We start from the raw sequence: 230,686 nt of genomic DNA, 5'->3' as shown, positions 1-230,686 counted from the left end.
CATAAATCATACGGATCTGCCGGTTGAACGTCATAATGACCATACACCAATACAGTTGGTAACTTTGGATCAATAATTTTTTCACCATATACAACCGGATAACCTGGTGTTTCACAGATCTCCGTTTTATCGCAACCTGCTTTGTCAAGTGCGTTTTTTACAGCCTTGGCTGTGTCAAGTACATCCTGTGTAAAAGCGGAATCAGCACTTACTGAAGGTATTTTTAATAACTCAATAAGTTCGTTTATAAATCGATCTTTATGTTGATCAATATACTCGTTAATAGTGTCCATGAAGAAATTTTCAGTTTTTCCAAAAGTACAAAAAGAACTTTTTATGCATTTAGGGTTTGAAAATTGAAAAATTGATTTATATTTGCACCCACAAAATAACCGCGGGTGTGGTGAAATTGGTAGACACGCTAGACTTAGGATCTAGTGCCGAAAGGTGTGAAGGTTCGAGTCCTTTCACCCGCACAGAAAGCTTCTCAATTTGAGAAGCTTTTTTTTTTGGCGTATAATCAGCTTGTTTTTAGCCTTTTATGATTTAGTGCGACTATCAGCCTTTTCTTTTTTACTTAAAAGTGACTTTTCTGAATTGACCGTGTCTTAATATATGTAAGACCTTCTTGAAGGGATTGCATACACACATTTTTCATATACAATACAGGGAGGAACTATTCATTACAATTTTTTTGAGAAAATAAATTGGGCTTGGGGGGAGGGTTTCTCCCTTGTTTAAAGTATTGAGCTTACTTTGATTTTTCAGGTATTTATACTGAACAACGACAAATGTAAGTGACCTGAAAAAGAAAATGCTGAGAGCGCAATATTTAAAACGTAAATAAGAAAACCCAAGATTGCTATTAGTAACTCAACTGTGATGGGGGATGAAAGTTATATTTCATCCCCTGTTTTTGATTTTATTTCGGGGATAATCATAACGTTAACATCTCTTTAAGACCCTATTGTCGTATATTAAACGAGTTAAGATTTAAACCTACTCCTAAAATATGGGTAAAAGTAAGAAGAAGCAATTCTTGAAATTGTTCTTAAAAATTATTGGCGCATGCTTTCTGTTGGGTATTCTGTTCTTTTTATCTGTTTATGCAGGTTTCTGGGGAAAATTACCCAAGGTAGAAGAGTTAAAGGAATTAAAACAAGCGCAGGCAAGTCTTGTTTTAGATGAAAATAATGAACTTATAGGTAAATACTTTGTTTTTGACCGTCAATCTGTAAAGTTTGAAGAGCTCCCACAACATTTAATCGATGCCCTGATCGCTACTGAAGATGTGCGCTTTTATGAACATTCAGGACTCGATACCCGAAGTTTAGGAAGAGTGTTCTTTAAATCCATTTTGTTAGGAGATGATTCTTCCGGAGGTGGAAGTACCATTACAACCCAATTGGCCAAAAATCTTTATGGTAGAGATAACTATGGAATCTTTAGTATGCCGGTTATTAAAATGAAGGAAGCCATAATTGCCAGAAGAATTGAAAAAATATATTCAAAAGAAGAAATCCTTACCCTTTATTTAAATACCGTTCCTTTTAGTGATAATACCTATGGAATAGAAAGTGCAGCACAAAAGTTTTTCAATTGTTCCACGACTCAGTTAAACTTATCACAGTCAGCCACCTTGATCGGTAGCCTGAAGGCTTCACATAGCTATAATCCCAGGTTGTTTCCGGAGCGAAGTCAATTCCGTAGAGATGTGGTATTGCAGCAAATGGTAAAATACAAGTTTATTACAGAAGAAGAGGCCAGGGAAGTTAAAGAAAACAAAATAGCCCTCTCCTATCAGTATTTTAATGCCAATGATGGGTTGGCACCCTATTTCAGGGAACAAGTTAGAAAAGAGGCTGCATTGCTTGTTGCAGACCTTAAAAAGGAGGATGGAGGAACATACGACTTATATAAGGATGGCTTACGGGTGCATACCACCCTTAATAGAGATATGCAGGAATATGCGGAAGCTGCTATGAAAGAACATATGAGTCGTTTGCAATCACAGTTTGAAAATGCCTATGGCAAGAGAAAACCATGGAAAAATAATGAGATCGTTCTTGAGTCTGCCAGAAAATTGCCCGAATATAAGCGATTGAAAAAGAAAGGGCTTGAAGAAAAGTTAATTCTTGACTCCCTGAAACTCAAGAAAAAAATGAAAGTTTTTGACTGGAAGAGTGAAGAATTAAAAAACTTGTCTACACTTGATAGCATATCTCACTATTTAAAATTTCTGAATACAGGATTTGTTGCCTTGGATCCGCATACGGGAGCTGTTCGTGCCTATGTCGGTGGAATTGACTTTCAGTCTTATAAGTACGACCATGTCATTCAAAGTAAAAGACAGGTTGGTTCGACCTTTAAGCCTTTCGTATACACCGCAGCATTAGAGAATGGAATGGATCCGTGTACGTACTTCTCTCTAAAAGCAATTACCTATGAAGGGGAAGAAGACTGGACACCGGAAAATGCCACTCAGAAAGAAGAGGATATAGAAGTCAAGTATTCGCTTGAGAAAGCATTGAGCAATTCCATAAACACCATAGCAGTAAAGGTTATGGATGAAACAGGTATTGATGCGGTAGTCGATCAAGCTCGTAAAATGGGGGTTAAAAGCAAGTTGCCGGAAGTCCCTTCATTGGCACTCGGAACGGCAGAAATGTCGTTGATTGAATTAGCATCGGCCTATACGGGATATGTAAATAATGGAGTTTCTGTGCAACCTTATTTGGTAACAAAAATCGAAGATAAAGCAGGGAATGTTTTGTGGGAACATGAGGCTGAAAATACAATGGAAGAACCCGCATTTTCTGAGAATACCAGGGAAACCATTATAGAGATGCTAAAGGCTACGGTAGATGAAGGGACTGCAGTTAGGTTAAGAAGTAGGTATGGTTTAAAAAATGATATGGCCGGGAAAACAGGTACCACCCAGAACAATAAAGACGGATGGTTCGTTGGTGTTACGCCAAAGCTGGTAATGGCCTCCTGGGTTGGTAATGATGATCACAGAATCGGTTTTAGTAATACGGGTATTGGACAAGGAGCCAATTCAGCATTGCCTAATGTGGCGCTTTTTCTTAAAAAGCTTAATTCAGATAATGAATTTCAATCCATTTCGAATGCTAAGTTCCAGAAACCTTCAGAAGAAGTTTTAGCAGCTCTCGAATGTGATCCGGTAAGGGAAGAGACCTTCTTTGAACGTTTGTTTGGTGCAGAGGCGCCTAAAAAGAAATTCGGAGAGAAAAAGAACAAAGGGTTCTTTTCCTTCCTCAAAAAAAAGAATAAAGAAAATGAGGAAGAAAAAGAGAATGATTAAATAGCAATAAGTTAGAAGGAATATGAAATTCCAACGCCTAGTAATTGCTTAAGCTGAATTCTTGCTCCGTATTTGTCAACCTCTCCTTCAGGAGTTTCAGATTCTTTGAATTTAACATCGTTATCGTATATGATATGTGTTCCAATATTGGCTTTAACATATTCATTTACCGTTAGGTCAAGCAACATTTCCCAGTCAATATCAACATTACCAAAACTATTCAGGTAATCTGTGTATAGGTTGAGTCGGTTGTTGAAGTTCATGTTTTTAGAGATCTCCTTTTTAAAGGAGTTCGTTATGAGAATACCCACCTCCGTATAGATGTTTTTACCGTGTTGGATAAGATTTCCATCCATGTCGTATTTGGCTTTCTGAACACCAAAAGCCCCTTTATCCGCCAATCCTTGATCTAATACAAAGGTTGATTTTTGCGTTAATGGAGATATATATAAATTAAAATCAGGCTTGTCTTCAATGTATTCTGCACCAATACCTATAAAAAGATATCCTGGTGCCATAAGACGTGAAATAGGATTATCGGTATCCGGATATTTATAACCGTTACTGAACTGGGTTCTAAAATTAAATTTGGCAGAATGATACCAGCTTGACTTTTCTTTTCGCTTAAAACCTGCCGTAGAGTTAAACTCGATCCTGTCATCGGTTTTTCGTAACTCTCTTCCTTCCTGAGCATTGAGACCAAAGCTAAGTCTTAATTCATTATTCCAGGAAACCATTGGAGTTTTGTATTTACGAACAAAATTCGCGCGGGATATTGCAGAGAAGGAATTATTTCCCCCTGCATTCCAGTTTACAAAAGCAACTTCAGTTAAACTGAGTCCTAGTTTGTTTTCTTTAGTCCAGTTAGATTTAGGAACGGTATCCTTCGCAGCAAGCGCAGAATCTTTTTTTATGGCCGCCGAATCAACCTTTACAATTGGAGGAGCTATCTTTTTTATCAAAGAATCCACCTTAGAAATAAAATAATAGTTTTTAATAATCAGGGTGTCTTTGGTGTTTACGATAGTGTCTCTTTTAATAACTGTCAGTGTATCTACCTGAGCATATGAGAAATAACAACAAAAAAGGAAAAATAAAACTACAAACTGTTTCATTATTAGTGATTTAGCGACGCAAAATTGATAAAAAAAATAACGTTATAAAAATTGTTGCAAAGTTTCTTCAATCGAATTAGTATCAATACCTACAATTTCTTGTAATTGTTCTACTGTACCATGCTCGATAAATTTATCCGGTACCCCCAACGATTTTATAGTTGATGTATAGTGGTGTTCAGCTGCAAATTCGGCAATAGCACTTCCAAATCCACCTTTTATGGAACCATCTTCAACCGTGATGACCGTATTGAATTTTTTGAAAATATGATGCAACAAGTTTTCGTCCAAAGGTTTCACAAAACGCATGCCAAAGTGAGCGATTTTCTCATTATTAAATCGATTAATTGCTTCTGTAACGTTTTTAGCTATAAAGCCTAGCGAAAGAACTGCAATACTACTCCCTTCTTTCAGGAGCGTTCCTGTTCCTATTTCAATTTTTTCAAAAGGAGTTCGCCATTCATTTAAAATCCCTCTTCCTCTGGGATATCGAATGGCTATCGGTTGATTAAGTCCTAGCTGAGCGGTATACATTATGTTTCTAAGCTCCGTCTCATTGGCAGGAGCAAAAATAATGAGGTTAGGGATGCACCTTAGGTAGGCGATGTCAAAAACACCATGGTGGGTAGCCCCGTCCTGCCCAACTAATCCTGCTCTGTCTAAACAAAAGATGACCGGTAGGTTTTGGGTGGCTACATCGTGAATGACCTGGTCATAAGCACGTTGTAAAAATGTGGAATAAATATTACAGAAAGGGATCAGTCCCTCTGTTGCCATTCCGGCCGCTAAGGTCACGGCATGCTGTTCGGCAATACCAACATCAAAGGCTCGGTCTGGTATTTCATCCATCATGAATTTTAAAGAACTACCTGTTGGCATGGCAGGGGTAATCCCTACAATCTTTTTGTTTTTCTGGGCTAACTCTACAATAGTACGCCCGAATACATCCTGAAATTTAGGTGGTTGAACCTTATTTGTCTTTGGAGCCAATTCGCCTGTTACCTTGTCAAATTTTCCTGGAGCGTGATAACGAACCTGATCTTGTTCTGCCTTTTTTAATCCCTTGCCTTTTGTGGTGATAATATGCAGAAATTTGGGGCCCTTAATTTTTTTAAGACGACTAAGCTCATTAACTACAATATCAATATCATGGCCATTAATCGGTCCTGAATAATTAAAGTTTAAGGCCTCAAAAATGTTTTGTTGATTGCGAAGTTTACGCTCTTTAACATTGGTTAAATATTCTTTAAGTGCACCAACACTTGGATCAATCCCAATGGTATTGTCGTTAAGAATAACCAGGAGATTAGCATCTGAAACCCCGGCATGGTTCAGCGCTTCAAAAGCCATTCCGCTTGCAATAGAGGCGTCTCCGACTACAGCTATATGGTGTCTGTCTGTTAAACCTTTCAGATTAGAGGCGATAGCCATTCCCAATGCTGCTGAAATGCTTGTGGAGCTATGGCCGACTCCAAAAGTATCGTATTTACTTTCTGAACGTTTAGGAAATCCACTAATCCCATTGAGCTGCCTGTTCGTGTGAAAGACCTCCCTTCGTTCTGTTAGGATTTTATGTCCGTAAGCTTGATGCCCAACGTCCCAAACTAAAAGGTCATCCGGTGTGTTGAAAACATAATGTAAAGCGATGGTTAGCTCGACCACACCTAAGCTTGCTCCCAGGTGTCCTTCCTTAACAGAGAGTATGTCAATGATAAAGGATCTTAACTCCTTTGCCAGCTGAGGTAGCTGTTCAGGAGCTAACTTTTTCAAGTCATCCGGAGTGTTAATAGATGTGAGTAAATTTGATGCCATTAGGCAAAAGTACGAGTTGAAATTGTATTTTTGATGCATGATGAATCCTTTTGATGATAATTATTTTATGAAGAAGGCTTTGCAAGAGGCAGAGATGGCTTTTGATAAAGGGGAAGTGCCTGTGGGAGCAGTAGTTGTAATAGACAACAAGATAATTGCCAAATCACATAACCTGACCGAGACCTTAAATGATGTAACGGCACACGCCGAAATGCAGGCGATAACCGCTGCAGCTAATTATTTAGGAGGGAAATATCTTATCGATTGTACCTTGTATGTCACTTTAGAACCATGTCAAATGTGTGCCGGAGCATTGTATTGGAGTCAGATTTCCAAAATCGTTTATGGAGCAAAAGATGAAAAGCGAGGGTTTGAAACCTTGGGAACTACCTTACATCCTAAAACTAAAATTATTGGAGGGGTAATGGAAAATGAAGCCGCGACACTTATGAAGCGTTTTTTTATTGAGAAAAGAAATTTAAATTAATTCAGTAATCCCCAGGGGGCATAAAATAGAAAAAGCGCAACCAATGTTGCGCTTTAATTTTTTCCAAAATAAAATATGATTATCCTATAACTCTCACGTCAGAGGCAACTTTTCCTTTTTTGCCTTCTTCTTCGTTATATTCTACTTTGTCTCCTTCGTTAAGTTCTACTCCGTTCAATGCAGTTACATGAACAAAGATATCACTTCCTGTTTCATCGTTGGTAATGAATCCGTAACCTTTGGAATCATTGAAAAATTTTACTGTACCAGTCATTATAAAAAAATAAAAAATTAATTAGATGGTGCTAAGGTAATATTTAATATGATACAGCAAGTAAAAAGAATGTTTTTTTTGAAAAAATTATTGATTTTCAGGGTGATTGCTATTTTTTTTGTTCATTTTGTCGATGTTTTCCTGGGTAAACATATAGTCCTGAATTTTCTTTCCTTTCGATCTGTGATAGATGAAAAGAGGTATTAAAATGAATGCAATGGCAAGTACCCCAATACCAACGATTCGATCTCCGGTAACATTATTATCGTTCATTTTGAAATAAAACCCGACTGCAATAGCGCCTATGATGGCAACAAATAATATCTGAAGAAATCGTTTCATATAAGTGAAATCTGCTAGTTATACCGCAAAGTTAATTAACTTTCTTCTATAAGCGGTAAGGAGCTTCGATTTTGAAACAAAACCAACATAAATGCCATTTTTGGTGACCGGTAAGTTCCAGGCGCCACTATCCTGGAATTTTTTCATGACGGTGGTCATTTTATCTTTTTCCATTTCTATGATAGCAGGTGGTGTTTGCATAACATCCGAGGCCAGAACAGATTCATACATGGTCTGGTCGAACATAATAGGACGAATATCATCCAGTAATATAACGCCTTCAAGAGTTTTATCCTTTTTGTTCAATACCGGGTAAATATTCCTTTTTGATTTCACAACAGCCTTGTGGACAATAGCTCCCAAGGTCATTTCCGGATGTACAGGCATAAAGTTTTTCTCAATCACACTTTCCAGATCCATAAAAGTTAAGATCGCATGATCCTTATCGTGGGTGATAAGTTCTCCCTTTCGCGCTAATTCCATAGTATAAACGGAGTGGGATACAAAATATTTAGTGAAAGAATACGATATCGCCGCTGTGATCATAAGTGGAATGAAGAGTTCATATCCGCCGGTCAATTCCGCAATGAGGAAAATTGCTGTAAGTGGAGCGTGAAGGACACCTGCCATCAGACCTGCCATTCCTACCAGGGTAAAATTACTTTCAGAAACCGAAGTGTTCAGAATGCCAAAACTATTGATTATTTTGGCAACACAATTCCCGAGAATACTCCCCATAAATAAGGTAGGCGCAAATATTCCACCAACCCCGCCTGCACCAAAAGTAATACTGCTCGCAACCACTTTGAATAACACCAAACCGCCCAATAATGCAATTACATTCCAGTTATTACTGAGGTCCATATTAAAAATATTGCCCTTTAGGGCAGCAACGAGATCTCCTTTGATAATGTTGTTCATAACGTCGAAGCCCTCCCCGTATAAGGGAGGTATAAGAAACACCAGAAAGCCAATACCCACACCACCTATAATAATCCTTTTAAAAGGAGATTCAATCTGGTCAAAGAAGCGATGAATATGTTCATATACCTTAGAGAAATATATAGAGACCAACCCGGCAATAACCCCTAAAATCATAAAATAAGGAACATCCGCAATGATAAACTTGTCTTCTATACGAAAGGGGAGTAAAATATCATCCCCAAAGAAAAAATAGGAAGTAAGAATAGCTGATAGCGAAGCTAGTAAGAGCGGTACTAATGATGTCAGCGTTAGGTCAAGACTGAACACTTCAATTGCAAAAATAATGGCAGCGATCGGTGCCTTGAATATCGATGATAGTGCCCCCGCAGCGGCACACCCTATAAGGAGTGTTCTGGTAGGTTGGTTCATGTGAAACAACCTTGCTATATTCGAACTGATGGCAGCTCCCGTTGCAACCGTAGGTCCTTCCAGTCCTACCGAACCCCCAAAACCAACAGTGATCGGAGCAGTCAATATACTCCCGAACATCTGATACTGCTTCATAATGCCTTTTCGTTTTGAAATAGCATAAAGGGTAGAGGGGATACCGTGACTTACCTTATTCCTGATCACATACTTCATAATGAGATAAACAATGCCAAACCCAATTATGGGAAATATAAAGTAAAAGGCATGATGGTAATACTGAACCAGGTTGCCTTCCAGTAAATGCTGAATGAAGTGAGTGAAATTCTTTAATACCAATGCTCCAACACCAGATGTGAACCCGACTAGAACACTGAGCATAAGTATGAACTGGCGATGCGATATATGTTTCGCGCGCCATATTAATAGCTTGGCTAATAAAGATTTCTTTTGATTAGGCATAGTTTAAATGCAGCTATAATTGCTTTTGAAATAACAAAGATGAAAAAAAATCCCGCATATAGCGGGATAAGTATTTAGTTATTAATGCTTAAACATCAAGTTTTAAGCATAATTCTTTTAATTGATCATCATCAATTGGAGCCGGAGCGTCGATCATAACGTCGCGTCCTGCATTGTTTTTAGGGAATGCAATATAGTCTCTAATGGTCTCTTGACCTCCAAGGATGGCAACCAGGCGATCAAATCCAAATGCAATACCACCGTGAGGCGGAGCACCATATTTGAAGGCGTTCATTAAAAAGCCGAATTGTGCTTCAGCTTCCTCTTTGGTGAATCCTAATAAAGAGAACATTTTACTTTGTAATTCCTGATCAAAAATACGAATTGATCCTCCTCCAATTTCATTTCCGTTTAAAACCAGGTCATAAGCATTGGCTCTTGCTTCTCCCGGATTAGAATTTAATAATTCCACATCCTCTAGTTTAGGAGAGGTAAAAGGATGGTGCATGGCATGATATCTTTCTGTATCTGCATCCCACTCCAGTAACGGGAAATCGACAACCCATAAAGGAGCAAATTCCTCAGGGTTTCTTAATCCAAGTCTTTCGGCTAGCTCCATGCGAAGCGCGCTTAACTGAGCCCTGGTTTCATTAATATTTCCAGAAAGAACACAGATTAAATCACCGGCTTTGGCACCTGTAGCCTCAGCCCATTTAGCAAGATCTTCCTGGTCGTAGAACTTATCTACCGAAGATTTAAAGGTTCCATCTTCATTACACTTAACGTAAACCATTCCCTTGGCGCCAACCTGAGGGCGTTTTACCCAATCAATTAGTTTGTCAATTTCTTTTCGGGTATATGAAGCACCTCCGGGAACTGCAATTCCAACCACAAGCTCGGCAGTATTAAATACATTAAAGTCCTTATGTTGAGCCACGCTGTTCAATTCGCCAAATTCCATTCCGAAACGAATATCAGGCTTGTCATTTCCATATTTACGCATAGCATCGGCATAGGTCATTCTTGGAAATTGAGCTAATTCAACACCTTTAACTTCTTTTAATATGTAACGTGTTAAGCCTTCAAAAATAGTTAAGATGTCTTCTTGCTCAACAAAGGCCATTTCACAATCTATTTGTGTGAACTCCGGTTGTCGGTCTGCTCTTAAATCCTCATCGCGGAAACATTTCACGATCTGAAAATATTTATCCATTCCACCAACCATTAAAAGTTGTTTGAAGGTTTGTGGCGATTGCGGCAATGCATAAAACTGACCTACGTTCATTCTCGAAGGAACCACAAAGTCTCTTGCCCCTTCAGGTGTAGACTTTATAAGATATGGGGTCTCAACTTCAATAAACCCTTCATTCGAAAGGTAGTTGCGAACCTGCATAGCCACTTGATGACGAAATATAAGTTTATTTTTAACAGGGTTTCTCCGAATGTCAAGATAACGATACTTCATTCTTAAATCTTCACCACCATCCGTTTGATCTTCTATGGTAAAAGGAGGGGTGTCAGCTTCATTTAGCACCTTAATGTCTGAGACTAAAACTTCAATTTCTCCGGTAGGGATATTGTTGTTTTTAGATTCTCGTTCAATAACAGTTCCTTTTATCTGAACTACATATTCACGACCAAGTTCTTTAGCCTGGTTAAAAACATCTTTCGGGGTTCTCTCCTCATCAAAAATAAGTTGAGTAATGCCATATCGATCTCTGAGATCAACCCAGATCATGAATCCTTTATCTCTTGATTTTTGTATCCAACCTGCTAAGGTAACTTCTTCATTTATATTTGCTGAGCGTAGTTCGCCACATGTATAAGATCTAAACATTCTAAATCAGATTTTAATCCTGCAAAGGTAATAAGTTATATAAGATCATTTTAGATTTTAATGAGCTTTTTATAACCATATTGGGACGCTCTCGTTTATTAAAAATTCGATCATTTCGTGATGTTTTTCAGTGAAAGATATTTTTTAAGGTGTTTTGAATGAGTGGATTACCGTTTTAATGTTAATTTAATGTTACGTGAATGTTGCTTTAAGGTAAAAATTAGTTATATTTGTTAGTATAATGTAAACAAAAGGGTCGGCAAAAGCACTTTAAAAACATATACTATGAAAAATATAACATTAACATTAGCACTTTTGTTTTCTGTAGTTTTATTTGCTCAAGAACAAAAAATAGAACCTATTTTCGAAAAGCAGGACAATATGGTTAAAGCTACCTATTTTCACGGTAATGGGGAAGTAGCTCAAACGGGTTTCTATTTAGATGGAAAGTTGCAGGGAGAATGGGTCTCTTATGATAAGGAAGGAAAAAAGACAGCGATCGCTAATTACGATCAGGGTAAAAAAGCAGGTAAATGGTTCTTTTGGTCTGATGGTAAATTAAGTGAAGTTGATTATACCGACAATCGCATTGCAAATGTTACCACCTGGAGTTCGGAAAGTCAGTTGGTGAAAAATAAATAATGTCGAAAAGATATAAAGCCTTAAAAAAAGCCCTGATCATTCGATCAGGGCTTTTTTTATTGTAGCTTAATAAGTTCATTGAATAAACGAATCATGTCAGGTTCTGCCTGACCGGCAACCTGTATTATTTCATCAATGCTAACAGGTTTTAGATTGTCAGGATCTCCTATGTCTGTTATAACAGATACGGCAACCACGGGTAAGTTTAAATGGTTCGCAACAATTACCTCTGGTACCGTGCTCATACCAACGGCATCCGCTCCGATTATTTTTAGCATTCTATACTCTGCCTTAGTTTCAAGCTGTGGTCCTAATACAGAAACATAAACACCTTTTTTTAAGTCGATGTCTTGTTTTTCTGCAATGGATTGTAGTTGCTCCTTCATTTTAAGGTCGTAAGGTTCACTCATGTCGGCAAAGCGTTCACCAAATTGGGAAACCCCTTTAAAGGCCAGTGGTGATCCCCCTAACATGTTAATGTGGTCGTCGATGAGCATCAAATCTCCTTTTTTCAGGTCTAAGTTAATGGCGCCGGAAGCATTTGATACGAAAAGCTTTTTAATACCCAATTGGTGCATTACCCTAATAGGGTATGTTACATCGATAAGGTCATATCCTTCGTATAAATGAAAACGACCTTGCATAACCACTACTTTTTTGTTTTCTATCGTTCCATAAATAAGTTTGCCGCTATGGAATTCTACAGTAGCTAAAGGGAAGAAGGGGATATGATTGTAGTGAGCCACGATCGGGTTCGAGATCTCATTGACAAGTTTCCCTAAACCTGATCCTAAAACAATTCCAATTTCGGGATTGTCGAATCCTTTATTTATTAAATAATCTACAGTTTCATTTAAATGATCGAGAGCCATAGTTGAATATTTGTTAGACCAGACAAATGTAGGTATTTTCATTAAACACAAAACCCGGCAAATGCCGGGTTTTATTTATATGTGAATTCTAAAAAAAATTAGAAGTTGTATCGTAAGCTAAAGTTCCAGGTTCTTCCAAAACCAAAATAAACTCTGTTGCTGGTGCTGATACCATTATAGGTTTCATCTCCAGGCTCAGCAAAAACATTGGTCTCGGATTCTGAAATATAAGTCTCGTCAAATACGTTGTTAACATTAAGTCTTAAGCTAACAGATTTAGATTTATCGCGACCTACAAGCATCTTGTAAGATAGACCGGCGTCAATCAAATCGTAAGCAGGAAGTTGAAGTGCTCCCTGGTTATCAGGATTTCCAAACTGCTCTACAAAATCTCCACTATCTCCTGCGAAATCTGCATATAGATTGTCAGCATGATACCAGCTAGCGTCAAGTTTTAATCCTTCTAGTGGTTCAACATCTACCCCTAACCTTGTAGTAAATTGTGCAGCATCTCCCACTTTAACACCATCCAGGTATAAGGTATAAGTGCCTACCAGGTTTTGACCAGAGTCAAATACATTCGCTTCTACATCGCCTCCGTATTCCCAGTTACCAACTGAAACCATACCATATACGTTGAAGATTGAATGTGGCATATAGGTGAAGTCTACTTCAACACCAGAGTGAATTTGTTCAAGACCCTGGAAGTTAGCAGATCCATCCTGATCACCACTAACAGTTACACCTTCTGATAAGAATCGATCTTTCCAAGAGGTTCTGTAAAGGTTAACATTGGCTCTGAATCTACTTGACCTGAATCCGTAACCTAACTCTAGTCCGAAAACTTTCTCATTAACGGCATCTTCATTTACAGTATTGGAGTTATAGTCGATAAACACCCCGTCAAATAAAGGTTGCTTTGAGTAATAACCCGCATTTGCGAACACATTATGTTGCTCATTGATGTTGTAGTTAAGTCCACCTTTTACATTTCCTCCTAAGAAATTCTCCCAGTCAGACTCTTGCTCTGGATCAGAATCTAAATAGTTGAAATAATCAATTCTTTTAAATCCTTGATTTGATATCGCCGCTTGAACGAAAGCAGATAATGCCTCATTCTTGTATTCTAACTGACCGAAGGCACCAGCCCAGTTTACTTTACCATCATTAAAGTAATCGATCTTAACTTCTTTATCGGTGTCTTTAAATACATTCCAAACATTTCCGATGGTAGGAGCGTATGTTTCATTGATAAACCTGTAGTTTTCATTGATGTTGTCATTGTCAACATATACATCGCTTCCTAAATGATCAACCAATCTTCTGTAATGGATACCTTTATAAGTTCTTAGGTCAGCTCCAAGATCGAAAGTCCAGTTCTCATTGATTTCGTTGTTAAAGTTAATGATGGCGCCAAACCAGTTATGAGAGTTTACTGAAGAACGTTGAGAAATACCGTTTTGACCTCCGTAAATATGACCACCGTCATCGACATAACGAGAATCGTAATCACCACCATTTACAAACATTCCCTGGTACATAGGGTCTCCACCTCCGGTATATCCTTGTCTTGGATCTCCGAAAGCAGGAACATCAACACCGCGATTCCAGGCAATTATATCGTCAACTCTAACATGACCCTGACTGTCTTTAAACTGACCGTAGTATGATCTTCCGCCATTAATTCTACCAATGGACCCGATTGATCCTCCGCGTCCAAATGAAGCATACAAAACAGATGAAAGGGTAGAGCTGTCAGAAATATTCCAGTCCCAGTTTAATGAAGTAACAGGCTTGTGATAGAAGTTACCACTAAAAGTGAATTCCTCGCCATTTCTGTATCCGAAATCACTGTTGTATTTTATATTAGGGTCACCATTCTGACCATATCTGATGTAGTCACTGATGCTAGGTGCAAATCCTCTCTGATTGTGTTGTTGAGGTGCCCCCGTTACAGTAAATTGAAAATCGTGTTTGTTGTTAGGCTTATAACCTAAGGCAAAGTAGTAGTTATACCCTTCAAACGAAGTACCCTGAGCATAACCATCACCGGCAGTTCTGCTAAAAAGTATGGAAGCAGAAAGGCCATTGTCCATTAAACCGGTGTTGTAAGATGTAAGTAATTTTAGGTAGTTATTGTTACCTACTCCAGCCATCACCGAACCACCTTCGCTTCTTTCGGCAGATCTTGTAAGTACGTTAATGGTACCCCCTACAGATGAAATGGCAAGTTTTGAAGATCCTAAACCTCTTTGTACCTGCATGGCAGATGTTACGTCAGATAATCCAGCCCAGTTAGACCAGTATACCCATCCGTTTTCCATATCGTTTACAGGAACACCGTTAATCATAACCGCTGTATTTCTTTGGTCAAAACCACGTATGTTAATACGCGCATCACCAAATCCACCACCTTGCTTGGTAACATAAACCGAAGGAGTAGATTTTAATATCTCAGGAAATTCCTGAGAACCTAATTTTTCCTGAATTTCAGAAGCTTTAATGGTCGATACGGCAACAGGTGTCTCTCTGTCTTTAGCAATATCCGCAACTCCTGTAACAACAACACCTTCCAGTTCTTGTGCGTCAGCACTTAAAATAATGTTGCCTACACTGGCAGTGCCATTGGAAAGGGTGAAATTAACTTCTTTTTTTACAAAACCAACGTAAGTGATCACGAGTGTTCCTGAGTTGCCGGAAACATCAATTGAAAACTGTCCATTGAAATCGGTCGAAGCGCCGTTACTGGTTCCTTTAACCATAACATTAGCCCCTGGTAATGGCTCATTGAATTCGCCATCAATTACAGTACCTGTAACAGTACCTTGTGAAAATGCAGCAGTAGCTACTAAGGTAAATACTGCTGTAAAAATCCAATTGTAAATTGTCTTCATTTGTTAGTTAAATTTGTTTTTACGGTGCAAAATTCTACTATTTAACATACTATTATATTAAGAGAATGTTAAATATTATACGTGCATAACAAATGTAGCCAATTGGTCTAACGGTATGGCTTATGGCGAATTAACTTATAAACTGAATTATCAACAATTATTTTTGATTTTTCTTGAAGTATTTCACTAAATTACAGGTAGATGAGTCATGATTCTCAATGTTTTCAGAGGTCAAATCTTTTAAAATATTTGTGGCTAATTGCTTACCTAATTCAACTCCCCATTGATCATAACTGTATATGTTCCAAATGACTCCCTGAACAAATATTTGATGTTCATACATGGCAATAAGTGCTCCCAGGCTTTCAGGGGTAAGTTCGTCAATAAGGATGGTCGTTGATGGTTTATTGCCCTCAAAAACCTTATAAGGAAGAAGTTTTTTAATAGCTTCAGTGTCCATTTTTCCTTCGAGCTCATTTTGCACTTCTAAAGCTGTTTTTCCATTCAAAAGCGCTTCGGTTTGAGCGAAGAAATTAGCCATAAGCTTATTATGGTGGTCTTTATCTCTGTGTAAAGAATTTGTAAACCCTATAAAATCAGCTGGAATTATTTTGGTTCCCTGATGGATTAATTGGAAGAATGCATGTTGTGAATTTGTGCCAGGTTCTCCCCAAATGATGGTACCCGTTTGATAGTCGACTGAATTACCGGTTCGATCAACGCTTTTACCGTTGCTTTCCATAATGCCCTGTTGCAGGTATGCAGCAAATCGGCTTAGATATTGAGTGTAAGGGATGATAACCTCGCTTTCGGCGTTGTAAAAGTTGTTGTACCAAATGCTTAAAAGAGATAATTGTACAGGTATGTTTTCTTCGAAAGGGGTGGTTTTAAAGTGCACGTCCATTTGGTGAGCACCTTCCAGGAGTTTGTCGAAATTATCATAACCAACCGCTAAAGCGATTGATAGTCCTACAGCACTCCACAATGAAAAACGGCCACCAACCCAGTCCCACATAGGAAAGACATTTTCGCTGGCGATTCCAAATTCTTCTATTTTTGGAAGGTTGGTAGAAACAGCAACAAAATGCTTCGCAACATCTTCCTGAACGGTTGAAAATTGATCTGACAGGAACCAATTTCTTATCGTTTGAGCATTACTGAGTGTTTCCTGGGTTGTAAAACTTTTAGAAACAATGATGAAAAGAGTGGTTTCAGGGTTTAAGCCTTTAATAGACTCATGAACATGATCGCCATCAACATTGCTGACAAAGTGTACGTTTAAATGATTTTTGTAATACTGTAAAGCTTCAGTAACCATGGCAGGTCCCAGATCTGATCCGCCGATGCCTATATTAACGATATCGGTAAATGCTTTTCCGGTATATCCCTTTCTTTCACCTGATATCACTGAATTGGAAAAGGCTTTGATTTTATTCTTAACCGCGTAGACTTCAGGAATCACATTAACTCCGTCTACTAAAACACTGTCGCTCTCTTTAGCTCTTAACGCTGTATGAAGTACAGCTCTCCCTTCTGTTTCATTAATGATTTCGCCAGAAAAATACTTGTTAATGGCATCTTCCAGTTCACATTCTTTTGCCAGATCTAGAAGCAGAGATCGCGTGTCCTTTGTAATTCTGTTTTTGGAATAATCTACATAAAAGTCATTCCATTTTATTGTAAATGAATCAGCTCTATTGCTATCTTCAGCAAAGAGAGATTTCATTGTTATGTCTTTAATTTCAAGGTGGTGTTTCTGAAGTTTTTTCCAAACTTCAGTATGGGTTGGGTTAATGCTGTTTAATGCCATGTTTAGTTTAATTCTGCAATATATTCTTCTTTTTCTTCTTCAAAAATGATGTTGTCCAAACGAGTCTTCACAGGCTGGACAAATTCAAGATATCTTTCTTTGATCTCGGGTTTGATGGGTTCTGCGGATGGTAAGTCCTGGCTGAACGGATCCACTTGTCTTCCGTTTTTCCAAAAACGGTAGCATACATGGGGTCCGGTAGCTAATCCGGTACTTCCTACGTAACCGATAATGTCTCCTTGTTTGACATATTCACCAACTTTAACAGCTCTCCTTGACATGTGGAGATATTGTGTTTCGTACACGCTGTTGTGGCGTATTTTAACATATTTACCGTTCCCGCCGGTGTAGCTCGATTTTGTCACAATACCATTGGCAGTGGCCCAAATAGGAGTGCCTCTTGGAGCTGCATAGTCAGTTCCTAAATGTGCCTTCCATCTTTTTTGAACAGGGTGAAAACGTCTTTTTGTAAAACGGGAGGAGATTCTAGAGTAGTTTATTGGTGCTTTTAAGAAGAAACGTCTTAATGAATTTGCCTCTTCATCATAGTAGTCACTTCTGTCGTGAATTGTGTCTGTTTTAAATCTAAATGAATAGAAAGACTCATCCATATGCTCGAAATAGGCAGCTTTTATTTTACCCATTCCTGCATATATAGTATCATCGATATAGCGTTCCTCGTAAATTACCTTAAAACGATCACCAGCCTGTAATCTGAAGAAGTCAATGGTCCAGGCATATATGTCCGCCAATTCATGCGATACCTGATAGTCCATTCCTTTTTCCAGAATAGCTTCGGATAAAGAGCTTGTAATAGTTCCTGTGGCTTCCCTTTCAACAACTTTAACGGGTTTTTTCTTTGAATAGGCATGAATTGAATCTGCAAAGTTTACAACCACATAGTCAATTTTATTTGGTTGATAAATGAAGCATTGCGGGATTTGAAGTGAATCCTTGGAACATAATATGGTATAAGGTTTACCGGCTTGTAGCTTTCTGATGTCGAAACTATCCTTAGTTTGTTCCGCAATCTGGTAAACCAGTGAATAATCGATTCTATTCTTGGCTAAAATCTCACCAAAACTATCTCCTTGTTTGATCGTGTCGCGAAGAACAAAAAAATTGTTTAGGTTAAAACCGAATTCTTTAACTTCTTTTGGTTTTTCAATAACTACTTGTTTTTCAACATGAGCATCTTCCTTTTCTTTCTTACATGCTGATAAACTTAACAATACCAGCGTTCCCAACAAGAGTTTCCTTAGCATTTATTCTTTATTTTTCAGGATTAAACATATGATCGACCCATTGCTTTCCCCAATCGAGTTTTTCTTGATCGCTCCAAAGTTCAGGAAAAAAGATGATTTTTTGGTAACTTGGAGGTAAAAATTGCTTCCAATTGGTTCCGCCAGTGGCATCTATGGTTTCTTTTTCTCTTCTTAAATAGCGATATGCTGACCCCATATGCATCAGTGGCCAATGCACATTCGCATTAGTGTCTAGCGTTCTTAACGCCTTAATAAGATCTTTATTGTTTTTTTCGTTTTCAGGTAATTGCAAATACTTTTGGTATAGCGTCGAATTTTTTACTTGATTCGCGATCCGCATAAATCTGGGAGTGTATCGATACTCAAACTGTTTTAAAGTCAGTGTTTTTTCACCAGTTTCTATATCCGTTGCGCCTTTTTTCCAATAAATATTTTCATACAGGGTTTCAAGTTCATTTTCCGATGCTAGTTCATCCCGCATTGAAAGATGTACCAGGTTTTGCATCGGGGTGGCATAAAACTCAATCATTCGATACTGTGCTGATTGAAAGCCACTGGCAGGAAGCAAAGACATACGATATTGTAAAAACTGTTCGCGTTCCATGCCTGTAATCATAATTTCAAATGAGGAAATTAAGGCCTTGAAATAATTGTTGATACGGTTGACCTTTTTAATGAAAAACTCAGCTCGCTGTAACTTATCGTCTATAAGTTGTTTTTGCTCATGAATGATCAGTTTGAAATAAAGCTCAGTGATCTGGTGATACATTATAAATATTTCCTCGTCCGGGAAATGCGTTCGGGGAATTTGAAGACTCAGTAAAGTGTCTAAATGAATATAGTCCCAATAGGTAAGGTATCTGTCGTGTAATAGTCCGTCAAGGTATGAACCAAGATCCTGTCCTGAATTTTTATACTTCTCTTCAAGCTTTGCTATCCTCTCTGCAATTTCAGGTTTTATTTCCATTTTTTAGTCTAACTGAATTTTGAATTGGTGTTTTAATCCTTTAAAGGCATTGAGATCTGCTTTTAATGAACCGATTATTAAATCTGCCTGGATTCTTACAGGTACTCTGTTTTTGTCGTCACTAACCCAGAGCGTTACACTTTCCTTTTCTTTAAAAATCCTTCCCGATTGTACGTAAGGTCTGAATTTTAAACATCGTACCTTTCCAAACTTGGTATTTAAGGTTTCCCATCCAAGGAACCTGAGTTTAAAATTAAAAATTTCATCGTCGTCATAGAGTAACTCCAGGTCAACCTCTTGTCCAATTTTAAAATTGGAAAAATCATAGCTGTTCCTTAAATAGTAAAATGCAGAGATTAAATCCTGTATGCCATCAGGAGTGTTTATTGTAGTTGTTCTGTTGTGCTTATGATTAAAGACCGTTGCTTTGTCCTGCTCGTGATTAAAATTGATCTCCAGATCTTTAGTGTAACCACCCTCGTCAATTTGTCTTATAAATTTATAGGGAATCAATTTTTCCTTGTCAAAATAACTTTCGTAGTTGTCGTCAACTTTAAAGAACATTCTCGCCAGGCCCGTGGTGCTTCCTTTCCCGACTACATGATAAACATCCTTGCCTTTTAGCGTAGTTTCATTGACACTTAAAGTGGCATAGCTCGCGTTGAAAATTCCATAGTGAATCCTGAACTGAAACCATTCACCATCTCTAAAAGCACTGTGAGAGTTTGGAGCTTTGGTTTCAATCGGTAAAAGAAAAATCGATGCAAGTAATATAAGTAGTTTATTCATACTTTAAAATCTGTTGTAAAAATAATAAATTCAGTTACATACTGTCTTAAAGTTTGTTAAACAATTATGATACCAAAAAGGAATTAAAATAAAAAAAGCCTTTCTGTTTTAAGAGAAAGGCTTTAATGTTGTATAAGCAGGAAAATTTATTCTCCAGCGTTTTCTACAGCTTCTTTAGCATCTTTAGCAGCTTCTTCAGTAGCTTCTTTAGCTTCCTCAGCAGCCTCTTCAAGAGTATCAACAGCCTCTTCTACAGCTTCTTTAGCGTCTTCAGTTACTTCTTTAACAGCCTCAGCAGCCTCTTCAGTTTTTTCTTCTACAGCTTCGATGCTGTCTTGTGCAGCTTCTTCAGCTTTCTTAGTGTCTTTACAAGCAACTAGTGAGGTACCAAGTGCTAAGATAAGAGCGATGTTTAAAATAGACTTCTTCATGATTTGTTTTGAGTTTTATCAGTTTATTAACTAAAGTGCGAAAGTGCAATTTTTTTTAGTAGCTTCAAAATGTTTTTTAACATTTTTTTAGTAGGAGGTGTTTTTTGAGGGGTTTTCGCCAATGTATTTGCATATCAGGTCTTTAGAGCCCCTCTTTTTTTCGATGTACTTAGCGTTAAGTTTACCTTTCTCTAACCTAACGGTGTTTTTTTCTATTAAAATTTTAAGAATATTATTGAATTCCTCTTGAGATTTAATAGAGGTGATACCTCCATTGGCTATCAAATCAACTGCTTCTTTGAATTTTTGATAGTTTTTACCAATAATTACAGGTATTCCGAATACAGCCGGTTCTAAAGTGTTGTGCAGTCCAGTGGTGCCCATGCCTCCGCCTACATAAGCAATGTCTGCATAACTGTAAATTTTGGTTAATATGCCAATCGTGTCAATAATGAAAACCTGGTATTCCTCCAGATGTTGATCATCTTTTTTAGAGAATAAGACTGTTTTTTTTAGAATGTTAGCTTGTAGCTTTTCGATCTCCTTGTTTTTAATGTTATGCGGGGCAATAATGTATTTCGTGTTAGATGTGTCATTGTTAATGAATGATGCCAGTAGCTCATGGTCTTCAGGCCAGGTGCTTCCCGCGACAATACAAAGTTCATTGCTTTTAAATGTTTCAATGAAAGGGAGGGAGTTGTCTCTGTTTAAAATTTCCGAAACCCTGTCAAACCTTGTATCGCCACTAACCGTAGCGTTGGTGTAATCAATACCCTCCAAAAGTTTTTTCGAGTTGGTGTCCTGAACGAAAAAATGATCAAAGGTGGATAATGAAGACCGCATAAAACCTCCATACCATTTGAAAAAGGCTTGATCTTCCCTGAAGATAGCTGAAATAAGCAATGTTTTAATCTTTCGTTTTTTTAATTCAGAAAGGTAGTTAGGCCAGAATTCATACTTTACAAAAATCACCAATTCAGGATCAACGATATCAATAAATTTACCTGCATTAGAACGGGTGTCCAGAGGTAAATAGGTTACAATGTCAGCTGCATCAGTATTTTTTTTAACCTCGTATCCTGATGGAGAAAAGAAGGTAACCAGGATTTTATAGTCAGGTAATCGTTTTCTAACCTCCTCTATTACCGGAAGGCCCTGTTCAAATTCACCTAAAGAAGCGGTGTGGAACCAGACCACCTTATCGGACGGATGTATATTGCTTTTTAAATGCCTGAAAACATCTTTTCTACCGGTGATGAATAGCTTTATTTTTTTATTGAATAAGGCAACTATGTGTAGTAAACCTCCCGTTATAATTACTAAAATGTTATAGATAAAAAACACCATTTGTTAGTTTGCTGCTAAAATACATCTCTTTAGGTAAATTCATTGGCTGCAGTTCCTTAATTTTGTAATATTGTTTCATATAACTAATTAAGTGGATGAAGAAAATTCAAATGGTTGACCTGAAAGGTCAATACGAGGCGATTAAAGATACCGTAAAGAATTCTATAGATGAAGTTTTAGAAACCAGTGCGTTTATAAACGGACCGTATGTGCATCAATTCCAAAAAGATCTCGAATCATATTTAGATGTTAAACATGTTATTCCATGTGCTAATGGAACCGATGCTTTACAGATTGCAATGATGGGGTTAGGTTTGAAGCCCGGCGATGAAGTCATTACAGCCGATTTTACGTTTGCAGCCACTGTGGAGGTTATAGCCCTTCTTAATCTTACGCCTGTTTTGGTAGATGTTAATGAAGAAGATTTTAATATTTCAATTGAGGCTATTGAAAAAGCCATCACTCCGAAGACTAAAGCCATCGTTCCCGTACATTTATTTGGCCAATGTGCCAACATGGAGGCGATAATGAAGCTGGCTGAAAAACATAATCTTTTTGTGATAGAGGATAATGCGCAGGCAATTGGTGCTAGTTATACCTTTGAAGATGGTACTCAGAAAAAAGCAGGAACCATAGGTCATGTTGCAGCTACGTCTTTTTTTCCATCCAAGAACCTTGGGTGTTATGGGGATGGAGGAGCGATATTCACCAATGATGACAAACTCGCTCATACCCTTAGAGGTGTAGTAAACCATGGAATGTACGAACGCTATCATCACGATGTGGTTGGAGTTAACTCTAGATTGGACAGTATTCAGGCAGCCGTTCTGGGAGCAAAATTGCCAAATCTGGATGCTTATAATGAGGCACGTTATTTAGCAGCAAAAAAATATACCGAAGCTCTTAAGGAATGTGAGCACGTTATCACTCCTTCTTTCTCAGACAAAAAGGAGGAACATGTATTTCATCAGTATACCTTGCGAATTACCAACGGAAAACGTGATGATTTGGTGAAGTACCTGAATGAAAATGGGATTCCTTGCGGAGTATATTATCCAATACCACTACACCTGCAAAAGGCCTATTCGGATAATCGTTATAATGAATCCGAATTTAAAACAACAAATCAATTGGTAAAAGAGGTTATCTCTTTACCTATGCATACAGAACTGGATGACGATCAAATTGATTTTATAACTTCCAAAGTTATTGAATTTGTAAATCGCTAAATATATAAGGTCTGCCCTGACTATGATTTGGGTTAGGGTAGTCTTAGGTTAATAAGATGGCCTTTTTATCTGAAGGTGATCTCCTTACATTTTATTTTTGATACTAAAAGTTCTTGTGGTTCAAAAAACAATACAGGTTATAGGAAGAACAGGTGGGGTGTTATAATGACTCCCTGCAATTTTCTGTACTTTTGAATTCAAATAATTAGTCATAAATACCGGAAACATTGAAAATATTAGTAACAGGTGGACTTGGGTTTATAGGTTCGCATACCGTTGTAGAATTACAAAATGCAGGCTTCGATGTAGTAATTATCGATAATTTATCAAATGCGTCTATTGAAGTTTTAGACGGGATTACCAGCATCACAAAAAAAGCTCCAGAATTTGAAAAATTAGACCTTCGCGATAAATTAAAAGTACAGGCGTTCTTCGAAGAACATCAGGATATTGATGGGGTGATTCATTTTGCCGCTTCCAAAGCAGTGGGAGAGAGTGTCGAAAAGCCGCTATTGTACTATGAAAACAACATTAACACCTTAGTGTATTTGCTTCAGGAGCTTTCGAAAAAAGGGAATGCAAATTTTATCTTTAGTTCATCCTGTACCGTGTACGGTCAGGCAGATCAACTTCCAATCACTGAAAATGCACCTGTAAAGCCTGCGGAATCCCCGTACGGTAATACCAAGCAAATAGGGGAAGAAATCATTGGTGATACCTGTAAAGTATACAATGAGTTAAATGCTATTTCCTTAAGATATTTTAACCCGATCGGAGCGCACCCGTCAGCTGAAATAGGGGAGTTGCCAATTGGAGTTCCTCAAAACTTAGTTCCATTCATTACCCAGACAGGTATGGGTTTACGACAGGAGTTGTCAGTTTTTGGAGATGATTATCCAACTCCCGATGGTACTTGTATCCGCGATTACATACATGTGGTAGACCTTGCTAAAGCGCATGTTGTGGCCTTGCAGAGATTATTAAAAGGTGCTAACAAAGCTAACTACGAAGTGTTTAATGTGGGAACAGGTAAGGGGAGTTCCGTCATGGAGGTAATCGAAAGTTTTGAGCGTGTTTCCGGACAGAAACTTAATTACAAAATAGCCCCAAGGAGACCCGGAGATGTTATCGAAGCTTACGCCGACACGACAAAGGCTAACGAAGAGTTAGGTTGGAAGGCGGTGTCAACACTTGATGATGCCATGGCCTCTGCATGGAAATGGGAGCAAAAGATTCGGAAAAAATAATACCTTTATGGTATACCAATCTTTAATCTTTTAAACATGAAATATATTACTACCCTGCTGTTTGCGATTGTTTCAACCGTCGTTTTCGGACAAGATATGCTTTTACACTGTGGTAAAATGGTAGACACCGAAAAAGGAAAGGTGTATGTGAATAAAACGATTGTTGTTTCCGGAGATCAGATAAAAGCTATTGAAGATGGTTACCTGGATCCAATATCTAATGAAATAATTGTCGATTTAAAAGATAAAACGGTTTTACCAGGATTGGTGGATATGCATGTGCATTTGGAGGGGGAAACCAATCCTAAACGATATATGGCACGCTATACATATAATGATGCAGATATCGCTTTTGAAAGTGCAGTTTACGCAAAAAGAACATTACTGGCTGGTTTTACAACGGTTAGAGATCTTGGAGGATCAGGTGTAAATATTGCCCTTCGTAACGCTGTTAACAAAGGTTTAGTGGATGGTCCGCGCATTTTTACTGCAGGTAAAGCCATCGCTACTACAGGAGGGCATGCAGACCCGACAAATGGAAGTAAAAAAGAACTCATCGGAGACCCGGGGCCCAAAGAAGGTGTTGTTAATTCTCCCAAAGATGCACGTAAAGCAGTGCGTCAAAGATATAAGAACGGCGCCGATGTGATAAAAATAACAGCCACCGGAGGAGTTTTAAGCGTGGCTAAAAGTGGAAGAAATCCGCAATTCTTTATAGATGAGGTGAAAGCAATAACCGAAACAGCTAAGGATTATGGGATGTTGGTAGCAGCACATGCACATGGTGATGAGGGGATGCAACGAGCTGTTAAAGGGGGAGTGAAAACTATAGAGCATGGGACTTTTATGAGTGAAGAAACCATGGAACTGATGAAGGAATATGATGCCTACCTGGTACCAACTATTACAGCAGGAAAGTATGTGGCTGAGAAAGCGGAAGTGGAAGGGTTTTATCCTGAAATTGTTGCTCCCAAGGCAAGAGAGGTAGGCCCGCAAATACAAGGGACTTTTGCGAAGGCTTATAAAAAAGGAGTGCCGATTGTTTTTGGTACCGATGCCGGGGTTTTTCCGCATGGGGAGAATGGGAAGGAATTTGCCTATATGACCGAGGTAGGGATGCCCGTAATGGAGGCGATTCAGTCGGCCACCGTAGTTGCGGCAAAATTGTTGGGAGAAGAAATGAAGATCGGACAGTTGAAAAAGGGTTTTTATGCAGATATTATAGCAGTTGATGAAGATCCGACCCAGAATGTAAAAACCCTGGAAAATGTTGTTTTTGTAATGAAAGACGGAAAGATTTATAAAGATTGATTCATGACCGAAGAAATAGCAAATAGTGAGTCATTGCTTTCAAATGCACAAAAGGAGCATTTGTATGAAAAGCTGATAATTCAGTTAAATAAAGATTTGGTGCTTGCCAATACAGAAGTGGAATTTGAAAAAAACATCGATTCAACTACCCTGAAACAAACACTGCATGAGTTTGTTTATAAGCTAATCAATGAGCGGTTTTCGGATTACCTTAATCTTTTATATATAGTTGATGTGTCGGAGCAACAGGTGAAGAAACTCGATGGTTCAGATACGCTGTTGCTTTCAGAGCAAATAACCTATTTGATTCTAAAACGAGAATGGCAAAAGGTGTGGTATAAAAATAAATATTAAGCGCCTAGAAATAAACCCTTACGAAGGGGATAAAAGCATCGGCGTAAAAACTTTTGTCTTCATCGTGTAAAACATCGTACTTAATTCCAAAAGTAACATTCCTGGTGCTGTATCCCAATCCGAAGAATAAAGCGGGTACCCAGTATTGATCGCGAACATTGTCTCCGATATATTCAAATTTTCTGTTCACGTGAAGCTCTTCAAATTCACCGGATACCTGGATCTCCGGAATTGGATTGTATAAACCTATAACGCTACCGCCTAAAATGGTTGCTGTGTACACGTCTTTTTGATCTGCGTAACTAAAGTTTAATCCTAAACCGGTAGCAAATTGACTGTTTACCTGGTAAATGGCACTCGGTGCCAGGGTGCCACTAAACCATCCATTACCGAATCCTAAACCTAAACCCCCGCCAAACCTAACATTTTGCCAAAAATCCTGTTGACCTGAATTATAACGAACCTGAGCCTTGGCAGGTGTTGAGAGTAGAAATAAAAAAGCTAACAATGTTAAAAGTTTGATGGTTTTCATAATAAAAAAGAAAAAAATCTCCGTCTCATTATATAGACTTAGAAATGGTGTGTTAACGTTATATTTGATGATCTATCAGCAAATTACGAAACAAAATTGAGAAAATCCAACATTGTTATATCATAAAAGTTAACAAGGAGGGATGTATCGTGAAAAAGACGATGGTACGATGGCTTCTGAAAATGTGGGACGATAGTAAAAAGAACTTGCCTTATTTCCAGAATGGAAATAAGGCAAGTACGCTAAAAACTAAAAAACAAAAAATGAAAAAGATGAACCACTCTACTTAATTGAAAGTAGTGGTGAGTTTGGTGTTTTTAATTGCATGGTTGAAACCATTTTAAAAGTCTTTTTTTATAGCTTTTCGGTAAATGTTTAAGGTGGGGATAATGATCCAGATTCCAAGGGTTAATAGAGAAATGATCACTCCTTGCATCGTTCCAAAAAAATCTTTAAAGATAGCCCCGGTATACCCCATTAATGCTGAGATGTCTAGTTTTAGTAGAATCAAAATTCTCGAAAGGTCAATCGGGTTAAACATGGTGGCTGCCAAAGAGAAATTATCTAAGGGATAGTCTTTAAATATGAATAATGATATTAAGAAGATACCGTCGTAAATGACTGCCATGAATAACCAAAGTAAGATTACATAGCTGAATCCCTTAATTTTATTGTTATTGTAGAGCGCAATATTATATGCTAAGGCTACGAAAATAAAGTTTAAAAACACACCAGTTATCAATAACATGCTGAAATTCCAAATCGCTGCTGAATTGAGAAGGCCATAGAAGGTAAAAGGAATCCCTAATCCTATAATTAAACTCATGCTTAATGAAATAGTAATACCCAGATATTGACCCAAAAAGATATTCGTTCTTTTAATGGGCTGTGCCAGGAGGAGTTCTATAAATTCTCTGGAGTCGTAATAATACATTATTCCAAATACAGTAGCAATAAGAGGTGTAAGAACAATAATGATGTTCATAAGGGTAATAACAGATTTGGAAATATCATTATTTAAAAACAGCAGTACAAATCCGAGAGCAAGGTAAAACAGGAGGTAAACATAGCTCCAGCTGCTTCTTATCAGATCGAAAAAACTATATCGTATTATTTTAAGCATAACTAGTGGTTAAAATAGAGGCAATTGCTTCCTCAAAATTAGACTTATTAGTGTTTTCCTTGAGTTTACTCACAGACCCCTTGAAATAAATATTACCGTCCAGCAGAAATACTATTTCATCCGAAATTTCTTCTATAAAACTTAGTATATGAGAAGAAATAATGATGGTTTTTCCCTTGGCGCGTTCCGCCAGAATGATTTTTTTAAGTTCAAGTACAGATACCGGGTCGAGGCCGGAAGTAGGCTCATCCATAATAATAATCGGATTGTCGACCATAAATGTTAAGACCGCATTTACCTTTTGCTTGGTACCTCCCGAAAGGTCACCAAGGTTTTTGTTTAAAAATGGAGCCAGATTAAAAGTAGCTACCAAAGAGGTTTCGTCACAAGGTTTGTTTTTAAGGTTTTTGATCATTTTAAGGAGTTCAGCAACCTTTAGGTTTTTTGGAAAATGAGCGATTTGGGGTAAATAACTCACCTGATGCCGATAGCGCCACTGTTTCTTAATGTTTTCTCCCTGAATCCAAATGTCTCCACTATTGGGAATTACCATTCCCAGCATGCTTTTAATAAGGGTGGTTTTTCCCGAGCCGTTCGGCCCTAGGATGGCAAATACACCACCGCTTTTAATCTGCAGATCTATGCCTTTTAGAACTTCTAAACTGCCAAATTTCTTATGTAATTTTTCAATCGTGATCATAAGGCTTTTTTCATTAATGGTTTGCTGTCGTATAGATCGGTGGGTGTGAAAATTGGAGAAACTTTTTCAGAAAAATTTAGCACGTCGATCATTAAACTTCTTAACAGTATGATACTTTCAGGTGATTGATTTACGATATAAGAAAAAAGCTTGACGGGTCGATGTGGAACATCGCCAATTCCGTTTTTATCCAAATCGTAACCCGAATACTCACTCCAATAATTGTTCTCAAAAGAATTGTTGTTCAATCTTCCGCTATAAGCAACATCAAAGGTGTTGTTGAGAAAGTTGTTTTTAGTAAAGTTATTGTCAAAACAAGCACCGAGAATTTTTACTGCCCAACCGTTTTCTATAAAGTTGTTACCGAGATACTCAATTCTGTTTGAGCCCTCTGCATTAATACCAATAGTGTTTTTTTCAAAGGTGTTTCGAGTGATTTCAGCATCGTATATTTCTTTTAATAAAAGACCGTAGGAAGCAGTGCCCCAGTTTTTGAGAAATTTATTTTCGTGCATCGATATTTTTTTGGAAAACATAACCGCCACCCCAGCTCCGTTTCGTTCAAAGATGTTGTTTTCATAGCGGTCTTCGTTTGAAAACATAAAATGGAGTCCATATCGTAAATTGTCATGACTGGAATTGTTAATTACGTTGCTGTGATCTACAAATTCAAAATAAATTCCATCCCTCACGTTCGATACTTTATTGTTGTCTATGGTAATGTTGTTACAATGCCATAGGTGAATGCCATTTCCTGATTTATATTCAACCGTGGCATTCCCTTTTATAATGTTGTTTTTGATAAGGCCTTTGCTGCATTTTTCAAGGAAGATGCCGTAATATACATTTTCGAATTGATTGCTTTCGATTTTGAATTTTTTAGACTTTATTAGTCTGATGGCTGCATGGTCTTTGGTGAAACTCTGTCCTACATTCTGAAATTTAAAGCCTTTAATGGTAAAAGAGTCTGTTTGAACAGTGAGAATTTCGTGTTCGTTCATCCCGTCCATTATTGGATATTCATTGCCTATGAGGGTAAGGTTTTTGTTGATCCTAATAGGCTTATTGGTGGTAATATCATTTGAAACTACAATCGTGTCATTGTTTTGTGCCAGCTCTATGGCTATTGCTAAATCTGAAATAGGACAATCTTTACAAACGTTAATGGTTTGTCCATTTCCAACAGAAAAAAAGATTAGCGCGAACAAGGATATGATTGTATGGTGATTCATGTCCCGATGAGGTTTATTGGTTTTTGAAATAATTCTTTAATTGCTCCCAGGTGTAATACGTTCCTCCCGCGTCTTTAATGATCTTGTCCATTTCAGTACGCTCACTGAAAGCTGATAGGTTTGCTCCCATCGGACTGCTAATGGCTGGACTAATTACATAATTGGCGTTTTTAGCGTCGATCAGTTTTTTGGGGTTTTGGTAATCATTCACTAAGAATAAGGTGTAATCTGATGTCGAATTATTTTGCAGGAAGTTGACCATGCATTCAATAGCATCATACTTAAAAACTTTTCCGTTGTTGTTTACCAGTTCAGCTGCATGTTGTGGATCTACAATGGTCATTTTACAATAATGACAAGCATCAGAGCCATAATTAATCGGAGCCTGTTTTATTTCGCAAGAAACTATAGTCAGAGGTAGTGTTAAAATAGCTGCCAACTGTGTTGCTTTAATCCCTGCCTTAATTTTTTTGTTGCGTCTTCGCCCAATGAAGAAAGCTGTGAAAGCTAAAAGGATGGCGATAAACATAAAATAAGTGCCCAGTTCAGGATATGATTTAGCTAAAAAATTCAATAAATATTTTTCGCCGAATAAAGGAGGTTGATAAGCCATTCCTGGTACTTTGATAGGTGCTTCAGGACTAAGGTTGTGCCCATAATCATATTCCCAAAGGTAAAAGTCATAAATTCCTAACAATCCTAGAATTCCAAGTACAGAGGACCATATAAGATATAAAATTCGCTTTCCCCAGATGGCAATAACGATGCCTGCTATACTCATTCCTCCGATGATATAGGGGAAGTAACTGAGTTCGGGAATGGCATCCGGTTCTATAAACTTCATCCCTACATAATGGTTTAGAATATTGATGTTTTGCAAGGTTGAAGGGCTGTCACCAGTTATTTGATTAATCCAGATATATAATGATATACCATCTGGATATTGAGGAGCGATAAGGGTTATCTGCCAAATAGGGAAAACAAACAGCAATAAGAGTAGGAGTGCTGCCAGTAGCATTAGTATGTTATCGAACTTTTTCATTTTTTCATTTTTTTGGAAGTTAAGAGGCAGGCGAGGCCTGCCTCAGAACAACAGGAAACCACTAATTACTAATCATCACCCATGGACCATTTTAAAGGTACATTTGCGTTAGCGGGTGAAACTCTTATATATCCTTGCATTTCTTGATGTAAAGCAGAGCAAAAGTCGGTACAGTAAAACGGGTATACTCCTTCCTGCTTTGGTTCCCAGTAAAGGGTTTCAGTTTGTCCTGGCATAACCAGAAGTTCTGCATTTTGGGCACCCATTATTGAAAAGCCATGAGGTACATCCCAGTCTTGTTCAAGATTAGTTAAATGAACATATACCTTATCGCCAACTTTGATACCTTCAATATTATCCGGGTTCAGGTGACTTCGAATTGCAGTCATGTATATACGTACGACATTGCCTTCGCGAACCACCTTAACATCACTCTCACTCTTGGTCGCATGAGGGTGTGCGTTCTCATTGATAGGGTAGTATTTTTTAGATTTGTTCATTACTTTGCTCGCTGAAATTCCTTGGGCGTAATGAGGCTCACCTATGGTAGGGAAATCGAGTAATAGCTCCATCTTGTCGCCTGAAATGTCATAGAGTTGAGCAGAATGATTCAGCTCAGGCCCTGTAGGTAGGTACCGGTCCTTTGTGATTTTGTTAAGGGCAACAAGGTACTTTCCTTCTGGTTTTTTGGAATCACCTCCGGGAATCATTAAATGTCCGACAGAATAATAGGTTGGAGCCCTGTCGGCAACTTCCCAGGAGCCAACATTCCATTTAACAACTTCTGAAGAGATGAAGAAGGTGGTATACGCGTTTCCTTTTCCATCAAATTCCGTATGAAGCGGACCTAAGCCTGCCTGTTCTACTACGCCTGCAACGATCTCATCCATTTTTAAAATTGGAATACCGTAGGCTTCGCCGTCAAAACTATTGTTTTCAATGGCTGCTAACACTTTAGAAAATGAGTGCACGGTTAAATCTGCTGAAAGTTTTCCGTTACCTACAATGTATTCACCAGTCGGATCGACATCAACCCCGTGTGGTGATTTAGGTGTAGGTAAGAAGTATACCAGGCCAGGGCATTCAGCCGGATCCAATACACGTACTTCTTTCTTCATCTCAGAAGTTGCAATATGTGTTTTTTCGTCATAAACATTGTGGGCATATTGAGCCGGTATTGTTTTGAACTTTCCTTGCTCAATATATTCTTCGGCCTTCTTCCAGTTGATGGCCGCAATATAATCTTTGTCGTTTTGGGAGGCACCCACCTCCATAAGTGTGTTACTCTCCTCCGTATTATAGGTGGTGAAAAAAGTCCAACCATGTGATTTTCCTTTCCCGGAATGTGCTAAATCGTAGTTGAAACCGGGCATCAATACCTGAAAAGCAACCTCCATATGACCCGTTTCTTCTTCTACGTCAATAAAGGTTAATGCGCCTTTGAAATTACCTTTATATTCTTTTATGGACATATCTTTTTGAGGGTAGGGTACTGCGAAGCGTGTCCCTGCTACTACATATTCCGTGTTTTCGGTAGTGAATGGAGAACTGTGGTTTCCTCCACTGTTCGGTATTTCTATGATCTCAGCAGTTTCAAAAGTAGTGAGGTCGATTCTTGCAATACGGGGAGTGTTGTTACCGTTAATGAAAACCCAGCGTCCGTCGGTCTCACCAGCAGTTTGCGATAGTTCAGGGTGGTGAGCATCATCCCATGGAATAAATCCAAAAGAGGTGTTCAGCATCGGTTTGGTTTCTTCGTTATAACCGTACCCTTTTTCTGCATCTTGAGAGAATACCGGAATAACCTTTAATAGTCGCCCGGATGGAATGCCGTATACAGACATTTGTCCGCTAAATCCTCCCGATACAAAAGCATAAAATTCGTCGTACTCACCAGGGGCAACATAAACCTTTGAGGCTACATCGGAGGCCAACGCACTATTGCTTGGTGCCTGCGTGTTCTGTTTGCATCCCGTGAACATGGTAATCCCAATGCTCAGGCAAAGAATGGTTTTTATTGATTTTTTCATGAGCTTATTATTTAATGGTTCTGAAATATTCTAAAACGGCTCTTGCTTGTTCTTCGGTGAGGTTCTGATTAGCCATAGGTGAACCATTGAACTCCACGAGAAGATCTTTGGCTAAGGGGTCCTCCTTTACCATTTGCTCAGGATTTAAGATCATGTTCATGATCCATTCAGGAGATCTTCTGTCTAATATTCCTTTAGGAGCAGGTCCGATGAATTTTTTGTCCGGTTTATGGCAGGCCATACAGTATTGTTTATATAGGGCTTCCCCTTTAGATGCCATTTCAGTATTTATTTGTTCAGAAATGGTTACTGATTTTACAGGTCCAATACCTTTATTGTCTAAATCAACGCGTTGTGATGCCGGTGTTTTTGTTTCTTTTTTAGCAGTTGCCTGAGGTGCAGCCTTCTTTTCGGTTTTTTGCTCGTATGAAAAACCCTCTTTTTCCTTCTTGCTTTCACCTCCGCAACTCGTTATTAAGAAAATGAGTGCCAGAAGTGAGATTTTAATGATGTGTTTCATTGCTGAATTGGTTTAAAATAATTTTAGTCAAATGTAAGAGGGCTTTTGGAGGCAAATAATGATAAATGTCATATTTCGGATAAATATATCCTTTTTACAATTTCATGTTTTTTCAGAATTAGTGTTAATTAGTAAAAAGAACATTTGTTGGAACAGAGTTCAGAAGTGAATGTTTTAACAATTTCAGAAAAGAATTTTTATCTATGCAACAATCGAATAAATTTATCTTAATTAATCATAAAACATATATGCATTAATTGAGAATATTGTACTTTTGTACAAATTTTTGTCAAAAAGAGACAGTTAGATTATAACATGGATAAATATTCCTTTTTAAATGCGGCGCACACCGCTTTTTTTGCGGATTTATATGACCAATATTTAATTAACCCTGATAGTGTTGAGCCTAGTTGGCGAGCCTTCTTTCAAGGGTTCGATTTTGGACTGGAAAACGCAGAGCCTGCTAGTAGTTTTTCCGAAGGAGAAATGGTGACGGTTGAAGTGCCTGCCACAGGAGAAAAAATGGAGGTGCCACAACGCCTTCATAAAGAATTTCAAGTAGTACGATTAATAGATGCATACAGGAGTCGAGGCCACCTCTTTACCAAGACCAATCCGGTTAGGGATAGAAGAAAATATTACCCGACACTTGATATAGAAAACTTTGGGCTGCTGAAAGAAGATTTGGATACGGTTTTCAATGCAGGTGAAATTATTGGAATCGGACCAGCTTCACTAAGAGAAGTTGTAAAACATCTGGAGTCTATATATTGTGATGCCATCGGGGTGGAATACATGTATGTTAGAAACCCGGAAAGAAATCAATGGATTCAGAATTGGCTGAATAAAAATGATAATCATGCTTCTTTTGCCCCGGATACGAAAAAGCATATCCTAAGAAAGCTTAATGAAGCGTTGTCTTTTGAAGGCTTTTTGAATACCAAGTACGTAGGTCAAAAAAGATTTTCTGTCGAAGGAAATGAGTCGTTAATTCCTGCGCTTGATAATATTGTGGAAAGAGCAGCCGATGCCGGAGTGGAGCAGTTCGTCTTGGGGATGGCTCATAGAGGCCGATTGAATGTTTTAGCAAATATTTTTGAAAAACCTGCGAATGATATCTTTAGCGAATTTGATGGCAAAGATTATGAACAGGATATTTTTGATGGAGACGTAAAGTATCATTTAGGGTGGACAAGTGACCGATACACCAAGAATGGTAAGAATATAAAAATGAATATTGTACCGAACCCTTCTCACCTCGAAACGGTAGGAGCTTTGGTGCAGGGGATCACAAGAGCAAAGCAAGATAAGTATTACCAAAATGATACTTCAAAAGTCCTGCCTATTGTAATTCATGGTGATGCCGCTATTGCCGGACAAGGTTTGGCTTATGAAATTGTACAAATGGCTTTGCTTGACGGATACAAAACCGGGGGTACGATTCATATTGTAGTAAATAATCAAATTGGTTTTACAACCAACTATATCGATGGGCGTTCTTCGACCTATTGTACCGATGTGGCAAAAGTTACTTTGTCACCTGTATTACATGTTAATGCCGATGATGCCGAGGCGGTAGTTCACGCCGTTATGTTTGCCCTTGATTTCAGAATGCAATTTGGTAGAGATGTATTTATCGATTTGCTGGGGTATAGGAAATATGGACATAATGAAGGTGATGAGCCAAGATTTACCCAGCCTAAACTGTACAAGGCGATTTCTAAACATAAAAGTGCGAGAGATATATATGCCGAAAAGCTTAAAGCCGAAGGGATTATTGACGACAGTTATGTAAAAAAACTGGAGGCAGAGTACAAGGCATCTCTTGAACAACAATTCGAAGATTCTCGTAAGGAAGAAAAAACAATTATTAAACCATTTATGCAAGATGAATGGGAAGGTTTTTCGTTAGTTCGAGAAGATGAAATGATAAAAGAGGTTGATACAACCTTTACAAAAGAAAAGCTAACAGAAATAGCTGAGACCATTACCAACCTTCCGGAGGATAAAAAATTCCTGAGGAAAATTGTAAGACTTATCGGGGAGCGAAACAAAATGTTCTTTGAGACTGATAAGCTAGACTGGGCAATGGGAGAATTATTGGCCTATGGAAGTTTACTTCAGGAAGGATTTGATGTTCGTATAAGCGGCCAGGATGTTGAAAGAGGTACCTTCTCTCATCGACATGCGGTGGTAAAAGTTGAAGAATCTGAAGAAGAGGTTGTGTTATTGAACAATCTTGGAGATAATCAGAATGGTGATTTTTATATATATAACTCTTTGCTTTCTGAGTATGGGGTTGTAGGATTCGATTATGGGTATGCAATGGCAAGCCCTGATACCTTAACCATTTGGGAAGCACAATTCGGTGATTTTAGCAATGGTGCTCAAATCATGATCGATCAGTATATTTCTGCTGCAGAAGATAAATGGAAAACCCAAAATGGTTTTGTGATGTTGTTGCCGCATGGCTATGAGGGGCAAGGTGCTGAACACTCTTCAGCGCGCATGGAGCGTTACCTGCAACTGTGTGCTAAAGACAATATGTTCGTGGCTGATTGTACCACTCCTGCAAACTTTTTTCACTTGTTAAGAAGACAAATGAAATCCAAATACAGGAAACCTCTAATAGTGTTTACTCCTAAGAGTTTGTTGAGACACCCTAAAGCGGTTTCTTCAGTTGAGGAACTGGTTAACGGAAGTTTTCAGACTGTTATAGATGATGCTGAGGTAAATTCGAAAGATGTGAAGTCTTTGGTTTTCTGTACAGGGAAGTTTTATTATGACCTCCTCGAAGCTCGTGAACAAAAGGGTAGAAAAGATGTTGCTTTGGTAAGGTTGGAGCAATTATTTCCATTGCCTACCGAAAAAATTAAAGAAGTGATTGCTAAGTATAGCAATGCAGAAGAGGTAGTGTGGGCACAGGAAGAGCCTAGGAATATGGGTGCATGGAGCCACCTGATGTTGCATCTTGAAGAGGCAAGAAATTGGCGTGTAGCTTCAAGACGTTTTTATGCATCACCGGCAGCGGGAAGTTCAATGAGATTCAAGAGACGTCACGAAGGCGTTATTGAATACGTTTTTGATAAAGAATTAGATAATTTTATAAGAAGATAATACTCACTTTAAATACCTAAAATAAAACACAATGGTTTTAGAAATGAAAGTGCCGTCTCCGGGCGAGTCCATAACAGAAGTAGAAATAGCAGAGTGGTTGGTGAATGATGGAGATTATGTGGAAAAAGATCAGGCTATTGCCGAAGTCGATTCTGATAAAGCAACCTTAGAACTGCCGGCTGAAGCAAGTGGTATCATTACTTTAAAAGCGGAAGAAGGTGATGCTGTTCAAGTTGGAGAAGTTGTTTGTCTTATTGATACATCAGCTGAAAAACCTGCTGGTGATGAGAGTGCAACAGCTCCTAAAGAAGAAGCTAAGGAAGAAGTGAAGGCTGAAGCGCCAAAGGCCGATACGCCTAAAAAAGAAACCTATGCTACAGGAACAGCTAGTCCTGCAGCGAAGAAAATATTAGCCGAAAAAGACCTGAATCCTGCTCAGGTTAAAGGTAGTGGTAAAGATGGTCGAATCACTAAAGAGGATGCCATTAAAGCCAAACCATCTATGGGAACACCTGGTGGAGGAGCTCGAGGAGAATCTCGTAAAAAACTTTCGATGCTACGTAGAAAAGTAGCCGAAAGACTAGTTTCTGCTAAGAACGAAACAGCCATGCTTACCACTTTTAATGAGGTGGATATGAGTGCTATTTTTGCCTTGAGAAGTGAGTATAAAGAAGACTTCAAAGCAAAACATGGTGTTGGATTAGGGTTTATGAGCTTTTTTACAAAAGCAGTAGTGCGTGCATTACAGTTATATCCTGACGTGAACTCAATGATCGATGGTGATTACAAGGTGAGTTATGATTTTTGTGACATATCAGTAGCGGTTTCCGGGCCTAAAGGTTTAATGGTGCCCGTTATGAGAAATGCTGAAAACCTTAGTTTTAGAGGTGTTGAATCTGAAATAAAGAGGTTGGCTATCAGAGCACGTGATGGTAAAATTACTGTAGATGAAATGACAGGAGGTACCTTTACGATCTCTAATGGAGGAGTGTTTGGAAGTATGTTGTCTACACCAATCATTAATCCTCCTCAAAGTGGGATCTTAGGAATGCATAACATAGTGGAGCGTCCGATAGTAAAAGACGGTCAGATCGCAATCGCTCCGGTGATGTATCTGGCGCTGTCATATGATCATAGAATCATTGACGGACGTGAGTCTGTAGGTTTCTTGGTAGCTGTAAAAGAAGCGATCGAGAACCCGGTAGAGCTTCTAATGGATAATGACCCTAAAAAGGCATTGGAGTTATAAGTAGATTTCAATTATGATTTAATAAAAAAAGCCCGGAGACTTCCGGGCTTTTTTATTCCAAAACAAATTTTTAAAGTGAAATAATGAGAAGTAAGTTTAAAAGAAATGTGATAATCGTCAAGGCGATAATTAATATAGCTAAAACTGAATCGTCGGTGTTTAATTTCAATTTCTGAGTATTTGATTTCATTGCGTTCTAGTTTATTGATTAATAGCACTTCAAAGGTGCTGATTACTAAGACAGTAATCAACGGGGATTTTCCCCTTTTTAATAGGGCTTAATATGAGGAGGGAAAAATTAGGGTCCTATTATCACCAGGATATTTAAAATCCTGTAAAGGTTCTCGAACTCTGAATTCTTTAAAACAGAGGTAAAATGAAAATAAAACTTTTGTTATTGTTAAAGGTTAAACAAGAATGATGTATATAACTGATAAGAAGTCACAACGTGACAATGCAAGATGCATTTTGGGGAGGCATAAGAAGATTTGATGATCGGTTACTTATTCTTTCTTAAATATAGTGATTTTTTTTGATAATCAATAATTGCTTTTCCCCTTTTTAAAACATCAGCTCCAATGATTCCATGAACCGGTAAAGCGTCGTGTTGAGTTAATGCAGAATTAACATGAGTCAGGTCAAAAAGCACAATTTTCAGCTTCTTTAACTTCCAGTCCCCAATCTCTAATTTGTTCTTTTTGGATATTTGAGTTACCATATTTATGGCGCCTGCGCCCGCGGCTTTTATTTCAGATTCCTCGGTAAAAAGATCGAAGTGATCGACGCAGTCAAAACCAATGCATGTGCTTGAAGCTCCAGTGTCAAGGATAAACCTGCCTTCAATTGAATTAACAGTAGCAACCACCTCAAAATGGTTTGTCTTCGTTAATACAAGGGGTATTTTATGATAACCTTTCTCGGTTAAAAACTTTTTAAGGCTTTGCATAGGTTCTAATTTTCAGCAAATATAGCCGAAAGAATCTTTAAAGTTTTGTTGCTATTAATAATCTATTACTTTTGCGCCATGATTTTAACAGATACCCATACGCATTTATATAGTGAAGCGTTTGATGATGACAGAGATGAAATGATAAATCGCGCTATCGACCAAGGTGTAGAGCGATTTTTTATTCCGGCCATTGATTCGGCCTATACAGAACGAATGTTAAGCCTCGAAGCTGATTATCCGGAACATGTGTTTTTGATGATGGGTTTGCATCCAACCCATGTAAAAGAGAATTATAAGGAGGAGATCAGGCACGTTGAGGAAATGTTAGAAAAACATACGTTTTATGCCGTAGGAGAAATTGGTGTGGATCTTTATTGGGATAAATCATTTTTAAAAGAACAACAAGAGGCCTTCGGAAGACAGATTGAACTAGCCAAAAAGCATAAATTACCAATTGTAATTCATTGTCGTGATGCCTTTGACGAAGTTTTTGAAGTTTTGGAAGCACATAAAGATGATAACCTGTATGGAATTTTTCATTGTTTTACAGGTACTTTAGAGCAAGCACATAAGGCCATATCCTATAATATGAAACTCGGGATAGGAGGCGTGGTTACTTTTAAAAATGGTAAAATTGACAAGTTCTTAAATCAAATTGATTTAAAACATATTGTTTTAGAAACTGATGCCCCATATTTAGCGCCAACGCCTTACAGAGGAAAGCGTAATGAAAGTGCCTATGTAATGAATGTTGCAGAGAAGCTTGTAGATGTTTATGGCTTATCACTCGAGGAGATCGTTGAACAAACGACCTTGAATTCAAAAGAAGTTTTTGGTGTTTAATTTATTAACTCATCAAAATTTTGTTCATTTGCTTAACTAAAATCTAATCATTGACGAAATTCGACCACATACGTCCGTATAAAGATAGTGAGGTGAATACTGCTTTAGAGCAAATTCATTCACATCCTATGATAAAAGCATTGCTTCATTTTGCATTTCCTGATAAAGATGCTGATGAAATTCAACAGGAAGTTTTGAACTGTCACTCCATAAGAGATTTTCAAACAAAGGTGATTTATTACGCAGTTAAAAATGTCATAGGGCGGAGTTCTGATGGTTTTTCAACCAGTGGTTTTGATAAATTAGATGCGGATACACCATATTTGTTTATCTCTAATCACAGAGATATTATTCTGGATACATCTTTATTGAATGTAGCCCTCTATGAGCATGAGCAAATAATGACTGCTTCAGCCATCGGGGATAACCTGGTTCAAAAGCCATTTTTGATGGCTTTGTCCAAGTTGAATAGAAACTTTCTTATTCGACGCGGTTTAACACCTAGAGAGATGTTACAAAGTTCCAGGTTGGTTTCAGAATATATTAAGGAGTTGGTCACAAATGAAAAAAGAAGCGTTTGGATCGCTCAGCGAGAAGGTAGAACCAAAGATGGTAATGACCTTACGCATCAGGGAGTATTAAAAATGATAGGTCTGGCTGCCGGAAAAGGGAATGTGATGGAATATTTTAAGAATTTGAAAATTGTTCCGGTTTCAATATCATACGAATATGATCCAACAGATATGCTGAAGATGCCGGAATTGATGGCCAAGCATTATGATAAAGAGTATGTGAAGTCAAATAATGAAGATTTTAACTCTATATTAAAAGGAGCTACGGGTCAAAAGAAACACATTCATATTTCAGTGGGAGATGTATTAAGTGATGAATTAGATGATATAGCAAATAGCGGAGAGACACTGAATAAACAATATCAGATGCTGGCTGATGTTATTGATGAACAGATTCATAAGAATTATAAGTTGTGGCCATCCAATTATATGGCCTATGATTTGCTTAATAATACGGATCGCTTTAGTGCTGAATATTCTGACAAGCAAAAGCGTCAGTTTGATAGAAGAATAGCACGGAGGGTGGAAAAGGATAATACAGTTGCACTTCAGAACTTTTTAGCAATGTATGCTAACCCCGTAAAAAATAAGTTGAGTCTGGATTAAATTCGCCAGACTGCTTTTAACAATTAAATCTAAAAAGTATATTCATTTAATTCAGATTTAAAATGAATAAGAAGCCCAATATTTTACTGGTTTATACAGGAGGTACTATCGGGATGATCAAAGACTATAAAACCGGGGCTTTAAGAGCTTTCGATTTTGATAAGCTTTTGAAACGCATCCCGGAGCTGTCCCATTTAAATTGTGATATCTCGACCATATCTTTTGAAGAACCTATGGATTCCTCCAATATGAATCCTGATTCATGGGTAAGGATTTTAGAAATTATAGAAGATAATTATACCGCTTTTGATGGTTTTGTGGTTTTGCATGGAAGTGATACCATGAGTTACACTGCTTCGGCCTTAAGCTTTATGCTTGAAAACCTTTCGAAACCTGTAATTTTTACAGGATCACAATTGCCTATTGGAGATCTGAGGACCGACGCAAAAGAAAACCTCATTACATCAATAGAAATTGCTTCATTGATGGAAAATAACCAACCGGTAATAAAGGAGGTGTGTTTGTATTTTGAATATAAATTATATCGAGCCAATCGTACCACAAAAATTAATGCAGAGCATTTTCAAGCTTTTGCATCATTGAATTATCCGGCTTTAGCAGAAAGTGGTGTGCATTTGAAAGTACATAAAGAATATTTATTGAAACCCACTAATAAAGAATTGGTGGTTCGAAAAGATCTCGATGCCAGGATAGCTGTTATAAAGTTATTTCCCGGTATTAATGAACACAGCTTTGAATGTATTATTAATAACGATTATATTAAGGCTGTAATTATTGAGACGTATGGGGCTGGGAATGCTCCGACGGAAGAATGGTTTTATAAAGTGTTACAAAAGGCAGTTGATGCCGGGAAGTTTATTGTAAATGTAACGCAGTGCTCAGGAGGAAGTGTGAATATGGGGCAATACGAGACGAGTGTGCACCTCCAGGAGTTGGGCATAATCAGCGGAAAAGATATAACAACTGAGGCAGCGATTGCCAAACTGATGTACCTTTTGGGCGCTGGAATTAACAAAAAAACATTCAAAACAGTATTTGAAACATCTTTAAGGGGAGAAATGAGTTAAAAAACCAGATTTAATTTCTTGGTCTAAAAAAAAATTTGTTATTTAGGCACCCTAAAAAGTTACGGATACAGAGAGGTGGCCGAGTGGTCGAAGGCGCACGCCTGGAAAGTGTGTATACGGCAAAACCGTATCGAGGGTTCGAATCCCTTCCTCTCTGCTGTAGTTTAATTATTTAATTATAATTTTTTTATCTTTAACCCTATTAACTAACAAAATTAAGTTTAAAAGAAAATGAAAAGATTATTCTCTATTCTAGCTATAGCTGGATTATTGGCTCTAAACGCAACAAACGCCAATGCAAAGGCTCTTGAGCCTACGGTAGCTGAAAACATTTCAGAAATTGTTGCTATTGATGATGCTGCGGCTCTTGTACAAGATGAAGCCCCTGCTGAAGAATCAAAAACATTCCACCAGGTTTTAAAAGAAAAATTTATCCAGGGTGGTGCAGGATTTATGGGAGTAGTATTACTCTGTTTAATTTTAGGTCTTGCAGTAGCAATCGAAAGAATTATATTCTTGAACATGGCTACAACAAACACAAAAAAGCTTACTCAGCAAGTAGAAGATGCACTTTCTTCAGGAGGTGTTGAAGCTGCAAAAGAGGTATGTAGAAACACAAGAGGTCCTGTAGCTTCAATATTCTATCAAGGTTTAGATAGATCAGCTGAAGGAGTAGAGATGGCAGAAAAATCTGTTGTTGCTTACGGAGGTGTTCAAATGGGTCTTTTAGAAAAGAACGTTTCTTGGTTGTCTTTATTTATCGCAATTGCTCCAATGCTTGGTTTCATGGGAACAGTTATTGGTATGATTCAGGCATTCGAAAAAATTGCTGCTGTTGGTAACCTTGATGCATCGTTAATTGCAGGTGATATTCAGGTAGCATTATTAACAACAGTATTCGGTCTTATCGTTGCAATTATCCTTCAAATATTCTATAACTATATTATCGCTAAAATCGATACTTTAGTTAACGATATGGAAGATTCGTCTATTACTTTGATAGACATGCTTGCAGCACATAAAAAATAATTTTTAAAGACTCTATTTATGTATAAAATAGCAAAAATACTTGCAATAATACTAGGAGTAGTTGGAGTAGTGCTATGGGTTACAATTGCCCGTACCGATGATCCAGGTAGCTCTAGTACGATTGATATAATGATTAACTTAGGAAAGTATATGACCATTCTGGCTGCTATTGTAGCATTGTTATTTACAGTTGGTAATTTAGTTACTCACCCGAGTAAGCTAAAGAAGGCGTTAATATCTATTGGAGTTTTTGCCTTGATCGTTGTAATTAGCTATGCTGTTTCTAGTGGTACAGATGTAGATTTAACCAAAATGGCTGAAAGAGGTATAGAGACTTCAGAAAGCGCTTCCAAAACTGTTGGTGCTGGTTTGATAGCCTTTTATATTTTGGGAGGTTTAGCGGTTCTTTCTATGGTCTTTTCCGGATTTAAAAAAGTTAGATAATTATGGCAAAAAGAGCAATACCGGAAGTTAACGCGGGCTCTATGGCAGATATTGCTTTCTTGCTACTTATCTTTTTCCTGGTAACAACTACCATTGAGACAGATAGTGGTATCAACAGAAAGTTACCGCCAGCGGAGGATCAGGTTGACCCACCGATTATTAAACAGAAGAACATCTTTCAGGTAGTTGTGAATAAAAATGGACAATTACTTGTAGAAGAACAGCCAATGGAATTGAAGGACTTACGCGAGGCCGCAATGAAGTTCTTGGACAATGGTGGAGGAACTGGGACTGATGCTTGTTCATATTGTAAAGGTGCCAAAGATCCAGAATCATCTGATAACCCTACTAAGGCGATCATTTCATTACAGAATGACCGTGAAACAAAGTACGGGACTTATATTGCAGTACAAAATGAATTGGTAGCTGCCTATAATGATTTGCGTAACCGTTACACATTAGCTAAGTATCCTAATGCAAATATGAACTATGTTCAAATGCAAGAGGAGTATGATGACCCTCAAACCGAGGAAAATGTAAAAGATAGGCTTAAAAAGATGCTAGACGATATTAAGGAGGCTTATCCTCAGAAATTATCAGAAGCTGAGCCTAACAAAACAAATTAAAAACTGAGGTATTATGGCTAAATTCACAAAGAAAAAGAAAGGCGAATTGCCTCCGGTTTCCACGGCTTCATTGCCAGATATCGTATTCATGTTGTTGTTCTTCTTTATGACAGTAACTACAATGAAGGATAGCGAGCTTAAGGTAATTAACGAATTGCCTTATGCAGATCAGGTGCAGAAGCTTGATAAAAAAGACCGGATCATTTACATCTATGCCGGTAAGCCTCATGAAAGATACCGTGCAACCTATGGTAGTGCTGCTAAAGTGCAGTTAAATGACCAGTTGAGAGATGTAAAGGATGTAGGTGCATATATCTTGGAAGAAAGAGCAGGTAGACGTCCTGAAATTCAGAACGTTCTTACTACGGCTCTAAAAGTTGACAAGGAAACCAATATGGGACTTATATCTGATATAAAGCAACAACTTAGAGATGTTAATGCTTTAAAGATTAACTATACAACCCGTGTTGGAGAGGCTTCACAGAACTAAATTGAATTTCTTTTTAACTTAATAAAAGCGCTTCTAGTAATAGAAGCGCTTTTATTATTTTTAATAATAATGTTTTAGTTATACTTTTATATTCGCTTAAAGTATCGCACATGAGATGTCCTGTAATTTTGTTTTTTATTTTATTTAATGTGGTGTCTTCCCATGCTCAGGAACTCGATTCCCTGCTCAATAGAGCTCCCGATACCAAGTATTTAGAAGATCAGTTTTACATAGGGATAGGGTACAATGCTTTGTTAAATAAACCAGAAGGGATTAAACAAAGTAGTTTGTCGTACGGCTTGCACTTTGGTTTTATTAAAGATATTCCTTTAAACCAAAAAAGAAATATCGCCCTAGGAGTGGGGTTGGGTTATGCCGTAAATTCATTCTACGAAAACTTAATGGCTTATAAAGAGAATGGTGTGGTATTGTATGATCGAATACCCGATTCTGTAGATTTTAAACGGAACAAAATTGAATCTCACTCCATCGATTTTCCGTTAGAGCTGAGATTCCGTACCTCCGACACTCAAACACATAGTTTTTGGCGCGTTCATACAGGTTTAAAAATTAGATATGCCTTTGCGAACCGATCGCGGTATATAGATGAAGAATCACATATATCTTTTGATAATCCTGATGTGAATAAGCTTCAATATGGGGCCTACTTAAGTGTAGGATATAATACCTGGAATGTTTATGTGCAATATCAGTTGAATGATTTGTTTGATAATGCTATAACTTCGGAAGGCGAACCCATAGCCATGAATGTACTCCATTTGGGTTTGATCTTCTATATATTATAACCAGGAGTTAAAGGTTATCAGTTGAGGGATAAAGCCGATAATAAAACCCACGATCATTTCCTGCATATTATGTGTTCTCAGGTACATCCGTGCAGAAGCAATTAATCCCATTAAAAAAATTAGAGTAGCTATGGCGAAAGTGATGTTTATTTCATAATGAAACGCCAGACCGATTATAAAGGTCGTTAAGCTGCTAATGGCCATTAAGTGAAGGCTAGCCTTGAATTTAAAATAAACCAGGATTACACAGGCTACTAAAGCCCCTACGATACCAACCAGGAAGTAATAAAGCTCTTCGTAGAGATTAAAAGGTATAACCTTTAAAATAATGATATAGTTTAAGGCTATATAAGCGTAAATAGGAATTTTTCGTTCTTCTACCTTGTCCAGATATATAGAACTTATCCACCCAAGATTTTTAAATAGTAGGAGCAGTACAATTGGAATAAAAACGGAGATAATCAGAATGGACAGGAATATAGGCCGAATAATTTCCGGCGGTGTATATTTAGGAGTTATAATAAAAAAGATAATGGTCCCGGCTATAGGAGTAAATAATGGATGAAATATAAAGCTTAATACTTTGGCTATTTTTTGCATTAAATCTCTTTTCTTAAGCGGGCGACAGGGATGTTTAATTGTTCTCTGTATTTCGCTACGGTTCTTCGGGCTATAGGGAATCCTTTTTCTTTTAAAATCCCTGCCAGGCCTTCGTCTGTAATAGGTTTTCTTTTATTTTCTTCCTCTATTACAGTCTCTAATATCTTTTTAATTTGTCGTGTAGATACATCTTCTCCCTCTTCATTTTTTACCGATTCGGAAAAAAGATCCTTAATTAAAATCGTACCGTAAGGAGTGTCTACATATTTACTATTTGCCACACGTGATACTGTAGAGACATCCATGTCTATTTGATCAGCAATGTCTTTTAATATCATTGGTTTTAATTTACGCTCATCTCCGGTTAAAAAATATTCCTCCTGAATATGCATGATGGCATTCATAGTCACCAGTAGCGTTTCTTGTCTTTGTTTAATAGCGTCGATAAACCATTTTGCGGCATCGAGTTTTTGTTTAATAAATTGCACAGCATCCTTGCTGGATTTTGTTTTATCCTTCGCCTCTTTATATCCTTTCAGCATGTTGTTATATTCTCTGGAAACATGCAATTGAGGTGCGTTTCTGCCATTAAGCGTAAGTTCCAAACCTCCATCGATAATTCTGATGGTGAAATCCGGGGTAATGTGTTCAATTATTTTATTGTTGCCTGAATATGCTCCTCCTGGTTTAGGGTTAAGCCTTTCAATCTCATGAATGGCCACTTTGAGTTCTTCTTCAGTTATATTGTGCTTTTGAATCAGCTTTTTATAGTGCTTCTTGGTGAATTTATCAAAAGAATTTTCCAGGATATCAATGGCGAGTTCTACCTTCGCGTTTTTATCCTTTCTTTTTAATTGAATAAGAAGACATTCCTGTAAATTTTGAGCACCAACACCTGCAGGATCTATCTCCTGAACAATCTTTAAAATTCTCTCGACCTCTTTTTCTTCGGTAAAAATACTTTGGGTAAATGCAAGGTCATCTACAATATCAGGTATAGACCTTCTTATATAGCCACTATCATCAATACTGCCAATTAAGAATTCGGCAATAGCCATGTCTTCTTCGCCCAATGAAATAGTGTGCAGCTGATTGATTAAATATTGATGAAATGTAGTGCCGGCAGCATATGGTACTTTTTTTTCATCATCGTCAGAACTATAGTTATTAGCCTGAAGACGATATTCAGGAATTTCATCATCACTTAAATACTCATCAATATCGATCTCATCTTTCGTATTGTCCTGATCATAATCATCCTCGTACTGATCTTCGTAGTTGTCATCTAAATCATCGTATTCAGAAGTTTCTTCACGACCACTCTCCAAGGCAGGGTTCTCTTCCAATTCTTGTTTCAATCGCTGTTCAAATGCTTGCGTAGGCAATTGTATCAGCTTCATTAATTGAATTTGTTGAGGCGATAGTTTTTGCGATAATTTAAATTGTAGTTGCTGCTTTAGCATAAAAAATAGTACGTTTACTTAAACAAAAATAATGAATATAGAGGGAATTCGCTCTTAAATTAACTATAAAGACGATCTCTATTTTATTACTTTTTACAATTATGGTGCCAAACTTCTTAAACGCCTTGTGGCAAAGGCTTTGAAGCCTTCAATTAAAAAAGGCCTGCTTAAACAAGCAGGCCTTTTTTATATAATTTGATCAGATGTTAAAATTCTGCACTCTGAGGAGTTCTCGGGAAAGGAATTACATCTCTAATATTAGTCATACCAGTTGTGAAAAGCACAAGCCTCTCAAACCCTAATCCAAAACCACTATGTACGGCAGATCCATATTTTCTAAGATCTAAATACCACCAAAGTTCCTTTTCGTCTATTCCAAGGTCAGCAACTTTTTGTTTTAGAACATCCAAACGTTCTTCACGTTGTGATCCACCTACAATTTCTCCAATGCCAGGGAATAAGATGTCCATTGCTCTTACCGTTTTTTCATCCTCGTTAAGACGCATATAGAAAGCTTTAATCTTAGCAGGATAATCAAACAGAATCACAGGGCACTTGAAGTGTTTCTCTACTAAGAAACGCTCGTGTTCACTCTGAAGATCAGCTCCCCATTCTTCGATTAAGTATTGGAATTTTTTCTTTTTATTAGGTTTTGAATTCTTTAAAATATCAATAGCCTCAGTGTAGCTAACACGTTTAAAGTTGTTCTCTAAAACAAAACGGATCTTTTCCGTTAACTTCATTTCACTGCGCTCTTTTTGTGGCTTTGATTTTTCTTCGTCCAATAATCTTTGCTCCAGAAATTCGAGATCATCCTGACAGTTGTCCAAAACATACTGAAGTACAAATTTGATGAAATCCTCAGCTAAATCCATGTTGCCGTCAAGATCCATGAAGGCTACCTCAGGTTCCACCATCCAGAATTCCGCAAGGTGACGTGATGTGTTCGAGTTTTCTGCCCGGAACGTTGGACCGAATGTATAAACTTTGCCTAAAGCCATTGCATATGCTTCAGCCTCTAACTGACCGGAAACCGTTAAGTTAGTTTCTTTTCCAAAGAAATCTTCCTTGTAATCTACCTGACCATCTTCAGATAAGGGTGGATTTTTAGCATCCAAAGTAGATACCCTAAACATTTCTCCGGCTCCTTCAGCATCCGAACCTGTTATAATAGGAGTATGAACGTAGTTGAATCCATTTTGTTGAAAATACTGATGAATAGCAAACGATAAAGCATTGCGTACACGCATTACAGCGCTAAAGGTATTGGTACGAACACGTAAATGAGCATTTTCCCTTAGAAACTCCATAGAGTGTTTCTTCGGTTGAATTGGATATGTTTCAGGATCGGAAGCACCTAAGATTTCAAGTTCATTCACTTGTACTTCAACAGTCTGACCCCTACCCATACTTTCAACAAGGGTCCCCTTTAACTCTATGGCTGCTCCTGTGCTGATCTTTTTTAAATCTTCTTCGTCTAAATTCTCAAAGTCAACAACACATTGTATGTTTTTAATAGTTGAGCCATCGTTCAAAGCAATAAAGCGATTGCTTCTAAATGTTCTAACCCATCCTTTAACAATGACCTCTTGTAGGATTTTGTCTCCTTCTAATAGTTCTTTAACGCTATACGCCTTCATATTGATTTTCAAATTGAAATTCGGTGAGCAAAGATAAAAGTTTTCAGACTACTTATTAAATGATGTTTACTTTAATTTCTTCGTATAAAGGGGAAAAACACCCTTATCTAAAATTCAAAGTAGTCATATCTTTGAATTGCTATTAATCAATTATTTGCTTGGTGCCTTTTTAAAGGTATTAGGAATCGAGGTTTGGGGGAACCTTAAAAAGTCTGTTCGGGATTTATTCCGGCAGACTTTGTTTTTTATAGGCGGTTCTTCCCTTTAGTCTTTCCCTCGGTTAATACATCAAAGGCAGGTTTTTTAAGTACCTTTTTATTTGCAATACTGCGTTCTAAGGATAGTAAAAGAGCTGGTAATAATACCAGGTTCGAAAGCATGGCAAAAAGTAAGGTCATAGAAACCAATCCACCTAAGGCTTTAGTACCTCCAAAACTACTGATCATAAACACAGAGAAACCGAAAAATAACACTATTGAGGTGTAGAACATACTTACCCCCGTTTCCCTTAGCGCATTATAAACAGATTTTTGAATCTTCCAGTTATTAGCAGCCAATTCTTGTCTGTACTTCGCCAGGAAGTGAATAGTGTCATCAACCGAAATACCAAAGGCAATACTGAATACTAAAATGGTAGAAGGTTTAATAGGAACCCCAAGATATCCCATAGTTCCCGCAGTTATCAATAATGGCAATAAGTTAGGGATTAAGGAAATTAAAATCATCCTGAAAGATCGAAACATATAAGCCATAAAAATCGAAATTAATAAAATGGCTAGTAGTAAAGAAATAATTAGGTTTTTCACCAAATATTTAGTCCCTTTCATAAAAACCAATGCCTTTCCGGTAATGGTTACATCATAGCGCTCTGCCGGTAATTCTTTATCGATCTTCTTCCAAAGATCCTCTTCGATGCCTTCCATTTTGTCCGTTCCAATATCCTTCATGAAGGTAGTGATACGGGCAACCTGACCCGTTGAATCAACAAAATTGCTCAATACGTCAGATTCTCCTGATGAATTTCTCGCATATTGAAGTATAAAAGTATTCTCCTGACTGGTAGGGAGTTGATAATAATTAGGATTCCCGTTGTAATAAGCTTGCTTAAAGTATTTCACTAAATTGGTAACTGAAATAGGCTTAGAAAGTTCAGGAATCTCATCAATTAACTCTTCAAGACGTTCCATCCTTTTTAAGGTGGATAGTTTCATAACGCCATTCGGACGTTTAGTGTCGACCATTATTTCCACAGGCATGATGCCGTCGAATTCTTTTTCAAAAAAACGAATATCGTCAAAAAATGCCGCATCTTTTGGCATGTCTTCAATCAAACTACCGGAAATTCTGATCTGGTAGATACCAATAATACTCGCTGTAAGCAAACCAACAGCTACAGCATAGACTGCAATCCTGTGGTTTCTTACACTGTTTTCCATCCATCCTACAAATTTGCCGATCCATCTTTTATTTAGATGTTTGAGGTGCTTCGTTTTAGGAAGTCTCATAAAGCTGTAAATAATAGGGATGATCAACAACGATAAAATAAATATCGCCATGATGTTGATAGAGGCAACCAATCCAAATTCTTTCAGAATTTTACTTTCGGTTACTATAAAGGTGGCAAAACCAGCAGCAGTCGTTGCATTGGTCATTAAAGTAGCATTACCTACTTTCGAGATAACCCGCTGAAGCGATTTAGCTTGATTCCCGTGCTTCTTTACCTCTTGTTGGTATTTGTTGATGAGGAATATACAATTAGGAATTCCAATTACAATAATTAATGGTGGAATTAAAGCCGTTAAAACAGTAATTTCATAATGAAGTAAACCAAGAATACCAAAGGCCCACATCACGCCAATCAACACAACGACCATCGATATGAAAGTAGCCCTGAAAGACCGAAAAAAGAAAAAGAATATAAGGGAGGTAACCCCCAAAGCCGCTAATATAAACAGCCCGATTTCATCAATGATGTGTTGAGAATTGAGCGTTCTGATATAAGGCATTCCCGAGCTGTGAACTTTTAGCCCGGTCTCTTTTTCAAATTCCTGAATTAAAGGAATAAAATCGTCGAAAATAAAATCTTTTCGAACGGAAGTGTTTACAATCTCCTTGTCTAAATAGATCGCCGTTCTAAGCGTTTGTGTTTCTGGATTTAATAGTAAGCTTTCATAAAAAGGAAGCTTCGTGAATAATTCCTTTTTAATGGTGTCTACTTCCGACTGTTTTTCTAGTTTTCCTTTAATCAGAGGTTCTAATTCAAACGCTTGTTTGTCGGTGTTTTTAACAAGTTCCTGTAGGTTGTCCGTTGATATAACCAAAGATATTTCTGGTTTAGCCTGGAGCTGTTTGCTCAACCTGTTCCAATGATTAAAGTTTTCAGGAGTAAAAAGCGTGGAGTCTTTGATGGCAATAACTATCAGATTCCCTTCTTCTCCAAATGTGTCGAGAAACTTATTGTATTCCAGGTTAACAGGATGATCATCAGGAAGAAGGTTAGCTTCGGTATAGGTGAATCGCATGTGCTTCCACTGCATGCCTAAAAAGACCGTGATACCCGCAATTATAGCTAGTATCAAAATGCGATTTCTCAAAATAATTCTTGCAACACGTGCCCAGAAATTAGTGTTGATCCAGGTGACCATCTATGATTTTTCTTTGAATGAATTAATAATAGTAGCTTAGTTTCTTTTCAACAAACTTGTAAAATTCAGAGCAACATTACTTTAAACTACTTGTTTCTTTTAAATTTTAGTGGGGCAAAGGTAGAAAATGCAAATGAAGCTGCCTAGAATCCGAAGCTGAAATAATAGGTGAACTTAAGTGATACATTATCTTCAAACCTTGGAAGGTGATAGGCACCGTGTCTATACATGAAACTTAATCCAAAACCTTTTAGGATTCTGTTTATTTCAAAGCCCGATTCCATATACCCCCTGTTTAAGGAGTTAAATGCTATCGACTGATGGTTCTCACTGTCCTTAATATCACCAATAGCAAATCGAGAGGCTATACCAAATTCAGGACGTAATTTTCCGATGATTTTAGTTCTCTTGAAATAATGTTTAGCCTGTAATGAGAAATATTTGTCTGAAAAGAATTCATTAAAAAACATAGTTTCAAAACTGTCGCCACCTCCCACAGAGAACCGCTGAAGAACAGTTGTGCCATCTGGTTGGTTTGGGGCCGTTTGGTATAAATGTGTTAGCGGAATATCTCCTAACCCCAGGCCGGCATTTATCAGGAAATTAGTTCTTCCTTTATCTAAAGGAGTTAACTTATAGGTTGCCTTGAAGTCTAATTTGCTAAAAGTAAAGTACCCGTCCAGAAGTCCTTTAACTGCCTGGGTGTATTGCAATGAAAATTGCGGAAATGAATTTTTGATCGTCTTTTTACCCTCAGAGGTTAACATATATCGACTGTAGGGAGTCCATTGAATTCCGAAAGTTGCGGTTGTAATTTTATATGTTTCAAAGGCCATTCCCTCATTGAGGTAACTGTAGTTGTATTTAGGGATGATATCCGCCTTTTGCAGCCTGATCTTTGAGCTGATCCGGGGATTGAAGTCATACGTTAAATGAGTGGCTATCCGTTTACTGTTTTGAAACATGGAAATATTAAACAACCTCGGTTCAAATATGGCAAATGCCCTGGTGTCGGTGATAAATGAAGTACTACCGGTCTCTACCAGGTCATCGATGTAATCGAAACCTAACCACATAGAGGTGTTTTTGTGTAGCCTTACGGCCCCTCCAAGTCCGTATTTGAAATCCTGGTCTTTGGTGCCAAAAGCACCGTAGGTATTAAACCGTAATATGTTAGAGAATTTATTATTGGTGGTAAGTCCTGCCCCAAGCCTGAAGCCTTCGTAATTATTATATTTTATAACCGACTTGGTGTCCAGATCAAAAGGACCAAGTGGAAAATACCCAACAAGTAATTTGCGGATTAATTTTATTTTGCGTTCTGCTTTTTTGGCTTTTGTAATACTGTCGGCATACGGATATGCATTCCTTTCTTTAATAGTTATAGGCTCAGTGCGATTGGTGGTCCAAAACGCTTCAGTTTGGTTGGTGGCCTTTTCGTCGACTTCAATTCGGAATTTCGTATTGTTTTTTACGACAGGAGTGTTTAAAGAGATGTCATAATTTTGATCCTCTATGCTAATTTTTATCACCTCAGAAGCATCAAAGTAGTTGGTGTGTTTGGTCTTTGTGGTGTCGATTTCTTTCTCCGATTGCTCGGTTAGTTGCAAAACGCCACCAAATAAATTCACCGTATTCTTACTGCTTCCCTTAGCGATCTGAACCTCTTTTCGATCCGGAAACCAGACTTTTTCTTCTGGGTCATACCTGAATTCCTGAGAAGCCGTAATGTTAATGATGCCTTTTAGCTCAATGATGCCTTTTTGGATAGCATAGGTGTTTATATCAATATATAACAAGCCTTCAGGAGTTGCAGACTTTCTGCTTTTTTTAGCATAGAAATGTATCAGGTATGCAGGGTTTTTATTGGTGGTGATCGTGTCTAAGATCCGGTAACTGTATTTTTTTAAAGCCTTCTCAGAAAGCGGACTTGTGTAATCCGTCCCAAATAGAGTGTACTTGTTGTGGTAAAAAGAGAATGACTGAATCTTAAGTCCCAAAACTTCATATACCGGCTTTTCAAACCCGGAGACTTTGCTGCCTAAAATGGTTTCGTGTCTGCCGTCTTCCTGGTTGAATGTTATAGACGACACCTTTTCCGTGATAAAAAGATGAGAGGTGTTTAATTGTCTTTTTAATTTATATCCGGTAGAATCAATAGTTCTGTATTTAAGGCCTTTTCTTTTTTTGATGAATACAGAATCAATTTGTCCATCAATGTCTGAAGGGTCTGCTGTGGCAATGACTTTATTGTAGTTCTTAAGTGAAAAAGATTCAAGGGAACGTTCAGGGTCATTCTTTGACTTGTTGGCGATCGCTTTTCGGATAATTTCATTCCCATCATGAGTAGATTGTCTAAATGCTTCTTTAAAGCCTTTATCCTCTTTTATCAGCAGGATTTCATGGAATTCCTGTTTACTGTCAACCACGATTGTTTTAGGGTTATAACCAGGATAATTAACCAGGAGCTTGGCATTGTCTTGGGGCACTTCAATTTGAAAGGTGCCATTTGAATTCGATACTGTATGCATTCCAGACGGGGTCCGGATGGAAGCGTATGAGAGTCCCTGATTAGCATTGGCGTCTTTAATTACCCCATTGATAATCACCTGCCCAATGCCAAAGGAGCAATGCAAAAAGAGAATGATAAAGAAGACTTTTTTCATCGATACAATCCGGTTCCTTTTTTGAATGCGTAATGTTACAAAAAATAAAAGCGACTATAGAAGTCGCTTTTATAAAAAAAATATAAAGTAGCTATTTTATACTGTCATGATCTCTTTTTCCTTGGCTTCCATAATTTCTTCTACCTTTTGAGTGTAGGTATCTGTAAGACTTTGTACGTCTATTTCGGCGTTGCCTTTCAAATCTTCAGAAGCATCCAGTTTTTTGATGTCTTTATTAGCATCCTGACGTGCGTTTCTAATAGAAACACGTGCATCTTCAGCCTCCGATTTAGTTTGCTTTACAAGCTCTTTACGACGTTCTTCCGTTAAAGGAGGTACATTGATAATAACCATGTCTCCATTATTCATTGGATTAAAGCCTAAGTTAGCAACAATAATTGCTTTTTCTATAGGTTGTAGCATGTTTTTCTCCCATGGTTGAATAGATATTGTACGACCGTCTGGAGTGTTTACGTTAGCTACTTGATTTAATGGAGTCATTGTTCCATAATAATCAACCATAACACTACTTACCATCGCTGGACTAGCTTTACCGGCACGAATATTTGCCAACTCTTTTTTGAGATGCTCTATTGAACCCTCCATAGATTCTTTAGCAGCGTCAAGGATAAAATCTATCTCTTCGTTCATAACAGATTGTTTTTATATAGTAAGCTTTTTGTAATCTTATAAATTTACTTTAGTCCCGATATTGTCTCCGGAAACTACTTTTAACAGGTTGCCCGGCGTATTCATATCAAAGACAATTATAGGTAATTCGTTTTCCTGGCTTAATGTAAACGCTGTGGTGTCCATCACTTTGAGCCCTTTCTTCAGTACATCGTCAAAAGTAATGTTGTCAAACTTTGTAGCGTTTTCATCCTTTTCAGGATCTGCAGTGTAAATTCCATCTACTCGTGTTCCTTTCAATATAACATCAGCACCGATCTCTATAGCTCTCAATACTGCAGCTGAATCTGTTGTAAAATACGGATTTCCCGTTCCACCTCCAAAAATTACAACACGCCCTTTCTCAAGGTGTCTTATTGCGCGTCTTCTAATGAATGGTTCCGCGACCTCGTTTATTTGAACAGCCGATTGAAGACGGGTCTGTATGCCCTCATCCTCTAGTGCGCTTTGAAGTGCCAGGCCATTGATGACCGTAGCGAGCATTCCCATGTGATCTCCTTGCACGCGGTCCATGCCATTACTTGCTCCAGCAACACCTCTAAAGATATTTCCTCCACCAATCACTACAGCAACCTCAATGCCTTTATCGGTAACTTGTTTAATTTCTGAAGCGTAATTGGCTAATCTTTTCGGATCGATACCGTATTGGCGATCCCCCATTAAAGCTTCTCCACTTAATTTAAGAAGAATTCTTTTGTATTTCATGTTTTTAGTTGCGTTCTGAAGTTTCAAATTAAATCGTAGCAAAAGTAATGAAAATAATTTTTTGCTCATGAAGTGAGAACTAAAATGCTTCCAACTATGCGTTAAAATATGTTCTTGTTTTTTTTGGTGTGGTGTGGCGGTTCCTTTTTGAATTGTACTTATAGCTTTTTTATGCTATTAATTGCATTAATAGGGTATAAAAAAACCGCTCCAGTTATAGAGCGGTTTTTTAAATATTGTGAGATTAGATTAACCTAAAGCAACACGTTCGAAAGCTGTAACAGTTAAATCTCCGTTTACAGACTTAACATAACCAGCAACGCTTTGTTTAGAATCTTTAATGAAATCTTGGTTTATTAAAGTGTTGTCTTTAAAGAAACGCTTCAATTTACCTTCAGCAATTTTATCTAACATTGCTTCAGGCTTACCTTCTTGACGTAATTGATCTTTAGCGATTTCAATTTCTTTGTCAATAGTTTCCTGGTCAACACCTTCTTCATTAAGTGCAACCGGGTTCATAGCAGCAGCTTGCATAGCTACATTCTTTGCAGCTTCTTCAGCACCGTCAACATTAGCAGAAAGACCTACTATAGTAGCAATCTTGTTACCAGCGTGGATATATGAACCAACAAAAGGAGCGCTTAATTTTTTGAAAGCACCGATTTCGATTTTCTCTCCAATTACACCAGTTTGTTCAGTAAGCTTGTCAGCTACAGTTAGACCGTTGTAATCAGCAGCTAATAATGCCTCTAAGTTGTCAAAACCAAGAGCTAATTCTGCTAGATCATTTGCTAAAGTAACAAAGCTATCGTTCTTAGCAACGAAATCAGTTTCACAGTTAAGAGAAACAACAACACCTGATGTTTTGTCGTCGTTTACCTTAGCGATAACAGCACCTTCAGTTGAAGCTCTGTCAGCTCTTTTTGCAGCAACTTTTTGACCTTTCTTACGAAGGATTTCAATAGCCTTGTCAAAATCGCCTTCTGCCTCTACTAATGCTTTTTTGCAGTCCATCATACCTGCACCAGTAGCTTTTCTTAATTTATTTACTTCTGCGGCTGTGATATTTGCCATCTTTACTTTCCTTTTAATTATTATTGAAGCCGATTTGTTTACTCGAAAATACGAGATCAGAGTAAACAAATCAACATGTCAATTTTAAGTTACTATTATTTGTTTTCTTCTTTTGTCTCTTCAGCTACTTCCTTCTCAGCTTTTTTAGCTTTCTTCTCTTCCTTAGCTTCAGCATGAGCCTCTTTATCAGCTTTGCGCTGTGCTAAACCTTCAGCAATAGCTTCAGTTGTGTAAGACAATACTCTTTCGATAGACTTTGATGCGTCATCGTTAGATGGTATAACGAAATCTACATCTCTTGGATCAGAATTCGTATCAACCATTGCAAAAATTGGAATGTTTAATTTTTGTGCTTCTTTAACAGCGATATGCTCACGCATTGTATCAACGATAAATAATGCACCTGGTAAGCGAGTCATGTCTGCAATTGAACCTAAGTTTTTGTCTAACTTAGCTCTTAAACGCTCTACTTGTAATTTTTCTTTTTTAGAAAGTGAATCGAATGTCCCATCTTTCTTCATTTTGTCAATAGCAGTCATTTTCTTAACTGCTTTTCTGATAGTTACAAAATTTGTAAGCATACCACCTGGCCATCTTTCTGTGATGTAAGGCATGTTTACACCACCTGCTTTCTCAGCAACGATGTCTTTTGCTTGCTTTTTAGTAGCAACAAATAAAATTTTTCTACCAGAAGCTGCAATTTTCTTAAGTGCTTCGTTAGCCTCGTCAATTTTAGCAGCAGTCTTATATAGATTAATTACGTGAATTCCATTACGCTCCATATAAATGTAAGGAGCCATGTTTGGATTCCACTTTCTTGTAAGGTGTCCAAAGTGTACACCTGCTTCAAGTAAATCTTTAACTTCTATGTTATTTGCCATTTTCGTAATAGTTTACGTTCCGTTGGAGTTTTAGCAATGTGAAGTGGCGAGATGATCCCCGGCCTTCATCATTTGGATGCTAAACTAATTTCTTTGGTCCCTTAAAGCCAAAGACAACGACAACTGTTTTTTTAATATTAATAATAAATGAGCCAAAAATTAACGCTTAGAGAACTGGAATTTCTTACGAGCTTTCTTCTGACCGAATTTCTTACGCTCTACCATTCTTGGGTCTCTTGTTAATAATCCTTCTGGCTTAAGTGCAGATCTGTTCTCAGCATCTACTTCGCAAAGTGCTCTGGAGATCGCTAAACGAATAGCTTCTGCCTGACCATTTACCCCACCACCGTATACATTAACCTTTACATCATAAGTATCTACAGTTTCAGTTAAATTGAATGGCTGCAATACTTTGTATTGTAATGTAGCAGTAGGAAAGTAGTCGTTAAGTTCTTTTTTGTTGATGGTAACGTTTCCATTTCCTGAAGAAACGTATACACGTGCAACGGCTGTTTTTCTTCTACCGATTTTGTGAATAATTTCCATTTACTTAAGATCGTTTAAGTTAATTGCAGTTGGCTTTTGAGCTTCTTGAGCATGCTCAGCACCAGCGTACACTTTTAAATTACGGAATAAATCAGCACCTAATTTGTTTTTAGGTAACATTCCTTTAATTGACTTTTCAACTATAGCTGCAGGATTCTTTTTGTAAAGTTCGTTTGCAGTCTGAGTTCTCTGTCCACCCGGATAACCTGTATGACGAACATAAGTTTTGTCGTCCCACTTGTTTCCTGTTAAGTTGATTTTGTCAGCGTTGATGATTACAACGTTGTCTCCACAATCAACGTGCGGTGTGTAGCTAGGTTTGTACTTACCTCTTAAAAGTTTGGCTACTTTCGAAGCAAGACGGCCTAACGTCTGTCCTTCAGCATCAACAAGTACCCATTGCTTATCAACGGTAGCCTTGTTAGCCGAAATAGTTTTGTAGCTTAATGTATCCACACTTACTCTATTTAAAAATTAAACATTCCATTCCCTACCCCGAATGTGAATCCGGGATAATGGGGTGCAAAAGTACAACTATTTATGAATAATACAAACACCCTCTGAATTAATATTTTATAATAAATCAAGTTGCTAACTGAATTTATATACGATTGATTTTTAGGCGAATAAAAAAAGCTCCCTTTCTAAGAGAGCTTTAGTTTATAATACAGTTCCAAAATTAGTTCCTGAAGTTAAATTGCTTTTCAGTAGTTGAGGAATTTCCCTTACTGTCTTTTGAAATAACCTTTAAATAATAAGTGGTGTTATATTCAATATGTACATCCGAGATACTGGTTGCGATCGAATTTTCAAGGATGGCAGCAGGGGTGCTGTCTTTTCCCAGGTATACCGAGTAACTTACAATATCGTTATCCAGATCGCTTCCTGTCCAGTTAATATTAATAGTGCCGTTCTCGTTATCTGAAAGTGTAATGCTGGCCGGAAAAGGGGAGTGGTTTTCTTCTGTTCTTCCCTCCGAATAAAAACTCCATTGGTCATCACTAACCTTCGATTTGTCCATATTGAAGGCTTCAACACTCCATGAAAATTGCATCCCTTTTGGTAAGGTTAAAGAGGCAGTAGTGTTGTTCGAATTCGCTGAATATTCCTTTTTGCTTTCACTGTCAATCGCTTTCAGGATATAGGAAGTGGCGTTTGTAGCACGTTCCCATTCAAATTCAATAACCACAGTTTCGGCACTCGCATCTATCCCCTCTGTACATATCGTGTTGTTTTCAGGAAAAACCAGATTAAATGCCTCAGGTGCTTTTACTTCTTCCACTGGGTTGGGATCCGAACCGCCACCCCCACAAGACTGTAGTAATGATATGGCTATGACAAAATATAATGCTTTTACTGATTTCATTTTTTAAAGATTTTTGTAGTAAAGGTTGTCGATTTAGAGCTGATAATTACCAGGTACATACCCGAAGAAATGGTATTCAATGGTAATTGGTATGAGTCTGTTTTTGATTGAAAACTTCTGGATGATATTACATTACCTGCCGTATCCGTTAAAGTTATGGTTACGCTTTCCAGATCGCTCAAATTTTCAATATTTATATAATCTGTTGCAGGATTCGGATAGAATGTTACTCCATTTACGAATATGGTGTCCTGATAACTGCCTTGGCATATTTTATCGGTTGCAATCGATATGCTATTACTTCCTTCATCCAGGTCTATGGAAATTTCGTTGGAGCCGGTGTCGGGGGTGGTAATAGTATAAGATTTATTATTAACCTTTACGGTGTATTCCTTACTTCCCGATACCGTATAAGTAGCTTTCTTTTTATTGTTATCAACGGCAACTTTACTAGATGTCAGATCTTCCGGAGTGACCACCGAAGCATGGTAGCATTGTTTGAATTCCGGATATTCCGGTATTGTAACACAGATTTCATAAGTATTCGCATTTAAGCCCGTAAAGGTGTAGTCGGATGTTATATTAGTTAAGGTTTGTGAGTCTGAACTGCTTTTTAGGGCAATAGTGTAATTGTAGTTCTTGGCAAAACTAATGCGTATTTCTCCGTTAGCGATACCAGGGCATGAGGTGCTGGTTACACTTACTTGTATGTCAGTGCTGCTGATGTCGAGTGATTGTGACAAGGAACATCCGTTTTCATTAACCAAATCTCCTGCGGTTGTATTTGGACATTGATCAATATCGTTGGTAATGCCGTCATTATCATCATCTAACTGACTCGATGAACAGCCATTGGTGTCAACGCTTTCTCCTGTTGGCGTGCCGGGGCATTGATCGATCTCGTCATTAACACCATCGCCGTCACTATCCGGAATAATAACATTTAATGTTACAGTGTTTTTGTATAAAGTTAAATTAGTGGCGATACTATTCTTAATGACACAATCGTATTTGCCGCTATCTGAAGCTGCAACCGTCGGGATGGTATAACTTTTGGCAGTGGCACCTTCTATGATGATCCCGTCTTTTCTCCATTGGTAGTTATTGTTCGGACTAGATGTGGCCTCCACAGAAAGCGTAAACACATCTCCTTTGGTGATATTGACTTCCTTGGCTTCGTCTATGTTGTTTTGGGAATAGTAAGAAAACTCAATGTTTTTATAGGTGTCTATAATCGGTTCGAGGTCTTCAAAAATATAGTTGTTGGAACTGAGTAATAAATAACCGTATTCATTCGTTGCCACAGATGCGATTGTTGGTACCGTTCCGGACAAGTTGTTATTCGAAACAAGAAGACGCCTTAAGTTAGGGAGTGTGGACATCGTTTGAGGTAATGGTCCCGATACATTGTTCGAAAAGATATTGAAATAGTTGAGCAATGTAAGCCTGTCAAATACATCCGGGAGGGTGCCCTCCAGATTTGTTTCTGAAAGATTAATTTCTTCGAGATTGACTAATAGCTGAATGCTCTCAGGGATGGTGTAGGGATCAAAATCGTTATAGGAAATATCGATGTTTTTGAGACTGGTATTGTTAAATAAAGCGGCAGGAGATCCCGTAAAATTGTTGAATGAAAGATCAATATGATTTAGCATCGGCAGGCTTTCAACAAAGGCAATACTCCCGGAAAAATCGTTTCCTTTTAGTTTTAAATATTCCAATGAGCTTAATTCAGACCATAGTGGATAGGAGCCATTAAGCATGTTGTCTGCAATGTTCAAAAATGTGAGGCTCTTTAAATTCTTAAAAGACTCCGGAATAGTACCTTCGAGCTCATTCTCTGACAGTATTAAAACCTCAAGCGTGGCTAAGGTTCCATAACTTGCAGGGATAGTGCCGGTGAAATTATTCCTGTATAAATGAATTTGTTTAACCGCTGGTATGGTGCTCAACTCCTCGGGGAGGGAGCCCGTATAATTATTATTGGCTAAATCCACTATCTCCAGGTTTGAAAGTGAGGAAACGGTCGATGGTATGGCGCCTGCTAATTGATTGCCTCTTAAAGTAAGCTCCTGAAGATTGCTTAAATCGCTAATCTCAGCCGGAATAGTCCCGTTTAGATTGTTATTGGTTAAGTGTATTTTGGAGACCCTATTATTTTCATCGAAATACACCCCGTACCACTTCGAAAGATCTTTATTGGTAATATCCCATTTTGTAGTCCAGTCAGGTCCGCCTGTGGCATTATAAAATGCTATAAGGGCATTGATGTCATTCTCGGAATATACCTTAATAGTGGTGCTTCTATTGGTGAGGGTTAATTTTGGGTAATTCGGGTTGGTGATAATGCAATCATAAATGCCTGTGTCTGAGGTTGTAATGCTTGCAAATGCTAATTCAGAATTTGTTGCGCCCTCAATATTAACCCCATTTTTCCTCCATTGGTAGACATTATCAGGATCACTGGTTTCACTTATGGTTAAATTTATTGATGCACCTTCATCGAGTTGCAGCGATTTTTCTTCACCGATCCTGGCCTGACCTTCATAAGAAAAAGAAGCGCTTGTTCCTAAAACTTCACTAAAGTCATCGAAAACAAAATTGTTGTTGGAAACCGTTATGCTTTCAATTAATGGAGAATTTATTTTAGGGATTAGTCCCGATAGATTATTTCCCGGAGCAAACAAGGTTCTTAATTTTAATAGGCTTGAGAACGTGGGAGGAATCGGGCCTGAGATAGTACTGCCGGATAAAGTGATATAACTGAGGTTCGGTATTTTGTCAAATACATCAGGTAAGGTTCCTGTAGCGTTACAACCCTGGCATTCAAACCTTTCTAGTAATGGGAGGTTCATATCTCCTGGAATTTGCCAATCATTTAAATCCCATAAACCATCAATTTCCAGAGTCCTTAATTGATCTAATTGCCAAAGTGCCTGAGGGAAATTCCCGGTGAATTTATTATAGGATAACGACAAGTACATAAGTTGGCTAAGGTTGCCGATATCTTCAGGTAAAATGCCATCAAACTTATTGTTTCTTAGTCTTAAACCATTAAGTTGGGTTAAGCTCCATATCGATGTTGGAAGACTTCCGGAGAGATCATTTATTTCCAGGTTTATAGAGCTTAACCTGATAAGGTTTTGAAAAATATCCGGAACAGTACCCGTTAAGTTGTTTCTGTTCAGATTGAAAAGCTCAAGAGCTGTCAGGTTTTCAATTTCCTGAGGAATACTTCCACTAAGCTGATTATTCACTAATTGAATCCATCTTACTCTTTCATCCGGATGAACTGTGATTCCATCCCATGTGCGTATGTCCGCATTTAAGTCCCATGTTGTGGTCCAGTTAGGGCCGTTCGTGGCATTATATAATGCAATTAAAGCCTGCTTGTCTTGGTCAGCTTTAATATTAACTAATTTAATATTGTCAATAAACACCTCGAAAGGCTCATCGATGAATGAAAATAAACTGATTTCAAATTTCCATTCTTTCGTTTCCGTTACCTCGATGGTCTTTTCTACACTCGTCCATTCAAAATTTTGAGGAATTCTGCTTCCTGAGGTTAAAGGGTAGGAGTCAAGAGGACCGTACTTATAACCGATAACTTGTTGGCCGAAGGTCGAATTAGCGGTCTTTACTTTAAAATCAAAGGTCAATCTGTAAGTTTCGCCTGCTTCCAGTATAAAACCAGAAGAGGTGATTTTGGGTGTCGTAGTACCATCTATAAAAAGGGCGCTACTGGATCCATGGGAAACCTCATTGGTCTCTGGATTCACCTGCCCTTCCACGGAAGCCCAGCTACTTAAGACTCCGGTTGAACTCCAATATTCAAAATCCCCATTAGGGATAAGCCTTTGAGAAAAGCCGGAGAGGGTTATAAGTGAAAAGAAAATAAAGTAAAGTTTTTTCATAATATTGCTTTAAAGATAATTCTGGCAATATTACGAAAAATACTTCTTTAAAATGTACGTAGATGCATTAAGGGTAAATTAAATTAATGTGCCTCCAGCCAATCGTTCCCAATACCAAGCTCTACATCGAGAGGAACAGAAAGTTTATAGGCATTTTCCATTTCAGATTTTATAAGCTCCTTAATGGTTTCCAATTCTTCTTTGTGTGCGTCAAAGACAAGTTCATCGTGCACCTGAAGTAGCATTTTGGTCTTGTAATTGCCTGCTAGAAGTTTCTTTTGAATGTTGATCATTGCAATTTTAATAATGTCTGCAGCACTCCCTTGTATAGGAGCATTAACAGCGTTTCTTTCAGCCGCACCGCGCACAACCTGGTTTCTGGAATTGATGTCCGCTAAATACCTTCTTCTTCCCAAAATAGTTTCAACATACCCATGGTCCTGGGCAAAATGTATCTGGTTGTTGATGTATGCCCTTAATTTAGGATAAGTCTCATAGTAAGTGTCGATTAACTCTTTGGCTTCACTCCTTGAAAGGGTGGTTTGGTTGCTCAAACCAAAGGCAGAAACTCCATATATAATTCCAAAGTTTACGGTCTTGGCATTGCTTCGTTGTTCTCTGGTTACCTCCTCAATAGGAACATTAAAAACCTGGGAGGCCGTTGAAGCGTGAATGTCTTCACCTTCCTGAAAAGCCTTTATCATAGTGTCCTCTTCGCTTAAGGCAGCGATAACGCGTAATTCAATTTGAGAGTAGTCAGCCGCTAGTAAAACATAATCCTCGTTTCTGGGAATAAAAGCCTTTCTTACCTGACGCCCACGTTCCGTGCGAATAGGGATGTTCTGTAAATTAGGGTTGTTGCTACTTAATCGCCCCGTGGCCGCAACCGCCTGACTATATACAGTGTGAACTCTACCGGTTTTTGGGTGTACTTCATTTGGTAGTGCATCAACATAAGTACTTTGAAGCTTTCGAAGCTGTCGCCATTCTAATATATCAGCAACGATTTGATGGTCTTTGGCTAAATAAGACAATACATCTTCTGCTGTAGAGTATTGACCGGTCTTTGTTTTTTTAGGTTTGTCAACCAACTTAAGCTTATCGAACAGGATAGGGCCCAGTTGCTTTGGAGATGCAATATTGAATTCCTCGCCGGCTTGCTCAAAAATATTTTTTTCAAGTCTTTCTATGTCTTTAACAAGCGTTCCAGACAAGCTTTTCAGGTAATCAATGTCTAAATTGATCCCTTCTATTTCCATAGCCGCTAATACAGATACCAACGGAGCTTCTATTTCTTCATAGAGCTGCTTGGCATTTCTGTTGGGTAATTCCTCTTCAAAAAGATTTTTTAGTTGCAAGGTGATATCTGAATCCTCTACAGCATATTCAGTTTGCTGATCTAACGCAACAGTACGCATCGACTTTTGGTTTTTCCCTTTTTTTCCAATTAGCGACTCAATAGAGATCGGAGCGTAATTCAAATAAGTTTCTGCCAGTACATCCATATTATGACGCATATCCGGATTGATCAGGTAATGCGCAATCATAGTATCGAAAATTTTACCGTGTACAGGCATATCATAATTCGATAATACTTTGATGTCGTATTTTAAATTTTGACCAATTTTTTCAATGTCCTTATTTTCGAAAAACGGACGAAACTCTTCGAGGATTCCTTTGGACTCCTTAAAGTCTTCAGGGAAGACAAGATAGTAGCCTTTACCGGGCTCCCATGAAAAAGCACAGCCAACTAACTCCGCTTTAAGCGCAGTGAGACTTGTGGTTTCAGTATCAAAGCATACACTCTTTTGCTTCATTAACTTCTCCAGAAGTAATTTTCTTCCCAGTTCACTGTTGACATATTGATAAGAATGTGGGATGTTGTCAATGGTTTTATATCCTGAGATAACTTCTTCGCTTGTCGATGTGTCTTTTGGTGTTCCTTGTCCAAAGAGGTCAAACTGTACATTCATGTCTTTATTGACATTGGCTTTAGGCTCGGATGTTGCAGTTTCGGTCTCTACTTCAACACTAAAAGTCTTCATCAGATTTTCTGTCATCCTCCTGAACTCAAGTTCCTGGAATATTTCTTTCACCTTATCCAGATCCGGAGTGTTCAATTCAAAATCTTCCTCATGGAATTCAACGGGAACATCCAGAAGAATCCGCGCTAATTTTTTAGAGAGTAATCCCTGTTCAGCATTGGCTTCTACCTTTTCCTTCATCTTGCCTTTCAGCTGATCCGTATTGGCCAGCAGTCCTTCCAGGCTACCAAACTGTTTTAGAAACTTTTTCGCTGTCTTATCTCCTACACCTGGTAACCCCGGGATGTTATCCACCGCATCTCCCATCATGCCCAGGTAGTCTATGACTTGTTCGGGACGCTCTATTTCAAATTTTTCTTGAACCTCAGGAATTCCCCAGATCTCTATGCCATTTCCCATTCGTGCCGGACGGTACATAAAGATATTTTCAGACACCAATTGAGCAAAATCCTTATCCGGAGTTACCATATAGGTTCTGTAGCCTGCCTTTTCTGCTTGCTTCGATAAAGTACCTATAATATCATCAGCTTCAAACCCCTCTTTTTCGATAACAGGAATGTGCATCGCCTTTAATATGTCTTGTATGATTGGAACTGCGATTCTTATAGCTTCCGGGGTTTCATCCCGATTGGCTTTGTACGCCTCAAACATTTCTGTACGGTCTACACTGCCACCCTTGTCAAAGGCCACTGCTAAATGATCCGGTTTTTCTCTTTTAATCACATCCAGTAGAGAATTCATGAACCCCATAATGGCAGAAGTGTCCATTCCCTTCGAGTTGATTCTCGGATTTTTTATAAAAGCATAGTAACCACGAAAAATTAAAGCGTATGCATCTAACAGAAAAAGTCTTTTTTGAGCCGACATAATAAAAGTTGAAGTTTATTTTTGTAAAAATAAGGAAGTTTTTGTGGATACACAGAAGCAAGTAACAATAAATAAAATTGAAGGAAATGATAGTAGAAATATGTGCTAATTCATTCGAATCAGCAAGAAATGCTCAAGAGGCTGGAGCAGACAGGATTGAATTGTGTGCCGAACTAGGTGTAGGAGGAACCACACCAACTTACGGATTGTTGAAAAAGATTAAAGAAGAACTAACGATCGAGGTGAGCGTCCTGCTAAGACCCAGAAGTGGAAATTTCACCTATTCTTCAGCGGAATTCGATATCCTGAAAAAAGATATTGAGCTTTGTAAAGAATTAGGGTGCGAAGGCATAGTGGCAGGTGTGTTAAATGCAGATAATACGCTCGATGTTGAACGTACCAAAGAACTCATAGAGCTTTCCAAACCATTACACTTTACTTTTCATAGAGCGCTGGATTGGGTGCCTGATGTTCATGAAACCATGCAACAATTAATAACACTTGGCTGCGATAGAGTATTAACGAGTGGACAACAGCCAAAAGCCATACTCGGAATCGATCTATTAACAAGCCTGCATCAGCAGTATGGTGAAAAGATAACGATAATGCCCGGTAGCGGAATCAATGAAGAAAACATTTTGAAGTTTAAGGAAAGAGGATTTAAGGAAATACACTTTTCTGCGTCTAAACCCGTGCACGTACTTGATACTGAACCACGAATATCGTTTTCAGGTGGGCAGCAAGATGAGAAAACAGTGTCTGTTTCCAATCTTGAAATCATTAAAAGAATGGTAAAGAGCGTTAAATAAATTTTAAAGTAGTTTGGTGGTGATGCAATTCAAGTACATTTGTAATAATTTGAATGGTAATTAGTTATGATGCGTTGGATAATTTTTCTGCTTATTTTTATAGTTTTGGAAGTGTACTTTTACCAGGTGGTAAAAACACTCACCAAGAATAAGTGGCTTTTAATACTCAATATTATTGTTTCCCTGGTGGTCGTTGCGAATTTGATCTATCAGTTTAATGCGGATGACGGTTCAGGTCGCGTTTTGACCCACGCCAAAAGTTACGCCATGGGGTTTCTTTTAACCTTAATGGTCTTGAAATTGGCTGCTCTGCCTTTTTTGTTGGGTGAAGATGTGGTTCGACTGGGCGCTGGAATTTATAATAAGCTCTATGGAGCTAAGGAAACCTTTCACATCCCTTCCCGTAGAAAATTTGTAAGTCAATTGGCTATTGGAGTGGCTGCCATCCCGTTTGCTTCCATGCTTTATGGAATGTTCAAAGGGAAGTATGATTTCAGGGTACTCAGGTATGAACTGGAATTCGACGATTTACCGGACGCCTTTGATGGCTATCAGATTACCCAGATTTCGGATATCCATAGCGGTAGCTTTGATAACAAAGAAAAAATAGAATACGCAATAGACCTGATCAATAAGCAGGAAAGTGATGTGATTCTCTTTACCGGAGATATGGTGAATAATAAAGCCAGTGAAATGATTCCCTGGAAAGAATCCTTTTCGAAACTTGAAGCAAAAGATGGTAAATACTCTGTCTTGGGAAATCATGATTATGGAGATTATGTAGACTGGAACTCATCGGTAGAGAAAGACGAAAATTTACAACAGTTAAAAGATATTCAAAAGGAAATCGGATTCGATTTAATGCTTAATGAAAATCGATTTATTGAAAAAGAAGGAGAGCGTATAGCGTTAGTAGGTGTGGAAAATTGGGGAGCAGGTGGTTTTAAAAAAGCAGGAGACCTTAAGAAAGCGACTCAGGCAGTACACCAAAATGACTTTAAGGTTTTGTTGAGCCACGATCCAACACATTGGGAAGAGAAAGTGGTTGATGATGATTATCACTATCATCTCACCCTGAGTGGACATACACACGGTATGCAGTTTGGTATTGAAATCCCGGGATGGGTGAAATGGAGCCCCGCAAGTTGGCGATATAAGCATTGGGCCGGAATTTATAAACAGAAAGGACAATATATTAATGTGAATAGAGGATTTGGGTTTTTAGCATACCCCGGAAGAGTTGGGATTTGGCCTGAAATTACTGTGATTGAGCTGAAAAAGTCATCGAAGATCGCTTAATTCAAAGAAAATATTACATTTGTATTATATTTACTGTTAAAATTTTTCGCCTATGTCTAAGTTTGGTGAATTAATTGAAGCCAATATTCCTGTTTTGTTGGACTTCTACACGGATTGGAATGATTCCTCTACAGCAATGCATCCTGTACTCAGGGATGTGGCCGCAGCATTGGGGGATAAAGCCAAAGTCATTAAAATTAATGTAGATAAAAACAAAGAACTTGCGGACGCCTTAAGAGTTAAAGGCTTGCCAACTCTCATGATTTACAAGAAAGGAGAAATGGTTTGGCGCCAAAGCGGAGAGCAGGATGCAAATACATTAATAGGTATTCTTCAGGAATACGTCTGATGTTAGTCTTTTAAGCACCTACAGCTTTGCATTACGGTTTGGCTGGCTCCAGGTGTACTAAAGCTCGCTCCCGGTTTATAATTGATATACCTGAATGATTCTGGATACCCTCCGTCGGTTGAGGTCCAGTAATATCCTTCATTCATTTTCTCAAAATTAGTTGTGATACTACGGCCTGTTGGAAGTATGTTGAATTCAACCGCTTGTTCGTGTATCATTCCATAGGGTTCTAAAAATGCATAGGCGACATCTTCACCTCCAAAATAATCAAATAAGGTATACCATTCTTCCACCGTAGGTAAATGCCATCCCTCAGGACAAATTGTTTGTGCAGCATCTCCTGTGTATAACCTTCCATATACAAAACAGTTATAAGCCTCATTTTCGTAGCAAATGCTGGAATTGTCTCCAGTGTCGAATTTCATGTTTTCCGCCATCCAGATCTGAGTGCCAATGCGAACAGTTTTGTAGGTTTGTCCATCTCTATTATCCGTTAAGCTACCAGTTTGAAAGGTGTTGTTCAAGTTGTCGTCATCATTGCTGCATGCGCACAAAATTGACAGACATAAGAAAAGAGGTATTAATTTTGGTTTCATAGCTCTAAGAGGTAATGGTTGTAATTTCCTATAAAAATAGCAAAATTATTCAACATGCGATCTTTCAGTGGGCGTACTGATGGTCGTTTTACGGTTAATTCTTGCGAAATATGTCTTTGGAAATTTGGTTATGGTATAGAGTTTGTGGCATATTTGTGCTGTGAAAAACCCTATATTTTATCAATTTTAACCAAAGGTTGTATAAAGTGGTGGTAAAAATGATTGAATTTATATGAAGGAAATAATATTGGCTGGTCTTTTAGCTTTGTGGGTTTGTGAGATCAATGCTCAGGTTTTAAAAGTCAAGGATGCAGAGACGCTTCAACCTTTAGAGCAGGTTATTGTAATGTCTGATAGTCCGAAAAAGTATGTATATACCAATGCAAAAGGACAGGCAGATATTTCAGAATTTAAAGGAGCCGATATCATAGAAATAAGGCTTTTGGGCTATGTTACTCAATCCGTAAGTTTTTTAAGTCTTGAACAGCATGGTTTTGAGTTGTTTATGATCCCGTCAGACATCTCTCTGGATCAGGTAGTGGTGGCTGCCACAAGGTGGGGAGAATCTAAGGCGAAAATACCATTTAAAATATCGACTATAACCCCAAGAGAAGTTGCTATTCAGAACCCGCAAACAGCTGCAGATCTGCTGGGAGCTTCCGGCGATGTGTATATTCAAAAAAGTCAGCAAGGAGGAGGTAGCCCGATGATTCGTGGCTTTTCTGCCAATCGATTGATGTATGCTGTGGATGGGGTGCGTATGAATACGGCTATTTTCAGAAGTGGAAATTTGCAGAATGTGATTTCCTTAGATCCTTTTGCCATGCAAAATACAGAAGTATTATTCGGGTCGGGTTCTGTAATATATGGTAGCGATGCTATCGGTGGGGTAATGAGTTTCCATACCTTAACCCCGGAATTTTCTCTGGATGAAGAAACCCTGGTGTCCGGAAAAGGCATTGTTCGTTATGCTTCTGCTAATGATGAAAAAACCGCACACTTCGATATCAATGTTGGTTGGGATAAGTGGGCGATTGTTACCAGTGTTTCGAGTTATGATTTCGGAGACCTTGAAATGGGGGCTTATGGCCCGGATGACTATTTGCGAGACTTCTATGTTATTCGGGAAAATAATGAAGACGTGGTCGTAACCAACGATAACCCTGATAAGCAGGTGCCCTCCGGATATACCCAGATGAATTTAATGCAGAAAATAAGATTTAAGCCAAACGAATCATGGGACTTTCAATATGGGTTTCACTACTCGGAGACTTCAGATTATGCAAGATACGATCGCCATATTCGTACGAGAAACGGACAACCACGAAGTGCAGAATGGTCCTATGGTCCGCAAATTTGGATGATGAATAATTTGACGATCACAAATGAGGCGGAGCAGGGCATTTATGACCATATGAGTCTGAGAATAGCGCATCAGCATTTTGAAGAGAGTAGAATCGATCGTGACTTTAATGATCTAGATAGGAGTACGAGAGAAGAGCGATTAAATGCAATTTCAGTAAATGCCGATTTTATAAAGGAGTTTAAAAACGAATCTAAGTTTTTATACGGAGCTGAATTAGTTTTTAACGATGTAAAATCAACCGGGCAACAAGAGAATATCGAAACAGGTGCTGTGTCTAAAGGCCCTTCAAGGTACCCGGATTCACAATGGTGGTCTTATGGAATTTATGGAGTCTATGAGTATGTAGTATCCGAAGTGCTTGGATTGCATGCCGGTATGAGGTATAATCAATATGTGTTGGATGCTGATTTTTCAAACAATATGAATTATTATCCAATTCCGGAAAGTAATGCCTATATAAGTAATGGAGCACTTACCGGAAGTTTAGGGCTGGTATATACACCTGATGACTCCTGGTCGCTTACGGCAAAACTTGCTACCGCATTTAGATCACCAAATGTAGATGATATAGGAAAGGTTTTTGATTCAGAACCCGGGGCAGTGGTAGTTCCAAATCCCGACCTGAAAGCTGAATATGCTTATACCGCTGAGGTAGGAGTGAGCAAAATAGTGGATGATAAGTTGCGGGTAGATTTTAGTGCGTATTATACCCTTCTTGATGATGCTTTAGTAAGAAGAGATTTTACTATGAGCGGACAGGATAGTATCGTGTATGACGGTGAGTTGAGTAAAGTGCAAGCTATACAGAATGGCGCACAGGCAGAAGTGTATGGAGTGCAGTTGGGCTTGGAAGCAAAACTGGCTAAAGGTTTTTCATTGCTTTCGAAATTAAACCTTCAAAAAGGGGAGGAAGAACTTGATAATGGAGAAAAAAGCCCATCAAGACATGCTGCTCCCTTCTTTGGAATTACCAAATTTACCTACCATGTCAATAAATTGAATATGCAGCTTTATACGGTATATAATGGGGGAAGAAGTTATGAGGACCTTCCGGTAGGAGAGCAAGGCAAAGATTACCTTTATGCCAAGGATGATAATGGAAATCCGTATGCTCCTGCATGGTATACCCTAAACTTTAAAGCAACGCAACAGCTCTCAGAAGTCTTGGCGCTTACAGCAGGGCTGGAAAATATAACCGACAGACGATACAGGCCCTATAGCTCAGGAATGGCCGGAGCGGGCCGTAACTTCATTGTAGCCCTTAGGGCAGCCTTTTAATAAAACTGCTATAAAGCTTTGTTTATTAGGGGGTGGTAGGAATTGACGTAAAATTGTCATGTTTCTGGCGCAAGGATCAAATGGTGGGATAGGTACTTTTGTTGAAAGCATTAAACATATTCAACACGAATGAAGAAAAATGAAAACTTATCGGAAAAGGTAAAGTTCTATCGAGCCAGAAAAGGATTTTCTCAAGAACAATTATCAGAAGAATCTAAACTAAGTCTGCGAACGATTCAGCGCATAGAAAAAGGAGAGTCTTCTCCCAAAGGAGATACGCTATTGAAGCTTACCATAGCCTTGGGTATTACCCCAGATGATCTATTGTGTTTGGAAAAAGTAAAAGATACGGGGTACCTGTCGTTAATGCATTTGGGGGCGCTTGGGTTTTTATATAATCCGGCCCTGGGGGTTTTGGTACCCTTGATATTGTGGCTGCTTAAAAGAGATAAAATTAGATTGGTTGATAGCACAGGAAAAAATCTGGTTAATTTCCAATTAACCTGGTTGCTGGCAACAACTATTTATCTGGTGGTTATTGGAGCTGGAATTACTCCTGTAAATTTAATGAGATTGGTTCCAAACACGATTTCAAAAATTCATCCATTAGTGGTGCCTGTATTTCTATTGTATGGCTATAACCTTACTATGATAATCATCAATTTAAGAAGATCCCAGAAAATGAAAAAAAGCAGGTATATGCCTGTAATTCGTTTTATTAAGTAGGATTGATCGACTTAAAAGCAAATCCTTTTTTTGTGAAATGTTCAAGCGTCCCGGTCAAGGCATGTTTCATGTTTTTTTCTGCTTTAAGACTGTCGTGAAAAACTATGATGCTTCCATTGCCGGCGTATTTCAAAATGTTATCTAAACAAGACTGCGGACTGAGGTCATTCATGTAATCAGCACTGATAACATCCCACATAATCATTTTATAACCGCTTTTTAGTATGCGGTTCCGTGTTTTAAAAGTAGTTCTCCCGTAAGGAGGTCTGAACAGTTTCGGACGGTTCACCGGTGTAGGGGGTAGGTGCTTTTCAATGGTCTGTTCGCAAGAACTAAAATTGTCCATGTATTCGCTGGTGCTGACTTTTCTGGCATTTAAATGATTCTGGGTGTGATTCCCTATTTCATGCCCTTCGGAAAGAATCCGTTGAAAGACCTCCGGGTGTTTCTCAATGTTGTCGCCAATGCAGAAAAAAGTGGCCTTGGCATCATACGCTTGCAAGGTGTCCAATACCCATTCGGTAACACCCGGTATAGGACCATCATCAAAAGTTAAGTATAGGGTTTTTTCATCCGACTCAATGTGCCAGGTGAGACGGTTGAAAATGAGCTTTGCCCAGAAAGGCGTTTTGATAAAAAGCTTTGATAGCATAAAAAAAACCGGACACTAGGTCCGGTTGATATTTATTGTTGTGATAATGTTTCTACCGTGTCCTTCACCGAATCGATTTGCAATGGTTGCTCTAATTCAGATTCAGTCGGTTCAGACCTTCCGTACAGGTGACTGAACTTTTCAAGGTACTCGTTGAATTTTTGAGTCTGTTCCATACCAAAGGCTTCATCTCCATTAATGATAACTATATCTGTGAGACTGCGGTAGCGTTCTATATTGGTAACAATGTCATTGATACGATTGCGCTGTTCGGTAATTTCTAATTGACTGTAGTAATCGATATGTTCCTGGTAAACATTGGCAACTTTTAAAAACAGTTCTCTGGCTTTTTCTTTTTCACCTACCTTGTAATAACCATCGATATAAGGTTCCAGGAATACATAGTAACCGAAACGTCCGAAAGGCATTTTATCCATCGCCAGATCTAATATATTCTTTGCCTTATCAAGTTTGTTTTCCTTTATAAGGGTTTCAGAAAGCCTTGCAAGGTTACTTCTGTAAGAAATACTGTTTCTTCTTGTTTCCGGATCCGCATAGATGTTAGGATCGTTTGAATTACCCCAATCCCACTTCATAACAATGTCGTACATGAGATCTTCATCAATACGTCCCATTTCAAACGGATTGTTTTCAGGGATAGGTGTTTTGATAGGAACTAACTTATATACTAAACCGTCTAGCTGTAAATAATCTTTCATCCATAAATATTCAGCAGGACTAAAACTACCCCCTGTAAAATAAATTGGTCTTTCCCAGTCATTATTCGCCAGCAGGTCTAACATGAGAATTCTGTTTTTAGGTAAAGCCGATTTGGGAAGATCGATGTCGATATAATCAACGATCAATGCAGAGTCTTTTGGCTGAACAATCCCACTCTTCAATACATTTTCCTTGTTCACAGGAACACGTATTTTATTGGTCGGATAGAAAACAGTTTCCTGGCCGTTTCCGAAATCCACTTTGGTGCGTTTATCGTCACTCGCAACCCAGTTCATAAAGTCTTTAATATTCCAACGGGCTTCTGTAAGCGGTTGGTAATAAATTACATCTCTTACACCATAGGCGTATTGATCGTGTGTAAGTTGCGAAGGAATAGGTTCGCTTTCGTAAGCTTTACTCTTCATTTGATCAATATACCAGTCCGTTGCAAAAAGGCTGGTGTTTATAACTCTCACATCTGTTCTGTATTCTTCTACTTCCTGGGCATACCACAGCGCAAAGGTGTCGTTGTCACCAATAGAGAATAGGATAGATCCTTCGTCTTTGGCTACCGAATTAAGGTAGGAAGTAGCCATTGCTCTGGCAGTGTATTTATGAGCTCTGTCGTGATCGTCCCAGTTTTGAACAGCCATAACGGTAGGTACCGCAAGTAAACATACCATAGTTATTGCAGGAGCTAAGATCTTCGGACTTAATAATTTTTTCAATTCATCGAAAAGTGCGTATACGCCCAGGCCGATCCATATGGAGAACATATAGAAAGAACCAACCAGTGCATAATCTCTTTCACGAGGCTCAAAAGGCCGTTCGTTAAGGTAGATTTTAAGAGCGAGACCAGTAAACATAAAGAGAACGAATACAACCCACCACTGTTTAGGGTTCGATTTTATTTGAAATACAAATCCAATGATACCTAAAATTAACGGTAAGAAATAATAAGTGTTACGCCCTTTGTTGTTTAACACGTCACTAGGGAGGTTGTCCTGAGAGCCTAGTCTGGCTTCGTCAACAAACTTAATACCACTTAACCAGTTCCCGTGATTGTCATATTTTCCCTGTATATCATCTTGTCTTCCCGTAAAATTCCACATGAAATAACGCCAATACATATAACCCATCTGAAATTCAAATAGGTATTGGATGTTCTGAAAGAAAGAAGGTTTTTCAATAACCAGGTATTCTTTAAACTGTTGAATGAAATTCACATACTCATCCTCGTCTATGGCTCCGGTGTCTAAATCCCTTTTAAACTGACCAATAGCTTGTGTTAGTCGGTCTTCACCGGAGTATTCAGGCTTTACTTTTATGTTTAGCGGACCGGTAATCTTCATGTAATTGGCTGCATGATCAGCGCTCCACATACGTGGTAGGATGCCTTCGTGGTTCCTGTTAGGAGCCAGGGCGGCGTCTTTGTAGTGGTTAACAATAACATATTTTCCGGTCTTATAGTCCCTCTCGTATTTTGGTTTTTCATCCATATAAGGGTCTATCGGGTCCTGTCCTGCAAAAGCATCCGAGTACATCGGTCCGTAAAACAAATGAGTTTCAGGATATTGTTCCAGGTTGTAATAAGCAAGTAACAGACGCGCATCAGAAGGATCATTTTCGTTAATCACGGTGCCTGCATTTGCTCTGATAGGAACCATAAGCCATGTCGAAAACCCAATCAGAACGAACATAGTACAAAGAATGACTGTATTAAGTTCAACAAAGCCTTTCTTTCTGGTGTATTTTAAAGCAAAATAAAAGGCTACGATTATAATGAGACCGGCAATGATAGTTCCTGAGTCAAAAGGCATACCTATGCTATTTACAAAGAACACTTCGAGATACCCGAAAAATTTAAGGGTGCTCGGGAGTAATAATTTAAATATAAAGAGTAATACGGCTACAGATACAATATTTGCAATAATGAATGATTTCCAGGAGAAGTCATAGCGGTTAAAGTAATAAATCATCCCAATGGCAGGAATGGTTAATAAGGCCATAAAGTGAACACCAAAAGAAAGACCTACTATAAGAAATATCAAAACCAACCAGCGGTTACCTCTTGGTAAATGCATTTCGTCTTTCCATCGTAACCCCAGGTAAAACATTAATGACATTAAGAAAGTAGCCATGGCGTATACTTCCGCTTCAACTGCATTAAACCAAAAGCTGTCTGAGAAATTAAAAGCCAGTGCACCTACTAGTCCACTTCCAAAAACAGCCATGGCTTTTCCGGTAGAAAAGTCATTGTCATTTTTAAGAACTAATTTCTTGCTCAGGTTAGTGATCGTCCAGAAAAGAAATAAAACCGTAAAGGCGCTGGAGAAAACAGACATATAATTAATGGTCTTGGCGATCGTTTCCGGTTCTGCAGAAAACATGGCGAAGAAAGCTCCGACCATTTGGAATAGCGGCGCTCCCGGAGGGTGACCAACCTGAAGTTTAGCCGATGTGGCAATATACTCTCCACAATCCCAATAACTTACTGTGGGTTCAACGGTGAGTCCGAATGTTACTAATGATACTGCAAAAGCTACCCAACCCAGGATAGTGTCCCATTTTTTAAATAGATGTTCTGACATGTGGTTAATTTTCTATAGACTGCTGGCGAATTTAAGAATAATATTACTAATGAAAAGATTCATTTTATTAACGTTAACAAGGCTGAAAAATTTTATTTCGAATTTTTTAAAAAATATTTGCGCATATAAAAGATTGTCTTAAATTTGCATCCGCATTACAGCAATGGCCTATGGTGTAATTGGTAACACAGCTGATTTTGGTTCAGTCGTTCAAGGTTCGAGTCCTTGTAGGCCAACTGCTAAAAAGAAACCCGGTTCTTCAAAAGAGTCGGGTTTTTTGATGGAATAAAGTCAGGTAAAACAAGGGCGAAAAGTCTACCCCGCACCCCAATGTCATTCCGCACCTCATTGTCATTCCGTATTTATTACGGAATCCATTAATGTAGAAGTTGGAGCCAGACCATTCTGTGCTAATGCCAATCCACACCCACTACCATTCCGGTCCTTAATGTCATTCCGCACCCATTGTCATTCCGCATTTATTGCGGAATCCATCTTATTTTCAAACATCAATCACAATTTTCACATAAACACAACAATGAGGCATGATCTGTTTTTTTTTTTTTTTTTTTTGATGGAAAACTCAAGTAAAACAAGGACGAGAAGTTAGCCCTGTGCTTGGTTGCGGGGAGCTTTTGTAGGTCACCTAAGAATTTATAAATCCATTTTAAATAGAAATTTATGAAATGTTTGTTTTTTCGTATAATAAGACGTAGGAATAATTGAGTTTTACATAGAAATTCTTACATTGCGGGTTTGATGTTTATTGATATTAATACTTGCAATTGTAACTATGATAAATTACAACACTTGGCCTACTAAGAAGCTCAAGGTAACCTCATTAAGATTAGATGTTGATAACCCTAGATTGTCAGAGCGAAGAGATTCTGTTTCTCAAGCACAAATTATCGATTATTTAATTGAAAAGGAGAAAGTTTTAAATTTGGCAAAAGACATTATTTCAATGGGATATTTTAGGAATGAAAGCCCAATTGTTGTTAAAGAAAATGGTAGATTTCACGTTCTCGAAGGGAATAGAAGAGTTTCCGCATGTAAGATATTGATTAATCCAGATTTAATTAAGAGCTCGGTAAAAAGGAATAACATAAAAAAGCTTTTGCGGGGATTTGATTTGGGGATCATTGAGAAATTGGAGGTTATTGTAGCACCCTCAAGAGAAGAGGCTGATGTGATGATTGTAAATAGGCATACTGGAGGTTCGGTGGTGGAAAAATGGGACAAAACAAAACAGGATAGATTTTTATATAAAAGATTTTCATCTGGAGAAACGGTTGATGAGTTGGCAGATAAGTTACCTTTGACAAAAACAGAAATAAAAGATTCCTTGAAGCGATATAACGTTTATATGGAAATTAGTCAATTAGAGTTGGGGGAAAAGGTTTTAAACTCCGTAAAGGATGAAACTAAGTTTAGTATGACTAATTTTGAAAGAGTTTACCAAAATGAGAAAGGACTAGAGTTTTTGGGATTTGATTTTGATGATGATTTTACTTTAAAAAAGCAATTGCCTAAAACAGAGTTTGTTAAAAGATTTTCTAGAATTGTAGAAGATGTTGTGGGAAACACCATTAACTCAAGGGTTTTAAATAAGAAGTCTGATACGGATAGTTATATTGATAATCTCAGAAAGTTAAGTGATTTTGACACCTCGATAAGGCTTGACTCAAAATATAATGATGAGTATAAAGATGAGGAGGTGAAATCGTTACCTGAAAAAGAGTCAAAAGATGATACAAAGCCAAAGAGGCCAAGACCGACATCTATAAAATTGTTTGCTTCAAGTTTACATTTTGTTACAGGGGTTGGTAGGATTGATGATATTTTTGAAGAACTGAAGATTTTGAATATAAAGAAGCAACCTAATGCAGTTGCAGTATTGTTTAGGAGTTATTTGGATATGATTGCTTATCAGTTCTTAAAGAGTAAAAATGGTATAACAACATTGAGGCAAGAACAAATTGATGGGTTAGTTAAAGGTTCTGATAAAAAGTTTGAAAAGGTCAAAAAGGAATTGAATAAAATGGGGATTGATGTTGAAAGTTTGGATCAAGATTCTCTGAAAAAAGTTATTGGCTTAGATAAGGTGTATAGTAATGATAGAGTTCCGTCATTAAGAGAAATGCTTGTTTTTATTTCAAAATCTGAGGGGTTAGTCCCTGATGGTAAATTAAGGCAGGCTTTAGGTGGTTATCTTAATTCAAATACTAAGCTTTTAGGGCATTCTGAGTACAACCTATTGGTGCATAATGAATATTTTACAGCTGAACCTGAAGAGTTAAAGTTGGTCTGGTCTCAGATGCAGCCACTTTTAGAGTATTTAATTTCAGAAATTAAATAGATGAATTATAGTCCGTTAAGATATCCAGGAGGAAAGTCTTCATTATATGATTTTTTAAAGAAGGCTGTTGAGATTAATTCAATTTCCGATGGTACGTATATTGAGTGTTTTGCTGGTGGCGCTGGAGCGGCCATGAAGTTGCTTATGTTGGAAAATGTCTATGATGTAATTCTAAATGATAAAGATGAATTTGTGTTCAAATTCTGGAAGTCTATATTAGAAAATACAGAAGAGTTTAATAAGCTTGTTTATGATACAGAAGTAACTCTTGATGAGTGGGATTTTAGGAGAAGGGTGTTAACTGATAGTGAGATTAAAGTTGATATGAGTGATTTAGAAATTGGTTTCACGGCATTTTTCTTAAATCGATGTAATCGTTCAGGAATTTTAAATGCAGGGGCTATTGGTGGTAGGAATCAGGTAGGTAAATGGAAATTGGACGCAAGGTATAATAAGGGTTTGTTGATTTCTAAAATTGAAAAAATAGCTTATTATAAAGATAGGATTCGGTTGTACAATCTAGATGCTATTGATTTTTTAAAGAAGATTAAAAAAATTGACAATGGGGAAAAAGAATTGTTTATCTATCTAGACCCTCCTTATGTAGAGCAGGGGGATGGTTTGTATAGAGAAAAATTCAAGGAGTTGGATCATATTAAGTTATCAAAGTATCTTCAGAGGTCTTTGGGAAAATATAAGTGGTTAGTTTCTTATGATGATCATAAATTGATTAATGATTGTTATAAAGAGGTGGAAAAGAATATTTTTGAATTTAACTATTTTGCAAATAAAACTAAAGTTGGTAGAGAGTTAGTTATATGTAGTAAAAAATTCAATGTGCCGCAAATTTACAAGCATTATTCTAAAGAGAAGCGGCTAGAGAAATCAGGTGTAGGATTAAAAGAAGCACACGCTATTTAAAGTAAGAAAAAGTCTTTACTGACGTTAGTGTAATACTTATGCCATTTGTGGTTCGTATAAATTAGTATAAAATCATATAAACCCTTTTTTACTTTAAGTTTTCGCCTGTTTTTGAGGTGAAATTCCAGACCATTTTTGGGCGTTTCAAGCATAGTTGAAGTATGGTTGAAGTATGGATAAAGTATGGATAGAGTATGAGTGGGTTAAAATCTGTTTGTTTTGGTATAAAAACTTTCCAGGTGCTTAAACCGAATGAGTGTCCTGAAATGAAGTGAAAACGAATTTCGATCGCTAGATCCTGAAAGTAATAACAGGTCTTAATGCGTGATTTGATAATTCTTCAGTAATGCTGCCATTAAAGAAGTGAGCGATACCTCTTCTTCCATGGGTGCTCATGCCGATCAGATCAGCATTAATTTCTTTGGCAAAATTAAGAATGCCGTCTTCAATAGTAAGTTCATTATAGATGTTGACGGTATAATTTTTAGGGGTGAGTTTCTTAGTGAAGCTTGCGATTTTATCAGTGATTGCTCTGGAAGTGTTAAAATTGTTCGGGGTGTTTACAAACAGAAGGTGAATCGTGCTGTTGAGTTGGTCGCCAAATGTGATCGCCTTTTTATAAGCCTCAAAAGTGTCCGATGAGAAATCGCAGGCGTATACAAAATTTTCAACCTTTAATTCCTTAATATCGTTTTTAACAATCAGGACAGGAACAGTGGCTGTGCGCACTACCTTTTCCGTGTTGGATCCAATAAAGATTTCCTCTAGCCCAGCTACGCCACTAGATCCCATAACCACGAAATCAATGCCTTTATCTTTAATGGCATTTAAAACACCTATATGAATGCTGCCGGCCTCCATGATTTCATGAACCTTTATGCCTTTTAAAAAAGGTTTTTCTTTAAGTTCTTCAATCTTTTGTTGTGCCAGTTTGGTGAAGAAAAATGCTTCTGGAAGTTCTCCAACAGGTGCAGATGCCAAATGTATGGGTAATTCAAGTAGGTGTAACAGGTAAAGCTCCGCCTTATTTTTTCTGGCTAAATACGCTCCGATTTTAAGTGCATATTCTGACTCTGGAGAGAAATCTGTCGGCACTAGAATTCGTTTCATCCTGCAGGTGTTTTTAGGTCCGTTTTCTTAAAATTACAAAATAAAAAGCGTTAAAGCACAAATGATTAGCTTTTTTAATGAAGGTTCAAAAAAAATTGTATATTTGTACCGTTAAAATTTAAAGCCTATTGGGAGGGGACGTGAAGTCCCCTCTTTTTATAAGTTGATTTTATGTTTGAAGAAAGAGTTAAAGAACTGATTGCCGAATTTCTTGAGGAGAGAAAAGATATCTTTTTGATCAAATCATCAATAACACCAGATAATAAAATAAAATTGGTGATTGATGGAGATAAAGGTGTAACTTTGAACGATTGTATTGATTTAAGCAGACAGGTAGAACATAATTTGGATAGGGAAGAGGTTGATTTTTCAATAGAGGTCACTTCACCCGGTGCTACAGAACCAATCGTAAACAACCGTCAGTTCCTTAAGAATGTTGGAAGAAAAATGAAGGTTAAGACCCAGGACGAAAAGTTTGAAGGAACTTTACTTGAAGTTGCGGAAAATTATATTAAGTTGGGTTGGAAAGCTCGTGAGCCAAAACCTGTAGGAAAAGGCAAGGTTACGGTGAGTAAAGAAAAAGAGATATCGTTTAGCGATATAGAAGAAGCTAAAGTGATGATAACATTTTAATTTTAAGTTGACATGGAAAATCTTGCGTTGATCGAATCATTTTCTGAGTTTAAAGATGATAAACTCATAGATCGTGTAACGTTAATGGCCATTTTGGAAGATGTGTTTAGAAACGCATTAAAAAAGAAATTCGGTTCAGATGATAATTTTGATATCATTATCAACCCAGATAAAGGAGATTTGGAGATCTGGAGAAACCGTGTAGTAGTGGCTGATGGAGATGTAGAGGACCCTAACCAGGAAATATCATTAACGGAGGCTAGAAGAATTGAGCCTGATTTTGAAGTGGGTGAAGATGTTTCGGAGGAAGTGAAGCTTATCGATTTAGGACGTAGGGCTATATTGGCATTACGCCAAAATCTTATTTCTAAGATTCATGAGCATGATAATACCACGGTTTATAAGAAGTTTAAAGAGCTGATCGGAGATATATATACTGCTGAAGTGCATCATGTGCGCCATAAGGCAGTTATCCTGATCGATGATGAAGGTAACGAGATCATCCTTCCAAAAGACAAGCAGATACCGTCTGATTTCTTTAGAAAGGGAGATAATGTAAGAGGTGTGATTGAAAGCGTTGAGTTAAAAGGGAATAAGCCGATGATTATTTTAAGTAGAACGGCACCAAGTTTCCTTGAAAAGCTCTTCGAACAAGAAATTCCTGAGGTTTTCGACGGACTGATCACCGTGAAGAAAGTGGTTAGGATTCCTGGTGAAAAGGCGAAGGTAGCAGTAGATTCTTATGATGATAGAATCGATCCTGTGGGAGCTTGTGTAGGGATGAAAGGATCCAGAATTCATGGTATCGTTCGTGAATTAGGAAACGAAAATATCGATGTGATTAACTATACGAACAATACTCAATTGTTTATCAGTAGAGCATTGAGCCCGGCAAGAGTTACATCTGTAACACTGAATGAGGAAAATAAACATGCTGAGGTTATTTTAAAACCTGAAGAAGTATCGAAGGCGATAGGTAAAAGTGGATTTAACATTCGTTTGGCAGGACAATTAACAGGTTATGAAATTGACGTGTTCAGAGAAGGTGTGGAAGAGGATGTTGAATTAGCAGAGTTTACTGATGAAATCGATCAGTGGGTTATTGATGAGTTCAAGAAAATAGGTTTAGATACTGCTAAAAGTATCTTGGATAGGGAAGTTAGTGACCTTGTAAAACTAACCGATTTGGAGGAAGAGACCATTTTAGATGTAGTTAGAATTTTGAAAGAAGAATTCGAAGACTAAATTTGTAACTAAATTTTTGAGGAAATAAATTTTATGGCTGAAAAGGGAACATTGAGGCTAAACAAAGTATTAAGAGAGCTAAACATTTCATTGGATAGGGCTGTTGAATTTCTGGCTGCTAAAGGTCACGAAGTAGAGGCACGTCCTACAACCAAAATTACTAATGAAGTGTATGAGGTTCTCTTGGGCGAATTCCAGACCGATAAGAGTAAGAAGGTAGCTTCTAAAGAGGTAGGGGAAGAGAAAAGAAAAGAAAAGGAAGCTATCCGAAAAGAATTGGAAAAAGAACAGGAGTTAAAACGCCAAACAGAGCAAAAGAGCGAGGTGATTAAGGCTAAAGCTGAATTATCCGGTCCTAAAACTGTTGGTAAAATTGATTTGGATTCGGATAAAAAATCCGAACCTAAAGAGGTTGAACCTGTTAAAGCCGAAAAAGAAACTGTTCCACAGCCGAAAAAAGAAGAGGTTAAAGAAGAGGTTAAGCAAGAAGAAAAGCCGCAGCCTAAAGAAGAAAAACCGAAAGCTCCCGAGGCTGAGAAAATTGAGACTCCTCAAAAAGAAGAAGTTCCTCAACCTAAAAAAGAGGTGCCTCAGGCTAAGAAGGAGGAACCTAAAAAAGAGGAAGAGCCCGCTTCAAAGGTAGAAGAAAAGAAAGAAGTTAAGCCTGTAATAGAAAATAAGCCTGAGCCTAAAAAGCAAGAGGCGCCAAAAGAAAAAAAGGAAGAGGTGAAAAAAGAAGCTCCTTCAAAACCTGTAGCTCCTGAAACTGCTAAACCGGCAGAGGGAAATGAAGAGGAAGCAGGGGTTATTGAAACAAAGTACAAGAAGCTATCTGGGCCTAAAATAACAGGTGAGAAAATTGACCTTTCTCAGTTCAATAAGCCTAAGAAGAAAAAAGAAGCTCCTAAAAAGGGTGGTGATTCTAAAGATGCTACGGCTAAGAAGAAAAGACGAAGAATTACCAAAGAAAGCCCTGTTCAAAAGTCGAAATTTGGACAACAAGGCGGTAATAAGTTCCAGGGGAAAGACAAGAAAAAAGGTGGAAAACGTCCGGTTAAACGAGTAGAAAAAGTTGAGCCTACAGACGAAGAAATCCAAAAACAAGTACGTGAGACACTTGAGAAACTTCAAGGGAAAACTCAAAAGTCTAAAGGTGCTAAATATAGAAGAGAAAAAAGAGACTCTCACCGTCAAAAATCAGAACAAGAACAAGCGCAACAAGCTGCAGAAAGTAAAGTGCTTAAGGTAACTGAGTTCGTTACTGTAAGTGAAATTGCTACTATGATGGATGTGCCTGTAACCAAAGTGATTGGTGCATGTATGTCTCTCGGAATCATGGTAACCATGAATCAGAGACTTGATGCTGAGACCTTGTCGATTGTAGCGGAAGAGTTTGGATATAAGGTAGAGTTTGTAACTGCCGAGATAGAGGAGTCTATTGAAGAAGAACCGGATGCGGAAGAAGATCTTAAACCAAGAGCTCCGATTGTTACAGTGATGGGTCACGTTGACCACGGTAAAACATCCTTGCTTGATTACGTTCGTAAAGAGAATGTGATCGCCGGAGAAAGTGGTGGAATTACCCAGCATATCGGTGCCTACAGTGTGTCTCTGGATAATGGACAAAAAATAACGTTCCTGGATACTCCTGGTCACGAAGCCTTTACGGCCATGCGTGCTCGTGGTGCACAAGTAACGGATTTAGCAATTATCGTAATTGCTGCTGATGATGATGTGATGCCACAGACCAAGGAAGCTATTAGCCACGCCCAGGCAGCTGGAGTTCCGATAGTGTTTGCTATTAACAAGGTTGATAAGCCTACGGCAAATCCTGATAAAGTAAAAGAAAGCCTGGCTAATATGAATTTATTAGTGGAAGACTGGGGAGGTAAAGTACAATCTCAGGATATTTCTGCTAAAACTGGTGCAGGAGTTAAAGAATTACTTGAAAAAGTATTGCTGGAAGCTGAATTATTAGAGCTGAAAGCTAACCCGGAAAAATTACCGGTAGGTACAGTTGTAGAGGCCTATCTTGATAAAGGACGAGGTTATGTAGCTACAGCACTGGTACAGGCGGGTACGCTTGAGATTGGAGATTATGTCCTGGCAGGTACGTGTAGTGGTAAGGTGAAGGCTATGTACGATGAACGTGGAAATGAAATTGAAAAAGCAGGACCATCAACACCAGTATCTATATTAGGTCTGGATGGTGCGCCTCAGGCTGGTGATAAATTCAATGTGTTTGAAGATGAAAGAGAGGCTAAGCAAATTGCCACCAAGAGAACACAGTTGTTGAGAGAGCAGTCAGTTCGTACACAACGTCACGTTACACTTGATGAGATTGGAAGACGTATCGCATTAGGTGACTTTAAAGAACTTAATATCATTATCAAAGGTGATGTGGATGGTTCTGTAGAAGCGCTTACTGATTCATTCCAGAAACTATCAACAGATGAAATCCATATCAATGTAATCCATAAAGGAGTTGGTCCGATTACGGAATCTGATGTTTTATTGGCTTCTGCCTCTGATGCGATTATTATCGGGTTTAATGTAAGAGCTATGGGTAATGCAAGAATAGTTGCTGATAAAGAAGAAATAGATATCAGAACCTATTCTATTATCTACGATGCCATCAATGACCTTAAAGATGCGATGGAGGGTATGCTTTCTCCGGAGATGAAAGAAGAGGTTACTGGTAATGCTGAGATTCGTGAAACCTTCAAGATATCTAAAGTGGGTACCATTGCAGGTTGTATGGTGACCGATGGTAAGATCTACAGAAACTCAAGAATACGTCTAATCAGAGATGGAGTGGTGATCTATAGTGGAGAATTAGCTTCCTTAAAACGATTTAAAGATGACGTTAAAGAGGTGTCTAAAGGTTACGACTGTGGATTGCAGGTTAAGAATTACAACGATATTAAAGAAGGAGATATCGTTGAAGCTTATCAAGAGGTTGCAGTTAAGAAGAAGCTGAAGTAGTAAGGAGTCCTAATAATTTATATAAGATAAAAAAAGCGGTAATTTTAATTACCGCTTTTTTTTGGTGTCAATATAAAGGCACTTGGAAATTCTTTTCTGACCTCGGTAAGGAATTTGTCGGCCTCCAGGCGATTTCTGAATCTTCCCGCTCTTACTTTATAATTCGGAGTTTCAAAGACGATCTCACAAGGAATATTCTCAAATTTACCATTAAAGGTAGTCCTTGCTTTTTGAGCATCGCTCAAAGAACCGGTATAAATTTGAATTCGTAACCTTCCGTTGCTAATTTCACTTTTATTTAGCTCTTTTTTTGCGGCCATTAATTGGTCTACCCGAGGGTCTTTATTTATGCTGATTTTTCCTTCTTGTGCAGAAGAATTATGTGAAACGGCTAGACTAAAAAACAGAGCGACAGCTAGATAGTTTATTTTTATAATGTTCATATTTCCTGATGTTTTGTGCAAAAGTAATTTTATCTTGTAAATGATAACGAATAAATTTATTTAGAATTGTTATAAATTAGTTGTTAACGCTTCTCTAACATTTCTGAAATCGACTCTAAGTCGTATTTTTGTGTCCGAATTTAACGGAAGGCTTTTTGGCGGTCTTCTTTGAGTAGAATAAAAATCGTGCCAAATTAAGATTGATAACACGTATTTTAATATGAAAAAGGTGGTACACCGTAATTCAACTTCTAGAATTTTAGGTATCGGATTAGCGCTAATGCTAATGTTCTCAACTTCTCTTTTCGCGCAAGATGGTGATCCTGCTAAGGGAAAGCAGTTGTTTAATGCTAATTGTGCGGCATGTCATAATCTTGATAGAAAGATGACAGGTCCAGCACTACGAGGTGTTGGAGACAAGTATGAAAAACAGTGGTTGTATGATTGGATTCACAATAGTGCAGCTATGGTAAAGGCTGGGGATCCTCAGGCTGTTGCTGTTTTTGAAGAGTATAATGGTTCGCCAATGACGGCGTTCCCTCAGTTGTCTGAAGAGGATATCGATAATATTATAGCTTATGCAATGGAGCCGAAGCCGGAGCCGGCACAACCAGCAGCAGGTGCTGTTGCGGATGCTGGTTCAGCAGGAGGTTCTTCAGGGTTTTCAAATAATGTAATCCTGGCAGCTTTAGTGCTTGTGTTCGGAGTGCTTGTAGTGATGCTTTACTTAGTTAATAAAACTTTAAAGCGTATCGCTGAAGCAAACGGAATCGAGTTTGAGAAAGCTGAAAAGCGTCTGCCTATCTGGAAGGCTTTTGTGAAAAATCAGTTTTTAGTATTGGTTTCTTCAATTGCATTGTTGTTAATAGGTGCGTATTTCGCCTATGGTTATATGATGCAGGTTGGGGTTGATCAGGGTTACATGCCTGTACAGCCAATTCACTTCTCACATAAAATTCACGCTGGAGATAATAAGATAGATTGTAAGTATTGTCACTCTTCAGCCAGAGTTTCTAAAACTTCAGGTATTCCTTCTTTAAATGTTTGTATGAACTGTCATAAGAACATTATGGAGTATACCGGGGAGGAAGATTTAGCGAATGGCTATACAAAAGATTTCTATACTGGGGAGATTCAAAAGCTTTATAAGGCTGTTGGATGGGATGCGAATAACCAGCAGTATACTGGTGAATCAGAGCCTGTAAAATGGGTGCGTATTCATAACCTTCCTGATTTTGTTTATTTCAACCACTCACAGCACGTATCAGTTGCTGGGGTAGAGTGTCAGAAATGTCACGGTCCTGTGGAAGAGATGGAAGTGATGTATCAGCACGCTCCTTTAACTATGGGATGGTGTATTGAGTGTCACCGTGAAACAGATGTGAAGATGGATGGTAATGAATACTATGAGAAGATTCACGAAGAATTATCTAAAAAATATGGTGTAGAGAAGCTTACGGCTGCGCAGATGGGTGCTTTGGAGTGCGGTAAGTGTCACTATTAATAAATTATTAAAGAAGCTAATTTCAATAATAACATGGCGTCAAACAAGAAATACTGGAAAAGTGTCGAGGAGCTGAATAGTGATAGCTCTATCGTTGAAACGCTTAAACAGAATGAGTTTGTACAGGAGATTCCGGTAGATGAATTTTTAGGCGATAAAGAAAATCTTGATTCGTCTTCAACTTCTCGTCGAGACTTCTTAAAATATGTCGGATTCAGTACTGCAGCTGCTACGCTAGCTGCTTGTGAAGGTCCGGTGAAAAAATCAATCCCTTACGTGGTGCAACCAGAGCAAATACGTCCTGGTGTAGCAAATTATTATGCGACAGCAATTGCAAACGGTTATGATTTTGCAAGTGTATTGATAAAAACCAGAGAGGGGAGACCAATCAAAGTAGAGAATAATGCGGATGCTAAAGTAGGTGGAGGTGCAAATGCACGTGTACATGCTTCAGTGTTGGATTTATACGATAGCCTGCGAGTGCAGTCGCCTAAATCTGAAGGAGCTAATGTTACCTGGGAAGATTTGGATGCTGCTGTGGTTAAAAAGCTTAACGGGTTGTCAGCAGGAGGAAAACAAGTTGTTTTGTTGACTCAGACTTTTGCGAGTCCCTCTACCTTGAAATTGATCAATGAATTTTCACAGAAGTATGGTAATGTAAGTCATGTTACATATGATGCGGTAGCCGAAGATGCTGCTTTGAATGCGTTCGAAGCGAAGTATGGAGTTAGAGCACTCGCTGATTATGATTTCTCAAAAGCTGAAGTAATCGTTTCTTTTGGAGCTGATTTCGTAGGTGACTGGCAAGGCGGAGGATATGAGTCTGGATATGCTAAAGGGCGCGTTCCTGCAAAAGGAAAAATGTCTCGTCATATTCAGTTCGAGTCTAATATGTCTTTGTCTGGTGCTAATGCCGATAAGCGTGTTGCTTTAACACCTTCACAGCAGAAGAAAGCCCTTGCTAAGTTTTACGGATACTTGAGTGGTACTTCAGTGGCTGTAGACTTGCCTGAAAATATAGATGCTGCATGTAAGAGTGCTGCGGAACAAGTGAAGGCTAAAGGGTCTAAAGCGGTCGTGGTAACTGGAATTCAGGATGAGAACGCTCAAGGTCTCGTTTTAGATATTAATGAAATGTTGTCTAGTACAGCTTTCGATAAGGATGCGCCTAAATTACTGAGACAAGGGAATGCCAAGGCAGTAGCTGGTTTGGTAGCGGATATGAAAGCTGGAAAAGTTGGTGCGCTTATTATGAGTGGTGTCAATCCAGCCTATACTTTACCTCAGGCTAATGAGTTTACAGAAGGTTTAAAGAATGTTGATTTGTCAGTTACTTTCTCAATGAAGGAAGATGAGACTTCAGCATTAACAACATATATTGCTGCAGCTCCTCACTACTTAGAGTCGTGGGGTGATGTAGAAATTAAGAAAGGTCATTTTGCGCTGACTCAGCCAACAATCAGACCTTTATTTGATACACGTCAGTTTCAGGATTCATTATTAAAATGGATGGGAAGTGATGTGGCTTATTACGATTACCTGAAATCTACATGGGAAGCCTCTGTGTTAGGCGGTGTTTCTTGGAACAAAGCGTTGCATGATGGTTACTTCGTAGGTGGGCAGTCAGTATTGGCAGATCAGGATGCCGTTGATCAAATGGTAGCTGCTCCGGTTAATGGAGAGGCTGATGATAAAGAGGTTGCCGGAGAGGTAACGGCTGCATCAGTTGGTAGTATGTTAAGAGCATTAGCGAATACTCCTGAGACAGGAATGGAGCTTGTGTTGTATACTAAAACCGGTATGGGTGATGGTCAGCAAGCTAACAACCCTTGGTTGCAAGAGTTCCCTGATCCGATTTCAAGAGTTTCTTGGGATAACTATTTAACGGTTTCTAAGGCTGATGCTGAAGTAATGGGACTTGAAAATTGGCATGTAGCCAATGGTGCGCTTAACGGTAGTTATGTTAATATTACCGTGAATGATGTGGCGATTAAGAACGTTCCTGTGATAATTCAGCCAGGTCAAGCTAAAGGTTCAGTAGGTCTTTCGTTAGGTTACGGAAGAACCAATGGACTTAAGTCTGTGATGCAAACAGGTGTTAACGCCTATGCCTTATATCACGGATTTAATAGTGTACAAAATGTATCGATAGAAAAGGCTGGGGGAGAGCATGAGTTTGCTTGTATCCAGTTGCATAATACATTAATGGGTAGGGGAGATATCGTAAAAGAAACTACCCTTGAGATCTTCAATACGAAAGATGCCAAAGAGTGGAATCACATGCCACAGGTATCGTTAAATCACCAGGAGACCCCTGTAACATCTCCGGATGTTGACTTGTGGGATGAGTTTGATAGAACGGTAGGGCATCATTTTAATTTGTCGATCGACTTGAACGCTTGTACCGGATGTGGTGCTTGTGTGATAGCATGTCACTCAGAAAATAACGTTCCTGTAGTAGGTAAAGCAGAAGTTAGAAAATCAAGAGATATGCATTGGTTGCGTATCGATAGATATTATTCTTCTGAAGAAACTTTCGCAGCTGATAACGATAAAAAAGATAATATTTCTGGAGTAGGAAGCTCAATGAGTGAGTTTGGTGAAATGGAAGATCCTGCAGCCAATCCACAAGTAGCATTCCAGCCGGTAATGTGTCAGCACTGTAACCACGCACCTTGTGAAACGGTTTGTCCTGTAGCGGCAACTTCACATGGTCGTCAGGGTCAAAACCACATGGCTTATAACCGTTGTGTTGGTACTCGTTATTGTGCTAATAACTGTCCTTATAAAGTTCGTCGTTTTAACTGGTTCTTATACAATAACAATGACGAATTTGACTTCCACATGAATGACGATTTAGGAAGAATGGTATTGAATCCTGATGTTGTTACGCGTTCTCGTGGTGTAATGGAGAAATGTTCTATGTGTATTCAAAAGACACAAAAAACGATTCTTGATGCAAAACGCGAAGGAAGAGAAGTGAAGGACGGAGAATTCCAAACAGCTTGTTCTGCTGCATGTGGTACTGGAGCAATGGTATTTGGAGACGTTAACGATAAAGAAAGTAAGGTTGCTGAATTGAAAGATAGCGACCGTATGTATCACTTGTTGGAGCATGTGGGAACAAAACCTAATGTGTTCTACCATGTAAAAGTGAGAAATACAAACGAAGCATAATTTAAATTACTAATACAAGAAACAATTATATAAGGATATGGCGTCGCATTACGAAGCACCTATACGTAGACCCTTAGTAACCGGAGATAAAAGCTATCACGATGTAACTGTAGATGTTGCAAAACCGGTTGAAGGAAGAGCAAACAAGCAGTGGTGGATTGTTTTTTCAATTGCTATGGTAGCATTTCTATGGGGGTTAGGGTGTATTATTTACACCATTTCAACAGGAATAGGAACCTGGGGATTAAACAAAACAGTAGGATGGGCCTGGGATATTACCAACTTTGTATGGTGGGTAGGTATCGGTCACGCAGGTACACTGATCTCTGCAGTATTACTTTTATTCCGTCAAAAATGGAGAATGGCAATTAACCGTTCTGCAGAGGCAATGACAATTTTCTCTGTTGTTCAGGCAGGATTGTTCCCGATCATTCACATGGGTAGACCGTGGTTAGGGTATTGGGTACTTCCAATTCCAAACCAATTTGGATCGCTATGGGTTAACTTTAACTCACCATTACTTTGGGACGTATTTGCGATTTCTACCTATCTTTCTGTATCGTTAGTATTCTGGTGGACAGGTTTACTACCGGATTTTGCAATGATACGTGATAGAGCGGTGAAGCCATTCCAAAAGAAAATATACAGCCTTATCAGCTTTGGATGGAGTGGTAGAGCAAAAGACTGGCAACGTTTTGAAGAAGTTTCATTGGTATTAGCCGGTTTAGCTACCCCACTTGTACTTTCTGTACACACCATCGTATCCTTTGACTTTGCTACCTCGGTTATTCCAGGATGGCATACCACGATCTTCCCTCCTTATTTCGTTGCAGGGGCGATCTTCTCAGGTTTCGCAATGGTAAACACCTTACTTATTATCATGCGTAAGGTTTGTAACTTAGAAGACTATATCACTGTACAACATATCGAGTTGATGAATATCGTAATCATGATTACGGGTTCAATCGTTGGTTGTGCTTATATCACAGAGCTTTTTATAGCTTGGTATTCTGGAGTTGAGTACGAACAGTATGCCTTCTTAAACAGAGCTACAGGACCTTATGCTTGGGCTTATTGGGCGATGATGACATGTAACGTTTTCTCACCTCAGTTCATGTGGTCTAAAAAATTAAGAACTAGTATCATGTTCTCTTTCATTATCTCTATTGTTGTAAACATTGGAATGTGGTTCGAGCGTTTTGTGATTATCGTTACATCACTTCACCGCGATTACCTTCCATCTTCTTGGACAATGTTCTCACCAACATTTGTAGATATTGGAATTTATGTGGGTACTATAGGATTCTTCTTCGTGTTGTTCCTTCTTTATGCAAGAACATTCCCTGTAATTGCGCAGGCAGAAGTGAAGACTATTTTGAAATCATCTGGAGAAAAGTATAAAAAATTAAGAGACGGCAACCATGAGTAATAAAGTTGTACAAGCCTTATATAATGACGATGATGTACTATTAAGTGCTGTTAAAGAGGTTAAAGCGGCCCATCATCATATCGAAGAAATTTACACGCCATTTCCTGTGCACGGTTTAGATAAAGCCATGGGACTGGCTCCAACAAGAATTGCTATTGCAGCATTCTTATATGGATGTCTGGGATTAACAGTTGCTATCACAATGCTTAATTTTATTATGATAGAAGACTGGCCTCAGGATATCGGAGGTAAACCAAGTTTTAGTTTCCTTGAGAATTTACCGGCTTTTGTTCCGGTAATGTTCGAACTAACGGTTTTCTTTGCTGCCCACTTAATGGTTATTACATTCTACTTAAGAAGTAAATTATGGCCGTTCAAAGAAGCTGAAAACCCTGATGTAAGAACCACAGACGACCATTTCTTGATGGAAGTTTCATTGCACGGAAATGAAGATGAATTAACTGCATTGTTAAACAAAACAGGAGCAGTTGAAGTTAAAATATCTGAAAAGCATTAATATAATGATGAAGAGCTTTGTTAAAATAGGAATTGTTTTTGGTATGGCTGCATTAATTACCTCTTGTGCAGACGAGTCTAGACCTAATTATCAGTTTATGCCAAATATGTACGAGTCTGTTGGTTACGAACCTTATCAGGAATCAAGCGCTTTCCGTAATGGAGTAGAAGCGCAGTTGCCGGCCGAAGGAAGCGTAAACCGTGGTTGGATGCCATACGATTATCCGGATACTGAAGAAGGATATCTGGCAGCTAAAGCCAACTTGTTAAGTCCATTAGATTCAACGAATGTTGAGGCTGATATGGCTAAAGGAAAAGAATTATTCGGAATCTACTGTTCTGTATGTCATGGAGACAAAGGAGATGGACAAGGAACATTAGTAAAAAGAGAGAAGTTCTTAGGGGTTCCTAATTATGCTGATAGAGAAATTACAGAAGGAAGTGTATATCATGTTATCTACTTTGGTAGAAATTCAATGGGCTCACATGCTGCTCAGCTGAATGAAAAAGAAAGATGGCAGGTTACTTCTTATGTAATGAAGCTAAAAGGAGACTTAACAAAATAAATAATAGAATTTAAGGATATATTGTTTTAGATATGTACACGTTTTCAAGTAAATTAAGGACTGGTGCTTTTGTTTTGATGATACTTGGTCTGTTGGCCTGGGGTTACGGATATATCTCCGCACCTGCTACGGTAGAAGAAGCTAAAGCTATGGTTGCTGACGCACATCATGGAGATGGTCACGGTGAAGAAGCTTCACACGAAACTGCAGCACACGATGCGCATGCCGCTGAAGGTCATGCCGAAGATCATAGTGCTCATGATGAACACCTGTTACACCAGTTGCAAAATAAACCATGGGCAGCCTTGTATGTTGCAGCATTCTTCTTTATGATGATTTCATTAGGGGTGCTTGCATTTTATGCTATTCAAAGAGCTGCACAGGCCGGTTGGTCACCTCTTTTATTTAGAGTCATGGAAGGTATTACAGCATACTTATTGCCAGGTGCAGTAATCGTATTTGTAATACTTGCACTTTCAGGAATGCATTTAAATCATCTGTTTATTTGGATGGATCCGGAAGTAGTAGCAGAAGATGAATTGATTCAGGGTAAGACCGGATTTTTGAATGTGCCTTTCTTTTTAATCAGAGCTGCGATATACATTGCAGGATGGGTTGCTTACAGACATTTCTCTAGGAAGTTCTCTATCGCCCAGGATACTGCAGAAGATAACAGTAACTTTAAAAAGAACTTCAGGTTATCAGCTGGTTTCCTTGTATTCTTCCTGGTATCTGAATCTATGATGTCTTGGGACTGGATCATGAGTGTAGATCCGCACTGGTTTAGTACATTATTCGGATGGTACGTATTCGCTAGTATGTTTGTTTCAGGTATCACCGTTATAGCCTTAATATCAATTTACTTGAAGTCTAAAGGATATTTAGAACAGGTTAATGATAGTCACCTTCATGACCTTGCTAAATTTATGTTCGCAATTAGTATATTCTGGACGTACCTATGGTTCTCTCAGTTTATGTTGATTTGGTACTCGAACATTCCGGAAGAGGTAACTTATTTCGTAACCAGATTAGAAGATTATAAACTTCCGTTCCTTGGAATGTTAGTGATGAACTTTGTCTTCCCATTATTGGTGTTGATGAATAGCGATTATAAACGCGTTAACTGGTTTGTTGTAATGGCAGGTATCGTAATCCTTCTTGGACATTACATAGATGTTTATGTAATGATCATGCCAGCTACTGTAGGTGATCAATGGTATATCGGAATAGCCGAAATAGGAGCAGTATTGTTCTTCTTAGGACTGTTCATATATGTTGTGTTTAGTGCGCTTACTAAAGCACCACTAACACCGAAGCGCAACCCATTTATTGAAGAAAGTAAACACTTTCATTATTAATTAGAAATTAAATAGTAAACAGGAAATAATAACATGACTGCTTTATTAACTATTATAGTTCTCGTACTGGTAGCCATAGCCATTTGGCAAATGACCAAGATATTTGAATTGTCTCAACCAAATACAGACAATTCTCAAATTGCAAGTGATAAGGATAACAAGCTTAACGGCTACCTGATGTTCGGCTTCTTAGCGTTCATCTATGTATTAACCATTTACTCATTGTGGAAATGGGGTGGCGTAGTTCTGGGTACACCTGCTTCAGAGCATGGTAAAGACTACGATAATTTAATGCTTATTTCATTGGTGTTAATTTTTATCGTTCAGTTCATCACTCAGGCTTTACTGCACTACTTCGCTTATAAATACAGAGGAGAGAAAGGTAAAAAAGCATTGTTCTTTGCAGATAATGATAAGTTAGAGTTTATCTGGACTATTATTCCTGTAATCGTTCTTGCAGCCTTAATTCTTTACGGTCTTTATACCTGGACCACCGTAATGGATGTGAGTGAAGATGATGATCCAATTGTTATCGAATTATATGCACAACAGTTTAACTGGAAAGCAAGATATGCCGGACAGGATAATGTGCTTGGGGATGCAAACGTTCGTTTAATTGATATGGACAAAGCTAATATCCTAGGTTTAGATGAATCAGATCCTAATGGACAGGACGATATTATCTCAACCACTGAAATTCATATACCGGTAGGTAGAAAAGTGTTGTTCAAAATGAGATCGCAAGATGTTTTGCACTCTGCGTACATGCCTCACTTTAGAGCTCAGATGAACTGTGTACCTGGTATGATTACCCAGTTTGCCTTTACCCCAACTGTAACGACTGAAGAAATGAGACAGGATCCGGGTATTGTTGAAAAATATAAGAACATTAATAAGCTTAGAGCTGAAAATGCACAGGAAGTTCTCGACAGAGGACAAGAGGTAAATGTTGAGTTCGATTATATCTTACTATGTAACAAGATATGTGGTAAATCGCACTATAACATGCAAATGAAAATTGTAGTGGAGACTGAAGAAGAGTATAAAGAGTGGTTAAGCCAACAGAAGACCTTCGGAGAGTCATTACAATAATTATAAGTAAAAATTACGAATAACGATTTTATATAAATAGATAAAGATTATGTCAGCAACAGCACACGATCACGGGCATCATCATAAAGAAACTTTTATTTCTAAATACATTTTTAGCCTTGATCATAAAATGATCTCTAAACAGTATTTAATTACTGGTTTGATCATGGGATTCATCGGTATTGCAATGTCATTATTGTTCAGAATGCAAATTGCATGGCCTGGGGAATCGTTTCCAGTGTTTGAGGCTTTGTTAGGGAAATGGGCTCCTGATGGAGTTATGGATGCAGATATCTACCTGGCATTAGTTACAATGCATGGTACCATTATGGTATTCTTTGTATTAACAGCAGGATTAAGTGGTACCTTTAGTAACCTTTTAATTCCATTACAAATCGGGGCAAGAGATATGGCATCTGGTCTTTTGAATATGATCTCTTACTGGTTGTTCTTCTTGTCAAGTGTTGTGATGGTGATTTCTCTGTTTGTTGAAGCAGGTCCTGCAGCAGCAGGTTGGACCATCTATCCGCCGCTTAGTGCCTTGCCAATGGCTCAAGGAGGTTCTGGTGCCGGTATGACACTTTGGTTAGTTTCAATGGCAATCTTTATTGCTTCTTCATTGTTAGGTTCTCTTAACTATATCGTTACGGTACTTAACCTGAGAACAAAAGGGATGTCAATGACAAGATTACCATTAACCATCTGGGCATTCTTTATTACTGCAATTATCGGTGTAGTTTCTTTCCCGGTATTATTGTCTGCAGCATTATTGTTAATAATGGATAGAAGTTTTGGTACATCATTCTTCTTATCAGATATATTTATTCAAGGTGAAGTTTTACATTATCAGGGAGGTTCTCCGGTATTGTTCGAGCACCTATTCTGGTTCTTAGGTCACCCTGAAGTATATATCGTTATTCTACCTGCAATGGGTATTGTATCAGAAGTAATGGCAACCAATGCTCGTAAACCTATCTTTGGATATAGAGCGATGATTGCATCGATATTAGCTATTGCATTTTTATCAACGATCGTTTGGGGTCACCACATGTTCGTGTCTGGTATGAACCCGTTCCTAGGTTCGGTATTTACCTTCACAACTTTATTGATTGCGATTCCATCGGCAGTAAAAGCATTTAACTGGATTACTACCCTATGGAAAGGTAACCTGCAATTCAACGTAGGGATGTTATTCTCTATCGGAATGGTTTCAACCTTTATCACAGGTGGTTTAACAGGTATCATATTAGGAGATAGTGCGTTAGATATTAACGTTCACGATACTTATTTCGTAGTGGCTCACTTCCACTTAGTAATGGGTATTTCTGCAATCTACGGACTATTCGCAGGTGTATATCACTGGTTCCCTAAGATGTTCGGTAAAATGATGAATAAGAATTTAGGATATGTACACTTCTGGTTAACAGCTATTGCAGCATACGGAGTATTCTTCCCAATGCACTTTGTAGGGATGGCTGGTTTACCAAGACGTTACTATCAAAATACAGCGTTCCCAATGTTTGACGACCTTACTGATATTCAGGTTGTGATGACTTCATTCGCCTTGTTAGCAGGATTAGCGCAGTTGGTGTTCGTATATAATTTCATACACAGTATCTTCTACGGGAAGAAAGCAACTCAAAACCCTTGGGATGCTACCACACTTGAGTGGACTACGCCTGTTGAGCATATTCATGGTAACTGGCCTGGTGAAATTCCGGAAGTACACAGATGGGCTTACGATTACAGTAAGACGAATGAAAATGGAGAATACGTTATAGCCGGACAAGATTATGTTCCGCAAACGGTACCATTACAACCCAATGAAGAAGAATTGAATCATTAAAAGAAAAGATTCTCAATAATATAGAGCCTATTCGTACAAGCGGATAGGCTTTTTTTTATTTAAATAATTATATTTATGTAAAATGAGAGTCTTATGAAAACGATGTTAATTTTCGTTCTTACCACTTTTTATATAAATGTTAGTAATTCACAAGTTTCATATTCAGTAACACTAGGGCCAGGAAGTGTGTTGTTTGATTATGATACAGGGGTAAGCTATAATTATGATGATTATTTGAAGCTGTATAAGGATTATCCAAATATGCATGCATGGCCAAAGGAATATAATAAGTATGGAATGGCATCCTCGTTTTATTTCGATAAAAATGAAGAAAATAGTAGAACGATAAGCAATGGACTCTTTAACGATAAAGTTTCTGAAGGCGAGATATTTTCGGAATTTGTTATGAAGACCATTGATGGTCAAATAGTCGAATCTAAAAATTTAAGGGGTAAAAAGATAGTGTTGATTTCTATTGTCATGCTTCGAGAGCCTTTTTTCAATAAAGATCAACTGTTGGAAATGGATAGCTTCTTTAGCGACTTGCCAAATGTAAAAAGTATTGTATTTACTTCCAGTAATTCTTTAGAGATTGAAGATGCTATAGGTGACTTAAATCTAAACAGTTTGATTGTACCCGAGGCCATGGGATTTCAAAAAAAATATGGGATTAAAATTTCTCCACAGTATGTTCTTATAGATGAAAATGGTTTACTTGTAAAATACTTTAAACATGAAGATCTGGGTACATTTGAAGATATGCTAAAAAACTAATTTGATTTTCTTTTTTAAAATTGATATGTCATAATAATTTATATATCTCCAATATAGTTTATCAGGAATATTTCATTTGCCGTATATTTGCCGTGTATGAACGAGTATTTAGACCCTACAGGAGAACAGTTTTCTCCGGAAGAAGTGGATATAGAAAAAGCCCTGAGGCCCCTTTCTTTTGATGATTTTACAGGCCAGGATCAAGTCCTTGAAAACCTTAAAATTTTCGTAGAAGCGGCTAACCTCAGAGGTGATGCACTCGACCATACCCTTTTCCATGGCCCTCCCGGACTTGGGAAAACTACCCTGGCCCACATACTGTCAAACGAATTGGGTGCAGGAATTAAAGTAACCTCCGGCCCCGTCCTTGATAAGCCCGGAGACTTGGCAGGTTTGCTGACAAATCTAGAAGACAGAGACGTTCTCTTCATAGATGAAATTCACCGTCTAAGCCCTATCGTAGAGGAGTACCTCTATTCGGCAATGGAAGACTACCGTATCGATATTATGATCGAAAGTGGTCCGAATGCCAGAACCGTCCAGATAAACCTGAATCAATTTACCCTGATAGGAGCAACTACCCGCTCAGGGTTGCTTACAGCTCCTATGCGTGCCCGTTTTGGAATTAGTAGCAGACTACAGTATTACACAACTGAACTGCTAGCAGATATCGTACAAAGAAGTGCCGCTATTCTTAAAGTGCCTATCTCTATGGAGGCCGCAATTGAAATTGCAGGAAGAAGCAGAGGTACGCCACGTATTGCAAATGCATTACTAAGAAGAGTTCGGGACTTTGCCCAAATCAAAGGCAACGGTAAAATAGATATTGAGATTGCTAAGTATGGCCTAAAAGCACTCAACGTTGATGCCCATGGTTTGGATGAAATGGATAATAAAATCTTGTCTACGATAATCGATAAGTTTAAAGGAGGTCCTGTAGGTATTACAACCCTGGCAACCGCGGTTTCGGAAAATGCTGAAACTATCGAGGAAGTTTATGAACCTTTTCTTATTCAACAGGGCTTTATCATACGAACACCTCGTGGTAGAGAAGTTACCGAGCAGGCGTATAAGCATCTGGGTCGCATTAAAGGTGGTGCCCAGAGAGGCCTGTTCTAAATTATTTTCTTTTTGCTATAACTTATTCATTGTTAATTAGTTAATATTCCTTATTTTTATGTTAGGAACAGCTGAATGCAATTGCATTTTACCTTCATAAATCTTTCCAAATAACTTATAAAGGCTATTGCCTCTAAATCTTTTGTTAGAAGATTTAAGGATTACCTGCCTATTTCTGCCGTGTGGTAAAAAAGGGTTACCATATCAATTTGTTTTAGTAGTGGTATGTAGTTCGCTTTGATTTTCTTGAATCAACCTTATCGGGTTGTGTTAATTAGTGAACCTAAACAGATAATAAATATCCTTACGATCCATATCAGCTGTATGTCCTTGAATGTTCAAATAAATCACTGATAGTTTAATTAATCAACCTGTAATCATGAATACTAGTTTAGCAGAACTCAAGTCAAAAGTAAATGGAAGTCTCATTATGCCTGGAGATCCTAATTATGATGAAGCTCGAACCATATATAATGGGATGATCGACAAAAAGCCGGCAGCAATCTTTAAATGTAAAGACACCTCAGATGTTGTCAAGGCTGTTGAATTTGCACAAAAACATAACCTCGAAGTCTCTATTAAAAGTGGCGGACATAATGGGGCTGGATTAGCACTCGTAGAAAACGGATTAGTAATCGATCTTTCTGAAATGAAAGGCATAAGCGTCGATCCCGCTACTAAAACCGCTGTTATAGAACCCGGAAATGTGCTTCGGGATGTGGATAAGGCAACACACGAATATGGACTGGCATTACCAAGTGGAATTATCGGAACTACCGGAATAGCAGGAATCACCCTGGGAGGAGGACTCGGTTATCTCAGTCGAAAAGGCGGACTTACAATAGATAATTTATTGGAATGTAAAGTGGTGTTGGCTAATGGAGAAGTGGTAACCGCTAATGAAAATGAAAATTCAGATTTATTCTGGGCCTTGAAAGGTGGAGGCGGTAATTTTGGAGTGGTGGTTTCTTTTAAATTTAAACTTATCGATGTTAAAAATGTATATGCCGGACCTATGTTTTGGCCATTAGAAAAAGCTAAAGAAGTAATGGAGTTTTACGATGCTTTTACAAAAGATGCTCCAAATGATCTATATGGTTTCTTTGCGTTTTTAATTGTACCACCCGGCGACCCTTTCCCTGAACATTTAAGAAATAAAAATGTGTGTGGAGTGGTTTGGAATTATACCGGACCGATAGAAAAAGCAGAAGAAGTCTTTAAGCCAATAAGGGCATTCGGCCCGCCAATTCTTGACTTTGTTCAAGAAATCCCTATGCCAGCGCTTAATGGTATGTTCGATGAATTATACCCTCCGGGGATGCAATGGTATTGGAGGGCTCATTATATTAAAGAGTTAACTCCCGAAGCAATAGCTGCAAATATTGAATTTGGATCGAAAATTCCAAGCATCCATTCAACTACACACCTATATCCGATCGATGGTAGAGTGCACGATTTCTCAAATAGTGATACCGCTTGGGGTAATCGAGAGGCAAGATGGTCACAGGTAATAGTGGGGGTTGATCCTGATCCGGCAAATGCTGATAAAGTTACCAAATGGTGTAAAGGCTATTTTGATGCACTAACGCCTTATGCCATGGGTGGAGCCTATGTCAACTTTATGATGGAAGAAGGACAGGATCGTGTGAAAGCTTCATATAGGGGAAATTACGATCGATTGGCCGCCATTAAGGCTAAATATGATCCGGGGAATTTCTTTCATATAAATCAAAATATTAAACCCGCAGGGTAATAGACATTAATGGAGGATTATTGAATAGTTGTATTGATGATATAGCAAATGAAAGTATAACCAAAAATGTTTTCAATGATGAAATTACCAGTAAACTGTTTAATTACAACCCCGATTTTATCCGGAATCAAATTTATCTCGCTTTGTTGTATCGGAGGATTATTGATGTTTTCCTGTTCAACCGATAATGAGGTTCTGGATATAGAAGACCTTAATGCTGCTGATGCTCATTTCCAATCCAACCATTGGGATAATTGGGAAGCACAGGTGCAGCTTTTAACCAATAAAACAAGAAGCTTTTATAACTTTAAGGTGGCTAAAGCACGCGGATGGAACGTTGATGCTTCAGGGTATGTGCCCCAGATGGGACATCATTTTGTCAATGAAGCCCTGATGGATGATGTTTTTGAAATGTTGAAACCGGAAGCGTTGTTGTATGCCCCTGATGAAGATGGTAACTGGGAGTTTTTGGCGGTAGAATATCTGGTCTTTCCGACAAATCCGGAAGATCCCGGTACGCCTCCGGAGGGATTCCTGGGAGATGAGGATGTATGGTTTTTTAATACGGATGTAGGTGCCTGGACACTGCATGTATGGGTGAGGATGGAAAATCCTGATGGCGTATTTGCAGCTTCAAATCCTTTACTGGAATAAAGAGCCACGTTAAACGTCTATAAAATCAAAACGCCTGACCTCAGGCGTTTTTTTTATTCGAATATTGTACCTTAGCATCCTTAGAATAGCTGTGAATTTGACCAAACAATTGAAATATGCACAAATGATAAAGTCGGAGGCTAAACGTCTCGGATTTTTGTCTTGTGGTATCTCTAAAGCAGATTTTTTAGAGGAAGAAGCTCCGAGATTGGAGAAATGGCTAAAGAATAATATGCATGGCGAAATGCATTATATGGAGAACCATTTTGATAAACGTTTAGATCCGCGTAAATTAGTCGAAGGGTCAAAATCTGTGGTTTCCATGCTCCTTAATTATTACCCTGAAAATACCCAGGAGGATCCTGAAGCTCCCAGGATTTCTAAATATGCATATGGTACCGATTATCATTTTGTGATTAAAGATAAGCTGAAACAATTACTGCAATTTATTCAGGAGGAGATCGGTGAAGTAAATGGTCGTGCTTTTGTCGATTCGGCACCTGTTTTAGATAAAGCATGGGCCGCAAAAAGCGGACTGGGCTGGATTGGTAAAAATGCCAACCTGCTCTCTAAACAAGTTGGCTCGTTTTTCTTTATCGCTGAGCTGGTTATCGATTTGGACCTGGTCTGTGATACCCCTGTAACTGATCACTGCGGTAGTTGTACTGCATGTATCGATGCATGTCCTACCCAGGCAATCGTAGAACCCTATGTAGTTGATGGAAGTAAGTGTATATCGTATTTTACCATCGAACTTAAAAATGAAATTCCACAAGATGTTCGCGGTAAATTTGATAACTGGATGTTTGGTTGTGATGTGTGTCAGGATGTTTGTCCGTGGAATCGCTTTTCGAAGCCCCATAATGAACCACTGTTTAACCCGCATCCCGATTTATTGTCGATGACCAAAAAGGATTGGGAAGAAATTACAGAAGATGTCTTTAGAAAGGTCTTTAAGAAGTCTGCTGTAAAGCGTACCAAATTCTCCGGACTCAAGAGAAACATAGATTTTCTCAAATAAACAACCCTTCCTCAATAGAGATATTCAAACGCACTTTTCTATAAAATAATGAATCCTTGGATCTGATTCTATTATCTTGAAATAATTGGTGAATTTCCAGTCCTGTCAGGTTTTTCATTACGTGAATATCAAAAGCACTAATACGAATATAAAAATTCCGGACATTAGCCGTCGAAGGGTTCTAAATCGATATTGGAATTAAGGGGCTGCGACAAGGTTAAAACAATCTTGATCGCTAAATAATGCAGGGTTATCCCTATGTTATCCCCATATTATCCCCATAATATCCCTAAATAATCCTTATCCATCTTCGCTTGTTCCCTAATGAAAAAGTTAATCATCTCTCCTGGTTCCGTTCCGATTACAGGAGCTAAAAAGGAACCTGTTCCGAGTAATATTAGTATCAGAAAGATGATGCGCTTCCGGTATAGATTTATAGCACCCCTAAGGGTGCAGGTGTCAATGAAATACTTGTTAATTTCCGGCAGATGATTCGTAAAAACCCTGAGATGATGATTATTTAAAAACAACAGTTTTAAGGTGGTGGTATATCCAAGATAACTTTTACCTTTGTAGCTTCATTTTAAAAGAATGAACTTATGAGTAAAGACAGTACTAGAAGGCGAGAGGCATTGGTGTACCATGCCAAGCCCCAGCCTGGGAAGATTAAAATAGTTCCAACCAAAAAATATGCAACACAAAGGGATTTGGCATTAGCGTATTCTCCCGGAGTAGCAGAACCTTGTTTGGAGATTGCTAAAGACAAAAGCAACGCATATAAGTATACGACAAAAGGAAACCTCGTAGCCGTAATATCAAATGGTACTGCAGTATTAGGTCTTGGTGATATAGGTCCGGAAGCCTCTAAGCCTGTTATGGAAGGGAAAGGACTTTTATTCAAGATATTTGCTGATATCGATGGTATGGATATCGAACTAGATACCAAGGACGTCGATAAGTTCATAGAAACAGTAAAAACAATAGCTCCTACTTTTGGAGGTATTAACCTTGAGGATATCAAAGCTCCAGAGGCTTTTGAAATAGAGAGAAGACTCAAAGAAGAGCTCGACATCCCTGTGATGCACGACGATCAGCACGGTACAGCTATTATTTCTGCAGCAGCCTTGTTGAATGCGTTGGAAATTGCCGAGAAGAAAATAGATGAAGTTCGCATTGTAATTAGTGGAGCAGGAGCGGCGGCAGTTTCATGTACGAGACTTTATAAGGCTTTTGGAGCTAAGGCAGAAAATATAGTAATGCTTGACAGTAAGGGGGTAATTAGAAGTGATAGAGATAACCTTTCTTCAGAAAAAGCGGAATTTGCTACAGACAGAAAAATAGACACCCTAGAAGAAGCGATGCAAGATGCAGATGTTTTTATTGGGCTTTCTATTGCAGATATTGTAACTCCTGAGATGTTGAATGCTATGGCAGTAGATCCTATTGTATTTGCCATGGCAAACCCAGACCCAGAAATCGCCTACGACCTTGCTATTAAAACCAGGGAAGATATTATCATGGCAACCGGAAGATCAGATCACCCTAATCAGGTGAATAATGTACTGGGCTTTCCTTTTATTTTCCGTGGAGCCCTAGACGTTAGAGCTACCAAGATAAATGAAGAAATGAAAATGGCAGCCGTTCGTGCATTGGCAGAATTGGCAAAAGAAATGGTGCCGGAACAAGTGAATATCGCATATGGAGAAACCAAATTGACATTCGGACGCGAATACATTATACCAAAACCATTCGATCCAAGGTTAATAGCCACAGTTCCTCCTGCTGTTGCAAAGGCAGCTATTGAAAGTGGAGTAGCTAAAGAACCTATCGAAGATTGGGAGCGTTATGAAGAACAATTATTGCAGCGTTTGGGTAATGACAATAAATTACTGCGATTACTTCATAGTAGAGCTAAAACAAATCCAAAGAGAATCGTATTTCCTGAAGCAGATCATTTAGATGTGCTTAAGGCGGCGCAAATAGTCTTTGATGAAGGTATTGGAATTCCGATACTTTTGGGAAGAAAAGATGTAATTCTTGAACTTAAGCAAGAATTAGAATTTGATGCCGATCTAACGATTATTGATACCAAAACAGACGATCATAACGAGAAGAAAAAGCAATATGCCAAGCAATATTGGGAATTGCGCAAACGCAAAGGCGTTACCTTGTATGAAGCTGAGAAGAAGATGCGTGAGCGTAACTATTATGCAGCTATGATGGTGAATGAAGGCGATGCTGATTGTTTGATTTCCGGATACTCAAGGTCATATCCAACGGTGGTAAGGCCAATGTTAGAGCTTATCGGAAAGGCAAATAATGTGTCTAAAGTAGCGGCGGTAAATTTAATGATGACCGAACGTGGTCCTATGTTCCTTGCAGATACTTCAATAAACATTGAGCCATCAGCGAATGATTTAGCTAATATCGCTCAAATGACTGCTTCTGCAGTGAAGTTGTTTGGTTTAGAACCGGTAATTGCTATGTTGTCATATTCGAATTTCGGTTCATCAGAGCATCCGGTCGCCAGAAAGGTAAATGAAGCAGTGAGAATGTTGCATGAAGAGCATCCTGAAATTATAGTTGATGGAGATATTCAAACAGACTTTGCCCTGAATCAGGAGCTGCATCAATCGAAATTTCCGTTTTCTAAATTGGCAGGCAGAAAAGTGAATACATTAATTTTCCCGAGCCTGGCCTCGGCTAATATTACCTATAAGCTCATAAAAGAATTGAATAAATCAGAGTCTATCGGACCTATAATGTTAGGGATGAACAAGCCGGTACACGTTATTCAACTTGGAGCTAGTGTTGAAGAAATGGTAAATATGGCCGCTGTGGCCGTTGTAGATGCACAAGAGCGTGGAAAGCGCAAAAAGAAAGCATAGCTCAACTTAAGTTTTATAAACTTTCCTTGAATATATACTTATAGAGTAAAAATGATATAAAAATTTTCATACCAAACGTCTAAGATTTGGTATGAAAATTTTTTGTAGGTTTGAGCTACTAATGTTTTCTAAAAATGATTGAGCATATTAAAGGTAAGTTGGTTGAGAAAAATCCAACCTATGTGGTTATTGAATCTAATGGTGTTGGGTATTTTATCAATATTTCACTTCATACATTTTCGCATATTTCACCAGATGAGAATATAAAGTTATTTACCCATTTTCAAGTTAGGGAAGATGCTCATACGTTATATGGGTTTATAGAAAAATCGGAAAGAGAGATTTTTAGATTGTTGATATCAGTGTCAGGAGTGGGGGCGAGTACGGCCAGAACCATGTTGTCATCGATGACTCCTGCTCAGATTAGAGATGCCATCGCAGTGGGAGATGCCCCGACGATTCAATCCATCAAAGGAATTGGTGCAAAAACTGCACAACGAGTTATTTTGGACCTTAAAGACAAGGTGTTGAAAGTGTTTGGTATTGATGAAGTTTCGGAAGTTCAAAACAATACAAATAAGGAAGAAGCGTTATCTGCTTTAGAGGTGTTAGGTTATGCTAGGAAGCAAGCAGAGAGAGTGGTGAATAAAATTTTAAAATCAGAACCTGAATTAAGTGTTGAAGCGTTAATCAAACAATCACTGAAGAACCTTTAATTAAATTTGAATCCAACCAATACCCCAAAATATATGACGAACCTTTTGAAAAGGATCTTCATCTTTTTAATGTTATGCGTATCAGGCTTAACCGTGGCTCAGAATCCTGCACAACAACAGGATACTGTAAAGTCAGGGGTTTCTTTGGGGACAATTAAATTAAAAAATCCAGCCAGTGTAATTTCTAAGTATACATACGACCCTGTAACTGATCGCTATTTTTATACAGAAAAAATCGGAGATTTTGATACAGCCTATCCGCTGATACTAACTCCGAAGGCATTCAAAGAAATGATGCTTCGTGAACAAATGAAGAATTATTTCAAAGAAAAAGAAAGTGCGATCTCAGGTAAAACTGAAGAAGGGAAGGAAGATCAAAAAAACTTGTTGCCCAACTTCTATGTTAATTCAGATTTTTTCCAATCGGTTTTTGGTGGCGATAAAATTGAAGTAATCCCTACAGGTTCCATTTCAATGGATTTGGGAGTCCGCGTTCAAAAAAATGACAACCCGGCTTTATCACCTAGAAACAGGACGAATATTACTTTTGATTTTGATCAGCGCATAAGTTTAAGTTTGCTTGGTAAGGTTGGAGAACGATTAACAATCAACGCAAATTACGATACGGAAGCGACCTTAGATTTTCAAAATCAGATAAAACTGGAATATACGCCCACTGAAGATGATATTATTCAGAAAATTGAAGTGGGTAACATAAGCATGCCACTTAATAGCTCTTTGATAAATGGAGCTCAAAGTTTGTTTGGTGTTAAAACAGAATTGCAATTTGGGAAAACCAGAGTTACAGCTGTATTTTCCGAACAACGATCTCAAAACAGGAGAGTAGTTGCTGAAGGAGGAGGTACAGTGAATGAGTTTGAAATCTCGGCATTGGATTATGATGCTGACAGACACTTCTTCTTGTCGCATTTCTTCCGGGATCAGTACGATCAGGCTGTTGCTAATTATCCCTATGTGAATACCCCTGTTCAGATTACCAGAATAGAAGTATGGGTGACCAATAGAATTCAAAATACCCAGAACGTTAGAAATATTGTGGCCTTACAGGATTTAGGGGAGCCTTTACCGGATAACACCCGATTAAATCAAAATGCGCCTGCAGGCTTTTTTAATACCACAAGTGACCTTCCTCAAAATGAAGCGAATGATTATAATCCATTTGAAATAGGGGGCACCTCTGTGCTAACTGAAGAAATAAGAGATGTAGCAACCGTTCAACAAGGTTTTGGAATATTAAACACCCAGGTGAATCAAGGATACGATTATGCCGTACTTGAAAACGCAAGAAAATTAGAGCAAGGAAGAGATTATCGATTAGATCAGCAATTGGGGTACATTTCATTAAACCAGCGCCTTAGTAATGATGAAATCCTCGGTGTGGCTTATCAGTATACGTATAGGGGAGAGGTGTATCAAGTAGGTGAGTTTGCCAACGATGGTGTGAATGCAACAGAGTATGAGAGTAATGCAAGTGGTCAGGTAGTAGCGGTAAACCCTCAGAGTTTGGTGCTTAAAATGCTTAAAAGTAATCTTACCCGTATAGAAGATCCGGTTTGGGACTTAATGATGAAAAATATATATGCAACAGGAGCTTTTCAGTTGTTGCAAGAAGATTTTAAAATGAACATCCTTTATACAGATCCTTCGCCTGTTAACTATATCTCGCCGGTAGATGAGGCAACATGGCCTTCAGGGTTGGAAGAACGGATTTTATTAGATGTTTTTAACTTTGATCGATTGAATGTTTATAACGATCCGCAAAATGGTGGAGACGGATTCTTTGATTTCTATCCGGGAATTACCGTTGATACTCAAAATGGCTTGATCATTTTTACCAAGGCTGAACCCTTTGGAGAATATATTCATGGGGTGCTTGGTGGAGGAGATTATAATAACCCCGACTCTTACAATGCGAATCAAAGCAAATATGTGTTTAGAAGTTTATACGAGAGTACACAGGCAGCTGCCTTAGAGGATAGCGATAAAAATAAGTATCAGTTAAAAGGTAAATATAGAGCCGAGGGTGGACGAGGGATCTCATTGGGTGCATTTAATGTGCCGCGGGGGTCTGTAAGAGTAAAAGCCGGAGGTAGGATACTTCAGGAAGGAGTCGATTATACCGTGAATTATATAGCGGGTACAGTCCAGATTTTAGATGAAGGACTGAAGGCTTCGAATATTCCGATTGAGGTGTCAGTCGAAAACAATGCTGTTTTCGGACAGCAAACCCGTCGTTTTGCCGGAGTAAATGTAGAGCACAAAATAAATGATAACTTCCTGTTAGGAGGAACCATGTTAAACCTTAGTGAGCGACCATTGACTCAAAAGGCAAACTATGGAACTGAACCTGTGAATAACACCATTTTTGGATTTAACGGGAATTATTCAACCGAACTGCCTTTTTTAACCAGATGGGTAAATAAACTTCCAAACATAGATACGGATGTTGCGTCAAATCTTTCTGTTAGAGGCGAATTTGCCTATTTAATGCCTGGATCTCCAAATATGGCCGATTTCGATGGGGAAACAACGGTATATCTTGATGATTTTGAAGGCGCTCAGGCATTCATAGATGTAAGGTCTCCGCTTGGTTGGTCATTAGCGAGTGCTCCAATAGGTTATGGAGGGGAAATACCGAATAACGACTTAGCTTCTGGAGAAAGAAGGGCTAAGTTGGCATGGTATACAATCGATCCTATATTTTATACCAATCAAAGACCTTCTTCGATTAATGATAATGACCTTTCCTTGAATTCAACCAGGAGGATTTATATAGATGAAATATTTCCGCAACAAGATATTGCGCAAGGGCAAACCCTGGTGCAAACTACCTTGGATCTTGCTTATTATCCAAATCAGAAAGGACCATATAATAATAATTTAGATTTTAGTAATGAAGCTCCTCAAGATAAATGGGGAGGAGTAATGCGTTCGATAAGCAGTACTAATTTTGAACAGGCAAATGTTGAATATATTCAGTTTTGGGTGCTGGATCCATATTACCAGGATGGTCAGTTGTCAGGACAAGGAGGAGAATTGGTGTTCAACCTTGGAAGTATAAGTGAAGATATCCTTAAAGATGGTAGAAAACAATATGAAAACGGTTTGCCCGGAGTAAATAGTAATGTGCTAACTCATGAAACGGTTTGGGGTTTAACCCCTGCCTCTCAGTCACTGGTATATGCATTTGATGCAGAGGAAGCGAATCGTCGATTACAAGATGTTGGTTTTGATGGCTTATCTGACAGTGAGGAAGCTACAAAGTACACCAATAATGGAGGTGCAGATCCAGCGTTGGATAATTATGAATACTATTTGAATGTCGAAGGAGATATTTTAAGTCGATATTTGAATTATAATAACCCTCAGGGAAATTCACCAATTCAGGTAACCAATACAAACAGAGGGTCAACGACCCTTCCAGACGTTGAAGATGTGAATCGTGACTTAACGATGAATACAGTAGATAGTTATTACGAATACAGAATCCCCATTTCACCAGGTATTCAAAGTACAGACAGATACGTTAGTGATGTTAGAGTGGTTAACACCACAAGCTTACCAAATAACGATTCTTACCAGGTAAGATGGATACAATACAAGATACCCGTTCGTGATTTTGAGAATGCTATTGGAGGTATAACTGATTTCAGATCTATTTCATATTTAAGAATGTATATGACTGGGTTTTCTGAAAACACAGTCATGCGTTTTGGAACACTGGATTTAGTGAGAGGTGATTGGAGGACCTATACCCGAGCGCTGAATCCTGATCAGGGAATAGATGACCAGGTGGTTTCTGAAATTAGCACGGTTAATATTCAGGAAAATGATCAAAGAGTACCGATTGCATATGTGTTGCCTCCTGGAGTGAGAAGAGAACAATTAAATACCAACAATACGGTTATTAATGTGAATGAACAATCCTTGTCCTTTTCCGTTTGTGAACTTGGACCAAGAGATGCTCAGGGAGTTTATAAGAATGTCAATGTAGACTTAAGACAATATGAGAAACTCAAGATGTTTGTTCACGCCGAAGAAATTGAAGGGCAGGAATCCCTGAATCAAGATGATCTTGTAGCATTTATTAGGTTCGGAACCGATTATGATCAAAATTACTACCAGATTGATGTTCCCTTGACACCAACAGATTATGTACCGGGACAGGTTAATAATTTATCTTCAGACTTGGTATGGCCGGTGGAGAATAATATTGATGTGCTGCTGAGCACGTTTTCTAAAATTAAAGCTGAAGTTTTACAGAATTCCAACCTGAGTTCAAGTGAAGTGAATTTCTTTAATGAGGATCTTCAATCAGTTGATGAATATGATTTGGGAGGATTAACAGGAAACAATCGATATAAATTTGGGATAAAAGGTAATCCTTCTTTGGGGAATGTTAGATCGATAATGATAGGATTGAAAAACGGAACAACCAACAAGGATGTTTGCGGAGAGGTCTGGTTTGATGAATTGCGATTGGCAGGTCTGGATAACAAGGGCGGTTGGGCTGCAGTTGGTTCCGTAGACGGGAATGTGGCCGATTTTGCTAACTATTCAGTAACCGGAAGTGTGAACAATATTGGATTTGGCGCATTAGATGAAACGCCGAATGAGCGAAGTAGAGAGAAGGCTGTCAAGTACGGTGTTAATACAAATGTGAATTTAGGACAGTTATTGCCGAAGCAGTGGGGCGTTCAAATACCTTTAAACTATAATATATCGGAAGAATTGATAACACCTGAATTCGATCCGTTATATCAGGATCTTAAGTTGCAGGATCGATTGGATGCAGCAGAAAGCACTGTAGATAGAGAACTTATTCAAAATCAATCTGAGGATTATACAAAACGACGTGGAATCAATGTTATAGGGGTTAGGAAAAATCGTGGAGAAGAACAGAAGCCACATGTGTATGATATTGAAAATTTCACATTCAATATGGCGTATAATGAAACAAATCATAGAGATTTTGAAGTTGAACAGTTGAGAGATCAAAATGTCAGGACAGGATTTACTTACGGCTATAACTTTGAGCCGGAACCCGTGGAGCCGTTCGCTAAAAATGATTCTTTATTCACGGGGAGTTATTGGCAGTGGCTGAAAGATTTAAACTTTAATTATCTTCCTAATAATATATCCTTGAACTCGAATATAAATCGAAGCTTTAATCAGCAGCGTTTTAGAGAAGTGTTTGATGGTGATCAATCACAGTTTATTGGATTGCCGGAGTTGCAACAAAGAAATTTCTTGTTTGACTGGCAATATGCAATTAATTATAATTTAACCAAATCAGTTCGTGTTAACTTTACCGCAGCAAATAATAATATAGTTCGTAATTATTATACGCTTGATGAAGATGGTAATAAAACGATTAATAGAGAGATGAACCTCTGGAGTGGTTTTTGGGATGTTGGGGAGGCCAATAGGCATACGCAAAAACTACAGGTTGATTATGAACTCCCTTTTAATAAAATTCCACCCTTGAGTTTTATCAATGCTACATATTCCTACACTGCCGATTTTGATTGGCAGCGTGGAGGTGATGTCTTACGTGAAATTGCAGGGCAACAATTAAATACCGTTCAGAACGCAAGCACACATAAGCTAACTTCGTCTTTAACTATGGACAGGTTTTACAGGTATTTAGGGTTGAAAAGTGATCCGAGAAGAAATAGGGCTGGTGTTGCCAGGAATAATGGTGATCCACAGGTTGCCGATAAAAAAGATAATAAGGGATTGAATGTGCTTACCGATTTCGTGACCATGTTGAAACGGGTGAATGTAAGTTATACTAAAAATGCAGGTAAACTGCTCCCGGGTTATATCAGGAGCATCGGGTTTATAGGTACTTTAAAACCATCCGTTGGATTTACCTTTGGTAGTCAGAAAGATGTTCGTTTTGAAGCTGCACGAAGAGGATGGCTTACAACCTTCCCGGATTTTAACCAACAGTACATGGAGCGGGATGCAACGGAATTTGATGTAACAGCAAATCTGGAGCCATTTAAAGATCTAACCATAGATTTGTCAGCTAACCGAAGATATTCGGAAAACTATACAGAAAACTTTAGAGTAGATAATCTCGGGTCGGGGGTTTATGATTATGTTAATTTACTAGGTAATCAGTATGGTGATTTCTCGATATCCTCGATAATGATTAAAACTGCTTTCCAAAAAAGAGATGAATCCGTTTCGGAAACGTTTAATGAGTTTAGTGATAACAGGATTGTTATCGCTCAACGATTGGCAGGAGTGTCAGTGAATCCAAATGCCACGGAATATCCGGATGGTTACGGACCAACCAATCAAGCAGTTCTATTACCAGCTTTTGTAGCTGCTTATACGGGTCAGGATGCCAGTAGTGTGAATTTAAATGCCTTTAGAGATACCCCAATCCCTAACTGGTCGCTTAAATACACTGGTTTAATGCGCTTGGGGTGGTTTAAGGATGTGTTTAGGCGCTTTTCTATTGGACATGGTTATCGATCTAGTTATAGTATAAATGCTTTTCGAACCAACTTAGATTATGATATCGATAATCCAAATGAACGTGACCAGTCTGGTGATTTTAAAAACCCGACGCTTTATACCAATGCCACTTTAGTAGAGCAGTTTAATCCATTGGTGAAAGTTGATTTTGAAATGAAAAATTCATTTAGTGTTCTAGCCGAACTCAGAAAAGACAGGGCGCTTTCCCTCAGCTTTGATAATAATTTATTGACTGAGATGTCGGGTAATGAATATATACTTGGTTTAGGTTATAGAATTAAAGATTTAAGGTTTGTAACAAATATTGGAGGGAAAAAGAGTACTTTGAAAAGTGATCTTAATATCAAAGCTGATTTGTCGTTAAGAGATAATATTACGATCATTAGAAATTTAGATATTAATACCAATCAGGTAACAGCAGGGCAAAATATCTGGGCTATAAAATTTACTGCCGACTATGCGCTTACACAAAATTTAACGGCATTATTTTATTACGATCATACCCTTTCAAAGTATAAAGTGTCTACCGCATATCCTCAGGCTACCATTCGATCAGGAATAACATTGCGTTATAATTTTGGAAATTAACAAATAGTATTGTTGATATAAATGCCAGAATAATTTACATTTGCCAAGCAACTTTTTAATAAAACAATAAATAGTAAACAGCACATGAATATTCCATCAGAATTAAAATACACCAAAGATCACGAGTGGATTAAGATTGAGGGTGATGTTGCAACTGTAGGTATTACAGACTTTGCTCAAAAAGAATTAGGTGATATCGTTTATGTTGAGGTGGAAACTGTAGATGAAACTTTAGATAGAGAAGAAGTTTTTGGAACAGTTGAAGCAGTTAAAACGGTATCTGATTTGTTTTTACCACTATCTGGAGAAATCATTGAGTTCAATGAGGATTTAGAAGGAGAACCAGAAAAAGTTAATGCTGATCCTTATGGTGAAGGATGGATGATAAAAATTAAATTTTCTGATGCATCTGAAGTAGAAGATCTTCTCGATAGTGAAGCTTATAAAGAGCTAATTGGTGCTTAGAAGAAGTATACTTTTTATAATAATAGCAATAAGCTGGACCGTTTTAATAACGGTATCCAGCTTATTGTCTTTTAAAGAACTTCCTAGTACAGGTATCGAGGTATCTGACAAAGTAATCCATGGTGGTATTTATTTTGTATTTACGGTATTGTGGTATTTAGTACTTGTTTCGTATATTAAAAGGAACTTATTGCTTAAAATAGGGGTGGTAAGTGCGCTGTATGGTATAATTATTGAGGTATTTCAATACCTGATGCCTTATGGCCGAAGTTTTGAACCTTTAGATATTGTAGCCAATTGCTGCGGTATATTGTTAGGAATTTTAGCAGTTAAATTATTTTTTTCCGCAGAGCGGATGAAAAAGAAAAAATAAATTGCTTTTAATTTAAATAAATAGTTAAATTAGCGAACATAAATTTGAAAAAGCATGGAACCTAAGAAAAATCCGAAAGCCGATTTAACCAGGAATAGCGGGCTATACTTTGCCATTGGGTTGGCCTTGGTTATGTTCATTACCTGGAGGGCAATCGAATGGAAGAAGTACGATAAATCAGAATTTGATGTAGCGTCTACCGAGATGTTAGAAGATTTAGAGGAGGACATCCCGATTACACAACAGTTGAAGCAACCGCCACCACCACCACCACCGGCAGCTCCGGAAATTATTGAAGTGGTAGAAGATGAAGAGGAGGTTGAAGAGACAGAAATTGAGTCTACAGAAACAGATCAAGCAGAAGAAATTGTTGAGGTAGAAGAAGTGGAAGTAGCTGAAGAACCTGTAGATGTGGATGTGCCATTTACAGTGATTGAAGATAAACCAATGTTCCCTGATTGTAAGAATGTGCCTAAGAGTCAGCAGTTCCAATGTTTTAAAGAGAACCTTGATAAGCACGTAAGAAAAAACTTCCGTTACCCGGAAGCAGCTCAGGAAATGGGAATCCAAGGTAGGGTTTATGTACAGTTTAGAATTAACAAGGATGGTTCAATTACGATTATGAATACTCGTGGGCCAGATAAGAGTTTAGAAGATGAGGCGAAGAGAATTATCAATAAACTTCCTAAGTTAATTCCTGGTAAGCAGCGTGGAAGACCAACTTCTGTAACATTTGCATATCCTATTGTCTTCAAGTTGAATTAGAATATACTTACAACGATATAAGTAAAAACCCGAGCAATTGCTCGGGTTTTTCTTTTTTGGTATGCTTATTGTGCTTGTTTTTAGTGTATTAACATTTATATCAAAAAAACATTATGGAAACAAACACTAACAATTTAAACGAGTCTCGTGGCAGCGATTCGCGTTTAAGAAAGTATTCTAAGCATGATGCTAATTTACCAAAAAATGAAGTCTTGAGATTTCAAATCGGTTTAGTAATTAGTTTAGCAGTTGCATATTTTGCAATAGAAGCAACTTTTGCGGTCACTAGTTATGTAAACACTGAACCCGTTGTGATCGAAGAAGATCAAACGTATGAAATGACAGAGTTTAAGGTTGAACAGGAGGTTAAAGAAAAAATTCAACCACAAAAACAAACCGTAAAGCTCATAGATGATATTCAGGTGGTTGATGATAAGACTGTCGTTGATCAGGATGAAGAGTTCAAGAATGAGAAGGAGCCGGTGGAGGATCTTAATACCGACGATATTGTTTATGAAGATCCGGATGAAATAGAAATGCCTGTCGTGGCATGGGACAAAGTAGAGATAGTGCCTGTGTTCCCTGGGTGTGAGACCTTGCAGAGTAATAAAGAGCGAAGAGAATGTATGAGTGATGCAATTAATAAGATTGTACAACGAAATTTTGACACCTCTATTGCAGGGGAATATGGTCTTGAAGGGATTCAAAGAATTTATGCTCAATTTAAGATTAATCAGGAGGGGCAGGTTGAAGAGATTAAAATTCGTGCCCCTCATAAGGTGTTGGAGGAAGAGGCAGAAAGGGTCATTAAATTAATACCACAAATGACTCCCGGGAAGCAACGAAATAAAGATGTTTCTGTTATTTTTCTAAAACCCATTGTCTTTAAGGTACAATAAATTAAAGTCCCGTTATGCGGGATTTTTTTCATTTTATAACGGCTTCACCATAGAGTTTAACATTAGAACGCTGTTTAAAGATTGCATAAATAGCTTTTGTACAGTATCTTTGCAGCCGATTTAGAAAAGATTTGATGAAAACTGTATTGAGTACTGCAACAAAAACACAGTCGTTTGCCCTTATATTTGATGATTTTAAGCAAATTACCAAAGTAGGTCTTTCGGTAAGTGTTGTGTTTTCTTCATTAGCGGGATATCTGCTTGGTGCCGATCAGATACAATTACAGCCGTTGCTTTTACTTGCATTCGGAGGTTATTTTATGGTGGGGGCTTCAAACACATTCAACCAAATTATAGAAAAGGATTTAGATGCTTTAATGAAGCGTACTAAAAACAGACCTATACCATCAGGTAGAATGTCAGTACAAGTAGCCTTTGTTATAGCAAGTCTGTTTACTTTATGTGGTATTACTGCTTTGTATATAGTGAATCCTAAAACGGCTATGTTTGGAGCGATATCCATTTTTATGTATACATGTATGTATACCCCTCTAAAGACGATTTCTCCATTAGCCGTATTTGTAGGTGCTTTTCCGGGTGCTATTCCCTTTATGTTAGGTTGGGTTGCTGCCACAAATGATTTTGGAATTGAGCCTGGGACCCTGTTTATGATACAGTTTTTTTGGCAATTTCCTCATTTCTGGGCCATTGGTTGGATGTTGGATGAAGATTATAAAAAGGCAGGATTTAAAATGTTGCCTACTGGAAAAAAAGATAAAACCACCGCATTACAAATTATTATGTATACTATTTGGATGCTTGTGGTTTCTGTAATACCTGTAACCGGAATTACTGGTGATTTACATTTGTCAATGCCATCAGCTATCGTTATATTCCTTTTAGGTCTGGTAATGTTGGTTTTTGCGTTTAAATTATACCAGGTTCAGGATAATAAAGCCGCAAGAAGTTTAATGCTTGCAAGTGTTTTATATATCACGGTAATACAAGTTGTTTACGTAATAGATAAATATTTAGCTTAGATAGATGGATTTAACTCAGGGAACTTTTGTTGAAAAGCAAGGTAGAGCCAAAAAAATGATGCTTTGGTTTGGAATGGTAAGTTTGGCAATGATGTTTGCAGGGCTAACAAGTGCTTATGTGGTGAGTAAATCCAGGCCCGATTGGATTGCGGATTTCCAGATTCCAACTTCCTTTTATATAAGTACCGCTGCTATTTTGTTAAGTAGTTTGACTTTTCATTTGGCAAAGAAGGCTGTACAAAACGGTGATAGGTCTAAAACTACTACTTTATTATTGGTGACCCTTGCCTTAGGTGTTGCTTTTATTTTGTTGCAATTCGCCGGATTTTCAGAAATAATTGCAAACGGCTATTATTTTACAGGAAGCGAAAGTACAATTACCACATCTTTTTTATATGCTATAGTTTTTTCGCATATAGTTCACGTAATCGCAGGCCTGTTGGTGCTTTTGGTGGTAATTTATAATCATTTTAAAGAAAAGTATAAACCTGGTCAAACCCTTGGTTTAGAGTTAGGTGCAATGTTTTGGCACTTTCTTGACTTTTTATGGGTATATTTGATTTTGTTTTTCTATTTCTTTAGATAAAGAAAAAACGTAAATTTGACAAATTTTTAAACATAACCAGATTAACACGTATATGGAAGCTACGGTTACTACAGAATCTAAAGAAAAAGTTTGGGGAGGCGGAAATGAGCCGTTAAGAGCAAGTTACGGTAAAATGATGATGTGGTTTTTCATCGTCTCAGATGCTCTTACATTCTCAGGGTTTTTAGTGTCTTACGGATTCTCAAGATTTAAATTTATTGAAATTTGGCCAATTGCCGATGAAGTGTTTACGCACGTTCCTTTCTTTCATGGTAATTATCCAATGTATTATGTGGCCTTTATGACCTTTATTCTAATTATGTCATCAGTGACGATGGTGCTTGCCGTTGATGCCGGGCATAAAATGAAAAAGACTAAAGTAACATGGTACATGTTTGCTACCATCATTGGTGGTTTAATATTCGTAGGTTCTCAGGCGTGGGAATGGGCAACCTTTATTAAGGGAGACTATGGCGCAGTTGAAACTAAAGGAGGGAATATCCTTCAGTTTGTGAATGCCGATACAGGAAAGAGAATCGCATTAGAAGAGTTCGCTACCACAATTCCATCAGAAAGAGATAGGTTAGAGCGCAAAGATGCTTTTTGGTTTCAATCAGAAGGGTCGCTTCCATCTTATACAATAAATGAAGTTGTTGAGGGTGTTAAAAGTCATCCGAATGTTTTAGTGAAAACTGCTTTCTTTGATGAAACAGGTCACAAAAAAGAAGTACTTTCAAGAGAAGAATCGCTAGAGGCACTTAAAGATGCAAAACTAGTGGTAGAAGGAGCTAACCTTACGCGTAACGAATATGGACATCCATTGTTCGCAGACTTCTTTTTCTTTATCACCGGATTCCACGGATTCCACGTGTTCTCAGGAATTGTAATTAATATTATTATATTCTTTAATGTGATAATAGGGACTTACGAAAGAAGAGGGCATTATGAAATGGTTGAAAAAGTTGGGTTGTACTGGCACTTTGTAGATTTAGTTTGGGTGTTTGTATTTACATTCTTCTACCTTGTATAATAATTGAAATTAGAAAAAAAACAATGGCACACGATAATCATAAACTTGCAATTTTTAGAGGGACGTTAAATTTTAAGAGTAACGTTCAAAAAATATGGGGAGTTTTAATCTTACTTTCCATTATAACAGCAGTCGAGGTAGCACTTGGTATTGTTAGACCAGAATGGTCTTTGACAAAAGTGTTAGGGATGAAGTTGTTAAACTGGATTTTTATTGGATTAACTATTGTAAAAGCATATTACATCGCTTGGGATTTTATGCACCTGCGTGATGAAAAGGCCGGTTTTAAATGGTCTTTGGTATTGCCTTTAGTTATTTTAATACCTTATTTGGTATTTATCCTATTAGTTGAAGGAGATTATATTTATGAAGTGTATAAAGATGGTTTCGTAACTTGGAACTTCTAAACACTATATGCACTTTTAACAATACTTTCAAGACGGTTTTAAACCGTCTTTTTTATTTTTGTACCGAAAACAAATAGTAAATGAAAAAGTCCCTGGTACTTGCTGTACTTTTTATCCTTCCAATTGTTGTCTATCTTTTTTTTGCATCTGGAGTCAACAACTTTGCAAAATTACCAATACTGTCTGAACGAGTAGATGATATTAATGAATTCGAAAATTTAGATGGATCATCAGTTAGCTTAAAGGATAAGATTACTGTTCTTAGTTTTTTTGGAAATGATGTCCTGAATAAAAAGAACAATGCTTTAAATCTTAATGAAAAAATTTATAAGCGATTTAATGGTTTTGAAGATTTTCAATTGGTAGCCGTTTTTCCAGTAGGTGCTGAGCATGATGCCAAAGATCTGAAGGCTGAGCTTAGCTTCTTAACGGATACAGCTAATTGGAATTTTGTGTTCGGAACAGACAGTCAGATAGCGTCGTTTTTTAATAGTTTAAAAACAGATACGGACCTGGACGATCATTTAGGTAATCCCTATGCTTATATTATTGATAAAAAATTAAACCTAAGGGGCAGAACCGATGATGAAGATGTTTCAGGAGGGGTCCTTTATGGCTATAATACGACCTCTGTAGCTGAGATCAATAATAAAATGATTGATGACATTAAAATAGTTCTTGCCGAATACAGGATGGCTCTTAAGAAGAATGACGAAGAACAGTCAGGTAAGAGAGAATCGTATTTAAAAAAAGTGGATAAGCGATAATTAATAAAATTTTAGATTGTGAAAAACAAATCATATATATGGGTTGGATTGGTTATTCTGATATTCGGAATCATCTTTATCCCGGAGATTGTAAATAGAATTAAAGATAATGATGTGGTTGATGAAGACCGCCATAAGGTTGGTCAAAAAAAGGCTGAGTTAGTCAAATTAGGTAAAGTCCCTGCTTTCACATTTATTAATCAGAACAATGATACGATTTCTGATAAATATTATGCTGGTAAAGTGTATGTTGTAGAGTTCTTTTTTACTACGTGTCCTACCATTTGCCCGATCATGAATACAAATATGCTGAAGTTACAGGAGTCCTTCCGTAATGAGAATGATTTTGGAGTGGCCTCATTTACCATAAATCCTAAAAACGACACCCCCGAAGTGTTAAATGAGTATGCTCAGAAATATGGTATTACCCATCCGAACTGGAACTTACTAACGGGAGATCGTGAAAAGATTTATGGCTTGTCCAATACAGGTTTTAACCTTTATGCTGGGCAAAATGCCAATGTAGAAGGTGGTTTTGAGCATTCAGGACTTTTTGCTTTAATTGATAAAGAGGGAAATATCACTTGTAGAACAGATCAGTTTGGCAATCCTAAGGTGTATTATGATGGAGTAGGCGAAAATGGAGATGGTGGAGATATAGAATTACTTAAAGAAGACATTAAACAACTTTTAAACGAGTAGCGCATGAGTGAGGTAACGACTGTTGAGAAAAAATATAATAAGTGGATTATAATCCTGTCAATTGCTATTCCATTGGTGGTGGCAATTTTATTTGGCGTTAAACTGAAAGATTATGGTTTTAATGTAGAGCCTTTATCCTTTTTACCACCAATTTATGCAACCATTAATGGGATAACTGCATGCGTTCTGATTATGGCGTTTTTTGCCATAAAAAATGGTAAAGTGAAATTACATGAAAATCTTATGAAATTATGTATCGCACTATCTGTTAGTTTTTTGGTAATGTATGTCGCCTATCACATGACCTCCGATTCTACTCCTTTTGGTGGTGAAGGAGTCATACGCTATTTGTATTTCTTTATTTTAATTAGCCATATAGTTCTTTCGATAGCAATTATTCCATTGGTGTTGATAGCCTATGTAAGGGCTTTGGCCAGGGTTTTTGATAAACATAAGAAGATCGCAAAAATAGCTTTTCCAATATGGTTGTATGTGGCTATTACAGGAGTGGTGGTCTATTTAATGATTTCGCCCTATTATGCTTAAATTTGTAATAAAGAGTATTCCATGAAGAAGTTAGTGTTGGTTATTATGTTTTTGTTGCTTGTTCCTGCCGTTGCAGACGCTCAATGTGCTATGTGCAGAGCCGTTCTGGAAAGTGGAGAAAAGCAAGAGGTAGCCGAGGCGATCAACGATGGTATTGTCTATTTAATGGCAGTCCCGTATATTTTGATGGGAGCCTTAGGTTATTTCATATACCGCAAATTAAAAGGGTAACAAGCTTTTTTAATATTTTTTCACTTTAATTGTAACATTTATAGGGTTGTGTAGTCTTATGGGTAGAACAAAAGATTGAGGCTCTTAACATTATTTTATTATTTAATTGTTGAGAAGTGCTTAAATTGTAAGGTAAAACTACACTAACCATGATTGAAATAAATGACCTGCACAAATCCTATAAAATGGGGTCTAATGTGCTGCATGTACTTAAAGGAATAAATTTTTCAGTTAAAGAAGGAGAGCTGGTAGCAATCATGGGCTCTTCAGGTTCCGGTAAATCTACACTTTTAAACATATTAGGAATGCTGGATACAATGGACACCGGCACATATATGCTTGATAGGGTTCCTATTAAAAATCTCAATGAAACCAAGGCAGCCCAATATCGAAATAAATTCCTTGGATTTATTTTTCAGTCTTTTAACTTAATTAACTACAAAACAGCTCTTGAAAATGTAGCTCTGCCTTTGTATTATCAAAGAATGCCCAGAAAAGAACGTCAGGATAAAGCTATGAAATATCTCGAAAGAGTTGGACTTAGGGATTGGGCATATCATCACCCGAATGAACTTTCAGGAGGACAAAAACAACGTGTGGCAATTGCCAGAGCAATGGCGGCTGAACCAAAAGTTCTATTGGCAGATGAGCCTACGGGAGCCTTGGATAGTAAAACTTCTTATGAAGTGATGGATCTGATTCAAAAGATCAATCAAGAAGGGAATACAATTTTAGTGGTTACTCATGAACCAGATATCGCTAACATGTGTAAACGAATTGTACATCTGAAAGATGGGGTTATAGAAAAAGATGAATTGGTTAATCAGGTAATGGCTGCTGAATATGTTTAGTAGAGATCTTTGGAAAGAAATCTTTGAAACCATTAGCAAAAATAAACTTCGTACATTTTTGTCTGGTTTTACAGTAGCACTCGGAATTTTAATCTTCGTTGTTCTTTATGGTTTTGGTAATGGTCTTAAAAACACTTTTAACGAGTTTTTTATGGACGATGCTACCAATACATTTTTCGTTTTTGCCGGTAGAACTTCAATGCCTTACAAAGGTTTCAAGTCCAATAGGAATATAGAATTCAAGAATGATGATCTCGATGATATAAAGAAAAACTTTCCAATGTTTCTGGAGTATATAACTCCAAGAATAAGTAGAAGTGCTTTGGTGAAGTATAAAGGTGAGTCTAATAATTATAACACCAGAGCTGTTGGTCCTGCTCATCAGTATAATGAAAAGACTATAATGATGAAAGGCCGTTATCTTAATGAAAATGATGTTTTAGAGCGCACCCGCTATGCAGTTATAGGGCGACTTGTGGAAAAGGATCTTTTCGGTACTGCCAATGCCATCGGAAAATATATAGACCTTGGCGGTCGTGCATTTAAGGTGATCGGAGTTTTTCAGGACGATGGAGGAGATAATGAAGAAAGATATATTTATATACCGTATACTACCAGACAACTTATTGAGAAAAATACAGATAAAGTTGATCAAATAATTTTAGGATTTAAACAAGAGATTGGGTATCCCGGCGCTATGGCTTTTGAAAAAAGCTTGAATAAGTTTCTGAAAGAAAAACATAATATAAGCCCTGAAGATCAAAGAGCAATTTTCATTCGTAATGTAGCAGATCAATTAAAACAAAATCAACAATTTGCTGGAGTTCTTCAGCTAATAGTTTTGTTTGTGGCATTCGGAACAATTATAGCAGGTATTATTGGAATCAGTAATATCATGGTGTTTATTGTTAAAGAGCGTACCAAAGAAATAGGAGTTCGAAAAGCATTAGGCGCAACCCCAAGAGCTGTTATTTCAATGATTCTCCTTGAAGCTGTTTTCATAACAACCATCGCAGGATATATAGGGATGGTTATTGGTGTGGTATTATTAAACTCACTAGGAAATACGCTAAAGGATTATTTTATAACCAATCCTTATATAAATATTAATACAGCAATCGTGGCAACCTTTATTTTAATTATAGCCGGAGCTATAGCAGGGTATATTCCTGCTAAACGTGCCGCTAGAATTAAGCCGATAGTTGCACTAAGAGACGAATAGATATGTTTAGATTTGTTTTTGATAGAGATACCTGGCAAGAAATTTTCAGTTCGATAGGAAAGAACCGATTGCGTACCATTATTACTATGGTGGGAGTACTATGGGGGATTTTTATTTATATAGCGCTTTCAGGTTCAGCTAAAGGACTGGATAATGGTTTTGAAAGAGCATTTGAGAATGTTGCCATGAATAGTATGTTCGTTTGGGCACAGCAAACAAGTATTCCTTATGCTGGTTTCAAAACAGGAAGACCCTTACAATTAAAATTGTCGGATGCTGAGATTTTACAACAGCGTGTTCCACAAATTGAGTTTATTGCTCCCAGGAATGCTAAAGGAGTGTTTGGAGGTGGCGGTTCTAATATTGTCCGAGGTCAGAAGACAGGTAGTTTTAATATCTATGGAGACTTTCCGGTTTTTACTAAAATAGCTACTAAAAAAATCTATGATGGAGGAAGATTTATTAATGATGATGATATAACATACGAAAGGAAGGTCTGCGTTATAGGAGAACGAACCCAGAAGGAACTCTTTGAAGAAGACGAAAGTCCGCTGGGAGAATACATTAGGATTGATAATATCTATTTTCAAGTCGTAGGAGTCCATAAATTTGTCCCGGGAGGAGGCTTTGAAAGCGATAGCGATATTTATATCCCTTTTACCACGTATCGAAAACTGTACAATACCGGTGAGAATGTAGATTGGTTTTCAATCGCAGCTTACCGAAATGTAGATGTGTTAAAAGTCGAGGAAGATATAAAAACAACCCTCAAGAGGGTGCATAAAGTTGATCCTGAAGATGAAAGAGCTTTTGGGTCCTTCAATCTGGGCGAAATGTTCGGAAGAATAATGGGTTTTGCCAAAGGAATGACCTTTCTCTCTTTAATTGTGGGGATTGCGACCATCATAGCTGGAGTGGTTGGAATCGGAAATATATTACTGATAACCGTTAAAGAACGGACCAAAGAGTTGGGCGTTAGGCGAGCTTTGGGTGCAACTCCTAAAGAAGTGAGAAGCCAGATAATCCTGGAGTCTGTTTTCTTAACCATGTTAGCAGGAATTGTCGGGATAGTCTTAGGTGCCGGTTTATTGGCAGGTATCAACGCCTTGACCAAAGACATGACAGATTTCCCGTATACCAATCCTACAGTGCCGATTCCTTACGTAATTGGGGCATTATTGATCATGGTAGTGCTCGGGTTATTAATCGGGCTTATTCCAGCGCAACGTGCTGTTAGTATTAAACCAATAGATGCATTAAGAGAAGAATAATAAAATACAAACCTAAACATCAATTAAGTAAATCAAATCATATGAAAATTCTAAAATACGTCGGAATTGGAGTTTTAATTTTGGGTGTACTATGGGCAGCCGCCTTTTTTATTAAAAGCAATAGCAAGTCTGCAATTGTTTATGAAACGGAGACTCCTTTTAAAACGGATATAGAGCAAAAAACAGTGGCTACCGGAAAGGTAGTTCCTGAAGACGAGGTACTAATTAAACCTCAAATATCTGGGATTATAGATAAAATAGTACTTGAGGAAGGGGATAAAGTGAAGTCAGGTGATCTCATAGCGACCATTAAAGTCGTTCCAAATGAACAAGCCTTGGTTAGTGCCCGCGGACGTGTAAGTAACGCCAGGTTTTCTTTAAATACAGCAGAAGCTGAATACAATAGGAATAAAACACTTTTTGATAAAGGAGTTATTTCAAATCAGGAGTTCTTGGATATAGAACTTAGGTATAATCAAGCTAAACAAGAACTCACCAACGCTCAAAATGATTATCAGATTATTAAGAGCGGTTCTGCTGGTGGTTCTGCAACAGCCAATACGAATATTAGGGCCACGGTTACAGGAACTGTACTGGAAATTCCTGTGAAAGAAGGGGATCAGGTTATTGAGGCAAATAATTTTAATGATGGTACCACCATTGCTACTATCGCTGATATGACTCAAATGATTTTTGAAGGCCAGGTAGATGAGGCAGAGGTAGAAAAATTAGAATTGGGAATGCCTTTAAAAGTGAGCTTTGGTGCTATTCAGGATAAAGAATTTGAAGCTTCATTACGATTTGTAGCACCAAAAGGTGTTGAAGAACAAGGCGCAGTACAGTTTAAAATCGAAGGTGAGGTACAACTTAATGATAGTACTTTTATAAGAGCTGGTTATAGTGCAAACGCTTCTATTATTTTAGATAAAAAGGAAGATGTACTAGCCATTAAAGAAGCATTGCTTCAATATGATAAAGAAACAGAAAAGCCCTATGTTGAAGTTGAAACTGGCGATCAGCAGTTCGAAAGAAAAGATATAGAAGTTGGTATTTCTGATGGTATTAATGTAGAGATTACATCCGGATTGTCAGAAAGCGATAAAGTTAAGGTTTGGAATAAAACAGAGCCTATAAAGAAGGAAGCTGAAAACAACTAAACTAATTCGAAAAAATAGATTTCATGAAAGTCAAAATAATAACCCTTTTATTACTGTCGTGCTCCTATTTGGTTTCTGCTCAGGTGAAGAAATGGACCCTTAGGGAATGTGTCGAGTATGCTATTGAAAATAATATCTCTATTCAACAGTCGGAACTTGATCTTGAAAATGCTGAAATTGATAAGTCTGATGCAGTAGGGAACTTCTTGCCATCAGTAAATGGAAGCGCTTCGCATTCATGGAATGTTGGTTTAAACCAGGATATAACCACGGGTGTATTGCGTACAGCTACTACCCAGTTTACCTCAGGTAGAGTGAGTGTAGGAGTTGATATTTTTAAAGGCTTACAAAACCAAAACCGTTTGAGACGTTCCAAATTAAATATTTTGGCAAATCAGTACCAAATGGATGATATGAGAGATGATATATCATTAGCTGTGGCTAATGGATATCTTCAAATCTTATTTAACAGAGAAAATTTGGTGGTTCAAAAAGCGCAATATGCCGTTACGGAACAAGATCTGAAGAGAACTCAGGAACTTGTTGAAAGCGGAGTGCTCCCTAAGGGAGATTTACTGGAAATTGAAGCAACGGCTGCTACTCAGGAACAACGAATTATCAATGCTGAAAATGCATTAAGACTGTCTAAAATTTCACTGGCGCAACTATTGTTGTTGGATGATTATGAAAGTTTTGATGTAGCCGATGAAGATTATATGATTCCTAAGTCTACGATAACAGAAATTACTCCTGAAGAGATTTATCAAAAGTCACTGACCTTTAGAGGAGATGTTAAACTCTCAATGGCTAATGTTGAGATCGCTGAAATGGATTTAAAAATTGCAAAAGGAACAATGATGCCAACCTTAACAGGTTTTTATGGGTACGATACACGTGTAAGCCATCAAGACCGTTCTGTCGCTACTGGCCAAACTACGCAAACACAAATAGGAACTGTCCAGAGTACAGGAGATGCTGTAGTGACTCAAACCCCCGTTTTTGGTGTAGCAGGTCCTTTGCCTTTTGTAGATCAGTTATGGTTGAATGATGGACAGTCATTTGGTGTTTCTTTAAATGTTCCAATATTCAATGGTTTTGCAGCAAGAAACAATGTGAAACGAAGTGAAGTTAATGTTAGAAGGAATGAGCTGATGCTGAAGCAAACTAAACTTGATTTGGAGAATACTATAAATCAGGTTTGGAATGATGCCCAAAGTGCTTTTAAAACTTTTGAGGCTTCTTCAAAAACATTAGAAGCAAGAGAGTTGGCCTATCAGTATGCTAAAGAACGTTTTGATGTAGGTTTAATGAACAGTTTTGATTTTAGTCAGGCACAAGCCAGGTTAGATAATGCTCAGGCAGAACTCATTAGAGCTAAATATGACTACATCTTTAAACTGAAAGTTTTAGAATATTATTTTGGAATTCCTGTGGAGGAGTTATAAACTTGCAGATTATTTGCAAGTATGGCTACCATTTTAAATATAGAAACATCATCAACCAATTGCTCAATTAGTATTGGGGTAAATGGAGAACTAATTTCATTAGTAGAAAAAGATGATGCCCAGTATTCACATTCAGAAAAGTTACATGTATTTATAAAAGAAGCATTGAAAGATGCTTCTTTGACTTTTAATCATATCGATGCAATATCGGTAAGTAAAGGCCCCGGGTCATATACAGGACTAAGAATTGGAGTAAGCGCAGCCAAAGGGCTCTGTTTTTCCTTAGATAAGCCTCTGATTGCTTTAAATACGCTGGAAGCTTTGTCGCATCAGTTGGAAATTGATGAGGGAGTAATTATCCCCTTGTTAGACGCAAGAAGGATGGAGGTGTATGCTGCTGTATTTGACAATAACCATCGAGAAATAAGAGCTACTAAAGCCGAAATTATTACGGAAGACTCCTTTTCAGAATATAAAGAAGGAAAGGTGTATCTTCTCGGTCCGGGTGCAGAAAAGTGTAAAGACGTGGTTGAGGGTAGCAATGTCCATATTATAGCTTCAAAACATGTTCCTTCAGCGAGGGAAATGGTAAAACTTTCAGAAGAAAAGTTCAAAATAAACGACTTTGAAAACGTAGCTTATTTTGAACCCTATTACTTAAAAGATTTTGTAGTCACGAAGCCTAAAAAACGTTAAACATTTTTTCGTATTTCCACTTGATGAGGGAATGGGATTTCAATACCTGCCACATCAAGGGCTTTTTTACATGCTTCCAGAGAACCAAAATAGACATCCCAATAATCAGCAGTAGTGGCCCATGGCCTTACGGCAAAGTTAATAGAGCTATCCGCTAATTCAGAAACAGCAATGGTAGGAGCTGGTTCCTTTAAGACCTTTGGGTTCGATGTTAGTGCTTCCATGAGTACATCTTTAGTCTGCTTGATATCAGAGTCATATGCAACTCCGATGGTGAGGTCTACGCGGAGTTGACCTAGTTTGGAGTAATTTTTAATATTTCCATTAGATAAAGGCCCGTTAGGAATAACTACCGTTTTGTTATCCGGTGTGGTTAGAATGGTAGTAAAGATTTGTATTTCGTTGACTACTCCTAATTCTCCTTGTGCTTCAATAAGATCACCAACTTTTATTGGTTTAAAGATCATTATAAGGGCGCCGCCAGCAAAATTTCCTAGCGATCCCTGCAATGCTAATCCAATGGCCAAACCCGCTGCAGCTAATATAGCGGCAAAAGAGGTTGTTTCTACACCAATGGTGCCTAAAACAACAATAACTAATAGGGCTATGAGTACCCATTTTAATAAGTTTACCAAAAATTTACGTAAACTAATTTCATAAGCTCTTTTGGTCATTAAGGCGTCAACACCTCTAATAGTTTTTCTTATGATCCACGAACCGAAAATCCAAATGACTATGGCACCGGCAATTTTAATTCCATAGTCAACCATAAGATTCCAATCAATCCCCTGATCGAACCAATCTTCTAATTTCATAATGTTTGATGTTTTAGGTTACTTTCCTACAAGTTAGTCATTTTCAGCTTATTTTGTTTTGATAATAGCCATAAAAACAGCGATCTATTTGAAGATAGATCGCTGTTTATTTATAAAATAACTTCCCTTTAGAGTAGCTATCCTTTCTTTTGTATTTCTACCTGATGAGGATAAGGGATTTCAATACCTTCCTTATCAAATCGAGCCTTAACCTCTTCGATTGCGTAAAAATGACAATCCCAGAAGTCTGCATTTTTAGCCCAGAATCTAAAGGTGAAATTAACAGAGCTGTCAGCAAGTTCCGCCACAAATACCTGAGGAGCCGGATCCTTCATAATATTAGGATGATCATCTGCAATGGCTAATAAAACCTCTTTTGCTTTCTTAATATCAGAACTATAATCGATTCCGATAGTTAGGTTGTCTCTTCTGGTTTCCTCAGCACTATAATTAATAATATTTTCATTAGAAAGTTTGCCATTGGGGATAATAGCCAGTTGATTACCAAAAGTATTTAATGTTGTTGTGAAAATACCAATTTCTTTTACAGTTCCGGAAACCCCTTGAGCTTCTATAAAATCGCCAACCTTAAAAGGTTTAAAAATCATTATCAGTGTACCTCCGGCAAAATTACCCAAAGACCCCTGCAGGGCCATACCTATAGCTAAACCGGCGGCTGCAATGATGGCAGCAAATGAAGTTGTTTCAATTCCTAATGTTCCTAAAAGTGCAAGAATTAATACGATCTTTAAGGTCCAGGATATTAAATTCAATAAAAATTTCTTTAAACTAATTTCATAATCCCTATGATCCATAATCTTAGAGATTTGCTTCATTACCTTTCTAATTAACCAGGAACCAATAATCCAGACCAGAATTGCTCCAATAAGCTTTAGCCCGTAGTTCATTATTAGATTCCAATCAATTTTTTCAGTGATTTGATTTATATCCATATTGTAAAGAATTAATTAACATTTTAAGTAAGGCAAAAATATGCAAATAAGATGTGAAATCTTTATTACAGTGTTAAATAAGCTTTTTGAAAGAAGAAAATACGGGTGTGAAGTTATAGGAACACCCGTTTGTCAGGATGTTGTTATTTCACTTCAAAAGTGATTTTTACATTAACACGATATTCATCGATTGAATCGCCATTCACCGTGGCGCTTTGTTCATTTACATAAACCGATCGAATATTGTTAACCGTTTTGGATGCATGTTTAACTGCTTTTTGGGTAGCATCTTCCCAACTTTTTTCAGAGTTCGCTAAAATCTCGATAACCTTTAAAAGTGCCATAATTGATGTTTTTTTAGTGATTAAACCATTTCCTTTAAAGTTACTGTTTTTATTTCATAAAATGAAAAGTGAATAGGGTTTAAATGTTTATTATTCAGCACTATAGTTCATTTCTAAGTGATGTTTTGATAACATTGACTTAACGTAGTTTTCCTGCTGTTAATAGACTTTTGCAACAGGTAAAGTAATTTAATGGATCAGATATATTTGATAATGCTGGTGGCACTTTTTGTGCTCGCTATAATCGATTTAGTAGTTGGTGTCAGTAATGATGCCGTCAATTTTTTAAATGCGGCAATTGGGTCTAAGGCTGCCCCAATAAAGGCAATTATGATCGTGGCAAGTGTAGGGATTATAATTGGGGCGGTTTCTTCGAGTGGTATGATGGAAGTGGCAAGAAAGGGCATTTTTAACCCTGAGCAGTTTTATTTCAATGAAATAATGATCATTTTCATGGCTGTAATGATAAGCGACATACTTCTGCTTGATCTGTTTAATTCTTTAGGACTACCAACGTCTACTACCGTATCCATTGTGTTTGAACTGTTAGGTGCTGCAGTTTCCATATCATTACTTAAAATTTATGCTGATGGAGGTAGTGTCACAGATTTGTTGAATTATATAAATACCAGTAAAGCAGCTCAAATTATATTCGGAATTTTGTTGTCAGTGGTCATAGCCTTTAGTGTAGGAGCTTTTATTCAATACATCTCACGATTAATTTTTTCCTTTAGATACCATAAGAATTTACAATTGTATGGTGGGGTATTTGGAGGCGTTGCAATAACCGCATTAACCTATTTCATTCTGATTAAAGGCTTAAAAGGTGTATCCTTTATTTCTCCTGAAACATTGGGATGGATTGATGCGCATCAGTTAGAGATAATTAGCTTAGGTTTTTTGTTTTGGACGATCATATCATATTTCTTTATCATGGTCATGAAATGGAATATTTTGAAGGTGATTATTTTAATAGGGACTTTTGCTTTAGCCTTAGCCTTTGCGGGAAATGACCTTGTAAATTTTATAGGAGTTCCAATTGCTGCCTGGCAATCTTTTCAATTATGGGTAGATTCAGGAATGAATCCTGAATTATTTTCCATGGCAACATTGTCCGGAAAAGTAAAAACGCCTTCGGTGTTTTTGTTTTTAGCAGGACTTGTTATGGTCGTGACACTTTGGTTGTCTAAAAAGGCCAAAACAGTAACAGAAACCGAAATTAATTTATCGAGCCAGGATGATGTTAATGAACGATTCGAGCCCAACTTTTTATCGAGATTAATGGTTAGAGCAGCAGTGAACTTTAATCAGGTGCTTATTTTTATACTACCCAAAAAAATGAGTCGTTTCATAGCCTCACGTTTTGAAAAACCTATATCCAAGAAGGCAAAAGGAGAAGATCAGGAACCTGCATTTGATATGGTCCGGGCTTCTGTGAATCTGGTAGTGGCAGGAATATTAATTGCAATAGGAACCTCACTTAAGCTGCCCTTGTCTACTACCTATGTAACTTTTATGGTGGCAATGGGGTCTTCATTGTCTGACAAAGCATGGGGGCGTGAAAGCGCTGTTTATAGAGTAGCAGGAGTTTTTAATGTAATAGGAGGGTGGTTTGCCACTGCAATTATTGCATTTATTGCGGCAGCTGTTTTCGCATTTGTGATGTTCAAAGGAGGTGTCCTGGCACTAATAGCTTTATTGTTGTTGGCTACTTTGGTACTTATCAGAAGTTATTCTGTGTATAAAAGAAAGATCAAAGAACGGGAAGCTGCCAGAAAATTTGATAGGTCGGATTTAATTACCATAAATGAAATTATAACAGAAAGTTCTGGAAATATCTCTGAAGTAATAATTAAACTTAATAGACTGTACAGTAATGTTATTGATAACCTGGGTTTACAGGATTTAAGTAAACTTAAAAAGAACAAGAAAAACTTGCGAAAACTTGAGAATGAGATAGACGATCTTAAAGGTGATTTATTTTATTTTATAAAATCTTTAGATGATAACTCGGTAGCTTCAAGTAAGTTTTACATCCTGGTCCTTGATTATCTACAGGATATGGTACAATCTATTGGTTATATCGTAAAGAATAGTTTTTCTCATGTTAATAACAATCATAAGAATTTGAAATTTAATCAGATTCGGGATTTAAAAAGTATCGATAATAAATTAAAACCTTTGTTTGAACAAATAGAATTAGATTTTAATACTGAATCGTTTGATAATATAGAGAACGTTATTGAGGGAAAAAAGGAGCTGCTGGATCATGTGTCTCAATTAATTCAAAAGCAAATTGATAGAATAAGAAGCACGGAAACCAGTCCGAAAAACACAAAGCTTTATTTCGGATTACTTCTGGAAACAAAAGACCTGATTTCGGCAAGTATAAATCTTCTGCAGCTTTTCAATGAGTTTAATGAAGACTATAAAACGATTAAAAAATAAAAACAATAAATAAAAAAGGGCTCCATGATTCGGAGCCCTTTTTATTATTTTTTCTAAAGAAAGCAGTGGTCATTATCCGTTAATGGCTACAACTTCATTGACCTTATCCTGCATCATATTTTTTAGCATGGTTTCAATTCCATTCTTTAGCGTGATTGTTGAAGATGGACAGCCACTACAAGCACCTTGAAGGATAACGCTAACCGTTTTGCTTTGTTCATCGTAAGACTTGAAAACAATATTACCACCATCACTGGCAACAGCAGGTTTCACGTATTCTTCTAATATGTCAACAATTTGTTGAGAGGTGTCATCAAGATCAGTAATATCTGAAGCCACAGATGCTGATTTATTTTCTTTCTGACTTTGAATTGAATAAGCTTCAGTTATAATTTCTTTCCCTTCTTCTATATGCATTCGAATAAACTCTCTTAATTCCTGAGCGATGTCATTCCAATCAGCTATGTCATATTTGCTAATGGAAACATAATTTTCGTCAATAAATACTTCCTTAACAAATGGGAAATGGAAAAGAGCACTTGCTAAAGGGGCGTCTTTTGCATCATCGATATTCTTAAATTCGAATGGAGATAACACCAGCTTTTTATTTGCAACAAATTTCATTACCGCCGGATTTGGAGTGTTCTCTGCATAAATAGAAACAGGCACTTTTTTGTTTTCTGTGTCTTCTATAACAACTGGCTGCCCTGAATTTAAATACGCTTCAATTTGTTCAGCAACTTCATTTTGAACATCAGCCCATTCAACAATATCATAACGTTCAATAGCAATGAAGTTTCCAGAAACATATACCGTTTTTGTAAAGGGTAAATAAAAAAGTTGCTGTGCTAATGGAGAATCCTTTGCCTCGTCAATATTTTTGAATTCGTAATTTTTATGTTTGGTTAGAAATACATTAGCCTCAAACTTAACTATAGCCGGCCTGTTAGTCGGCTGAATCTTTATCGTTACCTTACTCATAATCATCTAATTTTATGCAAAACTACAAAATCAAACTATCCTAATTATATATATTTGGAAATCATTAAGATTAAAAATTAAGAGCAATGATAATAAAGGAAATAAACGGCAAAAAACCAGTACTGGGAACGAATACATATGTAGCTGAAAATGCCACTATTGTGGGCGATGTAGTAATGGGCGATGATTGTAGTGTTTGGTATAATGCGGTAATTCGGGGCGACGTTCATTTTATAAAAATGGGTAATAAGGTCAACGTACAGGATGGAGCAGTAATACATTGTACGTATCAAAAACATCCAACGACTATAGGTGACAATGTATCCATAGGGCATAATGCCATTGTACACGGTTGTACCATTCATGATAATGTTCTAATAGGAATGGGAAGTATAGTTATGGATAACTGTGTAGTGGAAAGTAATAGTATCATTGCAGCGGGAGCTGTAGTAACTCAAAATACTCATGTAGAGTCAGGTAGTATTTATGCTGGTGTCCCAGCCAGAAAAGTTAAAGAGGTAAGTCCGGATTTAACTAAAGGAGAAATTGAACGGATTGCTAATAATTATATAAAGTATGCATCCTGGTATAAAGAAGATTAAAATAAAAAGCCTTCGCAATCGCGAAGGCTTTTTACTATATAAATTAATACCCCGGGTTTTGAACTAAATTTGGATTGTCTGCCAATCGACCTTGTGCAAAGGGTAAATAGTATCTTTCCGGCCCAAAAGAACGAATCTGTGTTTCGGCATTTTTTAAGGTTATAATATATTTGTCTGAATCTAAGTTATAACTATAAACAAGACCTCTGGTTCTTACCTGATCTAAATACTGATCTGCAATTCTCCACCTGATTAAATCCCAAAAGCGGTGATTTTCGAAGCAAAGCTCCACTTGTCTTTCTTGACGAATATTGTCTTCTGTAATACCTATTCTTAAAGGCATACCTGCCCTTTCCCTGATTTGATTTATTGCATCCAGTGCTTCACCCGTATTGCCTAAATAAAAAGCAGCTTCAGCAAAGTTTAATAAGGTTTCTGCATATCTGAAAACTATGAAGTCCTGGCCAGATTGTCCGGCGGAGGGATCAGGATTGTTCTCATCGACCCTTTTTCTAAGTAAAAGCGCAGTGTTTCTACGGTTTCTAGGCTCACTTGCCTGGGGCATTTCTGTTCCATCTATCCTGGTGATAGTTTGCGTGGTGCTATTCACTTTGGTTCCATCAGACAAAATGGTGTTGTTATGGAACCATACGCTTTCACCTTGCCATTCAGATTCTGGATAAAAAACAGAGGCTCTAAACCTTGGATCTCTGTTTCCGAAAAAATCGTTGATATCCCACTCAGTTTCCGAATTGAATAACGATCTGTCAATTTTACCAGACCTGCCATCCGTAAAGTCAAAAAGTTCTACAAAGTCGTATAAAACAGGGAAGTTAGAATTCCAGGTGGCATTAAAACCTGCTGGCGTTGCCAATAAATCTAAATTATGTCCTTTAATTACAGGTTCAAAAACTTCGGCGAAAATGGTTTCTGGATTACTTGACCCTTCAGTTAAAAAAATGGAAGCATAATTGCTAACCTTGTCATCCCCCGCATTAATTAAACTGAACATACCGGAGTTTATCACTTCCATAGAAGCATCATAACTTTTTTGATAATATGAATTGGCTAAGTTTCCGGGAATTCCTGTAACACCATTGGGTCCTTCTTCACCATTTTTAGCAATACTGGCGGCATATAGCATTGCTCTGCTTTGTAACATAAGAACCGTGTACTTATCCACTCTTCCATCGGCGCCTACAGCACTGTTGTCAAAATTGTCGAGGATGGCTTGCGTTTCGTTGTAAATGAAGTCATATACTTCTTGTTCCGTGTTTCTTGAAACATAGAGCTCCGCTTCCGGGTCACTTTGATTTTGAACTTTGGTTACAATGGGAACACCGCCAAATCTTTTTACCATTTCAAAATAATCATAAGCTCTCAGGAATCTCACTTCTGCTTTTTTTGCTTGAATGTATTCTTGACTAAGGGTTTCACTGGATTCGATATTCTCCAATAAATAATTCATGTTTCTTATGTTGAAAAAGTTCCAGCGATCCAGTGGCCCAGGACCCGTTTCTTCAGAGTATAACCTGATAAATGCATTGTTAGGGGTCTGCCAGTTTGCAAAGTTGATGTGTTCAGCTCCTACCGCTGATATAAGTCCCATGTTTTCATTAGAGGCTACTTGAAAAGCCGATCTTGAATAAATATCCGCGATATATGCTTCCGTTAAGTTTTCAGACTCGAAAACTACATTTTCAGAAATGAACGGTGCTTCCTTGGTAAGTTGTTTTTCACAACTAAAGCATGTAATTAATATGGTTGTAATTATAAATATTTTTCTCATGATTGAATTCTTTATTATTAATTCAAAAAATAACTTTTACAGACCTAATCTAACTCCGAATGTATAGGTTCTCAGAAGAGGTAAGGAGTAGCCCGAATTATTAAAGGCTTGCTCAGGGTCTAAAAGGTCTTCATACATTCCTAATCTGGTTAGGGCAAATAAATTATCCCCGGTCACATAAAACTCTAAATTGTTCAGTCCTAAGATTTCTAAAGATTTTTTAGGCATTTGATATGCAAAAGTTGCTGTTTTTAGACGAAGAAAGGTTCCGTCTTTTAACCAGAAATCAGAAAACGTATCGTTCCAAACGCGACTCCCGTCATTGTTAAAAGCTGGTAATTGGGCATTTGGATTGTTACCAATGCCAGGATTATTAGGATCTTGTGTCCAGCTATATTTGGTATGTAACGTCAGGGGAACCTGTTCGTTATTGAAAGGAGCTCTGTAAAGTCCTGTGCCTCTAACATCAAATAGTGAAGCACCTTGCCATAACATGGATAAAGAAAAGTTCTTATAAGAGAATCTTGTATTCAAACTAAAGTTAATATCAGGGTTTTCGCCATATCCTATTTCACGAACATCAAACCTGTTTATAATACCATCTGGAGAGCCATCCGGACCACTTACATCCTTATATCTGATATCTCCAACCATTGGTGAGCCATTTATGGTTTCAATGGTGTGTGCACCTAGATATTCATCTACTTCTTGCTGGGTATTGAACAATCCATCGGAGATGTATCCGAATGTTCTGTTTACATAGCGTCCGCTCAATTGGTCAATTCTTACCTGGTTGGGGTCACTGGCATCAATGTTTTCCTGGATATCCTGATAACGTTCTCTGGCGTAACTGAAAGTACCTGATAAATCAATTTTAAAGTCTCCGATACTTCCTTTATAACCGGCAAGGATTTCAAAACCATGATCGTTACGGGAATTAATATTTACCAATGGTAAGTCGGCCCCAAAAGTAGAAGGAACATCCTCAATTGCAGGGCCAACAAGTCCTTCCCGAACCCTGTAAAAAACATCGAAATTCCCATAGTATTTTCCGCCATCTAAGCTAAAATCCAACCCTGCATTATATAATGATACATTAACCCAGGTTAAATAAGGGTTTACCAATCCTGCTGTTACGATATTGGTTACCGGGTTTCCGTCTAAATAATAAACTGTATTTAGTTCATTATACCCCGTTAAATAATCAAATGTGGTATTACCTATATTATCATCTTTACCGGTTTCACTATATGAAAGTCTTAGTTTTAGCTCATTAAACGGTGAACTTTTCATAAAGTTCTCTTTGGCAATATTCCAGCCAAGGGAAATAGAAGGGAAATAACCCCATCGAACATTTGGTGAAACTTTAGAACTTGCATCAGCTCGAAGGGTAGCTTCCAAAAGGTATTTTTCTTTGAAGGAATAATTAAATCTACCAGCGATACTAATTCGCGAGTATTCAACCGGTTGACCATTCCCTCCTGTAGTAGTTAAGCCGTCATCACCCGCAGTAATGGTCGGAACATCATCCGATAATAAATTCCTCCGGGTGGCACTTAAAGTGTTGATCTCATTATCTTCTTGTTCTATAAAGGCCAGGGCTCCAAAATTATGATCTCCCAAATTATTGTTGTAATCCGCATAGAATCGCGATAATAATCTGACACTAGGATCGGAACCGCTATTTGTAAAACCTTTTGAAAAGGATGGATTCTGATTTACGGTAGATACAAGAGAATATTCATCTGTGTCCTGATCATATCGATAAACACCATATGTTTTTTCCAGATTCTCAAAATAGATACGTCGATTTCGGACATTGGCTTTTGCACCAATGGTTAGTCCTTCTACAAAAGGAATTTCATATTTAAGTTCTAAAGCAGCAGCAAGAGTTTCTAAAGTAGTAAAATTGTACCCTCCGAACCTTTTCTGAGTTCTGGCAATGGGTGAACGTTCTGTAAATCCACTGTAAGGAACTTTATCCGGATCAGGAAGTGCAGTAGGATAAAAAGGTTGTGATGTTCTTAGGTCATTCCAAATGGTTCCAACACCAAAGGCAGCATAATCTCTGGTCTCATCGATATATGAACTGTTCAGGATTAAGCTTAGATCTTCGGTTAGTTTTGCATCTAAATTATTGGTAATGGTTAGCTTTTTATAACTATAATCTCCTTTAAAAATTCCATCCTGGTTAAGCGTTCCCAAAGAAGTGTAGAACCTTACTTTTTCCGATCCTCCACTGGCGCTTATGTTGTGGGAGGCAAGTTGTGCACCCCCATTTTTTAATAGGGCATCAACCCAGTTGTAACTGGTTAATTCACCAGACTGGTATTGTTCAAGCCTTTCTTCAGTAAAATCACCATAGTTGATAGCAGCGTTTGGATCCTGTGGATCGTATTGAACATTGAAAATTCCATTTCTTTTGGCTTGAATATATGCTGCAGCCGATGCAGGTTCTGGAAATTTCACGGCTTTTTGAACCCCCGTATACCCATGATAATTTACTTGAGTTTTTCCGGCTTTACCTCTTTTTGTGGTTACCAATATTACACCATCACCACCTCTCACACCATAAATAGCAGCCGAGGCATCCTTTAGAATCGAAATGCTCTCAATATCATTAGGGTCGATCCGGTCTAAAAAAGACTCCACTCCATCTACGATAACTAAAGGATTACCGAAACCTCGAATACTTAAATCAACATTGTCTTGTCCGGGTAATCCCGGAGTTTGATTCGTTATAACACCTGGTACCTGACCTATAATAAGTCCCTTCACATTAGAAGTAGGGGTTTTTACCACATCCTCAGCCTTGATAGACGCAACAGATCCGGTTACGTTAATTTTCTTTTGAGTGCCATAACCGACTACAACAACTTCATCCAGTTGAGCAGCGTCTTCAACCATGGAGATATTAATGACGTTTTGATTGTTTACCGGGCGTTCTACTGACTTAAAACCCACGTAAGAGAATACGAGAATAGGATTTGTTCCCGCAACGTTTAAGGTGTAATTTCCATCAAAATCAGTAGAAGTTCCATTGGTAGTTCCTTTAACGATAATGGATACGCCTGCAAGAGGAATGCCAGAGGCATCAACAACCCTTCCTGTCACTTGATTCTGCATCGAACCTGTGATCATTTGGGTAATTCTTTCAGGATCTATTCGGTCCAGCATTTCGGCCAAATTTATACTGCTTTCAATGCTTGAATTGAATTCATTGTTTTTTGATTCGGAGTTCTCCGGATATAAAACTATATGTTTCTCGATTATACGATATTTGATGTTTGTTTTTGCGAAGAGCTTTTCTAAAACATCAGCTAATTCTTCATTGACAACCTTAATAGATGTTTTCTTTGAAACATCCACAAGATTATTACTGTAAATGAAGTTAAAGTCACTTTTGTTTTCAATGTCGGAAAAGATACTTTCCAGTTCCGAATTCGTGAAGTCCAATGAGATATTCTGGGCATAGCCGTCCAAGGCAAATATTCGTGCCATTGTTATGCATAATAAGATCGTATAAATCTTCATAAGACGAATGATAGGTATTTTGGATATACATCCAATAGAGCCTTTTTTTTTCATAATTTTGTGAAGTTTAATTAATTTAACTGTTATTAATAATGGTTAGATAGAAGAGCGTGTGTGGCGCACGCTCTTTTTGTTTTTAATTCATTCAGTGATTGGTTTTTTACTAATGATTATCTTCTTATTGCTTTTAGTGTAATTAATTGATAGTGATATCTCCAGGATGTCCAAAGTTTCATCCAGGGTGAGGTTATTAAATGTACCGGTGTATTTATAGTTATTAAGATCTCTGGATTTAACGGTTATATCAACCCCATATTTTCTTTCTAAATCCTTTATAACATGTTTTAAAGGAACTTGTTTGAAAATTAGTTTTCCTTCTTTCCATGCTATAATATCATCAGAATTAACCTTCTCTTTTCTTAGTTTTTGTTTCTTTTTATTGAATGTGGCTCGTTCTGAAGGACTGAGCGTAAGGTTTTTTTCTTTAGAATCATCCCATATTTCTACTTTACCGCTTACCAGAGTAGTTTCAACTTTTTGGTCTTCGTCATAGGCTTTTACATTGAAGGACGTTCCTAATACCCGAATATCAATACCGTTCACATCAACTATGAATGGTTTGTTTGGATTGTGCTGAACATCGAAATAAGCCTCCCCGGATAAGTTTACATACCTGACAGAGTCATTGAATTTTTCCGGGTAGCTTATGGAGCTGTTGGAATTTAGAGTAACAGAGGTTCCATCTGGTAAGGTGACATTTTTATGCGCTCCGTTGATGTTAGTTACTGAAACTAAATTAGGGAGTACGCCTTGTTCAAGTATACTTGATGAGTATTTGATAGAAACGATGCATAAAACCAGTATGGCCACAGCAGCTGCATAAATCTTAAACTGTTTTCGTTTTTTCTTTTTTGTGATAAAAGAATAGTCTGAAGTTGAATGTTGTTCTTGTTTTAATAAATGAAGAGTGTGTTCAGTCTTAAGTTGATTATATAACTCTTGGTGACGAACGTCACTGTTAATCCAGTTTAACACCTCTTCCTTTTCAGTTTCCGAGAGGTCGTTATTAATATATTTTTTTAATTGATTTTGGTTCATTTGTATGGTGTCTTTACTATTAAAGACGCCATATGGTTAAACCACCCTTATTAAAATAGTAAAAAAAATACAATTGCAGTTAAATAATCCTTGAGATGAAGGTGCATTACCTTTAGGGCTTTTCCTATCTGATGTTCAACGGTTTTAATAGATATATTTAATTCATCGGAGATTTCGCGATACTTCATTCCCTCGAACCTGCTTTTAGAGAAAATTAATTTACATCTTTCCGGTAGTTGCTCAATAGCTTTTTCAATTTGTATGTTCAATTCTTGTTCGATTAATTCAGAATAACCCTCATCTGCTAAGGCATTGTAATTCACTACAGCTTCAAGTTGAAGAACTCTTCCTTCCCTGTTAATTTTTCTTTTTTTCTTTTTTAAATAATCTAAACATAGGTTTTTGGTACATGTAAATAAGTATCCATTAAGATTGTTTTTTATAGAAATATTAGACTTGTTATTCCAAATTTTTATGAACACATCCTGAACAATTTCCTCCGCATCTTCCTTATTGCTTATGTATGATTTTGCAATACACATAAGTTTGTTTTGATAAAGTTTGAATAAGAGTTCATGGGCAGATTTATCTCCGCTATTAAGCTTTAAATAGAAGTTTTCATGGTTTAAAAAGTCTTGATTATTCTTCATTAAAAACAAATTTTAAACCTTAAAGAACCACTGCCTTTATGGAAAGATTGAGGGTAGGTGATTGCTTATAAGAATTATTTTGGTTGATTAACAGATGTCCAATTTAACATTTTTTTAATTAATTAATAAAATTACCTACCAGTAATTATGAATTTGATAAAATGCTTTGTTGAGAGCCTGAATGGTTACAATTGTTAAGTTTAGAGCTATTCAAATAGTTCTTTTATTTATTAATATTATTTTTGCGTTTAATATTGAATTAAAAAAATAAAAGCATGCCTGTTGTTTGAGGGGTGTTAAATGTATAATTTTTAGATTATGAAAGCATATGTATTTCCGGGTCAGGGTGCCCAGTTTGTTGGAATGGGTCAAGATCTGTATCAACAATCAGAACTTGCAAAGGAATTGTTCGATAAAGCCAATGATATCTTAGGGTTTTCGATCACAGATATCATGTTCGAAGGTACTGCGGAGGATTTGAAGCAGACCAAAGTTACTCAACCGGCCATTTTTTTACATTCAGTAATTTTAAGTAAGGTCTTAGGAGAAACTTTTAAGCCTGATATGGTAGCAGGACATTCTTTAGGTGAATTTTCTGCATTGGTAGCGAACGGGACTTTAAGTTTTGAGGATGCCTTAAAATTAGTTTCGCAAAGAGCTTTAGCAATGCAAAAGGCTTGTGAGCTTAGCCCTAGTACCATGGCAGCTGTTTTAGGACTGGCCGATGAGGTTGTTGAAGAGGTTTGTGCAAGCGTAGATGGAATTGTAGTTCCTGCTAACTATAATTGCCCGGGGCAATTGGTGATTTCAGGAGCGGTGGAAGCGATTAACATTGCTTGTGAAAAAATGAAAGAGGCTGGAGCTAAGAGAGCATTAGTGCTACCCGTAGGTGGTGCATTTCACTCTCCACTAATGGAGCCTGCAAGAGAAGAGTTAGCCGCTGCAATTGAGGCTACCAGTTTTAAGCAACCGGATTGTCCGATATATCAAAATGTCACGACTACTGCGGTAACAGATCCAAACCAAATAAAGGAAAATTTAATAGCTCAGTTAACCGCACCGGTTAAATGGACCCAAAGTGTACAAAATATGATTGCAGATGGAGCAAGCTTATTTACAGAAGTTGGTCCTGGAAAGGTGCTTCAGGGACTTGTAAAAAAGATTGATAGAAGCGCAGAAGTTGCCTCTGCACAACTTTAATTCTTACTTCATAAACTTTTTTTTAGTAAAGGCCGTATATATAGTAGAAATATGAAATTAACTTAAAGAATATTTTATGAAAAAGATTGTATTAGGATTAGTATTGTTAATGGGACTTTCAGTAGTAACCGTTAGCTGTAAAGAAAAATCAAATAAAGAAAAGGTAGAAGAGGCAATCGAAGATGCTGGTGACGCTATTGAAGAAGCAGCTGATGAAGTTGGTGATAAAGTAGAAGAAGCAGCAGATGAGGTAGAAGATACTATCGAAGAAATTAAAGAAGAAGTGGATAACAACTAATATTCACAACCTAATCAAATAAAAAAAGAGCCTTTCGAGGCTCTTTTTTTATTTTGCTAAAATGCAATCTTCGCAGTCTTTTACTTTACCGTAATAGGTTTCTCGATACTTATGTAATGTTTTAACCGGAAACCCCAAAATGTGCTTTTTGATATAGGTCACCCGGGTGGTAAAGTTTCCCATTTTTTTGGTGTACCTTTTTTCTAATCTTGTCCTGCGTTTTACATCTATCAATTTCATTGATCCGGTGTTTAATTAAACATAATGAGAGCAGAATATAACCATAAAAATCTTACAAGTCAAGAATTTAGGACATAATTATCATATCAGTAACGATAGTTGATACATTTTAACTATTTTGGCGCTAAATAACATTTTAAATGAAAATAATGAATAAGGTATTTCTTACATTTTTACTTTTGACGTTCATAGCTTGTAAAGGTAAAAAAGCAAATAATGATGAAAATGTTGTTGAAAATTCCGCTGTAAATAAGGCTGTTGATAATGAAAAATCGAAGCCTGAAACGCCTGAAGGAATGGTGTGGATTCCGGGTGGTTCATTTACCCAGGGAGCATACGATAATGACAACCTGGCTCTTCAACATGAAAAGCCTGCACATCCGGTTAGCGTAGATGGTTTTTTTATCGATATTACCGAAGTAACCAATGCACAGTTTAAGAAGTTCGTGGAGGCCACTGGTTATGTAACCGTTGCCGAAAGAAAAATTGATTGGGAGGAGATGAAAAAGCAAGTGCCCCCCGGCACGCCTAAACCTCATGATTCGATATTACAACCGGGCTCTTTATTGTTTAAAGGGACAACATATACTGTAACCAATCTCGACGATTTTTACCAGTGGTGGGAATGGAAGGTTGGGGCGGATTGGCGTCATCCGAGAGGACCTGGAAGTTCAATAGAAGGAAAAGATAATTACCCCGTTGTTCATATTGCCTATGAAGACGCTTTGGCCTATTGTAAATGGGCCGGACGGCGCTTACCGACGGAATCGGAATGGGAGTACGCCGCTAAAGGAGGCAAGTTAAATAGTAAGTTTAGTTGGGGTAAGGACGATGAAAAACTAAAATCAGCCGCCAATACCTGGCAAGGAGAGTTTCCAAAAACAAACACGGAAGAGGATGGTTTTGACAGACTTGCACCAGTGCAAAGCTTCTCACCAAATGCCTTTGGTTTGTACGATATGGCCGGGAATGTTTGGGAGTGGACACAGGACTGGTATAATGTAAATTATTACAAAGAACTTATTGTTGCAGGGGAAGTGAAAAATCCTAAAGGAGCAGACCAGCCTTTTAACCCCAGAAATCCATACGCAAAGGAAAAGGTTATCAAAGGAGGATCTTTTTTATGTAATGAATCTTATTGCGCAAGTTATAGAAACAGTGCCCGAATGGCTAGCACTGAAGATTCCGGGATGGAACATTTAGGGTTCAGAACTGTTGCGACCCCTGAAATGCTTAAATAAAATAATATCAACTTTAAACTTTTATATAAATGATGAAATTGAATATTAAAACCTTTGTCCGGTTTTTTTTATTTGTTGCCGTAGTCAGTGGTTATGCACAGAAAGGAAAAACTGCAACTGCTCAGCCTGTATTTAAGGATGGGGAAGCTCAGGTAGTTGATGCATTTAATAACCCGGAAACCTGGATTAGAGAGGATTTATGGGTAGAAACAGAATTTGATACCGATGGCGATGGTAAATTAGACAGAATGCATGTCGATGTAACAAGACCTCCTCAAACGGAAACCGAAGGGCTAAAGTTACCGGTTGTTTATATAACGAGCCCGTATTTTGCCGGAGTGGCATCGAACGATAAAAAGTATTTTTGGGATGTCAAACAAGAACTAGGTGCAACGCCTAAACCTCATGAGCATCCGGAAGTTCAGCGACGTGGAGAGCGTCCGATTATTTCAAGTACACAGATTGATCTTTGGGTACCCAGAGGTTATGTTGTAGTACATTCTTCTTCACCGGGAACTGGCCTTTCTCAAGGGTCGCCTACAGTTGGAGGAGATAATGAGTCTTTGGCGCCAAAAGCGGTAATTGACTGGTTGAACGGAAGGGCAGATGGCTATAAAACACCTTATGGTGATGAAAAAGTAGAGGCCTATTGGTCTACCGGTAAAGTAGGTATGACAGGTACTTCTTATAATGGTACTTTGCCAATTGCTGCTGCTACAACAGGAGTAGACGGATTGGAAGCAATTATTCCTGTAGCACCTAATACTTCTTATTATCATTACTACAGATCGAATGGTTTAGTGAGATCTCCAGGGGGATACCTGGGAGAGGATATCGATGTATTATACGATTTTATTCATAGTGGAGACGAGTCTAAGCGCGCCTATGGCAACAAGACAGTTCGTGATACAGAGATGAAGAATGGCCAAGATAGGGTTACAGGCGATTATAATAAGTTTTGGGAAGGAAGAGACTACTTGAACGAAATGAAGCCGTTTAAAGCGGCCTTATTTATGTCGCATGGCTTTAATGATTGGAATGTTATGCCAGAACATAGTTATAGAATCTTTAAGGCGGCAAAAGATAAAGGATTGCCTGTAAAGATATACTATCACCAAAACGGACATGGTGGTCCCCCTCCATTTTCTATGATGAATAAATGGTTCACTAAATACTTACATGGTAAAGACAATGGTATCGAAAACGGACCTGAGGCCTGGATTGTAAGGGAGCGTGATGATCGTCAAAAACCCACTCCATATGAGGCATATCCAAACCCTGATGCTGCTCCTGTTACCTTAAGCTTGTCTCCTGGTGCACCAGGACATGGAGGTTTAGGTATAGATAAGCAAAGTTCAGGTAAAAAGGAAACCCTGGTTGATAATTACTCTTTTGATGGTAGCACCCTGGCAAAAGCGGAATATTCAGATCATAGATTACTTTATGTTTCAGAACCTCTGAAGGAAGATATTCATATTTCAGGAATCCCGGAAATTACTGTTAAAATGGCCAGTAGTAAACCAGCTGCCAATTTATCGGTATGGTTAGTTTCTTTGCCTTGGAATGAAGGGAGAAATACAAAAATTACCGATAATATTATTACAAGAGGTTGGGCCGACCCTCAAAATTATAAATCAATAAAAAAGAGTATCCCATTAAAACCCGGTAAGTTTTATGAGGTAACCTTTAAGTTGCAACCAGATGATCAGGTAATTCCTAAGGGGCAACAATTAGGTTTAATGATATTTTCATCAGACAGAGAGTATACACTTTGGCCTCAACCGGGAACTGAACTTACAATTGATCTTGAAGGAACTCAGCTTACCTTACCTGTAGTTGGAGGAACGGAACAGCTTAAAAAAGCGTTGAAATAATAAATTAATATTGAAATAGATCACTATGTTAAGAAGGGTATTGAATGTTAAAATTAAGTCAATAAATCATTTTTTAACATATTAAGCAACTTAAATTATAAAAAAAATCTTACATTTATAGTGTCACATGGTAAGAGTTAAGTTGGTTGATTACTTATTTTATAGTGATTTGGGGTAAATAAAAAATAGGCTTCGGCCTATTTTTTTTTGAATTATACACCAGAAATAAATATAGTATCTCAATATTATGTAGCTTGTAAAACACGTTAAACTAATCTATAAATTATATTATGGGAAGGAAGATTTTTAGTGTTGAACAAGAGTATAATGCGTCAATTTCTCAAGTTTGGTCTGCCATAAGCGATAAAAGTCAAATGAAATTATGGTATTTTGATCTTGAGAAATTCAAGCTTCAGAAGGGTTTTCAATTTAGTTTTATCGGGCAAGGAGCAACCGGTGAAAAGTATATCCATCTTTGCGAGATCACAGAAGTAGTTCCAGAAAAAAAACTGCAATACAGCTGGAAATATAAAGGGTATGTAGGAACTTCATTGGTAACCTTCGAATTGTTTAAAGAGGCCCGGAAGACTCGTTTGAAACTTACCCATGAAGGTTTAGAAACTTTTGATCAGCATAATCCTGATTTTGCCAGTGCGAACTTTGAAGCCGGATGGACTGAGTTAATAGGTAACCTGTTACGGGTGCATTTGGAGGGCAAATGATACCATCAAAAAACAAAAAACGGATAGCTTTAATTATATAAATTAAAGACATACCCGTTTAATGAGGTTGGGGATTAGTATTTTTATAATGGATCAGCGTCCATTTTTAATCTCTATTTCCGGTTGGAATTTTACGTGTATGAGGAGATGAATTTTTTAAAAACCAACTCCTACATTTAATGAGGACATTCTGAGTCGAATATTTGCATTTCTGTAAGGACTTCGGTAAGGCCTGCGCTCTTCATAATAGTAAAAGCTGGTATAGTGATGGTAATAATGGCTATGGTGGCAACTTGAGTCACAAGAATCCTGATGTTCCTTATAGGCGGCTTCCTTACCTTTCATATACGCTTTGTAGGCTTTCTTGTCTCTTTTTTTCAGATTCTTTTCGTACGCCTTTTGATCTTTCCAAAAAAGTTCTTCGTCTTCGACATGTTGTGATGCCAGGGATTGCTCATATTCCGCATCCTCTCTGGCGCGTTTTTCATAATATGAAAGAGGATCTTCGTTTTCCTTGTCAGGCTCTTGCCCAAAGGCACTAAAATTTATGAATCCAATTGTTATAAAAACTATTCTATAAAAGCATCGCATGGTTAGATAGCGTTTGTGGTTCTTTATAGGAACAGTTTACTATTTGTTTACCCTAATAGATATGTTACTTTTTTTTATAATTCCAATAGATATCAATTAGGGTATAAATTGTTTTTTGGCCTTTTTGGACTCTTTTTCAGCTTTAATCTCATCCCGTTTAAGACTCCATGCATAGCTTTTATAATTAATGGTCATTTTGTTAATTTCAAAAAAGACCCGGAGTTCTATTTTTTCACTGCGCCAATAATACAAATCGAGGTTAGGGGTGAAGTAGGTAGGCTCCCCATACAAATCACTTAAGGATTTTATGATATTTCGATCTGCTTTTGAGATGATAGCGATTTCAGAAATTTTATTGTCTGCTGTTTTGAATAAGAGATGCGCTATGGTTTGCCCAATAATGAGTTTGTGATTGCAAAGGGTGTTGTAGTAATCCCATTCAGGAGAAAGGTTATTTTTGGTAGCATATTCAGGAGTCATTGTTTGCATGCATTCATATTTATGAATCTTACTCCCTAATTCAATTCCTCGAAATCCGTTTTTCTTGTCGAGTTCGTTCAGGTCTTGAGCGATACAAAATATCGGAATACACCATGTAATTAAAAAAATAATAGCACGCATGCCAACTGCTTATTTAGTTAAGAGGGTAAGTATGAGTAATTTAAAACATTATATGTTTAATAATAGCGGAATACCTTTTAATTCCATAATTACTCGATGAAAAATAGCATCACTTAGTAAATAGAATTAAAGTAAAAACCCTGTACATGTACAGGGTTTTGAGTTGACATACCGATTGATAATAAGTGTCTTGTCTGTGTGGTAAAAAGGTTAATTCCAGCCTCCACCAAGGGCCTGATAGACATTAACCATAGCAGTGATTTGCTGCATTTTAGTCTCTACCAGCTCAAATTTTGATTCCAGAGCATCACGTTGAGTGAGTAATACCTCCATGTAATCTGCTCTTGCCGATTTAAATAGAACATTAGAAATTCTGATTGACTCATTAAGCGCATCAACCTCTTTGGTTTTTAAATCGTATTGTTGTTTTAAATTATCAATGTTTGATAATTGATTGGCTACTTCAACATACGCATTCAATATGGTTTGTTCATAGTTATACACTGCCTGAATTTGTTTCGCATTTGCACTCATATAAGCCGCTTTAATAGCATTTCTGTTAATAAGAGGAGCTGTCAGGTCTCCTGCGATATTATACAACAATGATTCAGGTGTTTCCAACAAGTAAGCCGTGTCAAATGCCTGAAATCCGAGTCCGGCGGTAATGTCAAAGGAAGGGTAGAACCTCGCTTTGGCAACCTTAACATCAAGCTTTGAAGCAGCAAGTGTATATTCAGCTTCCCGAATATCAGGACGGTTTTGTAATAACTGTGACGGGATACCAGATTCAATACCATGTGGTTTCATATCCATGAAATCAGAAGCATCTCTTTCTATAGCTTGCGGATAACGACCAACTAAAAAATTAATTTTATTTTCAGTTTCAACAATCTTTTGTTGGATGGCATATTGTAGACTTCTGGTATTTAGTACTTCCGCTTCAAACTTACGAACTGCCAGTTCGGTAGCTTTAGCTGCTTTCTTCTGCAGCTTAACTATTTTTAATGCATTGGTTTGAATATCTACATTGCGATTCACAATCTCCAGTTGATTATCCAGAGCTAACAATTCATAGTACGAATTGGCAATTTCAGCGATAAGCGTAGTGACCATAAAGTTTTTACCTTCAACAGATCCCAGGTATCTCAATACTGCTGCCTTTTTGGCGTTGCGAAGCTTTTTCCAAATGTCCAGTTCCCATTTAGCATGAAGTCCGGCAAAATAATCCGGAAGGGGTTCCGGCATTTCTTCACCTGGTCTTATATCCGTTGTGGCTTCACTTGCTCCGCGACTGGTATATCGTGCAACCTTATCAACTCCCGCTCCGGCTTTGAAGTCAATAAATGGGAGGTATTCACCTTTTTTCTCCTTGATCTCGCTTTTAGATATTTTAATCTCCTGCAGTATAATGTTTAATTCCTGATTGTTTTCAAGCGCTATATCTATCAGGTTCTTTAAGTGCTCATCCTTGAAATATTCATTCCACTGTAGCATTGCAGTATTCACAGTATCCTGCTGCTCGTTTCGATATTGCTCAGGTACGGCTTTATCCTCATCTACGGTTTCCAGCGTCGGGACACAAGAATAAAAAGCAGTCAGAATGAGCACCCCCAAAAAGGATATTCTTTTTAAGTGTAACATGTTGATTTTATTTGTCATCAGATTTTTTCATTAATTTTTTCAAGACCTTATTCATACGGCGAAGCCTTGCTTCTAATTTGCTTTCTCGCTCGCTCAGTCTCATAAATTCTTCAGAAACTGGTTCTGTAACCTCGTCTTTAATAAGGCTCTTACCATCAGCCATTTTTGCAAACACAAAATACAGTCCCGGTATAATAAGAACTCCTAATACCGTACCTATAAGCATACCTCCTAAAGCAGAGCCTCCAATGGTTCTGTTACCAATCGCTCCGGCTCCGGTAGCCAATACCAACGGAATTAATCCTGCGATAAAAGCGAATGAGGTCATTAAAATTGGTCTGAATCTCACTTTAGCTCCCTCAATGGCAGCATCGAGAATGGAGGCACCTTGTCTTCGTTTTTGTACTGCGAATTCAACAATTAACACGGCATTTTTTCCGAGCAAACCAACCAGCATAATAACCCCAATTTGCGCATAAACATCATTGGCAAGTCCCATAAGTTTTAGTAATAAAAAGGACCCAAATACACCCACCGGTAAAGATAGAATTACGGCCATTGGTAATAGGAAGCTTTCGTATTGAGCAGCTAAAACCAGGTATACAAAGATCAATACTACGGCAAATATGTAAATGGACTCGTTACCTCTCGAGGCTTCATCATAGGAAAGACCTTCCCATGCAATATCGTAACCTCTCGGAAGGTTTTTTTCTGCAACTTCCTGAATGGCTTTGATGGCATCACCACTGGTAAAGCCTGCTGCCGGAAGTCCTCGGATTGCTGCCGAGTTGTAGAGGTTGTAGCGGGTAATCTCATTGGGACCTAACTTTTTTTCCATTTTCATGAATGAGGAATAAGGCACCATTTCATCTTTATCATTTTTTACGTAAAGCTTTTCAAGATCGCTTGGCATCGCTCTATATTCGGGAGCAGCCTGGGTATATACTTTAAAAAACCTTCCGTATTTAATAAAGCCTTGCTCGTAGGTACTACCGATTAAGATATTTAAGTTCTCCATGGCTTTCCCGATGGAAACCCCTTTTTGCATAGCTGCTTTATTGTCAATTTTTAATTCATATTGGGGATAATTAGCAGCAAAAAAGGTAAATAACCCACGAAGTTCCTCTCGTTCTCTGAGGGCATCCATGAAATTATTATTGATTTTTTCAAACTCATGGAAATCAGTACCGTTGGTTTTGTCTAACAGGCGCAATGCAAATCCCCCGGAAGAACCAAATCCCGGAACTGCAGGCGGCTCGAAATACTCTATAATAGCCCCTAGGTCTTTGGTCTCTTCTTCCAGTTCTTCCATTATTTCATGAACGCCATGCTTTCGTTCAGACCAGGGTTTAAGGTTAATCAGGCAGGTACCTGCATTGGATCCCCTACCTTCGGTCATGATTTCATATCCAGCAAGGGATGAAACCGAAGCAACGCCTTCTGTTTCTTCGCAAATAGCTTGTAGTTTTTTTGCGACTTCGTTTGTACGTTCCAGGGTAGCACCCGGAGGTGTTTGAATAATAGCATAGATCATTCCCTGATCTTCATTAGGAATAAACCCTGCAGGCAATACCTGGTTGGTTAAAAAGATACCCACACAAAAGGCGATCAGCATACCAAACGTAATTACACGTCGGTTTACAATCATTTTTAATACGCCAATATAGCGGCCGGTTAATTTGTCGAATTTATTATTGAACCAATCGATAAACCTGTTAACCGGCGATTTTTTTCTAGGCTTGCCATGCGTGTTTTTTAGTAACATGGCACATAGTACCGGCGTAAGCGTGAGGGCTACGATTGCTGAAATAATAATGGCTCCCGCCATGGTAATGGAGAACTGACGATAAAAGACTCCAACGGGTCCGGACATAAATGAAATAGGGATAAAAACAGATACCATAACTAAGGTTATAGCTACCACAGCACCTCCAATTTCACCTAAAACGGCATACGAAGCTTTATAAGGAGTCAGGTGCTCTTCTTCCATTTTTACATGGACACCTTCCACCACTACGATGGCGTTATCAACTACAATACCTATGGCTAATACCAGGGCGAATAAAGTAATCAGGTTAATCGAAAGACCGAACAATTGCATTACAAAGAAGGTTCCGATCAATGATACCGGAACGGCAATGATTGGAATAATGGTAGATCGCCAATCACCTAAAAATAAAAATACTACAATGGCAACCAGGATAAATGCATCCCTAAGGGTGTGCAAAACCTGGTCGATGGAAGCGTCTAAGAAGTTTGATACGTCGTATCCGACTTTGTAGTCAACACCGGGAGGGAGATCCTCCTTTATTTCTTTTAATTTGTCTTTAACAGCAGCAATTACATCATTACCATTACTACCAAAGGTTTGCTTTAAGACAATAGAGGCTGAGGGTTTACCATCGAGATTCGAATAGATATCGAAAAACTCACTTCCCAGTTCCACATCCGCGACATCTTTTAATTTTAGTATTTCACCTTCTTCATTCGCCTTAAGAATGATGTTTTTATAATCTTCTGCTTCATTATATCTTCCCTGGTATACCAAAACGTATTCCAAAGACTGTGCTCTTTTACCCGAGCTTCTTCCCAAACGTCCTGGTCTGGCTATAATACTTTGCTCGTCCATAGCTTCCAATACTTCCTCGGCAGATATATTGTAGGCTCTCATTCGATCGGGTTTTAGCCAAACCCTCATAGCGTATTTACGGCTACCTAGTATTTGAGCGCTGGCAATCCCTTTGATACGTTGTATCTCGGGAATAATTTTGGTGTAAGCATAATTGTACAGAAACTTTTCGTCATTGTTTTTATGATCGCTGAAAAGGTTTACATACATTAACATACTGGGTTGTACGGGTTTGATGATAACCCCCTCCCTTTGCACTAATTCGGGAAGTAGAGGCATTACCTGGTCAATTCGTGTTTTTACCCTTACAACCGCGTCATTAGGGTCAGTACCCGGATCAAATATGATACGGAGCGTTCCTTCACCCGCACTGGTGGCGTCGGATGCGATATACCTCATGTCTTGCACCCCGTTAATTGAAGTTTCAATAGGGATTAAGGTAGATTTCACCAATACATCTGCACTTGCTCCGGGGTAGGCGATAAACACGTTTACCGTAGTAGGTGCAATTTGGGGAAATTGCGATATGGGTAATTGTTTTATGGCTAATAAACCTGTAAAAACAATTACCACCGATATTACAATGGCTAATACCGGTCTTTTAATAAATTTACTAAACATTATAATGTAATTTTAGTTGTGTTAGATTACTCTGCGTACATTTCCAGGCTTGCCAGTACCTTGTCAGCCTGTTCAAGCTCATAGTGAATCTTTTCTTCATTTTTTACCATTCTGATACCTTCCAGTAAGATTTTGTCATTCACTGTTAATCCGTCTTCAACGATAAACAGATGAGGTAATTCAGCTTTAATTTGAATCTCTTTTTGAATTACTTGATCCTGCTCATTAACTACGAATACATATTTTTTATCCAATACTTCAAAAGTTGCCTTTTGCGGAATGATCAGGGCATTTTTAAAAGGGATTTTCATAATCACATTTCCGGTTTCACCATGTCTTAACAGACCTTCCGGATTAGGGAAAGAGGCTCGGAAAGGAATGTTTCCGGTTTCGTTATTAAAATCAGCAATAATGGTTTCTACAACTCCCGTATGGTCAAAGGTCTGGTTGTTGGCCATTAAGAGTTCCACCTTGGTGTTTTCGTCTGCAGTACTTTTGGTTTTATAATCTAAATATTCGGCCTCCGGCACGTTGTAATAAACCCACATTTTACTGTTGTCCGAAAGGCTGGTAAGAAGTTCTCCTTCTTCAACATAACTTCCTAGTCGTACTTCGAACCGGCCGATGAAGCCATCAAAAGGAGCCCTGATTTCCGTAAACTTCAGGTGGGTGTCTGCTAAGGCTAGGTTTGCCATAGCCTTTTGGTATTCAGCTTTCGCCATGGCCAGTTCGTTTGCAGCTACCACATTACTGTCAGCAAGAATCTGGGTGTTTTTGTATTCTATTTCAGCAAAGTTAGCCTCCGCCTGTGCCTTTTGTTTTTCTGCCTTGTAGAGGTTAGGCATAATTTGAAACAAAAGTTGACCTTTTTTCACATGTTGTCCTTCGTCAATATAAATTTTCTGTACATATCCCCGTTCCTGAGCTCTTAGTTCGATATGTTGAATGGATTGAATCTGACTTACATAATTTTCTGTAATTATAGTATCCTTTACAACCGGGTTTGAAACCACGAATTTGACTTCTTCTGATTTGGTTTCTTCTTTTTTTGATGTACAGCTGGTTTGGTACAAAACTGCACCAATAGCTAATAACATGAGTGATTTCCTCATCTTAGTCTTAGTTTTAAAATGTTATTTGATTTAATTGTAATTGAAGTGCAATGCACAAAGAATCCTTAACCCAATATGTTTAATACTGGATTTTAGAGATATAAATGTAGCAACAGGCATGAGCGGTTAAGTCCGATGCCTGAAATAAGATCATAGTCTAAAAACTTGAAACCTGATATATAGGTTTGGGGTAGTTAAATAAGTTAAGAAAGACTTATTAGATGATAGTCTGTTTTTAAATAATTGAAAGTATGTTAGTTTAGCGGAGTGGTTATTCAGGATGGCTAAACTGGTATGCTTTTTCTTTTTAAGAGAAACAGACTCGTGGGTTTCTTCCTCGTTAAAGGTTTCTTCAAAGAAGTGGTTACTGGTATGTTGATGAGGTGTTCCCGGTACAAGAAAGGCGGAATCATCAAAATCGAAACCATAAGAAATGAGCTGCTCATGATCATTCAATGAGCTGTGTGAAATATCCGGGTATTGCTGTATTGCATGGGTTTGATTAAACCCACTCAAAAGCAACACAAAGAGAGCCAGACAATATTTAATCAGCACTTTCGTCATTCGGGCGGTAAAACTACATTATACATCGCAGTATATCAAGTAATAATGTTTTAAAAATAAATTAAAATTAAGACAGTATGTTATATAACAATTACATAGGGAAATTGTCTTAAGATTTATGGTCCGATAGCGGAAATGAAGTTTTATTGGTGGTTGATAAGGAGGTTGCCTAATCTGCGAAAAGTTGTTCGTCTTCTGAGAAATCAAGAACCTCGGCTCTCGGAGCTTTTGTCAGGATATAGTTTACCTCCTTTTCAAGTTTGAGTTCGGTAGTGTACACACGACTGGATGCCAGTACGAAACCACCTTTGGAAACTCTGAATAGAAATTTTCGCTTACCAGGATTTTTTTTGGTGAACGTAAATATTTCCAGGTTGTTTCTGATTGCTTGCAAGATCACTTTACAGTCATCTTTTTGCTTACAATTGATGCTTGTAAATATAGCATCTCCTTTCCTGGAGGTGAAAATGAAATTGTAATTCCCGTTTGGTTGTTTGCGAATGACAAACACTCCCATATAATTTAAATTATTAAAATGTTAGCTAAATAGTTTTCGGTATGGAAAAGTCCAAATCTATGATAAAATTTATAGAATTTGAATTTGTTTTTCTGATTTGGAACCTATCTGCTTCGGGATGAGTGAGTAGGAAGAACTTTTTTTCTGGAAATTAGGGCAGGTATAAAGGTTAGACGATGGTCTCCAAAATGGGGTGCCACTCACTGGGATGGAGCAGGTACAAAAGGGACCTTTTTATATTTGTTGGAGGTGTTCACGGTTCTTTTTAATGGATTCAAGTGGGCATGATGATCGTTGTTACATACTTTAAAAATAGTTCAGATGAATATTTTTCAGAAAACACAGGAAGAAAAAGATTTTAAACGGCTTTTTGTTTATGATTTAAAAGGTAGAGAAATATATACAAATACTAATGGAATCGAACAATGGTTTGTTTATGATAATGACTTGCTTTATAAGCATGTCAGGAGTGATGGTTTTACAAGGTTTTTTAAGTATAATCAAAATGGAGGTTTGTTGTCAACCAAAGATACTAGCGGATTTGAGGAATGGTGCGAGTATGACGAAAATGGGCATAAGAGAAGGTATAAAAATTCCAAAGGAAAAGAGGAGTATTTTGAATATACAGCAGAGGGACGTCTATTGTTATTTATCCCTTCAAATGATGTTAATAAAGCTACCATTTACCGTTATGATGGTCAGGGAAATCAAATTTATTTGAGAGATAAGTTGATTAACATGGAAGAGTGGTGGGACTATAATAATAAAGGGGAAATAATAAACCACAGGGATAATAAGGGTTTAGAAGAATGGTTTGAGTATGATGAAAAGGGAAGATTGATAAAATCCAAGACAAATGAGGGGTTGGTAGAGACGAGATGTTATGATAATGAAAATAGATTGTGTCAGATTAAAAATAACGCTGGATATGAGCAAATTTATAAGTATGACACGCTTGGGAATCAAACTTACTATAAGTCTCATGTTATTCCTAAAAAGAAGGAAAGCTGGGAAGAAAAATTAATTCCTGCCGGTGATGCTTTTGAAGAGTGGAAAGTATATAATGATCAAGGACTGCTGATCCATTATAAGAATAGTGCGGGAAATGAAAAATGGATTGATTATGATGATTATGGGAATGAAACCAATTATAAAAATATCGATGGTGTAGAGGTGAAGAAGGAATATCTTTTTTACGAAGAACTCCAGGATGATACCCAATGGCTATTCAGTTTTGAACAGTTATGATGTGGGTAACGCCAATGTATAATATGACAAGGTGTTTACAATGAATTTTTATACCCGGTTGATTAGGTAAAAAATCACCTTGACAAAATTTCAGGTAATGTAGCTCTATTGCCTGGAAACATTTTATACAAGAATGAACCTAAATAGATGTGTTCATACTTTATCCATACTTTAACTATGCCTCAACCATACCTTTGCTATACCTGAAATGGGCCTTATCTAAGCACTTTTCTTGACCAAATAACAGGCATAGTAAAACATTTAGATCATTTTAAATCAATTTAAACATGACGGCTAAAACATGCAAAAAACGGTAATATCAGATGATTTAACACGGTTAGTTCAGGGGGGTGAAAGAATGGGTTATTTTAGAGGGATATTTTTTTAGGGTTTTGGATTTTTGAGTGCAATAAGGCAATTATTAATGATTGACATTAACATTATTATAACATTTTAAATTTTACATATAGTAAAATTATTTTACTTTTATGAAAATTTTAAAGACGAGTAGAAACTGTGTAATTGCACAGAAAATAATTCCAGACTTTAAGGAAGAGTAAGAGGGCTATGTTGCTTATAAATAAAGAATTATACACAAGATTAAACCAAGAAGAAGCTTTAGTTGAAATTGAAATGTCTTCAAACAATGGGATTTATAATTAAACGTCTTGACATTTAAATGAAGCTCAATACAGAAGTGAATGTGAGTTTCAGTAAAAAGATAAACAAATGAATGATTTGAATATTCAGGCTTCTGATTTTAGGAGAACACAATGGAAAATGCTCTTTGCTGTTATGTTTTGCTACCTGTTTTTTTATACAGGTCGACAAAATTTTGGGTGGGCCATCCAGGGAATAGAAGGGGAGTTTGGTGTTACCAAGCAGTATATAGGTTGGGCTGGAGCTGCGATGTTATGGGCTTATGGTATTGGCCAGTTTATTAATGGTAACCTGGCAGATAAATATGGTGCTCGCCGTATGATGGTTATCGGAGGTGTATTGTCTGTGATAATGAATTGGGCGACGAGTTTTGCCACTGCTTATTGGATGATTGTTCTTTTTTGGGCCTTAAACGGATTCAGTCAATCCCTGGGGTGGGCTCCGGGTAGCAGGCTGGTATCCAATTGGTGGGGAGGTAGAGAAAGAGGTAAGGCTTTTGGGTTTTATTTATTTGCAGCTGGAAGTTCTTCAATACTGATCTATTTATTGTCCATAATTATGTTGGATATATATGATTTCAATTGGAGGTGGTTATTTCGTTTACCAGTATTACTACTCCTTTTGGGTTGTGCAGTTTTTTATTATGTAGTCCGTAATAAGCCGGAAGATTTAGGGTTTGAGCCACTGGAAGATGAAACACAAGTTACTGTTAAGGATAAGAGAAAAGATGAAACTTCTTTGCAACGTTATAGTAAAGTATTAAAAAATAAAAAATTCATGTTGGCCTGTATTTCTATTGGCTTTCAAAATACAGCCAGATATGGTCTTTTGGTATGGGTGCCTCTTTATTACCTGGGAACAGAAATTGAAGAATCCTCTAATCTTTGGATTGCCTTAGCGCTTCCCATAGGGATGGCTTTAGGTACTATCTTTTTCGGACAATTATCAGATAGGGTTTTTAAGTCTAACCGATCCAAGCCTATAGCTTTATCGTTAGGATTAGCCGGGTTGGTAATTCTCATGATCTATTTTGTGCCAAGAGATCACCTGTTAGGTGGCCTGCTGTTAATGTTTTTAGCCGGTTTTTTGGTGTATGGTCCGCAATCGTGTTATTGGCCGCTTAGCCCGGATTTATTAGGAGTAAACAGATCTGGTACAGGTGTTGGGGTTATGAATACATTTGCCTATGCTTTTGCGGGTGCGGGTGAACCATTTATAGGATTTATGGCAGATATTACAGGTCAGGAAAATATTGTGTTTGCAGTAACTTCTACAATGTGCTTTATGGGGGCATTTATTATTTTGTTTGTGAGGAGATAGATATGAGTTTTAGATAAGCTGAATCCTGGTTTGCCATAAATAACCGGAGTGTTTTATTAGGGTTCCAGGATAGAAAATTTAGAAGACCGACAAAAGGCCTGGATGTTAGTATAAAGAATTAATAGTTTTAAAAGATGAATCAAAGATTAATTGAAGAAATATCAGTAAAAGACATTAAGCGTATAACCAATGAGTTAGGAGCTAAAAAAGTGTTTTTGGTAACAGATCCGGTCGCATATACATTGAGTGGAGCTGAAGATTTCTTTCAGCCTGTATTAGAAGATGTTGAGGTTACTATTTTTTCAGATTTTGAAGTAAACCCAAAAATAGAAGATGTAAAAAAGGGGGTTGCTATTTTTAAAGAAGGCAATTATGATTTAATAATTGCGATTGGAGGAGGAAGTGTTATAGATATGGGGAAATGTATTAATGCTTTTCAGGCAAACAACCCTGAAGATCTTCTTGATTTCGTTAGTCAAAATAAAATCAAGGAAAAAGGAGTTCCTCTATTAGCCATTCCAACTACATCAGGTTCCGGGAGTGAAGCCACTCATTTTGCGGTAGTATATATCGATGAGGTTAAATATTCTTTGGCCCATGAGTATATTTTGCCCGATATAGTAGGCTTAAATTACAGGCTTACATCAACCCAGCCGAAGTACTTAACGGCATGTACATCATTAGACGCGCTGTCTCAGGCCATTGAATCGTATTGGAGTGTTGGCGCTACCGAAGCGTCTAAAGAATATGCGAGAAAGGCTTTGTCATATTTGTTGCCAAATATTAAGAAGAATGTGAATAGTCCGACAAAAGATACTCGTCATAAAGTTTCATTAGGTGCCTATTATGCAGGTAAGGCAATTAATATATCAAAAACTACAGCTTCTCATGCTGTATCCTATGCTTTTACTACGTATTATTCTATTCCTCACGGGCATGCAGTATTTCTAACATTACCTGAGTTCTTTGAGTACAATTATAATGTGTCAGAAATTGATGCAAATAACCCCAAAGGGATTGATTATATAAAAAACAGTTTTGAAGACCTTTGTGAATTTTTAGGAGTGCATTCAGTTACAGAAGGAAAAAATTATTTAAAGGAGCTGGCAAGAGAAATAGGGATAGAATTATCTTTAGAAAAGCTAAATATTAAAGATTGCGAAAATGTAATTGCCGATAATGTCAATACTGAAAGGTTGGGGAATAATCCTAGAAATATTTCTAAAGAGCAACTCTTACAGTTATTAAGGAGCAAAGAATAACGAATGGTTGAAAGGACCGTAGTTATGAAATAAGTCAGTTATATGTTTACCGCGTGCCAGCCATTGTTAACATACTTTTAATGGAGATCTATTGAATAAGATTACAGACACAAGCGTAAAGCTTGTGTCTGTGAAAAATTAGTATACAAAATCCGCTGTACTTCTTTAATTTTTTCATCACATTTTTACAGGGTGGCTTCCTAAGAGTTCTTATCATCAACGTTATATTACATAAAGATCATTGAAAGACAAAAATGGAAGGGGAATAAGTTATGTTAAGAACCTTCAGGTAACCAAGAGAAGTATATGATCGCAGAAGGTTGAATCCGAAATCAAGACTGTACTTAAATATTTGCCTGGTTCCAGCTCGTAAGAAAAACTTGAAGAATTTTCTGCTTATTAGATGCAATTTTTCTAAATTGGGTGCTTAACCACCTAACCATTCTTACGCATAACCATTAGCGGTTATGGTAAGGGTCTTTTTTTATAAAATATAAATAATGAGAAAATTAAGTTTGATTCTGTCGATTTTGTTCCTGGGACTCATGCAAATCGGATGTATTCAAGAAGAAAAAGAACAGGAAGCCTCCATCAATTTTAAGGTAGAAAATTCAAGTGTCACTAGCATTTCGATTTTAAAAGACAATTTCACTAATGCTAGTAGACTATTCGAAAATAATGGAAGAATATCAGTTCCTTTAACAGATGGGAAGGGGCATTGGTCAGTTAAACTTTCCAAACCGATTTTCGTTACTGCTGTTATTCCTGATAAAAATAACCAGAATAAATCCTATATTTTTTGTTTATCGCCTGGCGATGAACTTAATGTGTCTTTTGCATCTAAAGATGAAGGGAGTACTTATGTAGTTTCGGGCGCAGGAAGTGAAAATAACCAACCTGCCATTCAAGAACTTTTCAAAGACAGGTCAGACTATAATGCTTACAGAAAAGATTCATTGCCAGGCAATGTCTTTAGTGCTATAAAAGAGAAAAGTAATAAGAATCAAAAAATCCTGGCGGATTATAATTCAAAGTACCGTCCTTCTGATGAGTTTAAGGAGATCTATGCTCTAAATGTTAATTATTTTCCATTGTGTAAGTATCTTGAATTTAAAGGAGAACAAAAATTCTATATACGAGAATCTTTTGTGAGAAATGAGGATAGCTGGCAAGCCATCGAGGATTCGCTTATCAATCGTACCCCGGTTAGTAATGACAAAATGTTAGTTTTTGATCGATACTGTTATTTTCTACGTACGTATCTTACAAGATTAAAAGAACAGCTGTGGCAGCATCCTGAACGGTTAAAAGACTATTATGGGACAGCGACTCAGGAAGAGGCAGTTAAAATAAACAGTAAGGATCCTGAGAATCTTTTGAAAGAGAAAATCATCGAGAAGCACTTTACTGGCAAAACAGCCGAGTTTTTATATGGAACACTTTTTAAAGAGGCAATAGATGAAAAAGAGGATAATCTACCGGAAATATTTTCACGTTTTAAACAGCAGTACCCTCAAAGTCAGTATATTTCATATGTTGAACCTGCCATTCAAAAAATCGAAAAGCAAAGAGCACGTACCCTTACCGATAAAATGGTTTTCGTTGATAATCCGGATTCCTACCAGTCTTTTGATGACATATTGAAACTGGTAAAAGGTAAGACGGTTTTACTCGATATGTGGGGAACCTGGTGCGGGCCATGCCGTTCTGAAATTTCAAAAAATTCGGAGGCTATAAAAAGTCATTTTAAAGACCAGGGGCTCGATTATCTGTATATAGCGAATTACGATGAGGATAAAGAAGACAAATGGAAAGAGTTGATCGCTTATTATAATTTAACAGGGACTCATGTTTTGGCGGATAGAACACTTACTGCTGACATTATGAAAGAAATAAAGGGAAAAGGGTTTCCTACCTATGCGATTATCAAAAAGGATGGAACCTTCGAGTTATCCGAGGCCGGTTATCCGATGAAGAGAGATGTTCTGATTAAGCAGATAGAAGAGGCTTTAACCGATTAACAAGGGGAAAGCTAATACTCACGGGTGCATTGTGTGGTTATATTGAGTGTGAATATTTTGAACAGGATAATAGGTGCAAGGGTGAGGTTGGTGGTAAGGTGCAATTTGAATAAACTATGGGAATAGGAAGAAGACAATTCTTTAAATTATCAAGTCTTGCTTTGGCAGGACTTGCTGTTGACCCTTTAAATGCTGTTGCCATAAATGATAATGTTTATGTAAATAAAAAGCTGGGAATACTATTCCATAAACCTGAAAACTGGGGATTCATTGCCGTAAAAGACTTTGGGAAAATTAAAAGCGAACAAATAATTGGAGAGGGACTTGAAGATTCACAAGAGGAAATATTAGAGGAATTGGGAGATCCTATTTGTATTGCTACAAAATATTATCAGGACAAACCTGAGTATAAAGGTATTTTCTCACCAACAATTACATTAAACATAACTCCAAAAGAAGAACTTGAAGATTTAGGTCATGAAACTTTTGAAGAATTAATGGAGATGTCTGAATTTGGAACTTCAATGATTTTAAAAGACTTTGAAGTGACAAAAAAGTATAAACCTTATTTCATTAGTAATTGTAAATTTTATGAATATGACGCTGAATATTTATTTGAACATATGGAAATAAATGAACCATTGAAAGTTGAACTTAAAGTTCTAAAAGTAGAACATAATGGATTTTATTACGACTTTAATTGCCACCAATCAAAAGCTCAAAATCAACTTGCCAACAAAGAGTTTGAAGAATTTAAAAAATCAATAAAATTAATATAAATAGCTGCCTACAATAACTAAGTGTTCGTGTGGTCGGTACGGCGAAACATGAATGGCGTGTTAAGTAGTGTTATTTGCATAGGTTAAACCGTTAGGTGCTTTGATTGCAAAGATTTGAATTGAGGAAAAGTTGAAATATCCTCAGGTACAACTATTTTTTAAATGTTTACAAACGTTTAAACCAACTTAAGTAATATCAAAATAATATTATGCGCCTAAGACTATAAAAAACTATATAAAATAGTACCCATATAGTAAGAAACAGTTTTATTAAAATAAAAAATCCGTTAGATTTGTGGTAAACATGTTAAAAATAAACACCTTATGGTGTTTATAGGATTGTTGGCCATTAGCTGAATCAACCATTGAAAATATTCCTTCACATAATAATTATCGTTTTTTTGACTGTTGTCACTCAAATAGGTGGAATAATATATTTGATTGCAATTTTGTTCGTTAAGAAAAGTTCGGAAAAGAAACAATTGAAACGAATTGGAATTTTCGCTATTCTATATTTGCTTACAACATTTTTAATTGTTCCAAATGTCGCACCAACTTTTGGACGTGAAAAAATAAAAGAATCAGTAGCTTTAAAAGCTCATTCTTTCATTTATAAACTTGCGAACAGAAACTATGTAAGACCTGAGCTGAATAAATCAATTGGACAAATCGCAACTGAATTTGAAAAACAAAACACAGGAATAAAAATAGTTTATCTTGATGCGAATTTCCCTTTCATAGACAAATTTCCCCTTTTGCCTCATTTGAGCCACAACGATGGAAAAAAAATTGACGTTTCTTTGATTTACGAAAATGATAATGGACAATTGACAAACAAAAAGCCATCAGTTAGTGGATATGGAGTTTATGAAATGCCAACCGAAAAAGAATATGACCAAGCGGAAGTTTGTAAGGATAAAGGAAATTGGCAATATGATTTTCCCAAATATCTGACTTTAGGTAAAATCAACAAAGAAATTAAGTTTTCCGAAAAAGGAACCCGACAATTGGCAAATCTGATTTTAAAACAAAAAAATATTGGAAAGTTATTTATCGAACCACATTTAAAAACCAGAATGAATTTGAATAACGTAAAAGTACGATTTCACGGATGTCAAGCAGTTAGACACGATGACCACATACATTTTCAACTTGAATAAAGAAAAAAGCCTATGGGTAACACCGTGTATAATTCATTGTTATTACTCGCCTACTTGCGAAAAGCTTGTGGATTTTCTATTCGGTTTGTTTTTGCTAAAATACGCAACGAAATCATACACAAACACGTAACACATAAAAAGAGACAATCATAAATGAAAAAAAAATTATCAATAATACCATTATTTCTTTTGTTATTAATTTCTTGTAACACTCAAGAAAGTGGAATCGGAAATAATGAAATCACAATTAACGGAAGAGTTAATAATTATAATGGTGAAAATGCAGAATTGTACTTAATTCACTCTCAACCAGGTACTAAAAAGTATAGAGAATCTATAAATATTGATTCAGTTGGCAATTTCAAAATAAAATTAAAAAGTTCTATCCCGCTAGATGCTTTTATTTTAGAGAAAAAGAGTTTTGCTAATATTAATTTTATATACCACCCTAATGATAGTATTTATCTAGAATTTAGCCCTCAAAAAAATAATCTAGATTTACTAAAAACTGTTCGTTTTAAAGGAGGTAGGCATCAAACAAACAACCTACTGATTGATTTTCAAATATTAAGAGAAGAAAATAATTTAGGTTATGGGGCTATACAGCCTATTTCATATGAAAAGAATGCTATTGATTTTAAAACAGAAATGGATTCTCTTAAACTCGAGCAACAAGAACTCATTAAACGGTTCAAGAACAAGAACTCATTAAATACGGAAGAGAAAGAATGGATTACTTCATTTGGTTATGAAACTTATTATTACTTTCTCGATGATTATGGTTTTGGCAGAGAGAATCTACCTGATGGTTATTTTGATTACAATAATGATGTTCCAAACATTACGATATCCAACATCGTCTCATGGAGAAATTTAAGTGAACGTATAAATAGCTATTCTATGAACAGAATAACTCCTGAAATTCAAAAGAAATTCAGCCCCATAATGGATGATATCATTGATGGCAAGATAAATTCTGACTCCCTTATAATTGAATATTTTGAAAAGAATATTCCTAACGATTTATTAAAACAATTGCTTCTTTCACATTATTATACAGCACAATTTAAGGAGAACTTTATCGAAGGATACAGAAAGAATCTAACGACCTTGAATTCTCTTGTTAAACTACCCATAATAAAAGAGAATTTAGATAATTATTATAGAGAAACATTAGACTTTATTAATAAGCCCAATTTATACTCAAATGAAGTTCTGGCTAAAATGAAAAATACCCCTATAGAAGAAACTTTCTCTAAAATTCTATCAATAAATAAAGGAAAAGTTATTTATATGGATATTTGGGCAACTTGGTGTTCTCCCTGTATTAAAGCAATGCCACATTCAAAAAAGCTTATGGAGAAATTTAATGGAGAGGATGTGTCATTTGTTTATGTGTGTATTGAATCAAAAGAAGATTTATGGAAAAGGTTGGTTTCTGACTTTAACCTAGGAGGGGGGCAACACTATTTAATTGACAAAGACCAAAGTAAATTTTTTCGCAGTGCATTGGATGTTCAAGGAATCCCACAATACTTTATAATTGATAAGAATGGAAATATTGTAGAAAGAGGTAAAGATATACATCCTAGCAATAGAATTACTGAAGAAAAAATTAAGGAAAAACTGAAATAATTACGTGTTTCAACGTTGTTAGACGTTGCACAACCTATTAATTACATAAAAACAAGATCCAAATAAGCCCATTTAAGGGCTTTTATTTTACGCTTTAGTTTCGTTGCAAACTAAAATTGAGAGACTTAAAAAGGGGTAAAATATGTTGTATGATAGTTTTTAAAGAAAAACAAACACCTTGCAGGCTTGCTGCTCCACTTTTTGTGTGTTTTTCAATGAATTTCAGGTACTTTTTAAGGTTATAGCTATCACTTTAATGGACTACTATTAAGGTAAGGCTAGATTTAAGGGTGTGAAATCGGGTTTTGTTTATTTCGGAAAGAGATTTATGAAAGTCTAAAGTATAGCTCAAAATTAAATAGGTTGCCCCATCGGTTGCCCTAAAAAATAAAAAACCCTGTAAAATCAATATTTTACAGGGTTTTTAAGTACTCGAGGCGGGAATTACCTATGGTGAGTCCCTATGTGTCATTTTGAGAATAAAGGTCAATCCGCTGCGCGTCTTTATTTTTTTGTTTCATCACTTTCTTATAAGCAAGCTTACGAAAGTTCATAAAACAAAAAAGGTCAAGACTTTCGTCCTGACCTTTATTGATCTGTACTCGAGGCGGGACTTGAACCCGCACGAACATTACTGTTCATTGGATTTTAAGTCCAACGTGTCTACCAATTCCACCACTCGAGCCGCTGTTGGCATAAAAAAAGCGCTGTTCAATCAGCGCGCATTCGAGCGAAAAACGGGGTTCGAACCCGCGACCTCAACCTTGGCAAGGTTGCGCTCTACCAGCTGAGCTATTTTCGCCTTTCTTAATGAACGTCTGCAATTCGTTATTGCGGATGCAAATTTAAAACATTTCTTCTAATTCCAAAGGATTTTCGATAAAAAAAGAAATTAATTTTATAACCTATTGATTTTCAATTATGCCTTTTTCTTTTTAATGAGCATTCTTTTTATTTCATTAAGTTTCATCAAGGCTTCAACAGGAGTCAGGGTATCAATATCCGTATGAATAATCTCTTCTTTGATCTCTTCTAAAAGCGGATCATCGAGGTTAAAAAAGCTTAGTTGCATTTCATCATCCTGAGCCTCTTTCAGGTTTTCTGTAAGTTCATCACTACTATGCGACTTTTCAAGCTTTTTAAGGATCTTATTGGCGCGATGGATAACCTGCTGAGGCATTCCGGCCATCTTGGCTACATGGATCCCGAAACTGTGCTCACTGCCGCCTTTTACGAGTTTTCTGAGAAAAAGCACATTGTCCTTAAGTTCTTTAACCGAAACATTGTAATTTTTAATACGTTTAAAGGTTTCGGTCATTTCGTTAAGCTCGTGGTAATGCGTGGCAAAAAGCGTTTTAGCTTTGGCCGGGTGCTCGTGTAAATACTCAGAAATGGCCCAGGCAATGGAAATACCATCATAGGTGCTGGTTCCTCTTCCGATTTCGTCTAACAGTACCAGGCTTCGATCTGAAATGTTGTTTAATATCGAGGCGGTTTCGTTCATCTCCACCATAAAGGTAGATTCACCCATAGAAATATTATCGCTCGCTCCGACCCGGGTAAATATCTTGTCAACAAGCCCGATCTCCGCAGCATCAGCCGGTACGTAACTTCCCATTTGAGCCAATAGCACAATCAGGGCTGTTTGTCTTAGAATAGCCGATTTACCACTCATGTTCGGACCGGTGATCATGATGATCTGCTGCTCCTCCCGGCTTAAGGTGACGTCGTTGGCAATATAAGGTTCGCCAATAGGCAATTGTTTTTCTATAACCGGATGACGCCCATTTTTAATGTGGAGGTCGAAAGAATCAGTAATCTCAGGGCGCACATATTTATGATCCCTGGCGAGTTGTGAAAACCCACATAAACAATCGAGTTGCCCAATAAGAGCCGCATTGCGCTGTACAGGTTCAATATACTCATACATCCAGACAACCAATTGGGTGAATAATTGCTGCTCTAATTGTAATATCTTTTCTTCAGCACCTAATATCTTCGCTTCGTATTCTTTGAGTTCTTCTGTGATATATCGCTCTGCATTTACCAGGGTTTGCTTTCTTATCCATTCCTCCGGTACTTTGTCTTTGTGCGTATTGCGCACTTCTATGTAATACCCAAATACATTGTTGGAAGCTATTTTAAGCGAAGGAATCCCGGTACGCTCGGTTTCACGTGCCAGCATCTTATCGAGATAGTCCTTGCCTGAAAAAGCGAGGCCACGCAATTCGTCCAGATCCTTAGAGTAACCTTCTGCAATTACAGCGCCTTTATTTACGTGAATAGGAGCCTCTTCATGAAGCATTTCCTTGATCTTGGCTCTCAAGGGTTCACATAGGTGAAGCGCATCACCCATCGCTTTTAAGGAGTCGTTTTCGCTCTGTTCTGCAAGTGCCTTGATTGGGACGATAGCCTCTAAAGAGTTTTTAAGGTAAATCACCTCACGCGGATTGATCTTTCCGGTAGCAACTTTAGAGATGAGCCTTTCGATGTCGCTGATCTGTTTAATGTAAGCTTGTATTTTTTGAAGCTTATCCTCATGTTGCAATAAATACTCAACTACCTCATGTCGCTGTTTTATGCGATCGATGTTTTTTAAGGGTAATGCCAGCCATCGTTTAAGCGTACGTCCGCCCATAGGAGAAATAGTCTTGTCGATAATATCGATAAGAGTTACTGCGTTGCTGGCAGTCGACTGGTATAGCTCCAGATTTCTGATCGTAAAACGATCCATCCAGACGTGTTCTTCTGCGGCAATTCGGTTAATGGCCGTTATATGTTGTAATTGGTGGTGCTGCGTTTCCGATAAATAGTGTAAAACGGCTCCACTGGCTATAATACCTTCGTGTAAATGGTCGATACCAAAACCCTTTAAAGAAGCGGTTTTAAAATGCTTATTCAGGGTCTCGTGAGCATAATCCTCCTGAAAGATCCAATCTTCCTGGAAATAGGTATGGTGCTCATTACCAAAAAGGGCATAAAAGTCTTGTTTGTGTTTTTTAGAAACGAGAATCTCACTAGGGTTGAAATTCTGTAAAAGTTTATCTATGTGCTCGTCATTTCCCTGGGCAGTCAGGTACTCGCCGGTAGAAACATCGAGAAAGGCAATCCCTAATTGTTTTTTAGTAAAGTGGATCGCACATAAGAAGTTGTTGGATTTTGCCGTTAGAATATCATCATTAAGAGCTACGCCTGGAGTAACTAACTCGGTAACACCTCTCTTTACAATGGTTTTGGTTTGTTTCGGGTCTTCCAGTTGATCACAAATAGCTACCCTGCAACCCGATTTTACCAGTTTTGGTAAATAGGTGTTGAGGGAGTGATGAGGAAAACCGGCAAGTTCCGTTTTATCACCGCCATTGTTACGATGGGTTAAAACGATTCCCAGAATTTTAGCTGCACGTACTGCATCATCTCCAAATGTTTCATAAAAATCACCAACCCTGAAAAGTAATAAGGCATCGGGGTACTTTGCCTTAATTTGGTTGTATTGCTTCATTAACGGTGTTTCCTTCTTGCTCTTAGATGCTGCCAATGTTCTTCGTTTTTATTCTAAAAGCGAAGGTAAAGGTTTTCATATTTTAATGCCACTAATCTTATCATCTCTTATAAACAGCTTTTGTTGATTTCCTTTTGGGATTATATGGTTAATCAAGGAATGCACCTTATTTTTGCCTAAAATTGATTATATGCGAAAGCTTAGAAATAGTGAGTTAGAGCGATTGAATGTTGAAGCGTTTAAGGAAGTGAAGAAGACACCTTTAATCGTTATTTTAGATAACATAAGGAGTCTGAATAATATCGGTTCGGTGTTTCGTACTTCTGATGCTTTTTTAATAGAAAAGATTTATTTGTGTGGTATCACGGCATGTCCACCCCATAAGGATATCCAGAAAACTGCTCTTGGAGCCACTGAGAGTGTTGTTTGGGAATATGAAGAGGATACATTAGAATTAGTTAAACGCTTACAGGAGGATGGCGTTAAAGTGCTTTCTGTGGAGCAGGCTGAAAATGCCACCATGTTAAATGATTTTAAGGTCGATTCAGATCAAAAATATGCTGTAGTTTTTGGTAATGAAGTAAAAGGGGTGTCACAAAAAGTGGTGTCGGCTTCAGATAACGTTATTGAAATTCCACAATACGGAACCAAGCATTCACTGAATATAGCCGTAAGTGCCGGCGTAGTGATATGGGATTTATTTTGCAAGCTATCTAAATAAAGAAAAGGAGCCTTTTGGGCTCCTCCTCAGTCAATATATTAAGTAAAGTTAGCTAGTTTTCTCTTCAATTCGGGGTCTAAATAATAAAACCTTTCGCAAAAATGCAAAAAAAATGTTAAGAATTTTTCTTAAAAATTAACGCTCGTTGTAGAAATCATGTATTTGGTCGACAATGAGATGGTAGTCATCTTCCCGTTTTACGAAGTCCATTTCTGATACATCAATGACCAATGAATTTAAAGTTTCGTGTGTTTTTATATAATCGAGATAGGCCCTGTTGATAGACTCCAGGTATTCAGGTGCAATTTTTTGCTCGTAGTTTCTTCCTCTTTTTTTTATGTTCTCTAACAGGCGATCCGTATTCTGATAGAGGTATACATACACATCAGGCTTTATAACTTCTTTGTACATGAAGTTGAAGATTTTGCGATACAAGGTAAATTCATCTGCATGCAGGGTTACTTTGGCGAAAACCAGTGATTTAAATATATCATAATCACTTACCATAAAGTCCTTGAACAAATCAAACTGAGAGGTGTCGTCAGTAAACTGTTGATAGCGATCTGCTAAAAACGACATTTCCAACGAAAACGCATAGCGCTGCATGTCATTATAGAACTTTGGTAAAAAGGGGTTGTCTGCGAATCGCTCCAGGATAAGTTTTCCATTAAAATCATCTGCAATTTTAGTGGCCAGGGTTGTTTTTCCGGCACCAATATTACCCTCTATAGCAAGGAGTTTGAATTTAGAAAAGTCGTTTTTTTTTACTCTCAACGTTTTAGGGTACGTTACTAAAGCGCTATCATCTTTACAGTTTTGAAGTAGTTCGGTAACGCTTTTGTTTAATTTGGGGTGGATTTTATCGGGAGCGATATCTGCTAAAGGTAACAATACAAATTTCCGAAGCTCCAGGTAAGGGTGCGGAACTTTTAATATGCTGGTGTCGATTATTTCATCTTCGTAAAAAATAATGTCGATATCAATCGTTCGGGCTGTATAGCCTTTTTGATCAGAACGAACTCTGCCAAGGCTTTCCTCAATTTTAAGCATTACTTTTAACAAATCCTCAGGGTTTAAGGTGGTGTCAATAGCGAGGCACGCATTTAGAAAATCATCGCTTTCAAATCCCCATGCCGGACTGGTGTATATTTTTGAACTGGCAACAACATGGCCCGCTTGCTGGTTTAAACGATCTACCGTTTTCTGCAGGTTTTCATACTTCTCGCCCTGATTGCTCCCTATGGATAAATATGCGCGTTTAAATTTCTTCATAATCAAATGGCAAAGTAAACAAAAGAAATCAACAAAGTTTTATCTTTGTTTTTATTGTTGATAAGTTTTAACGGGTGAGGGTAGGTTGTAAATCTACAGTAGAAACTGTAACAATCACCTCGGTTTTAAGACTAAATAAGTAGAGTAGCATGAACCTCAATTAAGGGGTTTTTAAAAAAAAGATTGCAATGAAATTTCTTCGAAATTTATTAGCCTCTATACTGGGAACTCTGGTAGCACTGGGGATTATTTTTATGGTGTTTTTAATTTTTATCGCTTTTGCAGGAAATCAGGAAGCCATTATTCCGGTTAAGGATAATTCAGTATTACAAATCAGCCTTTCACAGCCATTAAAAGATTATGGTGGCAAATACAATTTTGTTGATTTTGAATACAAATTTGAAAATTATGACGGCTTGAATAATGTTATTGATGCTATTCATTTTGCCAAAGGGGATGATAAGATTAAAGGGGTTAGTATTTATAGTAAGGTGTTTATGGGAGGCACCGCTCAGGCTAAAGCCATTCGTGATGCCTTGGCTGATTTTAAAGAATCAGGAAAGTTTGTGTATGCATACGGAGATTTCTATACGCAGAAAGATTATTATTTAGCCTCGGTGGCTGATTCGGTATTCCTGAATCCTGTTGGTGAGATGGATTTCAGAGGCTTATCTTCTGAAGTATTGTTCTTTAAGGATATTCAGGAAAAATCGGGAGTTAAGATGGAGGTGATCCGTCATGGGAAATACAAGAGTGCAGTGGAGCCATTCCTGGCAGATGAAATGAGCGAAGCAAACAGGGAACAGATATCAGAATTACTAGGCTCTGTATGGTCTTCTGTGAAGTCTGATATTGCATCGAGCAGGGGGATTTCTGTAGCGCAATTAGATACATTTGCTGATGAATTGGCGGCCCGAACTCCACAAATGGCACTTGATAATGGCTTTGTGGATGCTTTGATGTATCACAGTGATTATGAAGTGATGTTGAAAAGAGCTATAGGAGGTAATGTGCTAGATGATGTGGAATATGTTTCAGTAGCCGAATATGCAGAGCATGCATCTAAAAAGAAAAAGTCTTTTGGTAAAGATAAAATAGCTGTGATCTATGCTCAAGGAGAAATAGGCTATGGGAAGGGCGATGACAATATTATTGGACAGGGTATCATGATCGAGGCTTTGAAAGAGGCGAGAGAGAATGAAAAAGTAAAGGCTATCGTACTTCGCGTAGACTCTCCGGGTGGAAGCGCCTTGGCTTCCGATATCATATGGAATGAAATAGAATTGACAAAAGCGGTTAAGCCGGTGGTGGTTTCCATGGGTAACTTAGCGGCTTCAGGAGGATATTATATTGCAGCTGGAGGGCAACGGATATTCGCCGAACCTTCTACTATTACAGGTTCAATTGGCGTATTTGGGGTGGTGCCAAATGTCCATGAACTCGCCGAAAGATGGGGTATAAATGCAGAGCAGGTAAATACCAATAAGCAGTCGACAATGTACAGTCTTTTTGAACCAATGACCGAAGATTTTAAAAAGGTGACCACAGAAGGTATAGAGCAGGTATATCAGACTTTTTTGGAAAGGGTAGCCGAGGGTAGAAATATGGAGGTGAGTGAAGTTGATCGCATTGCCCAGGGTAGAGTATGGAGTGGTTCGGAGGCCCTGGAGATAGGATTGGTAGATGAAATCGGAGGACTGGATGATGCTGTGGCCTATGCTGCTGAATTAGTAGAGGTTAGTGATTATGCGGTACGCAACTATCCGGAATATGAAATTAACCTCGATAAAGTATTTGCGCGATTTGGCCTGGCGCAATCCAAGGAAGATATAATTAAAGAAGAAATTGGGGCAGAGGCCTATCAGGTGTATAAGAAGTTAAAAATGATGCTTCAACAGAAAGGAATTCAGGCGCGTATTCCTTTTGAAATGTATATTCAGTAGTTGATGACGCAAAAAGATAAAAAGCTTGCCTTTAAAGTGTATCTCTATTTAGGGGCATTGTTTATAACAGCCCTGGTTGTTTCGAATCTGATATTTCAGAAGTTTTTCTATTGGAATCCTTTTGGTGAAGTGGAGATCTTTGGAGCTCCGCTTTTTGAGATTTCTGTGGGGATACTCCCTTATCCGATAACCTTTTTGATTACGGATCTTATCTCTGAAATTTATGGCAGGAAAAAGGCAAACCAGGTAGTGGTTGCAGGAATATTTGCTTCCTTCTTTTCCATGGGGATAGTGTTATTAGGTAATATAGTGCCCGCCATAGAGAAGTCTCCAGTAAATGATATTTTGTATTCGAAGGTATTTGCGCTTTCTCCAATAGCTGTATTGGCTTCAATGTTGGCATATTTGCTTGCGCAATTTGTAGATATTCGTATTTATCATTTGTGGAAAGATTATACAAACGGTCGGCACTTATGGTTGAGAAACAACTTTTCAACTTTTAGTTCTCAATTTATAGATACCTTTACGGTAGTTTCTTTACTGTGTTTATTTCAGGTACTTCCCTGGAGTATGTTTTACGGGTTGTTGGTTAGTGGATTTATTTTTAAGATAATGGTAGCCGCTATCGACACCCCTTTTCTGTATTTATTCGTATATATCTTTAGACGCCGCTTTAAATTGAAAGTCGGTGAAGAGATAGTGTTGTATTAAGCGGTTCCGCTTCTATAGAATGCTAATGTTTTAAACTTTTATTAAATCTGTGGTTAGGCCTCGGATATTAGTGTAATTTGGGTATTTTAGCGATATGAAAGCAAAGAAAATTCTTAAGATTATAGTTGTACTATTGTTGGTTTTAGTAGGTGTTTTAATAGCAGTTCCTTTTGTTTTTGAAGGGAAAATAAAAACCCTTGTAAAAGAGTCTGTTAATAAAAATCTAAATGCAAAATTCGATTTTTCGGATGTAGATCTCAGTTTTTTTAAGAGCTTTCCGCAAGCTACTGTCACTATAGAAGATATGAGCCTGGTGAATTTTAAGCCATTTGAAGGGGATACACTTCTGGTCGCTAAGACCGTATCGGTTTCCATGTCTGTCAAAGAGCTTTTTAAAGACAAATCAGAACCAATGGTGATCAATAGTTTCGTTATTGATGAAGCTAAAGTTAATGTGTTGGTCAATAAAGATGGGAAGGCAAATTATGATATTGCCAAAGCTGATGCTTCTGAAAAAAGTGAAACACCTAATGATGCTCAGGAAGGCTTTAGCTTGTCTTTGGAGTCTTATAGTATCAATTCAACTACAATTGGCTATACTGATGAAGGTTCTGAAATGCAGTTATTGATTGATGGGTTGAACCATGCCGGAAGTGGAGATCTGTCCGCTGAGGAAGCTAAGTTTGATACCGACACCGAAGCATTGGTGTCTTTTGAGATGGATAGCGTGCGGTATTTAAATAAGAACGGTTTAAAACTTGATGCCCTTATTGGTGTCGATTTAAAGAATAATAAATATACCTTCCTGGAGAATAAGGCACTCATTAACCAGTTGCCTTTAGTTTTTGATGGATATGTAAAGTTAAATGATGATAATCAGGAGGTGGATGTTACATTTAAAACCCCATCATCTGATTTTAAAAACTTTCTGGCTGTGATTCCTGAGGTGTATTCCAAAAACATAGGGCAAGTTGAAACAAAAGGTAATTTCGAGGTTGATGGTTTTTTTAAGGGAATCGTCGATGCTACTCATATTCCAGCCTTTAATATACAGGTAGTTTCCAACGACGCTTCGTTTAAATATCCGGACCTTCCAAAGTCGGTTCAGGACATAAATTTAAAAACGACTGTAGCTAATAAATCAGGTCTGGTAAAGGATACCTATGTAGCTATAGAACAGTTGTCGTTTAGAATAGATGAAGATCGATTTAGCGCACAATCTTTTATTAGCAATTTAACAGAGAATCCAATGGTGAAGGCCAGTATTAAAGGGCGTTTGAATTTAGCGAACCTGTCTAAAGCTTATCCTGTTGATTTAGAAATGGCATTAAAAGGGATACTTGAGGCTGATATCAAAACTGAATTTGATATGAACTCCATTGAGAGAGAGCAGTATGTGAATACAAAGAATGAAGGCAGATTGAAGTTGTCGGATTTTGAATATACCTCAGATGAGATGAAGCATCCGGTGGCTATTGCTATTGCCGATGTAACCTTTAACCCTAAAACGGTTGCCTTGAATGCTTTTGAAGCAAAAACCGGAAGCACTGATATTCAGGCGAAGGGAACCATAGCTAATTTATTAGGGTTTATGTTTAACGATGAAAATATGAAGGGTGATTTCACTTTAAATTCAAATAATTTTGTGCTCAATGATTTCATGGTTAGTGAGGCAACAGCCGAACAGGAAGAGACTAATGAAGAAAATAAATCAGATGAGCAGGCAGGTGAACAAATTAAGATTCCGTCTTTTTTAGATGCTACTGTTAAGGCGAATGCAAATACTGTTGTTTACGATAATCTGAAGCTTAAAAATGTAACAGGTGTTCTTAGGATAAAGGATCAGAAAGCTATATTAGAAAACGTTTCTTCAGACCTTTTCGGCGGAAAACTTACCTTATCCGGAGATGTTTCAACCAAAACTGAAACTCCGCAGTTTAATATGAGTTTAGGAATGAGTGCCTTTGATATCGCCGAATCGTTCAATGGGTTAGATTTATTTAAAGCGCTAACGCCAATTGCCGGTGCTTTACAAGGGAAAATGAACTCCAACATAACCATAGGAGGGACTCTTAATAATGATTTCACGCCAGATTTAGCTTCGGTTAGTGGTGATGCATTAGCAGAGATTTTGGGAAGTACCATCAGTCCAAAGAATTCTCAGGCATTATCGTTATTGGGAGATAAAATTAATTTTATTGATCTTGATAAAATAGATTTAAATCGCTTGAAAACTACCCTTTCTTTTAAAGATGGAATGGTGCAGGTAAAGCCATTTCAGGTAAAGTATCAGGATGTTGCTATCAATGTTTCGGGTTCTCATAGCTTTGATAAAACCATGAGTTATAAAGCGACTTTTGATGTTCCTGCCAAATATTTGGGGAATGATGTTAAAAATGCGCTGGCGAAATTAAACGATGGTGATGCTGAAGAAATCACGGTTCCGGTGACGGCCAATATAGCGGGGACTTTTACCCAGCCAACGGTTTCTACAGATCTTAAACAGGCTACGACTAATCTGACGCAACAATTAGTGAAGCAGCAACAGGATAAGTTGGTAAATCAGGGCAAGGATGAAATAGAGAATGCCTTGGGTAGTTTGTTAGGGAACAAAAAGGAGAAGGACTCTGTGGCTTCTAAAACAGATACCGTAGCAGGTAAAAAGGAAGACGATATTAAGAAGGCGGCAGAAAACGCCTTCAAAAGTTTATTTGGTAAGAAGAAAAAAGATACGACGAATTAATCATTATCCGAGGCCCCGTCTAAAAGGATTCTTTTTACGTCATTTAAATAGCTTCTTCCTATAGTGTATCGAATTCCATCGATCTCCACACTGTTTCCTTCAATGACATCTACTTTGTCTATGGAAATGGTGTAAGAGCGGTGAATTCTTATAAACCTTTCCGATGGAAGGTCTTCCGTAAAGCTCGTAAGGGTTTGATGAACGATATACTTGCTGGTCTTAGTGATTATTTTTATATAGTCTTTAAGGCTTTCTATGGCAAGAATGTCATCCAGGTAAACTTTCTTAAGCTTCTTTTTATCGATCTTTACAAAAATGAAATCTTTTTCAGGGGTTGTCGGTTCTTTTGAGGAAGATTCATTTTCTTTTTGGGCCTTGTTAACGGCCTTTAAAAAGCGGTTAAACGGAATCGGTTTTACAAGGTAATCCAGCACTTCCAGTTCATAACTTTTTACCGCATACTCTTCATGAGCTGTGGTGATTATTATTAAAGGTCCGTTTTGCAGGTTTTGAATAAAATCCAGGCCATTCAGAAGCGGCATATTGATGTCCAGAAAAACAAGATCAACTTCATTTTTTTGAAGGTAATCCATGCTTTCAATAGCACTGTTAAATGTGCATAGTAACTCAAGAGAGTTTATTTGAGATACGTAATTTTTAATCACATTAACCGCCAATGGCTCATCGTCTATAATCACGCATTTTAATTTCATTTCAATTTTATTTTTAATTCCACGACAAACATATCGTTTGCTTCAAATGTTTTTAAATCGTATTCGTCTTTGGTATAGCCTAATTCCAGACGTTTTTTTACATTATTGATGCCAATTCCACCACTTTTATCTTTTGGTAGTTTTACAATATTATCTCTTTCTGGCAACGTGTTTTCTACTCTGAAATATAATAAATCCCCAACGATTGAAAAATCAATATTAATGATGACAGTTTGGATGCTTTTATCGGCTCCGTGTTTAAAGCAGTTTTCAATAAACGTTAACAATAGCATCGGAGCTATTTTTTTGTCTTCAATATCCCCGGAAATATCCATGTTTATTTTAACAGAATCGCCATAACGAATTCTTTCGAGATCGAGATAATCCTGTATGCACAGGATTTCCTTTTTCAGGCTTTGTTTTCTTCCTTTTGTTTCATAAAGCATATAACGCATCAATTGCGAAAGCTTCATGATGGTTTCGGGAGCTTTGTTTGATTTTTCTATGGATAGCGAATAAATATTGTTTAAGGTGTTGAAGAAAAAGTGAGGTGATATTTGCGCTCTTAGAAAACGTAATTCAGATTCCAGTTGAGCTTTCTCCAGCTTAGCAGCTCTTTTGCTTTCCCCAAACCAATCAATAGTAATTTTAATTGCGGTTACAAACGATACTACATAGAATTCTCCAAGCATCATTTGCAAGGCGTAATTAAACGTAAAAGTGGTAGTCTCCGGTCCTTCAGGCCATACATTGGTGCTGATTAAAAAATAGGTCAGGTTGAATTTAACCATTACCATAAAAAGGATGGAGAGTAATATAGCTAAGGTGTAACTTACAAATCTTCCTTTGTAAATGAACTTGGGCATTAAGAAATATATATTGAAATAGCACAAGGTCATATGTATAGGAAAGCCTACTAAATTAGCTTTGATCGAATACCAATAGTCATTGTAGTAACTGCCCCAGCGAATGGTGTTAAAAAGAAAGTAAATACTCCAAAAAATAATGTGATGCCTTACTGTTATCCGGTATTCATTGGAAGCATTTAACTTAAGAAATTTGTCAAGTGTTTTCATATAAGTCGCATCAATTTGTCAAGACGATTTTATTTGATGTTTAGCTTTCCAAATATGTTGCTGGTCTAAATTTATTTCTTTCGAGGCTAAAAATATGAATATTTATCACTTATCTGTTAATGATAACTTAACAATTTTACAATATGCTGAAAAATTATACCCTGATATTATTTCTAACGGGAATGTTAGTTGCCTGTAATAAAGACGATAAAAAAGTTGATTCGTTACAGTCTGATGAAAATTTAACATATGTAGACCCTTTTATTGGTACCGGAGGACATGGGCATACCTACCCCGGAGCTACTGTTCCTTTTGGGATGTTGCAGGTTACCCCGGTGAATGGTATTAGTAAGTGGGATTGGTGTTCAGGATACCATTTTTCAGATTCCATAGTTGTAGGTTTTAGTCATCTGGCGCTAAGTGGTACCGGGATTGGCGATTTGAATGATATACTGGTAATGCCGATAAATAAAAAGATAGATTTCTCTAAAGAAATAAAAGGTAGAGATGATCTTCCTTATAAGTCGTCTTATTCACATAAAAATGAAACTGCTTCCCCAGGCTATTATCAGTTATATCTGGAAGATCATAATGTGAATGTTGAGTTAACTACAGCACAAAGAACAGCCATCCATAAGTATACTTTTCAGGAAGGTGATGATCAGTCGGTGATTATAGATCTTGGATTTGCAATTAACTGGGATAGCCCTTTAGCTACTGCTTTAAATATAGAAGATGAATACACAGTGACGGGATATAGACACAGTACCGGTTGGGCAAAGAACCAAAAGGTCTTTTTTGTGATGAAATTCTCAAAACCTATTACCGCTCATGAGTTGTATAAAGATTATGCTGCGATAGATGATAAGATGGTAGCGGATAGTAAAACTGCTGCACAGTTCTTTTTCGACGCAACAAAGGGGAGTGAATTAAAAGTTAAGGTTTCGCTTTCATCGGTAAGTGTAGAAAATGCGAAGGACAATATGCAGGGCTATGAAGAAGGCTTCCCGTTTGAGGAAGTGAAAACCAAAGCTGAAAACGTATGGGAAAAAGCCTTGACTAATATTGAGGTGGAAACACCTGTAGACTCTTTAAAAACAATTTTCTATACTGCTCTGTATCATACACAGGTGGCTCCGGTAACTTTTAGTGATGTAAACGGAGAGTTTAGAAAAGAAAATGATTCCATCGATAAGGCAGAAAACTATACAGCTTATTCAACGCTTTCCTTATGGGATACTTTTAGAGCTGAAAATCCACTTCTTACCATAATAGCACCAGAGAAGGTGTCGGATATTATTAATAGTATGTTAGCTTACTACGATACTCGTGGTATACTTCCGGTTTGGACGCTTTATGGAAATGAAACGAATACGATGACAGGGTATCATTCAATCCCGGTTATTACTGATGCGTATTTAAAAGGGTTTAAAGGCTTTGATGCCGAAAAGGCATTCAACGCAATGAAAGAAACCATGATGCAAGATGAAAGAGGACTTAAATATTATAAGGAATTTGGTTATATACCTTATACCAGTATTGATGAGTCTGTGACTATTACCTTAGAATATGCTTACAATGACTGGTGTGTTGCTCAAATGGCAAAGGCGTTGGGTAAACAAGAGGATTATGAATATTTTAAAAATCGTTCGGAAGCCTATACGTATTTGCTCGATGCTGAATCTGGATTTATGAGAGGGAAATCAGAAGACGGTAAGTCATGGAGAGAGCCGTTCGATCCGAAGCATTCTAACCATAGAGAGCATACAGATTATACCGAGGGGAATGCATGGCAACATAGTTGGTTCGTTCCTCACAACGTTGAAAAGTTTATAGAGCTTCATGGAGGGGAAGAGATCTTTGCCGAAAGACTGGAGCAGTTGTTTACAGAGAATTCTGAGATTACTGGAGATAATGTTTCTGCAGATATTTCGGGTCTCATAGGACAGTATGCACACGGAAATGAACCAAGTCACCACATTGCGTATCTGTTTAACAGAGCCGGGAAACCTTGGCGAACACAATATTGGGTGAATCATATACTGAATACACAATATAATACGACTCCGAATGGATTGAGCGGTAATGAAGATTGTGGACAGATGTCCGCTTGGTATGTGATGAGTTCAATCGGTTTGTATCCAATGAATCCTGCTTCAACCGAATATGAAATCGGAAGTCCGCTATTCGATAAAGCTACCATAAACCTTCCGGGAGGAAAGTCTTTTGAAATTATTGCTGAAAATGTTTCAGATAAAAATATTTATATACAATCAGCAACCCTCAATGGGGAAGCGTTTAATCAAACTAATATTTCGCATGAGGCGATATTAAAAGGAGGTAAACTTCAATTTGTTATGGGATCGGAACCCAATAAATCTTGGGGGGTTAAAGCTAAATAATACAAGAGATGGATATTATAGATGTTGTAATAATTGCGCTTTATATAGCTTTAACGTTATTTGTTGGCGTATGGGTGTCTAAAAAGGCTTCAAAAGGACTTGACTCATACTTCTTAGGAGGTAATAGTATTAAGTGGTACTATTTGGGCTTGAGTAATGGGTCGGGAATGTTTGATGTTTCCGGGACCGCCTGGATGGTAGGGATACTTTTTCTTTACGGAGTTAAGAGTTTTATGTTTATGTGGATGTGGCCTATCTGGAACCAGATATTCGTAATGGTGTTTTTGGCGGTGTGGATTCGACGATCAAATATCATGACTGGTTCAGAATGGATTCTCACCCGTTTCGGGGATGATAAAGCCGGTAGAGCCTCCCACCTGATAGTAGCTATTTTTGCAATCGTAGCCTCGGTTGGTTTTATTGCATACTTTTTTGAGGGCGTAGGTAAGTTCATGACTGTCATTCTTCCGTGGGATGTTAGTCTTGTTATAGGTGATACGGTCTTGTTAACGGCTGCTCAAAGTTATGCGTTGATCATCATTTTTCTAACGACTATTTATACGATTAAAGGAGGGATGTATTCGGTGGTAGCGACTGAGGTCTTGCAATATCTGATCATGGTATTGGCAGGGATCCTGGTAGCGGTCTATGCTTTTGTTACGATCTCGGATGCTGAATTAACAGCTTTGATTCCTGCCGAATGGAAGAATGTTTTCTTCGGAAATGAATTGAATGGATTTTGGGATGGGAAATTGGCAACCTTCAATGATCTCATCGATACCCAGGGATATAAAATGTTCGGAGCCTTTATCGGGATGACACTTTTAAAAGGCTTTTTTGCCAGTGTTGCCGGACCTACACCATCTTACGATATGCAACGTATTCTTTCGACTCGTACGGTAAAAGATGCAGCCTATATGAGCGGATTTACAAACCTTGTGCTGTTTATACCACGCTATCTCCTTATTGCAGGAGTGGTGGTAATAGGATTGGTTTATATAGCGCCTGAGATGGCTGCCTCGGGGAGTGTTACTTCAAACGACCTGGAGATCGTATTGCCTAAAGTAATCAATTTTCATGTGCCTGTAGGAATTAAAGGGTTGTTGTTAGCCGGGTTATTGGCGGCTTTTATGTCGACCTTCTCGGCCTTTGTGAATTCTGGTCCTGCTTATATCGTGAATGATATCTATAAAAAGTATTTTAAGCCTGAAGCATCAGACAGACATTATGTGAAGGCAAGTCACCTCGCATCGTTCTTTGTGGTTACCTTAGGGGTTATTATGGGCTTTTTTGCAGAGTCTATTAATTCAATAACCTTATGGATCACAAGTGCACTATATGGTGGGTATGTTGCGGCAAACTTCCTGAAGTGGGTTTGGTGGCGTTTTAATGGCTGGGGATATTTCTGGGGAATGCTCGCCGGACTTATTATAGCGACCCTTCAGTTTTTAATGGATAACAATAAGGATAATTTTATCGATGGAACCTTATTGTATGAGCTGGCACATATTCCGGCAATCTACCTGTTTCCAATCATTTTTGTAGGTTCATTACTAGGGTGCTTTTTAGGAACCTATTTAACCCCGGCAACAAATATGAAAACCCTGAAAAGTTTCTATTCGAATGTACGTCCGTGGGGATGGTGGAAGCCTGTTTACAGAGAATTAAAGAGTGAAGATAGTACCTTTACCAGTAATAAGAGTTTTGGAATGGATATGCTAAATTGTGCCATTGGTATTGTGTGGCAGTCCAGTATGATATTAATGCCCATATTTTTTATGGTTAGAGATTATCCGAAAGCATTTGTATGGACAGCGGTTTTTGCAGTAACTTCGGGAATCCTCAAATTTACATGGTTAGATAAAGTTAAAAAGTATAAAAATTAAGATTGATGAGTAAATTTCCTTGGCAGGATAGACCTGAAAATAGTAATGACGTATTGTGGCGTTATGATGAGAACCCTATTATAGACAGATACGCTATTCCAACATCGAATAGTATATTTAATAGTGCGGTAGTACCTTTTGAAGATGGATATGCAGGTGTTTTCCGTTGTGATAATAAAGCGGTGCAGATGAATATCTTTGCTGGATTTAGTAAAGATGGGATCAATTGGGATATTAATCACGAACCAATTCAAATGAAGGCCGGTAATACCCAGATGATTGACTCTGATTACAAATATGACCCTCGGGTTACTTTTATAGAAGATCGCTATTGGGTAACATGGTGTAATGGATATCACGGTCCAACGATTGGAATTGCATATACCTTTGACTTTAAAGAGTTTTTTCAATGTGAAAATGCATTCCTTCCATTTAATAGAAATGGAGTTTTGTTTCCTCAGAAAATTAATGGAAAGTATGCGATGTTAAGTCGTCCTAGTGATAACGGACATACTCCATTTGGAGATATTTATATCAGCTATAGCCCGGATATGAAATATTGGGGAGAGCATAGATGTGTCATGAAAGTCACTCCTTTTGAAGATAGCGCATGGCAATGTACTAAAATCGGTGCCGGGCCTGTACCAATTTTGACCGATGAGGGTTGGTTGTTGTTCTATCATGGAGTGATCAACACCTGTAATGGATTCAGGTATTCGGTTGGAGCCGCTATTTTAGATGTAAATGAACCGGATAAAGTTAAATACAGAACCCAACCTTATATGTTAGGTCCTGCTGAAATGTATGAAATGGCAGGAGATGTACCAAACGTGGTATTCCCATGTGCGGCCTTGCATTCGCATGAAGAGAATAAATTAGCCCTTTATTATGGAGCTGCAGATACCGTAACTGCGATGGCTTTTGGCCACCTAACGGAAATAATAGATTTTATCAAAAAGAATAGCTTATAATATGGCACGTCAAAAAAGAAATTTTACACATTTATTAAGGCATTCGATGTTTGTGTTGGCAAGTGGTTTTGTATTGACTGCTTGTGCCCAATCAGCCTCCAAAGCTCCAAGGAGCTATGTAGCCCATAAGACAACTGAAAATATAGTGGTAGATGGGAAAGCAGATGAGGAATCTTGGGAAAAAGCTCCGTGGAGTGATAACTTCATCGATATTGAAGGGGTGAAAACACCCACCTATAAGACCAATATGAAAATGCTTTGGGATGATGAATATTTATATTTCTTTGCCGATTTAGAGGAGCCTCATGTTTGGGGTACGCTAAAACAACGCGACACAGTAATATTTTACAACAACGACTTCGAAATTTTTATTGATCCGGATGGAGATACCCATAATTATATGGAATTCGAAATGAATGCGCTCAATACAATTTGGGATTTATTATTGGTAAAACCTTATCGCGAACATTCACTAGTGCTCGATAGTTGGGATATTCAAGGCATAAAAACGGCGGTACATGTGAATGGTACGCTGAATAATCCAAATGATAAAGATTCTGGATGGAGTGTTGAAATTGCGATGCCATGGAAAGTCCTGACTGAGGCCAATTCGCATGGAAAAATTCCTGAAGATGAATTCTGGAGAATCAACTTTTCGAGGGTAAACTGGGATTTTGAATTGGTAGATGGAAGGTATCAGCGTAAAAAAGATGAAAGCGGAAAGTATTTACCGGAGTATAACTGGGTATGGTCTCCGCAAGGAGTTATTAATATGCACGAACCGGAACACTGGGGTTATGTGTATTTTACTTCCAAAGGAGTAGATGAAAAGGTAACCTTTGAAATACCGGAAGATGAAGCCATTAAATGGCAGTTATATGCATTGTATAGAAAACAAAAAGCTTTCAAAAATAAAAATGGTAAATGGGCAGCCTCTATGGATGAGCTGGCTCAGGAGCCGATAAAAGTAAAAGGGAAAGAAATTCAGCCTTCTATAGAATTACATGAGCAGGGTTGGAACATCAAAGTGGAAAGTCCTTTTACGAATCAGGTTTTAATCATAAAAGAAGACGGAGATTTTTTAAAAAGTAAAAACTAAAAATTGAATTTGAATGCTGGTGTAGAAAGTTGAATGAGGGTAAAGGAAGGATTCGGTTAACAGACTTAATTATATTTAGAGAAAAGATTAGAAATGTTACAACCAGTTTTAATAAATAGAATAAATAAGCTGATAAAATCGGGTGTCTTCTTTTTTGTCAGTCTGATGCTCTTTGCTTGTTCAGATACTAAAGGAGAGGTGACGAAGGACAAAAACAACCCAATGAAGGTTATTGGTTATGTAGCGGGTTATGAAGATTTTGATCCGGCACAAGTTGATGTAACCAAATTAACTCATGTTAATTATGCATTTGCAAATATCGTCGATGGCGGTGTGCAATTCGAGCTGGAGACTGATGCTGCGAAAATTGCCAGTTTAATGTCGCTTAAAAAGAATAATCCCGAATTGAAAATACTTTATTCTGTTGGTGGCTGGGTGTGGTCTAATGAATTTTCACATGTTGCAGCTTCAGAAACGGCTAGAAAAAAGTTTGCCAATAGTTGCGTGCTACTTATGAAAAAGCATGGCTTTGACGGGGTGGACCTGGATTGGGAGTATCCTGGTCAGCGTGGTGAGGATAATGCCTTTCGTCCATCAGACAAAGAAAATTTTACCTTGTTACTGCAAACAATTCGTGAAGCTCTAACCGAGCAGGGAGAAAAAGATAATGTACATTACTTGTTGACTATTGCCACAGGCGCGGATCAGGCGTATATAGATCATACCGATTTAGGAAAGGCACAGGAATATCTCGATTTTATCAATATCATGTGTTACGATTTTTATCATGGGTGGCATTACCAAACCGGCCATCATGCTAACTTATACCCTTCAGAAAGAGAAAGGTTTGGAGGTAATAGCGCTAAAGAAGCTGTTGCAAGACATTTAAAGGCAGGGGTTCCTTCTAATAAGTTAATTATGGGGATTCCTTTTTATGGCAGACAATGGGAAAAGGTGACACCAAAAAACAATGGCCTCTATCAATCAGCCATGTCAACGGGGGTTATTGTATCTTATAATGACATTGTGGAAAAGCTTAAATCAGGAAAATACAAAAAGCTATACGATGAATCAGCGAAAGCTGCTTACCTGTGGAATGAGGAAGACAGTGTTTTTATTTCCTGGGAAACTTCCAAAGAAGTTGAAATGAAAGCTAAGTATATTAAAGATAACGGACTTGGAGGCGCTATGTTTTGGGAATATAGCCTGGATAAAGAGCAGGAACTGTTGAATACGCTTTTTAAAAGTTTGCATAATTGATTGAAGAATTAACTTAAAACTATATAAATGAAAACTAAATATTTACTGTTATTATTAGTCATTTTTGCCTCATGTGGTCAAAAAGAACAAAAAAGTGAAGCAGAAGTTGCCACTGCAAGTACTCCGGCTGAGGTGAACGAAAGTTCATTTAAGTATTGGACCTGGATTACAGCGAATGCTAAAAGAACAGACGATTCATTTACCGAAGAATTTAAAAAATACAAAAGCAACGGGATCGATGCCGTTTTAATTAATACCAATACCGATCCTGAGTTGTTAGGTCGTTTAACTCCACTTGCTAAAAAGGAAGGTTTAGAAGTTCATGCCTGGATTATGGCAATGAACAGACCTGGAGATACAGTTGCCTTAAAGCATCCTGATTGGTATGCAGTAAGCAGAGATGGAAAATCTTGTCACGATACCCGTCCTTATGTGGATTACTATCAATGGATGTGTCCTACCAGAAAAGAATCAAGAGGACACGTGTTGAGTTTGGTGGAAGGACTTTCTAAAGTAGAAGGAGTTGCGAGTGTACATTTAGATTACATCCGACTACCGGATATCTTTTTGCCGATAGGATTATTGCCAAAATACAACCTCAAGCAAGAAGAGGAATTACCGGAATTTGATTTTTGCTATTGCGATGTTTGTGTGGCTGAATTTGAAAAGATTCACCATAAAAATCCAAGAGATTTCGAAAATCCGGCTATTGATATGGAATGGAAACAATTTCGTTTAAATAAAATTAAAGCTGTTGTTGATGATGCCTATGAAATTGCTCATAATAATGGTAAAATTTTAACAGCAGCGGTATTTCCTTATCCTGAAATGGCAGATCATATGGTTCGTCAGCGTTGGGATAAATGGAATATAGACATGGTGCTTCCGATGATCTATAACAACTTTTACAATGAAGAAGTTGATTGGATAGGGTATGCTACCGGTCAGGGAGTAAAAGACCTGGAAGGAAAAGGAGTAGAATTACACACCGGAGTATTTGTGCCAACCATGTCGGCAGATGAAGTAACTGAAGCCATTAAGTTAGCCAAAGAAAATGGAGCAAAAGGAATTTCTTTCTTCGACGGCCCGGCTATTACAGATGAACAATTAGCAGCTATAAAAGCTTCAAAAGAATAACGCATATTATATAATGAACCTAAGGTATATTTACATCGTTTTATTGATTTTGATTGGTTGTAAGGAAAAACAAGAAGCAACCGTGATAAAACCTAACCCTAACCTGACAGACTTTGTAAATACCTTTATAGGCACCGATGGGCCGGGAAATACGTATCCCGGTGCTACGGTGCCTTATGGTATGGTGCAGTTAAGTCCGGATATAGGGATTCCCGGATGGGATCGAATTGCCGGATATTATTATCAGGATTCTATTATTTCAGGCTTTTCTCATATGCACCTTACCGGTACCGGAGCGGGCGATTTGTACGATATTCTTGTAATGCCAACAAACAGCAGGTTTTCTGAAAGAATTAAAGAGAATAATTTTAAGCCGTTCTCTGCCTTCAGTCACGACCGTGAAAGTGCCAGTCCCGGCTATTACACGGTAGATCTTTTAGACTATGGGATTAAAGCTGAATTGACAGCGACCAAACATACCGGAATACATCAATATACTTTTCCTCAGGATGAAAACAGCCAAATCCATATCGATTTGGGCTATGCAATGAATTGGGATCGACCAACCGACACTTACATTAAAGTAGTCGATGAGCATACTATTGAAGGCTATAGGAAATCAACCGGTTGGGCCAAAGATCAACGCGTATATTTCGTAATGGAGTTCTCTAAGGATTTTGATTCTTATGAACTCTATAACGATAGTGTAAAGGTCGCCTCACCAACCAAAGGGACTGATACCAGAATTGTGGTTAACTACAGTACCTCGAATGACGAAAAAATAGTAGTAAAGACAGGTGTTTCTTCTGCGAACCTGGAAGGAGCTTATAAATCCATTCAAACTGAAGCCCCTCATTTTAATTTTAATGATTATAAAGAAAAGGCGAGAAATGAGTGGCAAAAAGAATTACAAAAAGTAGTTATTGAAACAGATGATCTGGATGAAAAAACTATTTTTTATACCATGATGTATCAATCAATGTTGGCTCCAACATTGTTGAGTGATCTTAACGGTAATTATAAAGGCGCTAATGATACCATCATGAAAGCAGAAGGGTTTCAACGGTATGACACGTTCTCACTTTGGGATACCTTCAGAGCCGCACACCCGCTTTATACGATTATTCAGCCGGAAAGAGTTCCGGATTTTATAAAATCACTACTCGCACATTATAAGGAAACAGGAACTCTGCCGGTTTGGTCGATGCAGGGGAATGAAACCAATATGATGATCGGCTACCATGCTGTCCCTGTAATTGTAGATGCGTATTTTAAAGGGTTTAACTTCGATGCTGAATTAGCATATGAAGCCTGTAAAAAAAGTGCAATGGTCGACGAAAGACAGATTGATCAATACAAAGAATTGGGCTATGTTCCTGTCGATGAGCACCACGAGAACTGGTCAGTGTCTAAAACAGTAGAATACGCCTATGACGATTGGTGTATTGCTATGTTTGCAAAAGCCTTAAACAAAGAAGATGATTATCAATATTTCTTAGAGCGTTCGGAGAATTGGAAAAACTTACATGACGATCAGACCACATTCCTAAGGCCAAAAAATAAACTAGGTGATTTTATCACCCCCTTTGTTGCCAAAGATTATTCCCCATATTACTGTGAAAGTAATGCATGGCATTATTACTGGTTCGTGCCACAGGATGTTGAAGGTTTGATACAGAAAACCGGTGGAACGGAGCGATTTAATCAAAAGTTAGATTCGATGTTTACTTACGAACCGGCTCCGGATGATAAATTACCGATCTTTAGTACAGGGATGATCGGTCAGTATGCACATGGGAATGAACCAAGTCACCATGTGGCATATTTATACAACCACATTGGGAAGCCTTCTGAAACTCAAAAAAGGGTAAGGCAGATATTGGAAACACAATATAAGAATGAACCTGATGGTCATTGTGGAAATGAGGACTGCGGTCAAATGTCTTCCTGGTATATATTCAGTTCACTGGGATTCTATCCTGTCAATCCGGCCCAGGGAGTGTATGCCATAGGGACACCTATGTTTAAAGAAGCAACAATTCAACTGCCGGAAGAAAAGGCATTTACCATAAAGGCCATTAATTTAGATAAAGAACATAAATACGTTAAAAGTATATCGCTTAACGGAAATAAAATAAACAGACTGTATATTACTCATAAGGAAATTATGGATGGCGGATCGTTGATTTTTGAAATGACGGATGTTCCGACAGATGATTCCTTTAAAACAGCTGAGTTACCATTGACTAATAAAATATACTAAGATGATTAACAGGAGAAAATTCATTACAAATGCAGCCTTAAGTACAGCTGCTATTGGAACATTAAGTGCTTGTGTAGATAATGGATATCCGGGTACTGCAAAAAAAGATAATTCACCTAAAAAGGTTAAAAAACCAGTTATTATTTCAACATGGAACCATGGGATGCCCGCAAATGAAGAGGCCTGGAAAATTCTTGGAAAAGGAGGGTCTGCTTTGGATGCTGTGGAGGCAGGTGTTAAAACAGCAGAGGCAAACCCTGATGAGATGAGTGTAGGATATGGAGGTTTACCAGATAGAGAAGGTAAGGTTACCCTTGATGCCTGTATTATGGATCATAATAGCAGAGCAGGATCTGTAGCTTTTCTTCAGGATATCATGCATCCTGTTTCTGTGGCCCGAAAAGTAATGGAAGAGACACCACATGTTATGTTGGTGGGAGAGGGAGCTAAACAATTTGCATTAGAGCAAGGTTTTAAAGAACAGGACCTGCTTACTGAAAAAGCAAAAAAGGCCTATGAGAATTGGTTGAAAAAATCAGAGTATAAGCCGGTTATAAATATTGAAAACCACGATACCATCAGTTCCTTGGCACTCGATGAAAACGGAAATCTTTCCGGAGCTTGTACCACCAGTGGAGCTGCCTGGAAAATGCACGGACGCGTTGGCGATTCACCAATTATCGGAGCCGGATTGTTTTTAGATAATGAAGTTGGTGGTGCTGCAGCGACCGGACTTGGGGAGGCTGTGATTAGAACAGCAGGAAGTGCTATGGTAGTCGAATTGATGCGTCAGGGGAAATCACCGGCGGAAGCGTGTAAGGAGATTGTAGAACGCATTTATAATTTACACCGTAATCAGCCTGAATTTGATTATCTGCAAGTTGGTTTTATAGCACTGAATAAGCATGGGGAATATGGCGGTTATTGCCTGCGTAAAGGGTTCAATTATGCCGTTTATGACAAGGAAGAAGGTAGCCGATTAATAGATGCTGAATTTAAGATCTAAAACTTTACAATCAGGGCTTTAGCTGTGTTATTGGTCGAAATATTTTTTACCTTTAACGATATGCAACTATTTTTTACTTAAAATAAATTTATGACCATCAAAAAACACTTACCAAAAAAATGGAAATCACTATGGTTCTTTATAGTGCCATTTCTCTTTTTGTTTTTGTTTAAGATGTTTTTAAACAGGCCTTCCGAAGGAGATTTAAAGGTTATTAAATCTGATGAACATAATGGTTCAGAGGGGGCCGCAGCAGTTGGTGATGTTGGTTTACCTGATGTTATAGATTACAGCTTACACGTAAAACCTATTTTGTCTGATAAATGCTATGCTTGTCATGGGCCGGATGGTGGAACGCGTGAAGCTGATTTTAGAATAGACACAAAAGAAGGAGCCTATGCAGCCTTAAAGGATGATGCGCATGCATTTGCCATTGTCCCTGGTGATTTCGAAAATAGTATTGCCATGAAACGCATTTTTTCGGAAGACCCTAAAACGCAAATGCCACCTCCGGAATCGAATCTTAAACTATCCGGTAATGAAAAACAAGTGCTTAAAAAATGGATTGAGCAAGGTGCGGTTTGGAGCGATCATTGGGCTTTTGTAAAACCTAAGAAAAAAGAGGCGCCAGAGGTTGGAAACACGTCCTGGCCCAAAAATGAAATAGATTATTTTATCCTGGCAAAAATAGAGTCCGAAGGATTGTCTCCATCCGAAAAAGCCGATAAAGAAACCCTGTTGAGAAGAGTTTATTTGGATTTGACCGGATTGCCTCCAAGTTTAGAAGATATCGATGAATTTTTAAGTGACCAAAGTAGTGATGCCTATGAAAAGGTAGTGGACAAACTACTGGCTTCTGATGCCTATGGAGAACGAATGGCTTCCGGCTGGATGGATATAGCCCGCTATGCCGATAGTCATGGGTATCAGGACGATTTAGAACGCGTCATGTGGCCTTGGCGAGATTGGGTGATTCATGCGTTTAACGAAAATTTGCCTTATGATAAATTTATCAAATGGCAATTGGCAGGAGATCTTATGCCAAATGCTTCTATGGAGCAGATTGTGGCTTCCGGATTTAATCGAAATCATAAAATAACACAAGAGGGAGGAGTTATCGATGAAGAATATCGCGTTGAGTATGTAGTTGACAGGACCAGTACTACTTCAAAGGCTCTAATGGGGCTTACCATGGAATGTGCCCGTTGTCATGATCATAAATACGATCCGCTTTCGCAGGAAGAGTTTTACGGCATGTACACCTTTTTTAATCAACTTGATGAAAAAGGTAGAATTGAATATAATGAAACTCCGGCCCCTTTCATTACCCTTACGGATGAAGAGGTAAACGATAACTTGTCGTTCATTCAAATGCCTGATTCTGTCAATAAGATTGACTTGATGGTTATGAAAGACGCACCGGGATTGCGAAAGACATACCTGCTCGAAAGAGGAGTGTATGATGCAAAGGGGAAGGAAGTTTCCTTTAATACCCCTGAAAGTGTTTTGGAATTCTCAGATAAATTTGAAAACAATAGATTGGGATTAGCTGAATGGTTTTTTGATGATGATAATCCATTAACTTCAAGAGTCTATGTAAACAGACTTTGGCAACATATGTTTGGTGTTGGGATTGTTGCTACTTCTGACGACTTTGGTAGTCAGGGAGCTTTGCCTACCCATCCGGAATTACTTGACTGGATGGCTGTATCTTTTAAAGACAGCGGATGGGATATTAAAGCAATGTTGAAAAAAATAGCCATGTCTGCTACCTATCAACAGTCATCTAAAATAACACCAAAACTTTTAAAAACAGATCCGGATAATATATTGCTTGCCAGATCACCACGATATAAATTGCCTGCAGAAGTTATCAGAGATAACGTCTTGGCTACAAGTGGTCTCCTGGAAGAAAAAATTGGCGGACCTAGTGTTAAGCCATATCAGCCTCCGGGTTTGTGGGCAGAAACGACTTCCGGGGTTGGATTAACGAAGTATATACCCGATACAGGGAAAAGTCTTTACAGAAGAAGTTTGTATACTTTTTGGAAACGAACAGTGCCGCCACCATCGATGATAACTTTTGATGCTGCAACCAGGGATTTTTGTGAAGTAAAACGTCAAAAAACGAGTACGCCATTGCAGGCATTAGTACTATTGAATGATCCGCAGGTTGTTGAGGCTTCACGGGTGTTAGCAACCACGACCCTACAGAACGAAACCTTGTCCAGAGAAGAACGTATAAAACATATATTTAGAAGCGTACTTTCAAGATATCCATCCCAGAAGGAGTTGGAAAACTGCATCTCTTATTTAGATGACATTGAAGAAGATGGTGATAACTCAGAAGAGGCTTTTGCGATCCTGGAAATAGGTGCCAGAGAAATTCCTGCTGATATTTCCAAGCATCAATTGAGAGCTTATACCTTACTGGCAAACATGATCTTTAACCTCGACGAAGCGGTAACCAAAATTTAAGGCTATGAGTGAATTGTATAAGCATTTTAATCATAATAATCGGAGGCATTTTATTAAAAATGCCAGCTTGGCACTCGGTGGTCTCGCCATGGCTGCTATGACTGATCCGCTGAAGATTTTTGGTGCCAATTCAAATGCTCAGGCAATGCCTGATCTTGGAAACGGACCTCTTAATTTACCTCATTTTGCTCCAAAAGCTAAAAGAGTAGTATACCTTTTTCAAAGTGGAGGGCCATCGCAATTAGAGTTGTTTGATTATAAACCCTTACTTCACAAACTTAGGGGAACCGATTTACCGGAATCAGTAAGGATGGGACAGCGACTAACAGGAATGACATCAGGTCAGGCTAATTTTCCGTTGGTTGGAAGTCAATATAAATTTAATCAGTATGGGCAGTCAAGAGCATGGGTAAGTGATTTAATGCCTTATACGGCTAAAATTGCCGATGAACTTTGTTTTGTAAAAACGATGCATACAGAGGCTATCAATCACGATCCGGCCATTACATTTTTTCAAACGGGCTCGCAACAATCGGGAAGACCGAGTATGGGCTCCTGGATGAGTTACGGCTTGGGAAGCATGAATGATAACCTGCCTACCTTCTCAGTATTGCTTTCAAGAGGAACCGGCAGACTCAACGGGCAACCATTATATTCAAGATTATGGGGGAACGGATTCTTGAGTTCCTTACATCAGGGAGTGCAATTCAGAGCAGGGAAAGATCCTGTTTTATATCTTAAAGATCCTGATGGAATGTCGCGGGCAGAAAGACGTAAAATGCTCGACCACTTGGCTGAAATGAATCATTTTCAAGAAGAGAAGTTTGGAGATCCCGAGATCAATAGCAGAATAGCCCAATACGAAATGGCCTATAAAATGCAAACTTCGGTACCTGAAACGATGAATATAGATGATGAACCTGACCATATTTTTAGAATGTATGGTCCTGATTCATATAAGCCGGGGACTTACGCTGCAAACTGTATACTAGCGAGAAGATTACTGGAAAAAGATGTGCGCTTTGTGCAGTTGTATCACATGGGATGGGATCAACACGACAATTTACCGGGCCAAATCGAAAAGCAGGCGAAGGATGTAGATCAACCGACCGCTGCTTTAATTATGGATCTAAAACAACGTGGATTATTAGAAGATACCCTGGTTATTTGGGGCGGGGAGTTTGGAAGAACAAATTACAGTCAGGGAGTATTAACAGATACTAATTATGGCCGTGATCACCACCCTAAATGTTTCTCTATTTTTATGGCAGGAGGAGGAGTGAAACCTGGTTTCACCTATGGTGAAACAGATGAGTTTGGATATAATGTGGTAAAAGATCCTGTACATGTTCACGATCTTCACGCTACGATCCTGCATTTAATGGGCGTTGATCATGAAAGAATGACCTATAAGCATCAGGGGAGACGTTTCAGGCTTACGGATGTTGCGGGTAATGTAATTAATGATTTAATAGGGTAAAATGATGCAATCCGGAAGAAGAAGTTTTCTTAAAAAATCGGCTTTAGCCACAGGAGGTTTACTCACATTTTCACAATTAAGCAGTGCCTTCAGTATTGATAGAAATAACGATATAATTATAGGTCATAACAATCACCGCTACAAAGTTAACCTGAATTGGGGCAACCTCGACCCAGCCAAGACACCTGTAAAGGACTGTCATGAAATTGTTCAGGATTCTCAAGGGCGTATTGTAATGCTAACCAATCATACAAAAAATAATGTGCTCATTTATGATAAGTCAGGTAAACTTTTGGATAAATGGGGGACGGAATATCCGGGTGGACACGGACTAACCCTGGCCAAGGAAAATGGGGAGGACTTCCTGTTTATTACAGATTATGAACGACACCAGGTTATCAAAACAACCATTGATGGCAAAGTGGTGATGACCCTTGATTGTCCGTTGGATACCGGTCATTATGCTCAAAAGGAGGCATACAAGCCTACGGAGACCACTGTGCTTGAGAACGGAGACTTTTATATTGCAGACGGCTATGGGAATCAGTTCATTTTGCATTATAATCATAAAGGAGAATTGTTGAACGTATTTGGAGGAAGAGGAAGAGAAGAGCACCAGTTTATAAATGCCCATGGTATCTGCTACGATAATAGAGACAAGGCGAATCCATGTTTACTTATAACAGCTCGCGAACAGAATGTGCTTAAAAAGTTTAGCCTGGAAGGTGAATATCTATCTTCAATTCCAGTGCCTGGAGCCCTAATCTGTCGTCCTGTAATTCACAATAATGAAGTTTATTTTGCAGTGTTAAAATCAAAGGAAGCAGCCAACGACGATTCAGGATTTTTGTTAATTATGGATGATCAGGATCAGGTGGTTTCATGCCCGGGTGCTACAAAGCCGGTTTACGAAAACCATCAATTAGATCAATTATACCAGACTATTAGGCTGTTTCAGCATCCTCATGATGTCTGTGTTGATGAAGATGATAGTATTTATGTGGCTCAATGGAATTCCGGACAGACATACCCTATAAAACTTACCAGAGTATGAAAAATCTAGTTGTTTTATTGGGGCTGATATTGATCTCAGGCTGTAAGATCGATAAGGACTCCAAAGCTAATAAGTATTTACAATCGGAGGCGGTTGCCTTAGTTGCGCCAACTTTGGTAGCTTCGAATTTGGTGATAGATTCTGTTGCCACCTTAAAAGCTTCACTACCTTATCCGGATGTTGAAATTCATTATACTTCAGATGGTACCGCTCCTGATGAAACATCGCCTGAATATACAGAACCTATAAAAGTAACCAATCCCGGGGTTTATTCTTTTAAGGCATACCATCCTTTTTTACAGTCCAGTGAAATAAGTACCGTTACTTTTTATAAGAGCGGGATTAAGGTTCGCGAAGTGTCAATGTTAAATGAAATCAATGCCAAATATCCTGGAAATGGAGTGAATACCCTAATTGATAATCAAAAAGGATCAAACAGTTATTCTGATGGTAGATGGATGGGGTTTGATGAAGATGTAGTCGTTGAACTGGAAATGCCATCTGAAAACAAAGCAACCAAAGTCATTATTGGTAATATGTCAGCTACGGGAGCATGGATCTTTTCGCCAGCTAAAATAACTGTTTGGGTTTCTGACGATAAGCAAGATTATACCCAGGTAGGTATGGTGGAGATTGAAACTGAGAAAAAAGGAGATGATACCGCCTTGAAAAATGTCGAAATTCCAATTAATAGAACAGGTAAATATTTCAAAATTAAGATAGAGAATCTAAAAGAAATTCCTCAATGGCATGATGGTAAAGGCACCAGAGCATGGCATTTTATAGATGAGATTATTATCGATGAATAATTTCCCCCAATGAAATTAAAAAGACACATATCAGTAATAGCAGGATTATTAATAGCGCAAATAGCCTTCGCAGATACCGGCGATGCTGTTTCTGGTATTACAGGGTTTTTGGGAAGACTGCACCCCATGATTCTACACCTTCCAATAGGTGCAATCTTGCTGGTTTTCTTTCTGGATGTAGCGGGAAGAGTAAAAAAAACATACCCAAAGGAAATTGTAAGGAAAGGTTTAGCTTTTAGTAGCTTCTTTGCAATTTTAGCAGCGGTTTTCGGCTATTTCTTATCCCTTGAAGGTGGTTATGAAGAAAAAACACTAAACCTGCATTTGTATACAGGAATCCTTACCGCTCTGTTGATTACAGTGCTCTTCCTGATGTCTTTAAGTGAATCCAGTGCTGTAAAAAGAAGTTTTTTTCCATGCTTTGTTCTTACGCTTATAGCTATTACTGTGGCAGGTCATTATGGTAGTGTACTAACCCATGGCAGTGATTTTTTAACAGAACACCTGCAATCAAAACCTGAACCTGATAAAGTTGCAACCGTAGACAGTTTGCATTATTTCAATGATATAGTGTATCCGATACTTGATAATAAATGTATCAGTTGCCATAACCCTGAAAAAAAGAAAGGAGACTTATCATTGAAAACAATGAGCGAGATCCTAAAGGGAGGAGAAAACGGGAAGGTTATTAGCGCAGGAGATTCAAAAGAGAGTATGCTGGTGAAGGTTCTTCACTTGCCGTTGGAAGATGATCACCATATGCCGCCAAAAGGGAAAAAGCAAGTTACGGAAGAAGAGGCTTATTTGCTATCCTATTGGATTGATCATGGGGCTGATTTTAATAACAAAGTGGTAGCCTATCAAAAAAACGATACCATAAATAAGTTGCTTGAAGCCTATGTGGTGGAAGAAGAGGTGGAGCCGGAAGAGGCTGATTTAGCTGATATCCGGGCATTAATAGACAATGGCTTTCGGGTACAGAAGATAGTGGCCGATAAATCGTTTTTAAGTGTAAAGTACCTTCCGAAAAAGATCGATAAAAATGCAATGCGTTTACTTGAAAATGTGGCAGAGCAGGTGAAGGAATTAGATTTAGGAGGGAGTGATTTTAATGATGATTTAGGGACTTATCTGGAGGCTTTTAAAAATGTAAGATTCCTTAAATTAGATAATACACTTATTACGGATAAGGTATTGGTTCATCTGGAGGAAATCTCCAAACTGAAAATACTGAATCTTCATAATACAGAAGTATCAGAAAAAGGATTGAGTCTTCTTCTCGAAAAGGTACAACCTGAAAAGATGTATGTATGGAATACAAAAATGGATGATAAGGCATTGGCAATGATTGCCAAATCCAGCAATGTAGAACTTATTTCAGGGGTTTTTGAAGGATTTACTGAAGACGCTACTTTAAATCCGCCTGAGTTCAATAGCAATAAATCGGTTTTTTTAGATACAGTTCAGGTGAAACTAAGTAGTCAGGTTAGAAATGTCCAATTCTACTATACTACAGATGGTTCCGATCCGGATTCAGATTCAGAGCCAATGCCGGAAACATTGCTTATTGAGGAACCTCTGATTTTTAAGGCAAAGGCTTTTAAAAATGACTGGTTGCCCAGCCCTGTTGTTACTAGAGAATACTTTAAAGTTAAATATGTAGTTGAAGATTTTCAACTTGAAAAAGAGCCCAATAAAAAATACCCCGGATCCGGGAAACTTTTTGATCTGGTTGAAGGAACTACAAGTTTCTCAGACGGTAAATGGGCGGGGTTTGAAGGAGATGATATGGTGGCTGAAATTACGCTGGGAGAAGCAAAAGAGCTCGAAAATATTACTATAAGCTGTCTGGAAGACGTTAGCAGTTGGATATTTTTCCCAAAATCAATTTCCGTTTATACCAAAGATGAAAACGGGAACTATACAAAGCTGAGTGAACAAGAAACTAGCCGTCGCGGCGATATAATGGAAGATAAGAAACAGCGCTTTACTTTAAACTTCCCTAAAACAGCGATCAAAAATCTAAAAATTGTAGTGAATAACTATGGTAAGTTGCCGAAATGGCACGATGGAGCTGGAAGCGATGCCTGGTTGTTTATAGATGAGGTTTTAATATGGTAAATAACAACTTAAATTAATATATGAAAGTGAATTTTAAACGTGTACTTATTTTAGCGCTGGCGGTTTTATTACAGGTTGGCTGCCAAAAACAAAAAACAACTTTTACAGAATCGGATATAAAAATCATTCCTCAACCCAAAGAGTTAACCCTTAACCAGGGATCATTCATCTTTGATGCTGATACAAAATTTGTAGTTACCTCAGATACCCAGTTGCAAGCAGCGCAAATATTGATTGACAGGTTTAAAACAGCTGCAGGTTTGGAGCTTGAATTAACTAAAGAACAGCCTTCTTCTAATTTCGTTATTTTAAAAGATAATTCACAGCTTGGAGCAGAAGCCTATACATTGGTGGTTGGTGATGATAATATCGTTATAGAGGCTTCAGGTTTAAGTGGATTTGTTTACGGTATAGAAACGTTAAGACAATTACTGCCGGTAGCCGTAGAAAAGAACACGGTAAGTGCAGATGTATCATGGGAAGTTCCAAACGTCAATATTGCTGATGCCCCACGATACAAATGGAGAGGACTTATGCTGGATGTTTCTCGTCATTTTTTTGAAAAAGATTATGTGATGAAGACCATCGATCGTTTATCATATCTAAAGATGAATACACTACACCTGCATTTGGTAGATGATCAGGGATGGCGCATAGAAATTAAAAAATACCCAAAACTGACCGAAGTAGGTGCTTACAGGGTTGACCAGGAAGATAAACACTGGAATGCAAGACCCAGAGCAAAAGCGGATGAAAAGGGTACCTACGGTGGCTTTTATACCCAAGAGGATATAAAAGAAATAGTGGCTTATGCCGAAAAGCGAGGAATTACCGTTGTACCGGAAATTGAAATGCCTGCACACGTAAGTAGTGCGGTTGCAGCATATCCTTCTTTATCTTGTTTTGAAACTCCTATATCTGTGCCATCAGGAGGTTTATGGCCTATCACTGATATTTATTGTGCAGGGAAAGAATCAACTTTTGAATTTCTTGAAAATGTACTCGTAGAAGTGATGGATTTGTTTCCTTCAAAATACATCCATGTAGGAGGAGATGAAGCAACTAAAACGAATTGGGAAAAATGTCCGCATTGTCAGAAACGAATCAAAGCGGAAGGACTTGAAAATGTAGAAGAACTTCAAAGCTATTTCATCAAAAGGATGGAACGTTTTATTAGTTCAAAAGATCGTATCCTTATTGGATGGGATGAAATTCTCGAAGGCGGTTTGGCTCCGGGAGCTACCGTAATGAGCTGGAGAGGTGTAAAAGGTGGTTTAGAAGCGTCAGAGCAAGGCCATGATGTAGTAATGACTCCGGGATCACATTGTTATTTCGATCATTATCAAGGGCCTCAGGATTCAGAGCCAGCTGCATGGGGTGGATATACTCCTTTGAGTAAAGTATATGAGTTTGATCCAACTGTCGATGGGATGTCTGATGAGCAAGCAAAGCATGTACTTGGCGGTCAAGCCAATTTATGGGCTGAATATATACCTGATACCGATCAGTCTGAATATATGATTTATCCAAGAATAGCTGCTTTGTCAGAAACACTGTGGAGCCCTAAGGAAGGTAGAAGCTGGAATGAATTTACGACACGGATTATTCCAATGTTCGATCGTTTTGCAGCTATGGGAATCAATTATGCTCAGAGTGTGTACACTATTAGAGAAGAGGCTATTGTTGATGAGAACACGGGTGCTGTATCTGTTTCACTAGCGAACGAGATCGAGAATTCTGACATAAGATATGTTCTTAATGATGGCGATTTAAATACCGATGCTGTTTCCTATGACAAGCCAATTCAAATTACAGAGACTACCACAATTAAGGCTTCTTATTTCGAGAATGATAAACCTTTAGGGGCAGTATTTGAAAAAACCTTTAAATATCATAAGGCGGTTGGTAAGAAGGTAACTTATAATACAGAGGTGAACGATAGGTACCAGGGTGCTGGTGCAACTACGCAGGTGAATGTATTGAGAGGTACCAAGAATTTTCACGATGGTCAATGGCAAGCATGGCTGGCTAAAGACATGGAAGTGGTTATAGATCTTGATGAACCTACAGAGGTTTCAAAAGTTTCTGTGGGAGCGTTGGAAAATCAGGGTCCTGGAATATACTACCCAACCATGGTTGAGGTGTGGACTTCTGACGACGGACAGAACTTTGTGTCTGCGGGTAAAACAGAAAGAGCTTATGCTGCCACTGGAGATGCAACCATTAAAGACTTTGAGGTGACTTTTGAGAAAAAGAGCGCACGTTATATTAAGGTGAAAGCTACGAACCTGAAACAAACACCTACTGGTGGTGGTGTGTTTCTCTTTGTTGATGAAATTATAGTAGAATAAAAATGAATTTAAAGAAAATAACTTTAGGGCTTTTCTTTTTGGGCAGTATGCTTACTGCCCAAAAACAAGCCGTTGAATATGTGAATCCTTTTATAGGGACATCGAATTACGGAGCCACAAATCCGGGAGCTATTGCACCAAGAGGAATGGCGAGTGTTTCACCTTTTAATGTCGCCGGACCACAAAATTTACCACACGAAAAAGACAGTCGTTGGTTGTCAAACCCGTATGTGCATCAAAATACATTCCTTACCGGTTTTACCCATGTTAATTTGAGTGGTGTAGGTTGTCCTGATCTTGGAGTGGTAATTACCATGCCAACAACCGGTGCGGTAGAAACCAATCACTTGAATTATGGAACCACCTATACGGACGAAAAGGCAACAGCCGGTTATTATTCCGTGAATCTGTCAAAATATAATGTAAAAGCAGAGGCTACTGCATCTACCAGGGTTGGTGTTACCCGATATACCTTTCCGGCTGGAAAGTCGAATATCCTTTTAAACCTTGGGTTAGGCTTAACCAATGAACAAGGAGGTATGGTAAAGATGGTTGCTCCTGATGAAATAGAAGGTTTTAGAAATGTAGGGTCTTTTTGTTATAATAGTCCCGAACAGGCGTATCCTGTTTATTTTGTGGCTAAATTTTCAAAACCGGCAGAAGAATTCGCCATCTGGAATAAGCCTTATAAATATGAGGGCGTTGAGGCGCAATGGATGGGCTACAATGGGAAGACCAGAATTATGAAAGGGTACACGCGAGAAGTTGTCGGAGATAGTATTGGAGCCTATGTTACCTATAATTTTGATAAACAGACTCAGGTGGAAGTGAAAATTGGAGTTTCCTATGTGAGTATAGAAAACGCCAGACAAAACCTGGAAAAAGAGGTGGGTGATATGTCTTTTGATCAAGTGTATGACAAAACGAAAAATGAATGGAATAAGGCATTGTCTACCATAGAAGTTGAAGGTGGTACTGAAGATGAGAAAACTGTTTTTTACACGGCATTATATCATACGCAGATTCATCCCAATACCCTGAATGATTACAATGGTGAATACCCTGAAATCGGTACTGGAAAAATTGGTAAAACCAGTGGAACGCGATTTACGGTATTTTCGCTATGGGATACCTATAGAAATTATCATCAGTTAATGTCGTTATTGTATCCTGATCAGCAATTGAACATGGTTAACAGTATGTTGCAGATGTATGATGAAAATGGTTGGCTGCCTAAATGGGAACTAAATTCAACAGAAACTTTTACCATGGTTGGTGATCCTGCTTCTGTCGTTATTTCAGACACCTATTTGAGAGGGATTAAAGGTTTTGATGTTGACAAAGCATATGAAGCGATGCTTAAGGGGGCCAATCAGATTGAAAATAACCCGCTTCGCCCGGGCTTGGAAGAATATATAAAAAATGGGTATGTGAGTGTTGATAGTAAAATAGGAGGTCCCGTTTCCACTACGCAGGAATATAATATTTCTGATTATGCAATAGCTCAGTTCGCCAAAGCCCTCGGGAAGAAAGAAGATTATAAAACGTATTATAAGCGTTCTTTATCCTATAGAAAGCTTTTTGATAAAGAATTTGAACTGCTACGTCCTAAATATAGCAATGGAGAGTGGTATAAGCCCTTCGATCCGAATAAAGGAGCAAATTTTGAGAAAAATGTAGGGTATATTGAGGGTAATGCCTGGCAGTATGCCTTTATGAATCCTCATGATATCAAAGGAAACATTAAGTTGGTTGGGAGTAATAAAAAATTCGTTACACAACTTGATAACATCTTTGAAAAAGGGCAATTCGATATGGCTAATGAACCTGATATTGCCTATCCTTTTTTATATAACTATTGTAAGGGATATGAGTATAAAGCCCAAAATAGAGTTCATGAATTAATCGCGGAATATTTTACGAATAAACCTGCCGGACTTCCAGGAAATGACGACACCGGAACGATGTCTGCATGGGTTATTTATGCAATGATGGGAATATATCCCGTAACTCCGGCGGCACCAATGTATACGATTACCACCCCTGTTTTTGATAAGGTTACCATTCATCTCGATGAAAACTATTATGACAATAGTACACTGGTAATAGAGAAACAAGGGAATGATGGAATTATCTCAGAAGTAAAATTAGAAGGTAAAAACATCAGAAGCTTTTTTATCGATCACGATGAGCTAACCTCTTCCGGGAAAATGGAAATAATATTGAAATAAACTACCTCAGGCTAAGCCTGTGAAGTGCCTGCCTGAATTTATTATTCAGGCAGGTTAGCATAAAAACAAACAAACAGTCCGACATTAGTTCCGTGAAATCTCGTGGAGAATGTTTAACAAGGACAAGTGTCGGAGCAATTTAAAGCTCACTTAGTGAGAAAAATAACTGACAAACTAATGAAAAAACTAAGCTTTATAGTCGTTCTTTTAGGGGTGTTTTGTTTAAATGGACAAAACAAATTTCCCTATCAGGATGCCTCTTTACCAGTAGAAGAACGCGTACAAGATTTATTAAAAAGGATGAGCCTTGAAGAAAAGGTGCGTCAGATGGATATGTACCGGGGTGAGAATTTTAAAACGGATGAAAAATTCGATAAAAAGAAAACCGTCGGGCATATAAATGATTTGGGAGTAGGCGCAATACACGATATCTACCCAAGATCAGCTAAAATGATTAATGATTTACAAAAACATGTCATAAAGAATAACCGATGGGGAATACCTGCGCTTATCATGTGTGAAATGTTACATGGATATGTGGATGATGGAGCCACTGCATTTCCTATGAATATTGGTTTGGGTGCAACCTGGGATACTGAATTGATGTATGAAGTCGGACGGGTAATTGGAACTGAAGCACGAATCAGAGGTGTGCATTACGGCCTGGGACCGGTTTTAGGAATTGGTCGTGAACCGCGTTGGGGTCGTGTAGCTGAAACTTTTGGTGAAGACACCTATCAGGCTAGTGAAATGGGACTCGCTATGATAAAAGGAATCCAGGGTGATACTTTGGCTTCTTCTACTTCTATAATAGCGGAGCCAAAACACTTTGCAGTACACAGTTATCCACAAGCCGGAGGAAATTCATCGCCGATAATCGTAGGTGAACGTACAGCCAGAGAAGATTTTTTACCCGTTTTTGAAAAAGCCTTTGTCGAAGGAGGAGCACTTGGAACAATGTGCGCCTATACTGAATTAGATGGAATCCCTTGTGCAGCAAACGAATGGCTGCTTACAGATGTGTTGCGAAATGAATGGGGTTTTAAAGGTATCGTTATTTCAGACCTGGGAGCTATTAAATATGTGCAGACGACGCATTATGTAGCTGACTCTCCAAAAGATGCGATTAAACAATCTGTAGCAGCAGGGGTTGATATGCAGTTCTATGATTTCTCTAATGAGTTTTGGCAAAAAACGCTTGTTGAATTAGTGAATGAAGGAGACTTGAGTATGGATGCCATCGACAGAGCAGCAGGAGGTGTTTTAAGACTTAAGTTTTTGTTAGGATTATTTGAAGATCCATATACAGATGCAAAACTGTTTGATAAGCTGTATCATACGGAAAAACACCAGAATATTGCATTACAGGCAGCTCAAAAATCGGTAACCCTGTTGAAAAATGATGGGAACTTATTACCCTTTAATGATGATGTTAAATCAATAGCAGTTATAGGACCTAATGCCGATGAAACCCGTCTTGGAGGATATGCGGTAAGAAATAAAGAAGCGATTACAGTACTAGAGGGAATCAAAGAAAAGGTAGGAGATAAGGTGAATGTGTTTTATGAGGAGGGTGTTCCTTTAATCATAAAAGGACAGATTATATCTTCAGAGAACTTGTGGACTCCCGATGAATCCTCGAATGGCCTTAAAGGAGAATATTTCGACAATAGAAGCCTCAAAGGTGAACCTGTTTTAACCAGAGTTGATGATGAACTTGAATTCGATTGGCCATGGTCTCCCGGAGAAGGAGTGCCTGATGATCAATTTTCGATTCGATGGACTGGTTTCTTAAAGCCAACCACCTCTTTTGAAGGTTGGCTGGGCTTAAGTTCAGATGATGGTGTAAGAATGTGGGTAGACGATAAACTTATCGTCGATAATTGGACAAAAGGATCTACTAACATAGTAACCTATCCGATGAATTTTGAAGCAGGTCGAAAGTACAAAGTGCGTATCGAAATGTGGGAAGGAGGCTGGGGAGCCCGTGCACATTTGAGATGGAACCTGAAAAAAGTTGATTTCAATCCGGCAGTTGCTATTGCTGAAAAGGCCGACGTAGCTGTAGTGGTAATAGGAGAATCAAGAGAGCTTGTGGAAGAAAACCGGGATGTCGCAACTTTAGATCTCCATGGTAAACAATTAGAATTGATACAGGCCATACAAAAGACCGGAACACCTGTGGTTTGCGTACTGCTTAATGGCCGTCCGTTGTCTGTTAACTGGATCGATAAAAATGTGCCATCTGTTCTGGAAGCCTGGTTTCCGGGTGAAAAAGGGGGACAAGCTATAGCAGATGTGCTCTTTGGAGATTATAATCCTGCAGGAAGGTTGTCTATTACCGTACCGAAATCTGTAGGACAGTTGCCAATATACTACAATCAAAAGCCATCGGCTATTCACAGATATGTGGAAGAAAGCGAAGATCCTCTATATCATTTTGGATATGGCTTAAGTTATACCACATTTAACTACGACAACCTTAAATTAAGTGCTGAGACCATTGGCAAGGATGAGAGTGTAGAGGTTTCCGTAAATGTATCGAATACCGGTGACTATGACGGGGAAGAGGTTGTTCAGTTGTATATCAATGATGTATATTCTTCGGTAACAACCCCACGTAAAGCTTTAAAGGGCTTTAAACGTGTGTTTATCAAAAAAGGAGAAACGAAGGAAGTGATATTTGAACTTACTCCCGAAGAACTGGCAATCTGGAATAGAGATATGAAAAGAGTGGTTGAACCCGGTAAGTTTCAGGTAATGGTTGGAGGAAATTCAATGGATACCATAAAGACATCATTCGAGGTGACTAACTAAAAAAATATAAATTATGAAGTTGAGATCTTTCAAAGCATATCAGTTATTATTACTGCTGTTACTATTGGTATCCTGTAGTAAAGACAAGTTGGTCCTTATTGATAAAGGACATACTGATTATACGATCGTTTTGGATGAAAAAGCTTCAGAAGAAGAGAAAAAGGCGGCAGCGGTTCTTCAGGATTACCTTCAAAAGATTACTTCGGTAAAGGTTCCTGTGAAATTGGGAACAGAAGGAGTTAAATCAATTTATTTGAAAACCCTTGATGGGGATAATGAAGAAATAGGCATAAGATCAGAAGACCAGGACCTGGTTATTTATGGAGGGTCTGATAAAGCGCTGATGGATGCAGTATATGTGTTTTTAGAGCAGTATTTGGGTTGTGATTGGTATACCCCGGATGTTGCTAGTATTCCGGAGATGGAGAACGTGGTTCTTGATAAAAACCTGAATTATGTATACCGTCCTGAAATAGAAGTTAGAACGGTGCATTCAAGGCTTTTTTATGAAAATCATACCTTTGCGGATGAACATAAAGTGACCAAAAAATCATTTCCTTTTTATGTTCCTGAAGCCAGGGTGCATACGTTTCATAAATTTATTCCGGAAGAACAGTTTTATAAAGAGTACCCTGAGTATTTTGCGCTTAGAAATGGTAAAAGATTGCCGACCCAATTGTGTTTGACTAACCCGGAGGTATTGCGGATCGTAATTGATTCGGTAGCATCGCTATTTGAGAAGCATCCGGAAGCTACGGTAGCATCTGTGAGTCAGAATGATAATCAGCAGCACTGTGAATGTGATACCTGTAAAGCAATTGATGAAGAGGAGGGTAGTCATGCCGGTACGATGATTCGGTTTGTCAATAAAGTAGCGGAACGATTTCCGGACAAAACCATTTCAACATTGGCCTATCAGTACACTCGAAAACCTTCTAAAACAAGGCCTGATGAAAACGTGCTGGTTACCTTGTGTTCTATTGAATGTGATAGAAGTGGCTCCATTGAAAATAAGTGTGAAGCTTTTGCGGAGGATTTAAAGGGGTGGGGTAAGTTAACGGATAAAATTCGGATTTGGGATTATACGACCCAGTTTACTAATTTCTTAGCCCCCTTTCCAAATATCCATACACTGCAGCCAAACATTAAATTGTTTAGAGATAATAATGTTAAATGGGTGTTTGAACAACATAGCAATAACCCAAGCGAATTGTTCGAATTACGTTCTTATGTAACGGCTAAATTATTATGGAACCCTGATCTGAATTTAGATAGTTTGATGACAGTGTTTACAGATGGTTACTATCAGGAGGCTGGAACCTATATAAAGCAATATGTCGATACCATACATAAGGGAATACAGGATGATAAGGATTTCTTCTTGTTTCTGTATGGTGATCCTTCACAGGCTTTTTCTTCATATTTGAATCCTGAAAAGCTAAAACAGTATACAAGTATTTTTGATGCTGCTGAAGCAGCCGTAAAACATAAACCTCAGGTGCAAGAGCGAGTGAAAGCGGCTAGACTGGGAGTAGATTACGCAGTTTTAGAAGCATGTCGCAAAGGGATTTCTGAGGATTATTCATTAACTAATAAAACTGAAGCAGGAGTAAATCAAGCGGTAGTTGCTTTACTCGATAAATTTAAGTCCACTTGTGAACAATGGAATATAACCATGATGAATGAGATGGGGTTTACGGTAAATGAATATTGCGATGCTTATAGAAAAGCCATTGAGGTGGCGAAACAGCCTAATATCGCCAAAGGAAAAAAGGTGGTTCTGAATACGAAGCCTAAGAAATATGCGGATGAGGATCCGCAGACCCTTACCGATGGAGCATTGGGAGGCAATAACTTTTATGCGAATTGGTTGGGCTTTGAAGGAAATGACCTGGATGCAGTTGTTGATCTGGAAGGATTGAAAGAGATCAGTACCGTTTCAAGTGCCTTTTTACAAGTAACCAACCATATAGTCTTCTATCCTTCAAAGGTTACCTATTATGTGTCGAATGATGGAGTGGAATTTAAAAAGATTGGCTCGATTCAGAATCCAATGCCTCTCAATAAAGAAAGCAAGATAAATGATATCCAGTACTTTAAGTTGGATTTTGATCCTGTGAGTGCGCGGTACGTGAAAATAATTGCAGAAAACTTAAAGGAAGCACCATACTGGCATCATGCAGCAGGCTTGCCTTCCTGGATTTTTATAGATGAAATAATAATTAATTAACTTTTACTTTAATGATGAAAATTACAAAACTCTTTGTGTTGTTTTTGGTATTATCCGGTATTCAGGTTGGTTTTTCCCAGGCTGTTTATGAAGATGAGCGTTATGTGCCGGAAACCGACCCAGCAGTATTAGAAAAATTAGATGAATGGCAAGATTTGAAATTTGGACTGCTAATGCATTGGGGTGCTTACAGTCAATGGGGTATTGTAGAGTCTTGGTCGTTATGCCCGGAAGAATACGGTTGGTGTGAACGTAAAAAAGGTTCAAATCCGGAAAACTATTTTGCTTATAAACAAGAGTACGAAGACCTTCAAAAGACATTTAATCCTGTGAAGTTTAACCCTGAAAAGTGGGCGAAAGCTGCAAAAAATGCAGGAATGAAATACGTGGTATTTACTACGAAGCATCACGATGGATTTTCGATGTTCGATTCAAAATATACAGATTATAAGATATCTGGAACAAATTCTCCGTTTGCCTCTAACCCTCGATCTAATGTGGCAAAAGAAGTCTTTGAAGCATTCAGGAATGAGGATATGTGGGCAGGAGCTTACTTTTCTAAGCCTGATTGGCATTCAGAATACTATTGGGATCCTTATTTTCCTCCTAAAGATAGAAATGTAAATTACGACCCTAAAGCCTATCCTGAAAAATGGAATAAGTTTGTTGATTTTACACACAACCAGATTTTGGAATTATTAACCGATTATGGTGATATAGATATTTTGTGGTTAGATGGAGGTTGGGTTGCTAAAACTCCTAAGTCAGAAATTACCAGCTGGTATGATCGTCAGGCCAAAAGTGATGAGACTGGCTATGTAAAACACCGTATCATCGATCAGGACATCAAAATGGATGAGCTGGTAGAAAAAGCTCGTGAAAAACAACCTGGATTGATCGTAGTGGACAGGGCGGTTCATGGCAAAAATCAAAACTATTTAACTCCTGAGAACAGAGTTCCTGAGAAGCCATTACCGTACCCATGGGAATCATGTATTATTTCCGGAGGTGGATGGTCCTGGAGTCCAAACGCTCAATATATGTCTGGAAGAGAAGCTGTTCATATGTTGGTGGATATCGTAGCAAAAGGAGGTAACCTGCTACTAAATGTTGCCCCAAATGCTCAAGGAGAATGGGATCAGGGAGCTTATGACCTTTTAGAGGAAATAGGAGCATGGATGGATGTAAACAGTGAGGCAATTTATGGAACAAAGCCAATTGCTCCTTATAAATTTGATAATATTTGTCTTACATCAAAAGAAGATGGTTCTATCTATCTTATTTATTTAGTTGATGAAAATCAGACAGAAATACCAACTACAATTGAGGTGCCATTTGCGTTAAAAAACAAAGCAAAAGCTAAAGTCTTAGGGGAAAACGTTAGATGTCAGATTGAAAAGGGAAATGGGAGTTTTAAGGTGACGATTCCTAATAAAATAGCGAGTAAATTAGGGGAAAGCGCAGCATTTGTTGTTAAAATAAAATAATAAATAATTTTTTAGGTTAAAACACCGAAAATTCTTCAAAAAATTAAGTATTCAAAAGCTGAATAGTGAAAGCGATATCGTTTTCGTTATTCAGCTTTTCTAATTAGTTGTCGGTCGAAAATCTTTCCTATAATTTAACCTTATTATAACATTTATACCAGTGTTTTATGGCTAAGACACGGTCAACCAATTTAAATTAATTTTTAAACATTAAACAAGAAGTATGTGTAAAAAGCTACTAACCATTATGGTATTTGTCTGCTTGTTGTCTGGACAGACAATTTGGGCGCAAGACAAAACGATTACAGGTACAGTTACTGGGGCATCTGATGGTGTTCCTTTACCAGGCGTGACAGTTATGGTAAAAGGTACAAGTACTGGAACTTCAACCGATTTTGACGGGAACTATTCCTTGTCAGCTCCTTCTGACGGAGTATTGGTGTTCTCTTATGTTGGGTTTACAACTCAGGAAATAACAATCGCCGGTAAGACGGTGGTTAATGTATCAATGACCGAAGATACGCAACAGTTAGATGAGGTTGTTGTTACTGCTTTAGGTATTAAAAAGGAAACCAAAAAGATTGGTTATGCAATGTCTGAGGTAAAAGGTGAAGAATTAGCAAAAACGAATACTGTAAATCCGGTAGAGGCTTTACAAGGTCAGGCTGCTGGTGTTAGTATTGGAGCTTCAGATGGTGGTATGTTTGGTAATTCTAAAATCCAGATTCGTGGTATTTCAGCATTGAACTCAAACAATAACCAACCGATATTTGTAGTTGATGGAGTTATTCTTGAGAATAACGTTACAGGTGCAAGTGCAGACTGGAATGCAAGTTCAAATGACTTTGGTAACATATTAAAGAACTTAAACCCGGATGACTATAAGAGTGTTTCGGTACTTAAAGGTGCAGCTGCAACAGCTCTTTATGGATCCAGAGGTTTGAACGGGGTGGTATTGATTGAAACTAAAGACGGTTCAGCATCAAGAGGTATAGGTGTTTCTATAAAGCAATCTATGGGTGTTGATCACGTTTACAATCAACCTGATGTACAATACGAATTTGGTCCTGGTGCATTAGCTGGGTATACTAATTATGGTGAAAGAGATGCCGATGGTAATTACTACCGTTTCTCTACGGACCAGTTTTATACAAATCAGGATGGAGATCCAACTAAAATTAATCATCCATGGGGATGGGCTGGTTACGGTCCTCGTTTTGATGGAAGACCAATGGTAGGGTTCGATGGTGAAATGACTACTTATAGCCCGGTTAAAGATGGGGTTCTTAAGGCATACGATACAGGTTGGAACACCAACACGTCTGTTTCAATGAGTGGTGGTCATGAAAAAGGTAATTTCTACCTTTCGTATTCAAGAAATGACAGAGAAGGTACGTTACCAAATAATACATTCGACAGAGATGCTTTAATGTTCAGAGGAGCACATGAGCTTACAGATTGGTTAAAAGCTGACGCGTCGATTTCTTATACGCTTTCAACCGCTAAGAACCCAAGAAATGATATTTCTCAATTGTTCTTTGATGGTACCTGGTCAAACTATTATGATGCAGAAAAATACAGTCAGCGTCAATACTGGCAGGCTGCACATGGCGGTGTTCCTAATGCTGCTTATGGTGATGATTATGCTTATGTTCCGGCAAGAGGATTGTGGTTCTCTTACAATATGAATAATAATGAGCGTAACGAAGAAGTTATTCGTCCAATCGTTCGATTAACTGCGAATGTGAATGACTGGATTACGCTTACCGCTGAAGCGAACATGAACTCTTATAATGTTAAGACGGAAGTTAAAAACCTTGGACAAGGTTTTCAGAATGAAGGTGGGTATTATGAGTTAGGACATTTTCAGGATGTTAGTAAAACAGGTAAGTTTACAGCTAACTTCCAGAAGAATATTACTCCTGATATTACTGGTCAATTATTGCTTGGTGCTGAAGCATGGAGCCAGGAAAAATCACAAACCAGATCATGGACCGATGGTGGTTTAATTGTTCCGGGAAGATATTTCCTTAACAACTCTAAGAGAACTGCAAGAACAGAAGCTAGAGTTTTTGGAACTAAAAAGATTAATTCTTTATACTTCCTTTCAAGCTTCGGTTACAAAGATCAATTGTTCTTAGATATTACAGGAAGAAATGACTGGTCTTCTGCATTAGTTTATAGTAACGGAGATGGAAATTATTCATATTTCTACCCTTCTGTAAGTTCTTCTTGGATATTTACTGAAACATTCGATACGCCAGATTGGTTTACTTTTGGTAAACTAAGAGCTTCATGGGCTCAGGTAGGTAGTGATACAACTCCTTATTTCCTGAACCAGGGTTATAACCTGGATACCTATGAAATGAATGATGGTACCTTTATTTATACAAATGGTATCAGTACTACAGCAATCGATAGAAGTATCGAGCCGGAGAGAAAGAACTCTTATGAGATCGGTGCAGATATTCGATTCTTTGACAATAGATTAGGTTTTGATTTTGCTTACTATAAAGAAGATATTACAAATCAGATCGGTGATATCCCGGTTCCTGCTGAATCTGGATATGGCAGAATCTTTACCAATATTGGTACACTTTCAAACTATGGTGTAGAATTAAAAGTTACTGGTACACCAATTAAAACAGAAGACTTCCGTTGGGATGCTACTTTTAATTATTGGAAAAACACCACCAAGATTACTGAGATGCATGAAGCATTAGGAGAGTACAAAGTGCTTGGAGGTTATGTGAATTACGGTAACTTTAGAGTAGGTGCGGTAGCCTTCGAAGGAGGAGAATACGGTACTTTAATGAGTGATAGTAAGCCTAAGACATGGCAGTCTGACGATCCGAATGATCCAAGAAACGGAATGCCAATATTCGTATGGAGTGACTCGAGAAGAGGTGCTTATTACGAAAGAAGTTATGAAGTGGAAAAAGTAGGTAAGATACAGCCTGACTTTGAAGGATCATTGAACAATACGTTTACATATAAAGGACTTACTTTATCTGTGCTATTAGATGCAAGATATGGTGGGCATATTGCTTCTTACTCTAACAAATATGGTACTTCATACGGATGGTTAGAGACTTCATTGTATGGAAGAGCTCCAGAGTATGGAGGTCAGTCTTGGACTTCTCAATACAGCGATACTCAGGGACAGCAATTTAGTGATGGTGTAATTCCTGATGGTGTATTTGCTGAAGGACAAACCGTTACTGCACCAAACGGAAATTCTGTTGATGTGGGTGGAATGACTTATCAGGAAGCTTACGATCAAGGTTTTGTAGAGCCTACTCACGCTAGTTTCTATAATTATTTTACAAACTCATGGGGACAAGGGGTTGTTAATGACAACTGGTTTAATGAGGTGAAGTATATCGCGCTAAGAAATATTTCATTAGGATATAACCTTCCAAATACTGTAAGTAGTAAAATCGGAGCTAGAAACTTCTATGTTGGTGTAAATGCAAGAAATTTAGGGTATTTGTATAATTCATTACCAAATAACCTGAATCCAGAAAGTTTTAGAGGTACTACAAGTACTGAGTCATTCCAGGAAAGAGGATTTATCCCTTACACTGCGTCTTATACCATGACAATAGCTATTGACTTTTAAAAGATAATATGATGAAAATTAAAAATATATTTCACACATCATTAGCGCTACTCGCAATTGCTTTTGTAGGCTGTGATAAAGACCATTTTGCGGATCTTAACAGTAATCCATCAGATTTGTCCGAACCGGATTTACGTTTCTCAGTGGCTAAATCTGTCGAACTAATGTATAATAACGATTATACGATTTGGTTCTATACGAATTTCGATTATGTGTTCCCATGGAGTCAGTTAACTGGCGTTGGGGTAGGTAACAATGAAGATTTTGTTGTGATGGGACCTTACGGGAATCAGCAACTTTATCCTTCACTTTATTCAAATGTAAGAGATGTAAGGTTCAGAATTGATGCCTTGCCTGCAGAGGAACAAGCTGGTATGCAAGCTATGAAAGCGATGACTGTACCAACATTGATTCAGCCATACCTTACGGTTACTGATAATCAGGGTTCGTTACCATATACTGAAGCTGCTTTAGCTTCGTATACAACCCCTGCTTTATTGACTCCGGTATACGATAATCAGGAATTGATGTTCAATACATGGTTAGAGGAATTAGATATGGCTATTGAAAGTCTTACGGCTTCTAATCAATTGGATATTGGAGGACAAGACGTTGTTTATGGAGGTGATTACACCAAATGGGCTAAGTTTTGTAACCTTTTAAAGTTGAAAATTGCTGCAAGATTAGTGAATAAAGACAGAGCGAAAGCTTTATCAATTGCTGAAGAAGTAGCTAACTCACCGGTAGGATATATGAATAGCCTTGATGATGATTTTATCTATAAAAGAGATAAAAATTATTTCGGTACAGGTAACGGTAACCAGCCTGGAGCTGCAGGTAAGAATGTTGTTGATTTCTTGATTGCAAATAAAGATCCAAGAGTACGTTACTTGTTTACTAAAAACGGATTCAATGCAGAGGTGGTTCAGGCGTTTATAGATGCAGGAAAAGACCTTCCTCCGTATGTTGAGCAATATGTAATGACAGATGTTGATGGTAACTTTGCAGGTTGGGAAGCGCCAGGTGAGCCATGGGTTCGTTATTTCGGAGCACCATTATCTCCGGATGAGCGTTTCGATGCGACTAATGATCCTTATTTTCAGCAAAGTGAATTGAATAGAATTAGTCTTGATGGTGTAGAAAAGACCTATGCTTCAACTTCTTCTTATTCTGAAAGAATTACAAGAACTGGTATTAACTATACATACCCAACAAGACCAGGAGGAAGAGTGATTGAAAAGAGAGATAACTTCCCTTCATTAGAGGTTATTTTAGGTTCTTCTGCAGAAACAAATTTATATTTAGCTGAATTTAAATTGTTGGGTGCTAATATTCCGGGTACGGCTCAGGAATACTTCAATAGAGGTGTTGAGCTTTCTGTACTAAGATTGGATGCTTTAGCAGAGAATAACGGACAGCCTTATTATGAATCTGATCCCGTTTATACGGATGAAGCGGAAGCGGAAGCTGCCGCTACTAAATTAAGAGCTGGAGAAATCGCTGATTTATTAACACAGCCTGCTTACGATTTAAGTACAGATGGATTAGAAAAAGTATACATCCAGCAGTATATCAATTTTGCTGCAACTCCTGGAGATTTGTGGACTTTGGTTAGACGTTCAGGTGTGCCTAAAACAGGAAGTGCATACTTCCCGAGAGAAGCGCTTTTAGCTTCAGGTTCAGAGCTTACAATTCCACGTAGATTTACCATCGAAACTCCAACTGGAGATGACGCGAACTTTGAGAATCGTGCAAGTGCTATCGAAGAGCAAGGGTTTACCACAGGTACAAACGATCCTGCTACTTTGAATACTGAAAGAATCTGGTTTGATAAGGAGAATCCTAATTATGGTGTAGGACCTAATAATTAAAAAGTTCTCATTTAGTTAGTTTATATAGTTTTTTATTGTGTTTAAAAAGGCCCCTGCAGGGGCCTTTTTTTTTGTGGTATATTCTGTCTTTTCTTACGATATTCTGTCATATTTTAGAAATTATTCTCTTTTTTATGAATTTCATTATCGTTTTGATAATTTTCTATCCTAATTTGGGCGTTTGGACCAAAATTAAAGCTTCTTCGTAGTTAAAATACATACTTTGGGCGAGTGCCCTATGTTGCCTGTCGAAATTCTTTTTAATTATTTAACAGATTCATAACATTTATGTCAAATTATTAAGGATTAACCAAAAATAATACTAACTAACTTAAACTTTAAATGTATGTATAAAAGGATACTATCGAGTTTGGTGTTTGTGCTGTTGATGTGTAGTCAGGCAGTATTGGCGCAAAGTAAAACTGTCACTGGTAAGGTCACCAGTGAAATGGATGGTTCGCCGTTACCGGGAGTAACGGTTATGGTAAAGGGGACAAGTAATGGTACTTCAACCGATTTTGATGGTAATTATACCATTAACGTAGGAGCTGATGCCGTATTGGTTTTCTCCTATGTTGGATTCGCAACTCAGGAGGTTACCGCATCTGGAAAAACAACCGTAAATGTTTCGCTGGCAGAAGATACTCAGCAATTAGATGCAGTAGTAGTTACTTCATTAGGTATTTCAAGAGAGAAAAAGTCCTTGGGATATGCTACTTCTACTATCGATTCTGAAGAACTTGTTGAAACTGCAACTCCCAACTTCGGTACAGCTTTATATGGTAAAGCAACCGGGGTAAGAATTTCTCAGGGACCTGGTGGTTCAACCAGTCCGGTGAATATTCAGATTAGAGGTATTAACTCGATCACGGGTAGAAGTCAACCGCTAATCGTATTAGATGGGGTGCCAATTCGTGATGGAGAAGTGAATAACGGTAATTACTGGGGTGATCAACGACTTAGAGGAAATGGATTGTTGGATATTAACCCGGAAGACATCGATAATATTTCGATTTTAAAAGGAGCTTCTGCAGCTGCATTATATGGTTCTGAAGCAGTGAATGGGGTGGTTTTAATTACCACTAAAAAAGGGAAAGGCAGAGGTCTTGGCGTTAACTTTAGTGTGTCTACAAGTTTTGATGAAGTAGCTTATTTGCCAAAGTATCAAAACGTAAGAGGTCCTGGGTATCCTACCTATCTTTCGGATGCTGGTCAGGATGCAGATGGATTTGTATACTACGACCTTGATGGGGATGGTACTAATGAAACCAGAGGTCTTATCGGAACAACGTTAAACTTCGGGCCAAAGTTCGATGGACAGCCAACGTTATCATGGGATGGTGAAGTACGTCCTTACAATGCACAAACAAATGCATATGAAGGATTGTTCCAGACCGCTAATAACAATATTTATAACATTGCAATTACCAATGTTACTGAAAAGTCGAATACACGTTTTTCATATACCCGTCAGGATTTGGAAGGAGTGAGTTTGAACTCTGAAAATGATAAGAATATTTTCAATTTAAACACCTCTTTTGATTGGGCAGAAAAGTTTAAAACAGATATTACTATAAATTATATCAATCAAACTGTTAATAACAGACCTTATTCAATAGACCGTCTAACGAATAACTTCGGTGGGATGATGTCGAGATTCGATAACGCAGATTGGTATTTAGACCACTATCAGACCAGTTTAGGATATCGTTTTGTAACAGGGAACAATCAAAGTTTAACGCCGGATGAAAATATTATTTATCCTGGATATAAGAGTGCTGTGTTAGATTACTTATGGAGAGTGAACAGACATCAGTTAGAAGAAAAAAGTGATCGTGTAATCGCAAATCTTACCAACTATTGGGATATTACAAAAGGCTTACAGTTAAGAGGTAGAATTTCAACAGATTTCACTTCGATGAGAACTGAAGACAGTCGTGCAACTACAAGACCTTTGGTTTATGGTCCGTCAGGAGCGTTTATTTTAACAAATGATATCAATAAGATCGTTTATGGAGATGTGTTATTGACATATACGAAAGAGTTAACCCCTGATTTAGAGATGTCTTTAATGGCTGGTTACAATGCTACTAAACAAGAGCGTACCATGGTGAGAAGAGCAACCAATGGAGGTTTAAGTGTAGAGAACTGGTTTGATGTGGCAGCCTCGACAAATACTCCGAATTCAGGGAGTGATCGATTCAATATTACTAAGGATGCATTAATCGGTACGGCAAACTTCAGCTATAAAGGATTTTTATTTGTAGAAGGTACGGTTAGACGTGATAGAACTTCAACAATGCACCCTGATAATAATGCATTTACGTACCCTTCAGTTAATTCAAGTTTCGTTTTTTCCGATGCTTTTGAAATGCCGGACTTTATCAACTACGGTAAATTAAGAGGTTCTTGGGGTATTGTAGGTAATTACCCTGATATTTACAGAGCTAATCAGGCTTACACGCAGAATACACTAGGTTCTCAAGGTGGAGGAGCAATTCTTTATACTCAGCTTCCAATGTCACAGGGGAATGATGGAATCAGACCTGAAGAGAAGCATGAATTTGAATTTGGTTTTGAAACAAGAATGTTCGATAGTAAAATCGGATTAGATGTGTCTTACTATAATGCCCAGATTAAAGATCAGATTTTACCATTAACCTTACCGTCTACATCAGGAGCTAATTCTGTATTGACTAATATTGGTACCTTAAGAAATAAAGGTTTAGAGGTTGGCTTAAATGTAACACCTATAGATGGTGACTTTACCTGGGATGTAAGAGTGAATTATGCGAAAAACTGGAATACAATTGAAAAGTTAGCGCCAGGTCTTGATGAATTACAACATACCAACTGGGATGGTGATGCAGCCAAGTTAGTGTCTAAAGTTGGTGAGCCAATGGGAGACTTTTATGTGCACCCTGTAGCAACTGACGATCAAGGTAGAAGAATAGTAGATCCGAATGGATTGTATAGAGTTGATCCAAATGAATATATAAAAGTGGGTAATGCCATGCCAAAAGCAGTGGGGGGTGTTTTTAACTCCTTCTCTTATAAAGGATTCTCATTAGACGCCATGGTAGATTATAGAATTGGAGGACACGTAATGCCAACAGCAATCAACTGGATGATTGGTAGAGGATTAACAGAAGAAAGTTTAAATTATATGGATGCTGAACATGGAGGTTTAAGCTGGTATCAGGATGCTGCCGGTGACAGACATCTTACAGATGCGACACAGGGTCCTAACGGGGAAACTGTATATGATAATGGTATTGTATTAGATGGTGTTAAGGATGATGGATCAACGAACGATTATATCACTTCAAACCCTGAGTATTACTGGACTGTTTATAACTGGGGTGGGCCACAGTATAGCCCGAATACAAGATATGAGTTGTATGTGAAAGAAAATACATATTTCAAAATGCGTGAGCTTTCGTTAAAGTATCAGATACCTAGAGAAGCTGCAGAGAAAATAGGATTCCAAAATATTCAATTATCTGTTTTCGGAAGAAACCTGTTTTACCTGTATAGAACTTTAGATCATTTAGATGCTGAGCAGACAACAGCTGGTTCAAGATGGTTCCAGTCTGTAAACAATTTAGGTACCAATCCTTCTACAAGAACTTTCGGGATGATGATACGTGCAAGTTTGTAATTTGATTAGGTTGTTAATATCAAAAAATTTTAAAATGAAAAAAATATATATACCTATTATAATGGCCGGAGCATTGCTGTTTACCGGTTGTCAAGAATCCGATTTTAGTGATGACTACTCAAGTCCTTCTAAGATCGCGGAAACTACTGTAGATAAACAGTTTGCTGGGTTTATGGTAACCAACAAGGATTACGTGTTGCCTTCCTATCCTAATTACTTTATTGTGTTGAGAACAACACTAACAAGATACAATCAGGCCGTAGGTTGGGTGAATGCTACCAATCAATATGTGCCTGGAGAAGCTGGTATTGCCAGAAGATGGGATAACTACTATAATATGTTAGCTCAGTACAGGGAATTAGAAAAGGTTTATGATGAGCTAACTCCTGAAGAACAAAATAAATATAGAGTGTTCATGTTAACTGCGACTATCTATTTGTATGATCATACACAGAAGGTGGTTGATTTACATGGAGATATACCATTTAATGAGGCAGGAATGTTAAGCCAGAATGGTGGAGATTATATAGGGTCTTTAGCTCCTTATGATAATGCAGAAGATCTGTATACAATGATGCTGGATAATTTGAAAACTTTTGCTGATGAATTAAATAATATCAGCTTTGATTCCGGAACTGCAGTATTATTTAACAATCAGGATTTTCTAAATGGAGGTGACCTTGATTTATGGAAGAAGTATTGTAACTCATTGAGATTAAGAATGCTTACAAGGGTTTCAGGTGTGTCCTCATTTGAGTCAAGGGCAGATTCGGAAATTGCTTCCATCCTAAATAACCCAGGGTCTTATCCGATCATAGAAAGTAATGATGATAATATTCAGATAGAGGTTACAAACCTAGATACACCAATTAACTCTCAAGGTTTTGAAACTGGATTAGAAGATTGGGACGGTAACCTGGCAAGTAAAGCCATGATGGATCATATGAATACCAATGCTGACCCGAGATTGAGAGCAATGTTCGAGCCGGGTGAATCTGCAGGTGGCGTTTATAATGGATTAGATCCTTTATTGACGGCTTCTGAGCAGGAAGCAGCGGTTAGTAGTGGAGAGTTGGCCATCTATAATCGTACAACCTTAAGTAGAAATGATTATTTCCCTGGAGTTTTGATGAATGCCTCTCAAGTGAGTTTTCTTGTGTCAGAGTATTACCTTGGTCAGGGGAATGACGCCATGGCAAAAACCGCATACGAAACTGGGATTAGACAATCTATAGAATTCTATTATTGGTTAAATAGTCTGAGTGCAGATAATGCTGCTGGTGAGCTAATGCCAACAGATGAAGCTGAGATTTCGGCATACCTGATGAGTCCGGGTGTAAGTTGGGATGCTGCTACTACAGGAGCTGAAAAACTAGGATTGATCGGAGAGCAAAAGTGGATTCACTTCAATGTAGTACAGTCTGTAGAGAACTGGTCGGAGTTAAGAAGAATGGACTTACCTGAATTAGAATTCCAGGCAGACCAGGCAAATCCACAAACTTTACCTCCAATGAGATGGATATATCCAAGTGGTGAACGTATATACAATACTGAAAATTATAACCAGGTTAGCGCATCAGATAATTTAACGACAAAAATATTCTGGGATGTTAACTAGTAAGTTCTCATTTAGTTAGTTTATATAGTTTTTTATTGTGTTTGAAGGCCCCGAATGGGGCCTTTTTTTTCAATTCCTGTAAAGGATGGTTGGTTCTGATTTCATGTTATTTGACTTTTGCTAGTTGTTGTTTGTCGAAATATTTTCTTAAAATTTAACTTAATACTAACATTTAGTATGGTTTTTTTAAGAAAAAGTCATAAATTAATCAACAACTAACTTAAATTTCAAATCTATGTGTAAAAAACTACTGCCTTTAATGGTGTTTGTGTTTGCGTTGTGTTCACAAGCGATCTTAGCACAAACGAAGACTGTTACTGGAACAGTTACAGATGCAGATGACGGTTCACCGTTGCCTGGAGTAAATGTGATCTTAAAAGGTACCAGTAATGGTACATCAACCGATTTTGACGGGAATTTTAATATTAGTAATATTCCTGATAATGGTGTTTTAGTATTTTCCATAATTGGATATACTTCTAAAGAAGTTGCAGTTCAAGGGATGACAAGTATTAATGTTTCCCTGAAAGAAAGTGCTGAACAACTTGGAGAAGTTGTGGTGACTGCCTTGGGTATTCAAAAAGAACAGAAGGCCTTAGGTTATTCATTAACTGAAGTTGGAGGTGAAGAGTTATCTACAATTAAACAAACAAATGCAATTAATGCCTTACAAGGTAAAGTAGCTGGGGTGAATATTACCCAAAATGCTACAGGTGCTGCCGGATCAAGTAGAGTAGTGATCAGGGGTGCCAGTTCATTAACAGGGAACAACCAGCCTTTATACGTTGTTGATGGTGTAACCATTAGTAACGAAAATAACGGAGCCGCAGGGCTTTGGGGTGGTTCTGATGGTGGAGATGGTATCTCTAGTTTGAACCCTGATGATATAGAATCTGTGAGTGTATTAAAAGGGGGTGCTGCTTCCGCTCTTTACGGATCCAGAGCTGCGAACGGGGTGATTGTGGTAACTACAAAATCTGGTAAGCAACAAGAAGGTTTTGGAGTAGAGATCAGTAGCCAGGTTACTTTCGATACCGTGGATACTTCTTTACAAGATTTTCAAAGACAATACGGACAAGGTACTCAAGGTAGAAAGCCTGCTAATGAAGCGGAAGCTTTTGATTTAGGACTAAGCTCTTGGGGTGCTCGTTTAGATGGTACTGATGTAGTTCAGTGGGATGGGGTTGAAAGACCTTATTCTTATGTAGGAAGTAATGTTGATCACTTCTATAGAACAGGGTCAACTATGATCAATACTGTGGCTATGACCAATGCTAACGAAAATATGAACTATAGATTTTCTGCTTCAAACTTAGACAGTGATGATATTATTCCAAATGCAGATTTAAACAGAAAGTCTTTTTCTATTAATGCAGGAGCCGTGTTGAATGAGAAATTAACAACACAGGTGAATGCCAAATATATTATAGAAAATGTGCATAACAGAGCGCGATTATCTGATGCGCCTGGTAATGCTAACTTCACCGTGGCAAACTTATCGCCGAATGTTGACGTAAGATTTATGGATCCGGGAGAAAATCCGGATGGAACCGAAAGAGCATACTCAAGTAATACATTTTCGCAAAACCCTTATTGGGCTGCTTACAACTTTAGAAACGAGGATGTTCAGAATCGATTGATTGCTTCCTCTTCTATAAGATATGATATTTTAGACTGGATGTACATAAGCGGTCGTGCCGGGGTAGACCACTACACGATTAGAAGAACTTCAGTAGAGCCTTGGGGTACTGCTTATATTCCTTTAGGGGCTATTAATGAAAATGAAATACGCTATACGCAAGTAGATGCGGATCTGATCTTAGGTATCGAAAAAGATATAACGGATAAATTTAGTACGACGGCTTTCGTTGGAGCAAACAGTAACCATGTGACTCAGGAGAACCTTGGTCAAAGAGGTGCACGCTTTATTGTTCCTGGATTGGAAGATGTTGGTAATACAGAAAACCAATCGCGTAGCAGATCCTATGGCGAGCGTAAAATCGGATCATTATACGGTTCAGTGGAAGTTTCTTATGCGGATATGGCTTATTTAACCTTTACCGGAAGAAATGACTGGTTCTCAACCTTGTCATACCCTGGTAAAGATACACCGAATAACGATTTCTATCCATCAGTGAATGCGAGTTTTATCCTTTCAGAAGCATTTGATATGCCTGAGACTATTAACTTCTTAAAATTAAGAGGTGGTTATTCTGAAGTGTCAGGTGGTGCGCAAGATCCTTATGGCTTAGCTTTAACATATCAGATTTTTGGTCAGGGTCACCAGGGGCAACCACTTGGAGCAATTAACGGGAACTCAGTGCCTAACCCAGGTCTATTACCGTATCGTAAAAAAGAATTTGAGGTAGGTCTTGATGTTCGTTTGTTCTCAAACAGACTTAAGTTCGATTTGGCTTACTACCAAAATAAAACCTTAAATGATATTGTTCCGGCTACAGCATCTGTTTTCTCAGGATATGCAACGGCATTAAGTAATTTAGGGGAAATAGAAAATAAAGGGGTGGAGATGCTTGTTACCGGTGTTCCTGTAAGAACGGAAGACTTTAGATGGTCAACCAGTGTAAATGCCACTTTCAATGAAGGTACTATTTTATCTACCAATGAAGATGGTACAGATATTAGTTTAGGTGAACCGCGAACAAGAAATGTTGAAATTAAGCACATCGTTGGTCAGCCTTATGGTGTTATCTATGGTGTTTCTTATGTAAGAGATGATAGCGGAAATATCGTTTATGATGTTACCGATGATGGAATTCCATTGGCGCAAATAGGAGAGCGTAAAATCTTAGGAGAAGGGGTGCCACCTTGGGTATTAGGTTGGACAAACACTTTTACCTATAAAGACTTTAGCTTAAACTTCCTTATTGATGCGAAGTTCGGAGGTCAGACTTTTTCAGGTACTAACGCAGTTACTTATGGAAATGGTTTACACAAAGCTACTTTAGAAGGTCGTGAAAACGGATTAACCGTTTCAGGAATTGATGGAGAAACAAATCAGCCTTTCGAATTAACTGTAGCTCCTGAAAATCTACAAACCTATTATGGTAGAATTAGTGGAATAGCTGAAGAATTTGTTGACGATGCAGACTACATTAAGTTCAGACAACTTAGCTTGAGCTATAGTTTCCCTGGTAGTTTGTTAGATAAGACTTTCATTCAAAATGCAAGTATTTCACTTATTGCACAGAACTTATTTTATATAAACAGATCAATTGATAATATAGATCCGGAGAGCGCTTATAATGTAGGAAACGCTCAGGGATTGGAATACTTTGGACTTCCAGCGACAAGAAGTTATGGACTTAATTTAAATGTTAAATTTTAAAATGAAACTAATTATGAAAAAGTCAATATATATACTCCTCATTGCTGTCGTTTTAAGTGCGTGCGATCAGGGGTTTGATGAACTCAATGTTGATCCTACAAAGCCGAATCAGGTAAATGTGCAGAATAAGCTTACGTCTACCCAACTTTATACCTCGGGTGAACGTTATGAGAACTGGAGAGCTAATTTAATTTATTGCTCGACCATGATGCAGCATTTTGCCACTACAGCCGGCTATTGGTCAGGAGATAAATACACATGGAACCAGGGATATGCCTCTTCCATGATTGATAGAATATACGGAAATGCAGTTAAAACTGTAGAAGATATGCTTGTGCAGATCGACGAAGAAGGGCTGCCTGAAGAAATGAAATCCATCACTAGAATTATGAGAGTTTTCATTTATCACAGGTTAACCGATCTTTACGGAGATGTGCCTTATAGCGAAGCAGGTAAAGCGGTAATAGATGGAATATTGACACCTAAATATGACGCCCAAAGTGAAATATATGCTGATATGCTGAAAGAACTTGAAGAGGCTACTGCAGCCCTTGGAGATGGAACTTCAGGATTTGGTGCAGCAGATATTATGTTTCAGGGTGATCAGGGTAAATGGAGAAGATTTGGTTATTCTATGATGATGCGTTTAGGATTTAGATTGATAAAAGTAGATCCGGCGGCTTCTCAACAATGGGTGACCAAAGCGATTGCTGGTGGTGTAATGGAGTCGAATGCAGATATCGCATATATTCAACATACACCAGGACCTGAAGGAATCAATAGAAATGGAAACGGAGAGGTGTTTACCGCAGATGCAAGCATGAGAATGAGTGATACATTCATTGCTGTATTACAAGATGATCCTAGACTACCAATCTTGGCAGCACGTAGAAGTGATAACAGTACGGCTCCTGCAGATCTTAAAGGACTTCCAAACGGACTGGATCTTAATATGCTTGAAGAAATGACTGGTGAGGAAAATACAGATTTATATGCTGAGCCTAACCGAAATATCATCACAGGAGAAGATGCTCCTATGTTTTTTCAGACTTATGCTGAAGTTGAGTTTATGTTAGCTGAAGCAGCAGAGCGATGGGGCTTAGCAGGTGGAGATCCTGCACCTCACTACAATGCTGGAGTGAGAGCAGCTATGAAAATGCTTGAACTTTATGGAGAAGCGGCAATCATCGATGATGCTGATATCGATACCTATTTAGCTGCATACCCATTCGATCCTGCAAATGCTTTAGAGCAAATTAATACGCAATACTGGGCGGCAACGTTCTTAAATGAATATGAGGCCTTTGCGAATTGGAGAAGATCAGGATTACCAAACTTAACACCTGTTAATTATCCGGGTAACGTAACCAATGGTACCATCCCTAGAAGACTTACCTACTCAACCAGTGAGCAAAGTATTAATAAAGAGAATTACGATGCTGCGGTTGCAGCTCAAGGTCCAGATCTTTTAACTACCCGTGTGTGGTGGGATGTGGAGTAATAAGTATAGCTTTTAATGTAATTTTAGCTTGAATAAAGGAGAGGAGACTCTCCTTTATTTGGCTTATAATGAAACCGTTTTTTATGAGAAATATAATTGCTGTTCTTTGGGTTTTTTCTTGTTTAAGTTCCTGGTCTCAGGAAAATAAACTTTTCTCTAAATTGAATGCAGATGAAACCGGTATCCATTTTGAAAATACGATTGTAGATGATAGAGAAAAAAATGTTTTACTATATGCAAACTTTTATGGCGGTGCAGGAGTAGGAGTTGCTGATTTTAATAATGATGGTCTCATGGATGTTTATTTCGCCGGGAACATGGTTGAAGATGAACTCTATATTAATAAAGGCCAATTTAAATTTGAGAATATAACTAAAAAAGCGAATTTAATTAACGATGGTGGTTGGTCTACTGGAGTAACAATCGTCGATATAAATAATGATGGCTATAAGGATATTTATGTGAGTAGAGAACTTTATGATCATCAACCTGAATTGCGAAGAAACCTTTTGTATGTTAATAACGGTGATGCAACATTTACCGAGTCTGCAGAGAAGTATGGAATTGCAAATAAGCAACGAACAAGACATGCTACTTTTTTAGATTACAATAAAGATGGGTTTTTAGATCTTTTCTTATTAACCCAACCCCCCAATCCAGGAAGCTATTCTGAATATTTTGGCACTACATTACTAAAGCCGGAATATCATTTAGTTTTATATAAAAACACAGGAAAAGGTAGCTTTGTCGATGTGTCCAAAGAGGCTAATGTAGGATTAACAGGATTTCCAAATGCTGTTTCGGCCTCAGATTTAAATAATGATGGCTGGACAGATTTGTATGTGGCAAACGACTTCTATGCCCCCGATTTTATATTTATGAATAACAAGGACGGAACCTTTACAAATGTGGCCAATACCGCATTGAATCATATGTCTTTCTACAGTATGGGAGTTGACGCCGGCGATATCAATAATGATGGAAACTTAGATGTTTTTGTGGTTGATATGGTTGCAGAAGATAACTTTCGCCTGAAAGCGAATATGAGTGGGATGAATCCTCAGTCATTCTGGAACGTGGTTAACAATGGAGGGCACTATCAGTATATGTTTAATAATTTCCATCTTAATAATGGGAATGGAACCTATAGTGATGTGGCTCAGCTTACCAATATGGCCACCACAGATTGGAGTTGGGCAAACCTGATCGCCGATTTTGATAATGATGGTTTAAAAGATGTGTATATAACCAACGGATTGCTTCGAGATATCAGGAATACGGATGCCGATAAGAAAGTAGGTGCATATGTAATGGAAACAGCCAATAAATGGGTGGCAGATAATCCTAATGGAGGAGAAGTCAGTATATGGGATATATTGGATCTCGAAAAGACACTTTCTATTATTCCTTCGCAACCCATCCCTAATTATGCATTTAAAAATGATGGAGATCTGAATTTTGAAGATGTTAGCAGCCTCTGGGGGCTTGACCAAAACTCATTCTCTAATGGTGCGGCTTATGCCGATTTTGATAATGATGGAGATCTGGATCTGATAGTAAATAATGTAAATTCAAAAGCATTTGTTTACAGAAACAATAGTCGATCAAATAATTACATTCGACTACAATTAAATTCAAAAAATAATATCCCAACACTTGGAACCCGCATAGAAATAACAACCGGATCACAAAAGCAGTATTTTGAAACCACAAATGTTCGGGGAATCTACTCTACAAGTGAAGAAACTGTTCATTTCGGAGTGGGAGAGGTAACCCAAATTGATGAGATTAAAGTCATTTGGCCAAATGATAAAGTGAGTGTTCTTGAAGATGTGAAAGTAAATCAGCAACTTGATTTGCTATTAGAGGATGCGAAAAAGAAAAGAGAGCAATCAAAAAATAGAGATCAGGAATTACTATTTGAAGATATAACCCCCGAAATAAGCCTCAATCATTTTCATAGAGAAAATGAATTTAACGATTTTGATTATCAGGTGTTGTTACCTCATAAAATGTCTCAGTTTGGCCCTTCTTTGGCGGTAGGTGATGTAAACAATGATGATAAAGTAGATTTATTTATTGGCGGTGCAGCAGGACTACCGGCGTCACTTTATATTCAAAATGGTGACCGGTTTGTAAAGTCAGATGTAGATTTATGGAATAAGGAGGCCATGTACGAAGATGTTGATGCAGCGTTTATAGATGTAAATAACGATGGGTTCCTCGACCTGTATGTGGTCAGTGGTGGGAATGAGTTTGAAGATAAAAGTGAGTCCTATGCCGACAGGTTTTATATAAATGATGGATCTGGAAAGTTTAATAAGATGAAGATCCAAAACCTAGATAATATCAGTGGAAGTATTGTCAAAGCTCAGGATGTAGACAATGATGGCGATCTGGATCTCTTTGTTGGAGGAAGATTAAAAGCCAGGAAATACCCTGAACCAACATCTTCCATGCTTTTGATAAATGATAATGGCAAGTTGGTGAATAAAACCAGGAAACTTGCATCAGAAATGGAAAACATTGGAATGATTACCGATGCCATTTGGGATGATTTTAATAAAGATGGATGGGTAGACCTTATTGTTGTAGGAGAATGGATGCCCGTTACATTTTTTCAAAATGTAGAAGGAACCTTGGTTAAAAAAGAAGTGCCAGGCCTTTCAGAAACTACGGGTTGGTGGTTCAGTATAGAAAAAGGAGATTTCGATAATGACGGAGATAGTGATTTTATAGTGGGGAATATTGGTCTTAATTACAAGTATAAAACCTCGCCTGAAAATCCATTCGATGTGTATTATCATGACTTTGATAATAACGGTTCAAATGATATTGTTTTAGGGTACTATCAGGAAAATAAACATTATCCCTTAAGGGGATTTTCGTGTTCCTCCCAGCAGGTGCCTAGTCTGAAAAAGACCTTTAAAAAATATGATGTTTTTGCATCTTTAGAGCTTGAGGAAGTTTATGGTGAGGACAATCTGGAAAAGGCGTTACATTACAAAGCAGATACTTTTGCTTCCGTTTATATAGAGAATTTAGGCAATGGTGAATATGCCTTTAAAGCATTGCCTAATATGTCGCAGCTTTCAAGCATTAATGATATGTTGATTGACGACTTTAATGACGACGGTAATCTGGATGTATTGTTCACCGGAAATTTATTTGTTTCTGAAATAGAGACTACGAGAAATGATGCGGGAACAGGAGGCTTATTGTTAGGTGATGGAAAGGGAGGTTTTGAATTTGTATCAAATACCAATAGTGGGTTTTTCACCCGTGGTGATGCAAAAAAGATGAAATTCATCGAAGATAAGGGCTGGGTGTTAATTGCCAATAATAATGATATACTACAAGTGTTTAAGTTTAATTCGAAATCTGATTTAAAGCAACATCAACGTTCGAAGTAGGAAGCTTGCAATAACCATCTTTACAAACATAAATTACAGTATGGCCAGGTGATAATTTCCCTTTTAATATAGGGAGATTTTCATCTGCTGTACTCCCTGTTAAAATCACATTAGGCAAGAACTGATTATCCAGAAGTGTTCTGGTAGTAATTGACTGATCACCTGTGATTGCTACCTGGTAAGGCGGTGTTATATGCCATAAAATGGGTTTGAGCCATGAGGCATAAAAACGATGATTCTTTGTGAAGTCATTAGAGGCAGGGGTGAGCATATTTTTATAAACCTCCTTGTAGTCTGCTCGATCCAGATAAATTCCCAGTCTATAGTAATTGGTACACATAACCGCATTTCCGGAAGGCACCACATCGTCTCTTAAAAAGATTTTTTTAGCAAAAAGCGCTTCGGTGGTTTTTGGTTTAAAATAAGATAACTGAGATGGGTCTCGTTCAAAATTAAGGGTATACAGATGTATAAGTTTTTGGGTTGCATCAATCCACTTTATGTTGAAAGTAGCCTCGTAAAGGTCTAAATAAGCAGCTGCTAAAAAGCTGTAATCATTCAAAAAGCCATCGATAGTGGCTTTTCCGTTAAGGTAGCTGTGCTTTAAGGAATTTGTCTCATAAACCCTTTTCTGTAGTAATTCTGTCGTTTGGATTGCTATGCGTAACCACTCTTTTTCATTAAAAACTCTGTAGGCCTTTACCAATGCAGAAATGGTCAATGCATTCCAGTCGGTTAAGACTTTTTCATCTCTTGTTGGCGACTTCCTTTCGGATCGATATGTTCTAAGTTTCTCTAAGGACTCCTGCAGTCTTTTTTCATCAAGTCCACCGACATCCTTTTCTAAATACAGGATGTTCTTGCCGTCATTCCAATTACCGTTTTTCGTAACCGCAAAAACTTTATTAAAGTTTGTGAAGTCTGCTCCTAAAACCTTTTGCAGTTCATCGTAGGTCCAGGTGTAATAAGTCCCTTCTTCCTCTTCTGAATCAGCATTCAACGAAGAAATAAATAAGCCCTCTTCTGTGGTCATTTGATTCAATAAGAAATCAATAGTCTGGTAAACCACCTTTTTATAACGTTCGTCCTTGGTTATCTGATAAGCCTTGGAGTAAAGATGGACCAATTGCGCATTATCGTATAACATTTTTTCAAAATGGGGGAATCTCCACTCGGGATCCGTACTATATCTGGAAAAACCACCTTCAAGATGGTCGTATATGCCTCCATTCATCATGGCATTTAAGGTAAGTGTAACCTTATTCAAAACATTCGAATCCTTAGCATAATAGTAATAATCTAAAAGACTATTGAAGCTTTGTGGTAAAGGGAATTTTTCAGTCCCCTTGTAGCCGCCATTAATGGGGTCAAAATCTTCTAGCCATTGTTTAATGCCAATAGATACTACATTTTTGCTGGTTGCAGAGGCTATTTCGCCATTTGGGGACGATTGTTTGGCTAATTCATTTTGAATCAATGCACCTTGATTTTCGAAACCATTTGGGTTGAGCTGATAGTTTTCTGAGGCAAATTTTAAAATTTTTATCCAGTTGTTTTTGTTTTGATAGGTGGTGGCGTATATCGGTTTTCCATCAGGTAACGCAATAATGTTCAGAGGCCATCCGCAATCTTCACTTAATAGGCGACAGGCTTCCATGTAGATGTTATCAATATCTTGACGCTCTTCCCTGTCAACTTTAATCGAAACAAAATTAGCATTCATTTCCTGGGCTACCTCTTCGCTTGAAAAGGATTCCTTCTCCATTACATGGCACCAGTGACAGGCCGAATAACCAATACTTATTACGATTAGTTTGTTCTCTTTTTTTGCCTTTTCTAAAGCCTTATTACCCCATGGATACCAATCGACAGGATTGTTTTTATGTGCAAGCAAATAGGGGCTGGTTGAATTTTTTAAATGATTTGAATTTTGACCATTAATAGTTATGGTGCATAAAAAAGTCAGGTATATAATGAATAGGTGGTGCCTCATAGGTTTGCATTAAGAAAGTACATCTTTTATATGTATCTTTATAGTGTCGTATTCATAGCGTGAATTGTGCAAAATACACATTGTTCTAAAGGTAATGTTTTTTAGCTTTTGGCCTTGGTTGTTGGTCGAATTATTTAAAAATTGCTGTGATAGTTTAGGAAATTAGTAGCTCCATAATAATAGGCTTTAAAATCTGAGAAGATACTTCTGAAAATAAGTTTATTTAATAAAAGGAACGCGTTTTGTGAAAGATGTGTCAAAGATTTATATAAGGGATTGAAATAAATTATCTTGCACTATTATATGGAGTAATAAGCCAATATCCAATAAAATATAAAAATAAGTAATCATGATTGCTGAAGAACAGTTAAGGAACCTAAAAGATATAAGTTACCAGGAGGCAGGTATTTATGAGAACAC

General features: G+C 37.9%; 167 protein-coding genes and 5 tRNA genes (1 of these 172 cut by a window edge). 107 read left to right on the top strand and 65 right to left on the bottom strand.

Translation table 11 applies throughout. From position 1 onward, the window contains the following. A protein-coding gene (locus tag P278_RS11775; RefSeq protein WP_038266993.1) for a dipeptidase crosses the window boundary here: on the bottom strand, positions 1 to 293 show its 5' portion. It extends 1,096 nt beyond the left edge of the window; 293 of the gene's 1,389 nt are visible here — the first part of the coding sequence; it begins with the start codon at positions 291 to 293; its stop codon lies beyond the left edge, outside the window. Positions 294 to 394: 101 nt separating this feature from the next. Between P278_RS11775 and P278_RS11770 the strand changes: the two genes are divergently transcribed. Together P278_RS11770 and P278_RS11765 are read left to right on the top strand one after the other, a co-directional pair. Beyond that, positions 395 to 476: transfer RNA gene (locus P278_RS11770), tRNA-Leu, on the top strand. A gap of 536 nt (positions 477 to 1,012) precedes the next feature. Then, positions 1,013 to 3,325, top strand: coding sequence for a penicillin-binding protein 1A (locus P278_RS11765; protein WP_038266990.1), 2,313 nt, complete (start codon positions 1,013 to 1,015; stop codon positions 3,323 to 3,325). An 11-nt stretch (positions 3,326 to 3,336) separates the two neighbouring features. Here the strand turns inward: P278_RS11765 and P278_RS11760 are convergent, their stop codons facing one another. Further along, positions 3,337 to 4,440: a DUF3078 domain-containing protein gene (locus P278_RS11760; RefSeq protein WP_038266987.1), complete on the bottom strand. Its 1,104-nt coding sequence runs from the start codon at positions 4,438 to 4,440 to the stop codon at positions 3,337 to 3,339. Positions 4,441 to 4,482: 42 nt separating this feature from the next. Continuing rightward, complete coding sequence (dxs, locus tag P278_RS11755; RefSeq protein ID WP_038266984.1) at positions 4,483 to 6,252, bottom strand: 1-deoxy-D-xylulose-5-phosphate synthase; 1,770 nt, start codon at positions 6,250 to 6,252, stop codon at positions 4,483 to 4,485. A 37-nt stretch (positions 6,253 to 6,289) separates the two neighbouring features. On the opposite strand from dxs, the gene P278_RS11750 reads away from it, so the two are divergent. Continuing rightward, the gene (locus P278_RS11750) at positions 6,290 to 6,739 is read left to right on the top strand and encodes a nucleoside deaminase (RefSeq protein WP_038266982.1); all 450 of its coding nucleotides are present in this window, start codon (positions 6,290 to 6,292) and stop codon (positions 6,737 to 6,739) included. A 79-nt stretch (positions 6,740 to 6,818) separates the two neighbouring features. On the opposite strand, the gene P278_RS11745 is transcribed toward P278_RS11750, so the two are convergent. The 4 genes from P278_RS11745 to aspS form a co-directional block, all read right to left on the bottom strand. Beyond that, on the bottom strand, positions 6,819 to 7,013 hold the full coding sequence (locus P278_RS11745; RefSeq protein ID WP_038266979.1) for a cold-shock protein: 195 nt from the start codon (positions 7,011 to 7,013) through the stop codon (positions 6,819 to 6,821). An 87-nt stretch (positions 7,014 to 7,100) separates the two neighbouring features. After that, the gene (locus P278_RS11740) at positions 7,101 to 7,355 is read right to left on the bottom strand and encodes a membrane protein (protein WP_038266975.1); all 255 of its coding nucleotides are present in this window, start codon (positions 7,353 to 7,355) and stop codon (positions 7,101 to 7,103) included. Between the two features lie 18 nt (positions 7,356 to 7,373). Next, positions 7,374 to 9,167, bottom strand: coding sequence for a chloride channel protein (locus P278_RS11735; protein ID WP_038266971.1), 1,794 nt, complete (start codon positions 9,165 to 9,167; stop codon positions 7,374 to 7,376). Between the two features lie 88 nt (positions 9,168 to 9,255). Further along, positions 9,256 to 11,004, bottom strand: coding sequence for an aspartate--tRNA ligase (gene aspS / locus P278_RS11730; protein ID WP_038266968.1), 1,749 nt, complete (start codon positions 11,002 to 11,004; stop codon positions 9,256 to 9,258). 285 nt (positions 11,005 to 11,289) lie between these two features. On the opposite strand from aspS, the gene P278_RS11725 reads away from it, so the two are divergent. Continuing rightward, positions 11,290 to 11,646 carry a toxin-antitoxin system YwqK family antitoxin gene (locus P278_RS11725; protein WP_038266965.1) on the top strand — a complete coding sequence of 119 codons (357 nt, stop codon included), beginning with the start codon at positions 11,290 to 11,292 and terminating at the stop codon, positions 11,644 to 11,646. 56 nt (positions 11,647 to 11,702) lie between these two features. Here P278_RS11725 and P278_RS11720 read toward each other — a convergent pair whose 3' ends face one another. From P278_RS11720 to P278_RS11685, 8 genes are all read right to left on the bottom strand, one after another. Continuing rightward, a complete protein-coding gene (locus tag P278_RS11720) occupies positions 11,703 to 12,518 on the bottom strand; it encodes a purine-nucleoside phosphorylase (protein ID WP_038266962.1) in 816 nt (271 codons plus the stop codon). A gap of 98 nt (positions 12,519 to 12,616) precedes the next feature. After that, positions 12,617 to 15,412, bottom strand: coding sequence for a TonB-dependent receptor (locus P278_RS11715; protein WP_038266958.1), 2,796 nt, complete (start codon positions 15,410 to 15,412; stop codon positions 12,617 to 12,619). Positions 15,413 to 15,569: 157 nt separating this feature from the next. Continuing rightward, the gene (pgi, locus tag P278_RS11710) at positions 15,570 to 17,222 is read right to left on the bottom strand and encodes a glucose-6-phosphate isomerase (protein WP_038266954.1); all 1,653 of its coding nucleotides are present in this window, start codon (positions 17,220 to 17,222) and stop codon (positions 15,570 to 15,572) included. A 2-nt stretch (positions 17,223 to 17,224) separates the two neighbouring features. After that, positions 17,225 to 18,487 carry a M23 family metallopeptidase gene (locus P278_RS11705; protein WP_038266951.1) on the bottom strand — a complete coding sequence of 421 codons (1,263 nt, stop codon included), beginning with the start codon at positions 18,485 to 18,487 and terminating at the stop codon, positions 17,225 to 17,227. A gap of 7 nt (positions 18,488 to 18,494) precedes the next feature. Beyond that, positions 18,495 to 19,454, bottom strand: coding sequence for a tryptophan 2,3-dioxygenase family protein (locus tag P278_RS11700; protein ID WP_038266948.1), 960 nt, complete (start codon positions 19,452 to 19,454; stop codon positions 18,495 to 18,497). 3 nt (positions 19,455 to 19,457) lie between these two features. Further along, positions 19,458 to 20,243 (bottom strand): DUF3108 domain-containing protein, encoded by a 786-nt coding sequence (locus P278_RS11695; protein WP_038266945.1) that lies wholly within the window; start codon positions 20,241 to 20,243, stop codon positions 19,458 to 19,460. A 146-nt stretch (positions 20,244 to 20,389) separates the two neighbouring features. Further along, the gene (locus P278_RS11690) at positions 20,390 to 20,674 is read right to left on the bottom strand and encodes a hypothetical protein (RefSeq protein ID WP_038266942.1); all 285 of its coding nucleotides are present in this window, start codon (positions 20,672 to 20,674) and stop codon (positions 20,390 to 20,392) included. An 87-nt stretch (positions 20,675 to 20,761) separates the two neighbouring features. After that, positions 20,762 to 22,021: a 3-deoxy-D-manno-octulosonic acid transferase gene (locus P278_RS11685; RefSeq protein WP_316930418.1), complete on the bottom strand. Its 1,260-nt coding sequence runs from the start codon at positions 22,019 to 22,021 to the stop codon at positions 20,762 to 20,764. A 95-nt stretch (positions 22,022 to 22,116) separates the two neighbouring features. On the opposite strand from P278_RS11685, the gene P278_RS11680 reads away from it, so the two are divergent. The 4 genes from P278_RS11680 (at position 22,117) to P278_RS11665 (ending at position 26,162) form a co-directional block, all read left to right on the top strand. After that, positions 22,117 to 23,250 (top strand): DegT/DnrJ/EryC1/StrS family aminotransferase, encoded by a 1,134-nt coding sequence (locus P278_RS11680; RefSeq protein ID WP_038266939.1) that lies wholly within the window; start codon positions 22,117 to 22,119, stop codon positions 23,248 to 23,250. 227 nt (positions 23,251 to 23,477) lie between these two features. Beyond that, positions 23,478 to 24,497 (top strand): UDP-glucose 4-epimerase GalE, encoded by a 1,020-nt coding sequence (gene galE / locus P278_RS11675; protein WP_038266936.1) that lies wholly within the window; start codon positions 23,478 to 23,480, stop codon positions 24,495 to 24,497. A 36-nt stretch (positions 24,498 to 24,533) separates the two neighbouring features. Then, a complete protein-coding gene (locus P278_RS11670; RefSeq protein WP_038266933.1) occupies positions 24,534 to 25,808 on the top strand; it encodes a metal-dependent hydrolase family protein in 1,275 nt (424 codons plus the stop codon). 3 nt (positions 25,809 to 25,811) lie between these two features. Next, positions 25,812 to 26,162, top strand: coding sequence for a hypothetical protein (locus P278_RS11665; protein WP_038266929.1), 351 nt, complete (start codon positions 25,812 to 25,814; stop codon positions 26,160 to 26,162). Between the two features lie 4 nt (positions 26,163 to 26,166). Here P278_RS11665 and P278_RS11660 read toward each other — a convergent pair whose 3' ends face one another. The 7 genes from P278_RS11660 to P278_RS11630 all read right to left on the bottom strand — a co-directional run bounded on the left by P278_RS11660 (position 26,167) and on the right by P278_RS11630 (position 33,341). Continuing rightward, positions 26,167 to 26,694, bottom strand: a complete 528-nt coding sequence (locus tag P278_RS11660; protein ID WP_038266927.1) for an alpha-ketoglutarate decarboxylase — start codon at positions 26,692 to 26,694, stop codon at positions 26,167 to 26,169. A gap of 340 nt (positions 26,695 to 27,034) precedes the next feature. Continuing rightward, positions 27,035 to 27,817, bottom strand: coding sequence for an ABC transporter permease (locus tag P278_RS11655; protein ID WP_038266925.1), 783 nt, complete (start codon positions 27,815 to 27,817; stop codon positions 27,035 to 27,037). Next, complete coding sequence (locus tag P278_RS11650) at positions 27,810 to 28,517, bottom strand: ABC transporter ATP-binding protein (protein ID WP_038266922.1); 708 nt, start codon at positions 28,515 to 28,517, stop codon at positions 27,810 to 27,812. Before P278_RS11650 ends, P278_RS11655 begins: the two co-directional genes overlap by 8 nt. Further along, positions 28,514 to 29,749: a nitrous oxide reductase family maturation protein NosD gene (nosD, locus tag P278_RS11645; RefSeq protein ID WP_038266919.1), complete on the bottom strand. Its 1,236-nt coding sequence runs from the start codon at positions 29,747 to 29,749 to the stop codon at positions 28,514 to 28,516. Before nosD ends, P278_RS11650 begins: the two co-directional genes overlap by 4 nt. 13 nt (positions 29,750 to 29,762) lie before the next feature. After that, positions 29,763 to 30,791, bottom strand: coding sequence for a nitrous oxide reductase accessory protein NosL (locus P278_RS16865; protein ID WP_161808359.1), 1,029 nt, complete (start codon positions 30,789 to 30,791; stop codon positions 29,763 to 29,765). A 68-nt stretch (positions 30,792 to 30,859) separates the two neighbouring features. Then, positions 30,860 to 32,773, bottom strand: coding sequence for a Sec-dependent nitrous-oxide reductase (gene nosZ, locus P278_RS11635; protein WP_394331296.1), 1,914 nt, complete (start codon positions 32,771 to 32,773; stop codon positions 30,860 to 30,862). 55 nt (positions 32,774 to 32,828) lie between these two features. Then, positions 32,829 to 33,341, bottom strand: a complete 513-nt coding sequence (locus P278_RS11630; protein ID WP_038266912.1) for a c-type cytochrome — start codon at positions 33,339 to 33,341, stop codon at positions 32,829 to 32,831. Positions 33,342 to 33,656: 315 nt separating this feature from the next. Here P278_RS11630 and P278_RS11625 point away from each other — a divergent pair, with 315 nt between their 5' ends. Both P278_RS11625 and odhB read left to right on the top strand, forming a co-directional pair. Then, on the top strand, positions 33,657 to 36,458 hold the full coding sequence (locus P278_RS11625; RefSeq protein ID WP_038266910.1) for a 2-oxoglutarate dehydrogenase E1 component: 2,802 nt from the start codon (positions 33,657 to 33,659) through the stop codon (positions 36,456 to 36,458). A gap of 31 nt (positions 36,459 to 36,489) precedes the next feature. Then, positions 36,490 to 37,707 carry a 2-oxoglutarate dehydrogenase complex dihydrolipoyllysine-residue succinyltransferase gene (gene odhB / locus P278_RS11620; RefSeq protein ID WP_038266908.1) on the top strand — a complete coding sequence of 406 codons (1,218 nt, stop codon included), beginning with the start codon at positions 36,490 to 36,492 and terminating at the stop codon, positions 37,705 to 37,707. A gap of 499 nt (positions 37,708 to 38,206) precedes the next feature. On the opposite strand, the gene P278_RS11615 is transcribed toward odhB, so the two are convergent. Then, positions 38,207 to 38,653: a retropepsin-like aspartic protease family protein gene (locus P278_RS11615; protein ID WP_038266906.1), complete on the bottom strand. Its 447-nt coding sequence runs from the start codon at positions 38,651 to 38,653 to the stop codon at positions 38,207 to 38,209. Between the two features lie 78 nt (positions 38,654 to 38,731). On the opposite strand from P278_RS11615, the gene P278_RS11610 reads away from it, so the two are divergent. From P278_RS11610 to P278_RS11570, 9 genes are all read left to right on the top strand, one after another. Next, positions 38,732 to 39,499 (top strand): TatD family hydrolase, encoded by a 768-nt coding sequence (locus tag P278_RS11610; RefSeq protein WP_038266903.1) that lies wholly within the window; start codon positions 38,732 to 38,734, stop codon positions 39,497 to 39,499. Positions 39,500 to 39,549: 50 nt separating this feature from the next. Next, entirely contained in the window at positions 39,550 to 40,677 is a 1,128-nt protein-coding gene (locus P278_RS11605; protein WP_038266900.1) for a 1-acyl-sn-glycerol-3-phosphate acyltransferase, read from the top strand. A 62-nt stretch (positions 40,678 to 40,739) separates the two neighbouring features. Further along, positions 40,740 to 41,765 (top strand): asparaginase, encoded by a 1,026-nt coding sequence (locus P278_RS11600; RefSeq protein WP_038266898.1) that lies wholly within the window; start codon positions 40,740 to 40,742, stop codon positions 41,763 to 41,765. 69 nt (positions 41,766 to 41,834) lie between these two features. Beyond that, a tRNA-Ser gene (locus P278_RS11595) sits at positions 41,835 to 41,922 on the top strand. 74 nt (positions 41,923 to 41,996) lie between these two features. Further along, positions 41,997 to 42,794: a MotA/TolQ/ExbB proton channel family protein gene (locus tag P278_RS11590; RefSeq protein WP_038266895.1), complete on the top strand. Its 798-nt coding sequence runs from the start codon at positions 41,997 to 41,999 to the stop codon at positions 42,792 to 42,794. 18 nt (positions 42,795 to 42,812) lie between these two features. Next, complete coding sequence (locus P278_RS11585; protein WP_038266892.1) at positions 42,813 to 43,238, top strand: hypothetical protein; 426 nt, start codon at positions 42,813 to 42,815, stop codon at positions 43,236 to 43,238. Positions 43,239 to 43,240: 2 nt separating this feature from the next. Next, positions 43,241 to 43,864, top strand: coding sequence for an ExbD/TolR family protein (locus P278_RS11580; RefSeq protein ID WP_038266889.1), 624 nt, complete (start codon positions 43,241 to 43,243; stop codon positions 43,862 to 43,864). A gap of 13 nt (positions 43,865 to 43,877) precedes the next feature. After that, positions 43,878 to 44,354 carry an ExbD/TolR family protein gene (locus P278_RS11575; protein ID WP_038266888.1) on the top strand — a complete coding sequence of 159 codons (477 nt, stop codon included), beginning with the start codon at positions 43,878 to 43,880 and terminating at the stop codon, positions 44,352 to 44,354. A gap of 110 nt (positions 44,355 to 44,464) precedes the next feature. Beyond that, positions 44,465 to 45,160 carry a porin family protein gene (locus tag P278_RS11570; RefSeq protein ID WP_038266886.1) on the top strand — a complete coding sequence of 232 codons (696 nt, stop codon included), beginning with the start codon at positions 44,465 to 44,467 and terminating at the stop codon, positions 45,158 to 45,160. Here P278_RS11570 and P278_RS11565 read toward each other — a convergent pair. The 14 genes from P278_RS11565 to polA all read right to left on the bottom strand — a co-directional run bounded on the left by P278_RS11565 (position 45,155) and on the right by polA (position 66,262). Continuing rightward, positions 45,155 to 45,760 (bottom strand): hypothetical protein, encoded by a 606-nt coding sequence (locus tag P278_RS11565; protein ID WP_038266883.1) that lies wholly within the window; start codon positions 45,758 to 45,760, stop codon positions 45,155 to 45,157. The two genes, P278_RS11570 and P278_RS11565, sit on opposite strands and share 6 nt — an antisense overlap. Then, on the bottom strand, positions 45,760 to 47,223 hold the full coding sequence (rpoN, locus tag P278_RS11560; protein ID WP_038266880.1) for an RNA polymerase factor sigma-54: 1,464 nt from the start codon (positions 47,221 to 47,223) through the stop codon (positions 45,760 to 45,762). Before rpoN ends, P278_RS11565 begins: the two co-directional genes overlap by 1 nt. Before the next feature lie 206 nt (positions 47,224 to 47,429). Next, on the bottom strand, positions 47,430 to 48,863 hold the full coding sequence (asnS, locus tag P278_RS11555) for an asparagine--tRNA ligase (protein WP_038266877.1): 1,434 nt from the start codon (positions 48,861 to 48,863) through the stop codon (positions 47,430 to 47,432). A 245-nt stretch (positions 48,864 to 49,108) separates the two neighbouring features. Then, the gene (locus P278_RS11550; protein ID WP_038266874.1) at positions 49,109 to 51,508 is read right to left on the bottom strand and encodes an efflux RND transporter permease subunit; all 2,400 of its coding nucleotides are present in this window, start codon (positions 51,506 to 51,508) and stop codon (positions 49,109 to 49,111) included. 143 nt (positions 51,509 to 51,651) lie between these two features. Then, positions 51,652 to 54,174: a DUF5686 family protein gene (locus P278_RS11545; RefSeq protein ID WP_038266871.1), complete on the bottom strand. Its 2,523-nt coding sequence runs from the start codon at positions 54,172 to 54,174 to the stop codon at positions 51,652 to 51,654. Positions 54,175 to 54,270: 96 nt separating this feature from the next. Further along, a complete protein-coding gene (gene frr / locus P278_RS11540) occupies positions 54,271 to 54,825 on the bottom strand; it encodes a ribosome recycling factor (RefSeq protein ID WP_038266868.1) in 555 nt (184 codons plus the stop codon). A 36-nt stretch (positions 54,826 to 54,861) separates the two neighbouring features. Then, entirely contained in the window at positions 54,862 to 55,569 is a 708-nt protein-coding gene (gene pyrH, locus P278_RS11535) for a UMP kinase (RefSeq protein ID WP_038267913.1), read from the bottom strand. Positions 55,570 to 55,818: 249 nt separating this feature from the next. Next, the gene (gene tsf / locus P278_RS11530; protein WP_038266865.1) at positions 55,819 to 56,643 is read right to left on the bottom strand and encodes a translation elongation factor Ts; all 825 of its coding nucleotides are present in this window, start codon (positions 56,641 to 56,643) and stop codon (positions 55,819 to 55,821) included. A 95-nt stretch (positions 56,644 to 56,738) separates the two neighbouring features. Beyond that, on the bottom strand, positions 56,739 to 57,524 hold the full coding sequence (gene rpsB / locus P278_RS11525; RefSeq protein ID WP_038266862.1) for a 30S ribosomal protein S2: 786 nt from the start codon (positions 57,522 to 57,524) through the stop codon (positions 56,739 to 56,741). A 159-nt stretch (positions 57,525 to 57,683) separates the two neighbouring features. Further along, positions 57,684 to 58,070, bottom strand: a complete 387-nt coding sequence (gene rpsI, locus P278_RS11520; RefSeq protein ID WP_038266859.1) for a 30S ribosomal protein S9 — start codon at positions 58,068 to 58,070, stop codon at positions 57,684 to 57,686. Then, on the bottom strand, positions 58,071 to 58,526 hold the full coding sequence (rplM, locus tag P278_RS11515; protein ID WP_038266856.1) for a 50S ribosomal protein L13: 456 nt from the start codon (positions 58,524 to 58,526) through the stop codon (positions 58,071 to 58,073). A 223-nt stretch (positions 58,527 to 58,749) separates the two neighbouring features. Next, a complete protein-coding gene (locus tag P278_RS11510) occupies positions 58,750 to 59,436 on the bottom strand; it encodes a fibronectin type III domain-containing protein (protein ID WP_038266853.1) in 687 nt (228 codons plus the stop codon). Then, complete coding sequence (locus P278_RS11505) at positions 59,433 to 63,350, bottom strand: leucine-rich repeat domain-containing protein (RefSeq protein WP_051413541.1); 3,918 nt, start codon at positions 63,348 to 63,350, stop codon at positions 59,433 to 59,435. Before P278_RS11505 ends, P278_RS11510 begins: the two co-directional genes overlap by 4 nt. A gap of 83 nt (positions 63,351 to 63,433) precedes the next feature. Next, the gene (gene polA, locus P278_RS11500) at positions 63,434 to 66,262 is read right to left on the bottom strand and encodes a DNA polymerase I (protein WP_038266850.1); all 2,829 of its coding nucleotides are present in this window, start codon (positions 66,260 to 66,262) and stop codon (positions 63,434 to 63,436) included. An 86-nt stretch (positions 66,263 to 66,348) separates the two neighbouring features. On the opposite strand from polA, the gene P278_RS11495 reads away from it, so the two are divergent. From P278_RS11495 to P278_RS11485, 3 genes are all read left to right on the top strand, one after another. Continuing rightward, positions 66,349 to 67,071 (top strand): copper homeostasis protein CutC, encoded by a 723-nt coding sequence (locus P278_RS11495; RefSeq protein WP_038267906.1) that lies wholly within the window; start codon positions 66,349 to 66,351, stop codon positions 67,069 to 67,071. A 66-nt stretch (positions 67,072 to 67,137) separates the two neighbouring features. Further along, the gene (locus P278_RS11490; RefSeq protein WP_038266846.1) at positions 67,138 to 68,370 is read left to right on the top strand and encodes a metallophosphoesterase; all 1,233 of its coding nucleotides are present in this window, start codon (positions 67,138 to 67,140) and stop codon (positions 68,368 to 68,370) included. A 52-nt stretch (positions 68,371 to 68,422) separates the two neighbouring features. Continuing rightward, complete coding sequence (locus P278_RS11485) at positions 68,423 to 68,719, top strand: thioredoxin family protein (RefSeq protein ID WP_038266844.1); 297 nt, start codon at positions 68,423 to 68,425, stop codon at positions 68,717 to 68,719. Between the two features lie 2 nt (positions 68,720 to 68,721). On the opposite strand, the gene P278_RS11480 is transcribed toward P278_RS11485, so the two are convergent. After that, positions 68,722 to 69,315 carry an FISUMP domain-containing protein gene (locus P278_RS11480; protein WP_082436149.1) on the bottom strand — a complete coding sequence of 198 codons (594 nt, stop codon included), beginning with the start codon at positions 69,313 to 69,315 and terminating at the stop codon, positions 68,722 to 68,724. A gap of 232 nt (positions 69,316 to 69,547) precedes the next feature. On the opposite strand from P278_RS11480, the gene P278_RS11475 reads away from it, so the two are divergent. Both P278_RS11475 and P278_RS11470 read left to right on the top strand, forming a co-directional pair. Continuing rightward, positions 69,548 to 71,959, top strand: a complete 2,412-nt coding sequence (locus tag P278_RS11475; RefSeq protein WP_038266840.1) for a TonB-dependent receptor — start codon at positions 69,548 to 69,550, stop codon at positions 71,957 to 71,959. A 129-nt stretch (positions 71,960 to 72,088) separates the two neighbouring features. Next, a complete protein-coding gene (locus tag P278_RS11470) occupies positions 72,089 to 72,685 on the top strand; it encodes a helix-turn-helix domain-containing protein (RefSeq protein WP_038266838.1) in 597 nt (198 codons plus the stop codon). On the opposite strand, the gene P278_RS11465 is transcribed toward P278_RS11470, so the two are convergent. Together P278_RS11465 and P278_RS11460 are read right to left on the bottom strand one after the other, a co-directional pair. Further along, complete coding sequence (locus P278_RS11465; RefSeq protein WP_051413539.1) at positions 72,678 to 73,337, bottom strand: polysaccharide deacetylase family protein; 660 nt, start codon at positions 73,335 to 73,337, stop codon at positions 72,678 to 72,680. The genes P278_RS11470 and P278_RS11465 overlap by 8 nt on opposite strands. A 32-nt stretch (positions 73,338 to 73,369) precedes the next feature. After that, on the bottom strand, positions 73,370 to 76,648 hold the full coding sequence (locus P278_RS11460; RefSeq protein ID WP_038266835.1) for a glycosyltransferase family 117 protein: 3,279 nt from the start codon (positions 76,646 to 76,648) through the stop codon (positions 73,370 to 73,372). Between the two features lie 164 nt (positions 76,649 to 76,812). On the opposite strand from P278_RS11460, the gene P278_RS11455 reads away from it, so the two are divergent. From P278_RS11455 to P278_RS11445, 3 genes are all read left to right on the top strand, one after another. Next, positions 76,813 to 76,884: transfer RNA gene (locus tag P278_RS11455), tRNA-Gln, on the top strand. Between the two features lie 557 nt (positions 76,885 to 77,441). After that, positions 77,442 to 79,007, top strand: coding sequence for a hypothetical protein (locus P278_RS11450; RefSeq protein WP_038266831.1), 1,566 nt, complete (start codon positions 77,442 to 77,444; stop codon positions 79,005 to 79,007). After that, positions 79,008 to 79,928, top strand: coding sequence for a DNA adenine methylase (locus tag P278_RS11445; RefSeq protein WP_051413538.1), 921 nt, complete (start codon positions 79,008 to 79,010; stop codon positions 79,926 to 79,928). A gap of 291 nt (positions 79,929 to 80,219) precedes the next feature. On the opposite strand, the gene P278_RS11440 is transcribed toward P278_RS11445, so the two are convergent. Further along, positions 80,220 to 81,038, bottom strand: coding sequence for a universal stress protein (locus P278_RS11440; protein ID WP_038266830.1), 819 nt, complete (start codon positions 81,036 to 81,038; stop codon positions 80,220 to 80,222). 171 nt (positions 81,039 to 81,209) lie between these two features. Between P278_RS11440 and rimP the strand changes: the two genes are divergently transcribed. Genes rimP through infB form a run of 3 tightly spaced genes read left to right on the top strand, consistent with a single transcriptional unit; the run spans position 81,210 to position 85,901 of the window. Then, complete coding sequence (gene rimP, locus P278_RS11435) at positions 81,210 to 81,671, top strand: ribosome assembly cofactor RimP (protein WP_038266827.1); 462 nt, start codon at positions 81,210 to 81,212, stop codon at positions 81,669 to 81,671. 12 nt (positions 81,672 to 81,683) lie between these two features. Next, a complete protein-coding gene (gene nusA, locus P278_RS11430; protein WP_038266824.1) occupies positions 81,684 to 82,916 on the top strand; it encodes a transcription termination factor NusA in 1,233 nt (410 codons plus the stop codon). A gap of 33 nt (positions 82,917 to 82,949) precedes the next feature. Continuing rightward, a complete protein-coding gene (gene infB / locus P278_RS11425) occupies positions 82,950 to 85,901 on the top strand; it encodes a translation initiation factor IF-2 (RefSeq protein ID WP_038266821.1) in 2,952 nt (983 codons plus the stop codon). Positions 85,902 to 85,945: 44 nt separating this feature from the next. Here infB and P278_RS11420 read toward each other — a convergent pair whose 3' ends face one another. Further along, a complete protein-coding gene (locus P278_RS11420) occupies positions 85,946 to 86,344 on the bottom strand; it encodes an SPOR domain-containing protein (RefSeq protein WP_038266819.1) in 399 nt (132 codons plus the stop codon). A gap of 220 nt (positions 86,345 to 86,564) precedes the next feature. Between P278_RS11420 and P278_RS11415 the strand changes: the two genes are divergently transcribed. The 34 genes from P278_RS11415 to tsaB all read left to right on the top strand — a co-directional run bounded on the left by P278_RS11415 (position 86,565) and on the right by tsaB (position 128,311). After that, the gene (locus P278_RS11415) at positions 86,565 to 87,848 is read left to right on the top strand and encodes a c-type cytochrome (RefSeq protein ID WP_038266816.1); all 1,284 of its coding nucleotides are present in this window, start codon (positions 86,565 to 86,567) and stop codon (positions 87,846 to 87,848) included. 33 nt (positions 87,849 to 87,881) lie between these two features. After that, entirely contained in the window at positions 87,882 to 91,025 is a 3,144-nt protein-coding gene (locus P278_RS11410; RefSeq protein ID WP_038266813.1) for a TAT-variant-translocated molybdopterin oxidoreductase, read from the top strand. Positions 91,026 to 91,062: 37 nt separating this feature from the next. Further along, positions 91,063 to 92,454, top strand: coding sequence for an NrfD/PsrC family molybdoenzyme membrane anchor subunit (nrfD, locus tag P278_RS11405; protein ID WP_038266810.1), 1,392 nt, complete (start codon positions 91,063 to 91,065; stop codon positions 92,452 to 92,454). Next, on the top strand, positions 92,447 to 92,971 hold the full coding sequence (locus tag P278_RS11400) for a DUF3341 domain-containing protein (protein ID WP_038266807.1): 525 nt from the start codon (positions 92,447 to 92,449) through the stop codon (positions 92,969 to 92,971). Before nrfD ends, P278_RS11400 begins: the two co-directional genes overlap by 8 nt. Positions 92,972 to 92,978: 7 nt before the next feature. After that, positions 92,979 to 93,536 carry a c-type cytochrome gene (locus P278_RS11395; protein WP_038266804.1) on the top strand — a complete coding sequence of 186 codons (558 nt, stop codon included), beginning with the start codon at positions 92,979 to 92,981 and terminating at the stop codon, positions 93,534 to 93,536. 32 nt (positions 93,537 to 93,568) lie between these two features. After that, positions 93,569 to 94,894, top strand: a complete 1,326-nt coding sequence (locus P278_RS11390; RefSeq protein WP_038266801.1) for a hypothetical protein — start codon at positions 93,569 to 93,571, stop codon at positions 94,892 to 94,894. Positions 94,895 to 94,927: 33 nt separating this feature from the next. Next, a complete protein-coding gene (locus P278_RS11385) occupies positions 94,928 to 95,986 on the top strand; it encodes a cytochrome c oxidase subunit II (protein ID WP_038266797.1) in 1,059 nt (352 codons plus the stop codon). A gap of 49 nt (positions 95,987 to 96,035) precedes the next feature. Then, entirely contained in the window at positions 96,036 to 97,832 is a 1,797-nt protein-coding gene (locus P278_RS11380) for a cytochrome c oxidase subunit I (protein ID WP_038266794.1), read from the top strand. A gap of 93 nt (positions 97,833 to 97,925) precedes the next feature. Further along, positions 97,926 to 98,606, top strand: coding sequence for a hypothetical protein (locus P278_RS11375; protein ID WP_038266792.1), 681 nt, complete (start codon positions 97,926 to 97,928; stop codon positions 98,604 to 98,606). Positions 98,607 to 98,702: 96 nt separating this feature from the next. Continuing rightward, positions 98,703 to 99,725, top strand: coding sequence for a Holliday junction branch migration DNA helicase RuvB (gene ruvB / locus P278_RS11370; protein WP_038266789.1), 1,023 nt, complete (start codon positions 98,703 to 98,705; stop codon positions 99,723 to 99,725). Positions 99,726 to 100,104: 379 nt separating this feature from the next. Continuing rightward, complete coding sequence (locus tag P278_RS11365) at positions 100,105 to 101,478, top strand: FAD-binding oxidoreductase (RefSeq protein ID WP_038266787.1); 1,374 nt, start codon at positions 100,105 to 100,107, stop codon at positions 101,476 to 101,478. A gap of 75 nt (positions 101,479 to 101,553) precedes the next feature. After that, positions 101,554 to 102,132, top strand: a complete 579-nt coding sequence (locus tag P278_RS11360; protein ID WP_152973932.1) for a hypothetical protein — start codon at positions 101,554 to 101,556, stop codon at positions 102,130 to 102,132. 124 nt (positions 102,133 to 102,256) lie between these two features. Next, positions 102,257 to 103,153: a tRNA epoxyqueuosine(34) reductase QueG gene (gene queG, locus P278_RS11355; protein ID WP_038266785.1), complete on the top strand. Its 897-nt coding sequence runs from the start codon at positions 102,257 to 102,259 to the stop codon at positions 103,151 to 103,153. A 599-nt stretch (positions 103,154 to 103,752) separates the two neighbouring features. Then, positions 103,753 to 106,041: an NADP-dependent malic enzyme gene (locus tag P278_RS11350; protein WP_038266782.1), complete on the top strand. Its 2,289-nt coding sequence runs from the start codon at positions 103,753 to 103,755 to the stop codon at positions 106,039 to 106,041. 134 nt (positions 106,042 to 106,175) lie between these two features. Next, positions 106,176 to 106,757, top strand: coding sequence for a Holliday junction branch migration protein RuvA (gene ruvA / locus P278_RS11345; protein ID WP_038266780.1), 582 nt, complete (start codon positions 106,176 to 106,178; stop codon positions 106,755 to 106,757). A gap of 33 nt (positions 106,758 to 106,790) precedes the next feature. Further along, positions 106,791 to 113,858, top strand: a complete 7,068-nt coding sequence (gene sov, locus P278_RS11340) for a T9SS outer membrane translocon Sov/SprA (RefSeq protein WP_038266778.1) — start codon at positions 106,791 to 106,793, stop codon at positions 113,856 to 113,858. An 84-nt stretch (positions 113,859 to 113,942) separates the two neighbouring features. Continuing rightward, on the top strand, positions 113,943 to 114,323 hold the full coding sequence (gene gcvH, locus P278_RS11335) for a glycine cleavage system protein GcvH (RefSeq protein ID WP_038266775.1): 381 nt from the start codon (positions 113,943 to 113,945) through the stop codon (positions 114,321 to 114,323). After that, positions 114,316 to 114,696 (top strand): VanZ family protein, encoded by a 381-nt coding sequence (locus P278_RS11330; protein WP_161808358.1) that lies wholly within the window; start codon positions 114,316 to 114,318, stop codon positions 114,694 to 114,696. Before gcvH ends, P278_RS11330 begins: the two co-directional genes overlap by 8 nt. Before the next feature lie 54 nt (positions 114,697 to 114,750). Beyond that, complete coding sequence (locus P278_RS11325; protein WP_038266770.1) at positions 114,751 to 115,461, top strand: energy transducer TonB; 711 nt, start codon at positions 114,751 to 114,753, stop codon at positions 115,459 to 115,461. A gap of 113 nt (positions 115,462 to 115,574) precedes the next feature. Next, a complete protein-coding gene (locus P278_RS11320; protein WP_038266767.1) occupies positions 115,575 to 116,360 on the top strand; it encodes an energy transducer TonB in 786 nt (261 codons plus the stop codon). Positions 116,361 to 116,494: 134 nt separating this feature from the next. After that, a complete protein-coding gene (gene cyoE / locus P278_RS11315) occupies positions 116,495 to 117,400 on the top strand; it encodes a heme o synthase (protein ID WP_038266764.1) in 906 nt (301 codons plus the stop codon). A 4-nt stretch (positions 117,401 to 117,404) separates the two neighbouring features. Beyond that, positions 117,405 to 117,986: a cytochrome c oxidase subunit 3 gene (locus tag P278_RS11310; RefSeq protein WP_038266760.1), complete on the top strand. Its 582-nt coding sequence runs from the start codon at positions 117,405 to 117,407 to the stop codon at positions 117,984 to 117,986. A gap of 52 nt (positions 117,987 to 118,038) precedes the next feature. Further along, entirely contained in the window at positions 118,039 to 119,016 is a 978-nt protein-coding gene (locus P278_RS11305) for a cytochrome c oxidase subunit 3 (protein WP_038266757.1), read from the top strand. Positions 119,017 to 119,039: 23 nt separating this feature from the next. Further along, positions 119,040 to 119,423 carry a cytochrome C oxidase subunit IV family protein gene (locus tag P278_RS11300; RefSeq protein ID WP_038266754.1) on the top strand — a complete coding sequence of 128 codons (384 nt, stop codon included), beginning with the start codon at positions 119,040 to 119,042 and terminating at the stop codon, positions 119,421 to 119,423. 80 nt (positions 119,424 to 119,503) lie between these two features. Then, entirely contained in the window at positions 119,504 to 120,190 is a 687-nt protein-coding gene (locus tag P278_RS11295) for a hypothetical protein (RefSeq protein ID WP_038266751.1), read from the top strand. 18 nt (positions 120,191 to 120,208) lie between these two features. Beyond that, entirely contained in the window at positions 120,209 to 120,892 is a 684-nt protein-coding gene (locus P278_RS11290; protein ID WP_038266749.1) for an SCO family protein, read from the top strand. Between the two features lie 3 nt (positions 120,893 to 120,895). Next, the gene (locus tag P278_RS11285) at positions 120,896 to 121,438 is read left to right on the top strand and encodes a DUF420 domain-containing protein (protein WP_038266748.1); all 543 of its coding nucleotides are present in this window, start codon (positions 120,896 to 120,898) and stop codon (positions 121,436 to 121,438) included. Between the two features lie 21 nt (positions 121,439 to 121,459). Continuing rightward, positions 121,460 to 121,669: a hypothetical protein gene (locus tag P278_RS11280; protein ID WP_038266745.1), complete on the top strand. Its 210-nt coding sequence runs from the start codon at positions 121,460 to 121,462 to the stop codon at positions 121,667 to 121,669. Between the two features lie 149 nt (positions 121,670 to 121,818). Further along, positions 121,819 to 122,520 carry an ABC transporter ATP-binding protein gene (locus tag P278_RS11275; protein WP_038266742.1) on the top strand — a complete coding sequence of 234 codons (702 nt, stop codon included), beginning with the start codon at positions 121,819 to 121,821 and terminating at the stop codon, positions 122,518 to 122,520. Next, positions 122,513 to 123,742, top strand: coding sequence for an ABC transporter permease (locus P278_RS11270; protein ID WP_038266739.1), 1,230 nt, complete (start codon positions 122,513 to 122,515; stop codon positions 123,740 to 123,742). The genes P278_RS11275 and P278_RS11270 overlap by 8 nt, the downstream gene beginning before the upstream one ends. A gap of 2 nt (positions 123,743 to 123,744) precedes the next feature. Further along, complete coding sequence (locus tag P278_RS11265) at positions 123,745 to 125,013, top strand: ABC transporter permease (protein ID WP_038266736.1); 1,269 nt, start codon at positions 123,745 to 123,747, stop codon at positions 125,011 to 125,013. A 41-nt stretch (positions 125,014 to 125,054) separates the two neighbouring features. Next, a complete protein-coding gene (locus tag P278_RS11260; RefSeq protein WP_038266733.1) occupies positions 125,055 to 126,170 on the top strand; it encodes an efflux RND transporter periplasmic adaptor subunit in 1,116 nt (371 codons plus the stop codon). A gap of 23 nt (positions 126,171 to 126,193) precedes the next feature. Next, positions 126,194 to 127,615 carry a TolC family protein gene (locus tag P278_RS11255; protein ID WP_038266731.1) on the top strand — a complete coding sequence of 474 codons (1,422 nt, stop codon included), beginning with the start codon at positions 126,194 to 126,196 and terminating at the stop codon, positions 127,613 to 127,615. A gap of 21 nt (positions 127,616 to 127,636) precedes the next feature. Then, positions 127,637 to 128,311 carry a tRNA (adenosine(37)-N6)-threonylcarbamoyltransferase complex dimerization subunit type 1 TsaB gene (gene tsaB, locus P278_RS11250; protein WP_038266729.1) on the top strand — a complete coding sequence of 225 codons (675 nt, stop codon included), beginning with the start codon at positions 127,637 to 127,639 and terminating at the stop codon, positions 128,309 to 128,311. Here the strand turns inward: tsaB and P278_RS11245 are convergent. From P278_RS11245 to P278_RS11235, 3 genes are all read right to left on the bottom strand, one after another. After that, positions 128,308 to 129,126 (bottom strand): mechanosensitive ion channel family protein, encoded by an 819-nt coding sequence (locus P278_RS11245; RefSeq protein WP_038266726.1) that lies wholly within the window; start codon positions 129,124 to 129,126, stop codon positions 128,308 to 128,310. The genes tsaB and P278_RS11245 overlap by 4 nt on opposite strands. 137 nt (positions 129,127 to 129,263) lie before the next feature. Then, a complete protein-coding gene (locus P278_RS11240) occupies positions 129,264 to 130,079 on the bottom strand; it encodes a mechanosensitive ion channel family protein (RefSeq protein WP_038266722.1) in 816 nt (271 codons plus the stop codon). 143 nt (positions 130,080 to 130,222) lie between these two features. Further along, a complete protein-coding gene (locus tag P278_RS11235; protein WP_038266719.1) occupies positions 130,223 to 130,423 on the bottom strand; it encodes a dodecin family protein in 201 nt (66 codons plus the stop codon). Between the two features lie 192 nt (positions 130,424 to 130,615). Between P278_RS11235 and P278_RS11230 the strand changes: the two genes are divergently transcribed. Continuing rightward, on the top strand, positions 130,616 to 132,871 hold the full coding sequence (locus tag P278_RS11230) for an inorganic phosphate transporter (protein ID WP_038266716.1): 2,256 nt from the start codon (positions 130,616 to 130,618) through the stop codon (positions 132,869 to 132,871). 72 nt (positions 132,872 to 132,943) lie between these two features. Here the strand turns inward: P278_RS11230 and P278_RS11225 are convergent, their stop codons facing one another. After that, positions 132,944 to 133,852: a NifU family protein gene (locus P278_RS11225; RefSeq protein ID WP_038267888.1), complete on the bottom strand. Its 909-nt coding sequence runs from the start codon at positions 133,850 to 133,852 to the stop codon at positions 132,944 to 132,946. A gap of 86 nt (positions 133,853 to 133,938) precedes the next feature. Between P278_RS11225 and P278_RS11220 the strand changes: the two genes are divergently transcribed. Beyond that, complete coding sequence (locus P278_RS11220; protein WP_038266713.1) at positions 133,939 to 134,454, top strand: gamma carbonic anhydrase family protein; 516 nt, start codon at positions 133,939 to 133,941, stop codon at positions 134,452 to 134,454. 43 nt (positions 134,455 to 134,497) lie between these two features. On the opposite strand, the gene P278_RS11215 is transcribed toward P278_RS11220, so the two are convergent. The 4 genes from P278_RS11215 to P278_RS11200 form a co-directional block, all read right to left on the bottom strand. After that, the gene (locus tag P278_RS11215) at positions 134,498 to 136,243 is read right to left on the bottom strand and encodes a RagB/SusD family nutrient uptake outer membrane protein (protein WP_038266710.1); all 1,746 of its coding nucleotides are present in this window, start codon (positions 136,241 to 136,243) and stop codon (positions 134,498 to 134,500) included. Positions 136,244 to 136,279: 36 nt separating this feature from the next. Next, positions 136,280 to 139,744 carry a TonB-dependent receptor gene (locus tag P278_RS11210; protein ID WP_051413536.1) on the bottom strand — a complete coding sequence of 1,155 codons (3,465 nt, stop codon included), beginning with the start codon at positions 139,742 to 139,744 and terminating at the stop codon, positions 136,280 to 136,282. Positions 139,745 to 139,918: 174 nt separating this feature from the next. Then, positions 139,919 to 140,875, bottom strand: coding sequence for a FecR family protein (locus P278_RS11205; RefSeq protein ID WP_051413535.1), 957 nt, complete (start codon positions 140,873 to 140,875; stop codon positions 139,919 to 139,921). A gap of 50 nt (positions 140,876 to 140,925) precedes the next feature. Further along, positions 140,926 to 141,525: an RNA polymerase sigma-70 factor gene (locus P278_RS11200; protein ID WP_038266707.1), complete on the bottom strand. Its 600-nt coding sequence runs from the start codon at positions 141,523 to 141,525 to the stop codon at positions 140,926 to 140,928. A 318-nt stretch (positions 141,526 to 141,843) separates the two neighbouring features. Between P278_RS11200 and fabD the strand changes: the two genes are divergently transcribed. Together fabD and P278_RS11190 are read left to right on the top strand one after the other, a co-directional pair. Then, positions 141,844 to 142,725 (top strand): ACP S-malonyltransferase, encoded by an 882-nt coding sequence (fabD, locus tag P278_RS11195; RefSeq protein WP_038266704.1) that lies wholly within the window; start codon positions 141,844 to 141,846, stop codon positions 142,723 to 142,725. A 76-nt stretch (positions 142,726 to 142,801) separates the two neighbouring features. Continuing rightward, a complete protein-coding gene (locus P278_RS11190; RefSeq protein ID WP_038266701.1) occupies positions 142,802 to 143,023 on the top strand; it encodes a YtxH domain-containing protein in 222 nt (73 codons plus the stop codon). A gap of 48 nt (positions 143,024 to 143,071) precedes the next feature. On the opposite strand, the gene P278_RS11185 is transcribed toward P278_RS11190, so the two are convergent. Then, a complete protein-coding gene (locus P278_RS11185; RefSeq protein WP_038266698.1) occupies positions 143,072 to 143,263 on the bottom strand; it encodes a hypothetical protein in 192 nt (63 codons plus the stop codon). Between the two features lie 140 nt (positions 143,264 to 143,403). Between P278_RS11185 and P278_RS11180 the strand changes: the two genes are divergently transcribed. From P278_RS11180 to P278_RS11170, 3 genes are all read left to right on the top strand, one after another. Then, positions 143,404 to 144,504: a formylglycine-generating enzyme family protein gene (locus tag P278_RS11180; protein ID WP_038266696.1), complete on the top strand. Its 1,101-nt coding sequence runs from the start codon at positions 143,404 to 143,406 to the stop codon at positions 144,502 to 144,504. Between the two features lie 32 nt (positions 144,505 to 144,536). Next, positions 144,537 to 146,378 (top strand): Xaa-Pro dipeptidyl-peptidase, encoded by a 1,842-nt coding sequence (locus P278_RS11175; protein ID WP_038267879.1) that lies wholly within the window; start codon positions 144,537 to 144,539, stop codon positions 146,376 to 146,378. 290 nt (positions 146,379 to 146,668) lie between these two features. Further along, positions 146,669 to 147,100 (top strand): SRPBCC family protein, encoded by a 432-nt coding sequence (locus P278_RS11170; protein WP_038266694.1) that lies wholly within the window; start codon positions 146,669 to 146,671, stop codon positions 147,098 to 147,100. 156 nt (positions 147,101 to 147,256) lie between these two features. On the opposite strand, the gene P278_RS11165 is transcribed toward P278_RS11170, so the two are convergent. The 7 genes from P278_RS11165 to P278_RS11135 form a co-directional block, all read right to left on the bottom strand. Then, entirely contained in the window at positions 147,257 to 147,691 is a 435-nt protein-coding gene (locus P278_RS11165) for a hypothetical protein (RefSeq protein WP_038266690.1), read from the bottom strand. Between the two features lie 96 nt (positions 147,692 to 147,787). Continuing rightward, entirely contained in the window at positions 147,788 to 148,312 is a 525-nt protein-coding gene (locus P278_RS11160; RefSeq protein ID WP_038266686.1) for a hypothetical protein, read from the bottom strand. 210 nt (positions 148,313 to 148,522) lie between these two features. Continuing rightward, a complete protein-coding gene (locus tag P278_RS11155) occupies positions 148,523 to 149,953 on the bottom strand; it encodes a TolC family protein (RefSeq protein ID WP_038267875.1) in 1,431 nt (476 codons plus the stop codon). 7 nt (positions 149,954 to 149,960) lie between these two features. Further along, on the bottom strand, positions 149,961 to 153,203 hold the full coding sequence (locus P278_RS11150; RefSeq protein WP_038266683.1) for an efflux RND transporter permease subunit: 3,243 nt from the start codon (positions 153,201 to 153,203) through the stop codon (positions 149,961 to 149,963). A gap of 26 nt (positions 153,204 to 153,229) precedes the next feature. Next, a complete protein-coding gene (locus tag P278_RS11145) occupies positions 153,230 to 154,315 on the bottom strand; it encodes an efflux RND transporter periplasmic adaptor subunit (RefSeq protein WP_038266680.1) in 1,086 nt (361 codons plus the stop codon). A gap of 150 nt (positions 154,316 to 154,465) precedes the next feature. Next, positions 154,466 to 154,879, bottom strand: a complete 414-nt coding sequence (locus tag P278_RS11140; RefSeq protein ID WP_038266677.1) for a hypothetical protein — start codon at positions 154,877 to 154,879, stop codon at positions 154,466 to 154,468. A 169-nt stretch (positions 154,880 to 155,048) separates the two neighbouring features. Next, the gene (locus P278_RS11135; protein WP_038266674.1) at positions 155,049 to 155,396 is read right to left on the bottom strand and encodes a hypothetical protein; all 348 of its coding nucleotides are present in this window, start codon (positions 155,394 to 155,396) and stop codon (positions 155,049 to 155,051) included. Between the two features lie 321 nt (positions 155,397 to 155,717). On the opposite strand from P278_RS11135, the gene P278_RS11130 reads away from it, so the two are divergent. The 7 genes from P278_RS11130 (at position 155,718) to P278_RS11100 (ending at position 165,481) form a co-directional block, all read left to right on the top strand. Beyond that, positions 155,718 to 156,644: an RHS repeat domain-containing protein gene (locus P278_RS11130; protein ID WP_038266672.1), complete on the top strand. Its 927-nt coding sequence runs from the start codon at positions 155,718 to 155,720 to the stop codon at positions 156,642 to 156,644. Positions 156,645 to 157,373: 729 nt separating this feature from the next. Continuing rightward, positions 157,374 to 158,624: an MFS transporter gene (locus tag P278_RS11125; RefSeq protein ID WP_038266670.1), complete on the top strand. Its 1,251-nt coding sequence runs from the start codon at positions 157,374 to 157,376 to the stop codon at positions 158,622 to 158,624. Between the two features lie 134 nt (positions 158,625 to 158,758). Further along, positions 158,759 to 159,886: a phosphonoacetaldehyde reductase gene (locus tag P278_RS11120; RefSeq protein WP_038266667.1), complete on the top strand. Its 1,128-nt coding sequence runs from the start codon at positions 158,759 to 158,761 to the stop codon at positions 159,884 to 159,886. Between the two features lie 500 nt (positions 159,887 to 160,386). Next, a complete protein-coding gene (locus P278_RS11115; protein ID WP_038266665.1) occupies positions 160,387 to 161,907 on the top strand; it encodes a TlpA family protein disulfide reductase in 1,521 nt (506 codons plus the stop codon). Between the two features lie 116 nt (positions 161,908 to 162,023). Beyond that, entirely contained in the window at positions 162,024 to 162,686 is a 663-nt protein-coding gene (locus tag P278_RS11110) for a hypothetical protein (protein ID WP_038266663.1), read from the top strand. 401 nt (positions 162,687 to 163,087) lie between these two features. Continuing rightward, positions 163,088 to 163,846 carry a hypothetical protein gene (locus P278_RS11105; protein WP_082436145.1) on the top strand — a complete coding sequence of 253 codons (759 nt, stop codon included), beginning with the start codon at positions 163,088 to 163,090 and terminating at the stop codon, positions 163,844 to 163,846. Positions 163,847 to 163,999: 153 nt separating this feature from the next. Next, a complete protein-coding gene (locus P278_RS11100) occupies positions 164,000 to 165,481 on the top strand; it encodes a TlpA family protein disulfide reductase (RefSeq protein ID WP_051413531.1) in 1,482 nt (493 codons plus the stop codon). Between the two features lie 599 nt (positions 165,482 to 166,080). Here the strand turns inward: P278_RS11100 and P278_RS11095 are convergent. From P278_RS11095 to mutS, 3 genes are all read right to left on the bottom strand, one after another. Further along, a tRNA-Leu gene (locus tag P278_RS11095) sits at positions 166,081 to 166,166 on the bottom strand. 44 nt (positions 166,167 to 166,210) lie between these two features. After that, positions 166,211 to 166,283 (bottom strand) — tRNA-Gly (locus tag P278_RS11090). A gap of 117 nt (positions 166,284 to 166,400) precedes the next feature. Then, the gene (gene mutS, locus P278_RS11085) at positions 166,401 to 168,980 is read right to left on the bottom strand and encodes a DNA mismatch repair protein MutS (protein WP_038267867.1); all 2,580 of its coding nucleotides are present in this window, start codon (positions 168,978 to 168,980) and stop codon (positions 166,401 to 166,403) included. Between the two features lie 190 nt (positions 168,981 to 169,170). Here mutS and P278_RS11080 point away from each other — a divergent pair, with 190 nt between their 5' ends. Then, positions 169,171 to 169,701, top strand: a complete 531-nt coding sequence (locus tag P278_RS11080) for an RNA methyltransferase (RefSeq protein ID WP_038266661.1) — start codon at positions 169,171 to 169,173, stop codon at positions 169,699 to 169,701. Between the two features lie 135 nt (positions 169,702 to 169,836). On the opposite strand, the gene folK is transcribed toward P278_RS11080, so the two are convergent. Beyond that, the gene (gene folK, locus P278_RS11075; protein ID WP_038266659.1) at positions 169,837 to 170,973 is read right to left on the bottom strand and encodes a 2-amino-4-hydroxy-6-hydroxymethyldihydropteridine diphosphokinase; all 1,137 of its coding nucleotides are present in this window, start codon (positions 170,971 to 170,973) and stop codon (positions 169,837 to 169,839) included. Between the two features lie 188 nt (positions 170,974 to 171,161). Between folK and sppA the strand changes: the two genes are divergently transcribed. The 3 genes from sppA to P278_RS11060 all read left to right on the top strand — a co-directional run bounded on the left by sppA (position 171,162) and on the right by P278_RS11060 (position 176,370). Continuing rightward, positions 171,162 to 172,916 (top strand): signal peptide peptidase SppA, encoded by a 1,755-nt coding sequence (gene sppA, locus P278_RS11070; protein WP_038266656.1) that lies wholly within the window; start codon positions 171,162 to 171,164, stop codon positions 172,914 to 172,916. 3 nt (positions 172,917 to 172,919) lie between these two features. Beyond that, a complete protein-coding gene (locus P278_RS11065) occupies positions 172,920 to 173,627 on the top strand; it encodes a queuosine precursor transporter (protein WP_038266655.1) in 708 nt (235 codons plus the stop codon). A 94-nt stretch (positions 173,628 to 173,721) separates the two neighbouring features. Beyond that, positions 173,722 to 176,370, top strand: a complete 2,649-nt coding sequence (locus tag P278_RS11060; RefSeq protein ID WP_038266653.1) for an AsmA-like C-terminal region-containing protein — start codon at positions 173,722 to 173,724, stop codon at positions 176,368 to 176,370. Here the strand turns inward: P278_RS11060 and P278_RS11055 are convergent. Beyond that, positions 176,367 to 177,083, bottom strand: a complete 717-nt coding sequence (locus P278_RS11055) for a LytR/AlgR family response regulator transcription factor (RefSeq protein WP_038266651.1) — start codon at positions 177,081 to 177,083, stop codon at positions 176,367 to 176,369. The genes P278_RS11060 and P278_RS11055 overlap by 4 nt on opposite strands. Further along, a complete protein-coding gene (locus P278_RS11050; RefSeq protein WP_038266647.1) occupies positions 177,080 to 178,159 on the bottom strand; it encodes a sensor histidine kinase in 1,080 nt (359 codons plus the stop codon). The genes P278_RS11055 and P278_RS11050 overlap by 4 nt, the downstream gene beginning before the upstream one ends. 143 nt (positions 178,160 to 178,302) lie before the next feature. On the opposite strand from P278_RS11050, the gene P278_RS11045 reads away from it, so the two are divergent. From P278_RS11045 to P278_RS10925, 25 genes are all read left to right on the top strand, one after another. Beyond that, positions 178,303 to 180,561 carry a GH92 family glycosyl hydrolase gene (locus P278_RS11045; protein ID WP_038266646.1) on the top strand — a complete coding sequence of 753 codons (2,259 nt, stop codon included), beginning with the start codon at positions 178,303 to 178,305 and terminating at the stop codon, positions 180,559 to 180,561. A gap of 8 nt (positions 180,562 to 180,569) precedes the next feature. Continuing rightward, a complete protein-coding gene (locus P278_RS11040) occupies positions 180,570 to 182,447 on the top strand; it encodes a sodium:solute symporter family protein (RefSeq protein ID WP_038266643.1) in 1,878 nt (625 codons plus the stop codon). Between the two features lie 5 nt (positions 182,448 to 182,452). Then, positions 182,453 to 183,418, top strand: coding sequence for a glycoside hydrolase family 130 protein (locus P278_RS11035; RefSeq protein WP_038266641.1), 966 nt, complete (start codon positions 182,453 to 182,455; stop codon positions 183,416 to 183,418). Position 183,419: 1 nt separating this feature from the next. Further along, positions 183,420 to 184,517: a carbohydrate-binding family 9-like protein gene (locus tag P278_RS11030; protein ID WP_082436144.1), complete on the top strand. Its 1,098-nt coding sequence runs from the start codon at positions 183,420 to 183,422 to the stop codon at positions 184,515 to 184,517. Positions 184,518 to 184,610: 93 nt separating this feature from the next. After that, positions 184,611 to 185,777, top strand: coding sequence for a glycoside hydrolase family 18 protein (locus P278_RS11025; RefSeq protein ID WP_235444283.1), 1,167 nt, complete (start codon positions 184,611 to 184,613; stop codon positions 185,775 to 185,777). 27 nt (positions 185,778 to 185,804) lie between these two features. Next, a complete protein-coding gene (locus P278_RS11020; protein WP_038266638.1) occupies positions 185,805 to 186,914 on the top strand; it encodes a glycoside hydrolase family 10 protein in 1,110 nt (369 codons plus the stop codon). Between the two features lie 13 nt (positions 186,915 to 186,927). Beyond that, on the top strand, positions 186,928 to 189,177 hold the full coding sequence (locus P278_RS11015; RefSeq protein WP_038266636.1) for a GH92 family glycosyl hydrolase: 2,250 nt from the start codon (positions 186,928 to 186,930) through the stop codon (positions 189,175 to 189,177). A gap of 1 nt (position 189,178) precedes the next feature. Then, positions 189,179 to 190,183: a N(4)-(beta-N-acetylglucosaminyl)-L-asparaginase gene (locus tag P278_RS11010; RefSeq protein ID WP_038266634.1), complete on the top strand. Its 1,005-nt coding sequence runs from the start codon at positions 189,179 to 189,181 to the stop codon at positions 190,181 to 190,183. A 90-nt stretch (positions 190,184 to 190,273) separates the two neighbouring features. After that, a complete protein-coding gene (locus P278_RS11005; RefSeq protein WP_235444282.1) occupies positions 190,274 to 192,661 on the top strand; it encodes a PSD1 and planctomycete cytochrome C domain-containing protein in 2,388 nt (795 codons plus the stop codon). A 4-nt stretch (positions 192,662 to 192,665) separates the two neighbouring features. Beyond that, positions 192,666 to 194,141, top strand: a complete 1,476-nt coding sequence (locus tag P278_RS11000) for a DUF1501 domain-containing protein (protein ID WP_038266631.1) — start codon at positions 192,666 to 192,668, stop codon at positions 194,139 to 194,141. 1 nt (position 194,142) lies between these two features. Beyond that, positions 194,143 to 195,195: an NHL repeat-containing protein gene (locus P278_RS10995; protein WP_038266629.1), complete on the top strand. Its 1,053-nt coding sequence runs from the start codon at positions 194,143 to 194,145 to the stop codon at positions 195,193 to 195,195. Then, a complete protein-coding gene (locus P278_RS10990; RefSeq protein ID WP_038266626.1) occupies positions 195,192 to 196,004 on the top strand; it encodes a chitobiase/beta-hexosaminidase C-terminal domain-containing protein in 813 nt (270 codons plus the stop codon). Before P278_RS10995 ends, P278_RS10990 begins: the two co-directional genes overlap by 4 nt. A gap of 9 nt (positions 196,005 to 196,013) precedes the next feature. Further along, positions 196,014 to 198,125, top strand: a complete 2,112-nt coding sequence (locus tag P278_RS10985; protein WP_038266624.1) for a c-type cytochrome domain-containing protein — start codon at positions 196,014 to 196,016, stop codon at positions 198,123 to 198,125. Between the two features lie 20 nt (positions 198,126 to 198,145). After that, positions 198,146 to 200,476: a glycoside hydrolase family 20 protein gene (locus P278_RS10980; RefSeq protein ID WP_038266622.1), complete on the top strand. Its 2,331-nt coding sequence runs from the start codon at positions 198,146 to 198,148 to the stop codon at positions 200,474 to 200,476. Between the two features lie 2 nt (positions 200,477 to 200,478). Then, entirely contained in the window at positions 200,479 to 202,707 is a 2,229-nt protein-coding gene (locus tag P278_RS10975; RefSeq protein ID WP_038266620.1) for a GH92 family glycosyl hydrolase, read from the top strand. Between the two features lie 177 nt (positions 202,708 to 202,884). Next, positions 202,885 to 205,524: a glycoside hydrolase family 3 protein gene (locus tag P278_RS10970; protein ID WP_038266618.1), complete on the top strand. Its 2,640-nt coding sequence runs from the start codon at positions 202,885 to 202,887 to the stop codon at positions 205,522 to 205,524. 13 nt (positions 205,525 to 205,537) lie between these two features. Next, the gene (locus P278_RS10965; RefSeq protein WP_038266616.1) at positions 205,538 to 207,754 is read left to right on the top strand and encodes a DUF4838 domain-containing protein; all 2,217 of its coding nucleotides are present in this window, start codon (positions 205,538 to 205,540) and stop codon (positions 207,752 to 207,754) included. Positions 207,755 to 207,765: 11 nt separating this feature from the next. Next, a complete protein-coding gene (locus P278_RS10960) occupies positions 207,766 to 209,241 on the top strand; it encodes an alpha-L-fucosidase (RefSeq protein WP_235444281.1) in 1,476 nt (491 codons plus the stop codon). 223 nt (positions 209,242 to 209,464) lie between these two features. Further along, a complete protein-coding gene (locus P278_RS10955) occupies positions 209,465 to 212,863 on the top strand; it encodes a SusC/RagA family TonB-linked outer membrane protein (RefSeq protein WP_038266613.1) in 3,399 nt (1,132 codons plus the stop codon). Positions 212,864 to 212,871: 8 nt separating this feature from the next. Then, entirely contained in the window at positions 212,872 to 214,734 is a 1,863-nt protein-coding gene (locus P278_RS10950) for a SusD/RagB family nutrient-binding outer membrane lipoprotein (RefSeq protein WP_051413528.1), read from the top strand. Positions 214,735 to 215,080: 346 nt separating this feature from the next. Then, the gene (locus P278_RS10945; RefSeq protein ID WP_038266607.1) at positions 215,081 to 218,395 is read left to right on the top strand and encodes a SusC/RagA family TonB-linked outer membrane protein; all 3,315 of its coding nucleotides are present in this window, start codon (positions 215,081 to 215,083) and stop codon (positions 218,393 to 218,395) included. A 34-nt stretch (positions 218,396 to 218,429) separates the two neighbouring features. Continuing rightward, entirely contained in the window at positions 218,430 to 220,013 is a 1,584-nt protein-coding gene (locus P278_RS10940; protein ID WP_038266605.1) for a SusD/RagB family nutrient-binding outer membrane lipoprotein, read from the top strand. A gap of 235 nt (positions 220,014 to 220,248) precedes the next feature. Further along, on the top strand, positions 220,249 to 223,359 hold the full coding sequence (locus tag P278_RS10935; protein WP_038266603.1) for a SusC/RagA family TonB-linked outer membrane protein: 3,111 nt from the start codon (positions 220,249 to 220,251) through the stop codon (positions 223,357 to 223,359). 13 nt (positions 223,360 to 223,372) lie between these two features. After that, positions 223,373 to 224,860, top strand: a complete 1,488-nt coding sequence (locus P278_RS10930; protein ID WP_051413569.1) for a SusD/RagB family nutrient-binding outer membrane lipoprotein — start codon at positions 223,373 to 223,375, stop codon at positions 224,858 to 224,860. Positions 224,861 to 224,943: 83 nt separating this feature from the next. After that, the gene (locus P278_RS10925; protein ID WP_038266601.1) at positions 224,944 to 228,273 is read left to right on the top strand and encodes a VCBS repeat-containing protein; all 3,330 of its coding nucleotides are present in this window, start codon (positions 224,944 to 224,946) and stop codon (positions 228,271 to 228,273) included. Here P278_RS10925 and P278_RS10920 read toward each other — a convergent pair. Further along, positions 228,230 to 230,266, bottom strand: coding sequence for a thioredoxin domain-containing protein (locus P278_RS10920; RefSeq protein WP_082436142.1), 2,037 nt, complete (start codon positions 230,264 to 230,266; stop codon positions 228,230 to 228,232). The two genes, P278_RS10925 and P278_RS10920, sit on opposite strands and share 44 nt — an antisense overlap. Between the last annotated feature and the right edge of the window lie 420 nt (positions 230,267 to 230,686).

Origin of the sequence: Zhouia amylolytica AD3 (genome assembly GCF_000511935.2) — a bacterium.
GTDB lineage: Bacteria > Bacteroidota > Bacteroidia > Flavobacteriales > Flavobacteriaceae > Zhouia > Zhouia amylolytica.
This window is presented reverse-complemented; position numbering and strand designations above follow the sequence as displayed.

What these genes read in the sequence shown, in the direction of transcription:
- P278_RS11570 (WP_038266886.1), top strand. Translation starts at nt 44,465, where the DNA reads ATGAGATGTCCTGTAATTTTGTTTTTTATTTTATTTAATGTGGTGTCT.
- P278_RS11475 (WP_038266840.1), top strand. Translation starts at nt 69,548, where the DNA reads ATGAAGGAAATAATATTGGCTGGTCTTTTAGCTTTGTGGGTTTGTGAG.
- P278_RS11190 (WP_038266701.1), top strand. Translation starts at nt 142,802, where the DNA reads ATGAAAAAGATTGTATTAGGATTAGTATTGTTAATGGGACTTTCAGTA.
- polA (WP_038266850.1), bottom strand. Translation starts at nt 66,262, where the DNA reads ATGTCGGCTCAAAAAAGACTTTTTCTGTTAGATGCATACGCTTTAATT.
- nrfD (WP_038266810.1), top strand. Translation starts at nt 91,063, where the DNA reads ATGGCGTCGCATTACGAAGCACCTATACGTAGACCCTTAGTAACCGGA.
- sppA (WP_038266656.1), top strand. Translation starts at nt 171,162, where the DNA reads ATGAAATTTCTTCGAAATTTATTAGCCTCTATACTGGGAACTCTGGTA.
- P278_RS11490 (WP_038266846.1), top strand. Translation starts at nt 67,138, where the DNA reads ATGATGCGTTGGATAATTTTTCTGCTTATTTTTATAGTTTTGGAAGTG.
- P278_RS11565 (WP_038266883.1), bottom strand. Translation starts at nt 45,760, where the DNA reads ATGCAAAAAATAGCCAAAGTATTAAGCTTTATATTTCATCCATTATTT.
- odhB (WP_038266908.1), top strand. Translation starts at nt 36,490, where the DNA reads ATGGTTTTAGAAATGAAAGTGCCGTCTCCGGGCGAGTCCATAACAGAA.
- aspS (WP_038266968.1), bottom strand. Translation starts at nt 11,004, where the DNA reads ATGTTTAGATCTTATACATGTGGCGAACTACGCTCAGCAAATATAAAT.
- P278_RS11280 (WP_038266745.1), top strand. Translation starts at nt 121,460, where the DNA reads ATGAAGAAGTTAGTGTTGGTTATTATGTTTTTGTTGCTTGTTCCTGCC.
- asnS (WP_038266877.1), bottom strand. Translation starts at nt 48,863, where the DNA reads ATGAAGGCGTATAGCGTTAAAGAACTATTAGAAGGAGACAAAATCCTA.
- mutS (WP_038267867.1), bottom strand. Translation starts at nt 168,980, where the DNA reads ATGAAGCAATACAACCAAATTAAGGCAAAGTACCCCGATGCCTTATTA.
- P278_RS11110 (WP_038266663.1), top strand. Translation starts at nt 162,024, where the DNA reads ATGGGAATAGGAAGAAGACAATTCTTTAAATTATCAAGTCTTGCTTTG.
- rimP (WP_038266827.1), top strand. Translation starts at nt 81,210, where the DNA reads ATGTTTGAAGAAAGAGTTAAAGAACTGATTGCCGAATTTCTTGAGGAG.
- P278_RS11360 (WP_152973932.1), top strand. Translation starts at nt 101,554, where the DNA reads ATGATGAAATTACCAGTAAACTGTTTAATTACAACCCCGATTTTATCC.
- P278_RS11295 (WP_038266751.1), top strand. Translation starts at nt 119,504, where the DNA reads ATGAAAAAGTCCCTGGTACTTGCTGTACTTTTTATCCTTCCAATTGTT.
- P278_RS11450 (WP_038266831.1), top strand. Translation starts at nt 77,442, where the DNA reads ATGATAAATTACAACACTTGGCCTACTAAGAAGCTCAAGGTAACCTCA.
- fabD (WP_038266704.1), top strand. Translation starts at nt 141,844, where the DNA reads ATGAAAGCATATGTATTTCCGGGTCAGGGTGCCCAGTTTGTTGGAATG.
- P278_RS11205 (WP_051413535.1), bottom strand. Translation starts at nt 140,875, where the DNA reads ATGAACCAAAATCAATTAAAAAAATATATTAATAACGACCTCTCGGAA.
- gcvH (WP_038266775.1), top strand. Translation starts at nt 113,943, where the DNA reads ATGAATATTCCATCAGAATTAAAATACACCAAAGATCACGAGTGGATT.
- P278_RS11035 (WP_038266641.1), top strand. Translation starts at nt 182,453, where the DNA reads ATGAGTAAATTTCCTTGGCAGGATAGACCTGAAAATAGTAATGACGTA.
- P278_RS11320 (WP_038266767.1), top strand. Translation starts at nt 115,575, where the DNA reads ATGGAAACAAACACTAACAATTTAAACGAGTCTCGTGGCAGCGATTCG.
- P278_RS11010 (WP_038266634.1), top strand. Translation starts at nt 189,179, where the DNA reads ATGATTAACAGGAGAAAATTCATTACAAATGCAGCCTTAAGTACAGCT.
- P278_RS11690 (WP_038266942.1), bottom strand. Translation starts at nt 20,674, where the DNA reads ATGAAGAAGTCTATTTTAAACATCGCTCTTATCTTAGCACTTGGTACC.
- P278_RS11750 (WP_038266982.1), top strand. Translation starts at nt 6,290, where the DNA reads ATGATGAATCCTTTTGATGATAATTATTTTATGAAGAAGGCTTTGCAA.
- sov (WP_038266778.1), top strand. Translation starts at nt 106,791, where the DNA reads ATGACGAACCTTTTGAAAAGGATCTTCATCTTTTTAATGTTATGCGTA.
- P278_RS11225 (WP_038267888.1), bottom strand. Translation starts at nt 133,852, where the DNA reads ATGAGTAAGGTAACGATAAAGATTCAGCCGACTAACAGGCCGGCTATA.
- P278_RS11625 (WP_038266910.1), top strand. Translation starts at nt 33,657, where the DNA reads ATGGATAAATATTCCTTTTTAAATGCGGCGCACACCGCTTTTTTTGCG.
- P278_RS11460 (WP_038266835.1), bottom strand. Translation starts at nt 76,648, where the DNA reads ATGTCAGAACATCTATTTAAAAAATGGGACACTATCCTGGGTTGGGTA.
- ruvB (WP_038266789.1), top strand. Translation starts at nt 98,703, where the DNA reads ATGAACGAGTATTTAGACCCTACAGGAGAACAGTTTTCTCCGGAAGAA.
- P278_RS10990 (WP_038266626.1), top strand. Translation starts at nt 195,192, where the DNA reads ATGAAAAATCTAGTTGTTTTATTGGGGCTGATATTGATCTCAGGCTGT.
- P278_RS10940 (WP_038266605.1), top strand. Translation starts at nt 218,430, where the DNA reads ATGAAAAAAATATATATACCTATTATAATGGCCGGAGCATTGCTGTTT.
- P278_RS10985 (WP_038266624.1), top strand. Translation starts at nt 196,014, where the DNA reads ATGAAATTAAAAAGACACATATCAGTAATAGCAGGATTATTAATAGCG.
- P278_RS11415 (WP_038266816.1), top strand. Translation starts at nt 86,565, where the DNA reads ATGAAAAAGGTGGTACACCGTAATTCAACTTCTAGAATTTTAGGTATC.
- P278_RS11060 (WP_038266653.1), top strand. Translation starts at nt 173,722, where the DNA reads ATGAAAGCAAAGAAAATTCTTAAGATTATAGTTGTACTATTGTTGGTT.
- nosZ (WP_394331296.1), bottom strand. Translation starts at nt 32,773, where the DNA reads ATGTTCACGGGATGCAAACAGAACACGCAGGCACCAAGCAATAGTGCG.
- P278_RS10950 (WP_051413528.1), top strand. Translation starts at nt 212,872, where the DNA reads ATGATGAAAATTAAAAATATATTTCACACATCATTAGCGCTACTCGCA.
- P278_RS11650 (WP_038266922.1), bottom strand. Translation starts at nt 28,517, where the DNA reads ATGATCACGATTGAAAAATTACATAAGAAATTTGGCAGTTTAGAAGTT.
- P278_RS11375 (WP_038266792.1), top strand. Translation starts at nt 97,926, where the DNA reads ATGAAAACGATGTTAATTTTCGTTCTTACCACTTTTTATATAAATGTT.
- P278_RS10925 (WP_038266601.1), top strand. Translation starts at nt 224,944, where the DNA reads ATGAGAAATATAATTGCTGTTCTTTGGGTTTTTTCTTGTTTAAGTTCC.
- P278_RS11080 (WP_038266661.1), top strand. Translation starts at nt 169,171, where the DNA reads ATGCGAAAGCTTAGAAATAGTGAGTTAGAGCGATTGAATGTTGAAGCG.
- P278_RS11700 (WP_038266948.1), bottom strand. Translation starts at nt 19,454, where the DNA reads ATGGAAATAAAACCTGAAATTGCAGAGAGGATAGCAAAGCTTGAAGAG.
- P278_RS11445 (WP_051413538.1), top strand. Translation starts at nt 79,008, where the DNA reads ATGAATTATAGTCCGTTAAGATATCCAGGAGGAAAGTCTTCATTATAT.
- P278_RS11265 (WP_038266736.1), top strand. Translation starts at nt 123,745, where the DNA reads ATGTTTAGATTTGTTTTTGATAGAGATACCTGGCAAGAAATTTTCAGT.
- P278_RS11025 (WP_235444283.1), top strand. Translation starts at nt 184,611, where the DNA reads ATGTTACAACCAGTTTTAATAAATAGAATAAATAAGCTGATAAAATCG.
- rpoN (WP_038266880.1), bottom strand. Translation starts at nt 47,223, where the DNA reads ATGCTAAAGCAGCAACTACAATTTAAATTATCGCAAAAACTATCGCCT.
- P278_RS11210 (WP_051413536.1), bottom strand. Translation starts at nt 139,744, where the DNA reads ATGGCACGAATATTTGCCTTGGACGGCTATGCCCAGAATATCTCATTG.
- P278_RS11705 (WP_038266951.1), bottom strand. Translation starts at nt 18,487, where the DNA reads ATGCTAAGGAAACTCTTGTTGGGAACGCTGGTATTGTTAAGTTTATCA.
- P278_RS11385 (WP_038266797.1), top strand. Translation starts at nt 94,928, where the DNA reads ATGACTGCTTTATTAACTATTATAGTTCTCGTACTGGTAGCCATAGCC.
- frr (WP_038266868.1), bottom strand. Translation starts at nt 54,825, where the DNA reads ATGAACGAAGAGATAGATTTTATCCTTGACGCTGCTAAAGAATCTATG.
- P278_RS11745 (WP_038266979.1), bottom strand. Translation starts at nt 7,013, where the DNA reads ATGACTGGTACAGTAAAATTTTTCAATGATTCCAAAGGTTACGGATTC.
- P278_RS10960 (WP_235444281.1), top strand. Translation starts at nt 207,766, where the DNA reads ATGATGAAAATTACAAAACTCTTTGTGTTGTTTTTGGTATTATCCGGT.
- P278_RS11120 (WP_038266667.1), top strand. Translation starts at nt 158,759, where the DNA reads ATGAATCAAAGATTAATTGAAGAAATATCAGTAAAAGACATTAAGCGT.
- P278_RS10995 (WP_038266629.1), top strand. Translation starts at nt 194,143, where the DNA reads ATGATGCAATCCGGAAGAAGAAGTTTTCTTAAAAAATCGGCTTTAGCC.
- P278_RS11495 (WP_038267906.1), top strand. Translation starts at nt 66,349, where the DNA reads ATGATAGTAGAAATATGTGCTAATTCATTCGAATCAGCAAGAAATGCT.
- P278_RS11150 (WP_038266683.1), bottom strand. Translation starts at nt 153,203, where the DNA reads ATGTTTAGTAAATTTATTAAAAGACCGGTATTAGCCATTGTAATATCG.
- P278_RS11100 (WP_051413531.1), top strand. Translation starts at nt 164,000, where the DNA reads ATGAAAAAAAAATTATCAATAATACCATTATTTCTTTTGTTATTAATT.
- P278_RS11175 (WP_038267879.1), top strand. Translation starts at nt 144,537, where the DNA reads ATGAAATTGAATATTAAAACCTTTGTCCGGTTTTTTTTATTTGTTGCC.
- P278_RS11480 (WP_082436149.1), bottom strand. Translation starts at nt 69,315, where the DNA reads ATGAAACCAAAATTAATACCTCTTTTCTTATGTCTGTCAATTTTGTGC.
- rpsI (WP_038266859.1), bottom strand. Translation starts at nt 58,070, where the DNA reads ATGGAAATTATTCACAAAATCGGTAGAAGAAAAACAGCCGTTGCACGT.
- P278_RS11255 (WP_038266731.1), top strand. Translation starts at nt 126,194, where the DNA reads ATGAAAGTCAAAATAATAACCCTTTTATTACTGTCGTGCTCCTATTTG.
- P278_RS11030 (WP_082436144.1), top strand. Translation starts at nt 183,420, where the DNA reads ATGGCACGTCAAAAAAGAAATTTTACACATTTATTAAGGCATTCGATG.
- P278_RS10975 (WP_038266620.1), top strand. Translation starts at nt 200,479, where the DNA reads ATGAATTTAAAGAAAATAACTTTAGGGCTTTTCTTTTTGGGCAGTATG.
- P278_RS10920 (WP_082436142.1), bottom strand. Translation starts at nt 230,266, where the DNA reads ATGAGGCACCACCTATTCATTATATACCTGACTTTTTTATGCACCATA.
- P278_RS11600 (WP_038266898.1), top strand. Translation starts at nt 40,740, where the DNA reads ATGAATAAGAAGCCCAATATTTTACTGGTTTATACAGGAGGTACTATC.
- P278_RS11390 (WP_038266801.1), top strand. Translation starts at nt 93,569, where the DNA reads ATGTACACGTTTTCAAGTAAATTAAGGACTGGTGCTTTTGTTTTGATG.
- P278_RS11325 (WP_038266770.1), top strand. Translation starts at nt 114,751, where the DNA reads ATGGAACCTAAGAAAAATCCGAAAGCCGATTTAACCAGGAATAGCGGG.
- P278_RS10970 (WP_038266618.1), top strand. Translation starts at nt 202,885, where the DNA reads ATGAAAAAACTAAGCTTTATAGTCGTTCTTTTAGGGGTGTTTTGTTTA.
- P278_RS10935 (WP_038266603.1), top strand. Translation starts at nt 220,249, where the DNA reads ATGTGTAAAAAACTACTGCCTTTAATGGTGTTTGTGTTTGCGTTGTGT.
- P278_RS11365 (WP_038266787.1), top strand. Translation starts at nt 100,105, where the DNA reads ATGAATACTAGTTTAGCAGAACTCAAGTCAAAAGTAAATGGAAGTCTC.
- P278_RS11505 (WP_051413541.1), bottom strand. Translation starts at nt 63,350, where the DNA reads ATGAAAAAACTTTACTTTATTTTCTTTTCACTTATAACCCTCTCCGGC.
- P278_RS16865 (WP_161808359.1), bottom strand. Translation starts at nt 30,791, where the DNA reads ATGAAAAAGTTCGATAACATACTAATGCTACTGGCAGCACTCCTACTC.
- P278_RS11230 (WP_038266716.1), top strand. Translation starts at nt 130,616, where the DNA reads ATGGATCAGATATATTTGATAATGCTGGTGGCACTTTTTGTGCTCGCT.
- P278_RS11200 (WP_038266707.1), bottom strand. Translation starts at nt 141,525, where the DNA reads ATGAAGAATAATCAAGACTTTTTAAACCATGAAAACTTCTATTTAAAG.
- P278_RS11170 (WP_038266694.1), top strand. Translation starts at nt 146,669, where the DNA reads ATGGGAAGGAAGATTTTTAGTGTTGAACAAGAGTATAATGCGTCAATT.
- P278_RS11420 (WP_038266819.1), bottom strand. Translation starts at nt 86,344, where the DNA reads ATGAACATTATAAAAATAAACTATCTAGCTGTCGCTCTGTTTTTTAGT.
- P278_RS11285 (WP_038266748.1), top strand. Translation starts at nt 120,896, where the DNA reads ATGAGTGAGGTAACGACTGTTGAGAAAAAATATAATAAGTGGATTATA.
- queG (WP_038266785.1), top strand. Translation starts at nt 102,257, where the DNA reads ATGATAAAGTCGGAGGCTAAACGTCTCGGATTTTTGTCTTGTGGTATC.
- dxs (WP_038266984.1), bottom strand. Translation starts at nt 6,252, where the DNA reads ATGGCATCAAATTTACTCACATCTATTAACACTCCGGATGACTTGAAA.
- P278_RS11765 (WP_038266990.1), top strand. Translation starts at nt 1,013, where the DNA reads ATGGGTAAAAGTAAGAAGAAGCAATTCTTGAAATTGTTCTTAAAAATT.
- P278_RS11155 (WP_038267875.1), bottom strand. Translation starts at nt 149,953, where the DNA reads ATGTTACACTTAAAAAGAATATCCTTTTTGGGGGTGCTCATTCTGACT.
- P278_RS11300 (WP_038266754.1), top strand. Translation starts at nt 119,040, where the DNA reads ATGGCACACGATAATCATAAACTTGCAATTTTTAGAGGGACGTTAAAT.
- P278_RS10930 (WP_051413569.1), top strand. Translation starts at nt 223,373, where the DNA reads ATGAAAAAGTCAATATATATACTCCTCATTGCTGTCGTTTTAAGTGCG.
- P278_RS11185 (WP_038266698.1), bottom strand. Translation starts at nt 143,263, where the DNA reads ATGAAATTGATAGATGTAAAACGCAGGACAAGATTAGAAAAAAGGTAC.
- P278_RS11715 (WP_038266958.1), bottom strand. Translation starts at nt 15,412, where the DNA reads ATGAAGACAATTTACAATTGGATTTTTACAGCAGTATTTACCTTAGTA.
- tsaB (WP_038266729.1), top strand. Translation starts at nt 127,637, where the DNA reads ATGGCTACCATTTTAAATATAGAAACATCATCAACCAATTGCTCAATT.
- ruvA (WP_038266780.1), top strand. Translation starts at nt 106,176, where the DNA reads ATGATTGAGCATATTAAAGGTAAGTTGGTTGAGAAAAATCCAACCTAT.
- P278_RS11680 (WP_038266939.1), top strand. Translation starts at nt 22,117, where the DNA reads ATGAAGAAAATTCAAATGGTTGACCTGAAAGGTCAATACGAGGCGATT.
- P278_RS11665 (WP_038266929.1), top strand. Translation starts at nt 25,812, where the DNA reads ATGACCGAAGAAATAGCAAATAGTGAGTCATTGCTTTCAAATGCACAA.
- P278_RS11695 (WP_038266945.1), bottom strand. Translation starts at nt 20,243, where the DNA reads ATGAATAAACTACTTATATTACTTGCATCGATTTTTCTTTTACCGATT.
- P278_RS11410 (WP_038266813.1), top strand. Translation starts at nt 87,882, where the DNA reads ATGGCGTCAAACAAGAAATACTGGAAAAGTGTCGAGGAGCTGAATAGT.
- P278_RS11165 (WP_038266690.1), bottom strand. Translation starts at nt 147,691, where the DNA reads ATGCGATGCTTTTATAGAATAGTTTTTATAACAATTGGATTCATAAAT.
- P278_RS11260 (WP_038266733.1), top strand. Translation starts at nt 125,055, where the DNA reads ATGAAAATTCTAAAATACGTCGGAATTGGAGTTTTAATTTTGGGTGTA.
- P278_RS11655 (WP_038266925.1), bottom strand. Translation starts at nt 27,817, where the DNA reads ATGCTTAAAATAATACGATATAGTTTTTTCGATCTGATAAGAAGCAGC.
- P278_RS11725 (WP_038266965.1), top strand. Translation starts at nt 11,290, where the DNA reads ATGAAAAATATAACATTAACATTAGCACTTTTGTTTTCTGTAGTTTTA.
- P278_RS10955 (WP_038266613.1), top strand. Translation starts at nt 209,465, where the DNA reads ATGTGTAAAAAGCTACTAACCATTATGGTATTTGTCTGCTTGTTGTCT.
- P278_RS11685 (WP_316930418.1), bottom strand. Translation starts at nt 22,021, where the DNA reads ATGGTGTTTTTTATCTATAACATTTTAGTAATTATAACGGGAGGTTTA.
- pyrH (WP_038267913.1), bottom strand. Translation starts at nt 55,569, where the DNA reads ATGAAATACAAAAGAATTCTTCTTAAATTAAGTGGAGAAGCTTTAATG.
- P278_RS11270 (WP_038266739.1), top strand. Translation starts at nt 122,513, where the DNA reads ATGTTTAGTAGAGATCTTTGGAAAGAAATCTTTGAAACCATTAGCAAA.
- P278_RS11590 (WP_038266895.1), top strand. Translation starts at nt 41,997, where the DNA reads ATGAAAAGATTATTCTCTATTCTAGCTATAGCTGGATTATTGGCTCTA.
- P278_RS11220 (WP_038266713.1), top strand. Translation starts at nt 133,939, where the DNA reads ATGATAATAAAGGAAATAAACGGCAAAAAACCAGTACTGGGAACGAAT.
- infB (WP_038266821.1), top strand. Translation starts at nt 82,950, where the DNA reads ATGGCTGAAAAGGGAACATTGAGGCTAAACAAAGTATTAAGAGAGCTA.
- P278_RS11055 (WP_038266651.1), bottom strand. Translation starts at nt 177,083, where the DNA reads ATGAAATTAAAATGCGTGATTATAGACGATGAGCCATTGGCGGTTAAT.
- P278_RS11545 (WP_038266871.1), bottom strand. Translation starts at nt 54,174, where the DNA reads ATGAAAAAAGTCTTCTTTATCATTCTCTTTTTGCATTGCTCCTTTGGC.
- P278_RS10945 (WP_038266607.1), top strand. Translation starts at nt 215,081, where the DNA reads ATGTATAAAAGGATACTATCGAGTTTGGTGTTTGTGCTGTTGATGTGT.
- P278_RS11125 (WP_038266670.1), top strand. Translation starts at nt 157,374, where the DNA reads ATGAATGATTTGAATATTCAGGCTTCTGATTTTAGGAGAACACAATGG.
- P278_RS11275 (WP_038266742.1), top strand. Translation starts at nt 121,819, where the DNA reads ATGATTGAAATAAATGACCTGCACAAATCCTATAAAATGGGGTCTAAT.
- P278_RS11615 (WP_038266906.1), bottom strand. Translation starts at nt 38,653, where the DNA reads ATGCAAAGCCTTAAAAAGTTTTTAACCGAGAAAGGTTATCATAAAATA.
- P278_RS11245 (WP_038266726.1), bottom strand. Translation starts at nt 129,126, where the DNA reads ATGAAATTAGAAGATTGGTTCGATCAGGGGATTGATTGGAATCTTATG.
- P278_RS11130 (WP_038266672.1), top strand. Translation starts at nt 155,718, where the DNA reads ATGAATATTTTTCAGAAAACACAGGAAGAAAAAGATTTTAAACGGCTT.
- P278_RS11180 (WP_038266696.1), top strand. Translation starts at nt 143,404, where the DNA reads ATGAAAATAATGAATAAGGTATTTCTTACATTTTTACTTTTGACGTTC.
- pgi (WP_038266954.1), bottom strand. Translation starts at nt 17,222, where the DNA reads ATGGCATTAAACAGCATTAACCCAACCCATACTGAAGTTTGGAAAAAA.
- cyoE (WP_038266764.1), top strand. Translation starts at nt 116,495, where the DNA reads ATGAAAACTGTATTGAGTACTGCAACAAAAACACAGTCGTTTGCCCTT.
- tsf (WP_038266865.1), bottom strand. Translation starts at nt 56,643, where the DNA reads ATGGCAAATATCACAGCCGCAGAAGTAAATAAATTAAGAAAAGCTACT.
- P278_RS11760 (WP_038266987.1), bottom strand. Translation starts at nt 4,440, where the DNA reads ATGAAACAGTTTGTAGTTTTATTTTTCCTTTTTTGTTGTTATTTCTCA.
- nusA (WP_038266824.1), top strand. Translation starts at nt 81,684, where the DNA reads ATGGAAAATCTTGCGTTGATCGAATCATTTTCTGAGTTTAAAGATGAT.
- P278_RS11015 (WP_038266636.1), top strand. Translation starts at nt 186,928, where the DNA reads ATGAACCTAAGGTATATTTACATCGTTTTATTGATTTTGATTGGTTGT.
- P278_RS11720 (WP_038266962.1), bottom strand. Translation starts at nt 12,518, where the DNA reads ATGGCTCTCGATCATTTAAATGAAACTGTAGATTATTTAATAAATAAA.
- P278_RS11610 (WP_038266903.1), top strand. Translation starts at nt 38,732, where the DNA reads ATGATTTTAACAGATACCCATACGCATTTATATAGTGAAGCGTTTGAT.
- P278_RS11000 (WP_038266631.1), top strand. Translation starts at nt 192,666, where the DNA reads ATGAGTGAATTGTATAAGCATTTTAATCATAATAATCGGAGGCATTTT.
- P278_RS11160 (WP_038266686.1), bottom strand. Translation starts at nt 148,312, where the DNA reads ATGCGTGCTATTATTTTTTTAATTACATGGTGTATTCCGATATTTTGT.
- P278_RS11485 (WP_038266844.1), top strand. Translation starts at nt 68,423, where the DNA reads ATGTCTAAGTTTGGTGAATTAATTGAAGCCAATATTCCTGTTTTGTTG.
- P278_RS11585 (WP_038266892.1), top strand. Translation starts at nt 42,813, where the DNA reads ATGTATAAAATAGCAAAAATACTTGCAATAATACTAGGAGTAGTTGGA.
- P278_RS11045 (WP_038266646.1), top strand. Translation starts at nt 178,303, where the DNA reads ATGCTGAAAAATTATACCCTGATATTATTTCTAACGGGAATGTTAGTT.
- P278_RS11440 (WP_038266830.1), bottom strand. Translation starts at nt 81,038, where the DNA reads ATGAAACGAATTCTAGTGCCGACAGATTTCTCTCCAGAGTCAGAATAT.
- P278_RS11670 (WP_038266933.1), top strand. Translation starts at nt 24,534, where the DNA reads ATGAAATATATTACTACCCTGCTGTTTGCGATTGTTTCAACCGTCGTT.
- P278_RS11740 (WP_038266975.1), bottom strand. Translation starts at nt 7,355, where the DNA reads ATGAAACGATTTCTTCAGATATTATTTGTTGCCATCATAGGCGCTATT.
- P278_RS11145 (WP_038266680.1), bottom strand. Translation starts at nt 154,315, where the DNA reads ATGAGGAAATCACTCATGTTATTAGCTATTGGTGCAGTTTTGTACCAA.
- P278_RS11575 (WP_038266888.1), top strand. Translation starts at nt 43,878, where the DNA reads ATGGCTAAATTCACAAAGAAAAAGAAAGGCGAATTGCCTCCGGTTTCC.
- P278_RS11400 (WP_038266807.1), top strand. Translation starts at nt 92,447, where the DNA reads ATGAGTAATAAAGTTGTACAAGCCTTATATAATGACGATGATGTACTA.
- P278_RS11305 (WP_038266757.1), top strand. Translation starts at nt 118,039, where the DNA reads ATGGAAGCTACGGTTACTACAGAATCTAAAGAAAAAGTTTGGGGAGGC.
- P278_RS11310 (WP_038266760.1), top strand. Translation starts at nt 117,405, where the DNA reads ATGGATTTAACTCAGGGAACTTTTGTTGAAAAGCAAGGTAGAGCCAAA.
- P278_RS11065 (WP_038266655.1), top strand. Translation starts at nt 172,920, where the DNA reads ATGACGCAAAAAGATAAAAAGCTTGCCTTTAAAGTGTATCTCTATTTA.
- P278_RS11580 (WP_038266889.1), top strand. Translation starts at nt 43,241, where the DNA reads ATGGCAAAAAGAGCAATACCGGAAGTTAACGCGGGCTCTATGGCAGAT.
- rpsB (WP_038266862.1), bottom strand. Translation starts at nt 57,524, where the DNA reads ATGGCAAATAACATAGAAGTTAAAGATTTACTTGAAGCAGGTGTACAC.
- P278_RS11660 (WP_038266927.1), bottom strand. Translation starts at nt 26,694, where the DNA reads ATGAAAACCATCAAACTTTTAACATTGTTAGCTTTTTTATTTCTACTC.
- P278_RS11235 (WP_038266719.1), bottom strand. Translation starts at nt 130,423, where the DNA reads ATGGCACTTTTAAAGGTTATCGAGATTTTAGCGAACTCTGAAAAAAGT.
- P278_RS11465 (WP_051413539.1), bottom strand. Translation starts at nt 73,337, where the DNA reads ATGCTATCAAAGCTTTTTATCAAAACGCCTTTCTGGGCAAAGCTCATT.
- P278_RS11140 (WP_038266677.1), bottom strand. Translation starts at nt 154,879, where the DNA reads ATGACGAAAGTGCTGATTAAATATTGTCTGGCTCTCTTTGTGTTGCTT.
- P278_RS11115 (WP_038266665.1), top strand. Translation starts at nt 160,387, where the DNA reads ATGAGAAAATTAAGTTTGATTCTGTCGATTTTGTTCCTGGGACTCATG.
- P278_RS11350 (WP_038266782.1), top strand. Translation starts at nt 103,753, where the DNA reads ATGAGTAAAGACAGTACTAGAAGGCGAGAGGCATTGGTGTACCATGCC.
- P278_RS11050 (WP_038266647.1), bottom strand. Translation starts at nt 178,159, where the DNA reads ATGAAAACACTTGACAAATTTCTTAAGTTAAATGCTTCCAATGAATAC.
- P278_RS11470 (WP_038266838.1), top strand. Translation starts at nt 72,089, where the DNA reads ATGAAGAAAAATGAAAACTTATCGGAAAAGGTAAAGTTCTATCGAGCC.
- P278_RS11215 (WP_038266710.1), bottom strand. Translation starts at nt 136,243, where the DNA reads ATGAGAAAAATATTTATAATTACAACCATATTAATTACATGCTTTAGT.
- P278_RS11040 (WP_038266643.1), top strand. Translation starts at nt 180,570, where the DNA reads ATGGATATTATAGATGTTGTAATAATTGCGCTTTATATAGCTTTAACG.
- P278_RS10980 (WP_038266622.1), top strand. Translation starts at nt 198,146, where the DNA reads ATGAAAGTGAATTTTAAACGTGTACTTATTTTAGCGCTGGCGGTTTTA.
- P278_RS11135 (WP_038266674.1), bottom strand. Translation starts at nt 155,396, where the DNA reads ATGGGAGTGTTTGTCATTCGCAAACAACCAAACGGGAATTACAATTTC.
- P278_RS11630 (WP_038266912.1), bottom strand. Translation starts at nt 33,341, where the DNA reads ATGAAACACATCATTAAAATCTCACTTCTGGCACTCATTTTCTTAATA.
- P278_RS11510 (WP_038266853.1), bottom strand. Translation starts at nt 59,436, where the DNA reads ATGAAATCAGTAAAAGCATTATATTTTGTCATAGCCATATCATTACTA.
- folK (WP_038266659.1), bottom strand. Translation starts at nt 170,973, where the DNA reads ATGAAGAAATTTAAACGCGCATATTTATCCATAGGGAGCAATCAGGGC.
- nosD (WP_038266919.1), bottom strand. Translation starts at nt 29,749, where the DNA reads ATGAATCACCATACAATCATATCCTTGTTCGCGCTAATCTTTTTTTCT.
- P278_RS11020 (WP_038266638.1), top strand. Translation starts at nt 185,805, where the DNA reads ATGAAAACTAAATATTTACTGTTATTATTAGTCATTTTTGCCTCATGT.
- P278_RS11240 (WP_038266722.1), bottom strand. Translation starts at nt 130,079, where the DNA reads ATGGATATAAATCAAATCACTGAAAAAATTGATTGGAATCTAATAATG.
- P278_RS10965 (WP_038266616.1), top strand. Translation starts at nt 205,538, where the DNA reads ATGAAGTTGAGATCTTTCAAAGCATATCAGTTATTATTACTGCTGTTA.
- P278_RS11735 (WP_038266971.1), bottom strand. Translation starts at nt 9,167, where the DNA reads ATGCCTAATCAAAAGAAATCTTTATTAGCCAAGCTATTAATATGGCGC.
- P278_RS11380 (WP_038266794.1), top strand. Translation starts at nt 96,036, where the DNA reads ATGTCAGCAACAGCACACGATCACGGGCATCATCATAAAGAAACTTTT.
- P278_RS11395 (WP_038266804.1), top strand. Translation starts at nt 92,979, where the DNA reads ATGAAGAGCTTTGTTAAAATAGGAATTGTTTTTGGTATGGCTGCATTA.
- P278_RS11005 (WP_235444282.1), top strand. Translation starts at nt 190,274, where the DNA reads ATGACCATCAAAAAACACTTACCAAAAAAATGGAAATCACTATGGTTC.
- P278_RS11550 (WP_038266874.1), bottom strand. Translation starts at nt 51,508, where the DNA reads ATGGTCACCTGGATCAACACTAATTTCTGGGCACGTGTTGCAAGAATT.